This window comes from Pseudomonas sp. DW-iso17 (assembly GCF_058725345.1).
The window spans coordinates 66,090-290,289 of the sequence record NZ_JBZXEA010000044.1 but is presented as its reverse complement, the minus strand read 5'-3'; the positions used below and the strand labels follow the sequence as shown (position 1 = coordinate 290,289).

Annotated in this window: 206 protein-coding genes and 5 tRNA genes (2 of these 211 only partly in view); 105 read left to right on the top strand and 106 right to left on the bottom strand. The window is 61.1% G+C overall.

The window, feature by feature from the left end; genetic code table 11:
• From AC4PS6_RS23655 to copC, 6 genes are all read right to left on the bottom strand, one after another.
• A protein-coding gene (locus AC4PS6_RS23655) for a TRAP transporter substrate-binding protein (RefSeq protein WP_014719006.1) crosses the window boundary here: on the bottom strand, nt 1-85 show its beginning. 878 nt of this gene lie to the left of the window's left edge; only the first 85 of its 963 coding nucleotides appear in the window; it begins with the start codon at nt 83-85; its stop codon lies beyond the left edge, outside the window.
• Between the two features lie 45 nt (nt 86-130).
• Nucleotides 131-1,006: an SMP-30/gluconolactonase/LRE family protein gene (locus tag AC4PS6_RS23650; RefSeq protein ID WP_336826984.1), complete on the bottom strand. Its 876-nt coding sequence runs from the start codon at nt 1,004-1,006 to the stop codon at nt 131-133.
• 26 nt (nt 1,007-1,032) lie between these two features.
• Entirely contained in the window at nt 1,033-1,851 is an 819-nt protein-coding gene (locus tag AC4PS6_RS23645; RefSeq protein ID WP_336826983.1) for an NAD-dependent epimerase/dehydratase family protein, read from the bottom strand.
• A gap of 230 nt (nt 1,852-2,081) precedes the next feature.
• Nucleotides 2,082-3,344, bottom strand: coding sequence for an OprD family porin (locus AC4PS6_RS23640; protein ID WP_019818080.1), 1,263 nt, complete (start codon nt 3,342-3,344; stop codon nt 2,082-2,084).
• Nucleotides 3,345-3,605: 261 nt separating this feature from the next.
• Complete coding sequence (copD, locus tag AC4PS6_RS23635) at nt 3,606-4,466, bottom strand: copper homeostasis membrane protein CopD (RefSeq protein ID WP_336826982.1); 861 nt, start codon at nt 4,464-4,466, stop codon at nt 3,606-3,608.
• Nucleotides 4,467-4,469: 3 nt separating this feature from the next.
• Nucleotides 4,470-4,835, bottom strand: a complete 366-nt coding sequence (copC, locus tag AC4PS6_RS23630) for a copper homeostasis periplasmic binding protein CopC (RefSeq protein ID WP_014719001.1) — start codon at nt 4,833-4,835, stop codon at nt 4,470-4,472.
• Between the two features lie 116 nt (nt 4,836-4,951).
• On the opposite strand from copC, the gene AC4PS6_RS23625 reads away from it, so the two are divergent.
• Complete coding sequence (locus tag AC4PS6_RS23625) at nt 4,952-5,572, top strand: TetR/AcrR family transcriptional regulator (protein ID WP_014719000.1); 621 nt, start codon at nt 4,952-4,954, stop codon at nt 5,570-5,572.
• 104 nt (nt 5,573-5,676) lie between these two features.
• Here the strand turns inward: AC4PS6_RS23625 and preA are convergent, their stop codons facing one another.
• The 3 genes from preA to hydA all read right to left on the bottom strand — a co-directional run bounded on the left by preA (nt 5,677) and on the right by hydA (nt 9,863).
• Nucleotides 5,677-6,951, bottom strand: coding sequence for an NAD-dependent dihydropyrimidine dehydrogenase subunit PreA (gene preA, locus AC4PS6_RS23620; RefSeq protein ID WP_014718999.1), 1,275 nt, complete (start codon nt 6,949-6,951; stop codon nt 5,677-5,679).
• A complete protein-coding gene (locus AC4PS6_RS23615; RefSeq protein ID WP_166405436.1) occupies nt 6,951-8,318 on the bottom strand; it encodes an FAD-dependent oxidoreductase in 1,368 nt (455 codons plus the stop codon). Before AC4PS6_RS23615 ends, preA begins: the two co-directional genes overlap by 1 nt.
• A 105-nt stretch (nt 8,319-8,423) precedes the next feature.
• Nucleotides 8,424-9,863, bottom strand: a complete 1,440-nt coding sequence (gene hydA, locus AC4PS6_RS23610; RefSeq protein ID WP_336826981.1) for a dihydropyrimidinase — start codon at nt 9,861-9,863, stop codon at nt 8,424-8,426.
• Between the two features lie 593 nt (nt 9,864-10,456).
• Between hydA and AC4PS6_RS23605 the strand changes: the two genes are divergently transcribed.
• A complete protein-coding gene (locus AC4PS6_RS23605; RefSeq protein ID WP_019818076.1) occupies nt 10,457-11,944 on the top strand; it encodes an NCS1 family nucleobase:cation symporter-1 in 1,488 nt (495 codons plus the stop codon).
• 148 nt (nt 11,945-12,092) lie between these two features.
• Nucleotides 12,093-13,376, top strand: a complete 1,284-nt coding sequence (locus AC4PS6_RS23600) for a Zn-dependent hydrolase (protein WP_020301675.1) — start codon at nt 12,093-12,095, stop codon at nt 13,374-13,376.
• Nucleotides 13,377-13,495: 119 nt separating this feature from the next.
• Here AC4PS6_RS23600 and AC4PS6_RS23595 read toward each other — a convergent pair whose 3' ends face one another.
• From AC4PS6_RS23595 to AC4PS6_RS23585, 3 genes are read right to left on the bottom strand one after another with little or no spacing between them, the layout of a single operon-like run.
• Nucleotides 13,496-14,911, bottom strand: a complete 1,416-nt coding sequence (locus tag AC4PS6_RS23595; RefSeq protein ID WP_020301674.1) for an efflux transporter outer membrane subunit — start codon at nt 14,909-14,911, stop codon at nt 13,496-13,498.
• On the bottom strand, nt 14,895-16,064 hold the full coding sequence (locus tag AC4PS6_RS23590) for an efflux RND transporter periplasmic adaptor subunit (RefSeq protein WP_336826980.1): 1,170 nt from the start codon (nt 16,062-16,064) through the stop codon (nt 14,895-14,897). Before AC4PS6_RS23590 ends, AC4PS6_RS23595 begins: the two co-directional genes overlap by 17 nt.
• Nucleotides 16,054-19,275 (bottom strand): efflux RND transporter permease subunit, encoded by a 3,222-nt coding sequence (locus tag AC4PS6_RS23585; RefSeq protein WP_492181021.1) that lies wholly within the window; start codon nt 19,273-19,275, stop codon nt 16,054-16,056. The genes AC4PS6_RS23590 and AC4PS6_RS23585 overlap by 11 nt, the downstream gene beginning before the upstream one ends.
• A gap of 206 nt (nt 19,276-19,481) precedes the next feature.
• Between AC4PS6_RS23585 and AC4PS6_RS23580 the strand changes: the two genes are divergently transcribed.
• The gene (locus AC4PS6_RS23580; RefSeq protein ID WP_003192269.1) at nt 19,482-19,892 is read left to right on the top strand and encodes a PA0061/PA0062 family lipoprotein; all 411 of its coding nucleotides are present in this window, start codon (nt 19,482-19,484) and stop codon (nt 19,890-19,892) included.
• Here AC4PS6_RS23580 and AC4PS6_RS23575 read toward each other — a convergent pair.
• Nucleotides 19,889-20,050: a hypothetical protein gene (locus AC4PS6_RS23575; RefSeq protein WP_003192266.1), complete on the bottom strand. Its 162-nt coding sequence runs from the start codon at nt 20,048-20,050 to the stop codon at nt 19,889-19,891. The two genes, AC4PS6_RS23580 and AC4PS6_RS23575, sit on opposite strands and share 4 nt — an antisense overlap.
• A gap of 211 nt (nt 20,051-20,261) precedes the next feature.
• On the opposite strand from AC4PS6_RS23575, the gene AC4PS6_RS23570 reads away from it, so the two are divergent.
• Nucleotides 20,262-20,924: a cysteine peptidase family C39 domain-containing protein gene (locus AC4PS6_RS23570; protein WP_032903451.1), complete on the top strand. Its 663-nt coding sequence runs from the start codon at nt 20,262-20,264 to the stop codon at nt 20,922-20,924.
• A gap of 111 nt (nt 20,925-21,035) precedes the next feature.
• Here the strand turns inward: AC4PS6_RS23570 and pbpG are convergent, their stop codons facing one another.
• Together pbpG and folD are read right to left on the bottom strand one after the other, a co-directional pair.
• Nucleotides 21,036-21,959 (bottom strand): D-alanyl-D-alanine endopeptidase, encoded by a 924-nt coding sequence (gene pbpG / locus AC4PS6_RS23565; protein ID WP_014718990.1) that lies wholly within the window; start codon nt 21,957-21,959, stop codon nt 21,036-21,038.
• Between the two features lie 208 nt (nt 21,960-22,167).
• Complete coding sequence (folD, locus tag AC4PS6_RS23560; RefSeq protein WP_014718989.1) at nt 22,168-23,022, bottom strand: bifunctional methylenetetrahydrofolate dehydrogenase/methenyltetrahydrofolate cyclohydrolase FolD; 855 nt, start codon at nt 23,020-23,022, stop codon at nt 22,168-22,170.
• Nucleotides 23,023-23,297: 275 nt separating this feature from the next.
• On the opposite strand from folD, the gene AC4PS6_RS23555 reads away from it, so the two are divergent.
• The 10 genes from AC4PS6_RS23555 to AC4PS6_RS23510 all read left to right on the top strand — a co-directional run bounded on the left by AC4PS6_RS23555 (nt 23,298) and on the right by AC4PS6_RS23510 (nt 32,722).
• Nucleotides 23,298-23,374 (top strand) — tRNA-Arg (locus AC4PS6_RS23555).
• Between the two features lie 32 nt (nt 23,375-23,406).
• Nucleotides 23,407-23,482, top strand: a tRNA-His gene (locus tag AC4PS6_RS23550).
• A gap of 58 nt (nt 23,483-23,540) precedes the next feature.
• Nucleotides 23,541-23,625 (top strand) — tRNA-Leu (locus tag AC4PS6_RS23545).
• 77 nt (nt 23,626-23,702) lie between these two features.
• Nucleotides 23,703-23,778 (top strand) — tRNA-His (locus AC4PS6_RS23540).
• Nucleotides 23,779-24,179: 401 nt separating this feature from the next.
• Nucleotides 24,180-25,490, top strand: coding sequence for a trigger factor (gene tig / locus AC4PS6_RS23535; protein WP_014718988.1), 1,311 nt, complete (start codon nt 24,180-24,182; stop codon nt 25,488-25,490).
• Between the two features lie 91 nt (nt 25,491-25,581).
• On the top strand, nt 25,582-26,217 hold the full coding sequence (gene clpP, locus AC4PS6_RS23530; protein ID WP_003192255.1) for an ATP-dependent Clp endopeptidase proteolytic subunit ClpP: 636 nt from the start codon (nt 25,582-25,584) through the stop codon (nt 26,215-26,217).
• 112 nt (nt 26,218-26,329) lie between these two features.
• The gene (clpX, locus tag AC4PS6_RS23525) at nt 26,330-27,613 is read left to right on the top strand and encodes an ATP-dependent Clp protease ATP-binding subunit ClpX (RefSeq protein WP_003192254.1); all 1,284 of its coding nucleotides are present in this window, start codon (nt 26,330-26,332) and stop codon (nt 27,611-27,613) included.
• A gap of 187 nt (nt 27,614-27,800) precedes the next feature.
• Entirely contained in the window at nt 27,801-30,197 is a 2,397-nt protein-coding gene (gene lon, locus AC4PS6_RS23520) for an endopeptidase La (RefSeq protein WP_003192252.1), read from the top strand.
• A 149-nt stretch (nt 30,198-30,346) separates the two neighbouring features.
• Nucleotides 30,347-30,619, top strand: a complete 273-nt coding sequence (locus AC4PS6_RS23515; RefSeq protein ID WP_003174819.1) for an HU family DNA-binding protein — start codon at nt 30,347-30,349, stop codon at nt 30,617-30,619.
• 228 nt (nt 30,620-30,847) lie between these two features.
• Complete coding sequence (locus AC4PS6_RS23510; protein ID WP_137271508.1) at nt 30,848-32,722, top strand: SurA N-terminal domain-containing protein; 1,875 nt, start codon at nt 30,848-30,850, stop codon at nt 32,720-32,722.
• A gap of 200 nt (nt 32,723-32,922) precedes the next feature.
• Here the strand turns inward: AC4PS6_RS23510 and nhaA are convergent, their stop codons facing one another.
• A complete protein-coding gene (gene nhaA / locus AC4PS6_RS23505; RefSeq protein ID WP_336826978.1) occupies nt 32,923-34,266 on the bottom strand; it encodes a Na+/H+ antiporter NhaA in 1,344 nt (447 codons plus the stop codon).
• Between the two features lie 118 nt (nt 34,267-34,384).
• Nucleotides 34,385-35,566, bottom strand: a complete 1,182-nt coding sequence (locus AC4PS6_RS23500; RefSeq protein ID WP_103451652.1) for an MFS transporter — start codon at nt 35,564-35,566, stop codon at nt 34,385-34,387.
• Nucleotides 35,567-35,682: 116 nt separating this feature from the next.
• Here AC4PS6_RS23500 and AC4PS6_RS23495 point away from each other — a divergent pair, with 116 nt between their 5' ends.
• Nucleotides 35,683-36,582 (top strand): LysR family transcriptional regulator, encoded by a 900-nt coding sequence (locus tag AC4PS6_RS23495; protein ID WP_014718984.1) that lies wholly within the window; start codon nt 35,683-35,685, stop codon nt 36,580-36,582.
• Nucleotides 36,583-36,670: 88 nt separating this feature from the next.
• Nucleotides 36,671-37,462 (top strand): DUF2242 domain-containing protein, encoded by a 792-nt coding sequence (locus AC4PS6_RS23490; protein WP_014718983.1) that lies wholly within the window; start codon nt 36,671-36,673, stop codon nt 37,460-37,462.
• Between the two features lie 366 nt (nt 37,463-37,828).
• On the opposite strand, the gene AC4PS6_RS23485 is transcribed toward AC4PS6_RS23490, so the two are convergent.
• A complete protein-coding gene (locus tag AC4PS6_RS23485) occupies nt 37,829-38,863 on the bottom strand; it encodes an AraC family transcriptional regulator (RefSeq protein ID WP_019819480.1) in 1,035 nt (344 codons plus the stop codon).
• Between the two features lie 4 nt (nt 38,864-38,867).
• The gene (locus AC4PS6_RS23480; RefSeq protein WP_019819478.1) at nt 38,868-39,998 is read right to left on the bottom strand and encodes a carbon-nitrogen hydrolase family protein; all 1,131 of its coding nucleotides are present in this window, start codon (nt 39,996-39,998) and stop codon (nt 38,868-38,870) included.
• A 211-nt stretch (nt 39,999-40,209) separates the two neighbouring features.
• On the opposite strand from AC4PS6_RS23480, the gene AC4PS6_RS23475 reads away from it, so the two are divergent.
• Both AC4PS6_RS23475 and AC4PS6_RS23470 read left to right on the top strand, forming a co-directional pair.
• Nucleotides 40,210-42,249 (top strand): NADPH-dependent 2,4-dienoyl-CoA reductase, encoded by a 2,040-nt coding sequence (locus AC4PS6_RS23475; protein ID WP_019819476.1) that lies wholly within the window; start codon nt 40,210-40,212, stop codon nt 42,247-42,249.
• A gap of 57 nt (nt 42,250-42,306) precedes the next feature.
• Nucleotides 42,307-43,197, top strand: a complete 891-nt coding sequence (locus tag AC4PS6_RS23470) for a 1-aminocyclopropane-1-carboxylate deaminase/D-cysteine desulfhydrase (protein WP_032903444.1) — start codon at nt 42,307-42,309, stop codon at nt 43,195-43,197.
• Nucleotides 43,198-43,348: 151 nt separating this feature from the next.
• Here AC4PS6_RS23470 and AC4PS6_RS23465 read toward each other — a convergent pair whose 3' ends face one another.
• The 3 genes from AC4PS6_RS23465 to AC4PS6_RS23455 form a co-directional block, all read right to left on the bottom strand.
• A complete protein-coding gene (locus tag AC4PS6_RS23465; protein ID WP_014718978.1) occupies nt 43,349-43,903 on the bottom strand; it encodes a cytochrome b in 555 nt (184 codons plus the stop codon).
• A 114-nt stretch (nt 43,904-44,017) separates the two neighbouring features.
• Complete coding sequence (gene phnX, locus AC4PS6_RS23460; protein ID WP_014718977.1) at nt 44,018-44,845, bottom strand: phosphonoacetaldehyde hydrolase; 828 nt, start codon at nt 44,843-44,845, stop codon at nt 44,018-44,020.
• A gap of 27 nt (nt 44,846-44,872) precedes the next feature.
• The gene (locus AC4PS6_RS23455) at nt 44,873-45,982 is read right to left on the bottom strand and encodes a 2-aminoethylphosphonate--pyruvate transaminase (protein WP_236466156.1); all 1,110 of its coding nucleotides are present in this window, start codon (nt 45,980-45,982) and stop codon (nt 44,873-44,875) included.
• Between the two features lie 112 nt (nt 45,983-46,094).
• On the opposite strand from AC4PS6_RS23455, the gene AC4PS6_RS23450 reads away from it, so the two are divergent.
• On the top strand, nt 46,095-46,949 hold the full coding sequence (locus tag AC4PS6_RS23450; RefSeq protein ID WP_014718975.1) for a LysR substrate-binding domain-containing protein: 855 nt from the start codon (nt 46,095-46,097) through the stop codon (nt 46,947-46,949).
• Here the strand turns inward: AC4PS6_RS23450 and AC4PS6_RS23445 are convergent.
• Nucleotides 46,925-47,815, bottom strand: a complete 891-nt coding sequence (locus tag AC4PS6_RS23445; RefSeq protein ID WP_014718974.1) for a LysR substrate-binding domain-containing protein — start codon at nt 47,813-47,815, stop codon at nt 46,925-46,927. The genes AC4PS6_RS23450 and AC4PS6_RS23445 overlap by 25 nt on opposite strands.
• A 258-nt stretch (nt 47,816-48,073) precedes the next feature.
• Between AC4PS6_RS23445 and AC4PS6_RS23440 the strand changes: the two genes are divergently transcribed.
• Nucleotides 48,074-49,399: an MFS transporter gene (locus AC4PS6_RS23440; RefSeq protein ID WP_072433888.1), complete on the top strand. Its 1,326-nt coding sequence runs from the start codon at nt 48,074-48,076 to the stop codon at nt 49,397-49,399.
• A 109-nt stretch (nt 49,400-49,508) separates the two neighbouring features.
• The gene (locus tag AC4PS6_RS23435; protein ID WP_020302352.1) at nt 49,509-50,213 is read left to right on the top strand and encodes a YebC/PmpR family DNA-binding transcriptional regulator; all 705 of its coding nucleotides are present in this window, start codon (nt 49,509-49,511) and stop codon (nt 50,211-50,213) included.
• A gap of 122 nt (nt 50,214-50,335) precedes the next feature.
• Here AC4PS6_RS23435 and AC4PS6_RS23430 read toward each other — a convergent pair whose 3' ends face one another.
• Together AC4PS6_RS23430 and zapE are read right to left on the bottom strand one after the other, a co-directional pair.
• On the bottom strand, nt 50,336-51,634 hold the full coding sequence (locus AC4PS6_RS23430; RefSeq protein ID WP_020302351.1) for a protein kinase: 1,299 nt from the start codon (nt 51,632-51,634) through the stop codon (nt 50,336-50,338).
• A gap of 37 nt (nt 51,635-51,671) precedes the next feature.
• Nucleotides 51,672-52,766 (bottom strand): cell division protein ZapE, encoded by a 1,095-nt coding sequence (gene zapE, locus AC4PS6_RS23425; RefSeq protein ID WP_014718971.1) that lies wholly within the window; start codon nt 52,764-52,766, stop codon nt 51,672-51,674.
• 181 nt (nt 52,767-52,947) lie between these two features.
• Here zapE and AC4PS6_RS23420 point away from each other — a divergent pair, with 181 nt between their 5' ends.
• The 7 genes from AC4PS6_RS23420 to AC4PS6_RS23390 all read left to right on the top strand — a co-directional run bounded on the left by AC4PS6_RS23420 (nt 52,948) and on the right by AC4PS6_RS23390 (nt 59,273).
• Entirely contained in the window at nt 52,948-53,448 is a 501-nt protein-coding gene (locus AC4PS6_RS23420) for a Csu type fimbrial protein (protein WP_425608148.1), read from the top strand.
• Nucleotides 53,442-53,987, top strand: coding sequence for a spore coat protein U domain-containing protein (locus tag AC4PS6_RS23415; RefSeq protein ID WP_014718969.1), 546 nt, complete (start codon nt 53,442-53,444; stop codon nt 53,985-53,987). The genes AC4PS6_RS23420 and AC4PS6_RS23415 overlap by 7 nt, the downstream gene beginning before the upstream one ends.
• A gap of 18 nt (nt 53,988-54,005) precedes the next feature.
• Nucleotides 54,006-54,548, top strand: coding sequence for a Csu type fimbrial protein (locus AC4PS6_RS23410; RefSeq protein ID WP_003192220.1), 543 nt, complete (start codon nt 54,006-54,008; stop codon nt 54,546-54,548).
• 2 nt (nt 54,549-54,550) lie between these two features.
• The gene (locus AC4PS6_RS23405; RefSeq protein ID WP_014718968.1) at nt 54,551-55,039 is read left to right on the top strand and encodes a Csu type fimbrial protein; all 489 of its coding nucleotides are present in this window, start codon (nt 54,551-54,553) and stop codon (nt 55,037-55,039) included.
• A 26-nt stretch (nt 55,040-55,065) separates the two neighbouring features.
• Complete coding sequence (locus AC4PS6_RS23400) at nt 55,066-55,854, top strand: fimbrial biogenesis chaperone (protein WP_014718967.1); 789 nt, start codon at nt 55,066-55,068, stop codon at nt 55,852-55,854.
• Between the two features lie 72 nt (nt 55,855-55,926).
• Nucleotides 55,927-58,275 carry a fimbria/pilus outer membrane usher protein gene (locus AC4PS6_RS23395; protein WP_014718966.1) on the top strand — a complete coding sequence of 783 codons (2,349 nt, stop codon included), beginning with the start codon at nt 55,927-55,929 and terminating at the stop codon, nt 58,273-58,275.
• A gap of 77 nt (nt 58,276-58,352) precedes the next feature.
• Entirely contained in the window at nt 58,353-59,273 is a 921-nt protein-coding gene (locus AC4PS6_RS23390) for a Csu type fimbrial protein (protein WP_201915631.1), read from the top strand.
• Here AC4PS6_RS23390 and AC4PS6_RS23385 read toward each other — a convergent pair.
• Together AC4PS6_RS23385 and AC4PS6_RS23380 are read right to left on the bottom strand one after the other, a co-directional pair.
• A complete protein-coding gene (locus AC4PS6_RS23385) occupies nt 59,270-60,007 on the bottom strand; it encodes an anti-sigma factor family protein (protein ID WP_336826977.1) in 738 nt (245 codons plus the stop codon). The genes AC4PS6_RS23390 and AC4PS6_RS23385 overlap by 4 nt on opposite strands.
• Entirely contained in the window at nt 60,004-60,510 is a 507-nt protein-coding gene (locus tag AC4PS6_RS23380; RefSeq protein ID WP_014718963.1) for a sigma-70 family RNA polymerase sigma factor, read from the bottom strand. Before AC4PS6_RS23380 ends, AC4PS6_RS23385 begins: the two co-directional genes overlap by 4 nt.
• A 167-nt stretch (nt 60,511-60,677) precedes the next feature.
• Here AC4PS6_RS23380 and AC4PS6_RS23375 point away from each other — a divergent pair, with 167 nt between their 5' ends.
• Together AC4PS6_RS23375 and AC4PS6_RS23370 are read left to right on the top strand one after the other, a co-directional pair.
• A complete protein-coding gene (locus AC4PS6_RS23375; protein ID WP_014718962.1) occupies nt 60,678-61,760 on the top strand; it encodes a catalase family peroxidase in 1,083 nt (360 codons plus the stop codon).
• Nucleotides 61,757-62,296 carry a cytochrome b gene (locus AC4PS6_RS23370; RefSeq protein WP_003192209.1) on the top strand — a complete coding sequence of 180 codons (540 nt, stop codon included), beginning with the start codon at nt 61,757-61,759 and terminating at the stop codon, nt 62,294-62,296. Before AC4PS6_RS23375 ends, AC4PS6_RS23370 begins: the two co-directional genes overlap by 4 nt.
• Before the next feature lie 158 nt (nt 62,297-62,454).
• On the opposite strand, the gene AC4PS6_RS23365 is transcribed toward AC4PS6_RS23370, so the two are convergent.
• Entirely contained in the window at nt 62,455-63,606 is a 1,152-nt protein-coding gene (locus tag AC4PS6_RS23365) for a M14 family metallopeptidase (protein WP_014718961.1), read from the bottom strand.
• A 465-nt stretch (nt 63,607-64,071) separates the two neighbouring features.
• The gene (locus AC4PS6_RS23360; RefSeq protein ID WP_014718960.1) at nt 64,072-64,365 is read right to left on the bottom strand and encodes a DUF6124 family protein; all 294 of its coding nucleotides are present in this window, start codon (nt 64,363-64,365) and stop codon (nt 64,072-64,074) included.
• A 187-nt stretch (nt 64,366-64,552) separates the two neighbouring features.
• Between AC4PS6_RS23360 and AC4PS6_RS23355 the strand changes: the two genes are divergently transcribed.
• On the top strand, nt 64,553-65,188 hold the full coding sequence (locus AC4PS6_RS23355; RefSeq protein WP_014718959.1) for a LexA family protein: 636 nt from the start codon (nt 64,553-64,555) through the stop codon (nt 65,186-65,188).
• Here AC4PS6_RS23355 and AC4PS6_RS23350 read toward each other — a convergent pair.
• The 4 genes from AC4PS6_RS23350 to AC4PS6_RS23335 form a co-directional block, all read right to left on the bottom strand.
• Nucleotides 65,185-67,110 carry an acetyl/propionyl/methylcrotonyl-CoA carboxylase subunit alpha gene (locus AC4PS6_RS23350; protein ID WP_020302345.1) on the bottom strand — a complete coding sequence of 642 codons (1,926 nt, stop codon included), beginning with the start codon at nt 67,108-67,110 and terminating at the stop codon, nt 65,185-65,187. The two genes, AC4PS6_RS23355 and AC4PS6_RS23350, sit on opposite strands and share 4 nt — an antisense overlap.
• Entirely contained in the window at nt 67,107-67,913 is an 807-nt protein-coding gene (locus AC4PS6_RS23345) for a gamma-carboxygeranoyl-CoA hydratase (RefSeq protein ID WP_014718957.1), read from the bottom strand. The genes AC4PS6_RS23350 and AC4PS6_RS23345 overlap by 4 nt, the downstream gene beginning before the upstream one ends.
• 161 nt (nt 67,914-68,074) lie before the next feature.
• Nucleotides 68,075-69,682 carry a carboxyl transferase domain-containing protein gene (locus AC4PS6_RS23340; protein WP_336826976.1) on the bottom strand — a complete coding sequence of 536 codons (1,608 nt, stop codon included), beginning with the start codon at nt 69,680-69,682 and terminating at the stop codon, nt 68,075-68,077.
• A 12-nt stretch (nt 69,683-69,694) separates the two neighbouring features.
• A complete protein-coding gene (locus AC4PS6_RS23335; RefSeq protein ID WP_019819448.1) occupies nt 69,695-70,858 on the bottom strand; it encodes an isovaleryl-CoA dehydrogenase in 1,164 nt (387 codons plus the stop codon).
• A gap of 149 nt (nt 70,859-71,007) precedes the next feature.
• Between AC4PS6_RS23335 and AC4PS6_RS23330 the strand changes: the two genes are divergently transcribed.
• Nucleotides 71,008-72,639: an AMP-binding protein gene (locus AC4PS6_RS23330; protein WP_020302344.1), complete on the top strand. Its 1,632-nt coding sequence runs from the start codon at nt 71,008-71,010 to the stop codon at nt 72,637-72,639.
• A gap of 638 nt (nt 72,640-73,277) precedes the next feature.
• On the opposite strand, the gene AC4PS6_RS23325 is transcribed toward AC4PS6_RS23330, so the two are convergent.
• The 3 genes from AC4PS6_RS23325 to AC4PS6_RS23315 are packed head-to-tail and all read right to left on the bottom strand — an operon-like array spanning nt 73,278 to nt 75,572.
• Nucleotides 73,278-74,180, bottom strand: a complete 903-nt coding sequence (locus tag AC4PS6_RS23325; RefSeq protein WP_020302343.1) for a hydroxymethylglutaryl-CoA lyase — start codon at nt 74,178-74,180, stop codon at nt 73,278-73,280.
• A 16-nt stretch (nt 74,181-74,196) separates the two neighbouring features.
• The gene (locus tag AC4PS6_RS23320) at nt 74,197-74,589 is read right to left on the bottom strand and encodes a MerR family transcriptional regulator (protein ID WP_003192195.1); all 393 of its coding nucleotides are present in this window, start codon (nt 74,587-74,589) and stop codon (nt 74,197-74,199) included.
• 53 nt (nt 74,590-74,642) lie between these two features.
• Nucleotides 74,643-75,572, bottom strand: coding sequence for a LysR family transcriptional regulator (locus AC4PS6_RS23315; protein WP_014718952.1), 930 nt, complete (start codon nt 75,570-75,572; stop codon nt 74,643-74,645).
• 151 nt (nt 75,573-75,723) lie between these two features.
• On the opposite strand from AC4PS6_RS23315, the gene AC4PS6_RS23310 reads away from it, so the two are divergent.
• Complete coding sequence (locus tag AC4PS6_RS23310) at nt 75,724-76,953, top strand: acyl-CoA dehydrogenase (RefSeq protein WP_014718951.1); 1,230 nt, start codon at nt 75,724-75,726, stop codon at nt 76,951-76,953.
• A 121-nt stretch (nt 76,954-77,074) separates the two neighbouring features.
• Here AC4PS6_RS23310 and AC4PS6_RS23305 read toward each other — a convergent pair whose 3' ends face one another.
• Both AC4PS6_RS23305 and xthA read right to left on the bottom strand, forming a co-directional pair.
• Nucleotides 77,075-78,406 (bottom strand): substrate-binding domain-containing protein, encoded by a 1,332-nt coding sequence (locus AC4PS6_RS23305; protein ID WP_336826975.1) that lies wholly within the window; start codon nt 78,404-78,406, stop codon nt 77,075-77,077.
• Between the two features lie 197 nt (nt 78,407-78,603).
• Nucleotides 78,604-79,416, bottom strand: a complete 813-nt coding sequence (gene xthA, locus AC4PS6_RS23300; RefSeq protein WP_014718949.1) for an exodeoxyribonuclease III — start codon at nt 79,414-79,416, stop codon at nt 78,604-78,606.
• Between the two features lie 166 nt (nt 79,417-79,582).
• On the opposite strand from xthA, the gene AC4PS6_RS23295 reads away from it, so the two are divergent.
• The 7 genes from AC4PS6_RS23295 to AC4PS6_RS23265 all read left to right on the top strand — a co-directional run bounded on the left by AC4PS6_RS23295 (nt 79,583) and on the right by AC4PS6_RS23265 (nt 90,614).
• Nucleotides 79,583-80,233: a GNAT family N-acetyltransferase gene (locus AC4PS6_RS23295; RefSeq protein ID WP_014718948.1), complete on the top strand. Its 651-nt coding sequence runs from the start codon at nt 79,583-79,585 to the stop codon at nt 80,231-80,233.
• 64 nt (nt 80,234-80,297) lie between these two features.
• A complete protein-coding gene (locus AC4PS6_RS23290; RefSeq protein ID WP_014718947.1) occupies nt 80,298-82,025 on the top strand; it encodes an autotransporter assembly complex protein TamA in 1,728 nt (575 codons plus the stop codon).
• Nucleotides 82,025-85,711, top strand: a complete 3,687-nt coding sequence (locus AC4PS6_RS23285) for a translocation/assembly module TamB domain-containing protein (protein ID WP_336826974.1) — start codon at nt 82,025-82,027, stop codon at nt 85,709-85,711. Before AC4PS6_RS23290 ends, AC4PS6_RS23285 begins: the two co-directional genes overlap by 1 nt.
• Nucleotides 85,712-85,948: 237 nt before the next feature.
• Nucleotides 85,949-86,422 (top strand): MarR family winged helix-turn-helix transcriptional regulator, encoded by a 474-nt coding sequence (locus tag AC4PS6_RS23280; protein WP_014718945.1) that lies wholly within the window; start codon nt 85,949-85,951, stop codon nt 86,420-86,422.
• A complete protein-coding gene (locus tag AC4PS6_RS23275) occupies nt 86,419-87,870 on the top strand; it encodes an efflux transporter outer membrane subunit (protein ID WP_166406078.1) in 1,452 nt (483 codons plus the stop codon). Before AC4PS6_RS23280 ends, AC4PS6_RS23275 begins: the two co-directional genes overlap by 4 nt.
• 15 nt (nt 87,871-87,885) lie before the next feature.
• Nucleotides 87,886-89,085: an HlyD family secretion protein gene (locus AC4PS6_RS23270; protein ID WP_034127907.1), complete on the top strand. Its 1,200-nt coding sequence runs from the start codon at nt 87,886-87,888 to the stop codon at nt 89,083-89,085.
• Nucleotides 89,085-90,614 carry a DHA2 family efflux MFS transporter permease subunit gene (locus AC4PS6_RS23265; protein ID WP_020302329.1) on the top strand — a complete coding sequence of 510 codons (1,530 nt, stop codon included), beginning with the start codon at nt 89,085-89,087 and terminating at the stop codon, nt 90,612-90,614. Before AC4PS6_RS23270 ends, AC4PS6_RS23265 begins: the two co-directional genes overlap by 1 nt.
• Before the next feature lie 149 nt (nt 90,615-90,763).
• On the opposite strand, the gene lpxH is transcribed toward AC4PS6_RS23265, so the two are convergent.
• Nucleotides 90,764-91,513 carry a UDP-2,3-diacylglucosamine diphosphatase gene (gene lpxH / locus AC4PS6_RS23260; protein WP_003192177.1) on the bottom strand — a complete coding sequence of 250 codons (750 nt, stop codon included), beginning with the start codon at nt 91,511-91,513 and terminating at the stop codon, nt 90,764-90,766.
• Nucleotides 91,510-92,016 carry a peptidylprolyl isomerase gene (locus AC4PS6_RS23255; protein ID WP_014718940.1) on the bottom strand — a complete coding sequence of 169 codons (507 nt, stop codon included), beginning with the start codon at nt 92,014-92,016 and terminating at the stop codon, nt 91,510-91,512. Before AC4PS6_RS23255 ends, lpxH begins: the two co-directional genes overlap by 4 nt.
• Nucleotides 92,017-92,253: 237 nt before the next feature.
• On the opposite strand from AC4PS6_RS23255, the gene AC4PS6_RS23250 reads away from it, so the two are divergent.
• Together AC4PS6_RS23250 and cysS are read left to right on the top strand one after the other, a co-directional pair.
• Complete coding sequence (locus AC4PS6_RS23250) at nt 92,254-93,954, top strand: glutamine--tRNA ligase/YqeY domain fusion protein (RefSeq protein ID WP_014718939.1); 1,701 nt, start codon at nt 92,254-92,256, stop codon at nt 93,952-93,954.
• 15 nt (nt 93,955-93,969) lie between these two features.
• Entirely contained in the window at nt 93,970-95,352 is a 1,383-nt protein-coding gene (gene cysS / locus AC4PS6_RS23245; protein WP_032902823.1) for a cysteine--tRNA ligase, read from the top strand.
• 200 nt (nt 95,353-95,552) lie between these two features.
• Here the strand turns inward: cysS and AC4PS6_RS23240 are convergent, their stop codons facing one another.
• The 7 genes from AC4PS6_RS23240 to AC4PS6_RS23210 all read right to left on the bottom strand — a co-directional run bounded on the left by AC4PS6_RS23240 (nt 95,553) and on the right by AC4PS6_RS23210 (nt 102,727).
• A complete protein-coding gene (locus AC4PS6_RS23240; RefSeq protein ID WP_014718935.1) occupies nt 95,553-95,891 on the bottom strand; it encodes a Na+/H+ antiporter subunit G in 339 nt (112 codons plus the stop codon).
• Nucleotides 95,888-96,166 carry a K+/H+ antiporter subunit F gene (locus AC4PS6_RS23235; protein ID WP_003192168.1) on the bottom strand — a complete coding sequence of 93 codons (279 nt, stop codon included), beginning with the start codon at nt 96,164-96,166 and terminating at the stop codon, nt 95,888-95,890. The genes AC4PS6_RS23240 and AC4PS6_RS23235 overlap by 4 nt, the downstream gene beginning before the upstream one ends.
• Entirely contained in the window at nt 96,163-96,651 is a 489-nt protein-coding gene (locus AC4PS6_RS23230; RefSeq protein WP_014718934.1) for a Na+/H+ antiporter subunit E, read from the bottom strand. Before AC4PS6_RS23230 ends, AC4PS6_RS23235 begins: the two co-directional genes overlap by 4 nt.
• A complete protein-coding gene (locus AC4PS6_RS23225) occupies nt 96,648-98,330 on the bottom strand; it encodes a monovalent cation/H+ antiporter subunit D (protein ID WP_014718933.1) in 1,683 nt (560 codons plus the stop codon). Before AC4PS6_RS23225 ends, AC4PS6_RS23230 begins: the two co-directional genes overlap by 4 nt.
• The gene (locus AC4PS6_RS23220; RefSeq protein WP_003192163.1) at nt 98,327-98,671 is read right to left on the bottom strand and encodes a Na+/H+ antiporter subunit C; all 345 of its coding nucleotides are present in this window, start codon (nt 98,669-98,671) and stop codon (nt 98,327-98,329) included. Before AC4PS6_RS23220 ends, AC4PS6_RS23225 begins: the two co-directional genes overlap by 4 nt.
• Nucleotides 98,671-101,592: a monovalent cation/H+ antiporter subunit A gene (locus AC4PS6_RS23215; RefSeq protein ID WP_336826973.1), complete on the bottom strand. Its 2,922-nt coding sequence runs from the start codon at nt 101,590-101,592 to the stop codon at nt 98,671-98,673. The genes AC4PS6_RS23220 and AC4PS6_RS23215 overlap by 1 nt, the downstream gene beginning before the upstream one ends.
• A 205-nt stretch (nt 101,593-101,797) precedes the next feature.
• Nucleotides 101,798-102,727: a DMT family transporter gene (locus AC4PS6_RS23210; protein WP_019819413.1), complete on the bottom strand. Its 930-nt coding sequence runs from the start codon at nt 102,725-102,727 to the stop codon at nt 101,798-101,800.
• A 92-nt stretch (nt 102,728-102,819) separates the two neighbouring features.
• On the opposite strand from AC4PS6_RS23210, the gene AC4PS6_RS23205 reads away from it, so the two are divergent.
• Both AC4PS6_RS23205 and AC4PS6_RS23200 read left to right on the top strand, forming a co-directional pair.
• On the top strand, nt 102,820-103,383 hold the full coding sequence (locus tag AC4PS6_RS23205) for a helix-turn-helix domain-containing protein (protein WP_038450543.1): 564 nt from the start codon (nt 102,820-102,822) through the stop codon (nt 103,381-103,383).
• A 22-nt stretch (nt 103,384-103,405) separates the two neighbouring features.
• Nucleotides 103,406-104,800 (top strand): FAD/NAD(P)-binding protein, encoded by a 1,395-nt coding sequence (locus AC4PS6_RS23200; protein ID WP_336826972.1) that lies wholly within the window; start codon nt 103,406-103,408, stop codon nt 104,798-104,800.
• 102 nt (nt 104,801-104,902) lie between these two features.
• Here AC4PS6_RS23200 and AC4PS6_RS23195 read toward each other — a convergent pair whose 3' ends face one another.
• The 4 genes from AC4PS6_RS23195 to AC4PS6_RS23180 are packed head-to-tail and all read right to left on the bottom strand — an operon-like array spanning nt 104,903 to nt 109,520.
• A complete protein-coding gene (locus tag AC4PS6_RS23195; RefSeq protein WP_102666589.1) occupies nt 104,903-106,156 on the bottom strand; it encodes an efflux RND transporter periplasmic adaptor subunit in 1,254 nt (417 codons plus the stop codon).
• On the bottom strand, nt 106,146-107,624 hold the full coding sequence (locus AC4PS6_RS23190; RefSeq protein WP_492181016.1) for a TolC family protein: 1,479 nt from the start codon (nt 107,622-107,624) through the stop codon (nt 106,146-106,148). Before AC4PS6_RS23190 ends, AC4PS6_RS23195 begins: the two co-directional genes overlap by 11 nt.
• A complete protein-coding gene (locus AC4PS6_RS23185) occupies nt 107,617-108,816 on the bottom strand; it encodes an ABC transporter permease (protein ID WP_336826971.1) in 1,200 nt (399 codons plus the stop codon). Before AC4PS6_RS23185 ends, AC4PS6_RS23190 begins: the two co-directional genes overlap by 8 nt.
• Nucleotides 108,813-109,520, bottom strand: a complete 708-nt coding sequence (locus AC4PS6_RS23180; RefSeq protein WP_019819404.1) for an ABC transporter ATP-binding protein — start codon at nt 109,518-109,520, stop codon at nt 108,813-108,815. Before AC4PS6_RS23180 ends, AC4PS6_RS23185 begins: the two co-directional genes overlap by 4 nt.
• A gap of 355 nt (nt 109,521-109,875) precedes the next feature.
• Between AC4PS6_RS23180 and AC4PS6_RS23175 the strand changes: the two genes are divergently transcribed.
• The 3 genes from AC4PS6_RS23175 to AC4PS6_RS23165 all read left to right on the top strand — a co-directional run bounded on the left by AC4PS6_RS23175 (nt 109,876) and on the right by AC4PS6_RS23165 (nt 114,765).
• Nucleotides 109,876-110,607 carry a TetR/AcrR family transcriptional regulator gene (locus AC4PS6_RS23175; RefSeq protein ID WP_014718925.1) on the top strand — a complete coding sequence of 244 codons (732 nt, stop codon included), beginning with the start codon at nt 109,876-109,878 and terminating at the stop codon, nt 110,605-110,607.
• A gap of 31 nt (nt 110,608-110,638) precedes the next feature.
• Complete coding sequence (locus tag AC4PS6_RS23170; RefSeq protein ID WP_155717093.1) at nt 110,639-110,806, top strand: hypothetical protein; 168 nt, start codon at nt 110,639-110,641, stop codon at nt 110,804-110,806.
• Between the two features lie 215 nt (nt 110,807-111,021).
• The gene (locus tag AC4PS6_RS23165) at nt 111,022-114,765 is read left to right on the top strand and encodes a hypothetical protein (RefSeq protein WP_336826970.1); all 3,744 of its coding nucleotides are present in this window, start codon (nt 111,022-111,024) and stop codon (nt 114,763-114,765) included.
• Nucleotides 114,766-114,891: 126 nt separating this feature from the next.
• Here the strand turns inward: AC4PS6_RS23165 and AC4PS6_RS23160 are convergent, their stop codons facing one another.
• Together AC4PS6_RS23160 and AC4PS6_RS23155 are read right to left on the bottom strand one after the other, a co-directional pair.
• On the bottom strand, nt 114,892-115,953 hold the full coding sequence (locus AC4PS6_RS23160) for an FUSC family protein (protein ID WP_038450532.1): 1,062 nt from the start codon (nt 115,951-115,953) through the stop codon (nt 114,892-114,894).
• Nucleotides 115,954-116,116: 163 nt separating this feature from the next.
• Nucleotides 116,117-117,733 (bottom strand): NADP-dependent glyceraldehyde-3-phosphate dehydrogenase, encoded by a 1,617-nt coding sequence (locus AC4PS6_RS23155; RefSeq protein ID WP_020302317.1) that lies wholly within the window; start codon nt 117,731-117,733, stop codon nt 116,117-116,119.
• 138 nt (nt 117,734-117,871) lie between these two features.
• On the opposite strand from AC4PS6_RS23155, the gene AC4PS6_RS23150 reads away from it, so the two are divergent.
• A complete protein-coding gene (locus tag AC4PS6_RS23150; protein WP_289328990.1) occupies nt 117,872-118,732 on the top strand; it encodes a Dyp-type peroxidase in 861 nt (286 codons plus the stop codon).
• Nucleotides 118,733-118,762: 30 nt separating this feature from the next.
• On the opposite strand, the gene AC4PS6_RS23145 is transcribed toward AC4PS6_RS23150, so the two are convergent.
• On the bottom strand, nt 118,763-119,284 hold the full coding sequence (locus tag AC4PS6_RS23145; protein WP_014718920.1) for a DUF3087 family protein: 522 nt from the start codon (nt 119,282-119,284) through the stop codon (nt 118,763-118,765).
• A 114-nt stretch (nt 119,285-119,398) separates the two neighbouring features.
• Between AC4PS6_RS23145 and AC4PS6_RS23140 the strand changes: the two genes are divergently transcribed.
• A complete protein-coding gene (locus tag AC4PS6_RS23140; protein ID WP_014718919.1) occupies nt 119,399-119,578 on the top strand; it encodes a hypothetical protein in 180 nt (59 codons plus the stop codon).
• Between the two features lie 12 nt (nt 119,579-119,590).
• On the top strand, nt 119,591-119,785 hold the full coding sequence (locus tag AC4PS6_RS23135; RefSeq protein ID WP_005789138.1) for a DUF6021 family protein: 195 nt from the start codon (nt 119,591-119,593) through the stop codon (nt 119,783-119,785).
• 30 nt (nt 119,786-119,815) lie between these two features.
• Here the strand turns inward: AC4PS6_RS23135 and AC4PS6_RS23130 are convergent, their stop codons facing one another.
• Nucleotides 119,816-120,052 (bottom strand): DUF6555 family protein, encoded by a 237-nt coding sequence (locus tag AC4PS6_RS23130; RefSeq protein ID WP_014718918.1) that lies wholly within the window; start codon nt 120,050-120,052, stop codon nt 119,816-119,818.
• A 120-nt stretch (nt 120,053-120,172) separates the two neighbouring features.
• On the opposite strand from AC4PS6_RS23130, the gene AC4PS6_RS23125 reads away from it, so the two are divergent.
• Both AC4PS6_RS23125 and AC4PS6_RS23120 read left to right on the top strand, forming a co-directional pair.
• Nucleotides 120,173-121,006 (top strand): arylamine N-acetyltransferase family protein, encoded by an 834-nt coding sequence (locus AC4PS6_RS23125; RefSeq protein WP_020302315.1) that lies wholly within the window; start codon nt 120,173-120,175, stop codon nt 121,004-121,006.
• 125 nt (nt 121,007-121,131) lie between these two features.
• Entirely contained in the window at nt 121,132-121,884 is a 753-nt protein-coding gene (locus AC4PS6_RS23120; RefSeq protein ID WP_020302314.1) for an outer membrane beta-barrel protein, read from the top strand.
• 277 nt (nt 121,885-122,161) lie between these two features.
• Here AC4PS6_RS23120 and nuoN read toward each other — a convergent pair whose 3' ends face one another.
• The 22 genes from nuoN to AC4PS6_RS23010 all read right to left on the bottom strand — a co-directional run bounded on the left by nuoN (nt 122,162) and on the right by AC4PS6_RS23010 (nt 148,368).
• Nucleotides 122,162-123,625, bottom strand: a complete 1,464-nt coding sequence (nuoN, locus tag AC4PS6_RS23115) for an NADH-quinone oxidoreductase subunit NuoN (protein ID WP_003174731.1) — start codon at nt 123,623-123,625, stop codon at nt 122,162-122,164.
• A gap of 7 nt (nt 123,626-123,632) precedes the next feature.
• On the bottom strand, nt 123,633-125,165 hold the full coding sequence (gene nuoM, locus AC4PS6_RS23110) for an NADH-quinone oxidoreductase subunit M (RefSeq protein ID WP_014718913.1): 1,533 nt from the start codon (nt 125,163-125,165) through the stop codon (nt 123,633-123,635).
• 55 nt (nt 125,166-125,220) lie between these two features.
• A complete protein-coding gene (gene nuoL / locus AC4PS6_RS23105; RefSeq protein ID WP_014718912.1) occupies nt 125,221-127,074 on the bottom strand; it encodes an NADH-quinone oxidoreductase subunit L in 1,854 nt (617 codons plus the stop codon).
• A complete protein-coding gene (nuoK, locus tag AC4PS6_RS23100; RefSeq protein WP_003174727.1) occupies nt 127,071-127,379 on the bottom strand; it encodes an NADH-quinone oxidoreductase subunit NuoK in 309 nt (102 codons plus the stop codon). The genes nuoL and nuoK overlap by 4 nt, the downstream gene beginning before the upstream one ends.
• 2 nt (nt 127,380-127,381) lie before the next feature.
• Nucleotides 127,382-127,885 carry an NADH-quinone oxidoreductase subunit J gene (gene nuoJ, locus AC4PS6_RS23095; RefSeq protein WP_003174726.1) on the bottom strand — a complete coding sequence of 168 codons (504 nt, stop codon included), beginning with the start codon at nt 127,883-127,885 and terminating at the stop codon, nt 127,382-127,384.
• Between the two features lie 9 nt (nt 127,886-127,894).
• Entirely contained in the window at nt 127,895-128,443 is a 549-nt protein-coding gene (nuoI, locus tag AC4PS6_RS23090) for an NADH-quinone oxidoreductase subunit NuoI (RefSeq protein WP_492181013.1), read from the bottom strand.
• An 11-nt stretch (nt 128,444-128,454) separates the two neighbouring features.
• Nucleotides 128,455-129,462, bottom strand: a complete 1,008-nt coding sequence (gene nuoH / locus AC4PS6_RS23085) for an NADH-quinone oxidoreductase subunit NuoH (RefSeq protein ID WP_003174724.1) — start codon at nt 129,460-129,462, stop codon at nt 128,455-128,457.
• Nucleotides 129,459-132,173 (bottom strand): NADH-quinone oxidoreductase subunit NuoG, encoded by a 2,715-nt coding sequence (gene nuoG / locus AC4PS6_RS23080; protein WP_336826969.1) that lies wholly within the window; start codon nt 132,171-132,173, stop codon nt 129,459-129,461. Before nuoG ends, nuoH begins: the two co-directional genes overlap by 4 nt.
• 135 nt (nt 132,174-132,308) lie before the next feature.
• Nucleotides 132,309-133,664: an NADH-quinone oxidoreductase subunit NuoF gene (gene nuoF / locus AC4PS6_RS23075; protein WP_005789119.1), complete on the bottom strand. Its 1,356-nt coding sequence runs from the start codon at nt 133,662-133,664 to the stop codon at nt 132,309-132,311.
• Nucleotides 133,661-134,158, bottom strand: coding sequence for an NADH-quinone oxidoreductase subunit NuoE (gene nuoE, locus AC4PS6_RS23070; RefSeq protein WP_003232080.1), 498 nt, complete (start codon nt 134,156-134,158; stop codon nt 133,661-133,663). Before nuoE ends, nuoF begins: the two co-directional genes overlap by 4 nt.
• Before the next feature lie 2 nt (nt 134,159-134,160).
• Nucleotides 134,161-135,945, bottom strand: a complete 1,785-nt coding sequence (gene nuoC, locus AC4PS6_RS23065) for an NADH-quinone oxidoreductase subunit C/D (RefSeq protein WP_005789116.1) — start codon at nt 135,943-135,945, stop codon at nt 134,161-134,163.
• Nucleotides 135,946-136,016: 71 nt separating this feature from the next.
• Nucleotides 136,017-136,691: a NuoB/complex I 20 kDa subunit family protein gene (locus AC4PS6_RS23060; RefSeq protein WP_003174719.1), complete on the bottom strand. Its 675-nt coding sequence runs from the start codon at nt 136,689-136,691 to the stop codon at nt 136,017-136,019.
• Between the two features lie 10 nt (nt 136,692-136,701).
• Complete coding sequence (locus AC4PS6_RS23055; RefSeq protein ID WP_003192109.1) at nt 136,702-137,115, bottom strand: NADH-quinone oxidoreductase subunit A; 414 nt, start codon at nt 137,113-137,115, stop codon at nt 136,702-136,704.
• Nucleotides 137,116-137,758: 643 nt separating this feature from the next.
• Nucleotides 137,759-139,084 (bottom strand): isocitrate lyase, encoded by a 1,326-nt coding sequence (gene aceA / locus AC4PS6_RS23050; RefSeq protein ID WP_003174717.1) that lies wholly within the window; start codon nt 139,082-139,084, stop codon nt 137,759-137,761.
• Between the two features lie 493 nt (nt 139,085-139,577).
• Nucleotides 139,578-140,315 carry a secretin N-terminal domain-containing protein gene (locus AC4PS6_RS23045; protein WP_014718909.1) on the bottom strand — a complete coding sequence of 246 codons (738 nt, stop codon included), beginning with the start codon at nt 140,313-140,315 and terminating at the stop codon, nt 139,578-139,580.
• Nucleotides 140,316-140,525: 210 nt separating this feature from the next.
• On the bottom strand, nt 140,526-140,948 hold the full coding sequence (locus tag AC4PS6_RS23040) for a GNAT family N-acetyltransferase (protein WP_014718908.1): 423 nt from the start codon (nt 140,946-140,948) through the stop codon (nt 140,526-140,528).
• The gene (locus AC4PS6_RS23035) at nt 140,941-142,107 is read right to left on the bottom strand and encodes a ribosomal protein uL16 3-hydroxylase (protein WP_014718907.1); all 1,167 of its coding nucleotides are present in this window, start codon (nt 142,105-142,107) and stop codon (nt 140,941-140,943) included. The genes AC4PS6_RS23040 and AC4PS6_RS23035 overlap by 8 nt, the downstream gene beginning before the upstream one ends.
• A gap of 84 nt (nt 142,108-142,191) precedes the next feature.
• Nucleotides 142,192-143,562, bottom strand: coding sequence for an adenylosuccinate lyase (purB, locus tag AC4PS6_RS23030; RefSeq protein WP_014718906.1), 1,371 nt, complete (start codon nt 143,560-143,562; stop codon nt 142,192-142,194).
• A gap of 125 nt (nt 143,563-143,687) precedes the next feature.
• Entirely contained in the window at nt 143,688-144,311 is a 624-nt protein-coding gene (hflD, locus tag AC4PS6_RS23025) for a high frequency lysogenization protein HflD (protein WP_003192101.1), read from the bottom strand.
• Nucleotides 144,308-145,432, bottom strand: a complete 1,125-nt coding sequence (gene mnmA / locus AC4PS6_RS23020; RefSeq protein ID WP_014718905.1) for a tRNA 2-thiouridine(34) synthase MnmA — start codon at nt 145,430-145,432, stop codon at nt 144,308-144,310. Before mnmA ends, hflD begins: the two co-directional genes overlap by 4 nt.
• A gap of 59 nt (nt 145,433-145,491) precedes the next feature.
• Nucleotides 145,492-145,938, bottom strand: coding sequence for an NUDIX hydrolase (locus AC4PS6_RS23015; protein ID WP_032902845.1), 447 nt, complete (start codon nt 145,936-145,938; stop codon nt 145,492-145,494).
• 204 nt (nt 145,939-146,142) lie between these two features.
• Complete coding sequence (locus AC4PS6_RS23010; RefSeq protein WP_014718903.1) at nt 146,143-148,368, bottom strand: NADP-dependent isocitrate dehydrogenase; 2,226 nt, start codon at nt 148,366-148,368, stop codon at nt 146,143-146,145.
• Nucleotides 148,369-148,851: 483 nt separating this feature from the next.
• Here AC4PS6_RS23010 and icd point away from each other — a divergent pair, with 483 nt between their 5' ends.
• Nucleotides 148,852-150,108, top strand: a complete 1,257-nt coding sequence (gene icd / locus AC4PS6_RS23005; RefSeq protein ID WP_005789095.1) for an NADP-dependent isocitrate dehydrogenase — start codon at nt 148,852-148,854, stop codon at nt 150,106-150,108.
• A gap of 75 nt (nt 150,109-150,183) precedes the next feature.
• Here icd and cspD read toward each other — a convergent pair whose 3' ends face one another.
• Nucleotides 150,184-150,444, bottom strand: a complete 261-nt coding sequence (cspD, locus tag AC4PS6_RS23000) for a cold shock domain-containing protein CspD (RefSeq protein WP_032902846.1) — start codon at nt 150,442-150,444, stop codon at nt 150,184-150,186.
• Nucleotides 150,445-150,669: 225 nt separating this feature from the next.
• Between cspD and clpS the strand changes: the two genes are divergently transcribed.
• Both clpS and clpA read left to right on the top strand, forming a co-directional pair.
• The gene (clpS, locus tag AC4PS6_RS22995; RefSeq protein WP_005789091.1) at nt 150,670-151,038 is read left to right on the top strand and encodes an ATP-dependent Clp protease adapter ClpS; all 369 of its coding nucleotides are present in this window, start codon (nt 150,670-150,672) and stop codon (nt 151,036-151,038) included.
• A 29-nt stretch (nt 151,039-151,067) separates the two neighbouring features.
• Nucleotides 151,068-153,338, top strand: coding sequence for an ATP-dependent Clp protease ATP-binding subunit ClpA (clpA, locus tag AC4PS6_RS22990; protein ID WP_003192090.1), 2,271 nt, complete (start codon nt 151,068-151,070; stop codon nt 153,336-153,338).
• A gap of 245 nt (nt 153,339-153,583) precedes the next feature.
• Here clpA and infA read toward each other — a convergent pair whose 3' ends face one another.
• The 3 genes from infA to aat form a co-directional block, all read right to left on the bottom strand.
• A complete protein-coding gene (gene infA / locus AC4PS6_RS22985; protein ID WP_002553999.1) occupies nt 153,584-153,802 on the bottom strand; it encodes a translation initiation factor IF-1 in 219 nt (72 codons plus the stop codon).
• A gap of 100 nt (nt 153,803-153,902) precedes the next feature.
• A complete protein-coding gene (locus AC4PS6_RS22980; protein WP_014718901.1) occupies nt 153,903-154,610 on the bottom strand; it encodes an arginyltransferase in 708 nt (235 codons plus the stop codon).
• A gap of 56 nt (nt 154,611-154,666) precedes the next feature.
• Nucleotides 154,667-155,347 (bottom strand): leucyl/phenylalanyl-tRNA--protein transferase, encoded by a 681-nt coding sequence (gene aat, locus AC4PS6_RS22975; protein ID WP_014718900.1) that lies wholly within the window; start codon nt 155,345-155,347, stop codon nt 154,667-154,669.
• Between the two features lie 472 nt (nt 155,348-155,819).
• Between aat and ftsK the strand changes: the two genes are divergently transcribed.
• From ftsK to cysG, 6 genes are read left to right on the top strand one after another with little or no spacing between them, the layout of a single operon-like run.
• The gene (gene ftsK / locus AC4PS6_RS22970) at nt 155,820-158,228 is read left to right on the top strand and encodes a DNA translocase FtsK (RefSeq protein WP_336826968.1); all 2,409 of its coding nucleotides are present in this window, start codon (nt 155,820-155,822) and stop codon (nt 158,226-158,228) included.
• A gap of 54 nt (nt 158,229-158,282) precedes the next feature.
• Nucleotides 158,283-158,906 carry an outer membrane lipoprotein periplasmic chaperone LolA gene (lolA, locus tag AC4PS6_RS22965; RefSeq protein ID WP_032902848.1) on the top strand — a complete coding sequence of 208 codons (624 nt, stop codon included), beginning with the start codon at nt 158,283-158,285 and terminating at the stop codon, nt 158,904-158,906.
• Between the two features lie 23 nt (nt 158,907-158,929).
• Nucleotides 158,930-160,255, top strand: a complete 1,326-nt coding sequence (locus AC4PS6_RS22960; RefSeq protein ID WP_014718899.1) for a replication-associated recombination protein A — start codon at nt 158,930-158,932, stop codon at nt 160,253-160,255.
• Nucleotides 160,252-160,626: a fluoride efflux transporter CrcB gene (crcB, locus tag AC4PS6_RS22955; RefSeq protein WP_014718898.1), complete on the top strand. Its 375-nt coding sequence runs from the start codon at nt 160,252-160,254 to the stop codon at nt 160,624-160,626. Before AC4PS6_RS22960 ends, crcB begins: the two co-directional genes overlap by 4 nt.
• Nucleotides 160,627-160,641: 15 nt before the next feature.
• Nucleotides 160,642-161,922, top strand: coding sequence for a serine--tRNA ligase (gene serS, locus AC4PS6_RS22950; RefSeq protein WP_492181012.1), 1,281 nt, complete (start codon nt 160,642-160,644; stop codon nt 161,920-161,922).
• The gene (cysG, locus tag AC4PS6_RS22945) at nt 161,923-163,317 is read left to right on the top strand and encodes a siroheme synthase CysG (RefSeq protein WP_014718896.1); all 1,395 of its coding nucleotides are present in this window, start codon (nt 161,923-161,925) and stop codon (nt 163,315-163,317) included. It begins immediately after the preceding gene.
• 106 nt (nt 163,318-163,423) lie between these two features.
• On the opposite strand, the gene AC4PS6_RS22940 is transcribed toward cysG, so the two are convergent.
• From AC4PS6_RS22940 to tusD, 6 genes are all read right to left on the bottom strand, one after another.
• Nucleotides 163,424-164,419, bottom strand: coding sequence for a glutathione S-transferase family protein (locus tag AC4PS6_RS22940; RefSeq protein ID WP_336826966.1), 996 nt, complete (start codon nt 164,417-164,419; stop codon nt 163,424-163,426).
• A gap of 88 nt (nt 164,420-164,507) precedes the next feature.
• The gene (locus AC4PS6_RS22935) at nt 164,508-165,509 is read right to left on the bottom strand and encodes a glycosyl transferase family protein (RefSeq protein WP_336826965.1); all 1,002 of its coding nucleotides are present in this window, start codon (nt 165,507-165,509) and stop codon (nt 164,508-164,510) included.
• A complete protein-coding gene (locus AC4PS6_RS22930) occupies nt 165,506-165,841 on the bottom strand; it encodes a TusE/DsrC/DsvC family sulfur relay protein (RefSeq protein WP_191949341.1) in 336 nt (111 codons plus the stop codon). Before AC4PS6_RS22930 ends, AC4PS6_RS22935 begins: the two co-directional genes overlap by 4 nt.
• Nucleotides 165,838-166,116 carry a sulfurtransferase complex subunit TusB gene (gene tusB, locus AC4PS6_RS22925; protein WP_020302956.1) on the bottom strand — a complete coding sequence of 93 codons (279 nt, stop codon included), beginning with the start codon at nt 166,114-166,116 and terminating at the stop codon, nt 165,838-165,840. The genes AC4PS6_RS22930 and tusB overlap by 4 nt, the downstream gene beginning before the upstream one ends.
• Nucleotides 166,116-166,466: a sulfurtransferase complex subunit TusC gene (gene tusC / locus AC4PS6_RS22920; protein ID WP_336826964.1), complete on the bottom strand. Its 351-nt coding sequence runs from the start codon at nt 166,464-166,466 to the stop codon at nt 166,116-166,118. The genes tusB and tusC overlap by 1 nt, the downstream gene beginning before the upstream one ends.
• A gap of 1 nt (nt 166,467) precedes the next feature.
• Nucleotides 166,468-166,860, bottom strand: a complete 393-nt coding sequence (gene tusD / locus AC4PS6_RS22915) for a sulfurtransferase complex subunit TusD (RefSeq protein ID WP_003192069.1) — start codon at nt 166,858-166,860, stop codon at nt 166,468-166,470.
• A 157-nt stretch (nt 166,861-167,017) separates the two neighbouring features.
• On the opposite strand from tusD, the gene AC4PS6_RS22910 reads away from it, so the two are divergent.
• Nucleotides 167,018-168,193, top strand: a complete 1,176-nt coding sequence (locus tag AC4PS6_RS22910) for a CaiB/BaiF CoA transferase family protein (protein WP_032902852.1) — start codon at nt 167,018-167,020, stop codon at nt 168,191-168,193.
• A gap of 93 nt (nt 168,194-168,286) precedes the next feature.
• Here AC4PS6_RS22910 and AC4PS6_RS22905 read toward each other — a convergent pair whose 3' ends face one another.
• Together AC4PS6_RS22905 and AC4PS6_RS22900 are read right to left on the bottom strand one after the other, a co-directional pair.
• Nucleotides 168,287-168,781: a SprT family zinc-dependent metalloprotease gene (locus AC4PS6_RS22905; RefSeq protein ID WP_003192067.1), complete on the bottom strand. Its 495-nt coding sequence runs from the start codon at nt 168,779-168,781 to the stop codon at nt 168,287-168,289.
• Between the two features lie 128 nt (nt 168,782-168,909).
• On the bottom strand, nt 168,910-169,512 hold the full coding sequence (locus tag AC4PS6_RS22900; protein WP_014718889.1) for a Yip1 family protein: 603 nt from the start codon (nt 169,510-169,512) through the stop codon (nt 168,910-168,912).
• Between the two features lie 362 nt (nt 169,513-169,874).
• Between AC4PS6_RS22900 and ttcA the strand changes: the two genes are divergently transcribed.
• Nucleotides 169,875-170,699, top strand: a complete 825-nt coding sequence (gene ttcA / locus AC4PS6_RS22895; RefSeq protein ID WP_014718888.1) for a tRNA 2-thiocytidine(32) synthetase TtcA — start codon at nt 169,875-169,877, stop codon at nt 170,697-170,699.
• A gap of 67 nt (nt 170,700-170,766) precedes the next feature.
• The gene (locus AC4PS6_RS22890; RefSeq protein ID WP_014718887.1) at nt 170,767-171,438 is read left to right on the top strand and encodes a DNA-3-methyladenine glycosylase I; all 672 of its coding nucleotides are present in this window, start codon (nt 170,767-170,769) and stop codon (nt 171,436-171,438) included.
• 125 nt (nt 171,439-171,563) lie between these two features.
• Here AC4PS6_RS22890 and AC4PS6_RS22885 read toward each other — a convergent pair whose 3' ends face one another.
• The 3 genes from AC4PS6_RS22885 to arsC are packed head-to-tail and all read right to left on the bottom strand — an operon-like array spanning nt 171,564 to nt 172,916.
• Complete coding sequence (locus tag AC4PS6_RS22885) at nt 171,564-171,968, bottom strand: DUF2069 domain-containing protein (protein WP_032902853.1); 405 nt, start codon at nt 171,966-171,968, stop codon at nt 171,564-171,566.
• Nucleotides 171,952-172,566, bottom strand: coding sequence for an NAD(P)H:quinone oxidoreductase (gene wrbA, locus AC4PS6_RS22880; RefSeq protein WP_014718885.1), 615 nt, complete (start codon nt 172,564-172,566; stop codon nt 171,952-171,954). The genes AC4PS6_RS22885 and wrbA overlap by 17 nt, the downstream gene beginning before the upstream one ends.
• Nucleotides 172,563-172,916 (bottom strand): arsenate reductase (glutaredoxin), encoded by a 354-nt coding sequence (gene arsC / locus AC4PS6_RS22875; protein WP_014718884.1) that lies wholly within the window; start codon nt 172,914-172,916, stop codon nt 172,563-172,565. Before arsC ends, wrbA begins: the two co-directional genes overlap by 4 nt.
• Nucleotides 172,917-173,031: 115 nt before the next feature.
• Here arsC and AC4PS6_RS22870 point away from each other — a divergent pair, with 115 nt between their 5' ends.
• Nucleotides 173,032-173,493 (top strand): TlpA disulfide reductase family protein, encoded by a 462-nt coding sequence (locus AC4PS6_RS22870; RefSeq protein WP_003192057.1) that lies wholly within the window; start codon nt 173,032-173,034, stop codon nt 173,491-173,493.
• A 132-nt stretch (nt 173,494-173,625) separates the two neighbouring features.
• On the opposite strand, the gene AC4PS6_RS22865 is transcribed toward AC4PS6_RS22870, so the two are convergent.
• The 4 genes from AC4PS6_RS22865 to AC4PS6_RS22850 form a co-directional block, all read right to left on the bottom strand.
• Nucleotides 173,626-174,030, bottom strand: a complete 405-nt coding sequence (locus AC4PS6_RS22865; RefSeq protein ID WP_014718883.1) for an META domain-containing protein — start codon at nt 174,028-174,030, stop codon at nt 173,626-173,628.
• On the bottom strand, nt 174,027-174,467 hold the full coding sequence (locus AC4PS6_RS22860) for a hypothetical protein (RefSeq protein ID WP_003192054.1): 441 nt from the start codon (nt 174,465-174,467) through the stop codon (nt 174,027-174,029). Before AC4PS6_RS22860 ends, AC4PS6_RS22865 begins: the two co-directional genes overlap by 4 nt.
• Before the next feature lie 71 nt (nt 174,468-174,538).
• Nucleotides 174,539-175,528, bottom strand: coding sequence for a 2-hydroxyacid dehydrogenase (locus AC4PS6_RS22855; RefSeq protein WP_014718882.1), 990 nt, complete (start codon nt 175,526-175,528; stop codon nt 174,539-174,541).
• 55 nt (nt 175,529-175,583) lie between these two features.
• Complete coding sequence (locus AC4PS6_RS22850; protein WP_019816717.1) at nt 175,584-178,337, bottom strand: response regulator; 2,754 nt, start codon at nt 178,335-178,337, stop codon at nt 175,584-175,586.
• 205 nt (nt 178,338-178,542) lie between these two features.
• Here AC4PS6_RS22850 and AC4PS6_RS22845 point away from each other — a divergent pair, with 205 nt between their 5' ends.
• A complete protein-coding gene (locus tag AC4PS6_RS22845; RefSeq protein ID WP_014718880.1) occupies nt 178,543-179,271 on the top strand; it encodes a response regulator transcription factor in 729 nt (242 codons plus the stop codon).
• The gene (locus AC4PS6_RS22840) at nt 179,258-180,616 is read left to right on the top strand and encodes a histidine kinase sensor domain-containing protein (RefSeq protein ID WP_336826963.1); all 1,359 of its coding nucleotides are present in this window, start codon (nt 179,258-179,260) and stop codon (nt 180,614-180,616) included. Before AC4PS6_RS22845 ends, AC4PS6_RS22840 begins: the two co-directional genes overlap by 14 nt.
• A gap of 3 nt (nt 180,617-180,619) precedes the next feature.
• Here AC4PS6_RS22840 and AC4PS6_RS22835 read toward each other — a convergent pair whose 3' ends face one another.
• The gene (locus tag AC4PS6_RS22835) at nt 180,620-181,135 is read right to left on the bottom strand and encodes a DUF2062 domain-containing protein (RefSeq protein ID WP_003192045.1); all 516 of its coding nucleotides are present in this window, start codon (nt 181,133-181,135) and stop codon (nt 180,620-180,622) included.
• Between the two features lie 135 nt (nt 181,136-181,270).
• Here AC4PS6_RS22835 and AC4PS6_RS22830 point away from each other — a divergent pair, with 135 nt between their 5' ends.
• The 8 genes from AC4PS6_RS22830 to murB all read left to right on the top strand — a co-directional run bounded on the left by AC4PS6_RS22830 (nt 181,271) and on the right by murB (nt 188,126).
• Nucleotides 181,271-183,496 (top strand): DNA internalization-related competence protein ComEC/Rec2, encoded by a 2,226-nt coding sequence (locus tag AC4PS6_RS22830; protein WP_336826962.1) that lies wholly within the window; start codon nt 181,271-181,273, stop codon nt 183,494-183,496.
• A 108-nt stretch (nt 183,497-183,604) separates the two neighbouring features.
• On the top strand, nt 183,605-184,240 hold the full coding sequence (locus tag AC4PS6_RS22825) for a MotA/TolQ/ExbB proton channel family protein (RefSeq protein ID WP_003192043.1): 636 nt from the start codon (nt 183,605-183,607) through the stop codon (nt 184,238-184,240).
• Complete coding sequence (locus AC4PS6_RS22820) at nt 184,237-184,665, top strand: ExbD/TolR family protein (RefSeq protein ID WP_014718877.1); 429 nt, start codon at nt 184,237-184,239, stop codon at nt 184,663-184,665. Before AC4PS6_RS22825 ends, AC4PS6_RS22820 begins: the two co-directional genes overlap by 4 nt.
• Nucleotides 184,665-185,675 (top strand): tetraacyldisaccharide 4'-kinase, encoded by a 1,011-nt coding sequence (lpxK, locus tag AC4PS6_RS22815; protein ID WP_032902859.1) that lies wholly within the window; start codon nt 184,665-184,667, stop codon nt 185,673-185,675. Before AC4PS6_RS22820 ends, lpxK begins: the two co-directional genes overlap by 1 nt.
• Nucleotides 185,676-185,699: 24 nt before the next feature.
• Complete coding sequence (locus AC4PS6_RS22810; RefSeq protein ID WP_003174668.1) at nt 185,700-185,885, top strand: Trm112 family protein; 186 nt, start codon at nt 185,700-185,702, stop codon at nt 185,883-185,885.
• Nucleotides 185,882-186,646 carry a 3-deoxy-manno-octulosonate cytidylyltransferase gene (gene kdsB, locus AC4PS6_RS22805; RefSeq protein ID WP_103452076.1) on the top strand — a complete coding sequence of 255 codons (765 nt, stop codon included), beginning with the start codon at nt 185,882-185,884 and terminating at the stop codon, nt 186,644-186,646. The genes AC4PS6_RS22810 and kdsB overlap by 4 nt, the downstream gene beginning before the upstream one ends.
• A complete protein-coding gene (locus AC4PS6_RS22800; RefSeq protein ID WP_014718874.1) occupies nt 186,646-187,110 on the top strand; it encodes a low molecular weight protein-tyrosine-phosphatase in 465 nt (154 codons plus the stop codon). Before kdsB ends, AC4PS6_RS22800 begins: the two co-directional genes overlap by 1 nt.
• A complete protein-coding gene (murB, locus tag AC4PS6_RS22795; protein ID WP_020303087.1) occupies nt 187,107-188,126 on the top strand; it encodes a UDP-N-acetylmuramate dehydrogenase in 1,020 nt (339 codons plus the stop codon). Before AC4PS6_RS22800 ends, murB begins: the two co-directional genes overlap by 4 nt.
• A 69-nt stretch (nt 188,127-188,195) precedes the next feature.
• Here the strand turns inward: murB and AC4PS6_RS22790 are convergent, their stop codons facing one another.
• Entirely contained in the window at nt 188,196-188,867 is a 672-nt protein-coding gene (locus tag AC4PS6_RS22790) for a Bax inhibitor-1/YccA family protein (RefSeq protein ID WP_103452077.1), read from the bottom strand.
• Nucleotides 188,868-189,019: 152 nt separating this feature from the next.
• Between AC4PS6_RS22790 and AC4PS6_RS22785 the strand changes: the two genes are divergently transcribed.
• Nucleotides 189,020-189,110 (top strand) — tRNA-Ser (locus AC4PS6_RS22785).
• 67 nt (nt 189,111-189,177) lie between these two features.
• Here the strand turns inward: AC4PS6_RS22785 and AC4PS6_RS22780 are convergent.
• Complete coding sequence (locus AC4PS6_RS22780; RefSeq protein WP_103452078.1) at nt 189,178-189,954, bottom strand: hypothetical protein; 777 nt, start codon at nt 189,952-189,954, stop codon at nt 189,178-189,180.
• 346 nt (nt 189,955-190,300) lie between these two features.
• Between AC4PS6_RS22780 and AC4PS6_RS22775 the strand changes: the two genes are divergently transcribed.
• From AC4PS6_RS22775 to AC4PS6_RS22750, 6 genes are all read left to right on the top strand, one after another.
• Nucleotides 190,301-190,717: an Ivy family c-type lysozyme inhibitor gene (locus tag AC4PS6_RS22775; RefSeq protein ID WP_032902864.1), complete on the top strand. Its 417-nt coding sequence runs from the start codon at nt 190,301-190,303 to the stop codon at nt 190,715-190,717.
• Between the two features lie 129 nt (nt 190,718-190,846).
• Nucleotides 190,847-191,248 (top strand): hypothetical protein, encoded by a 402-nt coding sequence (locus tag AC4PS6_RS22770; RefSeq protein ID WP_103452079.1) that lies wholly within the window; start codon nt 190,847-190,849, stop codon nt 191,246-191,248.
• Nucleotides 191,249-191,340: 92 nt separating this feature from the next.
• Nucleotides 191,341-191,538: a hypothetical protein gene (locus AC4PS6_RS22765; protein WP_014718870.1), complete on the top strand. Its 198-nt coding sequence runs from the start codon at nt 191,341-191,343 to the stop codon at nt 191,536-191,538.
• A 194-nt stretch (nt 191,539-191,732) separates the two neighbouring features.
• A complete protein-coding gene (locus AC4PS6_RS22760) occupies nt 191,733-192,473 on the top strand; it encodes a hypothetical protein (RefSeq protein ID WP_032902865.1) in 741 nt (246 codons plus the stop codon).
• A gap of 133 nt (nt 192,474-192,606) precedes the next feature.
• Nucleotides 192,607-192,876, top strand: coding sequence for a hypothetical protein (locus tag AC4PS6_RS22755; RefSeq protein ID WP_019816804.1), 270 nt, complete (start codon nt 192,607-192,609; stop codon nt 192,874-192,876).
• A 135-nt stretch (nt 192,877-193,011) separates the two neighbouring features.
• Nucleotides 193,012-195,129: a TonB-dependent receptor family protein gene (locus AC4PS6_RS22750; protein ID WP_336826960.1), complete on the top strand. Its 2,118-nt coding sequence runs from the start codon at nt 193,012-193,014 to the stop codon at nt 195,127-195,129.
• A gap of 1 nt (nt 195,130) precedes the next feature.
• Here the strand turns inward: AC4PS6_RS22750 and AC4PS6_RS22745 are convergent, their stop codons facing one another.
• Nucleotides 195,131-196,948, bottom strand: a complete 1,818-nt coding sequence (locus tag AC4PS6_RS22745; protein ID WP_492181010.1) for a sigma-54-dependent Fis family transcriptional regulator — start codon at nt 196,946-196,948, stop codon at nt 195,131-195,133.
• A gap of 350 nt (nt 196,949-197,298) precedes the next feature.
• Here AC4PS6_RS22745 and AC4PS6_RS22740 point away from each other — a divergent pair, with 350 nt between their 5' ends.
• The 11 genes from AC4PS6_RS22740 (at nt 197,299) to AC4PS6_RS22690 (ending at nt 208,553) form a co-directional block, all read left to right on the top strand.
• Nucleotides 197,299-198,393, top strand: a complete 1,095-nt coding sequence (locus AC4PS6_RS22740) for an ABC transporter ATP-binding protein (protein ID WP_014718865.1) — start codon at nt 197,299-197,301, stop codon at nt 198,391-198,393.
• The gene (locus tag AC4PS6_RS22735; RefSeq protein WP_020303080.1) at nt 198,393-199,490 is read left to right on the top strand and encodes an ABC transporter ATP-binding protein; all 1,098 of its coding nucleotides are present in this window, start codon (nt 198,393-198,395) and stop codon (nt 199,488-199,490) included. Before AC4PS6_RS22740 ends, AC4PS6_RS22735 begins: the two co-directional genes overlap by 1 nt.
• Nucleotides 199,487-200,353, top strand: a complete 867-nt coding sequence (locus AC4PS6_RS22730; RefSeq protein ID WP_003192014.1) for a carbohydrate ABC transporter permease — start codon at nt 199,487-199,489, stop codon at nt 200,351-200,353. The genes AC4PS6_RS22735 and AC4PS6_RS22730 overlap by 4 nt, the downstream gene beginning before the upstream one ends.
• A gap of 10 nt (nt 200,354-200,363) precedes the next feature.
• Nucleotides 200,364-201,164: a carbohydrate ABC transporter permease gene (locus AC4PS6_RS22725; protein WP_003192012.1), complete on the top strand. Its 801-nt coding sequence runs from the start codon at nt 200,364-200,366 to the stop codon at nt 201,162-201,164.
• Nucleotides 201,165-201,175: 11 nt separating this feature from the next.
• Entirely contained in the window at nt 201,176-201,448 is a 273-nt protein-coding gene (locus AC4PS6_RS22720) for a DUF2160 domain-containing protein (RefSeq protein ID WP_014718862.1), read from the top strand.
• Nucleotides 201,449-201,495: 47 nt separating this feature from the next.
• Complete coding sequence (locus AC4PS6_RS22715) at nt 201,496-203,238, top strand: ABC transporter substrate-binding protein (RefSeq protein ID WP_003192009.1); 1,743 nt, start codon at nt 201,496-201,498, stop codon at nt 203,236-203,238.
• Between the two features lie 144 nt (nt 203,239-203,382).
• The gene (relB, locus tag AC4PS6_RS22710) at nt 203,383-203,577 is read left to right on the top strand and encodes a type II toxin-antitoxin system RelB family antitoxin (protein WP_020303079.1); all 195 of its coding nucleotides are present in this window, start codon (nt 203,383-203,385) and stop codon (nt 203,575-203,577) included.
• A 186-nt stretch (nt 203,578-203,763) separates the two neighbouring features.
• Nucleotides 203,764-205,143, top strand: a complete 1,380-nt coding sequence (locus AC4PS6_RS22705) for an iron-containing redox enzyme family protein (RefSeq protein WP_020303078.1) — start codon at nt 203,764-203,766, stop codon at nt 205,141-205,143.
• Nucleotides 205,144-205,154: 11 nt separating this feature from the next.
• On the top strand, nt 205,155-206,099 hold the full coding sequence (locus AC4PS6_RS22700) for a methyltransferase (protein ID WP_020303077.1): 945 nt from the start codon (nt 205,155-205,157) through the stop codon (nt 206,097-206,099).
• Nucleotides 206,100-206,106: 7 nt separating this feature from the next.
• Complete coding sequence (locus AC4PS6_RS22695) at nt 206,107-207,225, top strand: carboxylate-amine ligase (RefSeq protein WP_020303076.1); 1,119 nt, start codon at nt 206,107-206,109, stop codon at nt 207,223-207,225.
• An 83-nt stretch (nt 207,226-207,308) separates the two neighbouring features.
• Nucleotides 207,309-208,553, top strand: a complete 1,245-nt coding sequence (locus tag AC4PS6_RS22690; protein WP_020303075.1) for a zinc-dependent alcohol dehydrogenase — start codon at nt 207,309-207,311, stop codon at nt 208,551-208,553.
• Nucleotides 208,554-208,839: 286 nt separating this feature from the next.
• Here the strand turns inward: AC4PS6_RS22690 and AC4PS6_RS22685 are convergent, their stop codons facing one another.
• Together AC4PS6_RS22685 and AC4PS6_RS22680 are read right to left on the bottom strand one after the other, a co-directional pair.
• Entirely contained in the window at nt 208,840-209,271 is a 432-nt protein-coding gene (locus AC4PS6_RS22685; protein ID WP_020303074.1) for a hypothetical protein, read from the bottom strand.
• 94 nt (nt 209,272-209,365) lie between these two features.
• Nucleotides 209,366-210,154, bottom strand: coding sequence for an AraC family transcriptional regulator (locus AC4PS6_RS22680; RefSeq protein ID WP_014718855.1), 789 nt, complete (start codon nt 210,152-210,154; stop codon nt 209,366-209,368).
• 85 nt (nt 210,155-210,239) lie between these two features.
• Between AC4PS6_RS22680 and AC4PS6_RS22675 the strand changes: the two genes are divergently transcribed.
• The 3 genes from AC4PS6_RS22675 to AC4PS6_RS22665 all read left to right on the top strand — a co-directional run bounded on the left by AC4PS6_RS22675 (nt 210,240) and on the right by AC4PS6_RS22665 (nt 212,991).
• Nucleotides 210,240-211,238, top strand: coding sequence for a bile acid:sodium symporter family protein (locus AC4PS6_RS22675; protein ID WP_020303073.1), 999 nt, complete (start codon nt 210,240-210,242; stop codon nt 211,236-211,238).
• Between the two features lie 87 nt (nt 211,239-211,325).
• Nucleotides 211,326-211,688: a type 1 fimbrial protein gene (locus AC4PS6_RS22670; protein ID WP_014718853.1), complete on the top strand. Its 363-nt coding sequence runs from the start codon at nt 211,326-211,328 to the stop codon at nt 211,686-211,688.
• A gap of 112 nt (nt 211,689-211,800) precedes the next feature.
• On the top strand, nt 211,801-212,991 hold the full coding sequence (locus tag AC4PS6_RS22665) for a sugar transporter (RefSeq protein ID WP_020303072.1): 1,191 nt from the start codon (nt 211,801-211,803) through the stop codon (nt 212,989-212,991).
• Between the two features lie 164 nt (nt 212,992-213,155).
• On the opposite strand, the gene AC4PS6_RS22660 is transcribed toward AC4PS6_RS22665, so the two are convergent.
• Together AC4PS6_RS22660 and AC4PS6_RS22655 are read right to left on the bottom strand one after the other, a co-directional pair.
• Entirely contained in the window at nt 213,156-214,355 is a 1,200-nt protein-coding gene (locus AC4PS6_RS22660) for an NAD(P)/FAD-dependent oxidoreductase (RefSeq protein WP_020303071.1), read from the bottom strand.
• A 111-nt stretch (nt 214,356-214,466) separates the two neighbouring features.
• The gene (locus tag AC4PS6_RS22655) at nt 214,467-215,462 is read right to left on the bottom strand and encodes a GlxA family transcriptional regulator (protein WP_020303070.1); all 996 of its coding nucleotides are present in this window, start codon (nt 215,460-215,462) and stop codon (nt 214,467-214,469) included.
• Nucleotides 215,463-215,747: 285 nt separating this feature from the next.
• Here AC4PS6_RS22655 and AC4PS6_RS22650 point away from each other — a divergent pair, with 285 nt between their 5' ends.
• Nucleotides 215,748-217,301: a DUF726 domain-containing protein gene (locus AC4PS6_RS22650; protein WP_020303069.1), complete on the top strand. Its 1,554-nt coding sequence runs from the start codon at nt 215,748-215,750 to the stop codon at nt 217,299-217,301.
• A gap of 42 nt (nt 217,302-217,343) precedes the next feature.
• Entirely contained in the window at nt 217,344-218,663 is a 1,320-nt protein-coding gene (locus tag AC4PS6_RS22645) for an Nramp family divalent metal transporter (protein WP_020303068.1), read from the top strand.
• A gap of 76 nt (nt 218,664-218,739) precedes the next feature.
• Here the strand turns inward: AC4PS6_RS22645 and AC4PS6_RS22640 are convergent, their stop codons facing one another.
• Nucleotides 218,740-219,672: a LysR family transcriptional regulator gene (locus AC4PS6_RS22640; protein WP_020303067.1), complete on the bottom strand. Its 933-nt coding sequence runs from the start codon at nt 219,670-219,672 to the stop codon at nt 218,740-218,742.
• Nucleotides 219,673-219,791: 119 nt separating this feature from the next.
• On the opposite strand from AC4PS6_RS22640, the gene AC4PS6_RS22635 reads away from it, so the two are divergent.
• From AC4PS6_RS22635 to AC4PS6_RS22610, 6 genes are all read left to right on the top strand, one after another.
• Nucleotides 219,792-220,280: a DMT family transporter gene (locus AC4PS6_RS22635; protein ID WP_014718846.1), complete on the top strand. Its 489-nt coding sequence runs from the start codon at nt 219,792-219,794 to the stop codon at nt 220,278-220,280.
• Between the two features lie 4 nt (nt 220,281-220,284).
• Entirely contained in the window at nt 220,285-220,740 is a 456-nt protein-coding gene (locus AC4PS6_RS22630) for a DMT family transporter (protein WP_014718845.1), read from the top strand.
• Between the two features lie 88 nt (nt 220,741-220,828).
• A complete protein-coding gene (locus AC4PS6_RS22625) occupies nt 220,829-220,999 on the top strand; it encodes a putative metallothionein (protein WP_019816816.1) in 171 nt (56 codons plus the stop codon).
• Nucleotides 221,000-221,113: 114 nt separating this feature from the next.
• The gene (locus tag AC4PS6_RS22620) at nt 221,114-221,890 is read left to right on the top strand and encodes an AraC family transcriptional regulator (RefSeq protein WP_019816817.1); all 777 of its coding nucleotides are present in this window, start codon (nt 221,114-221,116) and stop codon (nt 221,888-221,890) included.
• Nucleotides 221,891-221,959: 69 nt separating this feature from the next.
• Entirely contained in the window at nt 221,960-222,133 is a 174-nt protein-coding gene (locus tag AC4PS6_RS22615; protein WP_014718843.1) for a DUF1427 family protein, read from the top strand.
• 28 nt (nt 222,134-222,161) lie between these two features.
• On the top strand, nt 222,162-223,121 hold the full coding sequence (locus AC4PS6_RS22610; RefSeq protein WP_020303066.1) for a quinone oxidoreductase family protein: 960 nt from the start codon (nt 222,162-222,164) through the stop codon (nt 223,119-223,121).
• Between the two features lie 150 nt (nt 223,122-223,271).
• Here AC4PS6_RS22610 and AC4PS6_RS22605 read toward each other — a convergent pair whose 3' ends face one another.
• A protein-coding gene (locus AC4PS6_RS22605) for a purine-nucleoside phosphorylase (RefSeq protein WP_014718841.1) crosses the window boundary here: on the bottom strand, nt 223,272-224,200 show its 3' portion. The gene runs 103 nt beyond the window's last position; the window shows 929 of its 1,032 coding nt (coding positions 104-1,032); its start codon lies beyond the right edge, outside the window; its stop codon occupies nt 223,272-223,274.

The window sequence follows — 224,200 nt, the reverse complement described above, 5'->3', positions numbered from 1 at the left end:
TATCGGCGAACTTGATTTCCAGCGCGTGGGCGGCGCTGCTGAGGGTGAAGATTGCAGCGGCGAGCAAGGTGCGTTTGAAGTCCATGGAAGTCACTCCTGTCTTGTTATTGTTGTATTCAAGGCACAGCGATTAAACGATGAAGCGGGGTTCGGGCAGCCCTTGGACGCCGGGGTTGAGGGCGAACACGCCACCAGACAGCGACTGCTCACTCGGGTCGTCACGGATGGAAGTGACGTACAAGGTGTCCAGGCGGCTGCCACCGAAGGCGCACATGGTGGGTTTTTTCACGGGCACGCTCAGGGAGCGGTCCAGGCGACCGTCCGGGGTGAAACGGTGAACCAACCCGGCGTCGTTGGCGCAGATCCAGTAGCCGCCCTCGGCGTCCACGGCTGCACCGTCGGGACGCCCGGGGAAGTCGTTCATATCAATGAACAGGCGGCGATTGGACGGCGTGCCGGTCTCGATGTCGTAGTCGAACGCCCAGACCTTTTGTACCTTCGGGTGCGAATCGGAAGCGTACATCGTGCGGCCATCGGGGCTGAAGGCCAGGCCGTTGAGGGTGATGAACCCGTCCAGTTGCGCGTGGGGCGCAGCCCCGGACCCATAGCGATAAAGGACACCATCGGCGGCGTTCAAGCCCATGTCCAGCACCATGCTGCCGGCCCAGAAACGGCCCTGGCGATCGCAGCGGCCATCGTTCAAACGCATGTCCTTGCGCGAATGCTCGATGCTGGCCAGCGGCACGGTGTCGAGGCTGCCGTCGTTGTGGGGTGTGAGTTGGAAGAAGCCGGTTTGCATGCCAGCGACCCAATTGCCTGCCTGGGTGCGCGCAATACAGGCGAGCATCTCTGGGGCTTTCCACGCTGCCAGATGGCCGGTGGCGGCGTTCCAGCGTTGCAAGCCACCGTTGGGGATATCCACCCAATACAGCGCGTTTTCTTCAGGCACCCACACCGGGCATTCGCCCACGGCATTGCGGGCATCGACAATCAATTCAGCAGTCATGGTCATTCCCTTGGGTTGCTGGGCACTCAGTCACCGAACGGCCCCGCCGCGCAGAACGCACCACCCTGATAGACCTTGGCCGGGTCATCGGCGGCCACGGGCGGCTGGGCTTCGACCTGGGCGCGGAACACCTCGGAGCTGTCCTTGGGGGCAAAGCCCAGGTGCGCGGCGTAGCGGTTGTCCCACCAGGTATCGAGGTTGGCCGACATGCCGTACACCACGGTATGGCCGACGTTGGGCGTGTACAGCGCGCGTTCGAGCAGTTGGGTCAGGTCGTCGAAACTCAGCCAGGTGTGCATCATCCGGCGGTTCTGCGGTTGCGGGAACGAGGAGCCGATACGGATGCTCACGGTCTCGATGCCGTAGCGGTCGAAGTAGAAACTGGCCATGTCTTCGCCGTAGGACTTGGACAGGCCGTAGTAACTGTCCGGGCGGCGCGGGGAGTGGGCGTCAAGTTGCTCGCCCTGTTTGTAGAAACCGATCACGTGATTGGAACTGGCGAAGATCACCCGCTTGACCCCGTGGCGGCGGGCGGCTTCGTAGATATGGAACACGCCACTGATATTCGCGCCCAGTACTTCTTCGAACGAGCGCTCCACTGACACGCCGCCAAAGTGCAGGATGGCGTCGACGCCCTCTACCAACCGATGCACGGCGTGTTTGTCGGCCAGGTCGCAGATGTGTACCTCTTCGCGAGCATCGGTGGCGGGGGCCATTTCAGCGATATCCGAAAGGCGCAGCACCTGGGCATAAGGACGCATGCGTTCACGCAGAACTTTGCCCAGGCCGCCGGCGGCACCAGTGAGCAACAGACGATTGAAGGGAGCGGGGGTGGTGGTGGTCATGGGCCTTCCAGATTTTTGTTGTAGGTTGTCGTATGACTATGGGGAAATAGTGTTAGGGATTCCTGGTGTTGTCAACGTCCTTCCAGGCACATGAGATCAAAGGTGGGAGCTGGCTTGCCTGCGATAGCGGTGAGTATGAAAAGGATGTGGTAACTGACCCACCGCTATCGCAGGCAAGCCAGCTCCCACATGGATATGTCGCACCTTAGAGATCGGATTTGCCTTTGGAGCTACAACAACGAAATCGGATAGCTGATAAAAATCCGGTTCTCGTCGAACTCGTTATTGCTGAAATCCCGGCGCATGGTCGAGTTGCGCCACTTCACATTGAGGTTCTTCAGCGCACCGCTCTGCACCGTGTAGGCCAACTCCGACTCACGTCCCCACTCCTTGCCGTCGGTGATCGCTCCGGTGTGTACATTGCTGCCGCTGATATAGCGGTTCATCAGGGTGAGCCCTGGAACGCCGAGCACCACAAAGTTGAAGTCGTGGCGCACCTGCCAGGACTTTTCCTTGGCGTTGTCGTAGCTGGCGTTGTAGCTGTCGTTGGCCAGGGTGCCGCCACTGGTGCCGTTGATGCGCATCCAGGCGCTGTCGCCGCTGAGTTTTTGCAGGCCAACGTAGAAGGTGTGGCCGTTGTATTTGGCCGAGAGCAGAGCGAACAGGGTCTTGTTATCGAGGTCGCCGGCCAGGGCGCTGCCGTCTTCCTTGCCGTTGAAGAACCCGAGGTTGGCGCCCAGAGTCCAGTCGCCCAGCGGCTGGCTGTGGGTGAGGTTGAGGTACTGCTGTTGGTAGATATCAGTCAGTTCGGCGTACCACAGGCCGACCTGGGTACGTTTGTCGTTGAAGGTGTATTCGCCGCCGCCGAAGTTGAAACGGTCCGAAGTGAACGCGGCTTTGCCGTTCATGAACATGTCTTCCATGCTCGCGTCGTTGCGCGGGCTGTTGCCGCGAAACTGGCCACCGTAGAGCGTCAGGCCGGCGATTTCATTGGAAGTGATTTGGCCGCCACGAAAGGTCTGGGGCAGGGAGCGGCCATCATCGGAACGCAGGATCGGCAGCACCGGCATCCATTCGCCAACCTTCAACTCGGTCTTCGACAGCCTGGTTTTCAGCGCGACACCCAGACGCCCGAAATTGTCGGCGGGGCGGCCATCGTCATGCACCGGCAGCAGTTGGGTGCCGGCGGTGCCTTTGCCGCCATCAAGCTTTTGCGAATACAGGCCCAGCACGTCAATCCCGAAACCGACCGTGCCCTGGGTAAAGCCGGACTTGGCATCAAGGATAAAATTCTGCGTCCACTCTTCGGCCTTGCCCTGGGGGTTGGTCGGGTTGGTGAAGTTGCGATTGAAGTAGGCATTACGCAGGTTGAGCGTGGCCTTGGCGTCGTCGATAAAACCTTCGGCGTTGACGCCCAGCGGCAGGGTGACGGCCAGGCTGCCGAGACCGAGAAGGCCCAGGCGCGTGCAAGAATGACGGGCGGATTGACTCACAGTGAGGCTCCCTTTGTTTTGTTGTTTTTATTATTTGTTATACGTTGTCGTACAACATTGAGCGTGATATTTGCGGGGTTTTGAGGGCGTGTCAAGCAGAAGTTATACGATGACTTGGGTGAAACGATTCAACTGATGGGGCACGGTCAGTGTGGGAGCTGGCTTGCCTGCGATGGCGGCGAATCAGACAGTATGCAGTCACTGATCCACCGCCATCGCAGGCAAGCCAGCTCCCACATTGATTGCATTGCACAAGACTTTTCAGCCAGCCATGACCATCGGCGGCAGGGTGCCAAGCAGGGAAACTGCCGCCACGGCTGCAAGGCCCAGCAGCCACTCCATCATCACACTGGCTCTCAAACTGCCCAGGCGCTGTTCGCAGCGCTTGATACGCAACCGGTTCAACAGCGCCAACCCGAGCATGCCCAGCACCAGCCCCACCTTGATCAGCAAAATCAAGGCAAACCCTTGGAACAGCGGCGTGGGCCACAGTTGCCCAGTGAGCACCCGCACATTGATCAAGCCAGTCACCAACAGGCCGGCGACCAGGCCATATCCCACACCACTGAAGCGGCGCAAAATCGGCTTTAGGCGATGGTCTTGCGCATGCCTGAGGATCAGCACTAACACCAGCAACCCCCCGAGCCAGGCCCCCACGCACAGCAGGTGCACCACCTGGTTAAGGATCAGCAACCGCCCACTCAGCCCGTCGAGCATGGCGCCGTGGCCTACGGGGGCCAGGGTCGCCAGCAGCAGGGCGAGCAGCGGCAAGCGCAAGGCCGGCCAGGGCTTGATCAGCACGATCACCAGCAGCAGGTTAAGCAGCAGATGCCAGGTCCATACCTGGCCAAAAAAGGTCTTGCCCAGCACCAACTGCACCGTGGCCGGTTGCAGCGCCGAGTCCCAACTGCCAGCCATGCTGGCGGTGATCAACAGCAGCCACGCAACCCCGGTGAGCAGCCCCAGGCTGGCCAGGCCACGGGTGATGCGCAGCAATTGCCGGTCCAGTGTCGGCTGCACGACGTGAGCGCCGAGCAGCCAGGGCCTGAACACCCAGGCCCCGAACATCAGCAACACGACGCAAAAGTGCAGGAAGCGGCACAGCACCAGCAGGGTCGCCATGGGTTATTGGCCGACCTTGAAGCTGTAAGTGCCTTCGCTTTTGTGAGTGTCGACGGACACCGCATGCCATTCGACCTTATACGTGCCGCTTGCCAGCGGAGCGGCAGGCGTGACCACCAGGGTTTTCTTGTCGGCGTCCGGGGTTTCCAGGCCCTTGATGGCAATTTCGGTGCCGTCCTTGCTCAGGGAGACCTTGGTAAAGGTGGCTTCGACGCCTTCGCTGAAGGTCAGGCGCAGGTCTGTGGGGGCGGCGACGCGGCTGTCAGCCGCAGGTTGCGCGCTCTTGAGGTGGGCGTGGGCAAACGCGGCAGAAGCGCCCAGCAGGGCAGTGAACAGGACAGCAGCGGTCAGGGACTTCTTGAGCAACATTGTTCAACACCGATCAGAGGATAGGAGCCGGCAGTGTACGAAGTTTCGGCTTGGCCTGTCGCCCCGATCTAGAGCCGGTGGTAGTCTTTAGGCCGTGTTGTTGTCAGGGAGCCCTTATGGGCAATCACAAGATCGGAATTCGTCGGGTCAACGTCGAGAAAATCCTGCTGGCGGCGGAGAAGGTCTTCGCCAACAAAGGCTATGGCAGCACCGCCATGGCCGACATCGCCGAAGAAGCGCAACTGCCGCGCTCCAACCTGCATTACTACTTCACCACCAAGAGCGAGCTGTACAGCGCGGTGCTGTTCGACCTGCTGGAATTGTGGAAGCAGGACGCCCTGAGCTTTGAAACCTTTGATGACCCCCGTGTGGTGCTCAGCAGCTACATCCGCGCCAAGATGCAGCGCTCGCGCACGCGTCCGTATGGCTCCAAGGTCTGGGCCAATGAAATCATCCACGGCGCGCCCACACTCGGCGAGGCCTTGGATGAAAGCCTGTACGACTGGGCCAAGATGAAGGAAGCGAAGATTCGCCAATGGGTGCAAGACAAACGCATCCTGCCGGTGGAGCCCTCGAGCCTGCTGTACATGATCTGGGCCTCGACCCAGCACTATGCCGACTTTGACCACCAAGTGAAGATTTTGAATGATCACCAGCCGTTGTCGGACAGGCAGTTCGAGAAGGCCATTCAGACAGTGACCGGTGTGATTTTGCGCGGGATTGGGTTGGAGCCTTGAGCCTTGTAGTGAGGCTCAAGGCCCTATCGCAGGCAAGCCAGCTCCCACTTTGGAACGCATTCCAACTGTGGGAGCTGGCTTGCCTGCGATAGCGAGCTAAAGACCTACACCGCTTCGCGGTAAGGATTGCGCGGGTCCTGCGTCCAGTTCAAAAACGGCTTGCCGTTATCGATCGGCACCATCTCGATGCAGCCGGCCACCGGGCAGGTGATCTGGCACAGGTTGCAGCCGACGCACTCATCGTCGATCACCTCATACAGATGCGTGCCATCAGCCTGCTTCAAGCTGGCAATGGCCTGGTGCGAGGTGTCCTCGCAGGCAATATGGCAACGCCCACAGCCAATGCACGCCGCTTGATCAATCTTGGCGATGACCTGGTAGTTGATGTCCAGGTACTTCCAGTCTGTGGTATTGCCCACCGCCCGCCCGGAAAACGCCTGCAGGTTGGCATGGCCCTGGCTGTCCATCCAGCGCGACAAGCCGTCCTTCATCTCTTCAACGATGCGAAACCCATGCAGCATCGCCGCCGTGCACACCTGCACCGCGCCGCAGCCCAGGGCGACGAATTCCGCGGCGTCGCGCCAGGTACCGATGCCGCCGATGCCGCAGATCGGCAGGCCGTTGGTCTGTGGGTCACGGGCGATTTCGGCGACCATGTTCAACGCAATCGGCTTGACCGCCGAGCCGCAGTAACCGCCATGGGTACTCTGGGTGCCGACCACCGGCAGCGCGACCATGCGTTCCAGGTCCACGCTGGTGATGGAGTTGATGGTGTTGATCAGCGACACCGCATCGGCGCCACCGCGATAGGCCGCTCGCGCCGCCACGCGGATGTCGGTGATGTTCGGCGTGAGTTTGACGATCACCGGCAGCGAGCAATAGGTCTTGCACCAGCGCGTCACTTGCTCCACGTACTCCGGCACCTGGCCGACGGCGGCGCCCATGCCCCGTTCGGGCATGCCGTGAGGGCAGCCGAAGTTCAGCTCGATGCCGTCGCAGCCGGTCGCCTCCACCAAGGGCAGGATGTTTTTCCAGGACGCTTCGACACAAGGCACCATCAGCGAGACGATCAGCGCGCGGTCCGGCCAGTCCTTTTTCACCTGGGTGATTTCCCGCAAGTTGATCTCCAGGGAGCGGTCGGTGATCAGTTCGATATTGTTGATGCCCAGCACTTCGCGGTTGGCGCCATAGTGCGCGGAGTAACGCGACGACACGTTCACCGCCGCCGGATCTTCCCCCAGGGTTTTCCACACGACGCCACCCCAGCCGGCCTCGAAGGCGCGCACTACGTTGTAGGCTTTGTCGGTGGGCGGCGCGGAAGCCAGCCAGAACGGATTGGGCGCTTTGATTCCGGCGAATACAATCGAGAGATCGGCCATTACGCAGCCTCCACAGTCAGCATGAGTTGGGCATGCATGGCTTCGGCGGCCCGCTTGCCATGTTGTACTGCCTGGACGGTGAGGTCCTGGCCGAGGCTGACGCAGTCGCCGCCGGCATACACCCCAGGGATGCTGGTGCGCAGTTGCTCATCGACGAAGATGCGCTCGCCGACGCGGTGCAGCTGCTGGGCCAGCGGGTCGTGCAGGGCGTCGTTGTCGAAGCCTTGCCCGATCGCCTTGAAGATCGCATCGGCGGCCAGTTCGAAGGTTTCCCCGGTAGGCAGCAGGCGACCGTTTTCCAGGCGGGTGCGGGCAAAGCGCATGCCGCGTACGCGGCCTTGGTCGTCGAGTAACACCTCGTCGGGTTGGGCCCAGGTCAACAGCCGGACTTGATTGGCCTTGGCGATGTCCTGTTCGTGGTGGGTTGCGCCCATGTCGGCCAGACCACGGCGGTACACCAGGTTGACATCGCGGGCACCGAGGCGGGCCATCTGCACGGCCATGTCGATGGCGGTGTTGCCGGCGCCGAGCACGATGCAGCGGTCGGCCAGGGGCAGTTGGGTGAGGTCGTCGGCCTGGCGCAGTTCGCGGATATAGTCGGTGGCGGCGAGCAGGCCGGGGGCGTCCTCAAAGGGCAGGCCCAGCTGTTTGCTGGCAGCGAGCCCCAGGCCGAGGAACACCGAATCGAACTGCTGGTGCAGTTCGCTCAAGGTCAGGTTGTCACCCAGGCGCTGGCCGTGGCGAACCTCGATGCCGCCAATCTGCAGGAGGAAATCCAGTTCCTTCTGGGCGAAGTCGTCCACCAGTTTGTATTTGGCGATTCCGTATTCATTCAGGCCGCCGGCTTTTTCCCGCGCCTCGAATATCACCACGTCATGACCGTGCAAGGCGGCGCGGTGAGCGCAGGCCAAACCGGCAGGCCCGGCGCCGACCACGGCGATACGCTTGCCGGTGGACGCGGCGCGTTGGAACGGGTGTTCGCTGAAGTGCGCGTTGTCGATGGCGTAGCGTTGCAGCAGGCCGATCAGCACGGGGGCGCATTCTTCGGCGTTATTGCGTACGCAGGCTTGCTGGCAAAGGATTTCCGTCGGGCACACCCGTGCGCAACTACCACCGAGGATGTTGGCCGAGAGGATTTTTTGCGCGGCCCCCTGCACGTTTTCGGTGTGGATATTGCGGATGAACGAGGGGATATCGATCTCGCTGGGGCACGCATTCACACAAGGCGCGTCGTAGCAGTACAGGCAGCGCGAGGCTTCCAGTTGGGCCTGGCGTGCGTTGAGGGGCGGTGCCAGGTCGGTGAACTGGCTGGCGAGGGTGGCCCCGTCTTCGCGGGGGTGGGGGAGGTGGGTCAGGGTCTGGATCACGGTGTTGGCCTCACGGTTATTGAGGTGCTGCCTCTGATGGGCGATCGTTCCCACGCTCTGCGTGGGAATGCCTCACTGGACGCTCCGCGTCCGCTTTTTTTGGACTCAGCGGTTCACGGCCACTGGCTTGCAAAGCGCTGCCCGCTTGCTCAACTGCTCGAACACCGACGGATACGCCGGCCGCTCCACATACCGTCCGGCCCCTCGCTCGGCTCGCAGGTCACCATCGGCCCACACCAGCTTGCCCTGGCTGATGGTATGGCTGGGCACGCCGCGCACGGTCTTGCCTTCGAAGATGTTGAAGTCCACCTGCTGATGGTGGGTCTTGGCGGAAATGGTCCGCGTGCCCTCGGGGTCCCATAGCACCAGGTCGGCATCGGCGCCCACGCGTATCGCGCCTTTACGGGGGTAGAGGTTGAAAATCTTCGCGGTGTTAGTGGAGGTCAGCGCGACAAATTCTTGCATCGATAGACGCCCGGTATTGACCCCTTCGTGCCACAGCAGCGCCATGCGGTCTTCAATGCCGGCGGTGCCGTTGGGGATCTTGCTGAAGTCGTCACGCCCGGCGGCTTTTTGCTCGGCGCAGAAACAGCAGTGGTCGGTGGCGGTGGTGTGCAGGTTGCCCGCTTGCAGGCCGTGCCACAGCGCCTCTTGATGCCCGCGTGGGCGGAATGGCGGGCTCATTACATAGCCGGCGGCGGTCTGCCAGTCGGGGTGCTGGTACACACTGTCATCGAGCAACAGGTGGCCGGCGAGCACTTCACCGTACACCGCCTGGCCTTTGCCTCGGGCATAGGTGATTTCATCCAGGGCTTCTTTCGTCGACACATGCACCAGGTACAGCGGCGTGCCGATGGTCTCGGCAATCCGGATGGCACGGCTGGCCGCTTCGCCTTCCACCTGGGACGGGCGCGACAGCGGATGGGCTTCCGGCCCGGTGATGTCCTGGGCCATCAGTTTGCGTTGCAGGTGATACACCAGCTCGCCATTTTCGGCATGCACGGTGGGCACGGCGCCGAGTTCCAGGCAGCGTTCGAAACTGGCGACCAAGGTGTCATCGGCCGCCATGATCGCGTTCTTGTAAGCCATGAAATGCTTGAAGCTGTTGATGCCGTGATGGCTGACCAACTCGGCCATTTCCTCACGTACCTGCTCACTCCACCAGGTGATCGCTACGTGAAACCCGTAGTCGGCGGCGGACTTTTCGGCCCAGCCGCGCCACTGGTGGAAAGCTTCCATCAGCGATTGCTGCGGGTTGGGAATCACGAAGTCGATGATCGACGTGGTACCACCGGCCAAGCCTGCCGCCGTACCACTGAAAAAGTCTTCACTGGCCACCGTGCCCATGAAGGGCAGTTGCATATGGGTATGGGGGTCGATGCCGCCCGGCATCAAGTATTGGCCGCTGCCATCGAGTATTTCAGTGCCTGCGGGAATATCCAGATTCGTGCCAATGGCGCGAATTAGACCCTCCGCACATAACACATCGGCGCGGTAACTTTCATCATGGGTAATAACGGTGGCGCCACGGATCAACAGCGACATGTCGAGTTCCTCACAGGCTTGACCGGCTTGTGCCAGTTCTAAGTGTTGTAATACTGCGCACCGAGGGTCGGTTAATTCCTGTCATCGGTGACAGGAATAGAAACTAGCCCGAGTTTTTCGAATGAGCAAGCAGATTTTTCGCAAACTTTTGTGTGTTTCATCTTGTTGATATTTATAAGAAAAATCCTATTTTCACCAAAATGAAGCATGCCCACCCTGTTTTGACGCACTTGACAGGTTCTTGATCTGATCAATATTTCTTATTGCAAATCAGGCGCTTGAGATATGCCGCTTGACGCCGTCGAGAAATAAAAATAATTGTGATGCGCCAGATTGAGACCTGAAGGTTCTGGCAACTTGCGTATTGTTTAGCCTGACGCATGCGGCAAGTACCGCAGGTTCAATTGGAAAGCTGATAAACATCAGCACGTTATATAAGCGGTGCGGGTTCAGAGGCGGTTGTCGGCACGGTTATTGAGTGCACGGGCAGTTGGCCGGAACCCTGGATGTCATGTTGTCGATGCGGTACTCCGGCCACCTGAACCTGGCGTGCAGGTGAGCAACAATAATTTAAAAAAAACCGTGGAGCGGCCATGCAACAGAACAGATCGCAAGTCATCGAGCGCAACGGCCTGTACGAACTCGACGCCGGCCCCGACGTCCTCGACAGCCCTCGCTACAACCACGACATGGCACCCACCAAAGTGCACGAGCGCACCTGGAACAAATGGCACATCACGGCGCTATGGGTCGGCATGTCGATCTGCGTGCCCACCTACACCCTGGGCGGGGTGCTCACGGCGTATTTCGGGCTGTCGGTGGGGGAGGCGCTGGTAGCGATCCTGCTGGCCAATATCGTGGTGTTGATCCCGCTGACCCTCAACGCGTTTCCCGGCACCAAGTACGGCATTCCGTTTCCGGTGCTGTTGCGTTCGTCCTTTGGCATCCTCGGCTCCAACGTACCGTGCCTGATCCGCGCGCTGGTGGCCTGCGGCTGGTTTGGTATCCAGACGATGTTCGGCGGGCTGGCGATCCACCTGTTCCTGGGCTCGATTTTCGACGGCTGGAAAGCCCTAGGCGGCACTGGCGAGGTGATCGGTTTCATGCTGTTCTGGTGCTTGAACCTGTGGGTGGTGCTGCGCGGCGCCGAGTCGATCAAGCGCCTGGAAACCTTGTCGGCGCCGTTGTTGGTCGCTGTGGGGGTTGGGTTGCTGGTATGGGCGATGCCCAACGTGTCCCTCAGCGAGTTGATGGCGATCCCACCCAAGCGCCCCGAAGGCGCCAGCCTCACCGGTTACTTCATGGCGGGGCTCACGGCGATGGTGGGTTTCTGGGCCACATTGTCATTGAACATTCCGGATTTCAGCCGCTACGCCAAGAGCCAGAAAGACCAGATTCTGGGGCAGATTTTCGGCTTGCCGCTGACCATGTTCCTGTTCGCCGCCCTCGGCGTGGTCATGACCGCCGCCTCGGTGAAACTGGTGGGGGTGAGCGTCTCCGACCCGGTGAGCCTGATCGGGCATATCCAGAGCCCGGTGTGGGTGGCCATCGCCATGGCGCTGATCATCGTCGCGACCTTGTCCACCAATACCGCGGCGAACATCGTCTCGCCCACCAACGACTTCCAGAACATTGCGCCCAAGCTGATCAACCGCACCACGGCGGTGATCCTCACCGGCCTGGTAGGGCTGGCGCTGATGGCCCATGAACTGCTGAAAAAACTCGGGCTGATCGTCTCGGACGTGAGTCTTGAAACCGTGTATTCCAATTGGCTGCTGGGCTATTCAAGCCTGCTGGGGCCGATTGCCGGGATCATGGTGGTGGACTATTTCATCACCCGCAGACAGCAGTTGGACCTGGCCGGCCTGTACCGCGACGACGTGTACCCGGCCTGGAACTGGAGCGGCTTTATCGCCTTTGGCGTACCGGTGGTGCTGACGCTGCTGTCGCTGGGCAGCGATGCGTTCAGCTGGTTCTACAGCTACGGCTGGTTCACCGGCTCGGCGTTGGGCGGGGTGTTGTATTACGGCTTGAACGCCAAGCGCGGGGCGAGCCCGATCACCGCCAAGGCGCCGTTGTAAACCACGGTCGAGGTGGGAGCTGGCTTGCCTGCGATAGCGGACTATCAGTTAAAGCCGTGTCGCCTGACACACCGCCATCGCAGGCAAGCCAGCTCCCACAGTTGACCGCGTCAATTCATAAGAACCTGTAGCCTGAGGAGACCCCCCCATGAACGCTGCCCTCGACGTTCTGCAATCGCCCCATCAGCACATCAACCGCGACCGTCTGTGGCAGTCGCTGATGGACCTGGCCGAACTCGGCGCCACGCCCAAGGGCGGTGTGTGTCGCCTGGCCCTCACCGACCTCGACCGCAAGGCTCGCGACCTCTTCGTGCAGTGGTGTGAAGCGGCGGGTTGCACCGTGACCATCGACGGCATCGGCAATATCTTTGCGCGCCGCCCCGGTCGCAATCCCGACCTGCCACCGGTGATGACCGGCAGCCATATCGACACCCAGCCCACCGGCGGCAAGTTCGACGGTTGCTTCGGCGTGCTGGCCGGTGTGGAAGTGCTGCGCACCCTCAACGACCTCCAGGTGGAAACCGAGGCACCGCTGGAAGTGGTGGTGTGGACCAACGAAGAAGGCTCGCGCTTCCCGCCGTGCATGATGGGCTCAGGGGTGTTTGCCGAGAAGTTCACCCTGGCCGATACCCTGGCCAAGGTCGATGCGGACGGCGTCAGCGTGGAGGAGGCGTTGAACGCGATTGGCTATGCGGGAACGCGGCCGGTCAGCGGGCATAAGGTCGGCGCGTATTTCGAGGCCCATATCGAACAAGGGCCGATTCTGGAGGATGAACACAAAACCATCGGCGTGGTGCTCGGCGCCCTCGGGCAAAAGTGGTTCGACCTGAAGCTGCGCGGTGTTGAGGCCCATGCCGGCCCTACACCCATGCACTTGCGCAAGGACGCCCTGGTCGGCGCGGCAGCGGTGGTGGCCGCCGTGAACGCGGCGGCGTTGGCGCACCAGCCCCATGCATGCGGCACGGTGGGGTGCCTGCAAGCGTATCCGGGATCGCGCAACGTGATTCCCGGTGAAGTGCGCATGACTCTGGATTTTCGTCATCTTGAACCGGCGCGGCTGGATTCGATGATTGCCCAGGTGCGTCAGGTGATCGAAGACACCTGCGCCAAACATGGCTTGAGTTTCGACATGCAGCCTACGGCGGACTTCCCGCCGCTGTACTTCGACAAAAGCTGCGTGGAGGCGGTGCGCAATGCCGCCAATGGCTTGGGCTTGTCGAACCTGGACATCGTCAGCGGGGCAGGGCACGACGCGATCTTCGTCGCTGAGCTGGGCCCGGCGGGGATGATCTTTGTGCCGTGTGAAGGCGGCATCAGCCATAACGAAATCGAAAATGCCGCGCCGGATGACCTGGCGGCGGGGTGTGCGGTGTTGTTGCGGGCGATGGTGGCCGCTTCAGCGGCCATCGCCAGCGGCCAGCTCGCGGCCTGATCGTTCCCACGCTCCGCGTGGGAATGCACCCTGTGTCGCTCCGCGTCACGATTTTAGAGGCAGACGCAGAGCGTCCTGAGCGGCGTTCCCACGCAGAGCGTGGGAACGATCAGTGGGTATTAACCCGGCTGCCAGCCGCCGCCCAGTGCGGTCAACAGCCCTACGCTCGCCTGCAACTGCCGGGTCTGCACCGCCTGCAACGCTCTCTGTGCCTGCAACGCGGCGGTTTGGGCGGTGACCACATCCAGATAGCTCACTGCCCCGGCCTGATAGCTGTTCATCGCCAAGGCCTGGGTATGTTGCGCCGCCTCTGCCGCCGCTTGCTCGTCCTCGGCTTGCTGCTGCAGATCCCGCAGTTGCGCGAGGTTATCTTCCACCTCGCGCACGGCTTTCAATACGTGGCTACGGTACTGTGCCGCGGCCTCCTCGAACTCGGCCTTGGCCTGGCGCTCGTTGGCGCTCAAGCGCCCGCCGTCGAAGATCGGCAGGTTCATCAGCGGCCCCAGTGCCCAATACCGGTTGCCGGCGGACAGCAGGTTGCCAACACCTTGGGTCTGCCCGCCCAGCACACCGGTCAAACTGAAATCCGGAAACCACGCTGCCTTGGCCACGCCGATCGTTGCGTTGGCCGCAAACACGCGACGTTCAGCTGCGGCAATGTCCGGACGACGCTGCAGCAGGTGGCTGGGCAACTGCGCCGGAATGCCTGGCAACGCCATTAACTGCGAGCTGGGCGGCAGTGAAAACTCACTGGCCGTCACGCCCACCAATTCGCCGATGGCATGTTCGGCGAGGTTGCGCTGGCCACGCACTTCGTCCAGCTGCGCCTTGGCTTCGGCCAGTTGGTTCTGCGCGCGGGTCAGGTCCAATTCCGAGGCAATCTGGCCTTCATAACGGCTGCGGGTCAGTTGCAGCGCCTGGCTGAAGTCTTGCAACGAAGTGCTCAGGATTCGGCGCTGCGCATCCAGCCCATTGAGCTGCACATACAGGCTCGCCAACTGCTGTTGAAGGCTCAAGCGCACCACCGCCAAATCATCAAAGGACGCTTGTGCCTGGGCATCGCCCGCGGCGACCTGGTTGCGGATTCTGCCCCACAGGTCGAGGTCGTATCCCAGGGAGAACCCAGCGGTATTGCTGTTGTACACCGACGGCTGTGTAGTACCGCGTAACGGTCGTGAATCCGATTGACGCTGGCGCAGCGGTTGCACGCTGGCGGTGATTTGCGGGAAAAGGCCCGCGTGCAGTTGACTGGCATAGGCCTGGGACGCATCGAAGTGCGCCAGCGCCGCGGCCAGGTCCGGGTTGGCCTTGAGCAGTTGCTGCTGCAGCGCGTTCAGGCGCGAATCGTTGTAGAGCTGCCACCACTGGGGCGCCAGTTGGTCTGACGGTTGCGCGCTGTGCCAGGGGCCATCGCTGGTTTGTTCGCGGTAGTGGGCGGGCAGGTCAATCGACGGCACCGTATAGGTGGGCGCCATCGAGCAACCCTGTAACGCCAGCACCATCAGTGCCGCCAGCGACTTAAGCCTTGGGCGCATGCGCACCTCCCGAGGCGGCGGCCAGTTGCACTGGGTCGCCTTCGCGCAGGGCGTCGGGCGGGTTGTCGATGATGTGGTCAGCAGGCTTCAGGCCTTGGTCGATCACCAGGCGCTCGCCGAGGTCCAGGCCAATATGAATGTCTTGCAGGTGCACATGATTGCGCCCGTCCAGCACCGCAACCTGGGTGCCCTGGGCGCGGAAGATCAAGGCGCTGGCGGGGATGCTTACGCCATGGGTGTCAGCCGGAATCGGTAGGGTGACTTCGGCGTAGTCGCCCGGCAGCAGTTCGCCGTTGGGGTTGTCGGCGACGAACTGGGCCAGCAGGGTGCCGGAGCGGCGGTCGATGGCGGTGGAGTCACCGATCAGGCTTGCCTTGAAATGCTCACCGGGGTGCTCGGGGACGGTCAGTTCGGCCTCAAGGCCCGCATGAATGACCGCTGCATAGTTCTGCGGCACCGGCACGTACAAGCGCAATTGGTGGGTGTCGGCAATGTTGAACAGTTCTGGATCGCTGGCGTTATCGGCTTTGATCAACTGGCCGATGTCCGTGTTGCGGGCGGTGATGGTGCCGGCGAACGGCGCGCGCAGGGTCTTGTAGCTTTCCAGGGCGCACAGTCGCGCATAGTCTGCTGCAGCGGCTTCGGTGTTGGCCTTGGCGGCTGCGGCGTTGGAGGTTTTCTCATCGGCGTCCTGGCGCGATACCGAATGGCTGGCCAGCAGGTTTTGCCAGCGGGTCGCCGTGGTGGCTGCCAGGCGTGCATTGGCTTGTTGCTGGATCAGGCGGGCATGGGCCTGGGCCAGTTGTTGGTCAAGGTCGGGGCTGTCGATTTCGGCGAGGATTTGCCCGGTCTTGACCTGGGTCCCGATGTCGACTTTCCAGTCCTTCAAGTAGCCGCTCACCCGCGCATGGATAGCCGCCTTGCTCCACGCCTCCAGGTGGGCGGGCAGGCGCAGGGTGTCACCGCCGGCGTTTGGCTTGGGTTGGAACACCATCACCTGGGGGACGGCGGCGGCTTCGGTCCAGGCAGTGACCGATTGCTCGTGCAGCGTACGCGCGTGCAGGCCGCTGGCGACCAGCAAGGCAGCCAACGTCAGGCCACCGACACCCAGGAGCATCAGGCGCTTGCGCGAGGGTTTTTGATCAGGCGACATGGGGCGTTTCTCCAGCAGTTGCGCGAGTAGGATGACGGCCGTGGACCAGGCTGAAGACCACGGGAACAAACAACAAAGTGGCGATGGTGGCGAAGACCAGGCCACCGATGACCGCCCGGCCGAGCGGGGCGTTCTGCTCCTCGGAAATCGCCAGGGGCAACATGCCAATGATCATTGCCAGGGCGGTCATGCACACCGGGCGAAAGCGTGTGTAGCCGGCTTCCAGCGCGGCTTTCAACGCATCGCCATGTTCGGCCAGGCGCTCACGGCAGAAGCTCACCACCAGGATCGAGTTGGCGGTCGCCACACCCATGCACAAGATGGCACCGGTGAGTGCTGGTACCGACAACGAGGTGCCACTGAGGAACAGCATCCACACGATGCCCGCCAATGCTGCCGGCAACGCCGTGATGATCACAAAAGGGTCGGCCCATGATTGGAAGTTGACCACGATCAGCAAGTAGATCAGCACCACCGCGCCGAGCAGTCCGAAGCTCAAACCACTGAACGCCTCATGCAGCGCATCGATCTGCCCGTGCAGGCTGATGGTCGCGCCTTTGGGGCGCATGGACGCCGTGTCATCCAGCACCTTTTGCACATCGCGGGCCACACCGCCGAGGTCGCGACCTTGCACGTTGGCGTACAGGTCCAGGGTCGGTTCGATGTTGTAGTGGGTCACCACGGCCGGGCTTTGTACCCGGGAAATAGTCGCCACGCCGCCGAGGATTTGCGCCTGGCCATTGGCACCGGTCACCGGCAGCGCTTCCAGGGACGGCAGGCTGTCGAGACGGTATTGCGGGGTAGCGGCGACGATGGAGTAAGACACGCCATTGGCCGGGTTGAGCCAGAAGGTCGGCGCGGTTTGCGAGCTGCCGGCGAGGGAGGCGACCATGCTGTTGGTGACGTCACGCTCGGTGATGCCCAGGCCATTGGCGCGCATACGGTCCACGTTTACTTGCAGCGAGGGGTAGCCGGTGGACTGCTGGATCCGCAGGTCGGCAATCCCCGGTACATGTTGCAAGCGCCGTTCAAGCTCGACGGCATAAGCGCGGTTTTCGGCGTCATTGCGCCCGGAGATTTTGACGTCCAGCGGGGCGGGGGCGCCGAAGTTGAGGATCTGGCTGCTGATGTCGGCGGGCAGGAACGCAAAGTGGCTGCCGGGGAAACTTTGCGGCAGGGCTTCGCGCAGTTTTTTCACATAGTCGGCGGTGGGCGCGTGGTGCGTTTTCAAGCTGACTTGAATATCGCCATCCTGCGGGCCGATGGTGCCGCTGCTGCTGTAGGCCATGTCGATGCCGCTGAGCGGAATGCCAATATTATCGACGATGGTGTCCAGCTCTTCGGCGGGGATGACCTCGCGGATCCGCGCTTCGATGCGGTCGAACGCCGCGGCGCTTTCCTCGATGCGCGTGCCCAGTGGCAAGCGCACATGCAGGGCCAAGGCACCCGCATCGGTGGCCGGGAAAAAGTCCTGGCCCAGGCTCGGCAACAACAGGAACGATGCGAGTACGCAGGCCAGGAACCCGACAACGAAGCGCTTGCGTGCGCCCAGTGCCAGCGTCAGCAGGCCATGGTAGGTGTCGCGGACATTGGAAAAGTGCCGCTCGAATCCCTGTTGAAAATTCAGCACCGATTGCAGCAACGCATTGCGTGGTTTCGGGTGTTGTTCACCCTCGTGGTGATTGATGAATGCATCTTCCGGATGATGCCCCGCGCCTGGCTCCGGCCTATGCGGTTTGAGCAAAAACATCGCCAGTGTCGGCACCAGGGTGCGCGAGAGAATGAACGAACTGGCCATGGCAAAGATCACCGCCAGCGCCATTGGCCGGAACAGGTAACCGGCGATGCCTTGCAGCAAAAACATCGGCACGAACACGATGCAGATGCACAACAGCGAGACGAACGCCGGGCCGACGATTTGCGCGGCGCCGTCGAGAATCGCGGCCTTCACCGCCTTGCCTTGCTCCAGGTGCCAGTTGATGTTTTCGATGGTCACCGTGGCGTCGTCCACCAGGATGCCCACCGCCAACGCCAGCCCGCCCAACGTCATGACGTTGAGGGTTTGCCCACTGACAGCCAATAGCCCGATGGCCGACAGTACTGCCAGGGGAATCGACGCGGCGATGATCAAGGTCGAGCGCCAACTGCCGAGAAACAGCAGGATCATCGCACTGGTGAGCAGTGCAGCAATGATGCCTTCCTGGGCCACGCTGCCCACCGACTGCTTGACGAACGCCGAGGCATCGCCCAGCAGCGAGGTTTTCAGCGACGGCGGCAGGGTTTCGTCGATGCGCGGCAGCATCTGCCGGATACCGTCGATGATCGACAGGGTGGAGATGCTGCCGTTTTTCAGCGCCGGCATCAGCACGGCGCGATGGCCGTCGACCCGCACGATATTGGTTTGCGGCGGTGAACCGTCGCGCACGTGGGCCACTTGGCCGATGGTGATCAGCGCCCCGTCAACCGTCTTGATCGGCAGGTCGTTGAGTTCATCGATGGCCTTGGGGCTGTTATTGAGCAGGATCGTGTATTCGTTGAGGCCCAGCTTGGCGGTGCCCACCGGGATGATCTGGTTCTGCAGCGCCAGGGCATTGCCCACATCCTGGGCCGACAAGCCTTTGGCGGCCAGCGCCTGAGGGTCGAGGTCGAGGGTGATCTGCCGTTGCTTGCCGCCCATCGGTGTAGGCATGGCCAGGCCAGGCAGGGCGCTCAAGGGCAGGCGGATATTGTTCTGCACCAGGTCGCGAATTTTGGCTTCCGACAGGCTGGGGCTGGAAAACGCCATTTGCAGGATCGGCACCGTGGAGGCGCTGTAGTTGAGGATCAGCGGCGGGGTGATGCCCGGTGGCATTTGCTTGAGCACAGTCTGTGACACCGCCGTGACCTGGGCGTTGGCGGTACGGATATCGACGCCAGGCTGGAAGAAGATCTTGACGATGCCCATGCCGGGCAGCGATTGCGACTCGATATGTTCGATGTCGTTGACGGTGGTGCTCAGGGAGCGTTCGTAGGTGTAGATCACCCGGCCGGCCATGGCGTCCGGGGACAGGCCGTTGTACTGCCAGACCACGGCGACCACGGGAATGCCGATATCGGGAAAAACATCCGTGGGCGTGCGCAGGGCCGCCATCGGCCCGATGATGCAGATGAATATAGCCAGCACGATGAAGGTGTACGGCTTGTGCAGTGCGGTCTTTACCAGCCCGAGCATGCGTGAGTCTCCGAGAAGAGCAGGATTGCAAACCCCGGCAGTCTTGACCGACCCACCTAACACGCACCTTTCAGCCAGGTGAAGGAAGTTTTAGTCAAGGGCTGAAGATACTTTCATAGGGATTCATTTGTTCCAGGAAGGGCGGCTGATCAAGCTTGTCAGCCATCGGATACGCCCTTTTTACATCTGCCCTTTGGAGCCCTGTCATGTCACTTAAACCACTGTTGTTAGTTCCCGTCCTTGGCTTTGTCTGTTTGTTGTCGGCGTGCGCCGGCCCGATCCCCAAGGCGGACCCCAGCCAAGCCTGGATCGGCTTGCAGGAAGAAGCGCCGAATGACCTGATGGCCGAGCGTGTCGATGGCAAGCGTGTGGACGATGGGCGCTATTTTGAAGTGACCCCGGGGGACCATCGCCTGGACGTGACTTTATTTGAAGACGAGCCGGGTGATGACAACCAGCAGGACTGCCAGGGCCGCATCGAGTACAAGCATTTCAAGGCAGGTGAGCACTACACCCTGGTGGAATCGAGCCTGGGCACCACGGTGCGTGCGTCCCTTGAGGACGGCCACGGCAAGGAAATTGCCGCGACCCAGGACTTCAATTGCATGCCTGGCTAGGCGTGATGCGCCGTCGTCTTGCGTGGCTCGGCGGGTTCAGCAGGTTTGACGTGGGGATGATGATGCCGGCGCGTCACGCGCATGACCCCCCACAGCATGGCGGCGGCGACGGCCAGCCAACCACAGATCAACAGGAAAATCGTTGTCGCAAGGCTCATTCGGGCCTCCTTTCGCCCACTTGGGGCACACACAGTCTTCTCAATGGACAGTCTAGCCAGCCGGCGGTTGCCTGCTATTGACCAATGGTCGAGTCTGTCCAACTTGTTTGCTCTATCAGCGCCGCTTTACTGGGCCAGTGGGCTATACCGGCGGGGCGGGGCGCCCTATGATCGGGGCCTTTACCGGCAGTTGATCAAGAGAGTGAAAAAATTGCGCTTACGGTCGAACCTTAAAACTTCCTTGCTGCTGGCCGTTGCCCTTGGGCTGGCGGCCTGTTCCAGTACCCCGTCGAAACTGCCAGGCTTGCCGGAGCGCGTTGAACTCAATGGCGTGCCAACCTTTCGCAGCGAGGCTTATCAGAGTGGTCCTGCGGCACTTGCCAGCATGCTGTCGCAACAAGGCATTGTCATGACACCGGGTTTGCTTGATAAACCACTGCGCCTGCCCGGCGCCGAGGCGGACCTTGAACGCAACATGCAGGTGCTGGCGCGTGAGTATGGGCTGATGGTGTACCCATTGGACGCCAAGCTGACCGCCGTGTTTGCCCAGGTAGCGGCGGGTTACCCGGTGATGGCGCGGATCAACGCCAGCTATTGGTCCGGGGAGCGTTATGTCGTGGTGGTGGGGTTCAACCAGCAGAAAAGTACCGTGCTGTTGCGCTCAGGCAAGGAGCGTCGATTGAGCATGAGCTTCAGCGACTTCGATTCGGCGTGGAAGGGCGCGGGCCATTGGGCCATCCTCACCCAGCGCCCGAGCCAGTTGCCGGCCAACGTGGATGCGCAGCGCTGGCGCGATGCGGCCAACGCCACGGCGCAGGCGGGGCAGGAGCAAGCGGCGGCCCAAGCGCTCAAGGTGTTGGCAGAGAAGAAGTGAAACTCAAATGTGGGAGCGGGCTTGCTCGCGAAGGCGCAGTGTCAGTCGCTGAATGCTTAGGCTGACCCACCGCATTCGCGAGCAAGCCCGCTCCCACACTAAAATCGCTGTTTATCGACGTACTTCCGTAGCAGTCGCTCGATTCTTGAGGTTCTTATCGGCCTTGTAACGCAGCGCCACATCCGGCACGGCGCCGCCTTTGCCGGTCTCGACCCAGCTACGAATACGGCTGGCATCGGCAAAGTGGGTGAACTTGCCAAAGGCATCCAGGATTACCAGCGACACCGGGCGATTGCCCATGCTCGTCACCAGCACCAGGCAATGGCCGGCCTGGTTGGTGAAGCCGGTCTTGGTCAGCTTGATATCCCAATTGGCGCGGTTGATCAGGTGGTCGGTGTTGGAGAAGCCCAAGGTGTAGTTGGGCTTGCGGAACGACACAGTCTTTTCCTTGGTGGTGCTCAACTGGCTGAGCATCGGAAACTTGCGCGCATAGGCCAGCAGCTTGCTCAGGTCGCGGGCGGTCGAGACGTTATGAATCGACAGACCGGTGGGCTCCACGTAGTGGGTGCTGGTCATGCCCAGGGATTTGGCCTTGGCGTTCATCGCCGCGATGAAGGCCGAATAACCGCCTGGATAGTGGTGGGCCAGGCTGGCGGCGGCGCGGTTTTCCGAAGACATCAGCGCGATCAGCAGCATTTCCTTGCGCGGCATCTGGCTACCGATCTTCACCCGGGAGAACACGCCTTTCATCTCGGGCGTGTCGGTGATGTTGATGTCGATGTACTCGTCCATATTCTGCTTGGCTTCGAGGACGATCAGGCCGGTCATCAGCTTGCTCACCGAGGCGATAGGTACCACCACGTCGGGGTTGCTGGAATAAATGACTTTATTGGTCTGCAAATCGACCAGCATGGCGCTGCCGGAGGCGATCTGCAGCTTGGAGGCGTCACGCGGGGCCAGGGTGGTTTCGGCGGCGTGGGCGAAGGTACCTGCCAAAGCAAAAAACAGGCTGACAATAGAAAGACGAATTTTCACGCGGATGAACTCGCTAAAAAAGTAAGGAAATGCCGTTGTAGAACGGATCTTGTGACAAATGGCGTTACATTTTAGGAGTATGGATGAAGAACTGTCGAATGTTCTTCTAGAACCAGACGAAAGTGCTTAAAAACTAAGAAAAAACGGTTTTTTTACGTGCAATAAAAAGCCCTGCGCTAAGGCAGGGCTTTTTCATTACGCCTGGTTATTAACCATGCAGGGTTTCCGCTGCGTACAAGGTATTTTCCAACAGGCAGGCCCGGGTCATGGGCCCGACGCCGCCTGGCACTGGTGTGATCCAGCCAGCGCGGGGCAGGGCGGTTTCATACACCACGTCGCCCACCAACTTGCCGTCTTCCTGGCGGTTGATGCCCACGTCGATGACGATGGCGCCTTCCTTGATCCACTCACCCTTGACCAGGCCTGGCTTGCCGGCGGCGACTACCACCAGGTCAGCGCGGCCGACGTGGCCGGCCAGGTCCTTGGTGAAGCGGTGGGTGACGGTCACGGTGCAGCCGGCCAGCAGCAGCTCCATGGCCATCGGGCGACCGACGATGTTCGATGCGCCCACCACCACAGCGTCAAGGCCGTACAGGTCGACACCGGTGCTTTCCAGCAGCGTCATGATGCCTTTGGGGGTGCATGGGCGCAGCAGGGGAATGCGTTGGGCCAGGCGGCCGACGTTATAAGGGTGGAAACCGTCGACGTCTTTGTCCGGGCGGATGCGCTCCAGCAGCTTGGAGGCGTCCAGGTGCTCTGGCAGTGGAAGTTGCAGCAGGATGCCGTCCATGTTCGGGTCATCGTTGAGGCTGTCAATCAGGTCGGTCAGGGCCTGTTGAGTGGTGTCCGAAGGCAAGTCATAGGCCTTGGAAATAAAGCCGACCTCTTCACAGTCTTTACGCTTGTGCGAGACATAAACCTGAGAGGCAGGATCGCTGCCGACCAGGATCACCGCGAGGCCAGGCGTGCGCAGGCCTTGCTGGCTGCGCTCGGTGACTCGTTTGGCGATCTGCTGGCGCAGGCTGGCGGCGATTGATTTGCCGTCGATAAGTTGTGCAGTCATTACGCGTGATTAACCATCGAGAGGGGGAAGAAAAGTGCGCGCATTCTCGCATGCCAAGGCGCGAGGGCAAAGGCGCTTGGTCTGCAAATTGCCCTAACCCCTTAAATAAAATCAGTTTTTTTCAAAAAAGATTTGACGGGTTTCCGGGGCATCTATACTATTCGTCGCACTTGTCGGGCACAGCCTAGCACTGGTTAAGAAGGTCGAGCAGAATAGTTGTACTGCAAGGCTGGAAGCACTTAGTTTGTAATCCTCCAAGAGTACAGATTAATAAGGCGCCCGTAGCTCAGCTGGATAGAGCATCCGCCTTCTAAGCGGATGGTCGCAGGTTCGAGTCCTGCCGGGTGCGCCATTAGGCAGCTTTGGCACAAGTAGCGCTATATGGTGGGCGTAGCTCAGTTGGTAGAGCACGGGATTGTGACTCCCGTTGTCGAGGGTTCGATCCCCTTCGTCCACCCCATATTCTGAAAAGGCGCCAGATTTAACAGTCTGGCGCCTTTGCTTTAAGAGCTTCAAGCGCGGATGTGGTGGAATTGGTAGACACACTGGATTTAGGTTCCAGCGCCGCGAGGCGTAAGAGTTCGAGTCTCTTCATCCGCACCAATTAAAGCTTTTCCCGGTCGTCAGGCGGGGCAGGGCTCAACAAAGAAGTGGTTTGGTTTCTTTGTTAACGCAATATGGTGGGCGTAGCTCAGTTGGTAGAGCACGGGATTGTGACTCCCGTTGTCGAGGGTTCGATCCCCTTCGTCCACCCCATATTCGAAAGGCGCCAGATTTAACAGTCTGGCGCCTTTTTTGGTTTTGGCGGTTTGAGATTGGGTGGTCGCAGGTGCTGGGCTGCCCCGGCAGGGCGTGTCGTCGTATTTGTGTATCTCGATGATGCCGCGTTGCTTGCTCGCTCTGTTCGCAGGGCGGGCCGTCAGGGAGATGGATGCGTGTTCCTTCTATATATAGAGAGGGGCGGCGCAGAGCCCTGGCGCAATTTGGCTGTATTTGTCACCGGGGCGAGGTACTTCAGTGCTTTCGTACCGATAAATTGCCGGCTGTTTTCCGCTGTGTTTTCAGTAGGGTGACTTCTTGAGTTTGACCCACTAGAATGCATGCCCTTGATTGGGGTCGGAAATGGCCGGCTAATGTCTGTGCAACGAGGAATATCCATGCAAGTTTCTGTTGAAAATACTACTGCTCTCGAGCGCCGCCTGAGCATCACCGTGCCGGCAGAGCGTATCGAGACTGCGGTCAACAAGCGTCTGCAGCAGACTGCCCAAAAGGCCAAGATCGCTGGTTTCCGTCCAGGCAAAGTGCCGATGAGCGAAATCAAGCGTCGTTTTGGTGCCGATGCGCGCCAGGAAGCTGTAGGTGACGTGATCCAGGCTTCTTTCTACGAAGCCGTTGTCGAGCAAAAGCTGAACCCGGCAGGCTCGCCTTCGATCGAGCCCAAGTCCCTGGAAGCGGGCAAGGACCTGGAATACGTTGCCGTATTCGAAGTGTTCCCGGAATTTGAAGTGGCCGGTTTCGACGGTATCGAAATCGAGCGTCTGAGCGCCGAAGTGGCCGATTCGGACCTGGACAACATGCTGGAAATCCTGCGCAAGCAAAACACTCGTTTTGAAGTGGCCGACCGTGCCGCCCAGAACGAAGACCAACTGAACATCGATTTCGTTGGCAAGGTTGACGGCGAAGTCTTCGCTGGCGGCTCCGCAAAGGGCACTCAACTGGTGCTGGGTTCCAACCGCATGATCCCTGGTTTCGAGGACGGCCTGGTTGGCGCCAAAGCCGGCGAAGAGCGCGTTCTGAACCTGACTTTCCCTGCTGACTACCAGAACCTGGACCTGGCTGGCAAAGCCGCCGAGTTCACCGTTACCGTCAACAGCGTTTCCGAGCCTAAGCTGCCAGAGCTGAACGAAGAGTTCTTCGCCCAGTTCGGCATCAAGGAAACCGGCATCGAAGGCTTCCGCACCGAAGTTCGCAAGAACATGGAGCGTGAGCTGCGCCAGGCTATCAAGTCCAAGGTCAAGAACCAGGTCATGGACGGTCTGCTGGCCGCCAACCCGATCGAAGTGCCTAAGGCCCTGCTGTCCAACGAAGTGGATCGTCTGCGCGTTCAAGCGGTTCAGCAGTTTGGTGGCAACATCAAGCCTGACCAACTGCCGGCCGAGCTGTTCGAAGAGCAAGCCAAGCGCCGCGTTGTGCTGGGCCTGATCGTGGCTGAAGTGGTCAAGCAGTTCGACCTCAAGCCAGACGAAGACCGCGTTCGTGAAATGATCCAGGAAATGGCTTCGGCCTACCAGGAGCCTGAGCAGGTCGTGGCTTGGTACTACAAGAATGAGCAGCAGATGAACGAAGTACGTTCGGTTGTGCTGGAAGAACAAGTTGTGGATACTGTTCTGCAGAAGGCTAAGGTGACCGATAAAGCGGTCTCTTACGAAGAAGCAGTCAAACCGGCGGAAGCAGCACAAGCCGACTGATTGTCCAACTCGTTGGAAATTCAACCATAAGCCAGCCTCGCGCTGGCTTATGCGTTTTCAAGACATGACTATTTGGGAGTAACTGCAGAGCATGTTCCGTAATTCCTATATTCAGCAGAACTCTGATATCCAGGCCGCAGGCGGCCTGGTCCCGATGGTTGTCGAGCAGTCCGCTCGTGGCGAACGCGCCTACGACATCTACTCGCGCCTGCTCAAGGAGCGAGTGATCTTTCTGGTTGGCCCGGTAGAGGACTACATGGCCAACCTGATCTGTGCGCAATTGCTGTTCCTTGAAGCGGAAAACCCGGACAAGGACATCCATCTCTACATCAACTCACCGGGCGGTTCGGTGACTGCGGGCATGTCGATCTACGACACCATGCAGTTCATCAAGCCAAACGTGTCGACCACCTGTATTGGCCAGGCGTGCAGCATGGGCGCCTTCCTGCTGACTGCGGGTGCCGAAGGCAAGCGTTTCTGCCTGCCGAACTCGCGCGTGATGATTCACCAGCCGCTGGGCGGTTTCCAGGGCCAGGCGTCGGACATCGAAATCCACGCCAAGGAAATCCTCTTCATTCGTGAGCGTCTCAACACGCTGATGGCCAAGCACAGCGGGCGCACCCTGGAAGAAATCGAGCGCGATACCAACCGTGACAATTTCATGAGCGCTGAAGCCGCCAAGGAATACGGGTTGATCGACGCAGTGATCGACAAGCGCCCCGCTTAATATAAGCCGCTCAAAATAGGGCTGGTCGGCATGTCTGACCACTGGCGGGCTTGAAAAAGCCCGCATAAGCCTTCATCTTGTGTTGCAAGCCTATCGGATTTGGATCGAACGAATGACTGACACCCGCAACGGCGAGGACAACGGCAAGCTGCTCTATTGCTCCTTCTGTGGCAAAAGCCAGCATGAAGTACGCAAATTGATTGCCGGCCCCTCGGTGTTTATCTGCGACGAATGCGTCGACCTGTGCAATGACATCATCCGTGAGGAGGTGCAGGAAGCCCAGGCCGAGAGCAGTGCGCATAAATTACCTTCGCCTAAAGAAATCAGCGGCATCCTTGACCAGTACGTCATTGGTCAAGAGCGTGCAAAGAAGGTTCTGGCCGTAGCGGTGTACAACCACTACAAGCGCTTGAACCAGCGTGACAAGAAAGGTGATGAGGTTGAACTCGGCAAGAGCAACATCTTGCTGATCGGTCCTACAGGCTCGGGTAAAACCCTGCTTGCAGAAACCCTCGCTCGCCTGCTGAACGTTCCGTTCACCATCGCCGACGCCACCACCCTCACCGAGGCTGGCTACGTGGGTGAAGATGTCGAGAACATCATTCAGAAACTGCTGCAGAAGTGCGACTACGACGTAGAGAAAGCCCAGATGGGTATTGTCTACATCGACGAGATCGACAAGATCTCGCGCAAGTCTGATAACCCGTCGATCACCCGGGACGTTTCCGGTGAAGGCGTGCAGCAGGCCCTGTTGAAACTGATCGAAGGCACGGTTGCGTCCGTACCGCCGCAAGGTGGTCGCAAGCATCCGCAGCAGGAATTCCTTCAGGTTGATACGCGTAACATCCTGTTCATTTGTGGCGGTGCGTTCTCCGGTCTGGAGAAGGTGATTCAGCAGCGTTCCACCCGTGGCGGCATTGGTTTCAGTGCGGAAGTGCGCAGCAAGGAAGAGGGCAAGAAGGTGGGCGAGTCCCTGCGTGAAGTCGAGCCTGACGATCTGGTCAAGTTCGGTCTGATCCCGGAATTCGTTGGCCGTCTGCCGGTCCTGGCCACGTTGGACGAGTTGGATGAGGCGGCTTTGATCCAGATCCTCACCGAGCCGAAAAACGCCCTGACCAAGCAATACGGCAAATTGTTCGAGATGGAAGGTGTAGACCTCGAGTTCCGGACCGACGCGCTGAAATCGGTGGCCAAGCGAGCACTGGAGCGTAAGACCGGTGCACGTGGCCTGCGTTCTATCCTCGAAGGCGTGTTGCTCGACACCATGTACGAAATCCCCTCGCAGTCTGAGGTGAGTAAAGTGGTGATCGATGAAAGCGTGATCGAAGGCAAGTCCAAGCCACTGTATATCTACGAAAACAGTGAGCCGGCTGCCAAGGCTGCACCCGACGCATAAGCGTTCAGCAGTTGCGGTACAAGCAAGGGGCCTCTAGGGGCCCCTTGTCTTTGGGGGCGTTTCTTAGGGCGGTGGTTAAATTCGCGTGTATTCATGCGTTTAACTACTGGCATTGAGCTTGTTTTTTTTGCATGTAACCCCCATCTTGGTTTCAAGCTTATTTTTGAACTGTCATAGAGGCGAAATCATGAAGACAACCATCGAATTGCCTCTCCTGCCGTTGCGCGATGTCGTCGTCTATCCGCACATGGTTATCCCGCTGTTCGTGGGGCGCGAGAAGTCTATCGAAGCCCTCGAGGCCGCGATGACGGGCGACAAGCAAATCCTGCTGTTGGCCCAGAAGAATCCTGCTGATGATGATCCGGGTGAAGATGCCCTGTATCGCGTCGGCACCATTGCCACTGTCCTGCAATTGCTCAAGCTGCCCGATGGCACCGTCAAGGTGTTGGTCGAAGGTGAGCAGCGCGGTGCCGTAGAGCGCTTTATGGAGGTGGACGGCCACCTGCGCGCGGAAGTGGCGCTGATCGAAGAAGTCGAAGCCCCGGAGCGTGAATCCGAGGTGTTCGTGCGCAGCCTGCTGTCGCAGTTCGAGCAATATGTGCAGTTGGGCAAGAAAGTCCCGGCTGAAGTCCTGTCTTCGCTCAACAGCATTGATGAACCGAGCCGCCTGGTCGACACCATGGCTGCACACATGGCGCTGAAGATCGAGCAGAAGCAAGACATCCTCGAAATCATCGACCTGTCGGCCCGTGTCGAACACGTATTGGCGATGCTGGATGGCGAAATCGACCTGTTGCAGGTTGAGAAGCGTATCCGTGGCCGCGTGAAGAAGCAGATGGAACGTAGCCAGCGCGAGTACTACCTGAATGAGCAGATGAAGGCCATTCAGAAGGAGCTCGGCGACGGCGAGGAAGGCCACAACGAAATCGAAGAGCTGAAAAAGCGTATCGATGCCGCTGGCCTGCCCAAAGACGCCCTGACCAAGGCCACCGCCGAGCTGAACAAGCTTAAGCAGATGTCGCCAATGTCGGCCGAAGCCACTGTGGTGCGCTCGTATATCGACTGGTTGGTGCAAGTGCCGTGGAAGGCCCAGACCAAGGTGCGCCTGGACCTGGCCCGTGCTGAAGAGATTCTCGACGCTGACCATTACGGTTTGGAAGAGGTCAAGGAGCGCATCCTTGAGTACCTCGCCGTGCAAAAACGTGTGAAAAAAATCCGCGGTCCGGTGCTGTGCCTGGTCGGGCCTCCAGGTGTGGGTAAAACTTCCCTGGCGGAATCGATTGCCAGCGCGACTAACCGCAAGTTCGTGCGCATGGCCTTGGGTGGCGTGCGTGACGAAGCTGAGATCCGTGGTCATCGCCGTACCTACATCGGTTCGATGCCAGGAAGATTGATTCAAAAGATGACAAAAGTGGGTGTACGCAACCCGCTGTTCCTGCTCGATGAAATCGACAAAATGGGCAGCGACATGCGTGGCGACCCGGCGTCGGCCTTGCTCGAAGTGCTTGATCCCGAGCAGAACCATAATTTCAACGACCATTACCTGGAAGTCGACTACGACTTGTCTGACGTAATGTTCTTGTGCACCTCCAACTCCATGAACATTCCGCCAGCCTTGCTGGATCGGATGGAGGTGATTCGTCTGCCGGGCTACACCGAAGACGAGAAGATCAACATCGCGGTCAAGTACCTGGCGCCCAAGCAGATTTCGGCCAACGGCCTGAAGAAGGGCGAGATCGAATTCGAGGTCGAGGCGATCCGTGACATCGTGCGCTACTACACCCGCGAGGCCGGTGTACGGGGCCTTGAGCGCCAGATCGCGAAGATCTGCCGCAAGGCGGTGAAGGAGCACGCGTTGGAAAAACGCTTCTCTGTGAAGGTGGTCGCCGATTCCCTGGAACACTTCCTGGGCGTGAAGAAATTCCGCTACGGCCTGGCCGAGCAGCAGGATCAGGTCGGCCAGGTGACTGGCTTGGCGTGGACCCAGGTGGGTGGCGAATTGCTCACCATCGAAGCGGCGGTGATTCCGGGCAAAGGCCAGTTGATCAAGACCGGCTCCCTGGGTGATGTGATGGTCGAATCCATTACGGCCGCGCAGACCGTGGTACGCAGCCGCGCCCGCAGCCTGGGCATCCCGCTGGACTTCCACGAGAAGCACGACACCCATATCCACATGCCGGAAGGGGCGACCCCCAAAGACGGCCCTAGCGCTGGCGTAGGCATGTGCACGGCGCTGGTATCAGCGTTGACCGGTATTCCTGTGCGCGCCGATGTGGCGATGACCGGAGAAATTACCCTGCGTGGCCAGGTATTGGCGATCGGTGGTCTGAAAGAGAAATTACTCGCTGCGCACCGAGGTGGAATCAAGACCGTGATCATTCCTGAAGAGAATGTTCGCGACTTGAAGGAAATTCCTGACAATATCAAGCAGGATCTTCAGATTAAACCGGTTAAATGGATTGACGAGGTCCTGCAAATTGCGCTGCAATACGCGCCGGAGCCCTTGCCGGATGTGGCCCCGGAGATCGTCGCGAAGGACGAAAAACGCGAGTCCGATTCCAAGGAAAGAATTAGCACGCATTAATGTGTTGGAGCCTGGGGGGCTTCCTTGACAGCTTTTTAGAGCCCTTGTTATAAAGCGGCTCTTAAGTGTCTGTAGGCCATTCAGCACTGGTTTTGCTTTTTACCAAAAAACTTAGAATCATACTCAATAGATATATAAGGGGACTTAGAGTGAACAAGTCGGAACTGATTGATGCTATCGCTGCATCCGCTGATATCCCGAAAGCTGCTGCTGGCCGTGCGCTGGACGCAGTAATCGAATCCGTCACTGGCGCTCTGAAGGCCGGCGACTCCGTGGTACTGGTAGGCTTCGGTACTTTCTCTGTGACTGACCGCCCAGCTCGCACTGGCCGTAACCCACAGACCGGCAAAGCACTGCAAATCGCTGCTGCCAAGAAACCAGGTTTCAAAGCCGGTAAAGCCCTGAAAGAAGCCGTTAACTAAGCTTCGTTCAAGCCTTTGCTTACCCGGGTCGGACGCAGGTCTGGCCTGGCAGCGGAGCGGTAGCTGACCCACGTATCGGGTCGCCACGCCGGGGGTGCAGATTCGAACCCCCGTCCGCTCCGCCAGTTACGAGAAGGCGCATCCTCGGATGCGCCTTTCTTCTATCCGGACTCTACCCACGCTCCACGGTTGCCTAATTTTTGAAGTTCAACCGTTTCTGGGGGACGCATGCTGCAAAATATCAGGGACAATTCACAAGGCTGGATTGCCAAGACCATTATCGGGATCATCGTCGCTTTGATGGCGTTCACCGGTATCGAAGCCATTTTCCAGGCTTCGGGTAATAACAAGCAGGACGTGGCCAAGGTCAACGGTGAAAAAATCACCCAGACCGAGCTGAGCCAGGCTGTCGATATGCAACGGCGCCAGCTGATGCAACAGTTGGGTAAGGATTTCGATGCTTCCCTGCTCGACGAAAAACTGCTGCGCGATGCTGCCCTCAAGGGCCTGATCGATCGCAAGCTGCTGCTGCAAGGCGCTGCCGATTCCAAGTTCGGCTTCTCGGAAGCTGCGCTGGATCAGGTGATCCTGCAGACGCCGGAATTCCAGGTGGACGGCAAGTTCAACGCCGAACGCTTTGACCAGGTGATCCGCCAGCTGGGCTATAGCCGCATGCAATTCCGTCAGATGCTGACCCAGGAAATGCTGATCGGCCAGGTTCGCGCAGGCATCGCCGGCAGCGGGTTTGTGACCGACGCCGAGGTGCTGGCATTTGCCCGTCTGGAAAAACAGACCCGCGATTTCGCCACCGTCAACATCAAGGCTGATCCCGCGGCGGTGAAACTCACCGACGATGAGGTCAAAGCCTACTACGACCAGCACGCCAAAGAGTTCATGACCCCGGACCAAGTGGTCATCGACTATCTGGAATTGAAGAAGTCTTCCTTCTTCGACCAGGTGACTGTCAAGGACGATGAGCTGCAGGCTGCCTACGAGAAGGAAACCGCCAACCTCGCTGAACAGCGTCGTGCCGCGCATATCCTGATTGAAGTCAACGACAAGGTCACCGAGGCGCAAGCCAAGGCCAAGATCGAAGACATCCAGGCGCGCCTGGCCAAGGGTGAGAAGTTCGAAGCTCTGGCCAAGGAGTTCTCCCAGGATCCAGGTTCGGCCAACAATGGCGGCGACCTCGGTTTTGCTGGCCCTGGTGTTTACGACCCGGACTTCGAAACCGCCTTGTACGGCTTGAAGCAAGACCAGGTGTCGGCGCCGGTGCGCACCACCTTCGGTTGGCACCTGATCAAGTTGCTGGGCGTTGAAGCGCCTGAAGTGCCATCGTTCGCCAGCCTGAAAGACAAGCTGACCCGCGAGCTCAAGGCACAGCAGGTTGAACAGCGTTTTGTCGAAGCGACCAAGCAATTGGAAGATGCGGCATTCGAAGCCTCTGACCTGGCTCAGCCGGCGTCTGACCTGAAGCTGACCGTCCATACCTCCGCGCCGTTTGGCCGCGAAGGTGGCGAAGGTGTAGCGGCCAACCGTGCCGTGGTCACTGCCGCATTCAGCCCGGAAGTGCTGGATGAAGGTGCCAACAGCAGCGCCATCGAACTGGACCCGGAAACCATCATCGTGCTGCGTGCCAAGGAGCATCTCAAGCCGGCCCAACTGCCGCTCGAGAAGGTCGAGGCGGCCATTCGCACCCAGATGACCAAGGAGCGCGCAAGCGCTGCTGCCAAAGCCCGTGCCGACGAGTTGATCGCCAGCCTGCGTGATGGCAAGACCGCGCTGGACCAGCCGGTTGACGGTCAGGCTTGGAAGGTGACTGAGGCGGCTACCCGTGGTCAGGAGTCTATCGACCCGGCCGTGCTGCAAGCCTTGTTCCGCATGCCCAAGCCGGCGGCCAAGGACAAGCCTACCTTTACCACCGTGACCCTGCGCGATGGCAGCCTGATGATCGTGCGCTTGAACGGCGTGAACGAAGCGGCGGCCCCTACGGACGAAGAAAAGGCGCAATACCGCCGCTTCCTCGCTTCCCGTATTGGCCAGCAGGACTTCGCGGCCTACCGCAAGCAGCTGGAAACCCAGGCAGACATCAAGAAGTACTGATGCCGGCCTGAATAAAAAGACCCCGACCTGAAAAGGCCGGGGTCTTTTTTTGCCCTTGATAAAGCGGCTACTCAGTTAAATGGGACTGTCACTGTGGCGAGGGAGCTTGCTCCCGTTGACTGCGCAGCAGTCCCAGCTTTTTAGGGCCGCTTCGCGACCCAGCGGGAGCAAGCTCCCTCGCCACAGGTTAGTGCTCTGCCTCAGATAGGCTTGGCAGCAAACTTGAGCTTGCCCCACGTCAACCCGATCACCGCCGCCAGGGTTGAAGCCGCCAATACGCTCAGCTTCGCAGCCGACAGCAGGGCCGGGTCGGAAAATGCCAGGGACGAGATAAAGATCGACATGGTGAAACCGATCCCCGCCAACAGCCCTACCAGGCCAACGCCCGTCCAGGTCACACCGTCAGGCAGTTTGCAGATGTTGAGCTTGACCAGCGCCAGGCTCGCCAGCATCACGCCCAGAGGCTTGCCGAGCACCAGGGCGAAGACGACACCCATAAATACGCCATGGGCCAGCGGGTCATCCAGATTGAAACCGTCCAGGCTCACACCGGCGTTGGCCAATGCAAACAGCGGCATTACGCCGAACGCGACCCAGGGGTGCAGCGCCGATTGAACACGCTGCACTGGCGGCAGTATTTCCCGTTGAGCTTCGCGCAATTGTTTGAGGGGCGTGGCGACTTGCTGGGCCCCTTCGGCTGGCTGCGAGAACCGGTCCATCAGCTCGTTGAAGGTGCGTTCGATGGTTTCCAGCGGGCGTTCCCGGGTGGGCTTGGAATTGACGGGGGTCATCAAGCCAAGGATCACCCCAGCGAGTGTTGGGTGCACGCCGGTCTTGAGCAGGCCAAACCACACGATAGCGCCTGGCAGCAGGTAGATCGCCGCCTTGCTGATGCCCATGCGTTGGAACACCAACACCAGGGCCAGCCCGCCGACAGCAATCACCAAGCCCATGTAGTCGAGGCTGGCGGTGAAAAAGATCGCGATGATCAGAATCGCCACGATGTCATCGATGATCGCCAAGGCCAGCAGCAGGATGCGCACGCCACTGGGAATCGATTTGCCCAGCAGCGCGAGCACGCCCACGGCAAAGGCGATGTCGGTCGCGGTGGGGACCGCCCAGCCACTCGCGGCGGCGGTGCCGTGGTTGAGCAGGGTGTAGATGAGGGCGGGCATGAGCACACCGCCCAACGCCGCGCCCAACGGCAGCGTGGCCAGCTTCAGGTTAGCGAGGGCGCCGTCTTTGATTTCCTGGCGGATCTCGGCACCGACTACCAGAAAGAAAATGGTCATCAGCCCGTCATTCACCAGAAAATGCAGGGAGCGCGACACGCTGTAATCGCCCAGCCCGAGGGTGATCGGCGTGTTCCAGAAATGCTCGTAGGTCGCGGCGGCGGGGCTGTTGGCCCACACCAGCGCGACGATGGCGGCGAGCAGCAGCACGATACCGCTGACGGCTTCGATGTGTGAAAAGCGCTCAAGGGCGGACAGCGCGCCCTCAGTCAAACGCTGGGGGCGGGGGATGGCAGGGTGTTTATCAGGCACGACAAATCTCCATTGGCGGCCCGACCAATGCTTGGCTTTTAACCTGCGCCGTGCTTTATGCAACAACGCACCCAGGGGCGATGATAGGAAGGTGAGGAATAAGTTGTAAACAAACTTGTCATCGCGCGGGCAGCGCTTTACCCCGGATTGCACCCAGCGCCAACACGATCAATCCTAGAACTGCCCATGGAAATGCCACGACGCCCCAACGTTCGAGCAAGAGCCCGCCCACTAATCCACCTCCGGCGATGCCCAGGTTCCATACCGTGACCAACATCGATTGGGCGGCATCGGCCGAGTTGCCAGCCGACTTGGCCAGCGCGGTTTGCAATAGCGCTGGGAGGCCACCGAAGGCGAGCCCCCACAACGCCACGCTGACGTAAATGGCGACTACGCAGTTGAACCATAATCCGAGCAGCAGGGCCGCAACGGCGAACATCGCGCAACTGATGAGGGTCAGCAGCCTCAGGTGTTGATCAATCCAGATGCCTACCAGCCAAATGCTCAGCAGGGCCATCAGGCCGAACACCAGCAGCACGCGATCAATCTCGCGGCCGATACCGGCGGGCACCAGCAGAGGGGCGATGTAGGTATAGAGAATGTTATGCGCGAGCACGTAGGTAAAGGTCACCCAGAGCACCGGCCGGATGCCTGGCAACGCCAGTACCTGACGTAAGCCGAGGCGTTTGCTTGGCGGTTCACCGGCAAAATCCGGCAGTTGCCAACGCGCCCATACCAGCAGTAACAGGGTCAGGCCAGTCATGATGGCAAAACTGGCGCGCCATCCGACAAGCGTGCCCAGCAGGGTGCCGGCGGGCACGCCGAGGGACAAGGCCAGCGGCGCACCCAGCATGGCCACGGCAATCGCCCGGCCCTGCAGATGAGGTGCGACCATACGACTGGCGTAACCCGCCAACAAGGCCCACAGCAAGCCAGCGAACACACCGGCGAAAAATCGTGCAGCCAAGGTCAAGCCATAGTGGCTGGAGAACGCGGTGACGCTGTTAACCAATGCAAAACCGCCGATGGCGATCAACAGTAGCGGCCGCCGGCGCCAACCCCGGGTCAGCAATGTCAGGGGGATAGCAGCAAGCAACGAGCCGAGCGCATAGAGGGTCACCAGTTGCCCGACCAGGGCCTGGGAGACCCCAAGCCCAGCACCGATTTGCGGTAATAAGCCGGCGGGCATCGCCTCGGTCAGGATGGTGATAAAGCCGGCGCAGGCCAACGCCAGCAGACCGGCCAGGGGCAGGCGTTCAGCGTGGGGCGCTGTATCGACCAATAGGGGACTGTCGTTCATGGGCGCTCTCCTTGAAAGGGCAAGGAGCCAGGGTAGGGGGCTGCGAGGCGCGGAAAAACAGGCTAAGGTTCCGAACTTATCGGACGTTGATGTCCGCAATCGGCAAAGGCATCACCATGGACAATCTGGGCAGCCTCTCGGTTTTTGTGCAGGTCGCGCAAACCCTCAGCTTTACCGCTGCGGGCCGCGTACTGGGCGTGTCATCGTCGGCGGTGGGTAAAAGCATTGCGCGGATGGAGGAGCGCCTGGGCGTCAGGTTGTTTCATCGCAGCACTCGCAGTATCACCCTGACCAGCGAGGGCGCGCTGTTCCTGGAGCGTTCGCGGCGCATCCTGGCGGAACTGGAGGCGGCCGAACAGGAGTTGACTGAGGTCACTGCCAGCCCTCGCGGCAAGCTGCGGATCAGTGTGCCCCAAGTGCGCGGCTTGTTGATGCCGGTGATCAGCGATTTTATGCGCGCCTACCCGGACATTGAGTTGGATGTGGATTTTTCCGACCGCATGGTGGACGTGATAGAGGAGGGCTTCGACGCGGTGATTCGCACCGGCAAGCCAGAAGATTCGCGCTTGATGGTGCGCCATCTAGGGCATTACCAGTTGGTTCTCGTCGGTACGCCCGGCTATTTCGACCAGCATGGTACGCCCCATCGGCCACAGGACCTGAATCATCACGCCTGCCTGCGGCACAAATTCTGCGCCACCGGCAAGCTGGAGCCCTGGCCACTGCGTCCTGTCCCGGGGGCTGCGGAACTGAACCTGCGCGCACCGCTGGTCAGCACCACCATCGAGTCCCTCAATCATGTGGTGCAAGAAGGACTGGGCATTGCGTGCCTGCCGGACTACATGGTCAACCAGGCCGTACAACATGGGCGTTTGCGACGGGTGCTGGATGAGCACCTCGAACATCGCGGCAGTTTCTGGTTGCTGTGGCCGGCCAGTCGCCATGCTTCGGCCAAGCTGCGGGCCTTTATCGATCATATGTGCGCCGGGCTTTTTCCTACTGACGCCGCTGTCTGAGCTTGAGATGTTTTACCGACAGGAATCGCGCTTCAATGTCGCGTTCTGTTGCACAATACCGTCCGGACCGTTTTCTTCAGGATTTTCAATGTCGACATCATTTCACTTGCGCAATCTCGGGTTGGCGCTGGTGCTGGCGGGCGCCGCGGGCTGCTCGTCACCCAAGACCGCTATCTATGAACATGAGAATTTCGACGATTCCGGTACGTTTTCCCGCGATTACCCGGTCAGCGATGTGGCGGCCTGTGAAGCTGCGCGCCGTGCCCTGCTGAGCCAGGGCTACATTATCACCAGCAGCGATCCGAAACTGGTGGCCGGCAACAAGAGTTTCCAGCAGACCGGCGAGACCCACCTGCAGATCAGTTTCAATGTGGTGTGCGCTGCTGATGGCAAGGGCAGCAATCACTCGACGATGTTTGCCAACGCCTTGCAGGACCGCTATGCGCTGAAGAAGGTCAACAACTCCGCGAGCCTCGGTGTGGGCGTGCTGGGCTCGGTGTCGATGCCGATTGGCTCCACCGACGACTCGATGGTGAAGGTGGCAAGCGAGACCGTCTCGGCACCGAAGTTCTACGAGCGTTACTTTGCGTTGGTGGACGTGTTCCTGCCGCAGGAAGTAAAGCAGGCCGAGCATATCCCCGAGCAGCCCAAGGCTGACCTGGGCGTGCCTGAACCCAAGGCCGCTCCGGCACCCGAGAAGGTCGAAGCGCCGAAGGAGGTGCCTGTAGCGCCTGCCGCTGCAGAGCCGCTTGCGCCGCCACCTGAGGCTGCACCGATTGCACCGGTGACAGAGCCCGCTCCGGTTGCGCCGGCGCCGACTGATCCTGCCTTGCCGGCCCCGACAGAAGCGATTCCACCGCTTCCGATGCCTGCGCAATAACGCAATGCTCTTCTACTGTTGGAGCGGGCTTGCTCGCGAATACGGCGTAACAGTCGCCAGGTGTGTTGAATGACACACCGCTTTCGCGAGCAAGCTCGCTCCCACATTTTGACCGAGGTTGCGGTTAAGTTAAATCCAGTGATCGCCGCTACGTTTAATCCTGAAGAGCAGGAATGTCACGACGTCGACATTTTTTCGTCATGACGGCACTTTAGGCTGGGTTCGCAGGTCATTAATCTGCAACCGCTTTCAACACGAAAAGGAGTCCACCATGGACGATTACCAGGAAGAGCTGCTGGAGTACCAGGCATTCGAATTGGACCCGCTGGATCCGGTCGACGATGCCACCGAGCTGTAACGCTGACTTCAGGCGGAATGCCGCTGACTGCGGCGAAATTCCCCTGGGGTCTGGTTGTTCCAGCGTCTGAAGGCCCTTTGGAAGGCTTGGGCCGAAGCAAAACCGAGCAAGTAGGCGATCTCGCCGAACGCCAGTTCCGTATCGCGAATGTAGGTCATGGCCAGGTCGCGACGGGTGTCATTGAGGATCGCGCGAAACTGCGTGCCTTCCTCGGCCAGTTTGCGCCGCAATGTCCAGGTTGGCAGCTTCAAGCGTGCCGCCACTTCCTCCAGGTCGGGTTCCCGGCCGCCATTGAGCATCGGCCCGAGCAAACGGGTAATGCGCTCGCGCAGGCTGCGGGTGCGGGTCAATTGCTCTAATTCCCTTTCACACAGCTGTAGCAACAGGTGCCAGGTGCTTGGGCAATGCTGCGGGTTGCGCAGCGCCAGGGTGGGTTGGCTGAGGCGCAGTTGATTGACCTCGGCGCCGAAGTGGACCACGCCCTCTCCCAACACCCTGTAGTGGTCGTGGTAGTCCGGCGCGTCGAATTCGATTTCAATCCGCTGGGCCTGCACCGGCTGTTGCGCCAGGCCAGACAATTGCTGCAGCCAGCCGGCGATGATCGAATCCACCACAAAGCGGTTGTAGGCGTTATAGGGGCTGATGGAATAAAACCGCAGCCACGCGCCTTCAGCGTCTTCATGAAAGCTTGATTGCCCGCGATAGTTGGAGCCGTACAGCGCTTCAAAGCGTGTGAGCGTGCGCGCCGCTTCGCGCACTGTAGGCGCTTGAGCGGCAGTGACGCCGGCAAGACCAGCCTGGCTCAAGCGGCTGAGCTGGCCCATACGCAGGCCCAGGCCGGGGTTGCCGGTCAGTTGGATGGCCGCGTGGCCCAGGCGCATGTAGCGCGGGATCGACAAGCGTGCGCCGGCCTCAGCCAGGCGAGCTGGATCAAGGCCGTATTGCAGCAGCAGGGGCTGTGGGTCCAGGCCGTGGCTGTGGATGGCGTCGGCCAGGGTGTGCACGAAGCCCACCGACAGATCCCCCAGGCGCACCGGCTTCAAGGCGCTACAGCCAGATATTCAGCAAGCGCGCACCACGGGCGTCGCCATCGGCGAAGACTTGCCCATTGCGGCTGAGAAAACTCTGGCCGGCGCTGCCCAGGTCCCAGAATTGCCCGCGCAGAAAGACGCTCATGCCCGCGGTGGCTTCGCTGACAGGTGGCTGGCTGATCAGGGTAAGACGACGCCAGGCCGCGCCCTCACTGGTTTCTTCGGGCTTGAGGCTCACTTCTGAGGGCGTAGATACGCTCTTGAAACCGCGCCACGGACGCTCCCAGGTATCGCGGCCGGTGACAAAAGCGGGTACCGCGATCAATTGCGCGCCTTGCTCGTTGAGCTTGCGGTAGTTGTCCGGGTACCAGCTGTCGCTGCCGACCAGGATGCCCAGGCGCCCGGCGGGGGTGTCGACAACGTTGACGACATGCTCATCGCCCGGCTCGATAAAGCCACGCTCATCGTAGATCGGGTAAAGCTGGCGCTGCGGCTGGCCCAGCGGCAAGCCGTCGGCGGCAAACACCACGCTGACGTTGTACAGCGCGCCGTGGCCGATCTCCAGTTGTCCCTGGATCACGCTTGGGTTGGGCAGGGCGATGGAGCCGGCCACCAGGGTCACGCCAAATTCTTTGGCGAGGCCGCCAAACAACACTTGATAGTCGCGGGCCATGGCCGGGGCTTTCATGCGCAGGTATGCATCGTCCATGCGGTTGTCGCCGGTGGCGCTGATCCAGGCTTTGGCAAATTGCAGCGGGTTGCTGATCGAAAGCCAATTCATGGCGTCCTTGAGGTGAGCGGCCTGGTACAGCTCATTCTTCTCTGCGCCGAGCATCAGCCAGGTGCCGATATGTTCCGGCAGCACCACCACGGTCTTGGCATTGATCAGCCCAAGGTCCCGGGCATTTTGCAGGTAGGCCGACAGCTTCAGGTGCAGGCGTTCCAGGCTTTGGTAATCGGCAGGGAACAGTTCCGGCTGGATGCCCAACAGGTTGCCCCGGTCGGCCGGTTCGCCCTCGTTGACGGCGAGGGTGATGCGCAGGTCGGACAGGTAATGCGCCACGGGGCGCTCCTGGGTCCAGACCAAGTACGCGGCGAGGGAGGCAACCAGGGCCATGATGACGGTGAACGCTAGAAGTTTACGCATGGGGCAACAGACAACAGACCAGGTGCAGGGTTCGCGACTAGGGTAGGGCCCATGGCGTGGCTTGCCAAGGGGCACTGTGCATTTGGATCAATAACTTGTCAGTTTCAGTCATTGAGCCGTGGTCCACCGCCTCTTAGTCTGTGGGACATAAACCGATGGCACGCCGTTCGAGTGCGCCACGTCCCGTGATGATCCGTTGTGGAGCTGTACCATGACCGCTGCTGCCTACCCGCACCTGCTGGCCCCGTTGGACCTGGGTTTTACCACCTTGCGCAACCGTACCCTGATGGGCTCGATGCACACTGGCCTGGAAGAAAAGCCCGGCGGTTTCGAGCGTATGGCCGCTTACTTTGCCGAGCGTGCCCGTGGCGGCGTGGGCCTGATGGTCACCGGCGGTATCGGCCCCAATGACGAGGGCGGCGTGTACGCCGGTGCAGCCAAGCTGACCACCGAAGAAGAGGCGCGCAAGCACAAGATCGTCACCCAGGCCGTGCACGACGCGGGTGGCAAGATCTGCATGCAGATCCTCCACGCCGGGCGTTACGCCTACAGCCCCAAGCAGGTGGCACCGAGCGCTATCCAGGCGCCCATCAACCCGTTCAAGCCCAAGGAATTGGATGAAGAGGGCATCGAAAAGCAGATCCAGGATTTTGTCACCTGCTCGCTGCTGGCCCAGGTCGCCGGGTATGACGGCGTCGAAATCATGGGTTCCGAAGGCTATTTCATTAACCAGTTCCTTGCCGCCCACACCAACCATCGCACCGACCGTTGGGGCGGCAGCTTTGAAAATCGCATGCGCCTGGCGGTGGAAATCGTGCGCCGGGTACGCGAAGCCGTAGGCCCGAACTTCATTATCATCTTCCGCCTGTCGATGCTCGACCTGGTGGAAGGCGGCAGCGTCTGGGAAGAAATCGTGCAGTTGGCCAAAGCCATCGAACAGGCCGGCGCGACGCTCATCAACACCGGTATCGGCTGGCACGAAGCCCGCATCCCGACCATCGCCACCAAGGTACCCCGTGGTGCGTTCAGTAAAGTCACGGCCAAATTGCGCGGTTCGGTACAGATCCCGCTGATCACCACCAACCGCATCAACACTCCGGAAATTGCTGAGCAGATCCTGGCCGAAGGCGACGCCGATATGGTCTCGATGGCGCGGCCGTTTCTCGCCGACCCCGAGTTCGTCAACAAGGCCGCTGCCGGGCGCGCTGATGAGATCAATACCTGCATCGGCTGCAACCAGGCCTGCCTGGACCACACCTTTGGCGGCAAGCTCACCACCTGCCTGGTCAACCCGCGGGCGTGCTACGAAACCGAACTCAATTACCTGCCGGTCAAGCAGATCAAAAAGGTCGCGGTCGTCGGCGCAGGCCCCGCGGGTCTGGCCGCTGCCACCGTGGCCGCCGAGCGCGGACATCAAGTGACCTTGTTCGACTCGGCCAGCGAGATCGGCGGCCAGTTCAATATCGCCAAGCGCGTGCCGGGCAAGGAAGAGTTCTTCGAGACCCTGCGTTATTTCAAGCGCAAATTGCAGACCACCCACGTCGAGCTGTGCCTCAACACCCGTGTGGACGTTGCGCAACTGGTAGCGGGTGGTTATGACGAGGTGATCCTGGCCACCGGCATCGCACCGCGTACCCCGGCGATTCCCGGTGTCGACAACGCCAAGGTCCTGAGTTACCTGGACGTGATCCTTGAGCGCAAGCCGGTGGGCAAGCGCGTGGCCGTGATCGGCGCCGGTGGCATCGGTTTTGACGTGTCTGAATTCCTCGTGCACCAAGGCGTCTCCACCAGCCTGGATCGCGAGGCGTTCTGGAAAGAATGGGGCATCGACACCCAACTGCAAGCCCGTGGCGGCGTGGCCGGGATCAAACCCGAGCGCCATGCACCGGCCCGTGAAGTGTTCCTGCTGCAACGCAAGGCTTCCAAGGTGGGCGACGGCCTGGGCAAGACCACGGGCTGGATCCACCGCACCGGCTTGAAGAACAAGCAGGTGCAGATGCTCAACAGCGTTGAGTACCTGAAGATCGACGATGAAGGCTTGCATATCCGCATCGGCGCTGAGGGCGAGCCGCAAGTCCTGGCGGTGGACAATATCGTCATCTGCGCCGGCCAGGACCCGCTGCGCGAATTGCACGACGGCCTGGTCGCAGCCAACCAGAACGTGCACCTGATCGGCGGCGCCGATGTGGCGGCCGAACTGGACGCCAAGCGCGCCATCAACCAGGGCTCGCGCCTGGCGGCCGAGTTGTAAGGCGACAATAGGGGCGGTGTTAGACTACCGCCCCTTTTTTCATGCAGATGCGCCCACATGGGTCCTTTCGACTGGCTGCCCCACGCGCCCCTTGAACCTTTGCAACTGGATTGGCTGAACGGCGTCGAGCTGGCCGTGCTGCGCCTGGACCGTATCGATCCGCTGATCAGCGGCAACAAGTGGTTCAAGCTCACCGAGCACTTGGCCCAGGCTCGCGATGCCGGAGCGTCAGGTATTATCAGCCTCGGCGGAGCCTACTCCAATCATCTGCACGCATTGGCGGCCGCGGGCAAGCGCTTTGATTTCCCCACCGTCGGCCTGTTGCGCGGCCATCCTCAAGACACACCCACGGTGCTCGACCTCAAGGCCTTCGGCATGCAACTGCATTGGCTCGGTTATGGCGGCTATCGCGCACGCCACGAGCCGGGCTTTTGGCTGCCTTGGCGCGAACAATATCCCCACCTCCATCCGATACCTGAAGGCGGCGGTGGGCTGGCCGGTGCGCAGGGCTGTGGCGTGTTGGTCGAGCAGGCGCGGGCGCAGTTGGGCAGCCTCGGTTGGACCGATTACGACGCCTGGTGGCTGGCGGCAGGTACCGGCACGACAGTGGCGGGGCTGGCACTGGCGGAGGCGGGTGCGCATCGGGTGTATGGTGCTCTGGCGGTGCCGGATGATCACGGTGTAGCGCAGAACGTGAGTGCCATCGTGCAGGACGGCTATACATTGCTGGACGCCAGTCGCGGTGGCTTTGCCAAGGTCGATCCGCTGTTGCTGGACTTCATCCAGTGCACCGAGCAAGCATGCGGTCTACCGTTGGAACCGGTCTACACCGGCAAGGCGCTGCTGGCATTGAAACAGCAGATCGAGGCCGGACGCTTTGCCCCCGGCACGCGCCTGATCTTCATCCACACCGGCGGCCTGCAAGGCCGCCGAGGCTTCAGCGACTGACGCAAACCCCTTGTGGGAGCGGGCTTGCCTGCGAAGGCGGTAGTGCAGTAGGAGATACTGTGGCTGACACACCGCCTTCGCGGGCAAGCCCGCTCCCACAGGGGAGTTGCGCTTAACTGATGGCCTGAGTTCAGTCGATGAATGGGTTGGCTTAAAGCCTCCTCCCACCCGGCATCATGCGCAGCGCCGTGTTATCGCGCACCACATAATGATGAAAGATCCCCGCCAGTGCATGCAGCCCGATCAACCAATAACCGACCTGGGCGAACAGCACATGCCAGCCTTCAATCTCCTCGGCCAGCGCCTTGTTTTCCGCGATCAGCGGCGGCAATTCCATTCCATAGAACATCACCGAATGCCCTTTGGCACTGACGATCAACCAACCGGCAATCGGCAACCCGATCATCAACGCATACAGCGCCCAGTGCATCAGCTTCGCCAGCAGATTCTGCCATTGCGGCGGTGCCGGCACGATCTTCGGCGCCACCCCCAGGCTGCGTGCGAACAGGCGCAGCCATACCAGCACAAACACGGTAAGGCCGAGCATAAAGTGCATTTCCACAATCAGCGTGCGTGCGCCGCTGCCTTTGGGGAATTGCCCGCGCAGTTCAATGCAGGCGTAGACCACCGCCAGCAGCACCACCATCAACCAGTGCAACGCAATGGACATAGTGCTGTAGCGCGTATCGGAATTTTTCCACGGCATCGCTGTGTTCCTCACTCATCAGGGCATACCTCCATTCTTTAGCGATGGAGTGCATTAACTGTATGCCTGTTTTGAGCGCTGCGCTTGTTGCCAATGCCCTTGTCTTGACTTCGGTCAGTAGGCCTGCGGCATTTCCCCGCGGGCCAGGCGCTGGTTGATGTCACTGATGACCCGTGGCAGATCGGTGATGGTGTCAATCAGGTAGTGTGGACGTGAAGCTTCGAACATCGCCTCGATGCGCTGGCGCTCGCTAGCCAGTGTGTCGCTGTCCAGAGCGCGGAATTGCTCGTAGGTGAGGCCCAGCGCGTTGCCCGAGCAGGTCAGGGCCACGGTCCACATGCCGGCACGTCGGCCTTCGAGAATGCCCGGCACGGTGTCGTCGACCTTCACGCAGGCGGCCACATCATCAATGCCCAGGGCGATCACGTTGGCCAGTGCCTGGGCCGGCCAAGGGCGACCGTTGGGGACTTCGTCGGTAGCCACGACGTGGTCGGCGACATAGCCGTTGGTGGCGGCCAGGGCCACGACCTTGTCCATCACTTGCTTGGGATAGCCGGAGCAGGAGCCGATCTTGATCCCTTGCGCCCGCAGCGCTGCAATGGTGTCGAGGGCGCCGGGGATCAGGGCCGAGTGTTCAGCGATCTTCTCGATCTGCAGCGGCATGAAGCGCTGGTAGATGGCGGTCACGTCGTCGTCGGTCGGGGTGCGGCCGAACGCCTTGCGGTAGCGTTCGGCAACCTGCGGCTGGTCGCAGAGGGTGCGGATATGGTCCCACTTGCCCATGCCCATCGGGCCACGGGCTTCCTCGATAGACACCTGCACGTCGAACTCGGCGAAGGCCTCGACAAAAATCTGCGTGGGGGCGAAGGAGCCGAAATCGACCACGGTGCCGGCCCAGTCGAGGATAACGGCCTGGAGGGTGTTGGGGTTTTGATAGTTCATGGTTCAGATCCTGTGGTAATGGGGGGGTCAAATGTCCAACACTTCCATTTCTTGCAGCACCTCGGCGATGGCCTCGACCGCCGCGCGCATGCCGGCCGCGTCGACATGGCCGATGCAACCCACGCGAAAGGTTTCCACCTGGGTCAATTTGCCGGGGTACAGGATGAAACCCTTGGCCTTGACCCGTTCGTAGAAGTCCTTGAACTGGTAGCGCGGGTCTTTCGGGGCGTGGAAGGTGACGATGATCGGCGCCTGGATTGCCGCTGGCAGAAAGCTGCGCAGGCCCAGCGCGGCCATGCCATCCAGCAGTGCCTGGCAGTTGTCCGCGTAGCGTTGATGGCGGGCGGGCAGGCCGCCTTCTTCTGCGTATTGCAGCAGCGCCTCATGCAGGGCGGCAACCACGTGGGTCGGCGGGGTGAAGCGCCATTGTCCGGTCTTGGCCATATAGGTGTGCTGGTCGAACAGGTCCATCGCCAGGGAATGGCAGTTGCCCTGGGACGCAGCCAGCGCCGCTTTTTCGGCAAAGACAAAGCCCATCCCCGGCACGCCTTCCAGGCATTTGCCCGAGGCGGCAATCAGCGCGTCGAAGGGGATTTCACGGGCATCAATCGGTAGCGCGCCGAAGGAACTCATGGCGTCGATGATCAGGCGCTTGCCGTGGCGTTTGACCACCTCGGCGATCTGCGGCAACGGGTTGAGAATGCCCGTGCTGGTTTCGCAATGGATCAGCGCAACGTGGGTGATGGCGCTGTCAGAGCTCAACAGGCGATCCACATCGGCGGCAGTGGTGGGCTCGTCCTCGGCGGTTTCAAAGGTGCTGAATTCGCGGCCAAGCACCTCGCAGATTTTCGCCAGGCGCTTGCCGTAGGCGCCGTTGATCAACACCAGCACCTTGCCATTGCGAGGAACCAAGGTGCCGATCGCCGCTTCGACGGCGAAGGTGCCGCTGCCTTGCAGCGGCACGCAGTGGTGGCTGTCCGCACCGTTGAGGATCGCCAGCAGCTGCGTGCACACACTGGCTGTGAGCTGGTTGAAGCGGTCGTCCCACGACCCCCAATCCACCATCATCGCCTGGCGGGTGCGGGCCGAGGTGGTCAGGGGGCCGGGGGTCAACAGGATCGGCGCGGCAGTGGGCATATCAAATCCTCGCAAGGTGTTGGGGTTCAAGCTACGGCGCCTAAATTGCAGTTTGGCTTGTCATCAATCAAATTGTTTGTTGTTATGCGAGCTATCAGTGAGGCCGATAACGATGAACCTGTTCCAACTGCGTGCATTCGATGCCGTGGCCCGTGAGGGCAGTTTTACCCGCGCGGCGGCTCGGCTGTTTATCAGCCAGCCGGCAGTGACCGGGCATATCAAGGCGCTTGAGGAGCACTACCAGATCCCGCTGTTGCGCCGCACCGCCCGCCGGGTGGAGTTGACCGAGGAGGGCGCACGCCTGGCGGCCATCACGCGGGCGATCTTCGGTTTGGTCGACGAGGCGCAAACCATGCTGGAGGCCAACCGCCAGTTGCTCACCGGGCGCCTGGAAGTGGCGGCGGACGGCCCTCACTTGGTCATGCCGATGATCGCCAGCCTGCGCGCGCGCTACCCTGGCATTACCGTGAACCTGCGTTTGGGCAATGCTCAGGAAACCCTGGCGGCGCTGCTGTCCGAACATGCCGATGTGGCGGTGCTCACCGAGGTGGAGCCGCGCAATGGCCTGCACTTGCAACCCCTGGACGAGTCACGGATTTGCGCCTTGGTGCCGGCTGCGCATCCGTGGGCCAGGCAGGCCAGCGGTATTGAACTGGCGCAGCTGCATGAGGTGATCATGGTGCTGCGCGAGCCGAGCTCCATCACCCGCCGCACTTTTGATGACGCGTGCCTGGCGGCGAATGTGCAACCCAAGGTGCTGCTGGAACTGGACAGTCGTGAAGCCGTGACCGAAGCGGTGGCGGCAGAGTTAGGGGTGGGCGTGGTGTCGTCGATGGAGGTCAGCCCGGACCCGCGTGTACAGGCGGTACCGATCCTGGGCGATGGCCTGCTGAACCGGCACATGCTCGGCTGCATGGAGCGGCGCCGCTCGCTGCGCTTGATTCAGGCGTTTTTCGAGTTGGCGTGAAGGCTCTCACGCACGATCTCCAGGAAGGTCGCGACCACGCGGCGTGAACTCTGCTCTTTCAGGCACACCAGGGTTTCTTTCATGCGCTGTGTGCAATCGCGGATCGGCATGGCGTATACCCGCGCGTCGGCGCCGAACTCTGCCGCCGACACCACGCCCACGCCAATTCCCACCACCACGGCTTCCCGGGCGGCTTCGCGGCCTTCCACCTGGATGGCCGGGCGAATGCGCAGGCCGGCCTGGCGCATTTCCTGCTCCAGGGTTTGACGGGTGACCGAGCCGGTTTCCCGCAGCACCAGCGGAGTGTTATCGAGGTCGGCCAGGCAGATCGATTCGCGCCCGGCCCAGGCATGGTCACGTGCGACAAAAGCCAGAAGTTGATCGTCGGGCAGCGGCAGTGACAACAGGCGCGGATCATCGACATCGCGCCCCAACAGCGCCAGGTCGGCCTGGTAGTTGTAAAGGCGCGACAGCGACTCATCGGTGTTGCCGGTTTCGATTTTCACGCTGATCCCAGGGTAGCGCTGGCAGAAGCGCGCAATCTGCGGCAGTACGTGCACGGGTGCATCCACCGCCAGGGTAAGGGTGCCGGTGAGCAGGGCGCGCGAATCCTGCAGCAATTCTTCGGCTTCGGCTTCGATCACAAACAGGCGCTGGGTGATGCCCAGCAGGCGCTCACCCAGATCGGTCAGGCGCACCGAGCGCTTGTTGCGGTGGAACAGCAACACGCCGAAGCGCTCTTCCAGTTTGCGCACCTGGTCGGAAATCGCAGGCTGGGTCAGGAACAGGCGTTCGGCCGCCCCGGTAAAACTGCCGTGAATGGCCACCGCATGGAAGGCTTTGAGCTGGGCATGGGAAACCGACATAGCGCGTCCTCTTACAAGCTGGGCTTATATTTGAAATACGATAAATCGATTTTACCTATGAGTCAGCCATTGCTTTCATGCGCCTCAGTCGCCGTAGGTTGAGTCCTACAACCACGGCTGCCATGGGGGCAGGCACACCGCACCCATCTGACCAATACCGCGCTCTCCAAGGCCCGGCATTGCAGTGCTCAACCATAAAAACAACAGGCGTTTTCTTTCGATTCTGCCGGCACACTCACACCTGAGGTCAGAACCACCATGAATATCCCTATGGGTAGCATCAAGCGTTGGCGCGTGCAGATTTTTGCCATCACCTGGCTGGCGTATGCCGCGCTCTATTTCACCCGCAAAGCGTTTTCAGTGGCGAAGCTGGGGATCGGCGACGACCCGAGTTTCCCCCTCGACAAAATGATGATGGCCAACCTGGATGGGCTCTACCTCGCCGCGTATGCCGTAGGCCAGTTCACTTGGGGCATGCTTGCCGACCGCTTTGGACCACGGGTGGTGGTGCTCGGTGGCTTGCTGATTTCCGCAGGCGCAGCGCTGGTGATGGGCACCTTTGCCACCTTGCCGATCTTTGTTACCTGCATGTTGGTACAGGGCTTGGCCCAGTCCACTGGCTGGTCGGGGCTGTGCAAGAACCTCGGCAGTTTCTTCCCGGCCCAGCAGCGTGGGCGGGTGCTGGGGTTATGGAGTTCGTGTTACGCGTTCGGCGGATTGGTCGCGTCACCGTTTGCCGGTTGGTGGGCCTATACGCTGATCGGTAGTTGGCATGCGGCGTTTATTTCCAGTGCCGCAGTGGTAGCGGTGGTGGCCGTGCTGTTCTTTATGTTCCAGCGCAATACCCCGCAGGATGTGGGCTTGCCGGCAGTCGAGCCTGAGCCGGTGCTGAGCGCCGAGCAGTTGGCCGCCCAGCAGCGCGTCAGCGTACTCGAACCCCTGCGCGCGATCCTGCGTAACCGCACAGTGTTGACCCTGGGGCTGGCGTACTTCCTGCTCAAGCCGGCGCGCTACGCGATTCTGTTGTGGGGGCCGGTGATCGTCTACGAGCAGATGCCGTCGGTGGGCAAGGTCGGCGCCGCCATCGTGCCCACCGCGTTTGAGTTGGCTGGTTTACTGGGGCCAGTGTTGATCGGCCTGGCCTCCGACAAACTGTTCGGCGCCCGGCGCATGCCCGCCTGTGTGCTGAGCCTGTTGGCGCTGACGGTTGCCCTGGCGCTTTTCATGGGCGCGCTGCACACCGGCAGTGTGGTGCTGGTGATGACGTTGCTGTTTGTCATGGGGCTGACGCTGTATGGGCCCGACTCAATGATCAGCAGCACGGCGGCCATCGACTTCGGCACCGCCAAGGCCGGCGCTACCGCCGCGGGTTTTGTGAACGGCTGCGGTTCGGTGGGGGCGATTCTGGGTGGTTTGCTGCCAGGCTATTTCGATACCGTGACGGTATTTATCGTGTTTGCCGGTGCGGCGCTGTTTTCTTCGTTGGTGCTGATGCCCTACTGGAATGCCAGGCCCGCCGTACTGGCCCAGGCGGGGGATTTTGTGCCGGACCGCAATGCGGTGATCAAACCCTTGCGCACCTGAGTACCCTGGCCGGTTTTTTGGTGGAACGAAGCGTTCTCGCGCTATAAACTCTGCCCCCAAAGCGCCGGCCAGTAGACGTTTCGGCGCGATGGAAATAAGAGAGTGAGTCATGGGCGCACAGTGGAAAGTCAAACATAAAGAAGCGGCAGCCAATGCCAAGGGCAAGATTTTCGGCAAGCTGGTGAAAGAAATCACCATCGCCGCCCGCAACGGCGCCGATACCGCGACCAACGCGCACCTGCGCCTGGTGGTGGAACAGGCCAAAAAAGCCTCGATGCCCAAGGAAACCCTGGACCGCGCAATCAAAAAGGGCGCCGGTCTGCTCGGTGAGACCGTGCAATACCACCGCGTGACCTACGAAGGTTTCGCGCCGCACCAGGTGCCTTTGATCGTCGAGTGCGTGACCGACAACATCAACCGCACCGTGGCGGAAATCCGCGTGGCCTTCCGCAAGGGCCAACTGGGCGCTTCCGGTTCGGTGGCCTGGGATTTCAACCATGTGGGCCTGATCGAAGCATCGCCGGACACGCCAGACGCCGATCCAGAAATGGCCGCCATCGAAGCCGGCGCCCAGGACTTTGAAGAGGGTGAAGAAGGCTCCACCTTGTTCATTACCGAAACCACCGACCTGGATGCCGTGCAGAAAGCCTTGCCGGAGCAGGGCTTTACCGTGCTGTCGGCCAAGCTGGGCTATATCTCCAAGAACCCGGTCAGCGGTTTGACCGATGAGCAGATGGCTGAAGTCGAGGCGTTCCTGGAAGGCCTGGACAACCATGATGATGTGCAGGATATGTTTGTCGGCCTGGCGGGCTGATGTTTATCTGAGTACACGCGGTCAACCTGTGGGAGCGGGCTTGCTCGCGAATGCGGTGTGACAGTCAACAGATGTATTGGCTGTTCCACCGCATTCGCGAGCAAGCCCGCTCCCACATTGGTTTAGTGGTGTTGCATAGATTCGAGCAAGACCTCAATTTCTTCAAAGCCCGGCCGCGCCAGCACATCCGGCTGGCAGCAGCGTTGTTGAAGTGCCTGCAAGCCTTCGTCACTGGCCTCAACCCGCTCCAACAATTCCCCCAGCAACACTCCGAACGCGCGCACTTCAATACGCTGCAGCGCGCGGGTTTCCAACGTGTCCGCCGTGGCATGGAAGGAGGCCGCGCCAAAGTCTCCCAGCAAGCAATCACCTTCTGCGTTCCACAAAATATTGTGACCATACAGGTCACCATGGGTAATGCCGTGCCGATGCAGGTGCGCCGCCACCGAAGCAATGCCCTGCGCCATGCGCAGTGCTACGTCCAGGCTGAAACGGGTGGTGGGTGCGTAGACATCCCGCGTGCACGACGCCAGGCTCGGCAGGGCTGCGAGGTTGCGGTAACTGGGGTCGATCAGCTCCATCACCAGGGCGGCCTGGTTATCGGGATGGCCGACGACGCGTCCTTCAACCTTGATCAGGCTGGGATGCAGGCCGGCAGCGATGCAGGCTTGCATTTCATGCAGCGGTGAACCGTCGCTGGTGATGGTGCCCTTGTACAGCTTGACCGCGACCGGCAACGCCCGGGGTTTCCACAGCGCCTTGCGAATAATCCCCGAAGCGCCTTCGCCAAGGACTTCGCCCATGTCCAGTTCCTGCCAGGCGATGTTCGGCGTCGCCTCATCACTGCTCACCTGCACGGCCATTTCCACCGGGTTGCCGGCGTAGGCCAGCCAGGTCAGGCTCGGCAGGGTCAGCAGCCACTGCGGTAGTTGGGTGAGGCGGTTGGAGGCGATGCGGATCAACTCCAGGTTTTGGCACTGGGCCAGGCTTGGCGGCAGGTCGGTCAACTGGTTACCGGCCAACATCAACTTTTGCAGTAACGGGCGCTGACCCAGTTCATCGGGCAATTGGCGGATGCAGTTGTCGGTGAGGATTAGCCAGCGCAATTGTGGCGGCAGGGCAGCGGCGGCTACCTGGCTGATCTGGTTGGCCTTGAAGCCGATCATGCTCAGCTTGGCGCACTGGCCCAGGCATTGCGGCAGTTCGGTAAAGGCGTTGTCCGAACAGAACAGCACGCGCAGGTTCGTCAGGCGGTGCAGGTCGTCGGGCAAGCTGCTCAGGGCGTTGCCGGTGAGGTTGAGGATTTCCAGCGAGTCGGCCAGTTCGAAGATTTCCCGGGGAAACTCGGTCAGCCCGCAGGCCAGGTCCAGGCGCGTAACGCCAGCCAATTGGCCAGCCTTGAGTTGGGCGAGGGTATTCATGCAGGGCGCGGTGCTCGGAAGAGGGCGTAAAAGGCGCTCATGATAGCGGCTCGGACGCGGTTTGCGGGCACAGCGTCTGCAATTGGCGCAGGCGACTGGCGGTGCGGGCGAGGTCGATGGCTTGGCCTTCCAGGCATTTATCCAAGGGCTGATGGCCGATCAGCGTCACTTGCTTGTCCTGGTCGTAGAGCACGTCTACCAGGTTGATAAAGCGCTGTTGCACGGCGATGGGGCATTCGGCCAACTGCGGCAGGCCGTCGATGATCCAGTGGTCGAAGTCCTGGCACAACAACAGGTAATCCATGACCGCCGTGAGTTGTTCGCACAGGTCATTGAAGGTGAACGCGATGGTGCGTGCCTGATGGCCTCGGCACGTTAACTGCCGAGTGCCGACCTTCAGGGTTTGCGCCGGGCAATCTGTGGCAGGCAGGCCCAGGCTTTCACGCTGGCCAGCGGTACCTGGCCAGACGTACTGGCCGCCCGTGAAGCGCTGTTGCGCGTGGGCCTGGGCCAGGCTGCGAAAGTCCTGAGGCGCACTGACTTCCAGCACCTCCATGCGCGCGGCGATCAGCTCGATCACCGGTTTGAAACGCTCGTGATACAGCGGATTGGGCAGCAAGCCTTCGGGTGGGTAGTTGGAGGTCACCAACACCAGCACACCGCGCTGGAACAGGGCCTTGAACAAACGGCTGATGAGCATCGCATCGCCGATATCGTGCACATGGAATTCGTCGAAACACAGCACTCGGCAGCCGGCCAGCAGCTCGTCCAGCGTGACGCCCAGAGCATCATCATGTCCGCGGTGCAGGAACATGCCTTGGTGCAGCCGGGCGAAGAAAGTGTGGAAATGCACACGTTGCTTCTCGGCGATGGGCAGTGCCTGGAAAAATCCATCCAGCAGCCAGCTTTTGCCACGCCCCACCGGGCCATGCAGGTACAGGCTGCGCGTGGCCTGGCCGTTGAGCAGGTGTTGAGCTTCGCGATTCAGGGCGGTAATCGCCCGGATTTGCCCATCACTGAGGGTATAGCCCTGTTGTTCGGCCTTTTTTTGAAAATACGCCGGGATAGGCGAGGCGTCCGAGGCGTCGGTTTTTTTACCCAGCAGGCGCTGGAGCAGGGCAAGCACGGCCAAGAATAAACACTCTGTATTACGGTGGTCGCTCACTGTAGGACGCCCGATGCCATTTGACCAATGGTGAAGGGCCCCAAGCCTTGCAAACTGGCACTTTCGCGTTAACTGGCTAACCTCATACACAGTTGTCACCCCTGTATAAGGAATTGGGGCTGTGAAGGGACCGTCGGTATTGGCTGTCATGGGCACGATGCTCTGCAACACGGTGTTTGCTGCGCAACTCCAGGTGCAGGTGCGCATCGACGTGCAGCGGGGTTGCCAGTTGGTGGGCACCACCCGCAATGCGGGCATCGAGCAACTTGGCGTATTGGATTTCGGCAGCGGCCCGCGTCTGGATGACCCGGCCGGCCCCCTGAGTGCGGCCCTGATCAGCCAGCGCCAGCCGCGCCTGGAATGTAACCCCGACACGCCTTACCAAATGCGCGTTGACGGCGGCCTGCATGGCGGCGCCGGCGAAGTGCGTTATCTCGCCAATCCGGCGCCCTCCAGCCGGCCCATTCCCTATCGAATCTATGCTGACGCCGCGCGGCTGATCCCCTTGCCGGTGGACGTGCCGATCAGTGGCCGCGTGCCGGACACTGGCTCTGTCGACCTGCCGCTGTATGGGCGCATCGAACCGCTCAAGGACATCCCCGCCGTCGGCCGTTATTCCGACCTGCTCAAGGTCACGGTCACATGGTAAGCCGCTACCTGGCCGTGACGGCCCTGGGTGGCCTGCTGTTGCTGGCGGATGACGCGCAGGCGGCGGTGGTCAACGGCCAGGTCCATGCGCGGTTGGTAATCACCGCCAGTTGCGAAGTGAGCAAGGGCGTGGAAACCGCGCCGGTCACACCCGAAGGCGGCACCGCGCTGTTGGACTTTGGCAGCCAGGGGCCGACGTGGAACGAGACCTTGGACGCGGCGATCTCCGATGGCGACAAGGCGCCGCTGTCGGTGTCCTGCAATCCTTCGGTGGTCAGCAGTTTCACGGTGACCATCGATGGGGGGGCTAACGGCGACGGGACCACGCGGCGCCTGAGCAATGGCCGCCAGACCATTCCCTATCGACTGTCGGCTGACCCCCAGGGGCGCAGTGCCTACAGGATCGGCCAGCAACGCAATTTCGTCGTGACCCAGGGCACCCAGGTACCGATCCCGGTATTCGGTTCCGTGGTGGCGAATACCAGGGCCCTACCGGCCGGCCTCTACACAGACACCCTGACGGTGACTCTGGATTGGTAAACCATGAGGATGGATATCATGCATGTACTTGTATCGCGAATCGGCCTCTGTGCCCTGGGCCTGGGGCTGGCGTCCAGCCTGAACGCGGCGACCACGGTGACCGGGCAGATCAGTTCCAGCCTGACCTTGATCGCCAGTTGCCAGGTCAACGGCTCTGGAGCGGCCACCGGGCTGAATTTCGGTAGCTTGAACTTCGGCACCACCAACAGCCTGTTTACCAATGCCGACGCCCAGCTGCTCGGCGGCACCGGTACCGGCGGGGCGTTGTCGATCCTGTGTTCGGCTGGCACCGCGCCAACGATCAAGGTGCGTGCCGGCGCCCACGACGGTGCTTCCCCCGGTGGCACCCGTGCGCTGGCCGATGGCGTGGGTAACTTCGTGCCCTACGATTTCTACACTGACAGCGGGCGTTCAGCGCTATTGGCGATTGACGGCGTGGTGACCCTCGCCACCAGTACCGGCGTGGCGCAGACCGTCAACCTTTACGGCCGGGCGGTGGGCAAGGCGGGACTGCCGGCGGGCACCTACACCGACACCGTGGCCGTGGAACTGACGTTCTAACGATGTGGCCCAGGGTGTTGCTCGCCATCGGCCTGGCGATACCGTTGCCGCTGTCGGCGGTGGTCAACCAGAGCTTCCAGGTGAGTGCGACCATCACGCCGGGCTGTCTGATTGTGGGCGGCGGCGCCAACTACGGCACCTTGGCCTACGGCAGCTATTCGGCCCTGGCCACCAGCACGGTCACAGCGGCTCTCACTGGCGGCGTAACCCTGCAATGCACGCCGGGCGTGGCCCTGAGCATGAGCGTGGATGGCGGCCTGTACAGCAGCACCGGACGCAATTTGCAGCTCAACAGTGGTAGCGCGCGGGTGGCTTACCAATTGTTTCGCGATGCGGCGTTCAGCCAGAGCCTGGGGATCAACCAGAGCGTCAGCGTGACCTACAGCGATGCGAGCAACATCAGCCTGCCGATTTACGGGCGGGTGGTTTTACCGGGCAATCAGCCTGGGGGGACGTACAGCGACACGCTGCAGGTGCAGCTGACGTGGTAGGGCTAACGGTTTTAAGGAGGGGTGTCATGGGTTGTGCTTTGCGACGGTTATGGACCGCGGGTTTCGCCTTGGGGGCGTTGTGCTCGGCAGGGTTTGTACAGGCGGCCAGTTCGGTGCTGATCTGGCCCATCGACCCGGTGCTGGAGGCTGACCAACAGGCCAGCGCGCTGTGGCTGGAGAACCGTGGCACCGAGACCGCCAACCTGCAGATCCGCGTGTTTGCCTGGAGCCAGAATGGCTTTGACGAGCAGTACCAGAACCAGCGCGATGTGATCGGCAGCCCGCCGGTGGCCAAGATCGAGCCGGGCCAGAAGCAACTGGTGCGCCTGACCCGCACCCGGGAAGTGCCGCCGGGGCAGGAGTTGGCCTATCGCATCATCATTGATGAAATCCCCTCGGCGTTGCAGGTGCCGGCGCCGCCGGAGGGCAAGAACACGGCGGCGGCGATTCGCTTTCAGATGCGTTATTCGGTGCCGCTGTTTGCCTACGGCGCCGGCTTGTGGAGCAAAGATGACGCTACCCGGCAGCGCGATCCCAAGGGCGCGGGCAAGCCGCAGTTAAGCTGGCAAAAGGTCAACGTGGCAGGGCGCAACTACATCGAGGTGCGCAACCAGGGCGCCGTGCATGCGCGGCTTACCGATGCGTCATTCAAACAGGGCGGGCAGACCCGGCCGTTGGTGGACGGTTTGCTCGGCTATGTGCTGCCGGGCGCGAGCATGCGCTGGCCGGTGCCGGATGCCGTATCGGCCGACCAGCCGTTGCAGGTCAGGGTCAACGGCGCGCCGCAACTGGAGAGCCTGGCGCCCAAGCGCTAACCGTTATGTAGCGCAACGGGCACACGCCCGGGTTTTCACAGGATGGAGATGTCCATTGAAGGACACAACGCCATGGTGAGTCGCGGTTGGGCTCGGGTTTTATGGCCGTCGGTGGCAGTGGCAAGCGGGCTGTGGGGCGCAGCGATGGCGGGCGACTTGCCGCCGCCGCCCGGCAGCATGGAGGCAGTTGCCGATGCACAGCTGTTTCTGGAACTGGTGGTCAACCAGATGGACACCGGCCGCGTTATCGCGGTCGAGCAGCGCGCCGGCCAGCTGTTTGTGCCGGCCAGCGCGTTGCAGGACGTGGGCATGAAACTGCCCGGTGAGCCCGTCGGCAGTGTGGCCCTGGACCAGGTGCCGGGCCTGCACAGCGACTACGACAGCAACGGCCAGCGCCTGCTGCTGGATGTGCCGCCTTCCTGGCTGCAGGAACAGTTCATCGGCAACCGCAATACCTATCCGCGTACCCAGGCCATGAGCAGCTTCGGCGCCTTGCTCAACTATGACGTGTATTTCAATGACACCGACGACGGCGGCAGTTACCTCGCGGCGTGGAACGAAGTGCGGCTGTTCGACACCTGGGGCACCTTGTCCAACACCGGGCAACTGCGCCAGACCCTGTCCGACGGAGTCAGCGGCGGTACCCTCAACAATGGTTACCGACGTTACGACACCACCTGGCGTTTCTCCGACGATGAGCGCCTGCTGACCTACGAGGCTGGCGACGTGATCAGCGGTGCGCTGCCCTGGAGCAGTTCGGTGCGCCTGGGCGGGGTGCAACTGTCGCGGGACTTTGCCGTGCGCCCCGACCTGGTCACGTACCCCTTGCCGCAGTTTGCCGGTGAGGCGGCGGTGCCGTCGTCGGTGGATCTGTTTATCAACGGCTATAAATCCGACAGCGCACAGTTGCAACCCGGCCCCTACACCCTGACCAACATCCCGTTTATCAACGGTGCCGGCGAGGCCGTGGTGGTCACTACCGACGCCCTGGGACGCCAAGTGTCGACCACGGTGCCGTTCTACGTCACCAGCACCTTGCTGCAACAAGGCTTGACGGATTTTTCGCTGGCCGCCGGTACCTTGCGCCGTGACTACACCCTGCGGGACTTCGGCTACGGGCCGGGCGTGGCCAGTGGCACGTTCCGCTACGGCTATTCCGATAACCTGACCCTGGAAAGCCACGCCGAAGCCTCCAGCGACCTGACCCTCGGCGGGCTCGGCGGCAACCTGCGCCTGGGCAACTTCGGCGTGCTCAATACCGCCCTCAGCCAGAGCCAGTTCGACAGCCGCACGGGCCAGCAACTGAGCCTCGGTTACCAGTACAACAGCACGCGCTACAGCTTTATGTACCAACGGGTGGAGCGCCGCGACGACTACGCCGACCTGACTCTGGTCGATACCCCTTACGCCAGCCTCAGCAAGCGCAGCGAGCAGGTGACCCTGAGTCTCAACCTCCAACGTTTCGGCAGCCTGGGCCTGGGTTATTTCGACGTGCAGGCGGCGGACGACTCGCGCACGCGCCTGCTCAACCTGAGCTGGAGCAAACCGTTGTGGCGCAACACCAGCTTTTATCTGTCAGCCAACCGCGAAATCGGTGACAGCAACTGGGCCATGCAGGCGCAACTGGTCATCCCGTTCGACCTCAACGGCAGCCTGGCCTTGAGTACCGAGCGCAGCAAGGACGGCGCCAGTCGCCAGCGCATCAACTACAGCCGCGCGGTGCCCAGCGAAGGCGGGGTGGGCTACAACCTCGGCTATGCCCAGGGCGATGCCCCCAGCTATCGACAGGCCGACCTGACCTGGCGCTTGCAGTCGGTGCAGTTGCAGGCCGGCGTGTACGGCAGCAGCGAGGCCATGACGCGCTGGGCCGATGCCAGCGGCTCACTGGTGTGGATGGGCGGCGAAACCTTTGCCGCCAACCGCATCAATGACGCCTTTGTGGTCGTGAGCACCCAGGGCTTTGCCGGGATTCCGGTGCGCTACGAAAACCAGCTGGTGGGCCAGACCGACCGCAACGGCCATTTGCTGGTGCCGTGGAGCAGTGCCTATTACCGCGGCAAATACGAGATCGACCCGTTGAACCTGCCGGCGAATGTGCAAAGCCCCAATGTGGAACAGCGCGTGTCGGTGCGCCGAGGCAGTGGCTACCTGCTGGAATTCCCCCTGCGCCGGGTGCTCGCCGCAAGCATCACCCTGGTGGACCGCCAGCATCAGGAGTTGCCGCTGGGCAGCCTGGTGGTGCACGAGCAAAGCAACACCCAGGCGGTGGTCGGCTGGGATGGCCTGGTGTACCTGGAAAACCTCAGCGCCCACAACACCTTGCAGGTCACTTTGGGACAGGGCCGCACCTGCCAGGCAACCTTCGATATGGACGAGCAGCAACAGGACGTGCCCTTGATCGGGCCATTAGTGTGCCAATGAGGGATTGAACAGGGAGTGTTCAGGTGAGGGGCAGCGTAGGGTTGTATGGCGTGGGTTTGTTGTTTTGCGGGCAGGCCATGGCGGCGTGTTCGGTGGTGTCCACCGTGCCGGCCAGTTTTGGTTCGATCAGTTCGATGACGGTGCGCACCGCCGCGCAAACCAGCTCTACGGCCAACTCAGGGTTGAGTTGCACCTCGGCGCTGATATCGCTGCTGGTGTCCACCGACCATTTTTACGCCACGATTACCTCGCCCCAGACCGGTTTGGTCGGGCCGACCGGTGATGTGATCAGCTACACGATTTATGGCAACAACAGCACCAGCTATCCCATCACCCGTGGCAGCCAATTCGATTTCGGCGGCGCTGGCGGCATCGCCCAGAGCATCGGCCTGATCGCCGGGCCCGGCGCGAAAACTGTGCCGTTGTACCTGAGCAGCATCACTGGCAGCAACGTCGCCGCCGGGGTGTACACCGAGACATTGAGCATCGCCTGGGTGTGGAATTATTGCTCGGGGATCGGCCTTGGCGGCATTTGCCTGGGACGTGACATTGGCAGCGGCACGGCGTCCCTGACCGTCAGCATGACCGTGACCAACGATTGCCAGATCACCGCCCCGAATATCAGCTTCGGCAGCGCGCCGGTGGTCAGTGGGTTTAGTGCGGTGAGCGGGCAGACCATCAACATCGCCTGCACCAAGGGCAGCGCCTATACCGTGGGCTTGAGCGATGGCCAGAACCCGGTGAGTGTCGGCGGCCGGCGGCGCATGGTTTCCGGCGGCAATTACCTGGCCTATGACATTTTCAAAAGTGCCGGCACCACGCGTTGGGGCAGTGTCGGCGCGGCGCGGCGGGCCAGCTCCACGGCCGAGGTCAATCCCGGCAACGGCTTGGGTAATGGCAGCCAGGTGTACAACTACAACGCCAAGGTCTACACCGACCAGCCCACGCCGCCGGCTGGCACCTATCTGGATAACGTGGTGCTGGACGTCGGTTTCTAGAATGGCGTCTGCAACGCGGCGGCCTGATCCACCGGGCTGACCATCGCGTAGTTGTAGCCGCCGCCCGACCAGTAGTCGGCCTGCAAGCCATCGGCACTGCGGCTGCCGCGAGGCAGGAAACCGTTGTTCGGGCCCGGCGGGCGGATATAGAAGCTGATGCGCCGGCCTTGCGCGTCCTGGTACAGCACCATGGCTGCCGCGCCTTGGTCGGTGGTGAGCAGACGCCCGCTGACCGGCTTGAAACCGGCTTGGCTCAGGTCGGGCAGGCGATGGGCCTGGTTGAAATAACGGTCGAGCCAGGCCTGCATGGTGCCAGGGTCCTGAGCGTTGTAGTCGGCAGGCATGATGCCGTCCTGGGCAAACAGGCGGTAGGCCTGCATGGCGTCGGTCATCGGCAACAGCGGCGGCTGGGTGGCTTCACGGGCGTGCCAACCGCCAACCCCGCCGAGGCTCACGGCGATCAGCAACAACGCCGCCGTGGCCAAGTGCCGACGGGACTGTTTCTTGATGCGCTGGCGAATCAGCGCCGGGTCCAATGCCGGGTTGTGCGGCTGTTGCAGGGCGCCGCTCAACGACGCGCGCAGCAACTGCGCATCTTGTTGCCAGGCCTGTACCCGGGCCGCCACTTCGGGGTGGCTGGCCAGCCAGGTTTCAAGCACACAGCGATCAGTGCCCGGCAATTGGTGATCGACGTAGGCATGTAAATCGCGTTCGCTGGGGGGCAGGCTGATCATTTGAGTCTCCGCAGGGCAGGGCCGGCCATTTCGCCATCGCTGAGCTGACGCAACGCTTGGCGTGCGCGGGACAGGCGTGACATTACGGTGCCGATGGGCACCTTGAGGATCTCGGCCACTTCCTTGTAGCTCAAGCCCTCGACGGACACCCACAGCAACAGGGCGCGCTGTTCGGTGTTCAGTTGGTCGAAGGCTTGCAGGGTGGATTGGGCCAGCACCGTGCGTTCTACCGAAGGTTGCACGTCATCGCGGCCGGTGAAGAATTCGAGCATGCGCGCATAGCGGCGGTTGCGGCGGTGGGCGTCGAGGAACTGCCGGTAGAGGATCGAAAACAGCCAGGCGCGCAGGTCGCCCTCGATACGTTTATCGGCCCAGGCGACGATCGCGCGCTCCAGGGTCGATTGCACCAGGTCATCGGCGCTGCTGCTGTTGCGCGTCAGGGACACGGCAAAACGCCGCAACCTGGGGATGAGTTCGCGTAACTGTTCGTCGAGTTCATGCATGGGTGTCTGGCTGATCACTACGCTGGGACTAGAGAGACGTCCGGCGTTGAAGGTTATTCCCCGTCCCGCAAAATAAATCCAGGGCCTGGGAATAGAGCCCATCGGCGTTCGTCTTAATGCTCCGACCTTATGTTTCAGCCTGAGGCCTCTGGCCCTGGAGTTCCTGCATGGTAGATCACTCATCACCACCCCGTCCTCCCTTGAGCACTGCGAGCCTGATCGCACGACTCGCCGGCATCGGTGCCGTGGTTGCGGTTGTTGCCGGCGCATTTGCCTACGTCAATGGCACGCTCGACCCACAACGCCTGCGGCCAAAAACCTTGGTCAATGCCCTGGAAACCAATAACGGCGTGCATCCGGGTTTTCGCCGTAACCATGCCAAGGGCGTATGCGTGGCGGGTTATTTCCAGAGCAGTACCGAGGCCCGTGCCTATTCCAGCGCCCAGGTGTTCAGCGAGGCCAAGACCCCGATCATCGGCCGGTTTGCCTTGCCCAGCGGCAACCCCTACGCGCCGGACAGCAGTGTGCCGATTCGCAGTTTCGCCGTGCAGTTCAGCCAGGCCAACGGCCAGCAATGGCGTACAGGGATGAACAGCATGCCGGTGTTCCCGGTGGGTACGCCCGAGGCGTTCTACCAGTTGCTCAAGGCCGGCGCGCCAGACCCGGCCACTGGCAAGCCGAACCCGTCGAGCATGCCGGCTTTTTTTGCCGCACACCCGGAGACAGCGCCATTCTTGGCCTGGGTCAAGACCGCCAGGCCATCGGCCAGTTATGCGACTGAAACCTATAACGGCATCAACGCGTTTTACCTGGTGGCTGCCGATGGTTCGCGCCAGGCCGTGCGTTGGGAGGTGGTGCCCCAGAGCCAGGATGCGGCGGGTGATACCGCACCTGCTGGCAGTGACTTCCTGGAGCAGGATTTGGTGCGACGCCTGGCTGCCGGGCCCTTGCGTTGGCAGTTGAACATGACCCTGGCCAACCCCGGCGACCCGCTGGACGACGCAAGCAAGACTTGGACCGGCGCGCACAAGGTACTCAACGCCGGCACGTTGGTGTTGCAAAGCAGCCAGCCCCAGGCAGACGGTGATTGCCGCGATATCAACTTTGACCCGTTGATTCTGCCCAGTGGTATCCAAGCCTCCAACGACCCCTTGCTGGCCGCACGTTCGGCCGCGTATGCCAGTTCGTACCTGCGCCGCGCCGGTGAAGTCAGCCCGTTGCACAGCGCCCCTCAGGAGTCGAAGCCATGAATGCTCAACCACGGTTCTTTGCGCCCTTGGCGCGCGTGTTGCACTGGCTGATGGCGTTGATGATCATCGCCATGCTGTTTATCGGCGCGGGTCTGGCGGCGTCGGTGTCGGAGCGCCATGAGTGGCTGATCCACCTGCACAAGCCGCTGGGCATTGCGATTCTGGCACTGGTGATCGTGCGCCTGGCGGTACGTTTTTCCACCCGTCAGCCGCCGTTACCAGCGGATTTGCCGGTGTGGCAGAGGCTGGCAGCCAAGGCCTCTCATGTGCTGTTGTACGCGTTGATGCTGGTGTTGCCGCTGCTGGGTTGGGCGATGATTTCAGCGGCCGGTGACCCGGTGATGCTCAGTAGTAACCTGCAACTGCCCGCGCTGCTGGGGGCGAATGCGCCGTTGTTTGCGTTGTTGCGCAAGGCTCACGGTTATTTGGCCTATCTGCTGTTTCTCACCGTGCTGGTGCATCTGGCAGCCGCGTTATTCCACGGTTTGATCCGCCGCGATGGTGTCTTGCAAAGCATGACCGGCAGCAAGGATTGACCGCTCTTGTGGCGAGCGAGCTTGCTCGCGCTGGGCTGCGAAGCAGCCCCAAAACAGCCTGCTCGGTGTGTCAGGTGATCCGGCAGTGATTTTCATGGGGCCGCTATGCGGCCCAGCGCGAGCAAGCTCGCTCGCCACAAAAAGCTTGTCACAGGGGGTTAGCGCAAACGCCCGACGATATCAGCGACGCTGCTCAAGACGTCCTTGCCCAACTGTTTCGAACGATCGCCTGACCAGCCAGTTCGCAGGTTGGGTGCGTCGTCGTTGTCCTTGAAAGGCATTTCCAGGGTCAGGGACAGGCAGTCGTACTTTTCCCCCACCGCGTTGCAGGCCAGGGTCATGTTGGCTTGGCCAGGCAGGTCGCGGGTGTAGCCGTGGGTGGTCTGGAAGTCTCGGGTCAGGTGGCTCAAATGGCTGCGGAAATGTTTTTCCAGGGCTTCGATGCGCGGCGTGTAGCCGGGGTTGCCTTCGCAGGCGGCGGTGAACACGTAGGGGATTTCTTCATCGCCGTGGATGTCGAGGAACATATCCACGCCGTATTTTTCCATCTGTTGCTGGACGAACAGGACTTCCGGGCTGAGTTCCTGGCTGGCGCTTTGCCATGCGCGGTTAAGGTCCTGGCCCATGGCGTTGGTGCGCAGGTGGCCATGGAAGGCGCCATCCGGGTTCATGTTCGGTACCAGGTACAGGTCTGCGACGGCCAGCAGTTTTTTCAGTTCGTCGTCGCCGTCCTTTTGCAGGCGCTCAATCACGCCCTCCATAAACCACTCGGCCATGTGCTCGCCGGGGTGCTGCTGGGCGATGATCCACACCTTGCGCCGGCCTTCGATCCCTTTGCCACGGCGCAGCAGTTGGATATCGCGGCCTTCAGCGCTCTTGCCGGTGGCTAGCAGGGTGACCCCGGCGTACTTCAGGGCTTGCTCGATCAACCAGTCATGACGTTCACGGCTGTAGGGCTCGAAGTAGGCAAACCAGGCGTACTTTTGCCGGGTCTGGAGGGTGATATGCAGGATCTCGCCATCAAAGCGCGTCGGTACCCGGAACCAGTTGATATGGTCATAGGACGCCACGGCGTTGTAACCGCTCCAGGCATGCTTGTAGGACGAGCGCCCTGCGTTGCTCAAGCGAAAGGTGTGGGTGTGCCCCACGTGCATGCCTTCGGCCTTGAAGTGGAACCATTGGTAGTGATCGCTGCGGGTGTCGGGATTGATTGCCAGCAACAACTGATAAGCGTCGCTGGCATCCAGGACCTGGATGTTGCCGCTGTCGAAGTCGGTGCTGATCTTGATGGAGGTCAAGGCCACGGTCATAGTCTGGTTGCCTGAATATGAGTGATGTGGCGGCTATCTTACACAGGCGTTCGGTAAAACCTGGATGCAAAAATTGTTGCAGGGGGAGGGGGCGTCATCCCTGACGCCGCCGCAGCTTAGAGTCTATGAGATTGATTCTCAAGCGCTAATTCGCAGAGATACGCGCTAGAGCACTCGGACGACTTTCGTTGGGCGATAGTCTTTTGCTACCATGCGCGGCATCAAGCAACACACAGTCTTCATTAGCCTGAAGCCACGCCAGGAAAACTGGCAAAAAAAAGACCCGGCCAAAGAGCCGGGTCAAAAACCGTGATTAGCCTGATGAGGAGATATTCCAAGAGTCCGACCTAAGGTCTCTTGGTCTATCGACTGATCTTGCGATCAGCTGAGCCCAATAATAATCATTATCATTTGCAAGTCAAATGTTTTTATCCGTGGGATAGAAATATTTTTCTTTCATGCCTGCTACGCGTTTGCCGCCGCTCTGGGCGCTTGCAACGACCGCTCCACCATCGCCTTCGCCATATCGATCAAATACACCACTGAAAACGCCAGGTCGCGTTGGTTGCCCTGATGGCTGCACGCCGACTCGTAGGCGGTTGCCGCTGCACTGCGCAACAGGTCCGAGGCGTGTATCAGGGCTTCCTCCTGGCTGACATCGGATTTGATCGCGAACATGGCCCCGTCCGAATCCGGCGTCGACCGATTTTCTTTCAAGTAGTAGTCCAGTGCGCGCTGGGCTGCGCCACTGTTGCACATGTCGTTTACTTCAGTCAGTTCGGATGTGTCGGGCGTTGGGTGTGTGCGGGTCGTCATAAGCGGCAGTACTCCGGTGGGTGTCGAAATCCTTGGGCTTGATGATAGTACGTATCGTATTCCTGTCGTTTTATGGATTACTACAAACTGTTTATTGCCCGCAAAAATGGGCGCCGTATTGTGATGCGCCATGGATAACTGGATAGCGTTGGTCAAAGCCAACATGAAAGACCGCAAGGTCACGCAGGATGAACTGGCGCAGCGCCTGGGGATGTCCCAGGGCGGCATCGGCCATTGGCTCAATAAACGCCGCGTGCCGAGCCTGGCGGACATGAACCGCGTGCTGGCCGAACTGGGGTTGGGGTATTTGGAGGTGGCGCTGGAGATTCGTGAACGGGCCGCGCAAGTGCCTGAACGGGAAGCGCACTACAACCCGTATTTCCGCTACCCGGTCAGCGACTGGAAGCAGGCCTGCGAGCTGCGTGAAGAGCGTGCGCCTTATAGCACCGAGCGCTACGAATTGACCGATTACCACGCCCGAGGCGAGGCATTCTGGCTGCCGGTGACGGGAGACGCCATGACCGCCCCCACGGGCATGAGCATTGCGGCTGGCATGATGATACTGGTTGACCCGGCCATCGCGCCCGAGCCCGGCAGGCTGGTGGTGGCCCAATGGGCTGGCACCCCCCAGGCCACCTTTCGCCGATTGCAGGAAGAAAGCGGCCAGCACTACCTGGTGCCGCTCAACCCCACTTACCCCAAGGTGCTGCTCACCGACGGCTGCCGCCTCCTGGGTGTGGTGGTGCAAGCCACGGCGAAGTTCTAGCCGGCCGTTTCAAGCTCCACCAGCGCGCTGCCTTCTGCCACCATTTCACCTTCCTGGCAGAACAGCGCCTTGACCACCCCGGCGTGGGGCGCCCGGATGCTGTGCTCCATCTTCATGGCTTCGAGCACCACCAGTTGAGCGCCGGCTTCAACAGTTTGGCCCACCTCCACAAGTACTCGCACGATGCTGCCGTTCATCGGTGCGGTGAGGCCGCCCTGATGAGATTGACTGGCCTCGACCGCCGCAATCGGATCGAACAGGCTGACGGCATGCATCTCGCCGTCCCAACGCAGGTACAGGCTGCCTTCACTGCGCACCGCCAGATGAGCACGGCGCACGCCCTGATGTTCAGTCAGCAACTGTTCGCCGCATAACTGAGACGGTTGCCCGGTCAGTGTCACCAACCGATCCTGCCCATTGCAGCTCAGGTGCAGCGACACCTCGGCAGGCAGGCCCGCACGAAAGCCCTGGCGATTGGCCCAAGGCCCGTCACCCGCCGGCAAGCTCTGCATAAACGCCGAGCCCGCCGCCTGCCAAAACTCATCGCTCAAGGCCCCTGGCGTCGGCAACAGCTCATCCTGATAGCGCGGGATAAACCCGGTGTCCAATTCGGCGGCGGCAAACGCAGGGTGCCCGATGATGCGCCGCAAAAAGCCCAGGTTGGTCTTGAGCCCGCCGACCGCAAACTCATCCAGCATGCTCAATAAGCGCAGGCGCGCCTGTTCGCGGTCTTCACCCCAGGCAATCAACTTGCCGAGCATCGGGTCGTAGAAGGGCGACACGCTGTCGCCTTGCTCGACGCCACTGTCCACGCGGCGTCCAGGGCCCTGGCTGGACTCGCGGTACAGCGCCAGGTGCCCGGTGGCGGGCAGAAAGTCATTGGCCGGGTCTTCGGCATACAACCGCACTTCAATTGCATGACCGTTCAACGCGACCTGTTCTTGCGTGATCGGTAGCGCCTCACCCTGGGCCACCCGGATCTGCCAGGCCACCAGGTCGAGGCCGGTAATCGCTTCGGTCACCGGATGCTCCACTTGCAACCGCGTGTTCATCTCCATAAAGAAAAACTCGCCACGGGCATCCAGCAAAAACTCCACCGTACCTGCGCCCACATACCCGATTGCCTGGGCAGCGCGCACAGCTGCTTCGCCCATGGCCCGGCGTTGCTCAACAGTCAGGCCCGGCGCCGGTGCTTCTTCCACGACCTTTTGATGGCGCCGCTGGATCGAGCAGTCGCGCTCATTGAGGTACAGGCAATGACCTTGCTGGTCGGCAAACACTTGGATCTCGACATGCCGCGGCTTGAGCAGGTATTTCTCCACCAGCATCTGCCCGTTGCCGAACGACGACAGCGCCTCACGCTGGGCGGAGGCCAGGGCTTCGGCCAGTTGGCTGACGTCCTCGACCACCTTCATACCCTTGCCACCGCCGCCCGCCGTGGCCTTGAGCAGCACCGGGTAGCCGATACGCTCACAGGCGGCGCGGAAGGTCTCCAGGTCCTGGGCCTCGCCGTGATAACCCGGCACAAGGGGTACGCCAGCCGTCTCCATCAGGGCCTTGGCCGCGGATTTGCTGCCCATGGCGTCGATGGCCGAGGCGGGCGGGCCGAGGAAGATCAAGCCTGCCGCCTCGATGGCTCGGGCGAAGCCGGCGTTTTCTGAAAGGAAGCCGTAGCCGGGGTGAATCGCCTGGGCGCCGCTGGCGTGGGCGGCGGCAATCAGCTTGTCGATTTGCAGGTAACTGTCGGTGGCTTTGCTGCCGCCCAGGTCGACGCGGATATCGGCTTCACGGCTATGGCGGGCATCGCGGTCGATGGCGCTGTGCACAGCCACGGTGGTCAACCCCATGGCCTTGGCGGTGCGCATGACCCGGCAGGCGATCTCGCCACGGTTGGCCACCAGAACGGTGGTGAGTGTGCTCATGAGCGTGGCTCCTGATTTTGCCAACTTGGCGCACGCTTTTGCAGAAACGCGCGCAAACCTTCCTGGCCCTCGGCGCTCACCCGAATACGCGCAATGGCATTTTCGCAATAGCGTCGCAATGCGGGGGTGAGGGCACCGTTGCCCACTTCGCGCAGCAAATCCTTACTGGCACGCATGGCCGCCGGGCTGTTTTGCAGCAGGTTGGTGACCCACAGGTCCACCTGTTGATCCAGGCTCTCGGCCGGATAACTGTCCGCCAGCAAGCCGATCTCCCGTGCGCGCTGGCCGCCGAACCGCTCGGCTGTCAGTGCATAACGACGGGCAGCGCGTTCGCCGATGGCCTGCACCACGAACGGGCTGATCACCGCCGGCGCCAGGCCGATACGCACTTCCGACAGGCAGAACTGGGCGTCGTCGGCACCGATGGCCATGTCACAGCAGCTGATCAGGCCCAGCGCGCCCCCGTAGGCCGCGCCTTGCACCACCGCCAACGTGGGGATTTTCAGCTTGGACAGGTTGTACATCAGCTCTGCCAGTTCCCGGGCGTCGTCCAGGTTGGTGTGGTAGTCCAACTCGGCCGATTGCTGCATCCAGGCCAGGTCGGCACCGGCGCTGAAGTGCTTGCCACGCCCGCGCAGTACCAGGAAGCGCAGGGACGGGTCGCCTTGTACGCGGTCAAGGGCCAGGATCAGCTCGCGGATCATCTGCGCGTTGAACGCGTTGTTCTTGGCTTCGCGGCTGAGCCACAGCGTGGCAAAGCCACGGCGGTCAGTGATCAGTTCGAGGGTGTTGAAGTCGCTCATGCAAGGAGCTCCGAAATAATGAGAGGCCTCCTGTAGGAGCGAGCTTGTTGTGGCGAGCAAGCTTGCTTGCGCTGGGGTGCACAGCGCCCCCAAAAAAGCCGGGACTGCTGCGCAGTCAGCGGGAGCAAGCTCCCTCGCCACAACAGGCGCGCTCCTACAGGCTACATGCGGAACACGCCGAAGCGGCTCGGCTCGATGGGGGCGTTCAGTGCGGCGGACAAGGCCAGGGCCAGCACGTCACGGGTCTGCAGCGGGTCGATCACGCCGTCATCCCACAAGCGCGCGCTGGAGTAGTAGGGGTGGCCCTGGGTTTCATACTGGTCGAGGATCGGCTGCTTGATCGCGTCTTCCTCCTCGGCACTGAAACCGTTGCCGGCGCGCTCAGCCTGTTCGCGCTTGACCTGCACCAACACCCCGGCGGCCTGTTCGGCCCCCATCACGCCAATGCGTGCGTTGGGCCACATCCACAAAAAGCGCGGGTCATAGGCGCGGCCACACATCCCATAGTTACCCGCACCAAAGCTGCCGCCGATGATCACGGTGAATTTCGGCACCTTGGCGCACGCCACGGCGGTGACCAGCTTGGCGCCGTGCTTGGCAATGCCGCCGGCTTCGTACTTCTGGCCGACCATAAAGCCGGTGATGTTTTGCAGGAACAGCAGCGGAATCCCGCGCTGGCAGGCCAGTTCGATAAAGTGCGCGCCTTTTTGCGCGGCTTCGGCGAAGAGGATGCCGTTGTTGGCCAGGATCGCTATCGGGTAGCCATGCACGTGCGCAAAGCCGCACACCAGGGTCGTGCCGAACAGGGCCTTGAACTCATCGAACACCGAGCCGTCCACCAGCCGTGCGATGACTTCGCGCACATCAAAGGGTTGCTTGGCATCCGCCGGGATCACGCCGTACAACTCTTCGCTGCTGTACAGCGGCGCCACCGGCGGGCGTTGCAGCAGCTCACCCTGCTTGCGCCAATTGAGGTTGGCCACGCTGCGCCGTGCCAGTGCCAGGGCGTGTTCATCGCTGTCGGCATAGTGGTCGGCTACGCCCGAGACCTTGCAGTGCACATCGGCACCGCCCAGGTCTTCGGCGCTCACCACTTCACCGGTGGCGGCCTTCACCAGCGGCGGGCCGGCGAGGAAGATGGTGGCTTGCTGGCGCACCATGATCGCTTCGTCGGCCATGGCCGGCACGTAGGCGCCGCCGGCGGTGCACGAGCCCATCACCACGGCAATCTGGGGAATGCCCTGGGCGCTCATATTGGCCTGGTTGAAGAAGATCCGCCCGAAGTGCTCGCGGTCGGGGAACACCTCGTCCTGGCGCGGCAGGTTCGCGCCGCCGGAGTCCACCAGGTAGATGCACGGCAGGCGGTTCTGCTCGGCGATGGTCTGGGCGCGCAGGTGCTTTTTGACGGTCAGCGGGTAATAGGAGCCGCCTTTGACCGTGGCATCGTTGGCCACGATCATGCATTCGACGCCTTCCACCCGGCCGATGCCGGCAATCACCCCGGCAGCCGGGACGTCTTCGCCATACACCTGGTGGGCGGCCAGTTGGCTCAGCTCGAGAAACGGTGAGCCCGGGTCGAGCAGACGGTTGATACGCTCGCGGGGTAACAGTTTGCCGCGTGAGGTGTGGCGTTCCTGGGCCTTGGCGCCGCCACCTTGATGGACATGGGCGAGCAGGCTGTGCAGGGCGTCGACCTGTTCAAGCATCGCCGCGCGGTTGGCGGAAAATTCCGCAGAACGCGGGTTGAGCTGGGTGTGCAGGGTGGCCATGGGCGTGCTCCTTCAGCGGGTTTCGTTGAACAGTTCGCGACCGATCAACATCCGCCGAATCTCACTGGTGCCCGCACCAATTTCGTAGAGCTTGGCGTCACGCAACAGGCGCCCGGCGGGGAATTCGTTGATATAGCCATTGCCGCCCAGAATCTGGATCGCATCCAGGGCCATTTGCGTGGCGCGCTCGGCGCTGTAGAGGATCACGCCCGCGGCGTCCTTGCGCGTGGTCTCGCCACGCTCGCACGCCTGGGCCACCGCGTAGAGGTAGGCGCGGCTGGCGTTGAGTTGGGTGTACATGTCGGCGACCTTGCCCTGGATCAACTGGAATTCGCCGATGCTCTGGCCGAACTGCTTGCGGTCGTGGATGTAGGGCACGATCAAGTCCATGCATGCCTGCATGATCCCGGTAGGCCCTCCGGAGAGCACCACGCGCTCGTAGTCCAGGCCGCTCATCAACACTTTCACGCCGCCATTGAGCACGCCGAGGATGTTTTCTTCGGGTACCTCGACGTCGTCGAAAAACAGCTCGCAGGTGTTGGAGCCGCGCATGCCCAGCTTGTCGAATTTATTGCTGCGGCTGAAGCCTTTCCAGTCGCGCTCGACGATGAAGGCGGTGATGCCGTGGGGGCCTTTTTCCAGGTCGGTCTTGGCGTAGATCACATAGGTATGGGCGTCCGGGCCGTTGGTGATCCAGGTCTTGCTGCCATTGAGTACGTAATGGTCGCCGCGCTTGTCGGCGCGCAGTTTCATCGACACCACGTCGGAACCGGCATTCGGCTCGCTCATGGCCAGGGCGCCGATGTGCTCGCCGCTGATCAGCTTGGGCAGGTACTTGAGTTTTTGTGCGTGGTTGCCGTTGCGGTTGATCTGGTTGACGCACAGGTTGGAGTGCGCCCCGTAGGACAACGCCACCGAGGCCGAGCCACGGCTGATTTCTTCCATGCTCACCACATGGGCCAGGTAACCCAGGCCGGCACCGCCGTATTCCTCGGGCACGGTGATGCCCAGCAGGCCCATGTCGCCGAACTTGCGCCACAGGTCGGCGGGGAACAGGTTGTCGATGTCGATCTGGGCCGCGCGCGGTGCGATCTCCTTGGCCACGAAGGACTGCACCTGGTCGCGCAGCATGTCGATGGTCTCGCCGAGGGCGAAGTTCAGGGACGGGTAACTCATGGACAGGCACCTTAATGTGAGCTTGTTGTTGTGTGGGCGGGGCGCGGGAGGAGGGCGCTCACCTTTACGTTAACGTAAGCTTGCGTTACGGCGCTGTCAATCGTAGTTTACGTATACGTCAACCTACAAAAAAGATAACAGGGGTCGTTATGGATCAACTGCACCCGAGCTACAGCCGTGGCTCCCAGGACAAGACCTTGCTGGCCATGACCATTGGCCAGGCATTCGATCACACCGTTGGGCAGTATCCAGATGGCGAAGCCTTGGTGGTGCGCCACCAGCAGCGGCGCTACACCTGGCGGCAGCTGGCCGAGACGGTTGAGCTGCACGCCCGCGCGTTCCTCGCCTTGGGTATGCAAACCGGTGACCGCCTGGGTATCTGGGCGCCTAACTGTGCCGAGTGGCTGATCTGCCAGGTGGCAAGCGCCAAGCTCGGGGTGATCCTGGTCAATATCAACCCGGCCTATCGCAGCAGCGAATTGGACTACGTGCTCAAACAATCCGGCTGCCAATGGCTGGTATGCGCCGGCTCGTTCAAAAGCTCCGATTACCACGCCATGCTCCAGGCGCTGAAGCCCGAGCTTCGCGGCCTTCTCAGCCTGGACCCCAGCCCGCCGCCTGAATTCATGCCCTGGTCGCAGTTGGCGGCCCTTGGCGCAGGCGTGCCGCCCGAGCACCTGCACAGCCGCCAGGCCAGCCTGCATTTCGATCAACCCGTGAATATCCAGTACACCTCCGGCACCACCGGCTTCCCCAAGGGCGCCACCCTCAGTCACCACAACATCCTCAATAACGGTTACATGGTCGGTGAAAGCCTGGGCCTGACGGCAGGGGACCGCCTGGTGATCCCAGTGCCGCTGTACCACTGCTTCGGCATGGTCATGGGCAACCTCGGTTGTATCACTCACGGCACCACCATGATCTACCCCAATGACGGCTTCGACCCGTTGCTGACGCTGAGCGCCGTCGCCGAAGAACAAGCCACCGGCTTATATGGCGTGCCGACCATGTTTATTGCGCTGCTCGATCACCCACGCCGGGCCGAGTTCGAGGTGTCCAGCCTGCGCACCGGGATCATGGCCGGGGCGACATGCCCGATCGAGGTGATGCGTCGGGTCATTCATGAGCTGCACATGGCAGAGGTGCAGATTGCCTATGGCATGACTGAAACCAGCCCGGTGTCGCTGCAGACCGGCGCAGATGACGATATCGAACGGCGTGTCACCACGGTGGGCCGCACCCAACCGCAACTGGAAACCAAGATTGTCGACGAGGCCGGTAACACCGTGGCCCGTGGCGTGATCGGTGAACTGTGCACCCGGGGCTACAGCGTGATGCTGGGTTACTGGAACAACCCTGAAGGCACCCGTGAGGCCATCGACGATGCCGGCTGGATGCATACCGGTGACCTGGCGACCATGGATGAGGAGGGTTACGTGTGCATTGCCGGGCGTAACAAGGACATGATCATTCGTGGGGGGGAGAACGTTTACCCGCGGGAGCTGGAAGAGTTTTTCTTTACTCACCCGGCGGTGGCGGACGTGCAGATCGTTGGCATCCCGGATGAGCGTTATGGCGAAGAGATTGTTGCCTGGATCAAGTTCCATCCCGGTCAGGTGGCCAATGAGTTGGAGTTGTTGAGCTGGTGCAAGGACCGCATCGCCCATTTCAAGACGCCCAGGTATTTCAAGATCGTGGATGAGTTTCCGATGACGGTGACGGGCAAGATTCAGAAATTTCGGATGCGCGAGATTTCCATCCAGGAGCTGCAAGCGCGCTGACAACGTCAAGCCCTGGGAGCTGGCTTGCCTGCGATGGCGGCCTGACTGCCGGCCCACATCTACCTGATACCCCGCGAACCTGCTGTGCCACCCAAATAGTGAAACCCAGAAAGCACAAAGGGGACCCGAAGGTCCCCTTTAATTTGTCGTTGCGTGCTCTTTTCTTATTATTGAGGGGCGGCCTGTTGTTGTTTTTGGTAGCCGTGGCCCGTACCGCTTTTTTTGGCGACCCCCATCCGGGGTCAAGAGCAAACGTATTTTTTTGAACGCTGACCTGCTTCTTCGTAAACGATCCAACCAGTGGGTAGCTACCTGAGGTAGTTTTATTTTTCTCTATCCGGTTGCGGGTTGCGGCATGCCGTACCCTGGGAAGCACATCTTCTCCAAAAAAATCTGTTAGCTGCGTCTCTGCCGTGTTGTTTTTGTTATGTCAGAGTCGTTTCGTCTTATTTTTATTAGGTTTGGCGCTTTTTATTCTTGTTATGACATAGAGATAGCAGAAGGCGTGCCAACTTTTTAAAAGCCTTTAAAATCAACGAGTTGGTTTTTTGTCAGTATTTTCTTTCAGTTTGCACGGCGGATTTTGTTCCCGCGTTACCCGTTATGCCGGGAAGCGGTAACACATTCTCACAGCTGTGCTACTCACCTGCGTTACGCACCTTCGCCACGCGGGAACCCGTAGGCCGTCCCAGCACCTGGCTGATCTGCTGGCCGGCGCCAATCAAGCGTTCCAGGTCGATGCCCGTGTCGATGCCCAGGCCGTTGAGCAGGTACAGCACGTCCTCGGTGGCGACGTTACCGCTGGCGCCTTTGGCGTAAGGGCAGCCGCCCAGGCCTGCGATTGAGCTGTCGAACACCGTGATGCCTTCCAGCAGGCTGGCGTAGATGTTAGCGATGGCCTGCCCGTAGGTGTCATGGAAATGCCCGGCCAGCTTGTCCCGTGGCACTTTGGCGCCGACCACTTCGAACAGGCGCCGGGTAGCGCCCGCCGTGCCGGTACCGATGGTGTCGCCCAGGGACACTTCATAGCAGCCCATGGCATACAGCTCGCGGGCGACGGCCGCCACTTGCTCCGGGGCGATCTCGCCTTCATAGGGGCAACCCAGCACACAGGACACATAACCGCGCACGCTGACGCCGTGCTGCTTGGCGGCGGCCATGATCGGTGCGAAGCGCTCCAGGCTTTCGCTGATGGAACAATTGATATTGCGCTGGGAGAACGCCTCGGACGCCGCCGCAAACACCGCGACTTCCTTGACCCCGGCCGCCAGCGCATCCTCGAACCCGCGCAGGTTCGGTGCCAGTGCGCCATAGGTCACGCCGGGCTTGCGCTGGATCTGCGCAAACACTTCGGCTGAACCTGCCATTTGCGGCACCCATTTGGGCGAGACAAAACTACCGACTTCGATATAGCTCAAGCCAGCGGCGCTCAACGCGTCTACCAATCTGACTTTATCCGCCACGCTGATGGGCTGGGCTTCGTTCTGCAAACCGTCGCGCGGGCCGACTTCAACCAGGCGTACGTGGGAGGGGAGGGACATGGCAGTTACCTTCTGGTCAATGGCCGGCTTGGCTGATGGTCTGCGCCAGGGCCTGGGTGCAACGCTCTTCAGCGGTGTCCAGTTCCAGCTTCATCTGTTCGATATCCAGCAGTTGTTGTTCCAGCTGTTCACGGCGTTCGGCGATCTTGGCCAGCATGCTGTTGAGTTGGATCTGGTTGCCGCCGGTGGGGTCGTAGAGTTCGATCAGTTCGCGGCATTCGGCCAAGGAGAAGCCGATGCGCTTGCCACGCAGGATCAGCTTGAGGCTGACCTTGTCCCGCGCCGAGTAAATGCGCTCCTGACCCCGACGTTCGGGGGCCAGCAGGCCTTGTTCTTCATAGAAACGAATGGCGCGGGTGGTGATGTCAAGCTCGCGGGCGAGGTCGGAGATGCTGTAGGTGGTGCTCATGGCGGTGCTCAAGGAAGTCTTGGCGCTAAGCTAATTGCAGGTTGACGTAAACGTCAAGGCTGCTGGGCTTTCTTTTCCTGGGCCGTCACCTGCTGGCACAACTCGATCATCTGTTCACGCATCCAGCGGTTCGCCGGGTCCTGGTCGGTGCTTTCGTGCCAGTACAAATGGGTTTCCACCGGCGGCACGTTGTTGACCGGCAAATGGAACCAGTGCAGTTCATGACGGCGAGCGAAACGCTCGGGCACGGTCATCACCATGTCGGTCTGTTGCAGCACCTGGGAGGCCATCAGGTAATGCTGGGAACGCAGGGCGATCTTGCGCTGAATGCCCATCTTGCCCAAGGCCAGGTCCACATAGCCCAAACCGTTGCGGCGGCTGGAAATATGGATATGGGTCAGCGACAGGTAATCATCCAGCGTGAATTTATCCTTGCCCGCCATCGGGTGGCCCTTGCGCATGGCACACACGTAGCGGTCTTCCATCAGCTTGACGTGACGCACCTGCGGGTCGGTATTGAGCGGCGCATCCACGGCAAAATCCAGGCGCCCGGCGGCCAGTTCCTTGGTGGTTTCGCGGCGTTTGGACAGGAAACTCTCGATCACCACGGTCGGCGCCAGGCGACGCAGGCGCTGGAACAGCAGCGGCAGGATCACGGCCTCGGTCAGGTCGGTCATGCTGATGCGGTAGGTCTTGGCCGCCTGCTGCGGGTTGAAGATGCGGCTTTCCTGCACCGACACGCGCAACAACGACAACGCATTGCGCACCGGGCCGATAATATTCTGCGCCATGGGCGTGGGCACCATGCCTTGGGCGGTGCGCACGAACAGCGGGTCGTTGAAGGTCTCGCGCAACCGTGCCAGGGCGTTGGACACCGCCGGCTGGGTGATACCGACGATCTGCCCGGCGCGGGTCAGGTTGGCTTCGGTGTAGATCGCATCAAAGACGATGAAGAGGTTGAGATCGACCTTGCTCAGATTCATTTCGTTGCGCTCTTATTGTGAGGTGCTCATACGCCGATCATATATCGGTGATGAATGTTAATACACGGCGAGAATAGGCTAGGTAAATTATGAGCGCTGTTCTAGCATCGAATGCATGACCTAAACAACCTCTCAGAGAAGGGAGCTGCTCATGGATTTCGCCTATTCGCCCAAGGTTCAGGAACTGCGTGAACGCGTCACTGCGTTCATGGACGCTTATGTCTACCCAGCCGAACCGGTGTTCGAACGCCAAGTCAGCGAAGGGGATCGCTGGCAGCCCACGGCAATCATGGAAGAGCTCAAGGCCAAGGCGAAGGCCGAGGGCTTGTGGAACCTGTTCCTGCCGGAATCCGAACTGGGCGCCGGCCTGAGCAACCTGGAATACGCACCCTTGGCGGAAATCATGGGCCGCTCGTTGCTGGGCCCGGAGCCATTCAACTGCTCCGCTCCCGACACCGGCAATATGGAAGTGCTGGTGCGCTACGCCAACGAAGAACAGAAGCAGCGTTGGCTCGAACCCTTGCTGCGCGGCGAGATTCGCTCGGCTTTTGCCATGACCGAACCGGACGTGGCGTCCTCGGACGCCACCAACATGGCCGCCCGCGCCGAACGCCAGGGCGACGAGTGGGTGATCAACGGCAAGAAGTGGTGGACCTCCGGCGCCTGCGACCCGCGCTGCAAGATCCTGATCTTCATGGGCCTGAGCAACCCCGATGCACCGCGTCACCAGCAGCACTCGATGATCCTGGTGCCGGTCGATACCCCAGGTGTGAAAATCCTGCGGCCGCTGCCGGTATTCGGTTACGACGATGCGCCCCACGGCCATGCCGAAGTGCTGTTCGACAATGTGCGCGTGCCTTATGAAAACGTGTTGCTGGGCGAAGGCCGTGGCTTCGAGATCGCCCAGGGCCGCCTTGGCCCAGGCCGCATTCACCACTGCATGCGTTCGGTCGGCATGGCCGAACGCGCATTGGAATTGATGTGCAAGCGCTCGGTCAGTCGCACTGCCTTCGGCAAGCCTTTGGCGCGATTGGGCGGCAATATCGACAAGATCGCCGACTCACGCATGGAAATTGACATGGCGCGCCTGTTGACCTTGAAAGCGGCGTACATGATGGACACCGTGGGTAACAAAGTGGCGAAAAGCGAAATCGCCCAGATCAAGGTGGTGGCGCCGAATGTGGCCTTGAAGGTCATCGACCGCGCGATCCAGATGCACGGCGGCGCCGGGGTGTCCAATGATTTTCCGCTGGCCTATATGTACGCCATGCAACGCACCCTGCGCCTGGCCGACGGCCCGGACGAAGTGCACCGTGCGGCGATTGGCAAGTTCGAGATTGGCAAATATGTGCCGCGGGAATTGATGCGCGGCGGGCAGTAACACCGATGATCGTTCCCACGCTCTGCGTGGGAACGCCTCCCGTGACGCTCTGCGTCACCCTTTCAAGAGCGGACGCGGAGCGTCCAGAGCGGCATTCCCACGCGGAGCGTGGGAACGATCCTCAGTACACCCAAACCTCCACCCGCCGATTTTTGATCCGCCCCTCATCCGCAGTATTGGCCGCCACCGGCATCTGTGCGCCAAACCCGCGAATATCCTTGAGCACCACGCCGCTCTTGACCAGCTCCCGGCGTACTGCCATCGCCCGCAACTTCGACAACAATGCCGCACGTTGCGGATCATTCTTGGTGTCGCCAAACCCCACCAGCGTCACCTGTTTATTCAGCTTGCCGTGGCTTCTGATATAGGCGACCACCCGCTGCACATCCTGGCGCGCCTTATTGTCGAGGCTGGCGCTGCCCTCGTCGAAGCGAAAATTCACCGTCAGGCGCTGAGCGTCTCGGGCGATGGCCTGGTAGTCGTCGGGCATCGACGGGCGCGGCGCGACACCGATCGCTTGCACCTGCTGGGCGATGAAGCCATTGGCAGCCACAATCGCCTGGCCCTTGCTGCCTTGGGAAAACTCCACCAACGCCTTGGCCCATGGGTTGCGGGAAGAGGGCGGCAAGTAGAAGAACAGCCGACGTGACAGCGGGTAATCCTCGGTGGCGATCAGGCTGGTCAGCGGCAACATCGGTTGCGAGTCGCCGTCGACAATCGCCACCGCCTTGGCCTGGCGCACAGAGGGCAGGCCGATAAAACCGATGCCCTGGGGGTCCTGGCTCACCGCATCGGACAGCTGTTCGCTGGATTCAAAGCGCTTGGCCGAGGGTGCAAGCGGTTGGCCGCGTCGGCTCAGCACCAGTTCGCGGAAGGTGTCGAAGGTGCCGGATTGATCATCCCGGGCATATAAATGAATGGGCCCGCCTGTACCTCCCAGCGCCTCCCAGGTGCTGACCTCGCCGTTGAAGATCTGCGCCAATTGTTCGGTGTTCAGGGTACTGAGCGGGTTGCGCGGGTTGACGATGATTGCCAGGCCATCAATGGCGATCACATGCTCGGCGCCTGGGCTTTTCAAGTCCCCCAGGGGATCGAGGTCCACCAGCTCGCTGTCTTTGATCGGGCGGGACGCTGCGGCGAGGTCGGCGCGGTTGTTTTTCAGCGCCGCAAAGCCGGTGCTGGAACCGTGGGCCGCCACCTCGATCGTGACCGTCTGGCCTTGGCGTGTCTTGCCGACCACGCGCTGCTCATTCACCCCGGCACCCGGTTCAGCACGCACATCCTGCAAGCCCTGATACTCCATCAAGCCTTTGACCAGCGCCGGGCCGAGTGCCGCGCCGATGGTGTTGGAGCCCTGGATGCGCAGGGCCGGGCCTTGGTCGGGAATGGACAGAGGGGCCGCCACGGCGGGGAGTGCGATTGCAAAACACAGGAACAGAACGCGCAGCATCATGCCGGCACCTTCTCAAACCGAGGGAGTGCCGGGAGATTAAGTCAGTTGGATTGCAGTCATATGACCGACACAACACAAATCAACTGTGGGAGCTGGCTTGCCTGCGAAAGCGTTAGTGCAGCAGCAGGTGCGGTGACTGACACACCGCCTTCGCGGGCAAGCCCGCTCCCACATTCAGATCTTCACCAAGCCAACTGTCAGCTCAGTTCCAACCAGATCGGCGCATGGTCCGACGGTTTCTCCAGCCCACGCAAATCATAATCCACCCCGGCGTCCTTGACCCGTGGCACCAACCCGGTGGACGCCAAGATCACGTCGATGCGCAGCCCGCGCTTGGGCTCGTCCTCAAAGCCACGGCTGCGGTAATCGAACCAACTGAAACGGTCGGTCACGTCCGGGTTGAGGTGGCGGAAGCTGTCGACCAGGCCCCAGTTCTTCAAGCGTGCCATCCACTCGCGTTCTTCCGGCAGGAAGCTGCACTTGCCGGTTTTCAGCCAGCGCTTGGCGTTGTCGGCGCCAATGCCGATGTCGCAGTCCTCTGGGGAAATGTTCACGTCGCCCATCACCACCAGTGCCTGGTCATTGCTGAACTGGGTTTCCAGCAAGTGCTGCAAGTCTGCATAGAAGCGCTGTTTGGCCGGGAACTTGGTTGGGTGGTCGCGGCTTTCGCCCTGGGGGAAGTAGCCGTTCATGATGGTCACTGGGTGGCCGTTTTCATCGGCGAAGGTGCCCCAGATAAACCGACGCTGGGCGTCTTCTTCATCGCTGGCAAAGCCTTTGTGCACGCTCAACGCTTCTTTGCGCGAGAGCAGGGCCACGCCGTAGTGGCCTTTCTGCCCGTGGTAGTACACGTGATAACCCAGGGCCTGCACTTCGGCCAACGGGAACTGATCATCGTGGACCTTGGTTTCCTGCAAACCGATCACGTCCGGTTGATGCTTTTCAATCAGCGCCGCCAACTGATGAGGGCGAGCACGCAGCCCGTTGATATTGAAGGAGACGATTTTCATGGTCGGCAGTCCAGTCTGGCAAAAGGGCGATGCTAGCCGACAAGTCGGACGGGGGCCAGCGTGGCGGTAGGGTGAATGCGCTGCTAAGGTGGGAACGACTGGAGCTGTGCAGGTTCGTACCCATAAGAACGCCATGTTTGAGTGGCGCCCAGGGAGATTGATTGTTATGCCAGACACTTCGACGGCCACTGCCGAAATCCGCCTGCTCAATAGCGGCTACTCCCGTGAAGCGCGATCCCTGCTGTACCAGGCGTATCGCCATGAGCCGACCTTCGCCTACATCTTCGAAGCCGAGCGGCCGGGCTATGAGCAGCGAGTACGTGCCACCGTGCGCGAACTGGTCAAGCAGCATTTCTTCCAGAAACTTCCGGCCATCGGCCTGTTCGTCAACGACCGGCTGATCGGCATCGCCCTGATTGCACCGCCGCAACGGCGCCTGGGCATCACCGAAAGCTGGGCCTGGCAGATCCGCATGTGGCTGAGCACAGGCGTGCGCGGTACGCGGCGTTACCTGGAATACCATCATGCCGTCATGGCGTGCCTGCCCAACGAGTCTGTGCATGTGCTGCCGCTGCTGGGCATTCACCCGCAGTTTCAGGGCAAGCACCATGGTGAGCAGTTGCTGGAAGCGGTACACAATTGGTGTGCCGACGACCCGCATTCATCCGGCGTGGTGCTCGACACCGGCAACTCCCGTTACCTGGATTTCTACAAGCGCCAGGGCTATGAGGAAATCGGCGAAGTCGCCGTAGGGCCGGTGCGCGAGCATGTGTTTTACCATCCCAATCCCCAGGCGTTACATCCTGCAACGGCTTAGAACAGAATTATTCAGACTAATCCTGGTTCAAAGTTCCTCCCTCGCTCGTGTAGCATCCGCGCCTATGAAGTTTCCAGGAAGATTTACCAGCGGCTTGATTCTGCTGTTCACAAGCTGCGGCGCATTGGCGCAAAGCGAACTGGACGTGCGGATCAAACCCTCAAACGACGCGCTGAAAGCCAACATCGAAGGCTATATCGGCGGTGTGGGCGATCGTGATGAAGAAGCCTTGCTGCGGTTCAGCCGTGGCGCCGAGGAGCAGGCGCGCAAAGCCGCGCAGGCCTTGGGCTACTATCAGCCACAGATTGCCAGCGAGGTGAAGGGCGGCAAGAACCCGCGCCTGACCCTCACCATCGACCCCGGCGAACCGGTGCATTTGCGCAACGTGACTCTGCGGGTCGATGGCCCGGCTGCGAGCCTCAAGGCCTTTCGCGTGCCCGCCAGCGACGACCTCAAATCCGGCGCCGTGCTCAACCACGGCCATTACGAAGACGCCAAGCGCCTGATCCAGAACCAGGCCTCGCGCTACGGTTTTTTCAGCGGGCGCTTCACCAGCCAGAAACTTGCCGTAGACCCTCAAGCGGGCGTGGCCGACATCGAACTCATTTACGACAGCGGCCCGCGCTACAGCATGGGCAAGGTCAGCTTTACGGGCGACACGCCCTTTGATGAAGAGCTGTTGCAGCGCATGGTGCCGTTCAAACCCGGCACGCCCTATGACTCCGAACTGGTCGCCGAACTCAATCAGAACCTGCAAGCCAGCGGCTTCTTTGAAGGCGTGCGCGTCGACGCCAGCCCCACCGCCGCCACCGATGACGTGATCCCGGTGGCGGTGCAACTGGACACCCGCAAGCCGCGCACCATGGGCCTGGGCCTGGGTTACTCCACCGACGTCGGCCCACGGGGCAAAGCCAACTGGACGCGCCATTGGGTCAACCCCCAGGGCCACAGTTATGGCTGGGAAGCCGAACTGTCGGCGCCGCGGCAGAACGTCGGGCTGTGGTACGACATCCCGCTCGACCCGCCGCTCACCGACAAACTGCGCTTTGCCGGCGGCTATCAGAACGAAGAGATCGCCAACACCGACACCTTGAGCAAGCTGCTCACCATCGGCCCCGAATGGCACAGCAAGTTGCCCAGTGGCTGGACGCGTGTGATCTCCCTCAAGTACCAACGCGAGGAATACCGCCTGGGCAATGACTCGGGCCTGAGTAACCTGCTGATGCCGGGCGTGAGTTATTCCTACCTGCGCAGTGACAACCGCATCGACCCGCACCATGGTTACCGCCTGATGTTCGACACCAAGGTCGCCAAAGAGGGGCTGGGGTCTGACACCAACCTGCTTTACGGCACGGCCACCGTCAAAGGCCTGACCACCTTGTGGGACAACCACCGCTTCCTGGGCCGTGCGCAATTTGGCGGCAGTGCCACCAACGGCTACAAATCCGTGCCGCCGTCGTTGCGCTTCTTTGCCGGTGGTGACCAGAGCGTGCGCGGTTACGAGTACCAGACCCTGTCGCCAGAGAACGATCGCGGCGATCGCATCGGTGGTCGCTACATGGTGGCCCTGAGTGCCGAGTATCAATACTCCATCACCGACAAATGGCGTATCGCGACTTTTATCGACCAAGGCAACTCGTTCAACAACCTCGACCTGCCGAGCCTGAAAACCGGCGTGGGCGTCGGCGTGCGCTGGGTCTCCCCGGTGGGGCCGATTCGCCTCGACCTGGCCCATGCCCTCGAAGATCCGGGCGGCGTTCGCTTGCACTTTTCCATGGGGCCTGAGCTGTGATGCGTGGTTTGAAAATAGCGGGGCTGGCGCTGGTCGCCATCCTCGTGCTGTTGCTGTTGACGCTATGGACGGTGCTCGGCACTCAGGCGGGCAGCCGCTGGGTGCTGGGCCAGGTGCCGGGCTTGAGCGTGGAGAATTTTCATGGCCGCCTGGGCGGGCAGTGGAGCGCCGACCATCTGCTGTGGCAGCAGGATGGCAGCCGCGTCGAGTTGAATGCGCCAAAGTTTGACTGGTCGCCCGGCTGCCTGCTTCGCATGACCCTTTGCATCGACCAATTGGATGTGGAGCAGGTCAGCCTGGAATTTGCGCCCAGTACCGACGAAAGCAGCAGCGGGCCGATCCAGTTGCCTGAGCTCAAGCTGCCGGTTGCAATCCAGTTGGGCGATGTGCGCATCGGTCGCCTGCTGTTCAACGGCAGCGAAGAACTCAAGGGCCTGCAACTGGCGGCGCATTGGACTGGCGCCGGTATGCAGATCGACTCGGTACATTTACAACGCGACGACCTGGTGCTGGACCTCGCCGGCCTGCTGCAACCCACCGGCGACTGGCCGCTGAACGCCACCGGCAACCTCAGCCTGCCCTACGCCCCAGGCGGTGTTCCCTGGAGCGTTGCGCTCAAGATCGATGGCGACCTGCTCAAGACCCTCAAGCTCGACGCCGACAGCAGCGGCTACCTGCCCGCCAAGCTCACTGGCGAGCTGCAACCCCTGGTGGAAAACCTGCCGGCGCAGGTGCACATCACCTCCGAATCGTTCAAACCCAGCGCAGACCTGCCCGATACCCTGCAACTCAACCAACTGGACCTGAGCGCCAAAGGTGACCTGAGCAATGGTTACCAATTGCTGGGTAAAGCCGTGCTACCGGCCGAAAAAGGCCCGGTGGATTTACTGCTCAAGGGCAAGGTTGACGCCAAGGGCGCGCAGGTCGCCGGTCTGGACCTGACGGCCGGCGACAAGCAAAGCCTCAAGCTCAGTGCCAACCTGGACTGGCAGCAAGGCTTCAGCGCGGACGCCAAGATCGACTGGCTGGATTTTCCCTGGCACCGCCTCTATCCGGTCATCGACGAACCGCAAGTGACCTTGCGCACCTTCAACGGTGAAATCTCCTATAAAGACGGCAACTACCTGGGCAATCTCAAGGCTGACCTCGACGGCCCGGCGGGCAAGTTCAATGTGGTCACCCCCTTCAGTGGCGACCTCAAGCAGGTCTTCCTGCCTGAGCTGAAACTGAGTGCCGGCCAAGGCAAGGCCGAAGGCCACCTGAACCTGCAATTTGCCGACGGCATTGCCTGGGACACCGCCCTGGATCTGTCGGCGCTGAACCCCGCCTACTGGGTCGCAGAGTTGCCCGGCACCCTGGCCGGGCCGCTGCGCAGCAAAGGCGAGTTCAAGAACGAACAGCTCAAGCTCAACGCAGACCTGGACCTCAAGGGCCGCCTGCGCGGGCAAACCGCCGTGCTCGCCGCCAAGGCCGAAGGCGCCGGCGAACAATGGACCCTCGCCAACCTGGACATCCGCCTGGGCGACAACCGCATCAACGGCAGCGGCAGCCTGCAACAACGCCTGGCCGGGCAGATCGACATCAAGCTGGCGCGCCTGGCCCAGCTGTGGCCGCAACTGCGCGGGCAAGTCAACGGGCGTGTCGAGGTGGCCGGCACCTTGAAAGCCCCTCAAGGCAAGCTCGACCTCAAGGGCCAGCAACTGGCCTTTGCCGACAACCGCCTGCAAAGCCTCAACCTGGACGCCAACCTCGATAGCGCCCAACGCGCCAAGCTCGATCTCAAGGCCAGCGGCATTCAAAGCGGCGAGACGCAAGTTGGCAACCTCACCGCCAGCGCCCAGGGCGATATCAAGAGCCAGAAGGTCCAACTGGCCCTGACTGGCCCGCTGGTCAAGCTGGCCCTGGCATTGGATGGCAACCTCGACAAAGACAACTGGCGCGGGCGCCTGGCCAGCGGCGACGTGCAAGCCGGTGGCCAGGACTGGCGGCTGCAAGCCCCGGCAAAAATCGAGCGGCTGGCCGATGGCAAGCTGACCTTTGGCGCGCACTGCTGGGTCTCCGGCGGCGCCAGCCTGTGTGGCGAAGACCAGCGCCTGATGCCCGAGCCGAAGTTGCGTTACCACCTCAAGCAATTCCCCCTCGACAGCCTCGCGGGGTTCTTGCCCAAAGACTTCGCCTGGCAGGGCAGGCTCAACGCCGATGTGCAACTGGACCTGCCCCAGAGCGGCCCAAAAGGTGTGGTCGCGGTGGACGCCAGTGGCGGCACCCTGCGCGTGCGCGACAAGGGCCAGTGGCTGGATTTCCCCTACGACACCCTGAAACTGGAAACCACTCTCAACCCCAAGCGCATCGACACCCAGCTGAATTTCCGTGGCGGCAAGCTCGGCGAGCTGTTGTTGCAGGCGCAGATCAACCCGTTGCCGAACAACAAGCCGATCACTGGCACGTTCAGCCTCACCGGCCTGGACCTCGCCGTCGCGCGGCCCTTTGTGCCGATGGTGGAAACGCTCAACGGCAAACTCAACGGCAATGGCCGTATCTCCGGCGGCTTGCTCGCGCCCCTGGTCAACGGCAACCTGAACCTTGTGGACGGCGAAGTCTCCGGGCCGGAACTGCCCATCAGCCTCGAGGGCCTGAACCTGCAGGCGCAAATCGCCGGCGAAAGCGTGCAGCTCAACGGCGGCTGGCACAGCGGCAAAGCCGGGCAGGGCAGCCTCAAGGGCCAGATCGACTGGGGCCGCGCCCTGGTGGTCGACCTTAGCCTCAAAGGCTCGCAACTGCCGGTCACCGTGGAACCCTACGCCAAGCTGGAGGTAGCACCCGACCTGAAGATCAGCCTAAAGAACGACAAACTGGCGATTGCCGGCAAAGTCCACATCCCCCGTGGCGATATCACCGTGCGCGAACTGCCGCCTTCGACGGTCAAGGTGTCCGACGACACCGTGATCATCGGCAGCCAGACCGAAGAGGGCAAAGCGCCGATGGCCATGGCCATGGATATCGACGTGGAGGTAGGCGAAGACCAGCTCAACTTCGCCGGCTTCGGCCTCACCGCCAAGGTCCAGGGCCATGTGCATATCGGCGACAACATGGACACCCGCGGCGAGCTGTGGCTCAACGACGGCCGCTACCGCGCCTACGGCCAACGCCTCAACGTGCGCCGTGCACGCCTGTTGTTTGCCGGGCCGCTGGACCAACCGTTCCTGGATATCGAAGCTGTGCGCGTGGTGGTCGAATCGTCGCGCACCGTGACCGCTGGGATTCGCCTGAGCGGCAGCGCCGAACAACCCACCACGCAGATCTTTTCCGAGCCGGCCATGGCCCAAGAAGATGCGTTGTCATACCTGGTGCTGGGCCGTTCGCGCACCAACACCGGCGAAGACAACAACATGCTCGCCGAAGCCGCCTTGGGCCTGGGCTTGATGGGCAGCGCGGGGGTGACCTCGGACATTGCCAACAAGCTGGGGATTCAGGACTTTGATCTGGACACCCAAGGCACTGGCAACAGTACGGCGGTGGTGGCCAGCGGCAAGATCAACGAGAAGCTCAGCCTGCGTTATGGGGTAGGGGTGTTCGAGCCGGCCAATACCATTGCCTTGCGCTATTTGCTGAGCAAGAAGGTGTACCTGGAAGTGGCGACGGGTGTCGCCAGCTCTCTGGATATCTTCTACAAGCGCGATTTCTGACCGGTATCCGGTAAAAATGTGGGCGGGGGCTTGCCCCCGATAGCGGTGGGTCAGCTACAAACAAGTTGACTGACATACTGTTATCGGGGGCAAGCACCCTCCCACATTTTGGTTTTCATTTCACTCCAGCCTTCGACCAACTACCAAGCAACCTAATTATTCCATTTGACATTCGCTGCCTAAGCAGTAACATCTCGTCACACATTCACTGCCTAGGCAGTAATAAGGTGACTTTCGATGCCTCACTTCACCCCTGACAACTTCCACAACTGCCACCTCGGCCTGTTGCTGGGCCGCGCCGCGATCCTCAAGGACCGCATCATCGACACCCATATGGAACCCCACGGCATTACCGCCGCGCAGTTCAAGGTGTTGATCATCATGGCCCAGTTCGGCGTCGATACCCCGGCCGAGCTGTGCCGCAACCTGTCCCTCGATAGCGGTTCGATGACGCGGATGCTCGACCGGCTGGAGCAAAAAGACCTGCTCAGCCGCAAGCGTTCCGAGCTGGACCGGCGCCAGGTGCAGTTGGTGCTGACCGCCGAGGGCCAGCGCCTGGCGGACATGCTGCCGCACATTGGCGCCAAGGCGCTCAACCAGTTGGCCGGCGTGCTTGAGCCGGGCGAGCTGGAAACCCTGGAGCGGATCCTGAAGAAAATGCTGATCGCTGCGGGTGACCCCATCACGATCCAGCGGGTAGGTAGATCATGAACACACGCGCATTCAGCCTGGTGCTGGCGGCGATGACGTTGGCCGGTTGCGCCAATTACAGCGGCCTCGACACCCAGGGCCAGCGCCTCGACGCCAACACCCTGCACACCGGCAAGTCCCTGAGCGGGGTGACGCTGTCGAGCGCCGCCTGGCCGGCCGCTGACTGGTGGAAAAGCCTGGGCGACCCTCAGCTTGACGGCCTGATCCAGGAAGCCCTGCAAAACAGCCCCGACATGCAAGTCGCCGACGCCCGTGCGCATCAGGCCGAAGCCGCCGCCTATGCCGCCAACGCCGCGCGTATGCCGACCGTGGATGCCAGCGCTGGCGTGAGCCGTTCGCGCCTGGCCAAGGACCAGGACCCACGCGGGCAGGGCGATGCCTATTCGACGGTGCGTAACATCGGCGCCAGCTTCAATTACAACTTCGACCTCTGGGGCGGCCAGCGCGCCGCCTGGGAAGCGGCGTTGGGCGAGGCCCGTGCTGCCGAAGTCGACCAGCAGGCCGCGCGCCTGACACTGGCCGCGAACGTGGCCAAGGCCTACAGCGACCTGGGCCAGGCGCATATCGTGCGTGACCTGGCCGTCGATGACCTCAAGCGTACCCGCCAGATGCTCGACCTGAGCAAGCGCCGCCTGAGTTCCGGTATCGACAGCGAGTACCAGTTCCAGCAGACCGAGAGCCTGGAAGCCAGTTCTCAGTCGCAACTGATTGATGCGGAAAAACAACTGCAAAGCGCCAAGATCGCGTTGGCTGTGTTGCTCGGCAAAGGCCCGGACCGCGGTGACGAGTTGGCGCGCCCAGCGGTGCTCAAACCCAGCGCCGTGGCCGTGCCGGCGGTGTTGCCTGCCGAGCTGCTCGGCCGTCGTCCGGACCTGGTCGCCGCACGCTGGCGCGTAGAGGCCGCGAGCAAGAACATCGATGCCAGCAAGACCCGCTTCTACCCCAACCTCAACCTGAGCGCGAGCGCCGGTGCCGAGTCGTTGCTGGGCGATGCGATGTTCGGTTCGGCCAGCCGCTTCTTCAATATCGCACCGACGATTTCGCTGCCGATTTTTGACGGCGGCCGCCTGCGCGCCGACCTCGATGCCCGCGACGCCGACTACGACCTGGCCGTGGCCCAGTACAACAAAACCCTGGTGCAAGCCTTGGGTGATATCGGCAGCAGCCTGTCCCAACTGCGCGACACCGGGCGGCAGATCCAGGCCCAGCAACATGCCGCTGACATCGCCCAGCAGTCCTACGACACCGGGGTGCAACGCTACAGCTCAGGCATCGGTAACTACCTGGATGTGCTCAGCATCGAACAGCAATTGCTACAGGCCCAGCGTCAGTTGGCCACCCTGAATGCGGCGCAGATCGACCTGTCGATTCAACTGATGCAGGCCCTGGGTGGCGGGTATCACGCCAACAGCGTGGCCGCGACCACCCCCGCAACACGCACGGAATAATTTGAGGTATTTGTCATGGCCACTGCCGACAGCAACAACGCAACCGAACAACCCAAAGACACCAACCCGCGCAAACGCAAAGTGATGCTCATTGGCCTGGCGCTGATCGTTATCCTCAGTGTGGTGGGCGTGTGGGCCTGGTATGAGTTCTACGGGCGCTTCAATGAAAGCACCGATGACGCCTATGTGAACGGCAACGTGGTGGAAATCACCCCGCTGGTCACCGGCACCGTGGTCAGCATCGGCGCCGACGATGGTGACCTGGTGCATGAAGGCCAGGTGCTGATCAACTTCGACCCCAACGACGCCGCCGTCGGCCTGCAGAGTGCCCAGGCCAATCTGGCCCGCACCGTACGCCAAGTGCGCGGTTTGTACAGCAACGTCGATGGCATGAAAGCCCAAGTCAATGCGCAGAAAGCCGATGTGCAAACCGCCCAGGACAACTACAACCGCCGTAAGACCCTGGCCCAGGGCGGCGCGATTTCCCAGGAAGAACTCTCCCACGCTCGCGACAGCCTGACCGCCGCCAAGAACGCCTTGACCAACCTTGAGCAACAACTCAAAACCACCAATGCCCTGGTGGATGACACGGTGATTTCGTCCCATCCCGATGTGCAAGCGGCCGCCGCGCAACTGCGCCAGGCGTACCTGACCAATGCCCGCAGCACCTTGATCGCGCCGGTCACCGGCTATGTGGCCAAGCGCACCGTGCAACTGGGCCAGCGCGTCCAGCCGGGCACGGCGCTGATGGCGGTGATCCCGCTGGACCAGCTGTGGATCGACGCCAACTTCAAGGAAACCCAACTGCGGGATATGCGCATCGGCCAGCCGGTGGATATCGAGTCGGACATCTACGGCAGCGACGTCAAGTACAGCGGCACCGTCGACAGCCTCGGCGCCGGCACCGGCAGCGCGTTCGCCTTGTTGCCTGCACAGAACGCCACCGGCAACTGGATCAAGATCGTGCAGCGGGTACCGGTGCGCATCCACATCAATGCTGAAGAGCTGGCCAAGCATCCGCTGCGCGTGGGCTTGAGCACCGTGGTGAATGTAGACCTGCACGACCAGAGCGGCCCGGTGCTGGCGCAACAGGCGCCGCAAAAAGCCTCGTTCACCACCAACGTGTATGACCGCCAATTGGCCGAAGCCGATGCCATGATCAACCAGTTGATCCATGACAACAGCGTCGCCGCTCCCAAGGCTGCGCAACGCTGATGAGCAATAACGCCTCGTTCACGCCACCCAGCCTGTTGATGGCCACTATTGGCCTGTCGCTGGCGACCTTTATGCAGGTGCTCGACACCACCATCGCCAACGTGGCGTTGCCGACCATCTCCGGCAACCTGGGGGTGAGTTCGGAGCAGGGCACCTGGGTGATCACCTCGTTTGCGGTGAGCAACGCCATCGCCTTGCCGCTCACCGGTTGGTTGAGCCGGCGCTTTGGCGAGGTGAAGCTGTTTTTGTGGGCGACCCTGCTGTTTGTGCTGGCGTCGTTCCTGTGCGGCATCTCCACCTCGATGCCCGAGCTGATCGGCTTTCGGGTGCTGCAAGGCTTGGTCGCCGGGCCGTTGTATCCGATGACCCAGACCTTGTTGATTGCGGTCTATCCACCGGCCAAGCGCGGCATGGCTCTGGCGTTATTGGCGATGGTCACGGTGGTCGCGCCGATTGCCGGGCCCATCCTCGGCGGCTGGATCACCGACAGCTACAGTTGGCCGTGGATCTTTTTCATCAACGTGCCCATCGGTATCTTCGCGGTGATGGTGGTGCGCTCGCAGTTGAAGAAACGCCCGGTGGTCACCAGCTATCAGCCGATGGATTACGTCGGGTTGTTGAGTCTGATTGTTGGGGTGGGGGCCTTGCAGATCATCCTCGACAAGGGCAATGACCTGGACTGGTTCGAGTCCAACTTCATCATCATCGGTGCGGCCATTTCGGTGATTGCCCTGGCGGTGTTCGTGATCTGGGAGATGACCGACAAGCACCCGGTGGTCAACCTGCGGCTGTTCGCACACCGTAACTTCCGGATCGGCACCATCGTGTTGATCCTCGGTTATGCGGGCTTTTTCGGCATCAACCTGATCCTGCCCCAGTGGCTGCAAACCCAGATGGGCTACACCGCCACCTGGGCCGGGCTGGCGGTGGCGCCGATCGGCATTTTGCCGGTGCTGATGTCGCCGTTCGTGGGCAAGTACGCGCACAAGTTCGACCTGCGCCTGCTGGCGGGCCTGGCGTTCCTGGCGATTGGCTTGAGTTGCTTCATGCGCGCCGGTTTCACCAACGAAGTGGACTTTACCCACATCGCCATGGTGCAGCTGTTCATGGGCATCGGCGTGGCGCTGTTCTTCATGCCGACCTTGAGCATCCTGATGTCCGACCTGCCGCCGCACCAGATTGCCGACGGCGCGGGGCTTGCGACCTTCCTGCGTACCTTGGGCGGCAGCTTTGCGGCATCGCTGACCACCTGGATCTGGATCCGCCGGGCCGACCAGCACCATGCCTACATGAGCGAGAACATGACCGTCTACGACTCGACCACCCGCGATGCGTTGCAGGCGCTGGGTGGGGCAGGGCAGAAGGCCTATACCCAACTGGACCAGATTCTCACCAGCCAGGCGTACATGATGTCCACCGTGGATTACTTCACGTTGCTAGGGTGGATGTTCATGGGCTTGATGTTGCTGGTGTGGCTGGCCAAGCCGCCGTTTACCGCAAAGGCCGGACCGGCGGCTTCGGGGCACTGATCATAAGGTCAGCGCGGTTCCTGTGGGAGCTGGCTTGTGTGGGAGCTGGCTTGCCTGCGATGCAGACACCTCGGTGTATCAGATGCACCGAGGTGATGCTATCGCAGGCAAGCCAGCTCCCACAGGTTGATCGGTGTTGTGGCAGAGATTCAGGCGCCAGGCAGCGCGAGCTGCGGGTTGACGAAATCAAACGCCGCCAGCTGAAAGCCTTGCTCATCCACCTGCAACGCCCAGCCTTGCTTGTCCCAGTCCCCCAGCACAATGCGCTTGGCCGCCTGGTCGCCGATCTGCAACTTATGGATGGCGGGGCGGTGGGTATGGCCGTGGACCAGGGTGCGCACGCCGAACTGCTGCATCACCCGTGGCACTTCTTCAGGGGTGACATCGACAATGTCGTTGGCCTTCATGCGCACCTGGGCGCTGCTCTCACTGCGCAATTTGCGCGCTAGCTTGTGGCGGGTGCCCAAGGGCAGGTGGCGCAGGATAAACAGCACAATCGGGTTACGCAGGATGCGCCGCAGCTTCATATAGCCGAGGTCGCGGGTGCAGAGGCTGTCGCCGTGCATCAACAGCACAGGCTCGCCATACAACTGCACGACCGTCGGGTCTTTGAGCAAGGTAGCGCCTGCCGCTTTGCAGAACGCCTTGCCGATCAGGAAATCGCGGTTGCCGTGCATGATGAAAATCGGGGTGCCGCTGTCGCTCAGCTCACGCAAAGCCTCGCAGATGGAGCGCTGGAAGGGGGTCATGCCATCGTCGCCAATCCAGGCTTCAAAGAAGTCCCCCAGAATGTACAACGCCTGGGCACCACGGGCGCGGCCGTGGAGCAGATCCAGAAACGCCCGGGTAATGTCCGGGCGTTCCTCTTCCAGATGCAAGTCTGAAATCAGCAATATCACGCTTCGATGATCTCGGCTTTCTCGACGATCACGTCTTCGGCTGGAACGTCCTGGTGACCGGCCTTGGAGGTGGTGGATACGCCTTTGATCTTGTCGACAACGTCAGTGCCTTGGGTGACTTTACCGAACACTGCGTAGCCCCAACCCTGCACGTTCTTGCCGCTGTGGTTCAGGAAGGCGTTGTCGGCGACGTTGATGAAGAACTGCGCGGAGGCCGAATGCGGCTCCATGGTACGGGCCATGGCGACGGTGTACTTGTCGTTGGAAAGGCCGTTGTCCGCTTCGTTCTGGATGCTTGGACGCTTGTCTTTCTTCTCTTTCATGCCAGGCTCGAAACCGCCGCCCTGGATCATGAAGTTGCCGATGACACGGTGGAAAACGGTGTTTTCGTAGTGGCCGGCTTTCACGTATTCAATGAAGTTGGCGACGGTGATCGGCGCTTTCTCGGCGTTCAGCTCGATGACGATGTCACCGTGGTTGGTGGTCAGTTTGACTTGAGTCATGTTCACTACTCTTTTCAGGGAATTCGTGGGTGTGGGCGCCTGGGCACCTTACCTGTCTGGCTAAACGACGGCCAAGGCGCGCAGTTTAGCGTGCCCTGCGGGAATTTCGAGGTGGTTTTTTACCGCCCGGGCAATTAATTGGCCGCGCTCTGTATGTGTCTTGACTGCTTCGGCTATTATGAGCCCTTTGTTTTATCTGGCCCCACCTGGCCATGCACCTGTCTGTTCAAGGATCCTATGAGCAAGCCCACTGTCGACCCTACCTCGAATACCAAGGCCGGACCTGCCGTCCCGGTCAATTTCCTGCGCCCGATCATCCAGGCGGACCTGGATTCGGGCAAGCACACGCAGATTGTCACCCGTTTCCCGCCAGAGCCCAACGGCTACCTGCACATCGGCCACGCCAAGTCGATCTGTGTGAACTTCGGCCTGGCCCAGGAGTTCGGTGGCGTCACGCACCTGCGTTTCGACGACACCAACCCGGCCAAGGAAGACCAGGAATACATCGACGCCATCGAAAGCGACATCAAGTGGCTGGGCTTCGAATGGTCCGGTGAAGTGCGCTATGCCTCCAAGTATTTCGACCAGTTGTTCGACTGGGCCGTCGAGCTGATCAAGGCCGGCAAGGCTTATGTGGACGACCTGACCCCGGAGCAGGCCAAGGAATACCGTGGCACGCTGACCGAGCCGGGTAAGAACAGCCCGTTCCGCGACCGTTCGGTAGAAGAGAACCTGGACTGGTTCAACCGTATGCGCGCCGGCGAATTCCCGGACGGCGCCCGCGTGCTGCGCGCCAAGATCGACATGGCCTCGCCGAACATGAACCTGCGTGACCCGATCATGTACCGCATCCGCCATGCCCATCACCACCAGACCGGTGACAAGTGGTGCATCTACCCGAACTACGACTTCACCCACGGTCAGTCGGACGCCATCGAAGGCATCACCCACTCCATCTGCACCCTGGAGTTCGAAAGCCATCGCCCGCTGTACGAATGGTTCCTGGACAGTCTGCCGGTTCCGGCGCACCCGCGTCAGTACGAGTTCAGCCGCCTGAACCTGAACTACACCATCACCAGCAAGCGCAAGCTCAAGCAACTGGTGGATGAAAAACACGTGCATGGCTGGGACGACCCGCGCATGTCCACCCTGTCGGGCTTCCGTCGCCGTGGCTACACCCCGGCGTCGATCCGCAACTTCTGCGACATGGTCGGCACCAACCGCTCCGACGGCGTGGTCGATTTCGGCATGCTCGAATTCAGCATCCGTCAGGACCTGGATGCCAATGCACCGCGCGCCATGTGCGTGCTGCGTCCGTTGAAAGTCGTGATCACCAACTACCCGGAAGGCCAGGTCGAGAACCTCGAACTGCCGCGCCACCCGCAGAAAGAAGAGCTGGGCGTGCGCAAATTGCCATTCGCCCGCGAAATCTACATCGACCGTGACGACTTCATGGAAGAGCCGCCCAAGGGCTACAAGCGCCTGGAGCCGAATGGCGAAGTGCGCCTGCGCGGCAGCTACGTGATCCGTGCGGACGAAGCGATCAAGGACGCCGATGGCAACATCGTTGAACTGCGTTGCTCGTACGATCCGGACACCCTGGGCAAGAACCCTGAAGGCCGCAAGGTCAAGGGTGTGGTCCACTGGGTACCGGCCGCTGCCAGCATCGAGTGCGAAGTGCGCCTGTACGATCGTCTGTTCCGCTCGCCGAACCCTGAGAAGGCGGAAGACAGCGCGAGTTTCCTCGACAACATCAACCCTGACTCCCTGCAAGTACTCACTGGTTGTCGTGCCGAGCCATCGCTTGGCGACGCACAGCCGGAAGACCGTTTCCAGTTCGAGCGCGAAGGCTACTTCTGCGCAGATATCAAGGACTCGAAACCAGGCACTCCGGTATTCAACCGTACCGTGACCTTGCGAGATTCGTGGGGCCAGTGATTTAAGGGAAACATCGTGCTAACGATCTACAACACGCTCAGCAAGACCAAAGAAGTCTTCAAGCCGCTGGATGGCAACAAGGTGCGCATGTACGTGTGCGGCATGACCGTGTACGACTACTGCCACATCGGCCACGGCCGCAGCATGGTTGCCTTCGACCTGGTGACCCGCTGGTTGCGTTTCAGTGGCTATGACTTGACGTACGTGCGCAACATCACCGACATCGACGACAAGATCATCAACCGTGCCAACGAAAACGGCGAGTCGTTCGATGCGCTGACCGAGCGCATGATCGCCGCCATGCACGAGGACGAGGCGCGCCTCAACATCCTCAAGCCGGACATGGAACCGCGTGCCACGGACCACATCCCTGGCATGCACGCGATGATCCAGACCTTGATCGACAAGGGCTACGCCTACGCCCCAGGCAACGGCGACGTGTACTACCGCGTCGCCAAGTTCATGGGCTACGGCAAGCTGTCGCGCAAGAAGATCGAAGACCTGCGCATCGGCGCGCGGATCGAAGTCGACGAAGCCAAGCAGGACCCGCTCGACTTCGTACTGTGGAAAGGTACCAAGCCGGGCGAGCCGAGCTGGGAGTCGCCGTGGGGCGCCGGGCGTCCGGGCTGGCACATCGAATGCTCGGTGATGTCCACCTGCTGCCTGGGCGAGACCTTCGACATTCATGGCGGCGGCAGCGACCTTGAGTTCCCGCACCACGAAAACGAAATCGCCCAGAGCGAAGCCGCCACCGGCAAGACCTACGCCAATGCCTGGATGCACTGCGGCATGATCCGCATCAATGGCGAGAAGATGTCCAAGTCCTTGAACAACTTCTTCACCATCCGCGACGTGCTGGAAAAGTACCACCCGGAAGTGGTGCGTTACCTGCTGGTGTCGAGCCACTACCGCAGCGCCATCAACTACTCCGAAGACAACCTCAAGGACGCCAAGGGCGCTTTGGAGCGTTTCTATCACGCGTTGAAAGGCCTGCCCGCGGTGGCACCTGCAGGCGGCGAAGCCTTCGTGGCACGTTTCACCGAAGTGATGAACGACGACTTCGGCACCCCGGAAGCCTGCGCCGTGCTGTTTGAGATGGTGCGCGAGATCAACCGCTTGCGCGAGACCGATATCGACGCAGCGGCGGGCCTGGCGGCGCGCCTGAAAGAACTGGCCAGCGTGCTGGGCGTGTTGCAGATGGAAGCCGATGACTTCCTGCAAGCGGGTGCCGAAGGGCGTGTGGATGCCGCTGAGGTAGATGCACTGATCCAGGCGCGTCTGGCGGCTCGCACCAATAAAGACTGGGCGGAATCCGACCGTATCCGCGACCAACTGACCGCGATGGGTGTGGTGTTGGAAGACGGCAAGGGTGGGACGACGTGGCGGTTGGCTGACTGATCGTTGAAAGCTGCACGCTGAATAAAAAAACGCCCCGACTGGTTCGGGGCGTTTTTTTGCACTCTCGTTCCCACGCTCTGCGTGGGAATGCATACCGAGACGCTCCGCGTCGCCCGCTCGCCCGAGTGGGGCGGACGCGGAGCGTCCTGGGCGGCGTTACCACGCAGAGCGTGGGAACGATCTGCGCTCCTACAAAAACATCAGCGGCGGCTGCTGACTTCGGCGGGGACGTCATCACCGGCCATGCGTTTGCGGAACAGCGCCGTTCGCGCCAGCAGCAGTGTGGTGACCGGCACGGTGATCGCGAGCAAAATCGGAATCAACCAGCCGTGCAACACCGGCCCGGATTTGAGCGTTGAAAAATAAATGATCGACGCCAACGCCACGCTCCACGCCCCCAGCGTCGAGGCCAGTGCCGGCGGGTGCATGCGTTGGAAAAATTCTTTCATCCGCAGCAAGCCAATCGCGCCAATCAAGGCAAACAGGCTGCTGAGCAACAGCAACGCCGCCACGATAATCTCAACCCATAACGGCATCATTCAATCACCTCCCCACGCAGCAGGAATTTGGCCAGGGCGAACGAGCCGACGAAGCCGAACAGCGCGATCAATAGCGCTGCTTCAAAGTAAGTGTCGCTGGCATAGCGAATACCCAGGGTCAGCATCATCAGCATCGCCAGGATGTACAGGTAGTCCAGCGCCAGTACCCGGTCCTGGGCCGAGGGGCCTTTGAACAGGCGCACCAGGGTCAGCACCATGGCCAGGGAGAACAGGAACAGGCTGAACAGGATCGCATTGGCGAGCAGGGCGCTCATTCGAAGATCTCCATCAGGGGCCGTTCGTAGGCGTGCTTGAATTGCTGGATAAACGAGGCTTCGTCATCCAGGTCGAAAACGTGCAGCAGCAGGATGCTGCGGTCCAGGGCCAGTTCCGACCAGACGGTGCCGGGGGTCACGCTGGTGATCATCGCCAGCACCGCCAGGCCGTTGGCGTCGCGCAGGTCCAGGGGGATCTTGATAAAGCGCGAGCGCGGTGGGCGTGAGCCGCAAGTGAGTACGCCCCAGGCGACGTGCAGGTTGGAGATGATTACGTCAAGGCCGACCCGGAAAAACAGGCGGATGATCACCCCAGGGCGACGGATGCGGATCGGCAGCGGGCGCAGCGGCGCCATCATCAGCGGCGCAAGAAAGCCCAACAGTGCGCCCAGCAGCAGGTTGCCGGGGCTGATCGACAAGTTCAGCACCAGCCACAATACCCACAACGCCAACGACAGCCAGGGAGCCGGGAACAGACGTTTCATGGCTGCACCTCCAGGGCGGCGGCCTTGGCTTCAGGGCTGGGCACTGGCCGGGTCGCGAGCACTGCCATCACGTAGTGTTCCGGGTTGTTCAGGCTTTGGGCGGTGGCCTGGGTGTAGCGCATCAGCGCCTCGGCCTTGAAGGTCAGCGCGATGCTCAACCCCAGCAGCAGGAAGATCGGCACACACTCGTAGCGGCGCAGCAGCGGTGATGGGCGTTCTTCCGGGGTCCAGAAGCGCTGGATGCCGAGGCGGGCGAAAGCGATGAGCGAGGCCAGGCCAGAGAGAATCAGCAGCGCCACCAGGCCCCAGGCCGCCGGGCGGATGGACTCGTCCACGGCGTTGCCCAGGCCCAGTGGGTTGATCAGCGCACTCAACAGGCTGAGCTTGCCGATAAACCCGGACAGCGGCGGCATGCCGATAATCAGCAGCGCGCACGCGATAAAGCTCAGGCCCAGGAAGGCCATGGTCCAAGGGATGACCTGGCCGATCACTGCTTTTTGCTCATCGTCCAGGTTCACGCCCGGGCGCGGATGCAGCGATTCCATGGCTTTGGGCAGCGCATCAATCTCCTCATCCAGCGGCAGGTCGTTGGCCGAACGCGAACGCTCGATCAACTCCGCCAGCAAAAACAATGCACTCAGTGCCAGGGTGGAACTGACCAGATAGAACAGCGCCCCCGCGGTCAGGCTCGGCTGGGCAAACCCTACCGCTGACAGCAGGATCCCGGCCGACACCAGGATACTCAGGCTGGCCATGCGCTCCAGGCGCTGCGCCGCCACCATCGCCAGTGCCGCGCAAATGATGGTCGCCATGCCGCCATACACCAGCCAATCCCCGCCAAACAGCGCCGAGGCGCCGGCCTGGCCGGAGAACAGCAGGGTCCACAGGCGCAGCACGGTGTACACGCCGACCTTGGTCATGATCGCGAACATTGCCGCCACCGGCGCGCTGGCCGAGGAATAGGCGGGCGCCAGCCAGAAGTTCAGCGGCCACATGCCGGCCTTGGCCAGGAACGCCGTAGCCAGGATCGCCGCACCGGCATGCAACAGGCCGCGATCCGCCTCCGGCACCAGCGGGATCTTCAACGCCAGGTCGGCAAAGTTCAGCGTGCCGGTGACGCCGTAGATCATCGCCGCGCCAATCAGGAACAGCGACGACGCCAGCAGGTTGATCGCAATGTAATGCAGCCCCGACGATACCCGCGCGCGGCCGGAACCGTGCAGCATCAGGCCGTATGAGGCGGCCAGCAGCACTTCGAAGAACACGAACAGGTTGAACAGGTCGGCGGTGAGGAAGGCGCCATACAGCCCCATCAGTTGGATCTGGAACAGGGCATGGAAGCTGGTGCCCGCACGGTCCCAGCGGGCCATGGCGAACAGCAGCGCGCTGACGCCGATAACTCCGGTCAGCACCAGCATCATCGCCGACAGTTGGTCCACCACCAACACGATGCCGAACGGCACCTGCCAGTTGCCCGGCAGGTACACGCCAATGGAGCCGGGGCCGCCTTGTTGCGTCCAGTACAAGAGCAGGATGGCCACGCCCAGGCCGACGATGCTGGAGCACAGATTGATCTGGGCTTTGAGCGGGCGGCGTTTCTCGCCCAGCATCAGCATCAGCCCGGCGGTGAGCAGCGGCAGCAGGATCGGCGCGACGATCAGTTGATTCATCCACGTCATTCCTTGGGCTCCCGGCCGTCTACATGGTCAGTGCCGGTGAGGCCCCGGGAGGCCAGCAGCACCACCAGGAACAACGCGGTCATGGCGAAGCTGATCACAATGGCCGTGAGCACCAGGGCCTGGGGCAGTGGGTCGGTGTAGTTGAGCAGGTCTTGGGGCACGCCGTCCTTGATGATCGGCTCCTTGCCGATAAACAGGCTGCCCATGCTGAAGATGAACAAGTTGACGCCGTAGGACAGCAGGCACAAACCCATGACCACCTGGAACGTCCGTGGCCGCAGGATCAACCAGACGCCGGAGGCCGCCAGGACCCCAATGGCTATTGCGATGACTTCTTCCATCAGGCGGCTCCTTCGGTTGCAGCAACCACTTTGGGCTGGTTGCTCGGTTTATGCGCGCGCACCGACTGGTGGCCGAGGGCGGTGAGCATCAACAGGGTCGAGCCCACGACCATGGCGTACACGCCGACGTCAAAGAACAGCGCACTGGCGATATGAATATCGCCCAGTAACGGCAGGCTGAAATGCCAGGTATGCGTAGTGAGGAACGGGTACCCGGCGAACAGCGCACCCAGCCCGGTCAAGGTGGCCGACAGCAGGCCGAAGCCCATCCAACGCATCGGCCGCAGGCTCATCTGCGCCTCGACCCACTGGGTGCCGGCAACCATGTATTGCAGGATAAACGCCACCGACATCACCAGCCCGGCGACGAAACCACCACCCGGTTGGTTGTGGCCACGCATGAACAGGTAGAACGACACCACCAGCGCAATCGGCAGCAGCAGGCGCACCAGCACCGCCGGCACCATCATAAAGCCCAGGGCGGTGTCGCTGGCCTGGCGCGGGTTGACCAGGTCGGTCGCCACGTCCGGCGCCAGTTGGCGCTGTTGGGGCGGCAACTCCATGCTTTCCTTGGATGGGCGGAAGCGGCGCAGCAAGGCGTACACGGTCAAGGCCACGGCGCCCAGTACGGTGATTTCGCCCAGGGTGTCGAAGCCACGGAAGTCCACCAGCATCACGTTCACCACATTGCTGCCGCCGCCTTCGGGCAGGGCACGGCTTAAGTAGAACGAGGAAATATCGTTGGGCGTCTGGCGGGTCAGCATCGCGTAGGACAACAGCGCCATGCCGCCGCCCACCGCGGTGGACAGCAACAAGTCGCGTACCCGGCGAATACGCGCCTTGCGCAGGGTATTGGGCAATGGCCAAACCTCCTCGATACGCCGTGGCAGCCAGCGCAGGCCAAGCAGGATCAACACGGTAGTGACTACTTCCACCACCAATTGGGTGAGGGCCAGGTCCGGCGCCGAGAACCACACGAAGGTGACGCAGGTCATCAGGCCGCACACGCTGACCATGGTCAGGGCCGCCAGCCGGTGGTACTTGGCTTGCCAGGCGGCGCCGAGGGCGCAGGCAATCGCCAGCAACCACAGGGTGACGAAGACGATGGACCCCGGGATTTTCGGGCGGTCGCCCCAGCTGAGGCCACTGTTGAACATCGGGATCATCGCGCCGATCACTGCCAGTAGCACCAACAGGAACAACTGGGTTTGCAGGCGCTTGGTGCTGATGCGTTTCTCGATCCGGCGCACACCGCGCATCATCACCACCAGGCAGCGCTCGAAACCGCGCTTGCCGTTGAAGTAGCCGATCAGCGGCGGGTATTCGAAGCGGCCACGCTTGAGTTGTTTGCGCAGCATCAGGTACAGCACCACGCCGCCGGTCATCGCCACCAGGCTCATGATCATCGGCGCGTTCCAGCCGTGCCAGATCGCCAGGCTATATTCCGGCAACGTACCGCCCACCACCGGCAGGGCGGCAGCGGCGAGGATCGAGCCGACCATCTGGGCCGGGAAAATCCCCACCAGCAGGCAGGTGAACACCAACAACTCGACCGGTGCACGCATCCAGCGCGGCGGCTCGTGGGGCGTGTGTGGCAAGTCGGTGGCGGGCGGGCCGAAGAACACATCCACGGTAAAACGCAGGGCATAGGCCACGCTGAATGTACCGGCAATGGTCGCGATCAGCGGCAGGGCGATTTCCACCCACTGAGTCGACGAGATAAACACGGTTTCGGCAAAGAACATCTCTTTGGACAGGAAGCCATTGAGCAACGGCACCCCGGCCATGGACGCGCTGGCGACCATCGCCAGGGTCGCGGTAAACGGGATCAGGCGCACCAGCCCGCTGAGCTTGCGGATATCCCGCGTGCCGCTTTCGTGGTCGATGATGCCCGCGGCCATGAACAGCGAAGCCTTGAAGGTGGCGTGGTTGAGAATATGGAATACCGCGGCAACAGCGGCCAGCGGGCTGTTAAGGCCCAGCAGCAGGGTGATCAGCCCGAGATGGCTGATGGTGGAATAGGCCAGCAGGCCCTTGAGATCGTTTTGAAACATGGCGCAGTAAGCGCCGAGGAGGAGCGTGAGGGCGCCGGCACCGCCGACGATCCAGAACCATTCTTCGCTGCCGGACAGCGATGGCCACAGGCGGGCCAGCAGGAACACGCCGGCCTTCACCATCGTCGCCGAGTGCAGGTAGGCCGAAACCGGCGTTGGCGCCGCCATGGCGTGGGGCAGCCAGAAATGGAAGGGGAACTGCGCGCTTTTGCTCAAGGCGCCGATCAGCACCAGGGCGAGCATGACCGGGTACAGCGAATGCGCGCGAATCTGATCGCCCGCCGCCAGCACCTGGTCCAGATCATAGCTGCCGACGATATGCCCCAGCAGCATGACCCCCGCCAACAGGCACAGCCCGCCGGCGCCGGTGACCATCAGCGCCATATACGCCCCGCGTCGCGCATCGGCACGGTGGTGCCAATAGCCGATCAGCAGGAACGAGAACAGGCTGGTCAGTTCCCAGAAGAATACGATCTGGATCAGGTTGCCGGAGATCACCAAACCCAGCATGGCGCCCATGAACGCCAGGAAAAACGCAAAGAAACGCGGCACTGGGTCGTCCGGCGACATGTAGTAGCGCGCATACAGCGACACCAGCGTGCCGATGCCCAGCACCAGCATCGAGAACAGCCAGGCAAACCCATCCATGCGCAACACGAAGTTCAGCCCCAGGCTGGGCAACCACATGAATTCTTCGCGGATCACGCCACCGTGGGCGATCTGGGGGTAGAGCAGGGCGACTTGAATAGTACCGACCAGCGCCACAAGGCCGGCCAACAGGGATTCGGTGTTACGTGCGTTATGCGGCAGCAAGGCCGCCAGACAGCTGCCGATAAAAGGCAGAAGCAGTAGAACTATCAGGGACATAGGCTTCTAATCTGCGGGAGTTTGGGATGCATCATACGTGCCGCTTTCATGATCACCAAACGGCAAGATGTGGCAGGATCCTACAAAGTAGGCTGAAACCTCCCATTTGGCACTGTTTCAACCTCCCTCTGAACTGAAATGCCGACCCTCTGGGAGCCGGGCTTGCCCGCGATGACCATAGACCTGGCACTCCAGCGTTCCCAGGTTAGCCCTGACGCTCCTGTTCCAAGGCATCTGCCAGCTCAACGGCCTTTTGCCCCTTAGTCTTCAACTCACTCACAATCACCGCCAGCACAATCAACACCGCACCCAGCATCGCGATTGGCGGGAACCGTTCCCCGGCGATCCGCCCCACAACGCCTGCCCACACCGGCTCACCGGCATAAATCAACGTCGCCCGCGTTGGCGAAACACTTTGCTGGGCCCAGTTCATTGCCACCTGGATCACCGCACTGGTCAAACCCAGGCCTACGGCGCTGAACAGCAGCAACCACGAAAAGCCGGGTAACGCCTCGCCCATCGGCACCACCATCATGAACGACAGCACTGAAGCCGTGGCCAATTGCACAACGGTCACCCGACGAATATCCACTTGGCCGGCAAATGCGCTGATCAAAATGATCTCGGCCGCTATGGCCACTGCACCGATCAAGGTGGCGATTTCACCCGCGCTGAAATTCAGCGAGGCCCCCGCCGGGCCGGTCAACAGCATCAACCCGGCAAACGCCAACATGATGCCGATGCTGGGCATCAAGCCGGGGCGACGGCCCAGCACCAGCCACTGCAACAGCGGTACGAACGGCACATACAAGGCGGTGATAAACGCCGATTGGCTGCTCAAGATGGTTTGCAGGCCAATGGTCTGCAAACCGTAGCCGAACATGATCGCCACCCCGATAAACACTCCGGCCTTCAATTCGAACAGGGTCAGGTCGCGCAGGGTGCGCAAGGAAAAGAACCCCACCACAATCGTCGCGGCTGCGAAGCGCAGGCCGACAAAGAACATCGGCCCGCTGACGGTCATGGCGTGCTGCACCAGTAAAAAGGTGCCGCCCCAGATCATGGTGATCACCACCAGGATGCATTCGGCTTTACTGAAACGGTTGAAACGCGAAGGGGAGTTCGGGGCGGTCATGGCGGCTCGGTCTTGCAAGGGGAAAGCACGGACCGCACAATGCGCCGCACGCTGGGCAGTATACTGCGCACACCCACCTATTGAGCAATATAGTGCACAAAGAAAATCCGCAACGGGCTTCGGTCCTGCAGCACGTCAGCCAGAACGTTCGTCGCCTGCGCCATGCCGCCGACTTGAGCCAGACCGCGCTCTCGGAAAAGTCCGGAGTCAGCCGGCGTATGCTGGTGGCGATTGAGGCGGGGGAGAAGAACGTCAGCCTGTCGACCCTGGACCGTGTCGCCGAAGCGTTGGACGTGGCGTTCAGTGACCTGATCCAGGCGCCGGATGTGCGGGACCACAGCCGTATCAACGAGCTGGCCTGGGCGGGCGAGATTGTCGGCAGTAAGGCAGTGTTGCTGGCCAAGGCCACGGCACGGCGTGAAGTCGAATTGTGGGAGTGGCGGCTTGAGCCTGGTGATCGTTATTGCCCGGACCCTGATTTGGAAGGGTGGAGCGAGCAACTGTTTGTGTTCGAGGGCAGCCTGACGCTGGTGATAGGTGATCAGGAAACTGTCATCGAGGCTGGAGAGTTCTTTATGTTCGCCAGCCACCAGCCCCATGCTTATCGCAATGATGGGAGCGCGGCGGTACGGTTTGTTCGAAATGTGGTGATTTGAGCAACAATAAGGGCGAACTGGCATGAGTGAATCCACCCGCGTTGCAGACGTACTGATCATCGGTGGTGGCCTGAGCGGCACGATGCTGGCCGTGCAACTGCTGCGCCTGCCGGGCACGCGGCGCATCCTGATAGTCGAACCCCGTGCGGAACTGGGGCGCGGCGAAGCCTACAGCGCGGTCGAATTGGGCCATACGCTAAACGGCAATGCGGCGCGCATGAGCGTTGACCCGGACAACGCCGACGACCTGACCCAATGGCTCACCGACTACATCAGCGCCGGCGGATGGCCCGAGTCGTACCAACAGCATGTGCCCATCAGCGAACTGTTCCCGCCGCGGGGGCTTTTCGGCCTGTACGCCCAGAAGCGTCTGGCGCAAGCCAAGGCAGTGTCCACCTCGATCGTCGAGCACATCCGCGCCGAAGGGGTAGACCTGCAAGTCGACCCCACCTCGGCGTTGTTGACCCTCGATACTGGCGAGCAACTGCGCGGCGCCTGTGCGGTATTGGCCACCGGCATGTTTGCGGCGGCGCGCACTCCGCAGACCGAGTCCACAGGATTGAATGCCGCCGCGTTGGACCCTTGGGATGTCCCCGCGATGACTCGTCTCGACCCACAATCGACCGTACTGATCATCGGCTCCGGCCTGACCATGGTCGATGCAGTAGTCTCCCTGGAACAAGCCGGGCATCGCGGACCTATCGAGGTTTTTTCGCGCCACGGCTTGTTGCCCCATGTACGCCGGCAACCGCCGAGCTGGGACGACTTCCTCGCCGCTGACCACAGCCTGAGCAGCCCCCGACAATTGCTGCGTGAGGTGCGACGCCAATGCCAGCTCGCGCTGAGGCAAGGCATTGACTGGCAGGCACCGCTGGACACGGTGCGCGCGCACATAGCACGCCTGTGGAGCCAGGCCAGTGAGGCTCACAAGCGCCAGTTCGTGCGGCATGTACGGCCTTGGTGGGAAAGCCATCACCACCGTTCGCCGCCCTTGAGCGCGCAGTTGGTGGCGCGGTTGCAGGAGCAAGGGCGATTGCGGATTCAGGCGGCGTCGTTCAAGGGCTTGGTGCCGTCGCAAGAGGGAGTTGCCATTGCGGTGCGCTACCGTGGCGAGGATGTGATCACCCAGGTGTTGGGCGCTGCGCTGATCAATTCCAGCGGCATCGAATACGACTGGCGCCGGGTGGCCCGGCCTTTACCGCAGCAACTGCTCAAGCGTGGGTTGGTCCAGCCTGGGCCGCTGGCGCTGGGGATTGCGGCGGATGCAACGGGGGCGGTGCTGGATGCTCGCGGCCAGGTCAGCCAGCGACTGTTCGCCATGGGGCCGCCGTTGCGGGGCATGTGGTGGGAGAGCACGGCGGTGACCGATGTGGCCCTGCAGGCCAAGGCGCTGGCCGCCAGGCTGGCACAGCGCTGAATGTGGGAGCTGGCTTGCCTGCAAAAGCGCTAGTGCAGAACAGATGCAGTGACTGACACACCGCTTTCGCGGGCAAGCCCGCTCCCACATTGTGTTCTCCTTTTATCTTGAGATTTTCACAAACCCGGATGTCAGCCCAAACACCTCAACCCCCTGGGGCGTCGATTGCCCAGGGGTCACTTTCACCCGCTGCACCGGTTTATCCATCGCCGCCCGATACTCCACCGTCATGTCCGCCTGGATCGCCTGGCTGGGAATCACGATCGCCTGGTCATTGTTATAAGTGACAATCGTCAACCGCGCACTCATGCCCAGACGCACCCGCTGCAACTGCTGGGGCGTCAGGGTGGGGATCGACAAGGTCACCGGAAACTGCGCGCTGCCCTGGCTGTCGCTGGCGATGGCCAGGCCGCTGACCACACTGACTGAACCCGACAGCCGCTCGCCATCAAAGCCATCGCCCATGACTTCAACGGCCTGACCCTGACGCAACTGGTTGATATCCAGCTCTGAGACTTTGGCGACGATTTTCAAGCGTTCGATATTGGCCAGGCCGAACAGCACCTGGCCCTGGCTGACCTTGCTGCCGGCCTGCACCGGCGCGTTGTTATTGCCGCCACCTTGAGCGGTATTGGTGTTGCCGGGCGCCGGTACTACGATGCCGGAGAAGGGCGCCTTGACCTCCTTGCCTTCGAGCAGTGTTTGCAAGGCTTGGTACTTCACCGTGGCATTGGTCAGCTCCATCTCGGCGATCTGCCGGTATTCGCCCTGGCCTTGGTCCAGGGCTTGTTGCAGCTCACTGCGCGCCGCCACCAAGTCCAATTGCTGTTGCTGGGTTTGCTGTTTGAGGTCATCCAGTTCGTTGCGCGGGATGATGCCGCGCTTGAACAGGTTTTCGCTCTCGGTGAGTTTGCGTTGGGTGTTGCCTGCGGTCATTTCAGCGGTGCGTAAACTGCGACGGGCGCGGCTGACGGTGGGGCTGCTGCCCCAGTCCTGCATTTCCTGCACGGTACGCCGGGCCTTGAGTTGCGCGGAGAGGGCGTCGCGCAGCTGTATTTCAAGCGTCGCCGGGTCCATGCGCAACAGGACCTGGCCGGCCTCGACGCGCTGGCCTTGTTCGACCAGGTTGGCCAGCACATTGCCGTCGAACGGTGCTGTCAGGACGACGGTGGTGTCAGGCTCGATCTTGCCCACCAGGCCGATCTGGTGCACCAATGGGTCGGGCTTTACGGCCAGCCACTGTTCGCCTGTAGCCGCTTGCTCAGCCCCGCTGCGTTGAATGAGCAGGCCGGCGGCCGCGCCGGCCAACAGCAGGATCAAGGCAACGGCCAGCAGGGATTTTCTGTTAGTAGTCATTGAGGGCAATTTCCCAACTTTCCAGCGTCATGCCCAGGGTCAGATCGAGCTGGGTCTGGGCGTTCAAATAAGCGATCAGCGCATTGAGCTGGGCATTTTCGGCGTTGCGCAGGTCGGTCTCGAAGCTCAGCACCTGAAAGTTGGTGGAGCGCCCGGCGCTGAGCTTTTCCCGCTCGATCTCGATCTTGCGTCTGGACAACTCCACGGCGCGCTTGGAGATTTCATATTGGCGCCAGCGGGTGCCGAGGTCACGCACCACATTGTTGACGTTACGCTCCAGTTCCTGACGAGCGTCGGTAATGCGGATTTCCTGATCCTCCACATTCACCCGCGCACGCACTTCGGCCTGGCGCGTGCTGATATCGCCGATGGGGATCTGCACCTGCACCCCGGCGTAGCTGTCCCAGGTGCGGTTATTGTCATGGCCGTTGTCGTTGTCGGTGGCGGCGTGCACCTGGTTGGCGCCGGCGACCAGGTCCACTTGCCAGCGCCCGGAGTCCTTGGCGATCACCAGGTTGAGGTCGGCCTGCTGGCTGCCGAGCAGGGCGGCGAGGTATTCCGGTTGCTGGTTTTGCGCGAGGTTGAAGGCCTGGCGTTTGTCGATCTCCAGGGGGGTGGCTTCCAGCGCCTCGGTGGCACGCACCGGTGTCGACAGGTCCAGGGCCAGCAGGCGCAGCAACGCCAGGCGGCTGGTGTCGAGTTGGTTGCGCGCTTCTTCCACGCCTAATTGCTGGGTGGCGATATCGGCTTCGGTCTGGACGATCTCGAACTCGGCCATGCGCCCGGCGCTGATCAGCGCTTTGTTCACCTCCAGTAAAGTAGTGGAGCGTTTGAGCGCTTCCTGGACGATCACCAACTGTTCCTGAGCGCGCAACAATTCGCGGTAGGTGGCGATGATCTGGCTGATGGTCTGCGCCACGGTGGCTTTGAGGTTCAGGCGGTTGGCCTGCTCGGCCAGGCGCGACAGGCGCAGCGGTGCGGTGGTGGCATCCCAACCGGCCCCGCGCATCAGCGGTTGGATGATCGCCAGGTCCAGGCCGTCGCTGCGGTAGCGGCCGGCGCGGTTGGCGTTGTTCAACTGCTGGGTCCAGGCCATGCTCAAGCGCGTGCCGTATTCGCCGAGCAGGCTGCTGGTGGGCGCGACGTTGGCGTTGCGCGCATTGTCTTGGGAGCCGCGGGTGCTGCGGTAATAGCTGTTGAGGGTGAGCTTGGGGTTGAACACGTCTTCGGCCACGCGCAGGTCGAACTTCTGCGCCACCCGTTGCAAGTAGGCGCTGCGGATCGCCGGGTTATTACGCAGGCCCAGGTACACCGCGTCCCCCAGGGTCATGGTAGTAGCTTGGGCGTTCAGCGAGACGCTACGCTCGTAGCCGCTGCGGGTAGTGCTGGGGGCCTGAGGGGTGATCACCACATCGGCGGCCATGCCCGGCAGGCTGATCAGCATGAGCAGTGCCAGGTACTTATTCATCGCGCAGGGCCTCAACCGGCTGCAAGCGTGAGGCCGACACCGCCGGATAAATGCCAAAGAACAACCCCACCAGCAACGTGCTGCCCACGCCCAGGGGCAGCGCGGCCACCGCCAGGGAAAACGCCCAGCCCGACAGCCACGCATACACCCAGGCGGCAGACATGCCCAGGACTGCGCCGCACAGGGCCCCCACGGCGGTGAGGGTGACCGCTTCGAGCAAAAACAGATTACGGATGTCCCGCTGGCGTGCGCCCAAGGCCATGCGGATGCCGATCTCACGGCGGCGTTCCGAGACGTTCATCAGCATCACGTTCATCACTCCGACACCGCCGCCCACCAGTGAGATTGCGCCGAGGGCCAGCAGCAGATAGGCGAAGGTGCGGCTTTGGCGGGTCATGCCATCGATCATTTGCTGGGGCACTGTGATGTCGACGCTATGGTCGGTGAGCTGGGGTTGCAGCGCGGCGGCGGCATCCTTGGCGATACGTTCCATGTCCTGTCCCGGCGCTGCGCGAATGATCAGGTTGTTGATCTGCGGGTTGGCGTAGATGCGGCGCATGCCCTCGGCGGGAATAAACAACGATTCGTTGGCTTGCACCGGCATCAGCATGGCCCTGGGCTGGTTGCGCAGGATGCCCACCACCAGAAACAGGTAATCGTTGATACGCACACGGTCGCCCAGTTGCAGCGGGTCACCTGGCGCGCCAAGGGCCTGGGCGAGTTGGTCGCCGATCACTCCGTAGGTTTCGTTGGCATCGAAGGGTGACAGGAAGCGCCCCTCACGCAGCGCCAGGCGCATGGCGCCCTGGATGCCCGCAGTACTGCCGACAAAGTTGGCATTGGCGGTCCGCCCATGAAACACAATGGGCCCGCTGAACAGGCTGAGCGCGCCGATATGGGCAATGCCCGGCACTGCCTGGCGCACCGCGTCGAGGTCGAGCTGGGTGCGCATCGGCACGTTGCTGCTGCCCTTGGGTGGGAACTGGGCGATGAGGGTGTCGGTACCCATGTCCTTGAAAATCATCGCCGCATCCACCGCCGCGTTGTGGCCGATATTGATCAGCGCCACCACCGAGGAACTGCCGATGACGATCCCCAGGAGCGCCAGGATCGAGCGCTTGCCCAAGGTACGCAGGCTGATAAACGCTTCATGCAGCAGGTGGCTGAGGCTCTGCTCGACCCGCAGGCTCATGGGCGCCCGGCCTCACGCACCACGCCATTGCGCACCAGGATCTTGCGCTCCAGGCGGTCGGCAATGTGGGGGTCGTGGGTGACGATGATCAGCGTCACCTGTTGTTCACGATTGAGGTTCAACAGCAGGTCCATGATCTCTTGGGCGGTGGTGCTGTCGAGGTTGCCGGTGGGTTCGTCGGCCAAAATCACCGAGGGGTTGCCTACCAGGGCGCGAGCAATGGCCACGCGCTGGCGCTGGCCGCCGGAGAGGTCGGCGGGGCGGTGGTGGGCGCGTTCGGCGAGGCCGACTTGTGCGAGCATGCGCTGGGCGTGTTCCACCGATTCATGCCGCGACACGCCGCGATAACTCAAGGGCAGTGCGACGTTGTCCAGGGCACTTAGGCGTGGCAGCAGGTTGAAGCTCTGGAACACGAAGCCGATCTGCTGGTTGCGAATCGCCGCCAGCTCATCGGGGGTGGCGTTGAAAATATCGTGGCCGGCAAAGTGGTATTGGCCGCAGTTGGGCAGGTCCAGCAGGCCGAGGATGTTGAGCAGGGTGCTTTTGCCGGAGCCGGAGGCACCGAGGATACCGCAGCTGTCACCGCTGGCGATGGACAGGCACACGTCATTGAGAATGTTCAACTCTTGCCCGGCGAGCTGATAGCGCTTGCCGATGCCTTGCAGGGAAATCAAGCCGGGTTGCGCGGGGGTCTGTGTCATCATGACTACGCCTGCAGTCTCGACGGTGCCGACTTGCTCCCCGAAAACCCTTGTAACAAGTTCGGAAGCTGCCTGTACGCGTCACGGACTGGTTTTATTTCTTGTTTTTAAAATATTGTTTGAATAGTAACTGCCTTCCTGACGCTTCGCCAGCCACGGAGGTAGAGCGGTTTTCTCTCTCGAAGCGATTTCGCCGTCACCTGTGTGTGGCTCACAAAAATCCCATACCTGGTCTCAAAAGCCCGGTTATACAGGCTTTGGAAGATATGGCGGAGTGTCACTACTTGCTTTCGACGGGCCGCCCCGGTATAAAAAATCAAATTATTTTTTAAAACAATATTTCCGCCGTGGAATCCATATGGTCGCGAAGAAACTCAGCGCTCCAAACGTTACCAAGACTCGACTGCTGGATGCGACAGAGGCTCTTTTTATCAAGTACGGCTATGACGCCGTGTTGCTACGGCAGATAACCGAACGCGCCCAGGTCAACCTGGCGGCGGTGAACTACCACTTCGGGGACAAGGACTCCCTGATGAAAACCCTGCTGATGCAGCGCCTGGAGCCGCTCAACGAGCAGCGCCTGGAATTGCTTGCGCGCTGTGAAGCCGAATCCGATGGCCCACTGGACTGCGACACGCTACTGGGCGTGCTGTTTGCCCCGGCCATGGGCCTGGAGCGCAGCGACCCAGCCAGCGGGGAAGGGCGTTCGTTCATCCGCTTCCTGGGCCGGGTCTACAGCGACACGTCGCCGTTCATTCAGGAATACCTCAAGGTCCATTACCAGCCGGTGTTCCAGCGGTTCTTCGAAGCCTTCGCCCTGGCCTTGCCGGATTTGCCACGTAATGAACTGGGGGTGCGCCTGCAATTTGCACTCAAGGCCATCTCCGGGGTCATGGCCGGCACCGAACTGCGCTTGCTGATGAACTCCATGAGCCTGGGCCGCCCCGCCACGGATGCCGAGGTGATGGCCAAGCTGATTACCTTGGTGTCGGCAGCGATCCGAGTGCCGCAGCAGAGTGCAGAGGCTGAAACGGCGTTGGCGAAGGTGCTGGATACCCAGCGCGCCATTCGCGAACAAGCCACACGCTGAAGCCAATCCTCAAACCCCTGTAGGAACGAGCTTGCTCGCGAATAACGTCAACGATAACGCGGGCATTCTGGTTAACCGCGCCGTCATTACGTTCTTCGCGAGCAAGCTCGCTCCTACAAAAGCGGGGCGTTTTCCAGCACCAAAAGGCAGGCAAAAAAAAGCCCGCTGGGGCGGCGGGCTTGATATGCAACGTTTGTAACGGATGAGGCTTCACACTACGTCTCGGCTTGTGAATAAAACGTGAAAAATATGTAAGAAGAAATGTGAATGTGCGGACATTGTATTAACGGCGCTTTTGCTCGCTGTATTACCTCTCGTCGCCACTGTCATCTTTGACAGCTAGACGCCTATCCCTTTCAAGCGTCTGATTTCCTTGTCCCATAGCCGTCAAGGCCCCAGCCAAGGAGTTCAGCCATGTCCAAATTACATGCCCCCGAAGAGCGCTTTCCGGTAGCGCGAAGCTCATCCACTCCCCGCAATGATCTCGACCCGCCGGCCTACTCGAACCCGGTGCTCAACGTGGTTGGGGCTGACAGGGGCCTAGGCGCGCGGCATCTCGATACTTACCTATATGTAACCATTTTGCGCTGGATTAATTTGCAAGCGGGTGATACCTGCGAGTACTTCCACGGCAGCCGTACGTTGCGCCTGGGCTTTCACACCGTCAAACCAGAGGAAACAGGCAAAAACTTTTTTCAACTGGCCATCAACGAGGAAAGTATACCGCGGGGGCTATCCTTTCCTGTGTTTGTACGCGTTGTCCGTAATGGCTCTGGCACGCCAAGTACCTCAGATGACCTGACTGTCTTCGTCAAGGACACGCGACCTGGCCTGGATGAACAGCCCGGGCTGGGGTACCACGACAAATTGCTGCTCAGCTTGCCGGACGACCTCGCAGCGCCCGGCGCAGTCTTGACTCCGGAGCGCGCCGCCCAAGGCGTAGTGTTCACGCTCGATTACCCCGGTAAACGTGTGCGAGACAAGATTCTTTTGTATTGGGACACGATCGCGCAGGTGGTGGTTTTCCAACTCGATGACGACCACGCCAGCGGGGCAAAGCCGATTGAAGTGGAAGTTCCGGCAAGCGTCATCGGCACCGGCAGCGGCCTCCTACCGATACGTTATCAGGTGCTCGATGAAGTGGAAAACCGCTCCGGGCATGTCGAGCACTTTTCTCAGGCCGTGCATGTACAGGCCGAGCTTGACCCCAGCCTGCTCAGGCGGGCGCGCTTCCTCGTCGGCTCCACCTCGGTCACCTCGGTCAATTATGATCAGGATGCAGGGAAATTCTTTGCTGTTCAGGTAGTCACGCCTTTTCAGCTTCCGGATGGCCGTTTTGTCCCGGCGAATACTCGCGTCATTGCAACCTTGAGTGGTACTCACGCCGATGAGTCAACGTTTGAACTCGATCTGCCCGATCAGGGCGCGGACCCGGGTTGGCCGACTTCGTTTCCTGTCGATGACGACATCATCAAACAATTGATCCAAGGCTCGATGAAGATCACCTGGCGGCTTGAGTTCCCGCTGGGCACCTTACTGGCCACGTCCCAATCCCTGACGATCCTGATCTCTGGCACGATTGCGGACATGCCGGCAGTCACGGTGGTGCAGGCCGATGCCGGCTTGATTGACCCCGAAGAGCCTTACATCACCATTAATTATCCGAACCCGGCCTATACGCCCTACGATCCGGATAATCTGGTCAGGCTGCGGCTGGAGGCTGTTCTACCGGGTGGCGGGCTCGTTGAATACGAACAACGCCATAACGCAGGCGCTCCACCACCGCCCACCCGTTTTCGTACCGTAACCCAAGCCAACTTCGCTCGATTTATCGGGCTGGGCGATGTGCGGGTTTTCTACACGGTAGACGACGGCCTCATGCGGGCATTGGGTACAGGGACGCAGGCCATCCGCGAGTCGGAGTCGACGTATGTGCGGTTCGGCGAGCGTATTGCCGAAATGCCAAGGCCGGAAATCGACCGGGTCGATGAGGACGACAACCTAGACCCAGATGACTTGTTTGGCCAGCTCGACATCACGCTGCCCTACGCTGAAACTTACGATGGCGATGTCTTTACATGGCGCCTGACAGGGACGGCTGTGGACGGCAGCACCCAGGGTGACATCCGCCTGAATCGCGCCACCGCGGGAGCCCCCGTCTCCTTTTCGCTGGACCGGCACTACGCCGACACCAACCTGGGCGGCGTGATTCGCTTGAGCTATTCAATGATCCCCGCGAATGGTGGGCGCACCCTGCGCTCTGAAATACTCGAAGTGACTGTCGGTAAGGCGCTGGGTGACCTGCCTTGCCCGGAAGTCCTCGAAGCATCCAAAGCCCCCGACCAATTGGCACCGGAAGCGGTTACCGCCGGTGCGACCATTCGGGTCACCTTCGCGCAGATGCTACCGACCGACCGTATCCGAGCGTGCTGGACCGGCATTCCCGACATCGGCAGCCACTGTGAAACCCAAGACGGCAACACCCGTAAAACCGTGGACTTCACCGTCCCGCCTGAAGTCGTGGGCGCCAATATTGCGCCATTTGGCCAACGGATCAACGTGCAATACTTCCTCATACGTAACGGACGAGAAACACCTTCTCCAATCCTCGACCTGCTGCTGCTCAACCTGACCACCTTGCCGATCCCGACCATCGAAGGGATTGGAGACGCCCCGGTGCTCGAGACCTCCAAGTTGAATGGAACCGAGCGCACGATGATCAATATCTGGCACTTCATTCATCGGGCTCAGCGCATCTGGATGGAGTACAGCGGCATCTATGACACCGTTCCAGAGACGCCGTACTTCGAGGCCACCTACACCAACAACCTCGTGACCGAAGAAGGCGAACGCACTGGAATCCTGCCACCGACCCCCGTGGACGAACTGCGCAAGCTCAAGGATGGAACGCTATTAACCATCCGTTTCTGGGTCTGCTTTGACCGCAGTTTCAACAAGGCCAATGCGGTGTTGTTCCGCGAGCGCCACTACACCATCCAGTCCCTGCCGGGCGTATTGCCCCACCCGTTTATCAATGGCACCACCGACACCGGGCCGAACGTGACGGTGGACCCGCTGCCGATTGAGCACAATACGACGGTCACTGTTCGCTACACCGGTATGAGCAATCGGGATCGCATAACGTTTGAATGGATTTTTGCCGATGGTACCCACCATACGGCGGTCGAGAATGGGTTGGATGGGGGCACGGTGGTGTTCAACCTGACCTCGGTCAAGGTCTTGCACCGCAGTGTGAACAGTACCGTGTGCTTGAAGTATTCGGTAGAACGGCCGGGTGTGACGGACCCGATTCCGTCACAGGTGCAGACGGTGATGGTCAATGCCATTCCTGCTGCCAGTTTGCCGCAGCCACGGATCAACAACATTGCTTCTGGCGGTACGCTGGATGTCAACAATTTCGCGGGTAGCGCCACGGCTGCAGTGCCCAAATGGTCGTTGAGTCACCCAGGGCAACGGGTCTGGTTGATTTGCAGCGCTGCAGGCGTAACCCCGCTAACTGTTCTCAATGGTGTGGCAATCACCGCAACAGAGGCTGTTAATGGACTTGCAAACAAGGCAGTACTGCGTAGTTGGTTGAAGCGCATAACTAATGGCACACAAATAACGATAACCTGTGAGGTAACGTTTGACGGCAGTAATGATAAGTCAAAAGCCGTTATTTTTAAAAGTGCTCAATATATCAAGGCAGACCCTTGGACAGATGTCGGCCATAACTTTAACACTGGAAATTTAGGCGGATGGACTTTAGGAAGAGGCGGTCTGGGCGCTACGTTTGGTAGACTTGGTTTGTTTGTGGATACGCCCAATCCCTCGAATGCTGGCGCAGTGATCTCAAGAACCTTTAACTTTAATAGAGTGCATCGCTATAGCATCAGTTATTCCATCGCGAACGTCAGTCCGCACGGTGGCGTCCCCCCCATCACGGCTGTTCTCGTGGGCTCGCAGGTTGCTATACCGAAATTTACAGTTCCAAATTCCGGCTCTCTTGAAGGCCAACAAAATTTGTCCTTCATACCGGCAGCTAACGGGCCAGCTTCGGTTGTGCTTCATAACTATCAAGATATAGGGGGCGGTTCAGGCTCTCAAGGGGGCAATGACTTTCACGTTTACTACATAGGCGTATATCGCCTCGATTAAATGAAAAATGAGAATAAGAGGTAACGCGCAATGAAAAGGGGTGGATCTATTTTATTTATGGGTCAGTCCTAATTAAAAGCGGAACAGATCTATTCAAGATGGATCTGTTCCGTTTTTGCTGTGATATCAGATCTTCCAGCGCGCCGAACTTTTGAAGAGCCGCTCACGCATCCTGTCGACATTCGCGGTCAGTTGCAGCGTCAACAGCCGGTAGGCGTCCAGCCCGTTGTGTACCGGGACCTCCAGCAGCGTGACGTTCGACGTGACACTGCCCGATTGCTCCAACCGCTCCGTCACCCCCGACTTCAATGCCCGCGCCATCCCCACCAACTGCACCCGAATCTGCCGATGCTCGGCCTTCAGCATCACCCGCATCCGAGCCGTGGCCTGCTCATCACGCGGGTCCGGCCGGGTATTGCCCAGAATCTCCAGGGTGCTGATGCACAGGCGCAGGTGCCGCTGGATCGCATCCAGTTCAGTCATGGAAATCCGCACTTCCTTGGACACCGACGGCATCAACGAGCGCAGTTGCACCATCGCCCCGTTCAAGCGGTTGAGCAGCTTGAGGTGTTCATCGTCAGTTACCGATTGGCCATTGATGATCCGGCTATAAATCTGCGCGCAGTCACGCAGGGCGCTGGCCAGGTTGTAGCGCCACGAATACACGGCGTACAACGGCAAGGCAAAGGAAAACGCCAGGGCCAGCACAATGCCGATCAGGATATCGACGGTGCGCCACAATCCATCGGAGATAGGGTTATCGCCGTGGCCGGCGACGATAAACACCGTGATCGCCGACAGCAGTGCGATATAGCCGCCTTTGCCGATGGCGTGATAGGAAAAGAACCCGCACACCACCGACATCAACAGGTAGGTGAGCAACGGCAGGCCGAAGTAAGCCTGCTGCACCACCAGCAGCAAGCCGACGCTGGCGCCGATCAAGGTGCCGTAGGCGCGCTCGACGGCTTTCTTGCCGATATTGCCGTGGTGCTGCAACCCGCCGATCACGATCAGCATGGTCACCGACGCCCATTCCCCGTGAGGCAGGTTGAGGCCGGTGGTCAGCAGGATGGTTGCCAGCAACCCCACCGACACGCGCGCGGCGTGGATCAGCTTGGCATGGCGAAAGCGGCGGTAGGGGTCGAGCAAGGGGCGCAGCAGGCGCCGGGCAAAGAAGGGCAGGTTCATCAGTCTTAAAGTGGCCTCAAATGTATGAATGTGCTCGATCAAATGTGGGAGCTGGCTTGCCTGCGATAGCATCACCGCGACCTGACTGAAAGACCGAGGAGCTGGCATCGCAGGCAAGCCAGCTCCCACACTGACCTGTCTGCACATTGGAACGGGGTTGGCTTCAGAAGATGTAGTCGGTGGTCAGGAAGCTCGAATCGCGGTTGCGCAAAATATCGCTGACCAACGCCTTGTTACTCTCCTGGAACTTGGTCGCCACCAAAGTTCGGATCGAGAACACGCGCAAGGCGTCATGCACCGACAACGTGCCCTCGGCCGAGTTCTTGCGCCCGTTGAAGGGGAATGTGTCCGGCCCGCGCTGGCATTGGGCGTTGATATTGATACGGCCCACCTGGTTGGCGAAGGTGTCCACCAGGCGTCCGACTGCCACGGGGTCGGTGCCGAAGAGGCTCAACTGCTGGCCGAAGTCCGAGTCCAGCACGTAGTCGATCACGGTCTCCAGGTCACGATAGGGCACGATCGGCACCACCGGGCCAAATTGCTCTTCGTGGTAGACGCGCATCTGCGGGTTTACCGGGTACAGCACCGCCGGGTAGAAGAACGAACCACGGCTGCTGCCGCCCTCGGGGTTCATGACCTTGGCGCCATGGCGCGCCGCATCGGCCACCAGTTCGCTGAGATAGTCGACCTTGCCCACTTCCGGCAGTGGCGTCAGCGCCACGCCATCCTCCCACGGCATGCCGGGCTTGAGCGTCGCCAGCTTGGCGTTGAATTTCTCGATAAAGCGCTCGACCACGTCTTCATGCACGAACAGGATCTTCAACGCGGTGCAACGCTGGCCGTTGAACGACAGCGAGCCGGTGACCGCTTCGTTCACCGCATTGTCCAGGTCCACTTCGGGCAGCACGATCCCTGGGTTTTTGGCATCCAGGCCCAGCGCAGCACGCAAACGGTGTGGCTTGGGGTGCAGTTTTTTCAAATCACTGGCGGCCTTGTTGGTGCCGATAAATGCAAAGATATCGATCTTGCCACTGGCCATCAGCGCGCTCACGGTCTCGCGGCCGCTGCCGTAGATCACGTTGATCACCCCGGCCGGGAAGCTGTCGCGGAACGCCTCCAGCAACGGGCGGATCAACAGCACACCGAGCTTGGCCGGCTTGAACACCACGGTATTGCCCATGATCAAGGCTGGGATCAGCGTGGTGAAGGTCTCGTTCAAGGGGTAGTTGTAAGGCCCCATGCACAGCGCCACGCCCAGGGGCACGCGGCGGATTTGTCCGAGGGTGTCCTGCTCCAGTTCGAAGCGGCTACTGCGGCGGTCAAGCTCCTTGAGGGCATTGATGGTGTCGGTGATGTAGTCGCAGGTGCGGTCGAATTCTTTCTGCGAGTCCTTAAGGTTCTTGCCGATTTCCCACATGAGCAGTTTCACCACCGCGTCGCGCTGTTCGCGCATACGCCGCAAAAACGCCTCGACGTGCTGGATGCGCTCAACAACGCGCATCGTCGGCCACTCACCCTGGCCACGGTCATAAGCACGCACCGCCGCATCCAGCGCGGTTAGGGCGGTCTCCGCGTCCAGCAGCGGCGTGCTGCCGATATGCACGCGTTCATCGCCCAACTGCACCGGGCTTTGCACGCGCGCGAGCGGGCCGTTCCACACCCGCAGCTGGCCATCGACCAGGTAGTCGCGCTGTTCAATGGGCGCCGCCAGGCGAAATTGCTCGGGAATCTGGGAGACGGAAGTGGGAAACAGCTGGGCGAGCAGGTTGCTGGTGGTCATGTCGCTACCCCTGGAATAGTTGCAAAACATGACTAGAGAGTCACCCAACTGACGGCTCTAAGGCAAGGCTTACGCGCATTGTTGTTCGCAGCGCGGTGCTCGCCGGGTAAACTGCGCGGCTTTTCAGAAGGAGTTCACATGAGTCAGTACCAGCCGGGCATTCTTGCCGCACCGGTGCCTTTGCAGGCCCGCCATCTGTTTTTCGCCCTCGATTCCCTGCAAGCCGTGCCCGCAGCATTGGACGCGCTGGTGCAACTGACGGATGCGCAGGCGGTGGTCGGTTTCGGTGAGCCGCTGGTAAAGGCACTGGGCGCCGAGATTGAAGGGCTGCGCGCATTTCCCTCAGTAAGCGCCCCTGGCGCGCACAACCCGTCCACCCAGCAGGCGTTGTGGGTATGGCTGCATGGGGTGGATCGCGGTGAGTTGCTGCTGCGCAGCCGGGCCGTCGAAAAAGCCCTGGCCCCGGCGTTTCGCCTGGTGCAATCGATTGAAGGCTTCCGCTACAAGACCGGTTTTGACCTGACCGACTACGAAGACGGCACAGAGAACCCTCACGACGATGCCGCCGTGGAAGCGGCGTTGACCGACAGCGGCGCCAGCTTTGCCGCGATCCAGCAATGGCAGCACGATCTAGACGGTTTCGCCGCATTGCCTGCCCAGGAGCGTGATCACATCATTGGCCGCCGTCATGGCGACAACGAAGAACTCGACGACGCCCCGGAATCGGCCCATACCAAACGCACGGCTCAGGAGAGCTTTACCCCGGAAGCCTTCGTGGTACGTCGTTCGATGCCCTGGGCCGAGAATGGCCAAGCGGGGTTGATGTTTCTCGCCTTCGGGCATTCCTTCGATGCGTTTGAGGCCCAGCTTCGGCGTATGAGCGGGTTGGAGGACGGGATCGTCGATGGCCTGTATCGCATCAGCAAGCCGCTGACCGGTGGCTATTACTGGTGCCCGCCGGTGAGGGAAGGGCGCCTGGACCTGAGTCTGGTTTTTTAACTGCTTTTTGCCTGCGTCCTGAGGTACGCCTCAAGCGCTTTTGAGCGTTTCCAGCCACGCGGGATCGAGCCGGGTTTGTTCGGTATCGATCCCCATCGCGTGCATCTTCGCCTTGTGTGCGTCAATCTCGCCGACCAGTTGCGCCTGGGCGCTGGAGTTGGCGTCCAGCTCATGCATCTGCGTCAGCCCCAAGTGATAGAAACGCAACAGCTTGATGGCGGTGGGGTCGTTAGCTTGTACCCGCTCGGTGACCTTGTGCATCACGTTGGTCACGCTCATCAGGCTGCGCTTGAGCTGCCAGCCATACACCGCTGGCGCCAACCAGGCCTGGCTCCAGAACGGACCACGCACCAGCGCCAAGACGATCAACACAGCGGCAAATACACCGCCGACATTGAAGCGAAAGTTGTCACCGCCAGGTTCGCCGAACAGCATCACCGCCAGGCTCGACAGCAGCATGGCCAGGGCCAGGAATAGCACGGCCACGATCAGCGTGCTGCGGCGGGTTTGTTGACGGTAGGTGACGGGGTCGCAGGGTTTGAGCTCGAACATCCGGTTCAGGTCTCCAGAAAGGGCGCTTATCTTCTCATGCTTGCAACAATGAAGTTGAACGATGGCTGCGCACGGTTTCTCTAAACCTGTGAAGCCCCCATGAGGTATGCCGTCATGTCTGAACACAAGCAGCCACCGCCGGGTACACCGGATCCTAACCGCACGCCGGGTGAAGAGGAGCGCGACAACGATGCACTGCGTCCCAACGATCCCAAAGAGCGTGGCCCCGACAACGATGTGGAGCGCGTCGAAGAAGACCTGGAAAACCTCCACGACAAAGCGCGCCCGCTTTAGCAGGAGCATGTGATGAACAAACGTACCGATGGTCCCCACTCCAACGAGCACGCCAGTGGTAAGGATGAGCTGGGTTTTGACCCGGACTCGCCCGATGTGGCCGACCCGCAGGTTGATCCGGTAGGCCCGGCTATTGCACCGCTGGATGAGAAAAAGTCATCTGAGAAAAAGCCGCCCTACGATCCGTTGGGCGACTTGAAGAAGTGAACCGAGCCCCGCCGTTGTGCGGGGCTTTGTTTATTTGGGCGGGTTCCAGCTGACGTCGCTGATACCGTATTTTTCCGCCCAGGGCCGGGTAGTTTTTTTCACTTGCTCGTGACCAACGCGACCGATGCGGCTGACATGCGCAATGTCGGCATCAACGGCCGCCCAGTGCCAAGCTTCAGCGTTGTTCATCACCTCGGCGCGCACCACGAAAGACTTGGGTTTACCGTGTAGCTGATAGTGGATGGTGTAGATTTTTGCGGTACTCATGTTGCCTCCCTGTCTTGTTATAGATGGATAGGCCGTCGTTCTAAAAGGTTCATTCAAAATGACAACGTACGCAGAGGCGCGGCATAGTGACGCTCTTGCCCTGCGCCCGAGGATCGCGCCATGCTCACACCCACGGATAGCCGCCTGTACCTGCAACGCCTGGGCTATGCCTCGCCACCGGCGCCGACCTTGCAGACCCTGCGGGACTTGCAACTGCGCCATGTGTGCACCTTCGCCTTTGAAAGCCTGTCGACCCTGATGCAGGTGCCGGTGCCGATTGACCTGCCAAGCGTCGCGCAGAAGGTGTTGCACCAGGGACGCGGCGGCTATTGCTATGAGTTGAACCAGCTGTTCCTGGCGCTGTTGCAGGCGCTCGGTTTTGACGCCCGTGGCATCACCGGTCGTGTGGTGATTGGCGGGCCACCGGACGCCCACACCGGGCGTACTCACCGTCTGAGCCTGGTGACCGTTGATGGCGTGCGCTATATCACCGATGTGGGCTTCGGTGGCATGGTCCCCAGCAGCCCGTTGCAACTGGACAACGAAGCGCCCCAGACCACGGCCCATGAGCCTTTTCGCCTGACACACCATCAGGGCAGCTACACGTTGTGGGCCCAGGTCGGTGAGGAGTGGCGTGGCTTGTATGTGTTCGACCTGCAAGTGCAGGCCGATATCGACTACGAAATCGGCAACTGGTATGTCTCAACGCACCCGGGGTCACCGTTCGTGGGGCAATTGAAAGCGGCGCTACTGGCTCCCGGCCAACGTCATACTTTGGCCAACGCCCGCTATGCGCTTCATTACCTGGATCGACCCAGCGAAAAGCGCACGCTTGAGAATGCCGATGAACTGCTCGGGCTCTTGCGCGACACCTTCGGCATTCGGCTGCCGGATCAGCCTCAACTGCGCGAAGCCGTCGAACGCCTTATTCGCATGAATCCTGAAGAATATTGAGATAGAGCCTTCGCTGAACCGTTTTTTCTCCATTTTGGTGCAAATCAGTTCGAACTTTTCGCAAACGCGAGGGTTCGAACCGATTCCTGAATACTTTGCCCACCTTAAAATGGAGATGTAAAACGATGTCCAAACTATTCGGAAAATTCATCAAGAGCACCTCGCTGCTGGCCCTGGTAGCTGCGCCAGGCGTGGTGTTTGCTGCACCCTCCACCGACCCGATTTCCACGTTCGGGATCATGGGCAGCTACAACGACTTCAAACTTGAAGGCGGCAGCGAAAGCGACAAGGACCACATGCCCGAAGCGGGCCTGTTCTACAACTTCGGCAACAAGCTCACCGCCGAGTCGGGCTTTATCTACCAGGCCGGTATCGAAGCCAAGTACGGCGAGAAGAGCGATAACAAGCTCAAGGAAGGCCAGGCTGACCTCGACCTCGGCTGGCGTGCCGCGCTGGATGCGCGCAACTTCGTCGATGTGATCGTGGGCGGTGGCTACACCTGGACTCGCTACGAGCCGGACACCAATGGCTACGACATGAAGCTCACCAATAAGTCGCCGTTTGCCAAGGCAGCCCTGGGCTACAACCACCAGTTCGATGACATGACCCTGCGCGTTGAAGCCGGCGCCCGTCGCACCATCGACGGTCGCGCCAAGCTCAAGGTGGACGGCGTTGGCAGCGACAGCGTGGACCTCAAGGACCGCACCAACCCTTATGCCGAAGTCAGCCTGCTGATGAACCAGAAGGGCGACCTGCCAGTGATGGCGGGCTTGTACTACACGCGTACCGAGTACAAGCTCGACGACGACTCCTATGTGGCCGATAACACCAAGCTCAAGCGTGATGAGTATGGTTTCAAGGTGGGTATTGCGTTCTAAGGTTGCGGCCTTGACCAATCCCAGGTTTGAATAAAAAACGCCCCGCTATAAGTCGGGGCGTTTTTTTGTCTACCCTGTATTGGGCCAGACAGTTCTGGGGTGTTTGGTCTGGCGCCTTCGCGGGCAAGCCCGCTCCCACAATGGGAACGTGTTCCCCTGTGGGAGCGGGCTTGCCCGCGAAGGCGACGGTGAATGCACCGCCTCTCTAATACCTCGCCCCTGAAACGCAAAACGGCGCCCAAAGGCGCCGTTCTGTTTACTGCATCAACCTAAGCGATCAAACGCCCAGCACCGCGTGCTGCACCAGGGTGAGCAACGGTTGTGGGTACACGCCCAGGAAGAACGCGAGCAGGGCGATAGCCAGCAGCATGACGCCGCCCGCCTTCTGTTCCCAATGCAGCTCGGCATCTACACGGCGCAGGTTTGGCTCGATCAGGTACAGGGTGACCATCACGCGCAGGTAGTAGAACACGCCGATGGCGCTGCCCAGTACCAACGAGGCAACCAGCCACCATTCGTGGGCTTCGACACCGGTCGCGACGATGTAGAACTTGCCGATAAAGCCCGCCGTCAGCGGAATACCGGCCAACGACAGCATCATCACGGTGAGCACGGCGGTCAGGTACGGACGGCGCCAGAACAGGCCGCGGTATTCGTACAGGGCGTCGGCGTCACGGCCTTTGTACGGCGACGACATCAAGGTGATGACGCCGAACGCACCCAGGCTGGTGATCACGTAGGTGACCAGGTACACGCCGATGGCTTCCACGGCCAGGCCTTTGCTCGCCACCAAGGCGATCAGCAGGTAGCCGAAGTGGGCGATGGACGAATAACCCAGCAGACGCTTGAGGTTGTTCTGGGTCAGCGCCAGCAGGTTACCGAACAGGATCGACGCGATGGCGATCACCGTCAGCACGTTGCTCAGCACGCCGGTGTTGGCGGCGGGGGAGATCTGGAACAGGCGCACCATTACCGCAAACACCGCCACTTTCGACGCAGTGGCCAGGAACGCGGCCACTGGCGCCGGGGCGCCTTCGTACACGTCCGGGGTCCACAGGTGGAACGGCACCAGCGACAGCTTGAACGCCAGGCCGATCAGCATCATCGCCAGGCCCAACTGGGCAATCGGCGCCGGGCTGTTGGTGGCGGCCAGCGCGTGGCCGATACCGGTGAAGCTCAGGCTGCCGGCTTCGGCGTAGAGCAGGGCCATACCGAACAACAGGAACGCGGAACCGGCTGCCGACAACACCATGTACTTGATGCCGGCTTCCAGGGAGCGCTTATTGAAGAAGGCATAGGCCACCAGGCCGTAGGTCGGGATCGACAGCAGTTCCAGGCCGATGAACAAGCCCGCCAGGTGCTGCGCGCTGACCAGCACGATACCGCCGGCCGCAGCCAGCAGGATCAGCAGGTACAGCTCTTCGCGGTTGCCCGGGTAGCCGGTGCCGCCTTCGCCGAGGTAGGCGTGGGCGAGGGTGACGCAGGCCAGGGTCGCCACCAGGATCAGGGCGATGTACAGCAGCGCGAAGTCATCGACCATCATCAATGGCGTGACTGCCAGTGGCGCGACCTTGAGGGCCGGGATGATCGACAGCAGGGCCAGGTTCAACCCGGCGCAGGACAGCAGGAACGTTTGCGAGTGATTGCGGCGCCAGGCGATTGCCAGCATCACCACCACGATGGTGAGGCTGGTAATCAGCAGCGGCGCAAGCGCGATAAAGTGTTGGATCGTGAATTCCATAGCGCTCTTACCGGGCCGAAGCGAGTTGGGAGAAGGCGGTGCCGAACCACTGCTGCACGCCATGCATCGTTGCGGCAGAAGTGTCCAGGAACGGTTGCGGGTACACGCCGATGAAGATCAGCAGTACCGCAAGGCCGAGCACCATGATCAGTTCGCGCGCGTCCATGCCTTGCAGGACGGTGTCGGACTTGGCCGGGCCGAAGTAGGCGCGGTGGATCATGATCAGCGAGTAGACCGAACCGAACACCAGGCCGGAGGTAGCAATGGCACTGATCCACGGCGTCTGCACAAAGGCACCCATCAGGATCAGGAACTCGCCGATGAAGTTACCGGTACCCGGCAAGCCCAGGGATGCGGCGGCGAAGAACAGGCTGATCGCCGGCAGGTATGCGATGCGCGACCACACGCCACCCATCTCACGCATGTCACGGGTGTGCAGGCGTTCGTACAGCTGGCCACTGAGGATAAAGAGGGCAGCGGCCGAAACACCGTGGGCCAACATCTGGATCACTGCGCCTTGCAACGCCAGCTGGCTGCCGGAGTAGATGCCGATCAGTACGAAACCCATGTGGGAAACGGACGAGAAGGCAATCAGACGCTTGATGTCGGTTTGGGCGAAGGCCAGGAACGCACCGTAGAAGATCCCGATCAGACCCAGGGTCATGGCAATCGGCGCGAACTCGGCCGAGGCATTCGGGAACAGCGGCAGGGCGAAACGCAGCAGGCCGTAGGCAGCGGTCTTCAACAGGATACCGGCCAGGTCCACAGAGCCGGCAGTCGGCGCCTGGGCGTGGGCGTCAGGCAACCAGGAGTGGAACGGCACCACCGGCAGCTTCACCGCGAAGGCGATGAAGAAGCCCAGCATCAGCACGTACTCGGTGGTCAGCGACATCTTGGTTTTCAACAGGTCGGCGTAGTTGAAGGTAATCACGCCGGTGTTGTTGAAGTTGACCAGGACCAGACCCAGGATCGCCACCAACATGATCAGGCCGGAAGCCTGGGTAAAGATGAAGAACTTGGTCGCTGCGTAGATCCGGGTTTTCTTGCCGTCCGAAGAACTGTGACCCCAGAGCGCGATGAGGAAGTACATCGGCACCAGCATCATTTCCCAGAAGAAGAAGAACATGAACAGGTCGAGGGCGAGGAACACGCCGACAACGCCGCCCAGGATCCACATCAGGTTCAGGTGGAAGAAGCCCACGTGACGCTGGATCTCTTTCCAGGAGCAGAGTACCGAGAGGATACCCAGCAGGCCGGTCAGCAGGATCATCAACAGCGACAGGCCGTCGAGGGCCAGGTGCACGTTGATGCCGAAGCGCTGGATCCACACGTGCTTGAATTCAAGCGCGAAGGTGGGATCGACACCCGGTGCCGGAGCGAATGAATAGTCACCGTGGGCCCACAGCCAGAGGCCGAGCGCGAGTTCCAGGGACATGGTCAGCAACGCAATCCAGCGGGGGAGGGTGGCGCCGAAGCGTTCACCCATCCAGCAGAGCAGGCCGCCGATAAAGGGGATCAGGATTAGCCAGGGCAGAATCATGACGGGCTCGTTTCCTTTCGCAAGTTTGCAAAGTACGCAGTGCACTTAAACATAGTCAGACCGCTACCACGACGATGGCGCCGATCACCAGCACGGCACCGGCCGCCATGGACGCTGCATACCAACGCAATTGGCCGGTCTCGCTGCGGCTCAGGGCGGTGTGACCGGCCTTAGCGGCACGCGGGATCAAACCGATGGTCTGGTCGAGCGGGTCTTTGCGCAGCACGTGGCTGATCGCAAGGTAAGGTTTGACGAACAGTTTGTCGTAGATCCAGTCGAAGCCCCAGGCGGCGAACCACCAGGCCGACAGGAAGCGACCAATGCCACTGTTGGCCACGGCAGTCACGAAGCGACGCTTGCCGAGGAACAGCAGGGCCGCCAGCAGGATACCGGCGATGGCGATGGCGCCCGAGGCGATTTCCAGGCTGTGCTGGGCTTCGCCGCCGGCATGGCCCACGCTTTGTGGCAATACACCGTGCAGTGGCGGGGTGATCATCGCACCGACGAAGGTCGACAGGATGATCAGCACCGACAGTGGCAACCAATGGGAGATGCCGTGGCCTGCGTGCGCTTCGGTCTTGGCTTCACCGTGGAAGGTGATGAAGATCAGGCGGAAGGTGTACAGCGAGGTCATGAACGCACCCACCAGGCCTGCGTACAGCAGGTTCTGGTTACCGCTGGCAAAGGCTTCCCAGAGGATCTCGTCCTTGGAGTAGAAACCGGCGGTCACCAACGGCAGGGCGGCCAGGGCGGCACCACCGACGATGAAGCTGGCGTACGCCAGTGGCAGTTTCTTCCACAGGCCGCCCATCTTGAAGATGTTCTGCTCGTGGTGGCAGGCGACGATCACCGCACCGGAGGCGAGGAACAGCAACGCCTTGAAGAACGCGTGGGTCATCAGGTGGAAGATCGCCGCGTCCCAGGCGCCAACGCCCAGGGCCAGGAACATGTAGCCGATCTGGCTCATGGTCGAGTAGGCGAGGATACGTTTGATGTCGGTCTGCACCAGCGCGGCGAAGCCGGCCAGTACCAGGGTCACGCCGCCCACGATGCCTACAAGGTGCAGGATGTCCGGCGCCAGGGTGAACAGGCCGTGGGTACGGGCGATCAGGTAGACACCGGCGGTCACCATGGTGGCGGCGTGGATCAGTGCCGACACCGGGGTAGGGCCGGCCATCGCATCCGCCAGCCAGGTTTGCAGTGGCAGTTGCGCAGATTTACCCACGGCGCCGCCCAGCAGCATCAGGGTGGCCAGGGTGATCCAGAAGTCGCCGACCTGGAATTTCTGCGGTGCCAGCACCAGCAGTTCCTGGATGTTCAGCGTGCCCACCTGTTGGAACAGGATGAACAGGCCGATGGCCATGAACACGTCGCCGATGCGGGTGACGATAAACGCCTTGAGTGCCGCGTTACCGTTGTTGCGGTTGCTGTAGTAGAAACCGATCAACAGGTACGAGCACAGGCCCACGCCTTCCCAGCCGAAGTACAGGAACAACAGGTTATCGCCCAGCACCAGGAACAGCATGCTGGCGATAAACAGGTTGGTGTACGAGAAGAAGCGCGAGTAACCCGCTTCACCGCGCATGTACCAGGATGCGAACAGGTGGATCAGGAAGCCCACACCCACCACCACGCCGAGCATGGTGATCGACAGGCCATCGATGTAGAGGGCGAAGTTGGGCTTGAAGCCCTCGACCGCCATCCACTGCCACAGCACCAGGGTGTAGTGACCGCCTTCAGGCGGTGCCACGTTGAATTGCCAGATGACGTAGGCGGCCACGATGGCCGACAGGCCGATGGAGCCCACGCCGATCAGGGCCGAGAGGTTTTCCGACCAGCGCCCGCGAGAGAACGACAGCAGCAGGAAACCGATCAGGGGGAATACGAAAGTCAGAAAGATCATGTTCATCCGCGCATCTCACTGGCAGCGTCGATATCAAGCGTGTGGAAGCGACGATACAGCTGCAGCAGGATCGCCAGGCCAATACTGGCTTCGGCGGCTGCCAGGCTGATCACCAGGATGAACATCACTTGCCCATCCGGCTGGCCCCAACGTGCGCCTGCCACAATGAACGCCAGTGCCGCGGCGTTCATCATGATTTCCAGGCTCATCAACACGAACAGAATGTTACGGCGAACCATCAGGCCGACCAGGCCAAGGCAGAACAGGATGCCGGCGACCGCCAGACCATGCTCCAAAGGGATAGCAGGCATCGTCATTGCTCCTTGGCTTCGTTGCGGCCCAAGTGGAAGGCAGTGATGGCTGCGGCGAGCAGCAGCATCGAAGCCAGTTCGACCACCAGCAGGTACGGGCCGAACAGGCTGATGCCCACGGCTTTCGCGTCTACGGTGGTGTGGCCGATGGCCTGGCCGCTCTGGTGAGCGAACAGCACATACAGCAGTTCACCCAGCAGCAAGGCGGCGAGGACAACCGGGCCGAGCCAGATGCCGGGCTTGAGCCAGACGCGCTCCTGGGCGACCGAAGCCGGCCCCAGGTTGAGCATCATCACCACAAACACGAACAGCACCATGATGGCGCCGGCGTAGGCGATCACTTCCAGCACACCGGCGAACGGTGCGCCGAGGCTGAAAAAGGTCATGGCCACGGCGATCAGTGAAATGATCAGGTAGAGCAGGGCGTGCACGGGGTTAGTGTTGGTGATCACGCGAAGCGTGGACACCACTGCAATACCCGATGCGAAATAGAAAGCGAATTCCATCTTTCTTCCTTAAGGCAGCAAGCTCTTCACGTTGATCGGCTCGGCTTCGTTTTGTGCGGCGCCTTTTGGCTTACCGGCAACGGCCATACCTGCAACACGATAGAAGTTGTAATCAGGGTATTTACCGGTACCTGCGATCAAAAGATCTTCTTTCTCGTACACCAGGTCCTGACGTTTGAACTCGGCCATCTCGAAATCCGGTGTGAGCTGGATCGCGGTGGTCGGGCAAGCTTCCTCGCAGAGGCCGCAGAAAATGCAGCGCGAGAAGTTGATGCGGAAGAAGTCCGGGTACCAGCGACCGTCTTCGGTTTCAGCTTTCTGCAGGGAGATGCAACCCACCGGGCACGCCACAGCGCACAGGTTGCAGGCTACGCAACGCTCTTCGCCGTCGGGGTCGCGGGTCAGTACGATGCGGCCGCGATAGCGCGGCGGCAGGTACACCGCTTCTTCGGGGTATTGCAGGGTGTCGCGTTTGCGAAAGCCGTGACCGAACACCATCACCAGGCTTCGCAACTGGGTACCGGTACCCTTAACGATGTCGCCAATATATTTGAACATGGGTCAAATCCTCACTGAACCGCGGCAGCGGGCGTGTTCAACAACACGACGGCAGCCGTCACCAGCAAATTGATCAGGGTCAGCGGCAGGCAGAATCTCCAGCTGAAATCCATCACCTGGTCATAACGCGGGCGCGGAATCGAGGCGCGCAGCAGGATGAACAGCATGATGAAGAACGCGGTCTTCAGGAAGAACCAGAAGAAGGCCAACTGCGGCAGGATGCCAAACGGACCGTGCCAGCCGCCGAAGAACAGCGTGACCAGCAGGGCCGAGATCAAGATGATGCCGATGTACTCACCGACGAAGAACATGCCCCACTTCATGCCGGCATATTCAATGTGGTAACCGTCGGCCAGTTCCTGTTCCGCTTCCGGCTGGTCGAACGGGTGACGGTGAGTCACGGCCACGCCAGCGATGAAGAAGGTGCAGAAGCCGAAGAACTGCGGAATGATGAACCACAGGTTCTGTGCCTGGTACTCGACGATGTCGCGCATGTTGAACGAGCCAACCTGCACCACGATGCCCATCAGTGCCAACCCCATGAACACTTCATAGGATACGGTTTGCGCCGAGGCACGCAAGCTGCCCAGCAGGGCGAACTTGTTGTTGCTCGACCAACCGGCGAACAGCACCGCGTATACCGACAAACCGGCCATGGCGAAGAAGAACAGCAAGCCGATGTTCAGGTCCGCCACGCCCCAGGTCGGGGTGATCGGGATGATCGCAAACGCAATCAGCAAGGCGCTCATGGCGACCACCGGTGCCAGGGTGAAGATCACCTTGTCGGCAAACGGCGGGGTCCAGTCTTCCTTGAAGAACATTTTCAGCATGTCGGCAGCGATCTGGAACATGCCGAACGGGCCAACGCGGTTCGGACCGTAACGGTCCTGCCACCAGCCCAGCAGGCGACGTTCGACGAAGCTGAGCAGGGCGCCCGCGACGACCACGGCCAACAGGATCACGATGGCCTTGACCACCGAGATGATCACGTCAATTACTTCCGGCGTGAACCAAGTCATTGCGCTGCCTCCTGCAGACCGTCAACGGTTTTGCCGAAAATGGCAGGCGGAATACCGGCGATGCCTTTAGGCAGTGCAACCAGGCCGGCACCCAGCTCGTCATTGATACGCAGCGGCAGACGCAAGGTCTGGCCGGCGACGTTGAGGCTGAGTAGCGCGCCGTCGTTGACACCCAGGCGGTCGGCTTCGGACTTGGCCACGGACACATAGGCGGCAGGAATGCGCTCTTGAACCGGCGCGGCCTTGGAAGAGGTCTCTTCGCTGCCGAACAGGTGGAAGAACGGCACGACCTGCCAGGTGCCCGGCGCCGGGTTGAACGGACGCGGTACCGCAGCGAACCAGTTCAGCGAGTCACCGCTGCTTTCGATCAGGCGAGTGCCTGGGTCGCCAGCGCGGATATGACCACCGACTTCGTCCTGGAACTTGTTCCAGGCCTGCGGCGAGTTCCAGCCCGGCGACCAGGCAAATGGCACCTGCTGACGCGGTTCGGCCGAACCCGAGTAACCTTCCATGGAGAAGGCAAACGCGGTGTCGTTGTCTTGCGGGGTACGCGGCTCGTGCACGCTGATGTCAGCACGCATGGCGGTGCGGCCGGAGTAGCGCAGCGGCTCACGTGCCAGTTTCAGGCCCTTGATGCGGAACGCGGCGGACGGCGCGGCATCGACGATACGAGCAAGCTGCGGCGCGCTGGCGGCGGTGGCAGCGGTCACGTGGTCGAGCTGAGTCCAGTCGATCGGCTGGTTCAGCAGGGTGGCGCGCAGGGCATGCAGCCAGCGCCAGCCTTCGTGCACCAGGATGCTGGCGTCCATGTACTTCGGATCGAACACCTGGAAGAAGCGCTGGGCGCGGCCTTCCTGGCTGACCAGGGTACCGTCGCCTTCGGCGAAGGTGGCGGCTGGCAGCACCAGATCGGCGCGGTCGCTGGTGGCGGTCTTCTGGTGGTCGGCGACGATCAGCACCTTGGCCGCATCCAGTGCCGCGTCAACCTTGGCCGCAGCGGTGCGGGTGTACAGGTCGTTTTCCAGCACCACGATGGCGTCGGCACGGCCGTCGGTCACGGCTTGCAGCGCTGCGTCCACGGACTCGCCACCGAGCATGGCCAGGCCCAGGCTGTTGGCTTCCGGCACCACCAGGCTGATGGAGCCATTTTTGTCGCGCAGCTTCAGGGCCTTGGCAATGTTGGCGGCGGCTTCGATCAGCGCCTTGGAACCCAACGAGGTACCGGCAATGATCAGCGGGCGCTTGGCCGCCAGCAGGGCGTCGGCAATGCGCTGAGCCAACTCGACAGCTTCAGCGTCCAGGCCTTCAACGGCGGGTGCGCTGGCGTCGAGGGCGTGGGCCACGGCGAAACCGAGGCGCGCCAGGTCGTCCGGCGCGGCGTGTACGCATTCTTCAGCGATGTCGTCGAGCTTGGTTTCAGCCAGGGAAGCGATAAACAGCGGGTTCAGCGCGTGCTGGCCGATGTTCTTCACAGCGGCGTCAAGCCACGGCTGTACGCGCATGGCGTCGGCCATTTCTTCGGCCTTGCCTTTGACCGACTGACGCAGCGACAGCGCGATGCGTGCAGCGGTCTGGGTCAGGTCTTCACCGAGTACGAAGATCGCATCGTGGTCTTCGATGTCGCGCATGTTCGGCACTGGCAGCGGGCTGTCGTTCAGCACTTGCAGGACCAGGCGGATGCGCTCCAGCTCGTCGGCTTCGATACCGCAGTAGAAGTGTTCGGCACCTACCAGCTCGCGCAACGCGAAGTTGCTTTCGAGGCTGGCGCGTGGCGAACCGATACCCACGATATTGCGCCCGCGCAACAGGTCGGCAGCCTTATCCAGCGCTGCGTCCAGGCTCAGCTTGGCGCCATCGGCCAGCTGGGGCTGGCGTGGGCGGTCTTCGCGGTTGACGTAGCCATAGCCGAAACGGCCACGGTCGCACAGAAAGTACTGGTTGACCGAACCGTTGAAGCGGTTTTCGATACGACGCAGCTCACCGTAGCGCTCGCCCGGGGAGATGTTGCAACCGCTGGAGCAGCCATGGCAGATGCTCGGCGCAAATTGCATGTCCCACTTACGGTTGTAGCGCTCGGAGTGGGTCTTGTCGGTGAACACACCGGTCGGGCAGACCTCGGTGAGGTTGCCGGAGAACTCGCTCTCCAGCACGCCGTCTTCAACGCGACCGAAGTACACGTTGTCGTGGGCGCCGAACACGCCGAGGTCGGTGCCGCCGGCGTAGTCTTTATAGAAGCGCACGCAGCGGTAGCAGGCGATGCAGCGGTTCATTTCGTGGGAAATGAACGGGCCGAGGTCCTGGTTCTGGTGGGTACGCTTGGTGAAGCGATAACGGCGCTCGTTGTGGCCGGTCATCACCGTCATGTCTTGCAGGTGGCAGTGACCGCCTTCCTCACAGACCGGGCAGTCGTGGGGGTGGTTGGTCATCAGCCATTCGACAACGCTGGCGCGGAACGCCTTGGATTCTTCATCGTCGATGGAGATCCAGGTGTTGTCGGTGGCTGGGGTCATGCAGGACATGACGATACGACCACGGGTGTCGTTCTCGTCGGTGTATTGCTTGACCGCACACTGGCGACAGGCACCGACGCTACCAAGCGCGGGGTGCCAGCAGAAATACGGGATGTCGAGGCCGAGTGACAGACACGCCTGTAACAGGTTGTCCGCCCCATCGACTTCGAGCGCTTTGCCGTCTACGTGGATAGTGGCCATGGTTCAAAGTTCTTCGTTGGCCCGTTGTCAGCGGGCGTGGCTAATGGAATCTTGTTATTCATGTGCATCTACACAGCCTTTACGGCGTCAGCACATGAGCAGGCGAAGGGCACGGACCCTTCGCCTGTTTAAGCGTTACGCGCCGACTACGATCGGCTTCGCCAGAGGCGGGACGGCGGCGCTGGTGGGCGCGATGCCGGCTTCGAACTCCGAGCGGAAGTATTTGATTGCGCTGCCCAATGGCTCCACGGCGCCTGGTGCGTGAGCACAGAAAGTCTTGCCTGGGCCGAGGAAACCGACCAGACCCAGCAGGGTTTCGATGTCGCCCTCGCGGCCTTCGCCATTTTCCAGGGCCATCAGCAGCTTGACGCTCCAAGGCAGGCCGTCGCGGCATGGGGTGCAGAAGCCGCAGGATTCGCGGGCAAAAAACTGCTCCATGTTGCGCAGCAACGAGACCATGTTCACGGTGTTGTCGACCGCCATCGCCAGGCCGGTACCCATCCGGGTGCCCACCTTGCCGATACCGCCGGCATACATTTGTGCATCGAGGTGCTCGGGCAGCAGGAAACCGGTGCCGGCGCCGCCTGGCTGCCAGGCTTTCAAGGTGTAGCCGTCGCGCATACCGCCGGCGTAGTCCTCGAACAGCTCGCGTGCGGTCACGCCGAATGGCAGTTCCCACAGGCCAGGGTTCTTGACCTTGCCGGAGAAGCCCATGAGCTTGGTGCCCATGTCTTCGCTGCCTTCGCGGGCCAGGGATTTGTACCAGTCCACGCCGTCGGCGATGATCGCCGGCACGTTGCACAGGGTCTCGACGTTGTTCACACACGTCGGCTTGCCCCACACGCCCACGGCGGCGGGGAAGGGCGGCTTGGAACGCGGGTTGGCGCGGCGGCCTTCGAGGGAGTTGATCAGTGCGGTCTCTTCACCGCAGATATAACGCCCGGCGCCGGTGTGCACGAACAGTTCGAAGTCAAAACCGGAACCGAGGATATTCTTGCCCAACAGGCCAGCGGCCTTGGCTTCTGCCACTGCACGGTTGAGGTGCTTGGCGGCGGTGGTGTACTCGCCACGCAGGAAGATATAGCCACGGTAGGTCTTGAGCGCACGGGCACTGATCAACATGCCTTCGATCAGCAGATGGGGCAGTTGCTCCATCAGCATGCGGTCTTTCCAGGTGTTGGGCTCCATTTCATCCGCGTTGCACAGCAGGTAGCGGATGTTGATGGATTCGTCCTTGGGCATCAGGCCCCACTTCACGCCAGTGGGGAAGCCTGCGCCGCCGCGGCCCTTGAGACCGGCGTCTTTCACGGTCTGGACGATATCGTCCTGGGCCATGTCGGCGAAAGCTTTGCGCGCAGCGGCGTAGCCGTTCTTGGCCTGGTATTCGTCGAGCCATACCGGCTCGCCGTCGTCACGCAAGCGCCAGGTCAGCGGGTGGGTCTCGGCCGAACGCTTGATCAGGTTGGCCGGGCCGAAAGAGGTCAGGGTCATGGGTAGCCCTCGAGCAATTGGGTCACGCCAGCAGGCTGTACGTCACCGAATGTGTCGTCGTCGATCATCAACGCCGGCGCCTTGTCGCAGTTGCCCAGGCAGCACACCGGCAGCAGCGTGAAGCGGCCGTCGGCGGTGGTCTGGCCGAGGCCGATGCCCAGCTTGGCCTGGATTTCGCTGACCACGGACTCATGGCCACCGATGTAGCAGACCATGCTGTCGCACACACGAATGATGTGGCGGCCCACCGGTTGGCGGAAGATCTGGCTGTAGAACGTCGCCACGCCTTCAACGTCGCTGGCGGGGATGCCGAGGATCTCGCCGATGGCGTAGAGGGCGCCGTCGGGCACCCAGCCACGTTCCTTCTGGACGATCTTCAGGGCTTCGATCGACGCCGCGCGCGGGTCTTCGTAGTGATGCAGCTCGTGCTCGATGGCCGAGCGCTCGGTTTCACTCAAGGTGAAACGGTCTGTCTGGATAAGCGTGCTGTTCATGCTTAGCGGTCCACGTCGGCCATAACGAAATCGATACTACCCAGGTACGCAATCAAGTCCGCGACCATCTCGCCTTTGATCACCGAAGGGATCTGCTGCAAGTGGGCAAAACTTGGGGTACGAATCCGGGTGCGGTAGCTCATGGTGCCGCCATCGCTCGTCAGGTAATAACTGTTGATACCCTTGGTCGCTTCGATCATCTGGAAGGATTCGTTGGCCGGCATCACCGGGCCCCACGAAACCTGCAGGAAGTGCGTGATCAGGGTTTCGATGTGCTGCAGCGTGCGCTCTTTGGGCGGCGGCGTGGTCAGCGGGTGATCCGCCTTGTACGGGCCGGCCGGCATGTTGCGCATGCACTGCTCGATGATCTTCAGGCTCTGGCGCATTTCTTCGACGCGCACGATGCAACGGTCGTAGGCATCGCCATTGGCCGCCAGCGGTACTTCGAACTCGAAGTTCTCGTAGCCGGAGTACGGGCGTGCTTTACGCAGGTCGAAGTCGCAACCGGTGGAACGCAGGCCGGCACCGGTGACGCCCCATTCCAGGGCCTCTTTGGTGTTGTACTGCGCGACGCCGATGGTGCGGCCCTTGAGGATGCTGTTGTCCAGCGCGGCTTTCTGGTACTCGTCCAGGCGCTTGGGCATCCAGTCGATGAATTCCTTGACCAGGCGTTCCCAGCCGTTCGGCAGGTCGTGGGCCACTCCGCCGATGCGGTACCAGGCCGGGTGCAGACGGAAACCGGTGATGGCTTCGATGACCTTGTAGGCACGCTGACGGTCGGTGAAGGTGAAGAACACCGGCGTCATGGCGCCGACGTCCTGGATATAGGTACCCAGGAACAGCAGGTGGCTGGTGATGCGGAAGAACTCGGCCATCATGATGCGGATGGTGTCGACGCGGTCCGGTACCTTGATACCGGCCAGCTTCTCGACCGAGAGCACGTACGGCAGGTTGTTCATCACGCCGCCGAGGTAGTCGATACGGTCGGTGTACGGGATGAAGCTGTGCCAGGACTGACGCTCGGCCATCTTCTCGGCGCCACGGTGGTGGTAGCCGATGTCCGGGACGCAGTCGACGATTTCTTCGCCGTCCAGTTGCAGGATGATACGGAAGGCACCGTGGGCCGAAGGGTGGTTCGGGCCCAGGTTGAGGAACATGTAGTCCTCGTTGGTGCCGGAGCGCTTCATGCCCCAGTCTTCGGGGCGGAAGCGCGCCGCCTCTTCTTCAAGCTGTTGCTTGGCGAGGTTGAGGCTGTACGGGTCGAATTCGGTGGCGCGGGCAGGGAAGTCCTTGCGCAGCGGGTGACCTTCCCAGGTCGGCGGCATCATGATGCGCGTCAGGTGCGGGTGGCCAGGGAAGTCGATGCCGAACATGTCCCAGACTTCACGCTCGTACCAGCTGGCGTTCGGCCAGATACCGGTCACGGTCGGGATGCTCAGGTCGCTCTCGCTCAGGGCGACCTTGATCATCACGTCGCTGTTACGTTCCAGCGACATCAGGTGGTAGAACACGGTGAAATCGGCACCGCTCGGCAGGCCCTGGCGCTTGGTGCGCAGACGCTCGTCCACGCCATGCAGGTCATAGAGCATGACGTACGGCTTGGGCAGGTTGCGCAGGAAGGTCAGGACTTCGACGAGCCTGGCACGCGCCACCCACAGCACCGGCATACCGGTGCGTGTGGCCTGGGCGGTGAAGGCGTCAGGGCCGAAACGGTTATTGAGTTCGACAACCACATCCTGGTCGTCTGCCTTATAAGGCGGGATGTACAGAGCACTGCCTGTAGTCATGGTTTTTTATCGCTTTCGGTCAACGTAAAGAATGAAGCCAGGTTTTCGTTCTATAAAAGAAGCGGGCTGGATCAGACTTCGTCGGGGCTGCGCAGGTTGGTGACTGCGATTCGCTGTTCGCGGCGCTGTTCCTTTTGAGACGGCATCTCGGCGCGATAAACGCCTTGATCACCGACCACCCAGGACAGTGGGCGACGCTCCTTGCCAATCGATTCCTGCAACAGCATCAAGCCTTGCAGGAACGCTTCGGGACGGGGCGGGCAGCCAGGCACGTAGACGTCCACGGGCAGGAACTTGTCCACCCCTTGAACGACCGAGTAGATGTCGTACATGCCACCGGAGTTGGCGCACGAACCCATGGAGATAACCCACTTTGGTTCGAGCATTTGCTCATAGAGGCGCTGGATGATCGGCGCCATCTTGATGAAGCAGGTACCGGCGATAACCATGAAATCCGCCTGGCGCGGCGAGGCCCGGATCACTTCGGCGCCAAAGCGCGCGATGTCGTGGGGCGCCGTGAAGGCGGTGGTCATTTCCACGTAGCAGCACGAAAGACCGAAGTTGTACGGCCACAGGGAGTTTTTACGCCCCCAGTTGACCGCGCCACTCAGCACGTCTTCCAGCTTGCCCATGTAGATGTTTTTGTGGACTTGGTCTTCTAACGGGTCGGAGACGGTTTCCCGTTCGCCGATGGGGTACTGCTCGTTAGGAGCATCCGGGTCGATCCTGGTGAGATTGTATTGCATTGCCAAAGCCTCATTGTTTCAGCTTCGCTTGCCGCTTGCGACGAGCTTCCGGAGCCCAGTCAAGGGCGCCCACTCGGAACAGGTAGACAAGACCTGCCAACAGAATTGCTATGAAAACGAGAGCTTCGACGAATCCGGTCCAGCCGCTTTCGCGGACGGACACAGACCATGCAAAGAGAAAGAGGGCTTCGATATCGAAGATCACGAAGAGCATCGCGACCAGATAGAATTTGGCTGAGAGCCGCAAGCGGGCGCCACCTGTAGGTAGCATGCCGGATTCGAACGGTTCGTTTTTGCTGCGGCCCCAGGCTTTTGACCCGAGGAGGCTGGAGACGCCAAGCATGAAGGCGCAGAGGCCTACAACACCGAGAAGGAAAATGGCAAAGCCCCAGTTGTGGGCCATGAGTCCTGTCGCGTCGGTCATGCTGGAAATCCTTAACAGAGAGCAAAGGTCTCTGAGCTCGAAAAAGTAACGATGCAGTGACGATATGTCGCACTGCAATCAATCGCGGTGATTTTATGGCTAAACACCGGGCAAGTAAAATTCCCAGGGCGAAATTATTCGGTGGAATAAGCACATAGTGCACCTTCTTGGGGCTGTAGCCCTTGTGGCGTGGGCATTAGCGGGCTTTTCATCAATTATGTTTTGTTTAAGCGGTAACGAAGTTTTCAGGCGCTAAATGATAATGAATATTGTTTGCGTGGGGTGTAAGCGAGTGTTTCTCATGTGGCGCGGGAAGTTACCGTTACTTGCTTGAGTGTCGCTTAGTTGTCGCAACGGTTCTTTTAACCGATCGGATGTGCGCGGATACCGCTCTGGATCAATGTTTTTAGCAAAAAACTATGGATAGGGGGCGGTCAATGTAGGAGCTGGCTTGCCTGCGATGGCGGCGGATCAGCTGAAACACCTGCCTCTGACCCACCGCCATCGCAGGCAAGCCAGCTCCCACCCTTGATTTTCGGTGATTCCTAGGCAAAAAAAACGCCCCGAACCAGTCGGGGCGTGATTGTTGCGCGGCACTGCGGTTAGGTCTTCCGTGGGGCCGCAGTGGCCGTGTACGCGGTACTTAGTGGAACTGCTCTTCTTCGGTCGAACCGGTCAGCGCGGTCACGGACGAGGTGCCGCCCTGGATCACGGTGGTCATGTCGTCGAAGTAGCCGGTGCCCACTTCCTGCTGGTGCGCCACGAAGGTGTAGCCTTTGGCGGCGTCTGCGAATTCCTGCTCCTGCAGCTTCACGTAGGCGGTCATGTCGTTGCGGGCGTAGTCGTGCGCCAGGTTGAACATGCTGTGCCACATGTTGTGGATACCGGCCAGGGTGATGAACTGGTGCTTGTAGCCCATGGCCGACAGCTCACGCTGGAACTTGGCGATGGTCGCGTCGTCCAGGTTCTTCTTCCAGTTGAAGGAAGGCGAGCAGTTGTAGGACAGCAGTTGGTCCGGGTACTCCTTCTTGATCGCTTCGGCAAAGCGGCGTGCTTCGTCCAGGTCTGGCTTGGCGGTTTCGCACCAGATCAGATCGGCGTACGGCGCGTAGGCCAGGCCACGGGCGATTGCCTGGTCGAGGCCGGCGCGCACTTTATAGAAGCCTTCCTGGGTGCGCTCGCCGGTAACGAATGGTTGGTCGTACGGGTCGCAGTCCGAGGTCAGCAAGTCTGCCGCGTTGGCGTCGGTACGGGCCAGGATGATGGTCGGTGTACCGGCAACGTCAGCGGCCAGGCGAGCGGCGGTCAGCTTCTGTACAGCTTCCTGGGTCGGTACCAGTACCTTGCCACCCATGTGGCCGCATTTTTTCACCGAAGCCAGCTGGTCTTCGAAGTGCACGCCGGCAGCGCCTGCCTCGATCATGCTCTTCATCAGCTCGTAGGCGTTGAGTACGCCACCGAAACCGGCTTCGGCGTCTGCCACGATTGGCGCGAAGTAGTCGATGTAGCCTTCATCGCCTGGGTTCTTGCCGGCTTTCCACTGGATCTGGTCGGCACGACGGAACGAGTTGTTGATGCGCTTGACCACGGTTGGTACCGAGTCCACCGGGTACAGCGATTGGTCGGGGTACATGGATTCAGCGGAGTTGTTGTCCGCCGCCACTTGCCAACCGGACAGGTAGATCGCCTGGATACCGGCTTTTACCTGCTGGACTGCCTGGCCGCCAGTGAGGGCGCCCATGCAGTTGACGAAATCTTTGTCGGGACGGAAAGAAGGCTTGGCACCCTGAGTGACCAGGTTCCACAGCTTCTCGGCGCCGAGTTTTGCGAAGGTGTGCTCAGGTTGGACCGAGCCACGCAGGCGGACGACGTCAGCAGCGGAATAAGCGCGGGTCACGCCTTTCCAGCGTGGGTTTTCAGCCCAGTCTTTTTCAAGGGCTGCAATTTGCTGTTCGCGTGTCAGTGCCATGGGGAAAAACCTCGTCGCGTCTTGTTTGAAGTATCCGTTTGCCAGCCCGGCATTCGTTGCCTGGGTAGGATTGCTCGCTGACCAGAAGCTTTGGGGTTCAAGTCAAATCTGACGGAGGTAGGCGACGGGATGAACGATGGGGCTCAAGGGGGAGTTGAGCAGGTAAGGGCAAACTGCGAACGGTCTTCGGGCGTCGTGGGCCTTTGTACGATCCATCAGTGTGTAGCCGGGTTACCTGGTTAGCTTCCGTCCCTCGGGACAACTTCGTTCCAGTCGCAACCAACGTCAAACACACCTTGTGGGCGGTACAGACACGAATCGGCTCAGGTGGGTAGCTTAGAGCGGCGATCCGAAGGCCCTTGCCAGGGCCCCTGATTAGCGGGAGCGAGGCCATCATGCCCATGCTTTTTTGGCTCGTCAAATGTTTTGTAGTGCTTTTTTTCTGGCACTACATCTTTAGTCTAATGCGACTTGCCAGTCAGTTTTCGGTGCTTCAGTTCAGGGTGTCGACCTTGACCCGTAAAGTCAGGTCATCGCGGCCCTGAGTAGAGTAGCTGCGGGTTGTAGAGGACTTGTCCGCCTGGGTTTCACGATTGATGCCGGCCAGGGGAATCCATTCGCCCAGGCGGCCGCTGACAGTTGTGTCGGTGCTTTGCACGTTCACTACATCGGGACGTTCCTGGCTCATGCGGTCACGGTTGGTACTGATGGCCAGGTGTACGGTCTCGCCGGTGACGCTGGCGGTCACGTAAAAGCCCTGGGTGACGTTGCGATACTGGGTCTGGTTTTGCAGACGGCCGTAGCTGTCCTGTTGCGTGGTGGTCAGCGGTACGCTCTGGCCGACCTGGATCAGCGCAGGCACGCCTTCGCTGGCCTGGATCTGCTGCACGCCACCGTCGCGGCTGGCAGTGCCGTAGCTGATGATGCGGGTCTGGCTGTCACCACTGTTCTGTTGGTTGTTCTCGTTGGTATCGACGGTGATCAGCAGGCGTTTGGCCGGTGTATCCAATTGGCCGAGCAGTGCGCGCAAGCCCTCGATCCTGGCGGGCTCAGCGTTAACGATAAGCTGGTTGCCGTAGGCGCTGACGGTGCCGTCCTTGCCAATGAAGTTCTGCGCCACGGGCAGCAGGTCGGCGCTGGTGCGGTTGTTCAGGTTGACGACTTCAGTGGCGGCCATGGCGCAAGCGCTGACGGTCATCACGAGGGCGGTGAGCAGGGTGCGTAGGGACATGTCCGTTATCTCTGCGAGTCATTTGCTTGATAGTGCCAGTTTGTCGGCCTGGCAGGGCGCAAGTTGAATCGTAGACGGCAAAATGCCCTGGCAGGCAGGGCATTCAGGATGTTGCTGAAATAGCTATCGCAGGCAAGCCAGCTCCCACACTTGGAATGCAGTCAAATGTGGGAGCTGGCTTGCCTGCGATGCAGGCGACGCGGACTCGGGTCAGTCCCCGCGCACCATATCCACATGCGGAATCCCGACCTCAAGAAACTCATCGCTGACGATCTTGAAACCCAGCCGCTCATAAAACGGCGCCGCATACACCTGCGCACTCAGGAATTGCCGGGTCTGGCCGCGTTTCACCGCCTCGCCGATCACCGCTTCCATCAGCTTGTCGCCGACTTTCAGCCCACGCCAGTCCTTGAGCACTGATACCCGACCGATCTCGCCGCTGGGCAGCAATCGAGCGGTGCCAATCGGGAAATCACCTTCGTATGCAAGAAAATGCATGGCGCCGGCATCGTCCGCGTCCCACTCCAGTTCAGGCGGGACCGATTGTTCGGCGATGAATACCGCTTCACGAATGCGCCGAATCTCGTCGATATCCTTTCGCCAGTCCGCGACACTTACGTGAATTCTATTCATCCGCGAACCCCAGGCTGCCTTGCTTGACCAGTTCGCACAGCAGGTCGCGACCGTCTTCGTCGGCCAGCCACTCGCCCAGGTTTTCGCTGTGCAGTGCATCGGCCGAGCACACCAGCTTCAACAGTTCACGCAGTTTGCCCGGCAGGTAACGGCTCTGGCCACTGGCAAACAACAGTACATCGTCGTCGACTTCGGACCAGGCCAGGCGTGCGCTCGGGTTGCGTACCAGGATCGCGCCGTCTTGCAGGCTGTTGATGAAGTCTTCTTCGCCCAACTCTTCGCCGGCCACCAGTTCCGGGTAGCGTGGCTCGGTCATGAACTGGCCGAACCAGGTCAGCAGCATGCGCTCATCGCTCATGTGCTCGGCGAGCAAGCCCTTGAGGCGGTCCAGTGCGTCGCCCTGGATCTGGTGCGGGTCGCTGACCGGCTGGGCGTCTGCGTCGGTGTAGCGCTCTTCGTCGGTCAGGTACTGGCTGAGGAAGTCGGTGAAGTGGGTCAGCACTTCAGCGGCGCTCGGTGCACGGAAACCCACGGAATAGGTCATGCAGTCGTCTTCAGCAATGCCGAAATGGGCCAGGCGCGGCGGCAGGTAGAGCATGTCGCCCGGTTCCAGCACCCATTCGGCGCTTTCTTCGAATTCGGCGAGGATGCGCAGGTCGGCGTGTTGCAGCAACGGGCTTTCGGAATTGCACATCTGGCCGATCTTCCAGTTGCGCTTGCCCTGGGCTTGCAGCAGGAACACATCGTAGTTATCGAAATGCGGACCGACGCTGCCACCCGGCGCGGCGAAGCTGATCATCACATCATCGATACGCCAGCTCGGCAGGAAGCGGAAGTGCTCCAGCAGCTCAGCCACCTCCGGCACGAACTGGTCGACTGCCTGCACCAGCAGGGTCCACTCGCGCTCGGGCAGGGTGCTGAAAGCGTCTTCGGCGAACGGGCCGCGACGCAGTTCCCACGGGCGCTCGCCGTGTTCGATCACCAGGCGCGACTCGACTTCTTCTTCCAGGGCCAGGCCTGCCAGTTCGTCGGCGTCGATCGGGCTTTCGAAGTCAGGGATGGCCTGGCGGATCAGCAGCGGTTTTTTCTGCCAGTAGTCGCGCAGGAATTCCCGTGCCGTGATGCCGCCCAGAAGTTGAAGAGGGATATCAGGATTCATGTGTAACCTATTGAAAAAAAGCACTTTTAAGACAGGAATAAAAACGCCCGGCGCGGCCGGGCGTCTCAAAGGAGCTTGCTTGGATCAGATGCGCTTGGCTTGCTCTACAGCGTTGCCGATGTAGTTGGCCGGGGTGAGCAGCTTCAGCTCGGCCTTGGCCGCGGCTGGCATGTCCAGGCCGTCGATGAAAGTTTGCAGTGCTTCGGGGCTGATGCCCTTGCCGCGCGTCAATTCTTTCAGCTTCTCGTAGGGGTTTTCGATGTTGTAGCGGCGCATCACAGTCTGGATCGGCTCGGCCAGTACTTCCCAGCACGCGTCCAGGTCAGCGGCAATCTTCTGCTCGTTGAGCTCCAGCTTGCTGATGCCTTTGAGGCTGGCTTCGTACGCGATCACGCTGTGGGCAAAGCCCACGCCGAGGTTGCGCAGTACGGTGGAGTCGGTCAGGTCGCGCTGCCAGCGGGAGATCGGCAACTTGCTGGCCAGGTGCTGGAACAGGGCGTTGGCGATACCCAGGTTGCCTTCGGAGTTTTCGAAGTCGATCGGGTTGACCTTGTGCGGCATGGTCGAAGAACCGATTTCGCCGGCAATGGTGCGCTGCTTGAAGTAGCCCAGGGAGATGTAGCCCCAGATATCGCGATCAAAATCGATCAGGATGGTGTTGAAGCGTGCAATCGCGTCGAACAGTTCGGCGATGTAGTCGTGCGGTTCGATCTGCGTGGTGTAGGGGTTGAAGCCCAGGCCCAGCTCGTCTTCGATGAAGGCGCGGGCGTTGGCTTCCCAGTCGATCTCAGGGTAGGCCGACAGGTGGGCGTTGTAGTTGCCTACGGCGCCGTTGATCTTGCCCAGCAATGGCACGGCGGCGACTTGGGCGATCTGGCGCTCCAGGCGGTACACCACGTTGGCCAGTTCTTTGCCCAGGGTGGTTGGCGAGGCCGGCTGGCCGTGGGTGCGCGACAGCATCGGCACGGCAGCGAAACGGATCGCCAGCTCGCGGATGGCTTCGGCGGTCTGGCGCATCAGCGGCAGCATCACGTCATCACGGCCTTCGCGCAGCATCAGGGCGTGGGACAGGTTGTTGATGTCCTCGCTGGTGCAGGCAAAGTGGATGAACTCGCTGACCTGGGCCAGTTCCGGCAGTTGGGCCGCTTGCTCTTTGAGCAGGTATTCGATGGCTTTGACGTCGTGGTTGGTGGTGCGCTCGATCTCTTTGACACGCTCGGCGTGCTCCAGGGAGAAGTTTTCCGCCAGGGTGTTCAATACAGCGTTGGCTTCGGCGGAAAACGCCGGCACTTCGCTGATGGCGGGGTGAGCGGCCAGGCGCTGGAGCCAGCGCACTTCAACCAGGACACGGGCACGGATCAGGCCGTACTCGCTGAAAATAGGGCGCAGGGCCTGGGTTTTGCCGGCGTAGCGGCCGTCAACAGGGGAAACCGCAGTGAGCGAAGAGAGCTGCATGGGGTGTTCTCGGACAGTCGGGCAACGAAATGGGGCGCGTATCATACATGAAAAAATCCGCCGGTCCGTCGCCAACTGACCGGCGTATTACGCGTAATGGCTTGAAAACAGCCTGCTGGTGCGACTTATTCGTTGCGCATCAACGGGTAAAGCTCTTTGAGCAATTTGCGTCGGCTGATCACCAACTGCCAGCGATGACCGCCCAGTTGGCGCCACAAGCGTGCCGAACGAATACCGGCCAGGAGCAGGGCGCGGATTTTCGACGCGTTGTTGGGTTGCTGCAGGTTGCGCATGTCGCCGTGCACCTGGATGCGCTGGCGCAGGGTGCTCAAGGTGTCCTGGTACAGCGCACCACAGGCTGCGATCACGTTTTCGTGGGCCGGGCCGAAGTGTTCTACCTGGGACTGGATCTGCGGCAGGCGCTTGCCGATGGTGTCCAGCAGGTCGTCACGCTTGGCTAGTTGGCGCTCAAGGCCGAGCATCGACAGGGCATAGCGCAACGGTTCGCGCTGCAGAGTGCTGGGGTCGCGCTCCAGGGCGCCGATCAGGGCGCGATAGCCTTCACGCAGGGCCAGGTCGTCACCGCCATAAACCTCAAGGGTGTCCTTGGGATCGCGGATCAGCAGGCTGCCGAGCATGCAGGTCAGGCCGGCTTCAGTGACCTGGCCGGTCTTGGCGATCTTGTCCACCAGTACCGCAGCGAGAAAGACACCGCCAAGGGCCGTCAATTGCTCCTGGGTCGGGCTCATGCCGGGTTGCTCCAGGCTTGCGCGACTTCAATCACGCCGCCGCCCAGGCAGATTTCGCCGTCATAGAACACCACGGACTGGCCAGGGGTGACCGCGCGCTGCGGGTCATCGAAGGTGGCACGGTAGCCGGTGGCGGTCTTTTCCAGGGTGCAGGGCTGGTCGCTCTGGCGATAACGCACTTTGGCGGTCAGGCGGCGCGGGGTGCTCAAGTCGATAGGGTTGACCCAATAGATCTCGGAAGCGAGCAGGGCGCCGGAGAACAGCAGCGGGTGCTCGTTGCCTTGGCCGACCACCAGCACGTTGTTTTCCAGGTCTTTGACCAGCACGTACCACGGCTCTTCACCGGCGTCCTTCAAACCGCCAATACCCAGGCCCTGGCGCTGGCCGATGGTGTGGTACATCAGGCCGTGGTGGCGGCCGATCACTTCACCCTCGGTGGTCTTGATCTCGCCCGGTTGCGCCGGCAGGTATTGCTTGAGGAAATCACTGAAGCGCCGCTCGCCGATAAAGCAGATACCGGTGGAATCTTTCTTCTTGGCGGTGGCCAGGCCGTGTTTCTCCGCAATTTTGCGCACTTCGGGCTTTTCCAGCTCGCCGACCGGAAACAGGGTCTTGGCGATCTGCTCACCACCGACGGCGTGCAGGAAGTAGCTCTGGTCCTTGTTCGGGTCCAGGCCCTTGAGCAATTCGGTGCGGCCATCGATATCGCGACGGCGCACGTAGTGGCCGGTAGCTATCAGGTCGGCGCCGAGCATCATGGCGTAGTCGAGGAAGGCCTTGAACTTGATTTCGCGGTTACACAGGATGTCCGGGTTCGGCGTGCGGCCGGCCTTGTATTCGGCCAGGAAGTGCTCGAACACGTTGTCCCAGTACTCGGCGGCGAAGTTGGCGGTGTGCAGCTTGATGCCGATCTTGTCGCATACGGCCTGGGCGTCGGCGAGGTCGTCCATGGCGGTGCAGTATTCGGTTCCATCGTCTTCTTCCCAGTTCTTCATGAACAGGCCTTCCACCTCATAACCCTGCTCCATGAGCAGAACGGCGGAAACGGAAGAGTCCACGCCGCCGGACATGCCGACGATGACGCGCTTCTTTTGTGTGTCAGAAGGGGCTGAATCACGCATAGGGTTTCAACGGGTGTCTTGAAAAAGGACGCGATTCTAGCAGGCCTGGGCCCGCAAGGCTAAAGAGAAGGGCGGATCAATTCGAGACTGTGGCATTGGCCGGCCAGATAATCATCGATGCAGCGGATAATCAGCTCGCTGCGCCAGTCGTCGCGCACGGCCATCAGCTCGTCACGGGTCAGCCAGCGGGCGCGCAGGATGCCTTCGTCGAGTTGATGGTCCGGGTGGTGTCTCAGGGCCTTGGCGATAAAGCAGACCCGTTGATAGGTGACGCCATTGCTGGGTGCGGTGTACAGGTAGATGCCGACGATGCCGGTAGCTTCCACGTCCCAGCCGGTTTCTTCCAGCGTTTCGCGCACGGCAGCTTCGGTCAGGGTTTCGTTCGGGTCCAGATGGCCGGCGGGCTGGTTGAGCACGGCGCGGCCGCCCTTGAGTTCTTCGACCATCAGGAAGCGGCCGTTGTCTTCGACGATGGTGGCGACGGTGATGTGGGGGAGCCAGGTCATTGCGAACCTCGGTATCTGGAAGGTGGCATGCTCAATGTGGGAGCTGGCTTGCCTGCGATGGCGGTGGGTCAGCTACGCCTGTATGAACTGACAGACTGCAATCGCAGGCAAGCCAGCTCCCACATTGGATTGGGTTTCTTCAATGAAGTCCCTACAAGCAGAAACCCCGGCACTGGGCCGGGGCTTCTTTGCATCCTTACAACCTTACTTCAACTTGGCAATCGCCGCATTGAGGGTGTTGCTCGGGCGCATGGCCTTGCTGGTCAGCTCTGGGTTCGGCGCGTAGTAGCCGCCGATGTCCACTGGCTTGCCCTGTACGGCGTTGAGTTCGGCAACGATGGTTGCTTCGTTCTCGGCCAGGGTTTTGGCCAATTCGCCAAACTGCGCTTGCAGTGCAGTGTCTTCGGTCTGGGCCGCCAGGGCTTGTGCCCAGTACAGCGCCAGGTAGAAGTGGCTGCCGCGGTTGTCGATGTTGCCGACCTTGCGCGATGGCGACTTGTTGTTGTCCAGGAACTGGCCGGTGGCCTGGTCCAGGGTCTTGGACAGTACCAGGGCTTTGGGGTTGTTGTACGTCACACCCAAATGCTCGAGGGACGCGGCCAGGGCCAGGAACTCGCCCAGGGAATCCCAGCGCAGGAAGTTTTCTTCCAGCAGTTGCTGCACGTGCTTTGGAGCCGAACCGCCAGCACCGGTTTCGAACAGGCCACCGCCATTCATCAGCGGCACGATCGACAGCATCTTGGCGCTGGTGCCCAGTTCCATGATCGGGAACAGGTCGGTCAGGTAGTCGCGCAGTACGTTGCCGGTCACCGAGATGGTGTCCAGGCCCTTGCGGGTGCGCTCCAGGGTGAACTTCATCGCATCGACCGGGGCCATGATGCGGATGTCCAGGCCTTCGGTGTTGTGATCTTTCAGGTAGGTCTGAACTTTCTCGACCACCACGCCATCGTGCGCGCGCTTAGGGTCCAGCCAGAAAATGGCCGGGGTGTTGCTGGCGCGGGCACGGTTGACGGCGAGCTTGACCCAGTCCTGGATCGGCGCGTCTTTGGTCTGGCACATGCGGAAGATGTCGCCAGCTTCGACGTTCTGTTCCATCAGCAGGTTGCCCTGGCTGTCGGTGACGCGGACAACGCCGTCAGCCTTGATCTGGAAGGTCTTGTCGTGGGAGCCGTACTCTTCGGCTTTCTTCGCCATCAGGCCAACGTTTGGCACGCTGCCCATGGTGGTGGGGTCGAAGGCGCCATTGGCCTTGCAGTCTTCGATGACCGCCTGGTAGATGGTGGCGTAGCAGCGATCCGGGATCACAGCCTTGGTGTCGTGCAGTTGGCCGTCGGTGCCCCACATCTTGCCGGAGTCACGGATCATCGCTGGCATCGAGGCGTCGACGATGACGTCGCTCGGCACGTGCAGGTTGGTGATGCCTTTGTCGGAGTTGACCATCGCCAGGGCAGGGCGAACGGCGTAGACCGCCTGGATATCGGCTTCGATCTGCGCCTGCTGGTCGGCCGGCAGGGCTTTGATGCGGGCGTACAGGTCGCCGATGCCGTTGTTCAGGTTGAAGCCGATCTGTTCCAGCACGGTCGCGTGCTTGGCCAGGGCGTCTTTATAGAACTCGGCAACGATCTGGCCGAACATGATCGGGTCGGAGACCTTCATCATGGTGGCTTTCAAGTGAACCGACAGCAGCACGCCTTGCTTCTTGGCGTCTTCGATTTCAGCGGCGATGAAGCTGCGCAGGGCTTTCTTGCTCAGCACGGCGGTGTCGATGATTTCGCCGGCCTGAACGCTGGTCTTTTCCTTCAGGACGGTGGTGGTGCCGTCCTTCGCAACCAGCGCAATTTTGACCGCGTCAGCGGTTTCGATCTGCACGGCTTTTTCGCTGCCGTAGAAGTCGCCGTTGTTCATGTGGGCAATGTGCGACTTGGAGTCGGCAGCCCAGGCGCCCATCTTGTGCGGGTGCTTGCGTGCGTAGTTCTTGACCGACAGCGGTGCGCGACGGTCGGAGTTGCCTTCGCGCAGTACCGGGTTCACGGCGCTGCCCTTGACCTTGTCGTAACGTGCACGGGTTTCTTTTTCCGCGTCGGTGGTTACGGTTTCAGGGTAGTCCGGCAGGGCGTAGCCCTGGGCCTGCAGTTCCTTGATCGCGGCTTGCAGCTGCGGGGTCGAGGCGCTGATGTTGGGAAGCTTGATGATGTTGGCTTCAGGCGTAACGGCCAGGTCGCCCAGTTCGGCGAGGTGGTCCGGGATGGCCTTGGTGCCCAGTTGCTCGGGGAAGCTTGCGAGGATGCGCCCGGCGAGGGAAATGTCGCGGGTTTCCACGGCAATATCAGCGGAAGCGGTGAAGGCCTCTACGATAGGCAGCAGTGAATAGGTGGCGAGGGCTGGGGCTTCGTCGGTGAAGGTGTAGATGATCTTCGAGCGGGTGGGCATATTCGGATTAACTCTCTTCTTTGCTGAAAGCGTGCGCAGAAACTCGAGATGCGCCGGGTAGAGCGCGTTCGTTCAAAGTCATCCATGAGCGAAATGTCGAGGTTTCTTCGCGGTGATGTTGGTTTGCATCAGTCGAGCGTCAAGCGGGTGGGCTATGGTAATAGTCCGGCTTTCTGGCGAAAGGCTACGTTCTAGAGCGGTCCGCCGTCGTGACTCTTTGGTCAGCGGCGGCATTATACATAGGTCGCTATGCTTACGCTGAGCCTTCATACAAAAGGAGGCTCGTCCATTGGTCTAAAGGTCGCAGGTGCGTGAGGTGGTGAGATGTGCTCAAGATTGGCGCTTTTCCCTTTGCTTTCAGGCTTGTAGGCCACCAAATGTGCTGTTTTCGATGCAAATGAGCATGGCGTGAGGTTTCAGTCGCCATTTATCTGGAGTAGGCTCGAACGCAGCCAGATGTTCAATCCATAGATGGAGTTCAGCATGGGATACAAGAAGATTCAGGTTCCGGCAGTCGGCGACAAAATCACCGTCAATGCAGACCATTCTCTCAATGTTCCTGACCAACCGATCATCCCCTACATCGAAGGAGACGGTATTGGCGTCGACATCAGCCCGGTGATGATCAAGGTGGTCGATGCCGCTGTTGAAAAGGCTTACGGCGGCAAGCGCAAAATCTCCTGGATGGAGGTGTACGCTGGTGAAAAGGCCACTCAAGTCTACGACCAGGACACCTGGCTGCCCCAGGAAACCCTGGATGCGGTCAAGGATTACGTGGTGTCCATCAAGGGCCCGCTGACAACGCCAGTCGGTGGCGGTATCCGTTCGCTGAACGTGGCCCTGCGCCAGCAGCTCGACCTGTACGTGTGCCTGCGCCCGGTGCGCTGGTTCGAAGGCGTGCCCAGTCCGGTGAAAAAGCCTGGCGACGTGGACATGACTATTTTTCGTGAGAACTCCGAGGATATTTACGCGGGCATCGAGTGGAAGGCCGGTTCGCCGGAAGCGATCAAAGTGATCAAGTTCCTCAAGGAAGAAATGGGTGTTACCAAGATCCGTTTCGACCAGGATTGCGGGATTGGCGTCAAGCCGGTCTCCAAAGAGGGTACCAAGCGCCTGGCGCGCAAGGCCTTGCAGTATGTGGTGGATAACGACCGCGACTCGCTGACCATCGTGCACAAAGGCAACATCATGAAGTTCACCGAAGGGGCCTTCAAGGAGTGGGCCTACGAGGTGGCGGCTGAAGAGTTCGGCGCGACTCTGCTCGACGGCGGGCCGTGGATGCAGTTCAAGAACCCCAAGACCGGCAAGAATGTAGTGGTCAAGGATGCCATTGCCGACGCCATGCTCCAGCAGATCCTGCTGCGTCCGGCTGAATATGACGTGATCGCGACCCTCAACCTCAATGGTGATTACCTGTCCGACGCCCTGGCGGCGGAAGTGGGCGGCATTGGTATTGCGCCGGGGGCCAACCTGTCGGACACCGTGGCAATGTTTGAAGCCACCCACGGTACTGCGCCTAAATATGCGGGCAAGGATCAGGTCAACCCTGGTTCATTGATCCTGTCGGCGGAAATGATGCTGCGGCATATGGGCTGGGTCGAGGCGGCGGATCTGATCATCAAGGGCACCAACGGCGCGATTTCGGCCAAGACCGTGACTTATGACTTCGAGCGTCTGATGGATGGCGCTACGTTGGTGTCGTCGTCGGGGTTTGGTGATGCGTTGATCAAGCATATGTAAACAGGCAGAGAAAACCGGCCGCCCTGATGAGTCGGGGCGGCCGGTTTGCTTTGAGTGCTTGATTTCAGTGGCTGGTCAGGCCCGTTGCTTCTCTGATTTTTCTACCTTTGTTTCTTTCACGCCTGCAGTGGCAGGCGCATCAACAATATTTACGGCATGCATGCCTTTTGGCCCTTGAATGATTTCAAAGTTGACACGCTGACCCGCTTTCAGCGTTTTGTAACCTTCCATCTGGATCGCTGAGAAATGCGCAAAAAGGTCCTCGGTCTTGCCGTCTTCAATGACGAAGCCGTAACCCTTGACATTGTTGAACCACTTGACCTCACCACTAGCCATTCCCTTATCCCTCTGCACCAGACTCCATCACTGGAGTATCATCCTGTCTATCCGTCCTAACCCGAATAAATAAGGTTGACTGCGCGGACCTTTTTTACCCACTGTGGGCTCTATTCGTTGTAACACCGTTTCGCCGATAGTCAAGGTGACCAAAGGGTCAGAGTTGAAATTCTGACAGGCCGCCCCCACCACTGTAATTGAACCACTGACGAACCTTTCTTTCCCATGCATGCAAACAGCCAGATTCGACTAACATTCAATCAGGATCGCCCGGATCAGGAACATGACGACGACGGTTCTGCAGGCATTGCTGTTCAGGAGGCCAAGCCTGCTTTACAGGCGCCGCCGATGTACAAGGTGGTTTTGTTTAATGATGACTACACACCGATGGATTTCGTCGTCGAAGTGCTCGAGGTGTTTTTCAACCTGAACCGCGAGTTGGCGACCAAGGTAATGCTGGCCGTTCACACAGAAGGACGGGCAGTATGTGGAGTGTTTACCCGCGACATCGCCGAGACAAAGGCCATGCAGGTCAACCAGTACGCCAGGGAAAGCCAGCATCCGCTACTCTGTGAAATCGAGAAGGACGGTTAACGCCGACCACTTGGGTATGAGGTGAAGCTATGTTAAACCGCGAGCTCGAAGTCACCCTCAATCTTGCCTTCAAAGAGGCTCGTTCGAAGCGTCATGAATTCATGACCGTCGAACACCTTTTGCTGGCACTTTTGGATAACGAAGCTGCCGCCACCGTTCTACGTGCGTGCGGCGCCAACCTCGACAAGCTCAAGCATGACCTGCAGGAGTTTATCGACTCCACCACGCCACTGATCCCCGTGCATGACGAGGACCGCGAAACCCAGCCAACCCTGGGGTTCCAGCGGGTATTGCAGCGTGCTGTGTTCCACGTACAGAGCTCCGGTAAGCGTGAAGTCACGGGCGCGAATGTGCTGGTGGCAATTTTCAGCGAACAGGAAAGCCAGGCCGTGTTCCTGCTCAAGCAGCAGAGCGTTGCCCGTATTGATGTAGTCAATTACATCGCCCACGGTATCTCCAAGGTGCCTGGGCACGGCGATCATTCCGAGGGCGAGCAGGATATGCAGGACGAGGAGGGCGGTGAGTCTTCTTCTTCCAGCAACCCGCTGGATGCCTATGCCAGCAACCTCAATGAAATGGCGCGCCAGGGGCGGATCGATCCGCTGGTGGGGCGTGAGCACGAGGTAGAGCGTGTAGCGCAGATACTTGCGCGTCGTCGCAAGAACAACCCGTTGCTGGTGGGCGAGGCGGGCGTGGGTAAAACCGCGATTGCCGAAGGCCTGGCCAAGCGCATTGTCGATAACCAGGTGCCAGACCTGCTGGCCAGCAGTGTCGTCTATTCCCTTGACCTGGGCGCGTTGCTCGCCGGGACCAAGTACCGTGGCGATTTCGAGAAACGCTTCAAGGCGTTGCTCGGCGAGCTGAAAAAACGCCCGCAGGCCATCCTGTTCATCGACGAGATCCATACCATCATTGGCGCCGGTGCGGCTTCCGGTGGGGTGATGGACGCTTCCAACCTGCTCAAGCCGCTGCTGTCCTCCGGTGATATCCGCTGCATTGGTTCGACCACGTTCCAGGAATTTCGCGGCATCTTCGAAAAAGACCGTGCCCTGGCGCGTCGCTTCCAGAAAGTCGACGTGTCCGAGCCGTCGGTTGAAGATACCATCGGCATCCTGCGTGGGCTCAAGGGGCGTTTTGAAGCGCACCATGGCATCGAGTACACCGATGAGGCCTTGCGTGCGGCGGCTGAGCTGGCGTCGCGCTACATCAATGACCGGCATATGCCTGACAAGGCCATCGATGTGATCGACGAAGCGGGTGCCTACCAGCGCCTGCAGCCGGTCGAGAAGCGCGTGAAGCGCATCGACGTGCCTCAGGTCGAGGACATCGTGGCCAAGATCGCGCGGATTCCGCCAAAACACGTCACCAGTTCCGACAAGGAGCTGCTGCGTAACCTGGAGCGCGACCTCAAGCTCACTGTGTTTGGCCAGGATGCGGCCATCGACTCGCTGTCCACGGCGATCAAGTTGTCCCGTGCGGGCCTCAAGTCGCCGGACAAGCCAGTCGGTTCGTTCCTGTTCGCAGGCCCGACCGGTGTCGGCAAGACCGAGGCGGCTCGCCAGTTGGCCAAGGCCATGGGCATCGAGCTGGTCCGTTTCGACATGTCCGAGTACATGGAGCGCCACACTGTGTCGCGCTTGATCGGTGCGCCTCCGGGCTATGTCGGCTTCGACCAGGGCGGCCTGTTGACCGAGGCGATCACCAAGCAGCCACATTGCGTATTGCTGCTCGATGAAATCGAAAAGGCTCACCCGGAAGTCTTCAACCTGTTGTTGCAGGTCATGGACCACGGGACCCTGACCGATAACAACGGGCGCAAGGCGGACTTCCGCAATGTGATCGTGATCATGACCACCAACGCCGGTGCCGAAACCGCGGCGCGGGCTTCGATCGGCTTTACGCATCAGGATCACTCCTCCGATGCCATGGAAGTGATCAAGAAGAGCTTCACGCCGGAGTTCCGCAACCGCCTGGACACCATTATCCAGTTTGGTCGCCTCAGCCATGAGGTCATCAAAAGCGTGGTGGACAAGTTCCTCACCGAGCTTCAAGCGCAGTTGGAAGACAAGCGCGTGCAGCTGGATGTGACGGAAGCGGCCCGCAGTTGGATCGCAGAGGGCGGCTACGATGCGGCAATGGGCGCACGCCCGATGGCGCGTCTGATCCAGGACAAGATCAAGCGGCCACTGGCCGAAGAGATCCTGTTCGGCGAACTCTCCGACCATGGTGGCGTGGTGCACATCGACCTGAAGGACGGCGAGCTGACCTTCGAGTTCGAGACCACGGCGGAAATGGCCTGATCGTTAGCTGCAACATTGCAAAAGGCGCCGAAAGGCGCCTTTTTGCTGCCTGAAATACGATTTACGAGGCTGTGACCATCAACTGTGGGAGCTGGGTTGCCTGCGATGGCGGTCCTTCAGCCGCACATCGTTAACTGGCCCACCGCTATCGCAGGCAAGCCAGCTCCCACAGGGTCAAGTGGCGACTGTTAAATCCTGCGCACACAAAAACGCCCGGCATAACCGGGCGTTTTGTATTGACTTGCTTAGCGAGCGCGGTAAGTGATGCGCCCTTTGCTCAAGTCATAGGGCGTCAGCTCGACGCGCACTTTGTCACCGGTAAGAATACGAATGTAGTTCTTGCGCATCTTGCCGGAGATATGCGCGGTTACGACGTGCCCATTTTCCAACTCCACACGAAACATGGTGTTGGGCAGGGTGTCGACGACAGTGCCTTCCATTTCGAAGCTGTCTTCTTTCGACATGCAGTAAAGCCCTCGGTATCCAGTGAATGGCCCGGTGCAACTGCGCCAGGCAAAAGCGGCGTGCATTGTGCCCGAAAAAGGGTGTTCAAGCCAAGGGGTTCTAGTTAAGCGTGACCCATCTTTGATTAATCAGCAGCTCAATGGGCCGATATTGGGTCTTGTAGTTCATCTTTTTGCAGTTCTTGATCCAGTATCCGAGGTACACCGCTTCCAGTTCCAGGCGCAGCGCTTCGCCTATCTGCCACAGGATGGCGAAGCGCCCGAGGCTGCGCCGTTCTTCGGTCGGTTCATAGAAGGTGTACACCGCCGAGAGGCCGTTGGGCAGTAGGTCGGTGACCGCCACGGCCAACAGGCGGCCGTCGAGGCGGAATTCGTAGAACCGCGAAAAGGGCAGGTCACGCACCAGGAATGTAGAAAACTGGTCGCGGCTGGGCGGATACATATCGCCGTCGGCATGACGCTGCTCGATATAGCGTTGGTAGAGATCGAAATATTCTTCGCTGTATTGGGGTTTGGTGGCGCGTACGGTCAGGTCGGCGTTGCGCTTGAGAATGCGTTTCTGGTTACGGTCGGGCGAAAACTGCGCAACCGGGATGCGTGCGGGCACGCAGGCATTACAGTTCTGGCAATGGGGGCGATACAGGTGATCGCCGCTGCGCCGGAAGCCCATCTCGGACAGGTCGGCATACACATGCACGTCCATGGGCTGGCTGGGATCGAGGAACAGCGTGGTGGCCTGCTCGTCGGGCAGATAGCTGCATGAGTGGGCTTGAGTGGCATAGAACTTCAAGCGCGCCAGCTCGGTCATGATCAACCCTCGGGATAAGCTTTGAAATAAGTGTAAGCCACGTGCGCGAAAGTCGCCTAGGAAACCCACGGCCCGGCGTTGGGTTGGTCCAGATGTTTGTCCAGGAAGTCAGCGAAGACGCTGCGCGGTATGCCGCGGGCACCCAGGCTGTGCAGGTGATCATTGGGCATCTGGCAATCGATCAGTACAAATCCCCAGGCTTGCAGTTGCCGGGTCAATGTGGCGAAGCCGAATTTGGAGGCGTTGTCGGCGCGGCTGAACATGGACTCGCCAAAAAACAACTGGCCCATCGCCAGACCGTACAGGCCGCCCACCAGTTCGCCCTGGTCCCAGACCTCGACGGAATGCGCGTAGCCACGCTGGTGCAGCTCCAGATAGGCCTGCTGGATGCTTTCGGTGATCCAAGTGCCATCGGCATAGGCACGGGGCGCGGCGCAGGCGTGTATGACGGCGGCGAAATCCTGGTCGAAGGTCACGGTATAGCGCTGCTGGCGCAATAATTTGCCCAGGCTGCGGGAAACATGCAGCTCGTCGGGGAATATCACTGTGCGAGGGTCGGGTGACCACCAGAGGATAGGCTGGCCTTCGGAGAACCAGGGAAAACAGCCATGACGGTAGGCCTGGATCAGTCGTTCGGCCGACAGGTCGCCACCGGCGGCGAGCAGGCCGTTGGGTTCGCGCATGGCCTTGGCCAAAGGTGGGAACGTCAGGGTGTCGCGTTGTAACCAGGTCAGCATGGCATCCAGGCTTACGGAAGGGGAGGGGAGTGGCAGGTCATGCACCTGCACCGCAAGTGTTGATTATTGACGACCCGGCGCCACGGGGCCAGCCCGAATAGGCTATTAACGAGGATTAGCATGAGCGGGTTTCTGCAACTCTGCACACAGGGTGTGGTCGTAATCGGGTCTGGCGCATGCCGGCCATTTGCCAAGCTTGCCTGGATTGCTAAATACAGCTCATAAGCCTTTGTCAGCAAAGGCAATGCATGCTCAAATTGTCCGTGCAGTCAGGTGAAGGGCAAGTGCGTGGCATCGCGCACGCAAACCCGTACAATGCGGCCATTGTGGCGTTATCGCCATTTCACCTATCCGTCACCGGATGTTAAAAGTAGATTCAGCAACATTCGTTCATTTTTCAGCTGCTCCGGATAGAGCAGTCGTGTAGTCATTTAACAGATGGACGCGCTAAAGGCGCAGGAATAGACCCGTTTTGAAGAAATCCGCCGCAGCACCTAAAGCAGCAGTCGTACCGGCCTGGCGCCAGCACCTGCATTACCGACTCAAGGAAGGCGCACTGATTGCCATCGGTGCGCTGTGTCTGTTCCTGATGATGGCCTTGCTCACCTATGGCAAGGACGATCCGGGCTGGAGTCATAACAGCAAGATCGATGACGTGCAGAATTTCGGCGGCCCTGTAGGTTCTTACAGCGCCGATATCCTCTTCATGATCCTGGGTTACTTCGCCTACATTTTCCCGCTGTTGCTGGCGATCAAGACCTGGCAGATCTTCCGCCAGCGTCACGAACCGTGGCAGTGGAGCGGCTGGCTGTTCTCCTGGCGCCTGATCGGCCTGGTGTTCCTGGTGCTGTCGGGCGCTGCGCTGGCGCATATCCACTTCCATGTACCGACCGGCTTGCCGGCGGGCGCGGGCGGGGCTCTGGGCGAAAGCCTCGGCGACCTGGCACGCCGTACCCTGAATATCCAGGGCAGCACCCTGATGTTCATCGCGCTGTTCCTGTTCGGCCTCACGGTATTCACCGACCTGTCATGGTTCAAGGTGATGGACGTGACCGGCAAAATCACCCTCGACCTGTTCGAATTGTTCCAGGGCGCCGCCAACCGCTGGTGGGCCGCCCGTGTCGAGCGCAAGCAAATGGTGGCGCAGTTGCGTGAGGTTGACACCCGTGTCAACGAGGTGGTGGCTCCAAGCACGCCGGATCGACGCGAGCAAGCCAAGGTCAAGGAGCGCTTGATCGAGCGCGAGCAGGCCCTGAGCAAGCACATGTCGGACCGTGAAAAGCAGGTGCCGCCCGTGATCGCCCCGGCACCGCCCAAGGCGCCGGAGCCCAGCCATCGCGTGCAAAAAGAGAAGCAGGCACCGTTGTTTATCGACAGCGCTGTCGAAGGCACCTTGCCGCCGATCTCGATTCTGGACCCGGCCGAAAAGAAACAACTCAACTATTCCCCCGAATCCCTGGCGGCTGTCGGTCACCTGCTGGAAATCAAGCTCAAGGAGTTCGGCGTCGAAGTGTCGGTGGACTCGATCCATCCGGGCCCGGTGATTACCCGTTACGAAATCCAACCGGCCGCCGGGGTAAAAGTCAGCCGTATTTCCAACCTGGCCAAAGATTTGGCACGTTCCCTGGCCGTCACCAGCGTGCGCGTGGTGGAAGTGATCCCGGGCAAGACCACCGTGGGTATCGAGATCCCCAACGAAGACCGGCAGATCGTGCGCTTCTCCGAAGTGCTGTCGACCCCGGAATACGACAACTTCAAATCGCCGGTCACCCTGGCGCTCGGCCATGACATCGGCGGCAAGCCGGTGATTACCGACCTGGCGAAAATGCCGCACCTGCTGGTAGCCGGTACCACCGGTTCCGGTAAGTCGGTAGGTGTGAACGCCATGATCCTGTCGATCCTGTTCAAGTCCGGGCCGGATGACGCCAAGCTCATCATGATCGACCCGAAGATGCTGGAACTGTCGATCTACGAAGGCATCCCGCACCTGCTGTGCCCGGTGGTTACCGACATGAAGGACGCCGCCAATGCCCTGCGTTGGAGCGTTGCCGAGATGGAGCGCCGCTACAAGCTGATGGCGAAGATGGGCGTGCGTAACCTGTCGGGCTTCAATGCCAAGGTCAAGGAAGCCCAGGACGCCGGCACACCGCTGACCGACCCGCTGTACAAGCGCGAAAGCATTCACGATGAAGCACCACTGCTGACCAAGCTGCCGACCATCGTGGTGGTGGTCGATGAATTTGCCGACATGATGATGATCGTCGGCAAGAAGGTTGAAGAGCTGATCGCCCGTATCGCCCAGAAGGCGCGGGCGGCGGGCATCCACTTGATTCTCGCGACCCAGCGGCCGTCGGTGGACGTGATCACCGGCCTGATCAAGGCCAACATTCCGACGCGCATGGCGTTCCAGGTCTCCAGCAAGATCGACTCGCGTACCATCATCGACCAGGGTGGCGCCGAGCAACTGCTGGGCCACGGTGACATGCTGTACATGCCGCCCGGGACCAGCCTGCCGATTCGCGTTCACGGCGCCTTTGTTTCCGATGACGAAGTCCACCGTGTGGTCGAAGCCTGGAAACTGCGCGGCGCGCCGGAATATAACGACGACATTCTCGCTGGCGTGGAAGAGGCCGGCAGCGGCTTCGACGGTGGCAGCAGCGGTGGCGACGATGATGCTGAAACCGACGCGCTCTACGACGAGGCCGTGGCCTTCGTACTGGAAAGCCGCCGTGCCTCGATTTCGGCGGTGCAGCGCAAGCTTAAAATCGGCTACAACCGCGCCGCCCGCATGATCGAAGCCATGGAAATGGCCGGCGTCGTGACCGCAATGAACACCAATGGCTCGCGTGAAGTCATCGCCCCTGGGCAGATGCGCGACTGATTCCGCGCCGCGTGGCAACACGCGGCGTGCCCTGACTACTCAATGAGGACTCCCATGCGCTTTATCCGCATGCTGTTGTTGCCGGCCCTGGCCTTGACCGCTGTTTCGGCTCACGCTGACCCGGCTTCCGTCGCCAGCCTGAAGAACCTGTTGGACAAATCCCAGACCCTCACCGCGCGCTTCTCCCAGCTCACCCTGGATGCCGGCGGCACCCAGTTGCAGGAAACAGCCGGTGAAATGGCCGTGCAGCGCCCAGGGCTGTTCTACTGGCATACCGAAGGCAAGGCGGAGCAGACCATCGTTTCCGACGGCCAGAAAGTCACGCTGTGGGACCCGGACCTGGAACAAGCCACCATCAAGAAGCTCGATCCACGCCTGAACCAGACCCCGGCACTGCTGCTGTCGGGTGATGTGTCGAAAATCAGCGACAGCTTCGACATCACCTCCAAGCAGACCAGCAACGTCATCGAATTCACGCTCAAGCCAAAATCCAAGGACACGCTGTTTGACACGCTGTCCTTGTCGTTCGGCAACGGCGTGATCAACAACATGCGCCTGGTCGACAGCGTCGGCCAGCGCACCGATATCCTGTTCTCCGGAGTCAAGGCCAACCAGCCGGTGCCCGCGTCCAAGTTCAAGTTCGACATCCCCAAGGGTGCCGACGTGATCCAGGAATAATCTAGAGGTTTCAAACGCTGCCCATGGATCTGTTTCGAAGTGACCCGATTGCCCAGCCACTGGCCGCGCGCTTGCGTTCGACCAACCTGGATGAGTACGTCGGTCAGGAACACCTGCTCGCTCGCGGCAAACCCTTGCGCGAAGCCTTGGAGCAGGGTGCGCTGCATTCGATGATTTTCTGGGGGCCGCCGGGCGTGGGCAAGACCACCCTGGCGCGGCTGCTGGCGAAAGTCTCGGACGCGCACTTTGAAACGGTCTCGGCGGTGCTCGCCGGGGTGAAGGAGATCCGCCAGGCGGTGGAAGTGGCCAAGCAGCAGGCCGGGCAATACGGCAAGCGCACTATCCTGTTCGTCGACGAAGTGCATCGCTTCAACAAGTCGCAGCAGGATGCGTTCCTGCCTTATGTCGAGGACGGTACGCTGATCTTTATCGGCGCCACCACCGAAAACCCTTCCTTTGAATTGAACAACGCCTTGTTGTCACGGGCGCGGGTCTATGTGCTCAAGAGCCTGGATGAAGCGGCGATGCAAAAGCTGCTGCACCGTGCCTTGAGCGAAGACAAGGGCCTGGGCAAGCGTCAGCTGAGCCTCAGCGATGAAGGCTTCAAGATTTTGCTGACCGCCGCCGATGGTGACGGGCGTCGCTTTCTCAACCTGCTGGAGAATGCTTCCGACCTGGCCGAAGACGGCGGCGAGATTGGCGTTGATCTGTTGCAAAGCCTGCTGGGTGACACGCGCCGACGTTTCGACAAGGGCGGCGAAGCCTTCTACGACCAGATTTCCGCGCTGCACAAATCCGTACGCGGCTCCAACCCTGATGGCGCGCTGTATTGGTTTGCGCGCATGATCGATGGCGGTTGCGACCCGCTGTACCTGGCGCGCCGCGTAGTGCGCATGGCCAGCGAAGACATCGGCAACGCCGACCCGCGGGCCCTGAGCCTGTGCCTGGCCGCCTGGGAGGTGCAGGAGCGCCTCGGCAGCCCGGAAGGCGAGCTGGCGGTGGCCCAGGCCATCACCTACCTGGCCTGCGCGCCGAAAAGCAACGCGGTGTATATGGGCTTCAAGTCGGCCCTGCGTGCGGCCGCCGAGCACGGCTCCCTCGAAGTGCCGCTGCACCTGCGCAACGCACCGACCAAGCTGATGAAGCAACTGGGGTATGGCGACGAATACCGTTATGCCCACGATGAGCCGGACGCCTATGCGGCCGGCGAAGACTACTTCCCCGATGAGCTGGAGCCGCAGCCGTTCTACCAGCCCGTGCCCCGTGGCCTGGAGCTGAAGATCGGTGAGAAGCTCAATCACCTGGCCACCCTCGACCGTCTGAGCCCCCGGCAGCGGAGAAAATCATGATTCCTTTGGTGGTCGCCGTCTCGGTGGGGGGGATTGCCGGGACGCTGTTGCGCTTCGCCACCGGCAATTGGATCAACGCCAATTGGCCGAAACACTTCTATACGGCGACGCTCGCCGTTAATATCGTGGGCTGCCTGTTGATCGGCGTGTTATACGGCCTGTTTTTGTTACGCCCGGAAGTGCCTGTCGAGGTACGTGCCGGCCTGATGGTTGGCTTTCTTGGCGGCCTGACGACTTTTTCATCCTTTTCACTGGATACCGTGCGCCTGCTGGAAAGCGGGCAAGTGCCGCTGGCGATTGGCTATGCGGCCATCAGCGTATTCGGCGGGCTGCTCGCCACCTGGGCTGGCCTGTCCTTGACCAAACTTTGATAACGAGAGACCGACATGCTCGATTCCAAACTGTTACGTAGCAACCTTCAGGACGTAGCGGACCGCCTGGCATCCCGTGGCTTTGCCTTGGATGTTGCGCGCATCGAAGCGCTGGAAGAACAGCGCAAGACCGTCCAGACCCGCACCGAAGCACTGCAGGCTGAACGTAATGCGCGCTCCAAGTCCATCGGCCAGGCCAAGCAGCGCGGCGAAGATATCGCGCCGTTGATGGCGGATGTCGAGCGCATGGGCACTGAGCTGTCCGACGGCAAAATCGAGCTGGAAGGCATTCAGTCCCAGTTGGATTCGATCCTGCTGGGCATTCCGAACCTGCCCCACGAATCCGTACCGGTCGGCGAAGATGAAGACGGCAACGTCGAAGTGCGCCGCTGGGGCACGCCGAAAGCCTTCGATTTCGAGATCAAGGACCACGTCGCCCTGGGCGAATTGACCGGTGGCCTGGATTTTGAAACCGCGGCAAAAATGTCCGGCGCACGCTTTGCCTTGCTGCGCGGCCCGATTGCGCGCATGCACCGTGCACTGGCGCAGTTCATGATCAACCTGCACACCGGCGAACACGGTTACGAAGAGGCCTACACCCCGTACCTGGTTCAGGCGCCGGCGTTGATGGGCACCAGCCAACTGCCGAAATTCGAAGAAGACCTGTTCAAGATCAGCCGCGACGGCGAAGCCGACCTGTACCTGATCCCGACGGCCGAAGTGTCGCTGACCAATATCGTCGCCGGCGAAATCCTCGACGCCAAGCAACTGCCGTTGAAGCTGGTTGCCCACAGCCCGTGCTTCCGTAGCGAAGCCGGCGCATCGGGTCGCGATACCCGCGGCATGATCCGCCAGCATCAGTTCGACAAGGTTGAAATGGTCCAGGTAGTAGAACCGTCGACCTCCATGCAAGCCCTGGAAGGCCTGACTGCCAACGCCGAGCGCGTGTTGCAGCTGCTGGAGCTGCCGTACCGCGTACTGGCCCTGTGCACGGGCGACATGGGCTTCAGCGCCGTGAAAACCTACGACCTGGAAGTGTGGGTGCCGAGCCAGGACAAATACCGCGAGATTTCGTCGTGCTCCAACTGCGGTGACTTCCAGGCCCGTCGCATGCAGGCGCGTTTCCGCAACCCGGAAACCGGCAAGCCGGAACTGGTGCATACCCTCAACGGTTCGGGCCTGGCCGTAGGCCGTACCCTGGTGGCCGTGCTGGAAAACTACCAGCAGGCGGACGGTTCGATCCGTGTACCTGAGGTGCTCAAGCCTTACATGGCGGGCGTTGAGGTCATCCGCTAAATGGAATTTCTGCCGCTGTTTCATAACCTGCGCGGCAGTCGTGTGTTGGTCGTCGGTGGTGGGGAGATTGCCTTGCGCAAATCCCGGCTGCTGGCCGATGCCGGCGCGGTGTTGCGGGTGGTTGCTCCCCAGATCGAAAGCCAGCTGCGTGAGCTGGTGCTGGGCAGTGGCGGGGAACTGATGTTGCGCGGTTATCAGGAGGCCGACCTGGACGGTTGCACCCTGATTATCGCGGCTACCGACGATGAGCCACTGAATGCGCAAGTGTCCAGTGATGCCAAGCGTCGCTGCGTGCCGGTCAATGTGGTGGACGCGCCAGCGTTGTGCAGTGTGATATTCCCGGCGATTGTCGACCGTTCACCCTTGGTGATTGCCGTCTCCAGCGGCGGTGACGCGCCGGTATTGGCACGGCTGATCCGCGCCAAGCTGGAAACCTGGATTCCCTCCACCTACGGGCAATTGGCTGGGCTGGCCGCGCGTTTTCGGGCTCAGGTCAAAGGTTTGTACCCGGATGTGCAGCAACGCCGGGCGTTCTGGGAAGAAGTGTTCCAGGGCCCGATTGCCGACCGCCAGTTGGCCGGGCAGGGCGAGGAGGCCGAGCGCCTGTTGATCGAAAAGGTCAATGGCGCGCCGCCTTACGCGCCCGGTGAGGTGTACCTGGTGGGTGCGGGCCCAGGTGACCCGGATTTGCTGACCTTCCGCGCATTGCGCCTGATGCAGCAAGCCGACGTGGTGCTGTACGACCGTTTGGTTGCGCCGGCGATTTTGGAACTGTGCCGTCGTGATGCCGAGCGCGTGTACGTCGGCAAGCGTCGTGCCGATCACGCGGTGCCTCAGGACCAGATCAACCAGCAACTGGTCGACCTGGCCAAGCAAGGCAAGCGCGTGCTGCGCCTTAAAGGGGGTGACCCGTTCATCTTTGGTCGTGGTGGCGAAGAGATCGAGGAATTGGCGGCCCATGGCATCCCCTTCCAGGTGGTGCCGGGTATCACGGCAGCCAGTGGTTGTGCGGCTTATGCCGGGATTCCGCTGACTCACCGCGATTATGCCCAGTCGGTACGGTTTATTACCGGGCACTTGAAGAACGGTACCTCGGACTTGCCTTGGCAAGACCTGGTCGGCCCCTCACAGACCCTGGTGTTCTACATGGGCTTGATTGGCTTGCCGATCATTTGCGAGCAGTTGATCAAGCACGGGCGCTCCGCAGATACCCCAGCGGCGCTGATCCAGCAGGGCACTACGTCCAACCAGCGCGTGTTCACCGGCACCCTGGCCGACCTGCCGCGCATGGTGGCGGAGCATGAAGTGCATGCGCCGACACTGGTGATCGTGGGTGAGGTGGTGGTACTGCGTGAAAAGCTCAAGTGGTTCGAGGGCGCCCAGTCCCAAGTCTGACCTCAAAAGCATCGGGGGCAAGCCCCCTCCCACATTGGAATGCATTCCAAGTGTGGGAGGGGGCTTGCCCCCGATGAGGCCATCTCATTACAACCGATGATCCGGATCAGCCAAAGACACCTTTACCCGGCAGCCGCACCCGATCATGCTCCGTATCAAACCTCTGCAACGGCCCCTTCGGCACAATCCCCGTCGGGTTGATCGTGCGATGGCTGGCATAGTAATGCCCCTTGATATGCTCGAAATCCACCGTCTCGGCCACCCCCGGCCACTGATACATCTCCCGCAGCCAGTTCGACAAATTCCCATAGTCGGCAATTCGCCGCAGGTTGCATTTGAAGTGGCTGTAGTACACCGCATCAAAACGAATCAGCGTAGTGAACAGCCGTACATCGGCTTCGGTCAGGTACTCGCCGGCCAGATAACGATGGCTGCCCAGGTGCTGTTCCAAATGATCCAGCTCGGCAAACACATCATCAAACGCACTTTCATACGCCTGTTGTGAGGTGGCGAAACCTGCGCGGTACACGCCGTTGTTCACGGCGGGGTAGATGCGTTCGTTGAGGCTGTCGATGGTCGAATGCAGGGCTTGGGGGTAGAAATCCCGGGTATTGCCGGTCAGCGCATTGAACGCACTGTTGAACATGCGGATGATCTCCGCCGATTCATTGCTGACGATGCGCTTGAGCTTTTTGTCCCACAGCACCGGCACGGTCACGCGCCCGGTATAGTCGGCGGTATCGGCGGTGTAGCGTTGGTGCATGAAGTTGAAACCGTCGAGGTTGTCGCCGCTGGAGCCGTGGGCCTTGTCGAAGGTCCAGCCGTTTTCCAGCATCAGCCAACTGACCACCGAGACGTCGATCAGGCTTTCCAGGCCCTTGAACTTGCGCAGAATCAAGGTGCGGTGCGCCCATGGGCAGGCGAGGGATACATAGAGGTGATAGCGACCGGCCTCGGCCTTGAAGCCGCCTTCACCACTCGGGCCTGGCGCGCCATCGGCGGTCACCCAGTTGCGGCGTTGTGCCTGCTCCCGTTGGAAAGCGCCATCGGCGCTACTTTCGTACCACTGGTCTTTCCACTGTCCTTCGATCAATAAACCCATGACTGGCTCCTTGGCTGATAAGCGTTGGAGCCCAGTCTAAAGAGATGAGTTCGAACTAAAAGCGCAAAGAACCGGCGTGAATGATCGATTAAATCGATTTATCCCGTGCGTCCCAGTACTGCTGGGCCAACTCGAACGCCTGTTGCCGCGGGTGACCAAGGCCGCGCAGGGCCAACGCCATGGTGGCGATCAACGCCAGCTGCGGGTAGCTGTCCTCGACGTCGCCGCGCCACAGTGCTTTTAGGTGCTCGGGCTCAAGCGTTGCCGGTTTGACGTGGCGCTGGACGGAAAGGGCGGGCCACTCTTCGTCCCAGCTCTGGCCGCCGGTGGTGCCGTAAAGGTGACTGAGGGTGTCGGGGTTGATCTCGATCTCGCCGCCGTCGCCCTTGACCACAATCACGTTGTCACCCAGCAAGCCACTGGCATCGCGATGCACGCCCTGGTAACCGGGGTGGAAAATGCTTTGCAGGCCACAACGCGCATTCAGCGGGTTGAGCAGGCGCGCCAGAGAGTGGATAGGCGAGCGCAGGCCCAGGGTGTTGCGCAGGTCGATCATGCGTTGCAGCTGTGGGGCCCAATCACCCAGCGGGATAAATGCCAGGTTGCCGTGGGCGAAGGTGCTCTGGACCTGTTGCCAGTCGCGGCACAGCGGGATCTGCAAGCCGTCCAGCAATTGCTCGGTGTACAAGCGCCCCGCAGTGTGGGCGCCGCCGCCGTGCATCAGGATGCGCACGCCGTTCTGCGCCAGGCATTTGGCTGCCAGCAGGAACCACGGCAGGTGGCGCTTTTTACCGGCGTAGGTCGGCCAGTCGATATCGACGTTCAGCGCTGGCGCGTGCAGGCGCTCACGTACGGCTTCGGTGAAACCGGCGAGTTCTTCCGGGCTTTCTTCCTTGTGGCGCAGCAGCATCAGGAAGGCGCCGAGCTGGGTGTCCTCGACCTTTTCGTCGAGCAGCATGCCCATGGCTTCCCGCGCTTCCTCGCGGGTGAGGTTGCGCGCGCCACGCTTGCCTTTGCCGAGGATGCGCACGAACTGCGCAAAGGGATGCTCTTGGGGCGTTACGAGAGTCAGGGGGGCAAAGTCGGTCATAAGCAATTCGTCGGCCTGGGCAGGCCCGCCAGCTTGGCGGCGAGTTTGGCGGGAGTGCCGTTGAACAGTTTGTTGAGGTGCAGGCTGTTGCCCTTTTCCGGGCCCAGCTTCAAGGCGGTGTACTTGATCAGCGGGCGCGTGGCGGGGGATAGCTGGAATTCGGTGTAGAACTGGCGCAGCAGGGTGAGGATTTCCCAGTGTGCCGGCGTCAGCTCCAAGGCTTCGGCAGCGGCCAGGGCATTCGCCACTTCATCGGACCAGTCGTTGAGGTCGAGGAGGTAGCCGTCCTTATCCAGTTCCAGGGTGCGTGCGCCGACGGTCAGGGTGTTCATAGCCAGGTGTTGACCTTGTCGTAGTCGATCGACAGTTGCACGAAGCCTGGGTAATCGACGCTGTCAGCCCAGTCGGGCAGCGGCAGGTTGCGCGCCTGCATGTCTTCGGCCAGCACAAACACCTTTACGCCTTTGGTATGCAGGGCGGGCGTGTGCAGGCCGTAGGCTCCGTCACCACATAGGAGGATAGCGTCCTCGGTGCCACAGATGCGCAGGCAGCTGTCGAGGCGGCTGTCGGTAAACGGGGAATGAGACACCACATGTAGAGTCGACATCAGAGGGTAATCACCTGGTCGTAACGGTCAATCAGCTGGAAAATGGCTTGGCTGTCGAGCGCCTGCGCGTGGGCAGGCGGCGGCAACCCGCGTGCGGTCAGGCTATGGCTGCACGCGAACACGTCATCAATGCCGAACAGGCCCAGGGCCTGCAGGTTGGCACTCAGGTCTTTCTGTTGCACGGCCTTGGCCGCTTGGTTCGGCGCCATTTGGAACACACCGTCATCCAGGAACAGCAGGCCAATGGGCAGATCGAACGCGCCGCCGGCCAGCACGATATCCAGTGCTTCCCGCGCACTCGGCCCGGACCATGGGGCCTGGCGGCTGATCACCAATAAGGATCTGGACATGTCACGGCCCTCCAAAACAGATCAGGCGGTCGGCGTCCTGGATCGCGTCATGCAATTGTCCCAGGCCCGACAACGCCCAGGGTGCTTCCAGGTTGACCGCGCTGCGTTGGTAACGCGCAGCTTCCTCGGCATTAAGCACACCCCGGCGCAGGGCTGCGGCGATGCACACCACGCCGTCGAGTTGGTGCTGGCTGACAAACTCGCGCCATTGGCGCGCAATGTCTTGCTCATCCTGGGGCGCGACGATGTTATTGGACGCGCTGTACACGCCGTCCTGGTAGAAAAACAGCCGCACGATCTCATGCCCGCCGGCCAGCGCCGCCTGGGCGAACAACAGGGCGCGGCGCGAGGAGGGCGCGTGGGCGGCGCTATACAGTGCAATCGCGAACTTCATGGAAGACTCTGCCAACAAACGTCGGCCAATGATAAAGCCGCCGCCGCGAAAAAGCCCGCCGTGATCAAAACGGTCACTGTGGTTGATCGTTCTGACGATTGCCGGCAGCTGCCCGGCTGCCTAGTCTGTGAGTATTCGCAACCCAACTGGAGTCCCCATGTCAGGTCCCTTGGCGTCCCTTAAAGTGTTGGATTTTTCCACCTTGCTGCCCGGCCCGTTTGCCTCCCTGATGCTGGCGGACATGGGCGCCGAGGTGCTGCGTATCGAATCGCCCACACGGATGGACCTGTTGCGGGTATTGCCGCCCCATGATCGTGGTACCTCGGCCAGCCACGCCTACCTCAATCGCAACAAGCGCAGCCTGGCCCTGGACCTCAAGCAGGCCGAGGCGCTGGAGATTGTGCGTGAGTTGGTCAAGGGCCATGACATCCTGCTCGAGCAGTTCCGCCCCGGTGTCATGGAGCGCCTGGGCCTGGGATATGAGGCGCTGAAGGCGATCAACCCGCGGCTGATCTATGTGTCGATCACCGGTTACGGCCAGACCGGCCCCTATAAGGACCGCGCCGGGCACGATATCAACTACCTGGCGTTGGCCGGCGTGGCCAGCCATACCGGGCGCCAGGACACCGGCCCGTTGCCCCTGGGCGTACAGCTGGCGGATGTGGCGGGCGGTTCACTGCATGCCGTGGTGGGCTTGCTGGCGGCGGTGATTGCCAGGCAGCAAAGCGGGGTGGGGCAATACCTGGATGTGAGCATGACCGACTGCTCGTTCAGCCTTAACGCCATGGCGGGGGCCGGTTACCTGGCTTGCGGGGTCGAGCCTGGGTGGGAGAACCATGTGCTCAATGGCGGGAGTTTCTATGACTACTACCGCACACGCGATGGGCGCTGGATGTCGGTGGGCAGTTTGGAACCGGGGTTTATGCAGCAGCTGTGCGCGGCCTTGGGGCGCCCGGAACTGGCGGCACACAGCGTGACGCCCGAACGCCAGGCCGTGCTCAAACAGGCGTTGCAGGTGGAGTTCGAGAAGCGCAGTTTTGACCAGTTGTGTGAGTTGTTTGCTGGGGTGGATGCCTGTGTTGAGCCAGTGTTGAGTTTGAGCGAAGCGGCGGAGCATCCCCAGTTGAAGGCGCGGGAGCTAGTCAGCCAGGTGCCCCGGGGTGACGGCTCGACACAAGCGCAATTGGCCTGCCCGCTGAAATTCTCCGAGGGGTTGCCGGCGCCTAGGCATATTGGGGTGGCGGTGGGGGCGCACAGTGATGAGGTGCTGGCGGAGTTGGGGTTCGGTATTGAGCGGATAGAGCAATTGCGGCAGGCCAAGGTTGTAGGTTGACTGAGCGGGCGCTTTCGCAGGCAAGCCAGCTCCCACATCTGGATCTGTGAACGCAATCAAAATGTGGGAGCTGGCTTGCCTGCGAATAGGCCCTCATTCCACCCGAGTTTCTCCAGTGAACACCAGAGTCTGCCGACACCGCCGACACAAATACCGCCGCCCCTGGTTCACCAGCCCATGGCGCTGCGGTGAAAACGGAAAATCACTGTCCGCACACGGGCAGCGGTAAATATAGCGAGTCACTTGCCGACGCTTGACCTCGTAGGTGTGGCAACGGTCGGGCGGCAGCTCGTAAACCCCGCGCATGATCAACTGCCATTCCTCGCCATGGGGCTGGATACGCTCGCCAAACAATTGGTGGGCAATCAGGTGCGCCACTTCATGGGCCACGGTTTGCTTGAGAAAGTGTTGGCTGTTTTCACGGTACAACTGAGGGTTGAAGCGCAGCAGGTTCTCGTGCAAATGCGCGACACCGGCCTTCTGGCCCCGCAGCTTGAGGCTGACCTGGGGGCGTTTGAAGCTTCGTTTGAAAAAGGATTCGGCTTGCAGGAAACAATCTTCGACGCGGGTATTGAGTTGCTCGGGCATGCTGTACATATCTCCAGAGACGCCCAGTATGCCGCAAAGCTGGGTGTTTCCGAATCTGTCAGGCGCCGAATGGTCATGCATAACGCACAAAGCCACCTTGCGGTGGCCGTGCCTGCGGGGTTTTTCGTTCAACTGGTGTAGATCGGCCCGACGCCCAGGCCCCAGACGATCACGGTAAAGGCCATGATCGCCACCAGCACCACCAGGCCGACGGCCAATACCGAGCTGGAAAACAGGAAGCCTTCATCCGGGTCGATACTCATGAAGGTCGGCAGCCCCACATACAGCAGGTACACCGTGTAGCAGATCGCCGCAGTGCCCACGACCATGCCCAGCCACATATGCGGGTAGAGCGCCGCCAGCCCGCCGATAAACAAGGGTGTGGCGGTATAAGTGGCAAACGCCACGCAGCGGGCCATGCTTGGGCTGGCGTCGTAGGTGCGGGCCATCCAGTGAATGAATGCACCCATCACCGCCACGCCGCACAGCATGGCCGCGTAGGACATGAGGGTCATCCACAGCGCGCTTTCCTGGGTCAGCATCACCGGGGCGCGGTTGCCGATGACCCAGCCGACCTGAGTGGTGCCAATAAAGGCGGAAATGGCGGGGATCGCCGCGAGAATCAGGGTATGAGTGAGGTACATGTGGCTGATGCTTTCTTCTTTATCGCCACGGATTTCCCGCCATTCCTGGTCGGGATGGGTAAACAGCCCCACGACGTGATGGATCATGCCAGTCACTCCTGTCGTTATTACCATCGCCCCCCATCGGAGCGCCCACGGGCCAAATGGCCTGAAAGGTCTGGATAGATGTGCGACCTCAAGTCGCAGTATAGAAAGGGATGACCGGAATAACTGTAGGGCCTTTAGAGCAAATTGCGCTGTAAAAACTCACGCTAATCGCGGTGCGGTCTGTCAGGATTCATGGGATCCAGTGTGGGAGCTGGCTTGCCTGCGATGGCGGCCTGTCCGGACCAGAGATGTTGACTGGCACACCGCTATCGCAGGCAAGCCAGCTCCCACATTGGAACTCGGCGAGTCTTACCGGTAAAATGCCGCGCTTTTCGTCACACACCTTTGCGGATCCAAGCGCCATGGGCACTCTTACAGTCAACCAGAACAAACTGCAAAAACGCCTGCGTCGCCTGGCCGGTGAAGCGGTCGCCGATTTCAATATGATCGAGGACGGCGACAAGGTCATGGTCTGCCTCTCCGGCGGCAAAGACAGCTACACCATGCTCGACGTGTTGCTGCACCTGCAAAAGGTCGCGCCGATCAAGTTCGAGATCGTGGCGGTCAACATGGACCAGAAACAACCCGGTTTCCCTGAGCATGTGCTGCCGGCCTATTTGAAAGAACTGGGCGTGGAGTACCACATTGTCGAGAAAGACACCTACTCGGTGGTCAAGGAATTGATCCCGGAAGGCAAGACCACCTGCTCGCTGTGCTCGCGCCTGCGCCGTGGCACGCTCTATACCTTTGCCGATGAGATCGGCGCGACCAAGATGGCCTTGGGTCATCACCGCGATGACATCGTCGAAACCTTCTTCCTCAATATGTTCTTCAACGGCTCGCTCAAGGCCATGCCGCCCAAGCTGCGTGCCGATGATGGGCGCAACGTGGTGATCCGCCCGCTGGCGTATTGCAACGAGAAGGACATCCAGGCTTATTCCGACTTCAAGCAATTCCCGATCATCCCGTGCAACCTGTGCGGCTCCCAGGAAAACCTGCAGCGCCAGGTGGTCAAGGAGATGCTGGTGGACTGGGAGCGCAAGACCCCGGGGCGTACCGAAAGTATCTTCCGCAGCCTGCAAAACGTGATCCCGTCGCAATTGGCCGACCGCAACCTGTTTGACTTCACCAGCTTGAAAATCGATGAGACCGCCGCATCGCGTTTCGTCAATGTAGTGAACCTCTGAGTCTTCCCGAGGCTCTAGTACACGGCGCTTGCGGGCGCCGTTTTCAATTCGACTGACAGGAGAGGGCATGCGCGATTACAAGTGGCTGCACGAATATTGTCTGAACCGCTTCGGTTCGGCGGCCAAGTTGGAAGCCCATCTGCCGGTGCCCAAGACCCCGGCGCAATTGCGCAAGATCACCGATGACCGTTACCTGTCGACCTTGGCGCTGCGGGTGTTCCGCGCCGGTTTGAAGCACAGCGTGGTTGATGCCAAATGGCCGGCGTTCGAGCAGGTGTTCTTCGGTTTCGACCCGGAAAAAGTCGTGCTGATGGGCGCCGAGCACCTGGAACGGTTGATGCAGGACGCCCGCATCATCCGCCACCTGGGCAAGCTCAAGAGTGTGCCGCGCAATGCGCAGATGATCCTGGATATCGAGCAGGAAAAAGGCAGCTTCGGTGCGTTTATCGCCGATTGGCCGGTGACTGACATCGTTGGGCTCTGGAAGTACCTGAGCAAGCATGGCCATCAACTGGGCGGGCTGTCGGCGCCGCGCTTTCTGCGCATGGTCGGCAAGGACACCTTTGTGCCAAGCGATGACGTGGTGGCGGCGCTGAATGCGCAGAAGATTGTCGACAAGGCCCCGACCAGCCTGCGCGACCTGGCGACGGTGCAGGGCGCCTTCAACCAGTGGCATGCCGAGAGTGGGCGGCCGATGTGTCAGTTGTCGATGATGTTGGCTTACACGGTGAATCATTGATCACCTGATCGTTCCCACGCTCCGCGTGGGAATGCATCCTGTGACGCTCCGCGTCACCCTTGCACTAGGCCCGGGACGCAGAGCGTCCTGGGCAGCATTCCCACGCGGAGCGTGGGAACGATCAGTCAATCGGCCAGTCGACGGTTCAGCTGATGCCGCCAACGCACATACAGCAACGCCGTGCAAAACACCGCCAGGCTCGCCAGCATTTCCAGCACACCGAACCACTGGCGGTTCGGGTCATACGCCGCCAGCGCGCCCTTGATGAAATACAGGTTCACCACAAAGCACATCCACGAATGCCCGCGTGCGCTGCCCATCAGCATGCCTGGCGCAAGTATCAGCAGCGGCACCAACTCGATCAGCAGGATGACCCACGGGCGCGCCCCATGCAGGTCGGCGACCAACAGGTAGTACGCGCACAACAAGCCCACCAGGCCTAAAAACGCCAGCAGGCTCAGCGCGCGTGCCACCTTGACCCGCGGCGCCAGCCATTCCCGCGTTGGCAGGACCTTAGGCTTCCTGGCCACGGCCGTTCTCCAACAGCGTGGCGGTCTTGGCCAGGCGCAGGCCCAAGGCCCGGCACAGGGTGATTTCATGTTGATCGAGCATGCGCTTACCGTCTGGCCCGGAATGGTGGCTGGCGCCATACGGCGTGCCGCCGCCCTGGGTGTCGAGCAGTGCCTGCTCGCTGTAGGGCAGGCCGGTGATCAACATGCCATGGTGCAGCAGCGGTAGCAGCATCGACATCAGCGTGGTCTCCTGGCCGCCATGCAGGCTGGCGGTGGAGGTGAACACGCCGGCCGGCTTGCCGACCAAAGCGCCGGTAAGCCACAGGTTGCTGGTGCCATCGAGGAAGTACTTGAGCGGCGCGGCCATGTTGCCGAACCGGGTCGGGCTGCCCAGGGCCAGGCCCGAGCAGTGCTTCAGGTCGTCCAGGCTGGCATACAGCGCGCCTTCGTCGGGAATGCTCGGCGCCACCGCTTCGCACTCGGTGGAAATCGCCGGCACGGTGCGCAACCGCGCTTCCATGCCGCCTTGCTCGATACCGCGGGCAATCTGCCGGGCCATCTCGCTCACCGAGCCGTTACGGCTGTAATACAACACCAGCACATAGGGCGTAGTCACGGCAGGATCTCCAGCACGTTCTCGGGTGGGCGGCCAATGATGGCTTTGTCGGCGGTTGCCAGGATCGGGCGTTCCATCAGCTTGGGATGGGCTGCGATGGCGGCGATCAGTTGGGTGTCGCTGAGGCTGGCGTCTGCCAGGTTCAGGGTTTTGTATTCGTCTTCGCCGGTGCGCAGCAGTTGGCGTGCGCTGATCCCCAGTTTTTTCAGCAGGGCCTCGATTTGCGCGGCATCCAGCGGGGTGTCCAGGTAGCGCACGACGGTCGGGGTGAGGCCGCGGGCTTCCAGCAGTTCCAGCGCACCGCGGGATTTCGAGCAGCGCGGGTTGTGATAAAGCGTCAGATCGGTCATGTGCGGGTCGCATCTTGCGTAAGGTGGCGGGTATTCTACCTGCGCTGGCGCCTGTCCTTAAACCGTAAGAGGCGATAGGCCGCAGCCAACGTTCATTTTTGCGAAGGAATACCCCATGACAAGGCGACTGATCGGTGCATTGGCGATCATCACAACCCTGCTGCTCAGCGGCTGCGGTAACGATTACGGCGTTGACCAATATGGCCAGAAAGTGGCGGCCGAACGCCTGGACAAACAGTGGCTGGTGGTCAACTACTGGGCCGAATGGTGTGGGCCGTGCCGCACGGAAATCCCCGAGCTCAATGCCCTGGCAGAGCAGTTGAAAGGCCAGAATGTCGGGGTGTTCGGCGTCAACTTCGACAATGTGCAGGGTGAAGAACTGAAGGCCGCCAGCGACAAGCTGGGGATCAAGTTCACGGTACTGGCCCAGAACCCGGACGGGATCTTCGAGATTCCGCGCAGCGAGGCATTGCCGGTGACCTACATCATCGACGACAAGGGCAAGGTGCGTGAGCAGTTGATGGGTGAGCAGACAGCGGAAGGGGTGTTGGCCAAGCTCAAGGCCCTGAAGGGTTAAAGCTGTGGGGGCTGGCTTGCCTGCGATGGCATCGCTGCGGTGTACCTGATACACCGCGTCGTCCGCATCGCAGGCAAGCCAGCTCCCACAGAACCAGAGGACACCGCGTTAATACAGGAGAGTGCGCCTAGATCAGCCTTCTTCGAGCCACAAGCGGATCGGCTTGCCTTCGGCCGGCCAGAACCGCGTCTGCTCTATAGGCGAGATGTCCCAACGCTGCACGCCTTGCAGGGCCTGGAAGAAGCGATGTTCTTGCTCCATCAGGGCCTCGGCGCACATTTTTCGGGTGCTGCCGACTGGGCCGAAGCTGAGCTTGTCGCCTTCGACCGTGTACGGCGCAAACCAGTGGTTACAGCCGCCATTGCCATAGGCGCGGCCATCGGCGCCCAGGGTGACGGTGAGGTGCGCGTAGTCCATCAACGGCCGCTCACCGATCCATTCCACTACGTAGCTGTGGTCGCGCTCGAGCTTGGCGCCATCGGCAGCGCAGCCTGCCAGGCCCATGCCGATGGCGGCGAGCAGCAGCGGGCCTTTCATTGCGCGGCCTGCTGGCATTTCGGGCAGCGGTGCTTATCGCCTTCGCTGGCCCAGCCCAGTTCTTTGATACGCGCGTTGGCGGCCGGTTGCAGCGGTGCCTTGGTCAGCTTGGTTTCTACCGCGAATTCAAACTCCAGCACGGCGTCGCAGCTGTCGCAATTGACCTTCCAGGTGTGAATCTCCAGTTCGCCGAACTTCGGCCCTTGGGCCATGGCGACCCACTGGCCCGCTGGGCGGATGGAGTAGCGTGCGTCACCTTCGACGGTCAGTCGCATCGACAGGGTTTTACTGCCGCGCAGGCTGACGATCAGGACGTCGCCATGTTTGATCGAACCACCGTTGCCGGTGACCTGGTAACGGCCCGGCACCAGGGCACGGCATTCGATCAGGGTATGTTGCGGGCTCAGCAAGCTGAAGCGGAAATCGTGTTCGGCCATGTATCCTCCAAATAGGCGCGGCATCCTATCACGGGTGCCGGCCTATCATGAGCCTGGTATGTGACCGCTGATCATCCCTTGACCAGGTTCTGCGCCCGGCCATCGGCCCACGCGGCAATGTTGGCCAATGTGGTACCGGCAATCGCCGCCAGGGCCTCACGGGTGAGGAAGGCCTGGTGCGCGGTGATGATGACGTTGGGGAAGGTCAGCAGGCGGGCAAGCACGTCATCCTGCAGGGGCAGGTCCGAGCGGTCCTCGAAAAACAATTGGGCTTCTTCTTCGTAGACGTCCAGCCCCAGATAGCCCAACCGGCCAAGCTTGAGCGCTTCGATCAGTGCTGGCGTGTCGACCAGGCCACCGCGCCCGGTGTTGATCAGCATCGCACCGGTTTGCATCTGCGCGAGTGAGCGGGCATTGATCAGGTGTTTGCTGTCGGCGGTCAGCGGGCAGTGCAGGCTGATGATTTGCGCCTCGGCCAACAGTTCAGGCAGGCTCACGTAGCGGGCCCCGAGGTCCTGTACCTGTGGGTTGGGGAAGGGATCGTAGGCCAGCAACTGGCAGCCGAAGCCGGCCATGATCTTGGCGAAGGTCGCGCCGATCTGACCGGTGCCGACCACGCCGACCGTTTTGCCGACCAGATCAAAACCGGTCAGCCCGTGCAGGCTGAAATCACCGTCGCGGGTACGGTTGTAGGCACGGTGCAGGCGACGGTTGAGGGCCAGGATCAGGGCGACGGCATGCTCGGCCACTGCGTGGGGCGAATAGGCGGGCACGCGCACGATGGTCAAGCCCAGGCGCTGGGCGGCGGGTAGGTCGACGTGGTTGTAGCCCGCCGAGCGCAGGGCAATCAGGCGTGTGCCGCCCTTGGCCAAGTGCTCCAGCACCGGGGCGCTGAGGTCGTCGTTGATAAAGGCACAGACCACCTCGTGGTGTTCGGCCAGGGCCACGGTATCGAGGTTGAGCCGGGCGGGTTGGAATTGCAGTTCCAGGCCAGCCGGCAGCGGTTCGCCGAGGAAACTCTCGCGGTCGTAGGTTTGGCTGCTGAAGAGAATGACGCGCATTGAGAAGGCTCCCTGCAATTTACACATTGTTGATTCGTTGCCCATGAAAACAGGGTCAGGCGCTGACTCTGGCTTCACTGGCCAGCCGCGCAATCGCCATGTCCAGTTCGTCCAGCGCGGCCATGGCCTTGGCGTCATCCTGCTTGAGCAGGGTTTCGGCGCGTTGGCAGGCTGCTCGTAATTGCGGCACGCCACAGTAGCGGGTGGCGCCGTGCAAACGGTGCACGCGCTCGATCAAGGCATGGTTGTCATTGGCTTCGCGGGCGTGGGTAATTGCCAGGCGATCAGCCTCCAGGGAGGCCAGCAGCATGGCGAGCATATCGGCGGCCAGGTCGGCCTTGTTGGCGGCCAGGCGCAGGCCTTCTTCGTGGTCGAGTACCAATAGCTGCACGCCCTGGGCCGCACCTTCATGGGTGCGCTCCGGGCCTTGGTTACGCAGCGCAAGGCCGGTCCATTTCAATACCACCTGGGCCAATTGCCGCTCGCTGATGGGTTTGGTCAGGTAGTCGTCCATACCGCTTTGCAGCAGGGCGCGTTTTTCGTTGGCCATGGCGTGAGCCGTGAGGGCCACCACCGGCAGCGGCGTGCCGTGGCGTTCGCTTTCCCACTGGCGGATCGCCTCGGTGCTCTGGCGGCCATCCATGCCGGGCATTTGCACGTCCATCAGCACCAAATCGAACGTTTCCTGCTTCACGGCGTCGACCGCCGCGTAACCGCTTTCCACCGCCTGCACCTTGGCGCCCATGTCTTCCAACAGGGTTTGCACCAGCAACAGGTTGGCCGGGTTGTCGTCCACGCACAGCACCCGTGGCGCACGGCTGGACAACGGCTCACCGGGTTCGCTGCGCGAAGGGCGCGGGCTGATCAGGTCGGCCAGGGATCGGCGCAACTTGCGCGTACAGGCGGGCTTGGCCTGCAATTGGCTGTTGGGGTTGGGCACCGATTGGTTGAACAGCATCTGCTCGGTGGTCGGGCACAGCACCAGCACCTTGCAGCCCAGGTGTTCAAGGTCCCACAGGTGTTGGTTGAGGCGCTCGGGCGGAATGTCGTTGGCCGTGACGCCGAGCACCGCCAGGCTGATGGCCTGTTCGGTCTGGTGCGCACTGGTGATGCCGTTGGTCAGGCTTTCCAGGGTATTGAACGGCGTGACTTCCAGGCCGCAGTCTTCCAACTGATGTTGCAGGGCCTGGCGCGCCAGTTCGTGGTTTTCCAGCACGGCCACACGACGCCCCAATAGCGGCGCGGCGGGCAGGTCTTCGACGTCGTCACGGGTCTTGGGCAGGTTCAGGCTGATCCAGAATTCCGAACCTTCACCCGGCGTGCTGTCGACGCCGATTTCGCCGCCCATCTGCTCGATCAACCGCTTGGAAATCACCAGGCCCAAACCGGTGCCGCCGGGCTGGCGCGACAGCGAGTTGTCGGCCTGGCTGAATGCCTGGAACAGGGCGCGCACATCCTGGTTCGACAGGCCAATGCCGGTGTCTTGCACACTGATGCGCAATTGCACGCTGTCTTCCTGCTCGTCCTCGATCATGGCCCGGGCCACAATGGTGCCTTCGCGGGTGAACTTGATCGCATTACTGATCAGGTTGGTCAGGATCTGCTTGAGCCGCAGCGGGTCGCCCACCAACGCCAGGGGCGTGTCGCGGTACACCAGGCTCACCAGTTCGAGCTGCTTGGCATGGGCGGCGGGAGCGAGGATGGTCAAGGTGTCTTGCAGCAAGTCGCGCAGGTTGAAAGGCACGCTGTCGAGCACCAGCTTGCCGGCTTCAATCTTCGAGAAATCGAGGATCTCGTTAATGATGCCCAGCAAGTTATCCGCAGACTTTTCGATAGTGCCCAGGTAGTCCAACTGGCGCGGCGACAGCTCGCTTTTTTGCAACAGGTGAGTAAAGCCGAGGATGCCGTTGAGCGGCGTGCGGATTTCATGGCTCATGTTGGCCAGGAACTCCGACTTGATACGGCTGGCCTCCAGGGCTTCCTTGCGCGCCAGGTCCAGCTCGATGTTCTGGATCTCGATGGTTTCCAGGTTCTGGCGCACGTCTTCGGTGGCCTGGTCGATGCTGTGTTGCAGCTCTTCCTGGGCATTTTGCAGGGTTTCGGCCATGCGGTTGATGCCCGACGCGAGTTGGTCCAGTTCCTGGCTGCCCAAGGGTGGCAGGCGTGTCTCCAGGTTGCCGTCCTTGAGCTGGGTCACGGCTTGCTTGATCTGGCCAATCGGCGAATTGATGGTGCGGCTGATACGCAGGGCGAGGGCGGCGGTGCACATCAGGCCGATGGCGATCAGCAGCAGGCTGGCGAACAGGCTGCGATAGCCGCGCAGCAACATGCCATTGTGGGACAGCTCCACTTCGACCCAACCCAGTAGACGGTCGGCCTCATCGGGAATCAACTCGCCCGCCAGGTTGCGATGGCGGCCAAACACCGGCAGTAGATAGCGAGTGGCGTCATTGCCGGTGCGCTGCAACAGGTGCGAACTGTTGCCGGTGGGCGGCTGGTTAAGCATGGTCGGACCGGCATGGGCCAGGGACGAACGGTCGGGCGCCAGGAACGACACGGCGCGAACATCCGGCTGCTCCAGGGACTGGGTCGCGATGCGCTCCAGCAGGTCGGTGTTCTTATGGCCCAGCGCGGGTGCCACCAAGGGTGCCAATTGCTCGGCGATCATTTCGCCGCGTTGCAGCAGTTGGGTCTGCAACTCCGAGAGTTGCATCCAGGTGAAATAGCCGCCCAACAACAGCGCCATCAGGCTGGTCGGTAATAAGGTCAGCAACAGTACGCGGCCTTTTATCCCCATTCTTCTAAGCACGCCACTCTCCTGCTACCACGTTGTTATCAATGATCCACGCCGGCATCCGGCCCGCGCCACCTGCGCAGTGTAGCCATTTGCACGGTCTGGAATCTTGCAAATTAATGACATGCGGCAATCTTCGGGCCATTCGGCGCCGGGTGGCGATTGCCTGTGAACGTTTAATCTTGAATAATCAGTGATTGAGAATGACTTGCAGACGCTAATGACTCCCGCAGCAGTTGGCCTACCCAGTATCCTGACCATCGAAGACGACCCGGTGTTGGGCGCCTACGTGCACGAGCAGCTTGGCCGCAGCGGCTTCCAGGTGACCTGGTGCCAGAACGGCCAGCAGGGCCTGCAACTGGCCCGCGCCCAGGCCTTCGACCTGGTGCTGATGGACATTCTGCTGCCGGGGCTGGACGGTTTGTCGATCCTCACCCATTTGCGCCAGAGCCACGCCATGCCCGTGATCCTGATGTCGGCGCTGGGCGCTGAAGCCGACCGTATCAGCGGTTTTCGCCTGGGCGCGGACGACTATTTGCCCAAGCCGTTCAGCATGGTTGAACTGTGCGTGCGAATTGAAGCGATCCTGCGCCGCGTTGCCCTGGATCGCCGGCCCGAGCCGCCGCGCGCCTCGGTACCTGAACATGCCCGGGTGCTGCACTTTGATGATGAACGCTGCGATGTGTCCTGCCAGGACCAGTGGGCCGGGCTCACGCGCAGCGAATACCGCCTGCTGGAAACCCTGCACCGCAATGCCGAAGAAGTCCTCAGCAAAGCCTTCCTGTATCAGCAGGTGTTGCAGCGCGGGTATGCGCCCCATGACCGCAGCCTCGACATGCATGTCAGCCAGATCCGCCGCAAGCTCAAGGCCATCGGTTACATCGAGCGTGAAGTACGCACCGTATGGGGCAAGGGCTACGTGCTGAGCGGTCACGATGAAGGGCTTTGAGCGATTGCCCGGCAGGCACTCGTTGTTCTGGAAGCTGGCCTGTCTGTTGATCGCCTTCTGTTTGCTGATGATCTGGCTCAGTTGGTCCTGGGGCCGCTACATGGAGCAGCAAAGCGCGTACCTGTCGGACAAGTCGCGGGAGATTCTCACTGGCTATGCCGCGGGTGCCGAGCTGGCGTGGAGCACTCAAGGCAGCGCCGGCGTGGACGCCTGGCTGCGGCGGATGGCCGAGCGCGAAAGCACTTGGGTGGGGGTGATCGGTAACGACCTACAGTCCCTGGGCAGCACGCCCTTGAGTGACAAGGAAAGCCAGCGCCTGACGTTTTTGCGCGGATTGGATTGGCCGGTCAGCCGGCATGTCATTGGCCTGCCCTGGATGAAGGTGCCGTTTCCGGTCGACCCTGGCGCGGGGTCGCTGGTGATCGAGCTGCCGCAGCGCTTTATGCCAGGGCGCTATCAACTGTTCTGGCGGGTGGTCACCAATGGTGTGATTCCCGGCCTGTTTACCCTGTTGCTGTGCATCGGCCTCTACCGGCTGTTGATCATGCCCCTCAATCAATTGCGCGAGCAGGCCAATGCCTGGCGTGCGGACCAACTCAATACGCGGATGTCTCGCGATGCCACCAGCCGCCAGGATGAACTGGGCGAGTTGGGCCGCGCCTTTGACCATATGTCCGAACGCTTGCAGGGCACCGTGCGTTTGCAGCAGCAGTTGCTGCGCGATATGTCCCATGAATTGCGTACCCCCTTGAGCCGCCTGCGGGTGGCCTGCGACAGCGAGCAAGACCGGGCCAAGCTGCGCGAGCGCCTGGGCCGGGAAATCGACGCCATGCAGCGCCTGGTGGAAGACAGCCTGCAACTGGCGTGGCTCGACAGCGAAACAACGCCGCTGCCCCAGGAAGACATTCAGCTCCAGGCGTTATGGGACATCTTGCGCGAGAACGCGTGTTTTGAAAGCGGTTGGCCCGCATCGCGCTTGCCGTGCCTGTTACCCGCGGACAGTTGGGTGCGTGGCAACCTCAATGCACTGGCCCAGGCCTTGGAAAATATCCTGCGCAACGCCGTACGCCACTCGCCCCAGGGCGGCTGGGTGCAACTCGACGGCTGTCGGGAGGGGGACTATTGGCATATCTGGCTGCAGGATCAGGGCGCTGGGATTGCTGAGGATGATCTGGAGCGCATCTTCGCGCCCTTTACCCGCCTGGACGGCTCGCGGCCCGGCGATGGTGGTTTCGGCCTGGGCCTGAGCATTGCCCGCAACGCCGTGCAGCGCCAGGGCGGTCGCTTATGGGCGGAAAATACCGGGCAGGGCCTGCGTGTGCATTTGCACTTGCTGGCCCGTTAGCGCTCAGCGCCTACGCAGTTTGCGTTTTTTCCACTGGTGCGCCACCCACCAGCGCCAGTACGCCATGGTCAGGCAATAGGCCAGGGCGCCCAATACTACCCCCAATACCACCGAACCCAGCAGGAACGGCTGCCAGAGTGTGCTCAACTGGCCGCTGATCCATTCCCACGTCAGGTTGTCGGGCAAGCTGCGTGGCGGCACATTCATCAGCCAGGCGCCGGTCATATAGGTGCAGATGAACACCACCGGCATGGTGATGGGGTTGGTCAACCACACCAGGCTGATGGCGATGGGCATATTGCCGCGCACCGAGATCGCGAGCACTGCGGCGAGCAACATCTGCAACGGAATCGGGATAAACGCCGCAAATAAACCCACCGCCATGGCGCGCGCCACGGAGTGCCGGTTCAGGTGCCAGAGGTTGGGGTCATGCAGCAGCGTGCCAAGAAACTGTAATGACTTGTGTTCCCTGATACTGCTGGGGTCTGGCATGTACCGTTTGAATAAGCGCCGGGGCATATGGGGTCCAGGTCAATTCGAGGGGCAAGTATGCCCGGATTCTATAAACAGAAAATTCAGACTTTGTGACAAAACATCATAGGCGCTGTCGTTCAGCCGACTAAGACTGAGTGGATCACGGGAAAAGGATGATCCATGAAGACAGGGATGTTGGCGTTGGCGCTGGGGTTGCTGATGTTGCGTTGGTTGCCGGCCCTGCCGCCCGGCGCCGCGTTATTGGGCATGCTGGTGTTGGCCTTGATGCTGTTGCCTTTTCGGTCCTATCCCTTGGCCTTTTTTCTGGTGGGCTTGAGCTGGGCTTGCTTCAGCGCGCAGCGGGCGTTGGATGATCGACTGCAGCCGGCCCTGGATGGGCAGACTCGTTGGGTGGAGGGGCGCGTGGTCGGCTTGCCCCAGCAGACGGTTACGGGCGTGCGCTTTGAACTGGCCGACGGCCGGTTGCGCAAGGGGCGGCTGCCCAAACGTATCCGCGTGTCCTGGCACGGCGGGCCAGTGGTGAACAGCGGCGAACGCTGGCGCCTGGCGCTGACACTCAAGCGGCCTGCGGGCCTGCTCAATTTTCATGGAGTTGACCACGAAGCCTGGCTGCTGGCCCAGCGTATCGGTGCCACTGCAACGGTAAAAGATGGTGAACGCCTCGCACCGGCGCGCAATGCCTGGCGCGATGCTGTTCGCCAGCGCGTGATGGCGGTGGATGCCCAAGGCCGCGAGGCGGGCTTGGCGGCGTTGGTATTGGGCGACGGTTCCGGCTTGGCGCCTGAGGATTGGCAGGTGTTGCAGGACACGGGCACGGTGCATCTGCTGGTGATTTCCGGGCAGCATATCGGCTTGTTGGCGGGCTTGATCTACGGCTTTGTCGCGGTATTGGCGCGCTATGGTTGCTGGCCACGAACCTGGCCGTGGCTGCCGTGGGCGTGCGGCCTGGCTTTTGGCGCAGCGTTGGGTTATGGCCTGCTGGCGGGGTTTGGCGTGCCGGTGCAGCGGGCTTGTATGATGGTCGGCCTGGTGTTGCTGTGGCGTCTGCGTTTCCGCCATTTGGGGCTGTGGTGGCCGTTGCTGCTGGCGCTGAACGGCGTGCTGGTGCTGGAGCCCTTGGCCAGCCTGCAGGTAGGGTTCTGGTTATCGTTTGCGGCGGTCGCGGTATTGTTGCTGGCGTTCGGCGGGCGCTTGGGGCCGTGGAGCGTCTGGCAGGCGTGGACCCGGCCTCAGTGGTTGATTGCCATTGGCTTGTTTCCGGTGTTGCTGGTGTTGGGTTTGCCCATCAGCCTCAGCGCACCGGTGGCCAATCTGTTTGCCGTGCCGTGGATCAGCCTGGTGGTGCTGCCCCTGGCGCTGCTGGGCACGGCGTTGTTGTGGGTGCCGCTGGCGGGGGAAGCTGTGCTGTGGCTGGCCGGCGGCGCGCTGGACGGATTGTTCAAGGGCCTGGCGCTGCTTGCCGGGCAATTGCCGGCCTGGGTGCCGCCCGAGGTGCCGCTGGCGTATTGGCTGGTCAGCCTGATGGGCGCAGTGGTGTTACTGCTGCCCAAAGGGGTGCCGTTCCGGGTGTTGGGCTGGCCCATGTTGTTGATGGCCGTTTTCCCGCCCCGGCAGTGGGTGCCCCACGGACAGGTCGATGTGTTGCAACTGGATGTCGGCCAGGGGCAGGCACTGATCCTGCGCACCCGCCATCACACCTTGCTCTACGATGCCGGGCCGCGCTCGGGGCCTGTCGACCTCGGCGCGCGCGTCGTGTTGCCGTCGTTGAAAAAACTCGGGGTAGGGCAGTTGGACATGATGCTGCTCAGCCATGCCGACGCCGATCACGCCGGTGGTGCGGCAGCAGTGGCTCGGGGGCTGCCCGTCAAACGCGTGGTGGGCGGCGAAATCGAGGGCTTGTCAGCCTTTCTCGCCACCCAGCCCTGTACCAGCGGCGAACGATGGGAATGGGATGGTGTGTCGTTTGAACTGTGGCAGTGGGCGGGTGGGCTTGAGGGCAATCCGAGGTCGTGCGTGCTGCACGTCCAGGCCAATGGCGAACGCCTGCTGCTCACCGGCGACATTGATCGCGCTGCCGAACAGGCGTTTCTGGCATCCCCGCTGGCGGTTCCGACCGACTGGCTGCAGGCCCCGCACCATGGCAGCCGAAGTTCTTCGTCCTGGCCTTTCGTACAACGGTTGGCGCCCACCTCTGTGCTGATTTCCCGCGGTCGCAGCAATACGTTTGGCCATCCTCATCCGCAGGTCCTCGAACGCTACCAAGCACTGGGCAGCCGGGTGTATGACAGCGCCGAACAGGGCGCTGTGCGCCTGCGCCTGGGGGCGTTTGTGCCTGCGACGGTTGCGCGCAGCGAACGTCGTTTCTGGCGCGAACCGTTACCGTAATCAGGCGTTGCCAAGGTCTCGAACCGCGACAGACGGACCTGTAGCCGGTGAACCCTTCTGTTGACCCTATATGGTAAAGTGGCGCACTTTTTCGAGGGGACATTCACTGTGTGGGAATTGGTCAAATCCGGCGGCTGGATGATGTTGCCGATCATTCTGAGCTCCATCGTCGCACTCGGCATCGTCGCCGAACGCCTGTGGACCCTGCGCGCCAGTCGCGTCACCCCCGAGCACTTGCTGGGGCAGGTCTGGGGCTGGATCAAGAACAAGCAGCTCGACAAGCAAAAGCTCAAAGAGCTGCGTGCCAATTCGCCACTGGGTGAAATCCTCGCCGCCGGCCTGGCCAATTCCAAGCATGGTCGCGAGATCATGAAGGAGTGCATCGAAGAGGCGGCCGCCCGGGTTATTCATGAACTGGAGCGCTACATCAACGCCCTCGGCACTATCGCCGCCATGGCGCCGTTGCTCGGTTTGCTCGGCACGGTCCTGGGCATGATCGATATCTTCAGCGCGTTCACGGGCTCGGGCATGACCACCAACGCGTCGGTATTGGCCGGGGGCATTTCCAAGGCCCTGATCACCACTGCTGCGGGCTTGATGGTGGGTATCCCTTCGGTGTTTTTCCACCGTTTCCTGCAGCGGCGCATTGATGAGCTGGTGGTCGGTATGGAACAGGAAGCCATCAAGCTGGTAGAAGTGGTGCAGGGCGACCGTGATGTAGACCTGGTCGAGGGCAAAGCGTGAAATTTCGCCGTAAGCAACGGGAAAATGTTGATATCAATCTCGCGTCGTTGATCGACGTGGTGTTTATCCTGCTGCTGTTCTTTGTCGTGACCACCACCTTCACCCGGGAAACCCAGTTGCGTGTCGACCTGCCTGAAGCGGTGAGTGGCTCGCCTGCCGAAGACCAGCAAGTCAAGCAGCTGGACATCGCTATCAGCGCCGAAGGGGTGTTTTCGGTGAATAACCAGTTGCTGGAGAAAAATGACCTTGCCAGCCTGATGGAGGCGTTGCAGAAGGAGTCTGGTGGCGACACCCAGTTGCCGCTGTCCATCAGCGCCGATGGCAAAACCCCACACCAGGCCGTGATCACCGCCATGGACGCTGCCGGCAAGCTCGGTTTCAGCCATTTGCGCATGACCACTGTCGAGGCGGCGAGCCCGCCCTGATGGCCATCTCCGACCGTTTACTCAAGGCATGGTACGAAGGTCATCCAGCACTAATGTTGCTGCGACCGCTGGAATCGTTGTATCGCCGTGTGGTTCAACGTAAGCGTGCGCGCTTCGTGGCGGGCGAGGGCGAGATTTATCAGTCGTCTGTGCCAGTGATCGTGGTGGGCAATATTACGGTGGGGGGCACCGGCAAGACGCCGTTGATCTTGTGGTTGATCGAGCACTGCCGCCGCAGCGGTTTGCGCGTAGGAGTGGTCAGTCGAGGCTACGGTGCCAAGCCGCCGCAGCTGCCGTGGCGTGTGGAGGCCGGCCACAGTGCCGAGGTGGCCGGTGATGAACCCTTGCTGATCGTGCAGCGCAGCGGTGTACCGCTGATGATCGATCCTGATCGCAGTCGTGCGGTAAAGGCACTGCTGGCCAGTGAGCCCCTGGACCTGATTCTCTCCGATGACGGCCTGCAGCATTACCGCCTGGCTCGCGATCTTGAACTGGTGCTGATCGATGCCGCTCGCGGCCTCGGCAACCGCCGGTGCCTACCAGCCGGGCCGTTGCGTGAACCGGTGGATCGCCTGAAGAGTGTGGACGGGGTACTTTATAACGGTGCCGTTTCGGACCGTGAAGATGGCTTTGCCTTTCGCCTGCTGCCCACAGCGCTGGTCAACCTGCACAGCGGCGAGCGCCAGCCGGTCACCTACTTTGCGCAGGGCCAGCAGGTGCATGCGGTGGCCGGCATAGGTAACCCGCAACGTTTCTTCAATACCCTTGAAACGCTACACTGGCAGCCGCTACCCCATGCTTTTGCCGACCACGCGCCCTACAGCGCCGAGGTCTTGAATTTTACCCCGTCATTGCCGCTGGTCATGACCGAAAAGGACGCGGTGAAGTGCCGCGCCTTTGCCCAGCCCGACTGGTGGTACCTTGCGGTGGATGCGGTACCGTCGCCGGCGTTCGTCGCCTGGTTCGACATGCAGCTGATGCGTCTGCTGCCCAACCGTCTCTTGCCTTAAAACGCTTCTTTCCAGGAAACACTCATGGACACCAAACTGCTCGATATCCTCGCTTGCCCGATCTGCAAAGGCCCGCTCAAGCTCAGCGCCGACAAAACCGAGCTGATCAGCAAAGGTGCCGGCCTGGCTTACCCTATCCGTGACGGCATCCCGGTCATGCTCGAAAGCGAAGCCCGTACTCTGACTACCGATGAGCGCCTGGATAAATGACCACCGCCTTTACCGTTGTCATTCCCTCGCGCTATGCCTCGACGCGCCTGCCGGGCAAGCCGCTGCAAATGATCGGCACCAAGCCGATGATCCAGCTGGTGTGGGAACAAGCGTGCAAGAGCAGCGCCGAACGGGTGGTGGTGGCCACCGACGACCCGCGCATCATCGAGGCGTGCAAAGGTTTTGGTGCCGAAGCGGTCCTGACCCGCGAAGACCATAACTCCGGTACTGATCGCCTGGCCGAAGTCGCCACTCAGCTGGGTCTGGCACCCGACGCGATCGTAGTGAATGTGCAGGGTGACGAGCCATTGATACCGCCGAGTGTCATCGATCAGGTCGCTGCCAACCTCGCGGCCCATGGCGAGGCGCGTATGGCGACCCTGGCCGAACCGATCGAAGACATCGAGACGCTGTTCAACCCGAATGTGGTGAAAGTGGTCAGCGACATCAACGGCCTGGCACTGACGTTCAGTCGCGCCACCTTGCCGTGGGCGCGGGATGCCTTTGCCAAGAATCGCGACGTGTTGCCGGAGGGCGTGCCATATCGCCGCCATATCGGCATCTATGCCTACCGCGCCGGTTTCCTGCACGACTTCGTCAGCTGGGGCCCGTGCTGGCTGGAAAACACCGAGTCCCTGGAGCAACTGCGTGCCCTCTGGCACGGCGTGCGTATCCACGTGGGCGATGCCTTGGAAGCACCGCCAGCCGGTGTCGACACCCAGGAAGACCTCGAACGCGTCCGTCGCCTGCTGGGCGCCTGATGGAAGTTCTGTTTGTATGCCTGGGCAATATCTGCCGCTCGCCAACCGCTGAGGGCATCTTGCGCCATAAGTTGCGTGAAGCAGGCTTGGCTGGCCAGATTGAGGTGGCGTCTGCTGGCACCGGGGAATGGCATGTCGGCAACCCGCCGGACCAGCGCAGCCAACGGGCGGCGCTGGCGCGCGGCTATGACCTGTCGAGCCAGCGTGCCCAGCAGGTTTCCCGCGCTGACTTTGCCCGCTATGACCTGATCCTGGCCATGGACAGCAGCAACCTGCGCAACCTCAAGGCCATGCAGCCGGGGCAGGGCAAGGCGGAGCTGGATTTATTCCTGCGTCGCTTTGATGGCGAAGTGGACGAGGTGCCAGACCCTTACTATGAAGGTGAGCAAGGTTTCGAACGGGTCCTGGACCTGATCGAGCGCGCCTGTGACTTATTGGTGATCGAATTGAAGGGGCGGTTATGACCTTGCAAGTGCGTGCGCAGGTATCGCTCAAGCCATTCAACAGCTTTGGCATCGATGTGAGCGCGCAATTATTTGCCGAGGCCCACAGTGATGCTGACGTGCGCGCGGCCATCGCCTATGCCGCCGCACAGGCGGTGCCGTTGCTGGTGATTGGAGGCGGCAGCAATTTGCTGTTGACCCAGGATGTTCCGGCGCTGGTGTTGCGTATGGCGACACAAGGCATTCGCGTGCTGAGCGACGATGGCACGCGCGTGGTGGTCGAAGCCGAAGCGGGCGAAGCCTGGCATCCGTTTGTGCTGTGGACGCTTGAGCACGGCTTCTGCGGCCTGGAAAACCTCAGCCTGATCCCGGGCACTGTCGGCGCCGCGCCGATGCAGAACATCGGTGCCTATGGCGTAGAGATCAAGGATGTGTTTGCCGGCCTCACCGCCCTGGATCGCCAGACGGGCGAACTGCGGGACTTCAGCCTGGACGAATGCAACTTTGCCTACCGTGACAGCCTGTTCAAGCACGAAGTCGGGCGCTGGCTGATCCTGCGGGTACGCTTTGCCCTTAGCCGCGCCAGTCACCTGACACTCGACTACGGCCCGGTGCAACAGCGCCTGACCGCGCAGGGCATCATCCACGCCACGCCAAGCGATGTGAGCCGCGCGATCTGCAGCATTCGCCGCGAGAAACTGCCAGACCCGGCAGAGCTGGGCAATGCGGGCAGCTTCTTCAAGAATCCGCTGGTACCCCAAGCCTTGGCTGTTGAGCTGCAACGCCAGTATCCGGACCTGGTGGCCTACCCTCAGGCCGACGGCCAAATGAAACTCGCCGCCGGCTGGCTGATCGACAAGGCCGGTTGGAAGGGCTTCCGGGAGGGCGATGCGGGCGTGCACAAGCTGCAAGCGCTGGTGCTGGTCAACTACGGCACCGCCACCGGGCAGGAGATTGCCCAGCTGGCGCTACGCATCCAGCAAGATATCTTCAAGCGCTTCAAGGTCGAGCTGGAAATGGAACCCAATCAGTACTGAGCTATCGGGCCTGAAAATGAAAATGCCCCGTATCTCGCGATACGGGGCATTTTTTATTGCGTTGGCTGATCAGTCGTCGCGGCTCATGATGCCGAAGATCTGCAACAGGCTGATGAACAGGTTGTAGATCGACACATACAGGCTAATGGTCGCCATGATGTAGTTACGCTCACCGCCGTGGATGATGGCGCTGGTCTGGAACAGGATGCACACCGAGGAAAACAGCACAAAACCCGCGCTGATCGCCAGTTGCAGGCCGCTGATCTGGAAGAACATGCTGGCCACCACGGCCGCCAGCAGCACGAAGAAACCTGCGGTGATGAAACCACCCAGGAAGCTCATGTCCTTACGGCTGATCAGCACGTAGGCCGACAGACCACCAAACACCAGGGCCGTCATGGCAAATGCCGAACTGACCACTTCCGCACCGCCGGCCATGCCCAGGTAGCGGTTGAGGATTGGGCCGAGGATAAAGCCCATGAAACCGGTCAAGGCAAACGCCGACACCAGGCCCCAGGCCGAGTCACGCAGCTTGTTGGTCAGGAAGAACAGACCATAGAAGCCGATCAACACGACAAAGATATTCGGGTAGCCGACGCGCATCTGCTGGGCCACGTAAGCCATCACGCCGCTGAATGCGAGGGTAAGGGCGAGCAAGCCGTAGGTGTTGCGCAACACGCGGCTGACTTCAAGCTGCTCAGCCTGCGTGTTGCCATTCACTGCGTAATTCTGTTCGCGCATGGCGACACTCCTTCAGTTTTGAAACGTTCAGTCGCAAAGATCATAACAGACGCCCTGTAACAAGCGATGCAGAGAGTTTGACAGTGTGTTTCATTCGGGTATTATGGCGCCCGCTGACACGGGATGGGCTACTATAATCCTGTGATGCACAAGGGAAATTGGCAGAGTGGTTGAATGCACCGGTCTTGAAAACCGGCGGACGTTAATAGCGTCTCCAGGGTTCGAATCCCTGGTTTCCCGCCAAGATTTACACGAAAGCCCCGCGAAAGCGGGGCTTTTGCGTTTCTGGGGTTTGGTTATACCGGGCTATTTAGGCAGTTGGTCTAACTCGAAAGGCCAGGAACACCGGCCCGAATGGGAAGGTACTGACTTCCAGCTCATCCAGTGGATTGAGCGTGTGCGTGCGGCTTCCAGCGTTGCTGTAGATCACGTGGCTGCTGGATACGGCAATGTTGATCTTGCCGGCGGCCGCCTGGATTAGATTCACCTTGAACCCTTCAATCACATCATCACCGATTGTCAGCGTGACATCTGTATCGCTGATGACCAGTATCGACTTGCCTGAATCCGACATGGTCAAGGGCCTGCTGCCGGTGATAGAAACATTGGTGTGCACATGTCCGCCAGCGTGGTAACTGACCATTCTCGGATCCGCGAAGACCCGGGCGAAGGAGCCGACATAATTCACACTGGCGCGCATGTCGTCGAATTGCTCAACCACGTATGTACCAATGCTGCCGGAAACTTCCCCATTGGGGTCCAGAACCCATTTGCGTCCTACCATCAACCCGATCTGGGTATTGGCACGTACACCGGCACGCATTTCTTCCAGAAAGAGCTGGCTGATCTGGCCACCGCCTTTGCCCTGGACATAGGTAAATCGTGCAATGGAATGGCTGTCGCCAGTGGGGCTGCCCTGGGCAGTATCGACCTTGTAGTCGACAAAGTCTGCCGAGACGATGGTGGTCGTGGTGTTGGCGTTTGGCGCCCAGGTAAAATCCAGGACCCTGCCGGTTTTGACCTGCTCTAGAGAGGTGGTGGCTTGTGATGTAGTCGTAGAGCCTGACTGCTTCAAATCGTCATTCATGATACTCATCCGTAAGTGAAGTCGAGGGTCGAAAGTACACGAAGCAAATGACCGCCGTCATCACAGCACGTTTTCTACAAGACTATGCTGTCTTACTGGATCCGTATGGAGCTGTCATCGTGCACGTGCCCTCGCACTGCGTATTCATTACTAAGCACAGTACGGAGCTTTTAGCTTGACTGATTTACTTCTCTCCACGGCAGCCATGGCCTGCCTCATGATTTCAAGCTTGTTTGTTAGGTGAACGTCGAAACTTCTAAAACAGTGCCCTGTCCCAGCTTTCATACCGATGTTTAAGTGCAACCTGCGAAAGCGGCTGAAAAGTCAGCGAGATGGAGTCATTCGAATGAAAATACTGAGCCTTTCGATGCTGGCGGGTGCCTCCATGATGCTAGTCTCTGAAGGCGTTTGGGCTGAGCAATATCTGCCCGAGATTGCCAGCAAAGCGCCTTACAAAAAAGCCTACGCAGAGATGCTCAGTTATCCGGACTGGGTCAGTAAAGCTCAGGGCACAGCGTCGCCAGTCGAGACGGTTTCGGCGGATGGTAAGCGCTTTACGGTAGGCCACATGTGCAAGCCACATGATTGTGCAGACAATCAGCTAATCGTGGTCTTTAACGCAGATGGAACAAAGTCCTGGGGGCTACTCGCGACGCGTCCAGCCGAGGGAGAGGCATTCAGTAAGCAATTGCTGGGTGATCCCGACAGTGTCGTTCAGGGCCTACTGAATAAGTCGTTTGCTGACAACAATCCCGAAGATTGATGACCGGTGTCGCTCTGCTGCGGCAAACGGTGGGTGGGGAGAACGACCATCAGATAAGACATAGCGAACAGACCGCTTGTTATGGTTATCGTGGATGTTAAAGTCGCACAAATTTTTTGAGGGAACGATATGCGAGGCTTAATCGGAGCATTACTGCTTGCTGCTCTTGGTGGGTGCTCCACATCGCCTATATCTGCCGACATCGCAGACCCTGTGCCATCCACAAGAATGTATGCCTTTACGGAAAAGAACGCGGCTCAGTTGGTGGTGACTAGAGACTCGGGCATCTACGGAGCTGAAGTCCGTTTTATTTTGCATATTGATGGAAAACCGGCTGCCGAGTTTCACCCTGGGGAGGTTGCCAGGTTTGGGCTGGCCTCTGGCAAGCATATTCTTGGTGTCTCGAAATACATGCTTTTCGGCACCTCAAGAATCATCGAATCAGAAATTGATATGAAGCCGGGAGACCTTGTTCGCCGCAGAATTTCTCAGCACGGCAGCAGTTTTTCTTTCACCCCGACTGCCTACTAAACGCCATTCGTCTAACGCCCGGCACTCTCAATCCCGATGCAGCCTCTCAATCCTAAGCGCGGATATCCCGAGCCTATAAACGGAGTGCCAGCATGGAAATCAACGAGAAAGCCCCAGGCAACATTTCCCAGCAAGCGGTTACCCGGGGCACCGATAACGAGACCGGCCATGACCCGCGGCGTGACGAGGACAATATCCCGCTGCCGCCGGATGACGAGGCGCCTCTTGAAGAAGATATGTCGGATGTAGATGCGGCCGATTCAGTAGCTACTGAGCATCCCAAGACCTGAAGGCGTTCAGGCCAAAGAGCCCGGCCCTGTGCCGGGCATTGTCTGCTGGCCCCCTTGGTCTCGTTCACCTCCTTGTGGCTGTAAGCCGATGCTGATCCGACCCGCACCGCTGCACTTTTTTCCATTTTGCTGATCTACCTCTGTCCCGGCCACCCGACTCCCGCGTGCGGCCCACAGAATCAGACCCGGTGCCGATGGATCGAACGTTTACGATTTTTACCACCCGATGGCCGCTGTTGCTGGCTGCGATGTTCGCGCTGTGTGCAGTGGGTTGCAGCCAACAACAGGGCCGCGATATCGCCAGGCAGTTCAGCGACGGCAAGCCCGATGAGTTCTTCCAGACCAGCGTCGACCGCATGGCCACCCTGGGCATGCGTGACAACCTGCAAAGCCTCTACCTGCTGATGAGCAAGCTCTACCTGCGCAACCCCAACCAGTGGCGTCAATCGGGGTATCCGGATGCGGTGACCGCCGCCCGGAAAATCCGCCAGGCCATCGAAAATCGCCAACCCTTGCCCGCACTGGGTGACCGGCGTGACCTGGCTGCCCTGAGCTATTCCTTGAGCCCCGACTTTCGCGGCGACCGCGTCGGCGCGTTCATCTATGCGATTGGCAGCATGCTCGTGACCGCTCACGGTGGGCGCACGCAGTTTTATGTGACCGACTCGATCAACCCGCAGTTTGTCAGCAATGCCGCGCGCAATATCGAAAAGGCCACCTGGCTGCTCAGCCAGCGTCAGGATGCCAATGGCGTGTTGCTGTTGTTTTCCAATGAAATATCGGAGGAGGGCAGTAACCTCAGTTTTGCCGTTGAGTTCGGCAAGATCGTCGCGCGTTTGGACCTGCTTACCCAAATCCTCGATGAGCGTTACCGACGCATTGGCCTCAATTACGCACAAAGCTTGTTGCTGATGAATTTCCTGCCGGTGCAGTGAGGCCCGTCGCATCGACCAATCGGTGCGGTGTTTCCCTTTCCGCTGTAGGAAGCGGCCTATCTTGCCTCCCGCGGGTTGAAACGCTTGTCTGCGGGCAATAGCCTCGGATTTTTCTTAAACACGAGGCCCTCCCTTGGGTAAACGAAAAACGGTTTGGCCCACGGATCGCGAAATACGCTTGCGGTTTATCCTCTATGCGGTAATTGACGCCGCGACTGCCCAGGGCGTGTCTGCCGAGTTATTGCTGCCGGCGCATAAGTTATTGCGTGACTCGCCCACGGAAGACCAGTTGCGCGACACCTTGGGGGCGATTCTCGCCACTGACGAAATGTATGGCTTTCGCTTTCCGCCGGGGTCGGATGCAGATGATCTGATGCGGACATTGGCAACTGCCGATGGTTAAACTGATTCACCCCTGTTTTTGATACGCCCCTGTCCGTCATTAAGGAGTGACTCGAGGGGCGTACCTGCCTTCCCATCACTGTTCGCGTGGTGGGCTCGGCCCGGCACGTTCCCGGATTCCAAGGACCTGCTCCCAATGCTGCTGCGCCACCCCCCGTTTATTTTTGCCGCCTTGACCCTCAGTTCGCTGGTACAGGCCGAAGGCCTGCAATTGGAGCCGGTTGAAGTCACCACGGCTGAGGCCAGCGCCGCAGAAATCGCTCAGGCACAACTCAAAAGCGTACCCGGCGGCACCAATTACATCGATATGGACAGCGTGCAACAGGGACGGGTCAGCACCAACGAGGATGTCTTCAAGTACCAGGCTGGTGTTTACGCCAAGGCGGCCAATAACGAAGGGGTGAAGGTGTCCATTCGTGGCTCGGGCCTGAACCGCGCCCCCGGTGCCCATGCCTCCGGCCTGTATGAAATGTTCGACGGCCTGCCGCTTACCGGCCCAGGCGGCACGCCCTATGAGCTCAAGGACCCGCTGTGGCAAAGCCGGGTAGAGGTGCTGCGTGGCGCCAACGGGTTCGATCAGGGTGCATTGGCCTTGGGCGGTGCGGTCAACTACGTTACCCGCACCGGCTTGGACGCGCCCAAGCTGCAAGTGCGCTATGAGGTCGGCAGTCGCGGCTATGCCCAACGCGAAGTCAGTTCCGGGCAGGTGCTGGGGGACGCCGACTATTACATCAGCCTCACCGATTCGGAGTCCGACGGTTATCAGCACCAGAGCGCTGGTACCGGCAAGGGCATCGCCGCCAACTTTGGCTATCGCTTTAACCCGGACCTGGAAACGCGCTTCTACTTGCGTTATCGCGAAACCACCAACGATTCCCCTGGCAGACTCACGCGTGACCAGATCAGCCATGATCCGCGTGCCGCCAACAGCCTCAATGCCGCCCGCGATTCGAAGCGCTTGCAACCGGGCTCCACCTGGATCGCCAACAAGACCACCTTGCGGTTGGACGATAACGCGCGGGTCGAGGTCGGGCTGGCCTATCACGATTACCCCATGGACCTGCGCGAAGGCACTAACCGCCTCAAAGTTGCCTACACCGATATCAGCGGCACCCTGAATTACATCCGCCAGGACAGCCTGTTCGGCCACGCCAGCACTACCACTCTCGGCCTGCGTACCACCCAGGCGATGCCGAACAATGGCGCGTCGGAATACGTCCGCATCCCTACGGGCAATACCGCCATTTATGCCCCCGGCACCAAGACCCGCGACTACAGCTACCTGGGCTCCGACACCGTGCTGCATGTCGGCAACGAGCTGGAACTGGTGGAGGATCTGTGGCTGACCACCGGCCTTGCCGCGATCTACACGCGCCGTGAAACCCAGGTGACTTACCCCGACGGCCAGGCGCCGATCAGTCAGCATGATTGGGATTACGCGCCGCGCATTGGCCTGCGTTACGACTTCACCCCGCAGTTGCAGGTCTACGGCAACCTGAGCCGCTCGGTAGAGCCACCGCACGCGTGGTCGATGATCTGGGGTTCGAACAAATACTTTGGCCCGGGCAGTGGGGCAGCCACGGGGTTGCAGCGCGAAGGCGTGAAACTGCGCAATCAGACCGCCACCACCCTGGAAGTCGGCGGGCGCGGTGAAGCCTGGCTCGGCCAATGGGACTTGGCGCTCTATCGTTCTGAGGTTCGCCACGAGCTGCTTTCCGTGGAAACCCAGGCCCAAACCGCCAACAGTAGCGCGATCATCGCCGAATCCAACGCCAGCCCCACCGTGCACCAGGGCGTGGAGCTGAGCCTGCTCAGCCCGCTGTGGGACGGCGGTGGCAGCGGTAAGCTCGACCTACGCCAGGCCTACACCTTCAGCGACTTCCACTACCGCGACGACGAGCGTTTCGGCGACAACACCTTGCCCGGCATTCCCAAGCACTATTACCAGGCGCAACTGCGCTACAGCCACCCGACGGGTTTCTACACCAGCCTCAACACCGAGCATGCATCACGGGTAGCGGTGGACTACGCCAATTCCTACTATGCGGCGGCCTACACCACCCTCGGCGCCACGTTCGGCTATGACGCGCCCAAACACGACTGGCAAGCCTGGGTCGACCTGCGCAACCTGACCAACCGCCGTTATGCCAACACCGTCACGCCGGGTTATGACGACAAAGGGATGGACGCGGCGCGCTCCACCCCGGCGGATGGGCGGGGTATTTACACCGGCGTTTCCTGGAGTTGGCGTTAAATCAGCCTTCGTGCTGGCGCAGTCGCTTGTACAGGGTGTTGCGACTCACCCCCAGCTCTCGCGCCAGGTGGGAGATATTCCCGCCCACGGCTTCCAGGCGTTGGCTCAGGTCGAGGCGTTCATCCAGGTGCTCAGGTTTGGACTGCGGCACCGTCGCCTGCAAATCCACAAAAAAATCATCGGGCAGGTGTTCCGCGCGAATCGGCTGCTCCTCGGCCATCGCCAGCGCCACCTGCAACACGCTGCTCACCTGACGCAAATTGCCCGGCCACGGATGTTGCTCAAATAACCTCAGCACCTCGGCACTCAGCCCGGCCCACTGGTTCGGCTCGCGGTGTTGCTGCCACAGTTGCTGGAACAGCGCCTGCTTGTCGGTACGCTCGCGCAACGGCGGCAATTCCAGGGTCAGGCCGCCGATGCGGTAGTACAAGTCCTCGCGAAAGCGCCCGGCCTGCACCAGCTCGCGCAATGCACGGTTGGTCGCCGAGATGATGCGCAAATCCACCGGGAACACCTCGCTGCTGCCCACCGGTTGCACACAGCGCTCCTGCAACACCCGCAACAGGCGGGCCTGGGTCGGCAACGGCATATCGCCGATCTCGTCGAGAAACAGCGTGCCCTTGTCCGCCTTGCGAATCAGGCCAATGCTGCCTTTCTGGTTGGCGCCGGTGAAGGCGCCTTTTTCGTAGCCGAACAGTTCCGATTCCACCAGCTCTGCGGGAATCGCCGCACAGTTCACTGCGATCAACGCCTGTCGGCTGCGGGAACTGGCCTGGTGCAGGGCTTTGACGAATACTTCTTTGCCCACGCCGGTCTCACCGTGAATCAACAATGGAATGTCCTTTTCCAGCAGGCGCTCGGCCTGGCGCACGGCTTTCTCCACGCGCACATCGCCAAAATGCAGGGTCTGGAGGTTGATCGCGGTCGGCGCTGGCGGCGGCGGTTGGTTGAACACCCGCGCCTGCACCGGCATCTGCTTGGGCCGCTTCAACAGGCACTGGAACCGATTGCGTCCCGCCGCCTGCAACGCAAACGGCAACCCTTCGGGCTGGTTGAGCAACTCCAGCAGCGACACCTTGAACAGGCTGTCGATCATCACCCGCGACAGGCTGATGCCCAGCAGATTATCTGCGCGCCGATTGGCCGACAGCACCTGGCCGCTTTCATCAAAGATCAGCAGGCCGGCCCATTGGCTGTCTAGGTTGCTCAAGCCGGTGTTGAAGGTCAGTTGGAAGTGTTCGCCGCGAAACAGGTTGAGGATCAGCCGATTCTCCACGGTCTGGCTCATCATCTTGACCATGCCCAGGGTGTGGGAGGGCGGCAGGTAACTGTCGCTGGACACATCCAGCACGGCGATGATTTCGCGCTGGGCATCGAAAATCGGCGCCGCGGAGCCGGTCATGAAGCGGTTGGCCTTCAGGAAGTGTTCATCGTGTTCAATATGCACGGCCTGGGCGCAGGCCAGTGCGGTGCCGATGGCATTGGTGCCACTGGCGCGTTCCATCCAACTGGCGCCGGGGCTGAAGCCACGGGCCAGCGTGGGTTTGATAAACCGCTGGGTACCCCACGACGTCAGGACCTGGCCCTGATTGTCGGCCAGCATGATCAGGCAATTGGAATTGCTGAGGATGTTCTCGTAGTAGGGCAACACTTCCTGGTGGGTGGTCTGCACCAGGGAATGCTGGCTTTCCAGGAGTTGGCGTATGCCTTCGGCGGGCAGTTGGTCAAAGCTGGGGGCGCTCTGGTGGTCCAGGCCGTAGGCGCGGCAACGGCGCCAGGATTCCTGGATAAGGGTGTCGTGGGTCAAGGGTTCGGCCATCGTGCGACCTTCTTTATTATTGTTGTCGGGTCTTGCGCCATCTAACGTCAGACATCGAACAATGTGGGAGCGGGCTTGCCCGCGATGGCAATGGGTCAGGCACAGCATCTACAAACTGATGCACCGCCATCGCGGGCAAGCCCGCTCCCACATTTGATCTTCGTCGCGCATAAAGTGTTGTTCACAACTGTTCATTGTCAACCCCGGCAGTGTTCAATTGTTCAGCCGGATTGTTCACTCCCGAACATCACCATTCGACCATCTCCTTACACATCAAGCGCTTGCGGTTTTGGCACGAAACTCGCTCTGACAACGGACCAGATTCATTCCAATAATAAAAAGGTCGTGTCATGTCATTGACCCTGGAACATGTCTCCCGCGTTGTCGACGGCCAAACCTGGATCGACGACGCCAACCTGCGGTTCGAAGCCGGTTCTTTCAACGTCCTGCTCGGTCGCACCCTATCCGGCAAGACCAGCCTGATGCGCCTGATGGCCGGCCTGGACAAGCCCGACAGCGGCCGCATCCTGATGAACGGCGTGGATGTCACGCAAAAGCCGGTGCGCCTGCGCAATGTGTCGATGGTCTACCAGCAGTTCATCAACTACCCGACCATGACCGTGTTCGAGAACATCGCCTCGCCGTTGCGCCAGGCCGGTGTGTCCCAGGAGGTGATCCAGAGCAAGGTGCTGGAAACCGCCAAGATGCTGCGCATCGAGAAATTCCTGCAGCGCCACCCCCTGGAATTGTCCGGTGGCCAGCAGCAACGCACCGCCATGGCCCGCGCCCTGGTGAAAGACGCTGAACTGATTCTGTTCGATGAGCCGCTGGTCAACCTGGACTACAAACTGCGCGAAGAGCTGCGTCAGGAAATGCGCGAACTGTTCAAGGCGCGCCACACCATCGCGATATATGCCACCACCGAGCCCAACGAGGCCCTGGCCTTGGGTGGCACCACCACCATTCTTCATGAGGGGCGGGTGATCCAAAGCGGCAAGGCCGCCGAGGTCTACCACCAGCCGCAAACTGTCCTCGCCGCTGAGCTGTTCTCCGAGCCGCCGATCAACCTGATGCCAGGGCGCATCAGCGGCAACGAAGTGAGTTTCGCCAACTTCGTGCATTTCCCACTCAATGTTGACCTGCGTCCTATCGGCGAAGGCGAATTCCGCTTTGGCGTGCGCCCCAGCCATATCAGCCTGGTACCCAGTAATGATGATGACCTGGAGCTGGCGGTGACCGTGGAAGTCGCCGAAATCAGCGGCTCGGAAACCTTCCTGCATGTGCGCAGTGAGCATTTCCTGCTGGTGCTGCACCTGCCGGGGGTGCATGAATACGATGTCGACGCGCCGATCCGCGTGTATATCCCCACCCATAAACTGTTTGTGTTCGATGGTCAGGGCCGCTTGGTCCAGGCCCCCGGGCGCCGTGTCGCGAGGGTTGCCTGATGGCCGAGATCCATTTGCGCAACCTGGCCCATAGCTATAGTCCTACACCCACAGGGCCAGAAGACTACGCCATTCGTGAAATGAATCATGTGTGGGAGCAGGGCGGTGCCTACGCCTTGCTCGGGCCGTCGGGCTGCGGCAAGTCCACGCTGCTCAATATCATTTCCGGCCTGCTCAGCCCGTCCGAAGGCCAGGTGCTGTTCGATACCCAAGTGGTCAACGATCTCACCCCAGAGAAACGCAATATCGCCCAGGTGTTCCAGTTCCCGGTGGTGTACGACACCATGACGGTGTTCGACAACCTGGCGTTCCCGCTGCGCAACCAGGGCATGGCCGAAGCGAAAATTCACAGCAAGGTGCAGGAAATCGCCGAAGTCCTCGACCTGCAAAACCTGCTGAGCAAAAAAGCCCGCAACCTCACCGCCGACGAAAAACAGAAAGTCTCCATGGGCCGTGGTCTGGTGCGCGATGACGTGTCGGCGATTCTGTTCGATGAGCCGCTGACGGTGATCGACCCGCACCTGAAGTGGAAACTGCGGCGCAAGCTCAAGCAGATTCACGAGCAGTTCAATATCACCATGGTCTACGTTACCCACGATCAACTGGAAGCCTCCACGTTCGCCGACAAGATCGCGGTGATGTACGGCGGGCAGATCGTGCAGTTCGGTACGCCGCGTGAATTGTTCGAGCGGCCCAGCCACACCTTTGTCGGTTACTTCATCGGTAGCCCTGGGATGAATCTGATCGAGGTGCAGGCCAAGGCTGGCGGTGTAGGGTTCGCCACTACCCTGTTGCCACTGTCCGAAGCGTTGCAGCAACGTCTCAACGCCACCGACTACAAAAAGCTCCAGGTTGGTATCCGCCCGGAATTTATCCACGTGTGGGACGAGTACAACCCTGACGCCCTGCAAGCCGACGTCGTCCATGTGGAAGACCTGGGCACCTACAAGATCATGACCCTCAACCTCGACGGCGCCACCCTCAAGGTGCGGCTGGCCGAGGACAAGCCGGTGCCGGAAGGCAAGGCTTCCATCAGCTTCCCGACGCAATGGCTGATGCTCTACGCCGACGATTACCTGCTGGAGGTGGCGCCATGAACAAAGTGCAGAACAACAAGGCCTGGTGGCTGGTGTTGCCGGTGTTCCTGCTGGTGGCGTTCAGTGCGGTGATCCCGATGATGACCGTGGTCAACTATTCGGTGCAGGACATTTTCGACCAATCCAGCCGCTATTTCGTCGGAGCCGACTGGTACAAGCAGGTGCTACTCGACCCGCGCCTGCACGACTCGCTGCTGCGCCAGTTCATCTACTCGGCCTGCGTGCTGTTGATCGAGATCCCACTGGGCATCGCCATCGCCCTGACCATGCCCACCAAGGGCCGCTGGTCCTCGCTGGTGCTGATCATCCTCGCCATTCCCTTGCTGATTCCGTGGAACGTGGTCGGCACTATCTGGCAGATTTTTGGCCGTGCCGACATCGGCCTGCTGGGCTCGACCCTCAACGCCCTGGGCATCAGCTACAACTACGCTGCCAACACCATGGACGCCTGGGTCACCGTACTGGTGATGGATGTGTGGCATTGGACCTCGCTGGTAGCACTGCTGTGCTACTCAGGTTTAAGGGCCATTCCGGACGTGTACTACCAGGCTGCGCGGATTGATCGTGCATCGGCCTGGGCGGTGTTCCGACATATCCAGTTGCCGAAGATGAAAAGCGTGCTGCTGATCGCGGTGATGCTGCGCTTCATGGACAGCTTCATGATCTACACCGAACCCTTCGTGCTCACCGGCGGCGGGCCGGGTAATGCCACCACTTTCCTGAGCCAGACGCTTACCCAGATGGCCGTCGGCCAATTCGACCTGGGCCCGGCGGCGGCGTTTTCCCTGGTGTACTTCCTGATCATCCTGTTGGTGTCCTGGCTGTTCTACACCGCCATGACCCATTCCGACGCCAACCGCTGAGGCCGCCAACATGAGCAAGCGCAAGCTGATTCCACTACTCGTTTACATCCTGTTCCTGCTGGTGCCGATCTACTGGCTGCTGAACATGTCCTTCAAGAGCAACACCGAAATCCTCGGCGGCCTGACCCTGTTTCCGCAGGATTTCACCCTGGCCAACTACAAGGTGATCTTCACCGACCCGAGCTGGTACACCGGCTACCTCAACTCGCTGTACTACGTGAGCCTGAACACCGTGATCTCCCTGAGCGTGGCGTTACCAGCGGCGTATGCGTTCTCGCGCTATCGCTTCCTGGGTGACAAGCACCTGTTCTTCTGGCTGCTGACCAACCGCATGGCGCCGCCGGCAGTGTTCCTGCTGCCGTTCTTCCAGCTGTATTCATCCATTGGCCTGTTCGACACGCACATCGCCGTGGCCCTGGCCCATTGCCTGTTCAACGTGCCGTTGGCGGTATGGATCCTGGAAGGCTTCATGTCCGGTGTACCCAAGGAAATTGACGAAACCGCCTACATCGATGGCTATAGTTTTCCCAAGTTCTTCGTGAAGATTTTTATCCCGCTGATTGGCTCCGGTATCGGCGTCACGGCGTTTTTCTGTTTCATGTTTTCCTGGGTCGAACTGCTGCTGGCGCGCACGCTCACCTCGGTCAACGCCAAGCCCATCGCAGCGGTGATGACCCGCACGGTGTCGGCGTCCGGCATTGATTGGGGCGTGCTGGCAGCGGCGGGGGTGTTGACCATCCTGCCGGGCATGCTGGTGATCTGGTTTGTACGCAACCACGTGGCCAAGGGCTTTGCCCTGGGCCGGGTCTAGAGGAGTCGATGATGGAATGGATGGCCTGGACCACCCCCACAGCGCTGTTCTTTGGCGGTATTGCCCTGATTCTGGCGGGCATGACCACCTGGGAATTGCGTTCGCCGAGCATCCCACGGCGCGGGTTGCTGCCGATCAGCACCACCCGTGGCGATCGCCTGTTTATCGGTCTGCTCGGCAGCGCCTACCTGCATTTGCTGGTCATTGGCGTTACCGACTGGAGTATCTGGGTGGCGTCCGCGCTCTCCCTTGTTTGGCTGTTGAGTGTGATGCGTTGGGGCTAGCAAGCTCGCTCCTGCAAGCCCCGTTTGAAACTAACCTGGAGGTCTCTATGTTGAATAAAAACAATAAGCTGCGACATAGCATTTCATTGGCCGCCGTACTGGCCCTCAGTGGTTTGAGCGCTTCGGCCTGGGCCGATGCGTATGAAGATGCCGCTAAAAAATGGATCGGCAGCGAGTTCAAACCCTCGACCCTTACCGAAGCCCAACAGTTGGAGGAGTTGAAGTGGTTTATCAAGGCGTCGGAGCCGTTCCGTGGGATGAAGATCAACGTGGTGTCGGAAACCCTCACCACCCACGAGTACGAATCCAAGGTGCTGGCCAAGGCCTTCAGTGAAATCACCGGCATCAAGCTGACCCACGACCTGCTGCAGGAAGGCGACGTGGTGGAGAAGCTGCAAACTCAGATGCAATCCGACAAGAACATCTATGACGGCTGGGTCAACGATTCCGACTTGATCGGTACGCACTTTCGCTATGGCAAGACCGAATCCATCACCGACCTGATGGCCAACGAAGGCAAGGACTTCACCTCGCCCACTCTGGACCTCAAGGACTTTATCGGCCTGTCGTTCACCACCGCGCCGGACGGCAAGATCTACCAGTTGCCCGACCAGCAGTTCGCCAACCTCTACTGGTTCCGCGCCGACTGGTTCGAGCGGCCGGAGCTGAAGGCCAAGTTCAAGGAGAAATACGGCTACGACCTGGGCGTGCCGGTGAACTGGTCGGCGTATGAAGACATCGCCAAGTTCTTCAGCGAAGACGTCAAGGAAATCGACGGCAAGCGCATTTATGGGCACATGGACTACGGCAAGAAAGACCCGTCCCTGGGATGGCGTTTCACCGATGCCTGGTTCTCCATGGCCGGCGGCGGCGACAAAGGCTTGCCCAACGGCTTGCCGGTGGACGAGTGGGGCATCCGTGTAGAGGATTGCCACCCGGTGGGCTCCAGCGTCACCCGCGGCGGCGACACCAACGGCCCGGCGGCGGTATTCGCCACGCAGAAATACGTGGACTGGATGAAAGCCTACGCGCCACCGGAAGCGGCGGGCATGACCTTCTCCGAATCCGGCCCGGTGCCGTCCCAGGGCAACATCGCCCAGCAGATCTTCTGGTACACCGCGTTTACCGCCGACATGGTCAAGCCGGGCCTGCCGGTGGTGAATGCCGATGGTACGCCGAAATGGCGCATGGCACCGTCCCCAGTCGGGCCGTATTGGGAAAAGGGCATGAAGAAGGGCTATCAGGACGTAGGTTCCTGGACCTTCCTCAAGTCCACGCCCGAAAAGCAGAAACTCGCGGCCTGGCTCTACGCGCAATTCGTGACCTCAAAAACCGTGTCGCTGAAGAAAACCATCGTTGGCCTGACGCCGATTCGTGAGTCCGATATCAACTCCCAGGCCATGACCGACATGGCGCCCAAACTCGGTGGCCTGGTGGAGTTCTACCGCAGCCCGGCCCGCACCGAGTGGTCCCCGACGGGCACCAACGTGCCGGACTACCCGCGCCTGGCGCAACTGTGGTGGAGCAACATCGCCGCAGCGGCCAGCGGCGAGAAAACCCCGCAACAGGCGCTGGACAACCTGGCCAAGGAGCAGGATGCGATCATGACGCGCCTGGAACGCTCCAAGGTGCAACCGGTGTGCGGCCCGAAAATGAACCCCGAGCGTGACGCGCAATACTGGTTTGACCAGCCGGGCGCGCCGAAGCCGAAACTGGCCAACGAGAAGCCCAAGGGCGAAACCGTGAACTACAACGACCTGCTCAAGCAGTGGGAGGCGGCACGTAAGTAATTTCGCTGAATGAGCTGAACACAACGGCACGCTTGCGTGCCGTTGTTTTTTTTGTGGGTGAGCCACCTGCATTTCATCTGGTGCTCCGAGACAGCTTGCTAGCTTGGGACTAAACTGCTGAGCATTCATACAGGAGGTCATCTTATGGGTGTTCCACTTTCCCCAATTGTTTCCGAATTTGAAACCGAGGAGCAGGCGAATAGTCATGATCTTTGGTTTCGCGCCAAAGTCGAAAAAAGCTTGGCCAACCCCGGACCTGGTGTACCCCATGACGAAGTCATGGCGAGGGTTGAGGCGATTATCCTTGAAGCAGAACGCAAGCAGAGGGTCAAAGCCTGATGTTAAGTGTTGTTTGGCTTGATGAGGCTATCAGCGACCGCGACCGCTTGTCCCCACGTTAACAATCCAATCTGAATTTTCCGCACATCTCAAGGTTCTGCATCTTAGAAGCGCATGTTTTCAAGCGCTATTGCAGGGCCACCTTGTGGGAGGCCCGTTGTAACGGACTTTGCGGAAACTGCCATCATGACACTCCTCACAGCGCTGTCAGGCCAGCCGGCCTCTCTCACCGACTCGGCCCAGGGCCGCCATCAACGGGTCTACCAACAGCTGCATGGCGAAACCCAAGACGCCACCGAACTGGCGCGTGAATACCTGCACGATCAATTGGCCCTGGTAGAGGCCACCGACTGCGACTTGCCAGAGGCGCCCGAACAGCTGATGGCCTGGGTCGAGCAACGCTGCGCCGAGGTGGCCCAGGCCTATGCCGACTATCTGGAACAGCGTCGAAACGGTGGGCCACGGCGGTATTTCCAAAACAAGGCCCATGCTTTGTACTTTCTTCAGTGCGTGGCGCCGACCAAACAGGTCGACGGCGCCTGGCTCTATGGCTTGCTGCGCTATTGGCAAGACCAGCGCTTCGACGGCCTGCTCACCACTTACCTGGAAGAATTGGGCGACGGTGAAGGTGCGCAGAACCATGTGGTGATCTACCGCAAGTTGCTCAGCGAGCACGATGCCGACAGCGACGCCGGCCTTGAGGATGACCATTACCTGCAAGGCGCGCTGCAACTGGCGCTTGGCGTGTGCGCCGACGAGTTCCTGCCGGAGGTCATTGGCTTCAACCTGGGTTACGAGCAACTGCCGCTGCACCTGTTGATCACCGCCTATGAACTCAGTGAGCTGGGCATCGACCCTTATTACTTCACGCTGCATGTCACCATCGACAACGCCAGCAGTGGCCACGCGTGCAAAGCTGCACAATCGGTGCTGAACCTGTTGCCGCTGGGCGAGGGCAGGGCAGACTTCTATCGCCGTGTGGCGGCAGGCTACCGTCTGAATGATTTGGGCCTGGGAACCACGTCTATCATCAAACACTTCAACTTGCAGGACGAGGTGGTGGCGATGCTTGAGCGCAAGCGCGCCTTCGGCCAGCACATGCATTCGGACTATTGCCGCTTTGAAGGGCAGACCGTCAACCAATGGCTGGCCCGGCCTGGGCAGATCGGCGCTTTCCTCAAGGCCCTCGAAGACAAAGGCTGGATCAAGCACAACCAGGACCCCACCAACAGTCGCTTCTGGCAATTGATCGAGGGCGCTGGCGCCGCGATGTTCGGAGTGTTCAGCGGTTTTGAAAAACAACTGATCCATGACTGGATTGCGGGTGAATGGGTTGCCAGCGAACGCGTGCCGCCCGTGCGGCCGGGACGCGGCAGCCGGTTTTCCCGCGAGCAGCATCGTCCAGCGGACCCGGATACCCAGGCTTTGGCGGAGTCATTGTGCAACTTGCCCGATGAGCAACAGCTCAATGCACTGATCCCGTGGCTGTCGGCACGCCGTCATTGCACGCCTGCCGGGCTGTATGCCACTCGCCGCTTTATCCAACTGCGTGCGCGCCTGCGCTAAGGAATGTGCCTATGTCTGCGCAACAGCTGGCTGATCGTGCCTTGTTGAATTTGGGCCGCGGGTTGAAGGAGGGTGGTTATCGCTTTATCACGCCAACGCCCTTGACCCATGAGCGTGTCTATCGGCGGCTGGCGACGCCCCTGGCAATGACGCTGCGCGATGTGTTCGGTTGGTCGATGCCGTTCGATCAAGGCCTGCTGCCCGAGGCCCTGCGTGGAGAATTGCAGCAAGCGGATGTGATCCAAAAGCACGGCGCGCTATGGCGCAGCGCAGTGCGATGGTCGAGCCTCGACGAGCTGCTGTTCGCCCATTCGCCTTATCCCACCGACCAGGCGGACGCGGTGTTTTTCGGCCCCGATAGCTATCGCTTTGCCCAGGTAATCGAAGCTTACCTGCAACAACGTTTCGAGCCGCTCAAGCGCGCCGTGGACATCGGCTGTGGCGCCGGTGTCGGCGCGCTGGTGATTGCCCAAGCCCGGCATGACGCCCAGGTGCTGGCGGTGGATATCAACCCCCGTGCCCTGCGCATGACCGCGGTGAATGCCGAGCTGGCCGCGCTGAATAACGTCAGCGTGTACCACAGTGATGTGCTGGCCAGTGTGGAAGGCGAATTCGACCTGATCGTCGCCAACCCGCCGTACATGAAAGATGACCGCCAGCGCGCCTATCGCCATGGCGGCGGCGCCTTGGGGGAGCAGTTGTCGCTGCGCATCGTCAGTGAGTCCATCGGGCGCCTGGCCCTGGGCGGTAGCCTGCTGCTGTATACTGGGGTGGCGATGGTGGCCGGCAGCGACCCTTTCCTGGAGGCGGTCAAGCCACTGCTAGGCAGCGACGCCTACGGCTGGACCTACCGCGAACTGGACCCGGACGTTTTCGGTGAAGAACTGGAAAAGCCCGGCTATGAGCAGGTGGAGCGCATCGCCGTGGTCGCACTGACTGTCACCCGATTGCGCTGAATACCCGATGCTCACCTTTGGCATTGAAGAGGAATACTTCATCACCGACCTGCACAGCCGCCAGATGGTCGGCGAGCCCTCGGCGGCGGTGCTGGCAGCCTGCCGCGAAGCGATTGGCGCAGGCTTCTCGTTTGAGATGTTCCAGGGCCAGATCGAGGCGGCCTCTCCGGTGTTCACCTCCAGCGCCGAAGCGGCGGACTACTTCCGAGCAGTACGCCGCAACCTGGCGCAATCCCTGGCTGAGTTCGGCCTCGGTGTGGTGTGCGCCGGCAGCCACCCCCTGGCCGATTGGCGTGGGCAACAGCCGACCGATCAGGCGCATTTCCGGCAACTGTTCGACGATATTCAATATGTAGCGCGGCGCAGTGTGTTGTGCGGGCTGCATGTGCATGTGCAGGTGCCTCAAACGCTGGACCGTATCGCGGTGATGAACCAGGTGTCGCCGTGGCTGCCGTTGTTGTTGCTGCTCAGTTGCTCATCGCCTTTCTGGGACGGCGCGCCCAGCGGCTTTATGAGCTACCGCCAGGCCGCGTGCGACGAGTGGCCCCGCATGGGCGTGCCGGAGCACTTTAGCGACTGGGCCGAGTACCTGCGCTACCTGGCCCTTTTGCAGCGCCTCGGCGCGATCAAGGCCGATGGCAATGGCTGGTGGGGCATTCGCCCGGCGGCGCGTTACCCCACCCTGGAACTGCGCATGACCGACGCGTGCCCACGGCTGGCGGACGCCTTGGCCCTCGCCACGCTGTTTCGGGTGATGGTCACCCACGCCTGCGCGATGCAGCATCCTGGCGCTGGTTTCAGTGCCGAGGCGCGCTGGCTGCTCAAGGAGAATCGCTGGCAGGCCAAGCGTTATGGGGCCGCTGGTACCTTTGCGTTGGACGACACCGGCACCCTGGGCAGCGCTGAGCAATGGCTGCAATACGCCCGACAGACCTTTGCCGCCACCGCAGAGGCCATGGGCGAGCCGCTGTTGTTCAATACCTTGGATGCCTTGCTGCAACGCGGCAACAGCGCGACTGAGCAGTTGCGCTGGCACGCCCAGGCCCAGGCCAGCGGCGCCGATGCAATTGCCAGCGTGCGCCAGGTAGTCGACCTGCTGTTGGCCCAGACGCGCGGCGACCATTGATCGGGTGTCGCTCTACGTCGAAGGAACACTGAGGGGCTGCTCTGTCCTTAATTAGTAACCCCTCAACGGCAGGAGCGCAGAGCATGCGAGCGATGACTTACCAGGGCGCACACAAGGTGCAGGTGGATACCGTGCCCGATCCGATCATTGAACAACCCGACGACATTATTTTGCGGGTCACCGCCACCGCGATCTGTGGCTCGGACCTGCACCTGTACCGGGGCAAGATCCCGACCGTGGAGCACGGCGATATCTTCGGCCATGAGTTCATGGGCATCGTCGAAGAAACCGGCCCGGCCGTTACTGCCGTGCAACCCGGCGACCGTGTGGTGATTCCGTTTGTGATTGCCTGTGGCGATTGTTTCTTCTGCCAGCTCCAGCAATTCGCCGCTTGCGAAACCACCAACGATGGGCGCGGTGCGATCCTGAATAAAAAAGCCATCCCGCCGGGTGCCGCGCTGTTCGGCTACAGCCGTTTGTATGGCGGCATTCCCGGCGGCCAGGCGGAGTGGGTGCGGGTGCCCAAGGCCAACACCGGGCCGTTCAAGGTGCCCGGCACCCTGGCGGATGAGAAGGTGCTGTTCCTCTCCGATATCCTGCCCACCGCCTGGCAGGCAGTGACCAATGCCGGCATTGGCAAAGGCTCTAGTGTGGCGATTTATGGCGCCGGGCCGGTGGGCCTGCTCAGTGCGGCTTGCGCACAAATGTTGGGCGCCGAGCAGATCTTCATGGTCGACGACCATCCGTATCGTTTGGCCTATGCGCAGAAAATGTACGGTGTGATCCCGATCAACTTCGAAGAAGACGATGACCCGGCTGACACCATCATCCGCCAGACCGCCGGCATGCGCGGCGTCGATGGCGTGGTGGACGCGGTGGGGTTCGAGGCCAAGGGCAGCACCACGGAAACCCTGCTCACTGCCCTCAAGGTCGAAGGCAGCAGCGGCAAGGCTCTGCGCCAGTGCATCGCCGCCGTACGCCGTGGCGGCGTGGTCAGTGTCGCCGGGGTGTATGCCGGGTTTATCCATGGCTTCATGTTCGGCGATGCCTTCGACAAGGGGCTGACCTTCAAGATGGGCCAGACCCATGTGCAGCGGTTCTTACCGGAGTTGTTGGAGCACATCGAGCTGGGGCATCTGCACCCGGAGGCGATCATCACTCACCGGCTGCCCCTGGAGCAGGCGGCGCGGGGGTATGAGCTGTTTGATAAAGCCGAAGAGGAATGCCGCAAGGTGATCCTGCTGCCGGGAGGGAGCGACCGGCCGCTGACCGAGCCGGTGGACGAACTGACCCCTGAGTTGCGCGTACAAAGCGTTCCCGGTTTCTAGGCCAATAACCGGAAAAATGTGGGAGCTGGTTTGCCTGCTATAGCGGTGGTTCAGTTGAATATTCAGTGACTGACGCGCCGCCTTCGCGGGCAAGCCCGCTCCCACAGGGGATCTGTGCCGGACGCTGATTTTGTGGGCGATGCATGACCAATGTGGGAGCTGGCTTGCCTGCGAAGGCGGTGTGACAGTCACTGCATCTGTGACTGCACTACCGCTTTCGCAGGCAAGCCAGCTCTCACATGGATTTTCTTTGCTTTGACAGTGGTGTTTCCCACATTAACCGGTGTCAGGCTGCGGCTTGCGGCTGGATGCGCAATTGGCCTTCGACATCCTTGACCAACCCACTGGCGACAAACAGCGGCGCCAGGCGTTTGTGCAACTGTGGCTCGACAAACTCCTTGACCGTATCCAGCGCCAACGTACCACTGAGCGGCAGCTCGGCCTTGGTGTACGACAACCATGCCTTCTTCAACGCCATCAACACATCACTGCCCGCCGTCGAAGCGAAGCGACGGTGCAGGGGCTTGGTGTCGAAGGTGAAGGTGTGTTGGAACTCATAACCGCTTTCATCGCCGCCGTTGGCCGTGCAGCGCACGCAGGTGCAAGGGCCGTCGCCGAAGGCGCTGCGCAGGTAGGCGTTGAAGTCCACCACGGGCTTGAGTGACAGGCGCTTATCAACCTCGAACAGGTCCCCGGTCATTTTTTCGTCAGTGTTCAACGTCCATTTCCTCGCAGTCGGTTGCTGTGTTTCAAAGCGCGGCACAATACCAGCCGAGCGTCGGTTTGGGGATTATTTGCGTCGTGAGGGAGGGTCAGCGGAAGAATTCACCGGGGGTGGAATCGAACTGCTGACGAAATGCATTGATAAAGGCTGAGGTCGATTCATAGCCACACCCCAATGCCACATCCGTCACCCGCTCGCCTTGTTCCAGGGCGGGCAGAGCGCTCAACAGGCGCAGGCGCTGGCGCCATGCGCGAAACGTCAGCCCGGTGTCACTCAGGAACACCCGACTCAGGGTCTTTTCACTCACCTCCAGCTTTCGGCTCCACTCGCCCAACGTCGTCTGCTGCTCGGGATGCAGGTTGAGGCTGCGGTAGATCTGTCGCAGCCGTGGGTCGTGAGGCAGTGGCAACATCAAATCCACCTGGGGTGCGGCGGCGAGTTGATCGAGCAGTACCTGAGCCAGGCGCCCGTCCGGCCCGTCCTCGGTATATTCCACCGGCAATTGGCTGAAGTTGCGGATCAGCTCGCGTAGCAAACTGCTCACCTCCAGCACCTGGCAACGCTCGGCGGCCCAGGCGGTGACGCTGCAATCGAGGTATAAGCTGCGCATTTCCGTATGGGGTGAACTGAACACCCGATGGGGCATGCCGGCCGGAATCCACACCGCGCGCTGCGGTGGTGCGACGAAACGGCCAACGCTGGTCTGGATCTCCAGCACTCCGGAAATCGCGTAGGACAGCTGCACCCACGGGTGGCTGTGGCGTCGCGTCAGCGCACGGTTGGGCAAGGATTCAGTACGCCCGTACACCGGCCTCGGCAGGCTGGAAAGCCCTGGGACACTGCGGCGAACGGCTTTTTCATGTCCTTTAGGCGGCATTTACTGGCTCATTGGCGTTAGTCGGTAACAGGTGGTTACGTTAGAGTCGTCGCGACGCTCTTGGCAACCCCTGGAAGAATTGCTTATGACCCGGCCCCGGTTTCTCCCCGACAACTTCACCCTCACTCTGATCGCCACCGTGATCCTCGCCTCACTGCTGCCCGCCAGCGGCCAGACCGCCGTGGCGTTCGGCTGGGTCACCAACCTGGCCATCGCGCTGCTGTTTTTCCTGCACGGCGCCAAGCTGTCGCGCAAGGCTATCGTCGCCGGTGCCGGCCACTGGCGTTTGCATTTGCTGGTGTTCAGCCTGACCTTCGTACTATTTCCTTTGTTGGGCCTGGCGCTCAAGCCAGTGCTGTCGCCGTTGATCGGCAACGAGCTGTACATGGGCATGCTCTACCTCTGCGCCTTGCCGGCCACTGTGCAATCGGCGATTGCCTTTACCTCCCTGGCCCGCGGCAACATCCCGGCGGCCATCTGCAGCGCGGCGGCGTCCAGCCTGTTCGGCATCTTCCTGACGCCGCTGCTGGTAGCGCTGCTGCTCAACGTGCATGGGGATGGCGGCTCCACAGTCGATGCGATTGTCAAAATCAGCGTGCAGTTGTTGCTGCCGTTCATTGCCGGGCAAGTCGCCAGCCGCTGGATTGGGGGCTGGGTCGGGCGTAACAAAGCCTGGCTGAAATTCGTCGACCAGGGCTCGATTCTGTTGGTGGTCTACGGGGCTTTCAGCGAGGCGGTCAACGAAGGCATCTGGCACCAGATCCCGCTGTGGGAATTGGGCGGGTTAGTGGTGGCCTGCTGCGTGTTGCTGGCCCTGGTGTTGGCGGCGTCTACGCTGCTGGGCAAGGCGTTTGGTTTTAACCAGGAAGACCGCATCACCATCCTGTTCTGCGGCTCGAAGAAAAGCCTGGCGACCGGCGTGCCGATGGCGCAGGTGCTGTTTGCCGGGGCGAGCATGGGCGTGTTGATTTTGCCGTTGATGCTGTTTCACCAGATCCAGTTGATGGTCTGCGCGGCGTTGGCCCAACGCTATGCCCAGCGGCCGGAGAGCATCCCCGAGTTAATGGGGCAGGTGGATCCGTGATGCACCTCTCATTCGCGGGTAAATAAGCTCAAGTTAACCGGCGTGACGACGACTTACTTCTTAACTAACCCAAGAAGGAGTGTCGGTATGAACGTTCGTCGTGTAGCGGTAATGACTGGCCTTCTGGGGCTGTGGGCAAGTACCTGCGGCGCCGCACAAACCGTGGGGCAGGGCACCATCAGGTTCAGCGGCGCCATTGTCGAGTCAGGGTGTGCGACAAATGCGCGCAGCGGTTCGGTGATGGAACTGCGCGGCTGTGCCCAATCCAGTCGTGGCAGCCGAATCGAGGTGCGCAGTGTGGCGCCGGTTGTCAGTGTCGATGCACCCCATGTGCGGCTGGTGGCGGACAGCGGCAAGGGGCGCTATTACGATCAGCGTTATGTGTTGGTAGACAGCGCCGGCAAGCTCATCCAGTCAGGCAACTACATCATTACCATGACTTCGCCGTAGGCCGCCGGGCGACGATCCGCAGCAACAGCGGTGCGAGAAACCTATAGAATGCTCGGCGGCGGCGCTTGTCCTGGGTGGCCGCTTGATCACCGTCAGAGTACCGCGCCCGTCAATGAGCCTTTCAGCCGCAACCCCACAAGCCAATTGGCAACCGGTCATCGCCCTTGCGCTGGCCGCGTTTGTGTTCAATACCACCGAATTCGTCCCCGTCGGGCTGCTCAGCGCCATCGGCGCCAGCTTTGACATGCCCGTGGCCAGCGTCGGCCTGATGCTCACCATTTATGCGTGGATCGTGTCGCTGACCTCGCTGCCGGTGATGCTGCTGACCCGCAACGTCGAACGGCGCAAATTGTTGATTGTGCTGTTCGGTCTGTTTATCGCCAGCCATATCCTCTCCAGCGTCGCCACCAGCTTCGGCTTGCTGATGGTCAGTCGGGTCGGCATCGCCCTGGCCCATGCGTTGTTCTGGTCGATCACGGCTTCGCTGGCTGTACGCCTGGCGCCAGAGGGCAAGCAGGTGCAGGCCCTTGGCTTGCTGGCCACCGGCACATCCCTGGCGATGGTGTTGGGCATTCCCTTGGGCCGCCTGTTGGGCGAGGCCATGGGCTGGCGCACTACCTTCCTGGTGATCGCCGCGTTCGCCGCCGCCCTGGTGTTCTGGCTGGGGCGCACCTTGCCGCTGCTGCCCAGCCAGAACTCCGGCTCCCTGCGCAGTCTGCCGCTGCTGTTCAAGCGTCCTGCGCTGGTGGCGCTCTATGTGCTGACCGCAATGACCGTTACCGCGCAATTCACCGCCTACAGCTACATCGAACCCTTCGTCGAAGGCGTCGCCGGCCTGGGCGGCAGTGCCGTGACCCTGATCCTGCTGGTGTTCGGTGGTGCTGGCATCATCGGCTCGTTGTTGTTCAGCCTGGTGCATCGCTTCAACCCCCACCTGTTCGTGATCGGCGCAGTGTCTATCCTCGCCGCGTGCCTGGCGCTGATGCTGCCGTTGAGCGGCGCCGAGTCTTACCTGGTGGGGCTGAGCATTTTCTGGGGCATGGCGATCATGGGGTTTGGCCTGGCCATGCAGTCCAAGGTGCTGGTGCTGGCACCGGACGCCACCGATGTGGCCATGGCGATGTTTTCCGGGATCTACAACATCGGCATCGGCGGTGGTGCGTTGATGGGCAGCTGGGTAGGCAGCCACTTCGGCTTCGCCTGGATCGGCGCGGCGGGCGGTTTGCTGGCGGGGTTGGCGTTGGTGGGGTATTGCCTGGCGATTCGGCGGTTTGGGCAGGGTGGTGCCCCGATGCCAAGCTGATCGCCCCGTATCCACCGGATAACTGCAGACTTAATGTGGGAGCTGGCTTGCCTGCGATGGCGGTGTGTCAGCCACTGCATCTGTTGCTGCGCGACCGCTTTCGCAGGCAAGCCAGCTCCCACATTTGATCTTCACTGCCTTGAGCAATGCGTTCGCTGACTTTCCTACGCCACCGGAATCAACGGATCCGCCGCCGCCAGTGCCACTGCTCTATCCGCCGCCGGTGGGTAGATCCACACGCTATTGATCTGCTGTTTGAGTTCCTTGGCTTCCTGGCCCACCAGCTTGAGCTGACGGTCCCAGCCTTCGGTGTACACCGCGCCCCAAGCGCCGAGGTCGAGGCAGGTCACGTATTTGGGTTGGCTGTAGGCCATGGGCGCCACGCCGATCAGATCGGCGGCGACGTTGTTGCCGGCGTAGCGGCCCAGGGCGATGGCGTGCTGGCAGGACATGGCAGCGAAGTTGCCCAGCGCGTCTGTGGCGGCGTAGGCCACGTCGCCAGCGGCGAAGATGGCAGCCTGGCCCTTGACCTTGAGGTGGGCGTCCACGTGCAGGCGGCCCTGTGGATCGCGGGTGCCCTCAACCTGTTCGGTCAGCGGGTTGGCGCGAAAGCCGATGGTCCAGATCACGGTGCTTGATTCAATCCGCTGCCCATCCGCCAGGGTCACGCCACCGGCATCCACCAAGGCGACCGAGGTGTTCAGTACCCATTCAATCCCCAGCTCGCGGCTGGCTTCGATGATAGAGGGGCGTATGCCGTCGCCCATCGACGCGGCAATCTGCGGCCCGCGGTCGACCACGATCACACGGATGTTGGCCGTCTCACCCAGTGCCGCACGCAGGCGCGCCGGCATTTCGGTGGCGGTCTCGATACCGGTAAAGCCGCCGCCGGCCACCACCACGGTATTGCGGGCCGGGCTGTCGGGCAGGTTTTTCAGGGCGTTGATATGGGCTTCAAGGTGCGCGGCGTCTTCGATCTGATCCACATCGAACACTTGCTCGATGCCGTCCATGCCGGGGCGGTTCAAGCGGCTGCCGGCGGCCACTACCAGGCGATCGTAGGCGAGGGTGGACGGGATGCCGGCCGCGTTGCGGTAGGTCACTTGCTTATTAGTGGCGTCGATGCTGTCGGCAGCGCCTTGCACAAAGGTCACGCCCACAGCGTCGAACAGCGCATCAAGCGGGGCCAGCATGGTATGTACATCGGGCTCGTAGAACCGCGGGCGGATACGCAGCTCCGCTTGGGGGGCGAGCAGGCTGATGCGCACATCGTTGCGGTCGTGTTTATCCAGTAGCCGAGCCGCGCTCAAGGCGCTCCACACGCCACCGAACCCGGCGCCAATGATCAGAATGTGTTGTTTCATGGGGTTGCTCCAGAGACCAGATAAGCCGCAAGGCATTGCCGGATCACTGTAAAAGCAGCAGGGTCTGTCCGAAAGGACAGATAACCCTGGATGACTGCCAGGTCAGTCGGCCTAGCGGGAAAAACGCTCGCGGTAGTCGCGCGGTGAGATGGCCAGGTGGCGGTGGAAGGTGCAGCGCATGCGTTCTTCGTCGCCAAACCCGCACAGCCCGGCGATCTGCTCGATGCTGCGCTGGGAGTCTTCAAGCATGCGGCGCGCCGCTTCCATGCGAAACAGCTCAATGGCCTTGGCCGGGGTGCGACCGGTTTTTTGCTTATACACCCGGGCAAAATTGCGTGGGCTCATATGGCTCTGCGCGGCCAAGCGTTCGACGCTGAGGTCACTGTCGCGCAGGTTGTCGCTGATCCAGGCATGCAGCGCATCAAAGCCGGCGCTGTCGGCGGTTTGCGCTTGCAGCACCTGGCTGAACTGCGCCTGGCCACCGGGGCGCTTGAGGAACACCACCAGTTCGCGTGCCACTTGCAGCGCCACTTCGCGCCCGCAGTCGGCCTCCACCAACGCGAGCGCCAGGTCGATCCCGGCACTGACGCCCGCCGAGGTCCACACCTGGCCCTGCTGCACGAAGATCGCGTCCACGTCCACCTCGATGCTCGGGAAGCGTTGCTTGAGCAGCTCGCACATGGCCCAATGCGTCGCCGCGCGGCGACCCTCCAGCAAGCCCGCCAACGCCAGCAAAAACGTGCCGCTGCACACCGACGCGGTACGTCGCGCCTGACCGGAGGCGTTGCGCAGCCAGTCCACCAGCGCAGTATTGTCCAGCATGGCTTGCTCAATGGCGGGCGCGCCGGGTACCACAAGAGTGTCGATGGCGGCTGGGTCCAACTGCGCCAAAGCCACAGTGTCGACGCTCAAGCCTTCGGCGGTTGACATCAGCCCGCCCGCCAGGCTGGCATTGTGCAGCACATAACCTTGCAAACCGCGTTCGGCCATGGCCTTGGTGGCGGCCCAGAACACCGTTTGCGCGCCGGTCAGGTCGAGCAAACCCATCTGCGGATACGTCAGGAACACCAAGGTGCGCGGTTGGGCCAATGGGGAGAGTAGGGTCATACGCTGGCCAGTTGCTCGATCTGGCTCAAGGTGCGCAAGTGTGCACCCATGCCCCTGGTAAATGGCTTGAGTTGTTCAACTTTGGACGTCATGACAGTGGTCTCCGGTAAAGGGGCAGGGCGCTGTTTTACCATGCCCCCCAGACAGTTTAAGCAGTCGCGCAGCGTTTGGTCTTGGTTGAATACTGTTTTGGCCAGGCCCTTCTGCAAACGTCGGTCAGGATTCACCGTTCTGATCGCCTCTGTTTGTTACTATCGCCATCCCGTCAACCGGAGTCGCCGCCCTATGCAACACCAGTGGGATGAAATGCACCGCACCCGCAAGCCCACGTTCGTCCTGTGTGGCGAGCCCCAGGGGGATGTGCTCAATCTCTATGTTCACGGTTACTCGGCGTTCTTCAACCGCCAGCAACTGGGCAACTTCAAGCAGCAGTTGGCGGGTATCGAAGGTTCGACCAACTTGATGCTGTTCTGGCCGGCGGGGCATTTTCTGGAAAACCTGTTTGCACCGTTCAAGGACGTGCTCGCCTCGCTGCTCGGCGGTGGCGGCCTGGGCGCGGCGACGGTGGGCGTGGGCAAGGCTATTGCCTATTTTCTCGACCATTACAAAAGTGTCGAGGCACGGGTGGATGAAGTGGCCAAGACCTTGTTGCCCGAACTGGCCGGCTACCTGCACAACCAGGCGCTGCCGGTGCGGCGCATCAACCTGATCGGCCATTCCCTGGGCGCACGCATTCTGGTCAAGAGCCTGCTGGCCAGCCCCGGGATCGCTCGCGAATTGCCGTTGAATAACCTGTTGTTGATGGGCGGCGCGATCTGTACTTCGAGCCCGTGGGACGAAGTGTCGGCGCCGCTCAAGGGGCGGCTCATCAACTGCCATTCTAGCAAGGACTGGGCGCTGGCCATGAAGCCCGATACCGAGCGTTGCATCGGTCGCTATGCGATTGACGTGACGCCCGCGCTCAAGGCCAAGGTCACCAATGTGCACCTGGCCAGCTTCGATCATGCCGCCTATTGGCCGCAGTTGAAGACGGTGGTGCAGTACACCGATTTGCTGCAGGAGCGACGCGGCATGATCCGTGTGGACTCGCGCAGCAGTGAAGTGCGTTTTGCCGAAGCGGACGTGGACCTGTACCCGGCGTTGGTGCAAGCGCGGCCGGAGGAGCTGAAGTTTCTTGCCGAACTGATGGCGCAAAAGCGCAGTGCCGCGATTGATGCCAGTGTGCGTGAGCCGTTGAAACTGGCCATTGAATTGCAGCGCATGGGCGGTGATAGCTTTATGAACCTGGCCCGTGGCCATGGCGTGGGCTATCGCCAGATTGCCGAAGATGTGGCGCAACGCCTGGGCATCAAGTTCGACCAACCACTTGAGCATGTGGCGCTTGCCGAGATCGAAGGGCAGGTCGCAGAAACACTGATCGAGCAGTACAAGGACAAACTCAGCCGCGCTGATCGTCAGGCGTTCGAGGCCGAGCTCAAGGCGGCGGCACAAAAAGAGCAGGGGTTGTTCAACCGCTTGGATGTGGGCCGTTCGGCTACCGCAGCCTTGAGCGGCACGGCGTTGGCCGGGCTGACCGGGTTTATCCTGCGGCGCGGTGCGGCGACGGCGATTCCGGTAGTGGGCCAGGCGCTGGCTGCGGCGATGTTGCTGGTCAGCGGGGTGCGGGCGTTTTCCGGCCCGGCGTATTCGATCACCACCTTGGCGGTACTGGTGGTCGGCGTGATCCGCCAACGCATGGAGCGCGAGGCGCTCAACCAGGAACTGGAGCTGGTGGTGCAAGTGGTGGAAGCGTTTGACCTGCCACGGGATACGGTGATGCGCACGGTCGCCACCGACTGATAAGCTGCTGCCCAAGTCTTGTGTATTTGCCTGGAATACCGCGTGAAATTCAGCCTGCCAAAAATCGCTACCGCCCCGTTCTGCCCGCCGGAAGTGGCCGGTTCTGTCGCTGTTGATCCCAAGGCCTCGTTTTTTAAACGGGTGTTGATGTTCGCTGGCCCAGGCCTGTTGATCTCCATCGGCTACATGGACCCCGGCAACTGGGCAACGGCCATTGAAGCCGGTTCACGCTACGGCTACAGCCTGTTGTTTGTGGTGCTGCTGGCCAGCCTGGCGGGGATGGCGGTGCAATGCCTGTGTTCGCGGCTGGGCATCGCCACTGGCAAGGACCTGGCGCAACTGTGCCGTGAGCGCTACAGCAAGCGCTCTGCTCGTACCCAGTGGGTGTTGGCGGAAATCTCCATCATCGCCACAGACCTTGCCGAAGTGCTCGGCTGCGCCCTGGCGTTTCACCTGTTGCTGGGGGTGTCGCTGACCACCGGCATTGTCATCACTGCATTCGACACGCTGTTGATCCTGGCCCTGCAAAATCGCGGTTTTCGGCGCCTGGAAGCGATCATGCTAGCGCTGGTCGCCACCATCGGCGTGTGCTTTTTCATCGAACTGGTGCTGATCAAACCCTACTGGCCCGACGTGCTCAGCGGGTTCACTCCGTCACTGTCGGCCATCAGCGATGCGGCGCCGTTGTACCTGGCCATCGGCATCCTCGGTGCCACGGTCATGCCCCATAACCTCTACCTGCACACCTCTATCGTGCAGACCCGCCTGATCGGCAAGGACCTGGCGAGCAAGCAGGATGCAGTCAAGCTGGCGCGTATCGATACCATCGGCTCCCTGGCCTTGGCGCTGTTGGTCAACGCCGCGATCCTGGTGCTAGCCGCAGCGGCCTTCTACAAGACCGGCCATACCGATGTGGTGGAAATCCAGGACGCCTATCACCTGCTCGACCCTTTGGTCGGCGGTGCTTTCGCCAGCATCCTGTTCGGTATCGCCTTGCTGGCTTCGGGCCAGAGTTCGACCTTTACCGGCACCATCGCCGGGCAAGTGATTATGGAGGGTTACCTCAACCTGCGCATACCCTGCTGGCAGCGCCGCCTGATTACCCGTGGGCTGGCGCTGATCCCGGCGTTTCTCGGGGTATGGCTGATGGGTGACGATGCTATCGGCAAGCTGTTGATTCTCAGCCAGGTGGTACTGAGCCTGCAATTGCCCTTTGCGTTGTACCCGTTGATCCGCATGACCGGCGACAAGCAATTGATGGGGCCGTTCGTCAACCGGTTGCCCACGCGGCTGCTGGCGTGGTTTCTGTTCGCGGTGATCAGTGGGGCGAATGCGTGGTTGATCGGGCAGTGGTTGTTCTGAGCCAGGGTTGAGTCATGTGCTCTTTTTCTCAACCCGGCCTTCGAACAGTTTGCGCTCCGTCAGGGGGCGGTCACACTCACCGATCCCAATACGGCACCGTCCCAAAACACTCCACGAAATAGTCGATCACCGTGCGCACCTTCAGCGACAGCCTGCGGCTGCCCGGCCACAACGCAGCGATCTGTTGGGGCTCCAGGGTTGTCGCGACCTCGTACTCACTCAGCACCGCCTGCAAGGTACCGGCGCGCAGGCTTTCGCCAATCAGCCAGGACGGAAACACCACCAGGCCCAGGCCTTGTTCGGCGGCGTGGGTGAGGGTGTCGGCGTGGTTGCCGGTGATGGGGCCGCTGACGCTGTAGGCAGTCCAGTCGCCTTGGCCGCGGCGGAAGAACCAGCGCTGCTGACCGGTGATGCCTTTGTAGGCCAGGCAATGGTGGTGGGCCAGTTCGTCAGGGTGGCGCGGCGTGCCATGTTGGGCCAGGTAAGCAGGGCTGGCCGCGATGCGAAAGCGTTGCGGCGCGAAGATGCGCGCCTGCATGCCCGAGTCATTGAGCACGCCGATACGAAACAGCAGGTCGGTGCCATCTTGCAGCGGGTCGACGAAGGTGTCGGTTTGCTGGATATCCAGCTGCAACTTCGGGTAGCGCCGGCACAGCGCTCCCAGCCAGGGTGAAAGGTGGCGCTGGCCGAACACCATGGGCGCGTTGATGCGCACCAGGCCGCTGGGCTCGCTGTCTTGCTCCTGCAGGGCCTGGTTCGCCGTCTCCAACTGCTCCAGTAGCAAGCGTGCGTGGCGGCCCAGCAGGCGGCCGGCTTCGGTGGGGCTGACGGCACGCGTATGGCGGTAGAGCAATTGCTGGCCGACGGCCTGTTCCATCAGTTGAATCTGCCGCGAAATGGAGGAGGGCGCCAGGCTTTCGCGGCGCGCCACTTCGGAAAAGCTGCCCTGGTCCAGCACGGCCACAAACAGGCGTAGCGCCTTGAAACTCAGTTCATTCAAGCCCTGCATCATCTCTCCAGGCTGTGCGTTTTACGCAAAGGTGTTGTCCGCATACTCCCATTTATCGCACAGCACGGCCACCGGATAATGCGCGCCATGTTTTTCCATTCTTGATACACAGGTGATGTATGCAGGCACGTTCCACCGAAGGCTTGGCGCAGGCCAGGCCGAGCAATAACCTTCTACGGCTGCTGCTGTTGCCGTTGGTAATTCTGGCGGGCATGGGCCTGTCGGTGGAGGCCGGATTGCTCGGGCCATTGGGCGCGCAGGTCGGGCATTTGTGGGCGACGTTGAGCATCTTTGGCGTTGGCACGGCGATTCTGTTTTTACTGCTGCTGTTCAGCGGCCCGCAAAAGGGCCCGGCATTCACGCAGCTGCCGCGCTGGCAGTTGATCGGCGGGTTTCTGGGGCCGATGTATGTAGTGGTGTTGACCCTGGCTACACCGCACATCGGCATCGCGATGACCATGATCGCGATTCTCTCGGGCCAGGTGGGCAAGAGTGTGTTGATCGACCACTTCGGCTGGTTCGGCACCGCGCGCAAACGGGTCAATGGCGAGCGCTGGATCGCGTTGGCGTTGATTGTGGCGGCACTGGTTCTGATTGCACGAGGCTAAGGCGATGAATCTGTTTATGTTGTTGGTGATGGTGATTGCGGCGGGGGCGGTGCTGAGTGTGCAGGCCGCTATCAATGGGCGTCTGGGCCAGACTGTGGGAGTGTTGCGCAGCAGTCTGTTGACTTTCGCGGTGGGCGCGCTGACCACGGCGTTGTTGATATTTTTCTTCGAGCCGGCCCAGGCCGTCAGCCTGCTGGAGGTGCCAAAGTGGCAATTGACCGGTGCCCTGTTTGGCGTGGTGTACATGATGGTGATGGTCGGCGCGGTGCCGGTGGTCGGTACGGCCGTCGCCACGGTGGCCGTGATTGTCGGGCAACTGGGCATGGGCATGTTGATCGACAACTTTGGCTGGCTGGGCAACCCGGCGATCGAGCTGTCGGGCAGTCGTATCCTCGCGATGCTGTTGCTCGCCCTGGCGTTGGTGTTCATGTACCGCAGTAATAGCCGCCGGGCCGACTGACGGCGCTGAACCATGCTTGCTTGCCCAGGGTCACTGCTTAAGGTGCGGCGCTCGCCGCATCGGACGACCATGAACAAGGAGTCTGACCATGCCAGATCAAACCTGTGCTTGCCCTCACTGCAAATGTGTACTGGGCGCTGACGCAATAATGAAAGACGGCAAGGGCTATTGCTGCCAGGGCTGTGCCGAGCACCATGCTCACGGTGAACCCTGCGCGGCGGCGACGGGATGCGAATGCGCCAAGTCGGCCCACGGTTGACAGGATTGACCTGCAGGCCCGGGCACCCGGTGCCTGCAGGATGAGTAAAAACAGTTCGCTTGCCGGCGACCAGTCTTTACCATGGTCGCCCGTCCTTGTTTGATGTGTACCGCCATGGCCCTGGCCGCGCCCCCCGACCTTAGTGATCACGCCGTTCCCGTGCAGCCGTTGGCGCGTACCTACCCGCGTGGGTTGTACGTAGAACCGCACAGCCACGATTGGGGCCAGTTGCTCTACGCCATGAGCGGTGTGATGTGGGTCGAGACGCCCCGCGAAGCCCTGGTAGTGCCGCCCCAGCGTGCAGTGTGGTTGCCGCCGGGGGTGGAGCACGGGATCCGTGTGGTCTCCGATTTGCAGATGCGCAATATCTACCTGCGCCCGGCGTTGGCGGCGACGCTGGACAGCCAGGTGCAGGTCATCGAAGTGGGCCGCTTGTTGCGGGAGTTGATCGTGACCTTGGTCGAGCAGGGTGATCACGGTGATGCGGTTTACTATGACGCTGTGGTGGGCCTGGCTCTGTTGGAGTTGCAACGCGCACGGCGCTCGCCTATTCGCATCGCCATGCCGGTGGCGGCGGATCGTCGGCTGATCAATGCGTGCCAGGCGGTCATGGCTGCGCCTTCCCTGGACATCCCGTTCGAACAGCACGCCGAGGCAGCGGGCGCCAGCGTGCGCACCCTGGCGCGGCTGTTCCAGCAGCACCTGGGCATGGGGTTTGCCCAGTGGCGCCGTCAGGTGCAGTTGGCCACGGCGGCTGCGGAGTTGATCCAAGGCCAGTCGGTGAGCGGCATAGCGCGCACCCTGGGTTACTCGCCCAGCAGCTTCAGCGACATGTTCCGACGCGAATTGGGCGTGTCGCCGTCGCAGTACCGGAGTTGGCCGAAATCCTGAAGCACTTGGCCGATACCCACGGTAGGTGCGCCCTAGACTGAGCCCATCAATCCACCGGGCGCAGCCTTCATGAGCTATTTGATTTCCTTGGCCATCGGCCTGTTTGTCGGCGTGATCTACGGCGCGCTGGACTTCCGCTCGCCTGCACCGCCCGCTATCGCACTGGTCGGCCTGATGGGCATGCTGCTCGGCGAAAAGCTCTGGCCCATGGCGCGGCAGTTGGTCAGTGGTTGGTTGTCCTGATCCCTTTTCCCTTCCACGGATGCCCTCTATGAACGCACTGCAATTTACCGCCACCGGCGACCTCGCCCACCTGCGCCTGGTGGAGGTGCCCATGCCGGTACCGTCTGCCGACGAAGTGTTGGTCAAGGTCAACGCGGCGGGCCTGAACCCCAGCGACGTCAAAAACGTGCTTGGCCGTTTCCCCTACACCACGCTGCCACGCATCCCTGGGCGTGACTTCGCAGGCGTGGTGGTGGAAGGCCCGCAGGCATTGCTCGGCCAGGAGGTTTGGGGCACCGGTCGTGACCTGGGGTTTTTCGCTGACGGTTCCCATGCCCAATACCTGCGCGTGTCAGCCAAGGGCGTAGCGCACAAACCCACGCACTTGAGCTTTGCCCAGGCGGCCAGCCTCGGTGTGCCGTTTACCACCGCCTGGGATGCCCTGGAGCGCAGCGGCGTTGGCAAGGGCACGCGCTTGCTGGTGATCGGCGCCAACGGCGCGGTCGGCAGTGCGGCGTTGGCGCTGGCGAAGATACGCGGTGCGCAGGTATTGGCGGCCGTGCGCAAGGCCGATCAGCTCGAGTTGTTGCAGGCCCAAGGGCTGGAGGCGATTGCCTTGGGCAAGCCGGAGGAACTGGGCGCGCAAGTGCAGGCCGTGTTCAATGGCGGCGCCGACGTGATCTTTGACACTACCGGTTTCTGGCTGCCTGCCGCGGTGGCGGGGCTGGCACCGTTCGGCCGCATCGCCATCATCGCCGCCCCGGTTGACGGCCACGTGCAGTTACCGGCCCTGGCGCTGTACCGTAAGGGCGGGTCGGTGGTGGGGATCAACTCTTTGCTCTATAGCTGCGAACAATGCGCGGTGATGCTGGAGGCGTTTGGGCGCTTCTTTGATGAAGGCCTGTTGCCGCTGCCTACGGGGTTGCGTGAAGTGGCGTTGGTGGAGGGTGTTCAGTGCTATGCAGAAGTGAACAACGGCAGCCCAGACAAAATCATTTTCCTGCCGTGATGGATAGAAATGTGGGAGCGGGCTTGCTGTGGCGAGGGAGCTTGCTCCCGCTCGACAGCGCAGCTGGAGCCGGCTTTTTTGGGGGCGCTACGCACCCCAGCGCAAGCAAGCTTGCTCGCCACAGCAAGCCCGCTCCCACAATGTTGATCTTTATTCGGTTTCGGGAACGCCTTTTTCCCACGCCGACCAGTTCTTCACAATCGCTTGGACCAACGGGTTGCCCGTGCGGTACAGGTTTTCCAGCGCCGGTACAAACCCACCCTGATCGGCATACTTGAGCAGGTTGTCCACTTCGCTGTAGCCAGGGTAAGGCCGGTCAAAGTCAGAGCCTGCGCGCACCACGGCCAGACGCTGGATATCCACCAAGCCTTCGCGGCTGGCGCGCAGCAGCGCTTCGTAGGTGGAGTTGTCCTCCTGTTGGGTGGTGCAGTATTCGCCTTTGTTGTCGGTGAGCAACTGGGTCCAGACTTCGGCACGTTCGCTCAACCGCGTGCCGGAAAACCAAGTGTTGCCCGCCAGGGTGTCGCAGCGGGTGACTTGCGGCGGCTGGTTGGCCGGGGCGGCGGGGTAGTGTTTGCGCCAGGCGGCGGACTCTGTGCTTTCTGTCAGCTCCACCTTGTGCGACAAGGCAAACGCCTTGGCTTGCAGCTTTTGGTTGAGCTCAAACACTTCGGTCTTGTAGTCCAGCGGAGGTTTTTCGTTGGGCCCCTTGGTGTTGATCCCTATATAGCCCGTCGGCCAGTCCTTGGGCGCATCCCGTGAATCCAGCTCCCACTGCGTGCCGAACTCCACCAGGTAATGGGCCCAGGCGGCGGTGCCGATGGTGCCGTGCTTGGGGTTGATGCCGGCGATCCCGGCGATCAGGAAGTAGCTCTGGCGCAGGTCGAACTTGGGCGACAAGGCCAGGGCCAGGGTAGATGCGGCAGCGTTGGTCTGGCCCATGCCGGTCACCAGCAGGCACACGTCCTGGTTGTTGCAGCGAATCACTGGATATTCGGCGGACAAGCCTGGAACGCGTACTTCTTGTTTAAGTTCGAGGCGGTCGATCCAGGTTTGCGCCTCGGGGGCAAACATGGTGA

What these genes read in the sequence shown, in the direction of transcription:
- AC4PS6_RS23650 (WP_336826984.1), bottom strand. Translation starts at nt 1,006, where the DNA reads ATGACTGCTGAATTGATTGTCGATGCCCGCAATGCCGTGGGCGAATGC.
- AC4PS6_RS23645 (WP_336826983.1), bottom strand. Translation starts at nt 1,851, where the DNA reads ATGACCACCACCACCCCCGCTCCCTTCAATCGTCTGTTGCTCACTGGT.
- copD (WP_336826982.1), bottom strand. Translation starts at nt 4,466, where the DNA reads ATGGCGACCCTGCTGGTGCTGTGCCGCTTCCTGCACTTTTGCGTCGTG.
- copC (WP_014719001.1), bottom strand. Translation starts at nt 4,835, where the DNA reads ATGTTGCTCAAGAAGTCCCTGACCGCTGCTGTCCTGTTCACTGCCCTG.
- AC4PS6_RS23625 (WP_014719000.1), top strand. Translation starts at nt 4,952, where the DNA reads ATGGGCAATCACAAGATCGGAATTCGTCGGGTCAACGTCGAGAAAATC.
- preA (WP_014718999.1), bottom strand. Translation starts at nt 6,951, where the DNA reads ATGGCCGATCTCTCGATTGTATTCGCCGGAATCAAAGCGCCCAATCCG.
- hydA (WP_336826981.1), bottom strand. Translation starts at nt 9,863, where the DNA reads ATGTCGCTGTTGATCCGTGGCGCCACCGTTATTACCCATGATGAAAGT.
- AC4PS6_RS23605 (WP_019818076.1), top strand. Translation starts at nt 10,457, where the DNA reads ATGCAACAGAACAGATCGCAAGTCATCGAGCGCAACGGCCTGTACGAA.
- AC4PS6_RS23600 (WP_020301675.1), top strand. Translation starts at nt 12,093, where the DNA reads ATGAACGCTGCCCTCGACGTTCTGCAATCGCCCCATCAGCACATCAAC.
- AC4PS6_RS23595 (WP_020301674.1), bottom strand. Translation starts at nt 14,911, where the DNA reads ATGCGCCCAAGGCTTAAGTCGCTGGCGGCACTGATGGTGCTGGCGTTA.
- AC4PS6_RS23590 (WP_336826980.1), bottom strand. Translation starts at nt 16,064, where the DNA reads ATGTCGCCTGATCAAAAACCCTCGCGCAAGCGCCTGATGCTCCTGGGT.
- AC4PS6_RS23585 (WP_492181021.1), bottom strand. Translation starts at nt 19,275, where the DNA reads ATGCTCGGGCTGGTAAAGACCGCACTGCACAAGCCGTACACCTTCATC.
- AC4PS6_RS23580 (WP_003192269.1), top strand. Translation starts at nt 19,482, where the DNA reads ATGTCACTTAAACCACTGTTGTTAGTTCCCGTCCTTGGCTTTGTCTGT.
- AC4PS6_RS23575 (WP_003192266.1), bottom strand. Translation starts at nt 20,050, where the DNA reads ATGAGCCTTGCGACAACGATTTTCCTGTTGATCTGTGGTTGGCTGGCC.
- folD (WP_014718989.1), bottom strand. Translation starts at nt 23,022, where the DNA reads ATGACTGCACAACTTATCGACGGCAAATCAATCGCCGCCAGCCTGCGC.
- tig (WP_014718988.1), top strand. Translation starts at nt 24,180, where the DNA reads ATGCAAGTTTCTGTTGAAAATACTACTGCTCTCGAGCGCCGCCTGAGC.
- clpP (WP_003192255.1), top strand. Translation starts at nt 25,582, where the DNA reads ATGTTCCGTAATTCCTATATTCAGCAGAACTCTGATATCCAGGCCGCA.
- clpX (WP_003192254.1), top strand. Translation starts at nt 26,330, where the DNA reads ATGACTGACACCCGCAACGGCGAGGACAACGGCAAGCTGCTCTATTGC.
- lon (WP_003192252.1), top strand. Translation starts at nt 27,801, where the DNA reads ATGAAGACAACCATCGAATTGCCTCTCCTGCCGTTGCGCGATGTCGTC.
- AC4PS6_RS23510 (WP_137271508.1), top strand. Translation starts at nt 30,848, where the DNA reads ATGCTGCAAAATATCAGGGACAATTCACAAGGCTGGATTGCCAAGACC.
- AC4PS6_RS23500 (WP_103451652.1), bottom strand. Translation starts at nt 35,566, where the DNA reads ATGAACGACAGTCCCCTATTGGTCGATACAGCGCCCCACGCTGAACGC.
- AC4PS6_RS23495 (WP_014718984.1), top strand. Translation starts at nt 35,683, where the DNA reads ATGGACAATCTGGGCAGCCTCTCGGTTTTTGTGCAGGTCGCGCAAACC.
- AC4PS6_RS23490 (WP_014718983.1), top strand. Translation starts at nt 36,671, where the DNA reads ATGTCGACATCATTTCACTTGCGCAATCTCGGGTTGGCGCTGGTGCTG.
- AC4PS6_RS23480 (WP_019819478.1), bottom strand. Translation starts at nt 39,998, where the DNA reads ATGCGTAAACTTCTAGCGTTCACCGTCATCATGGCCCTGGTTGCCTCC.
- AC4PS6_RS23475 (WP_019819476.1), top strand. Translation starts at nt 40,210, where the DNA reads ATGACCGCTGCTGCCTACCCGCACCTGCTGGCCCCGTTGGACCTGGGT.
- AC4PS6_RS23470 (WP_032903444.1), top strand. Translation starts at nt 42,307, where the DNA reads ATGGGTCCTTTCGACTGGCTGCCCCACGCGCCCCTTGAACCTTTGCAA.
- AC4PS6_RS23465 (WP_014718978.1), bottom strand. Translation starts at nt 43,903, where the DNA reads ATGCCGTGGAAAAATTCCGATACGCGCTACAGCACTATGTCCATTGCG.
- phnX (WP_014718977.1), bottom strand. Translation starts at nt 44,845, where the DNA reads ATGAACTATCAAAACCCCAACACCCTCCAGGCCGTTATCCTCGACTGG.
- AC4PS6_RS23455 (WP_236466156.1), bottom strand. Translation starts at nt 45,982, where the DNA reads ATGCCCACTGCCGCGCCGATCCTGTTGACCCCCGGCCCCCTGACCACC.
- AC4PS6_RS23450 (WP_014718975.1), top strand. Translation starts at nt 46,095, where the DNA reads ATGAACCTGTTCCAACTGCGTGCATTCGATGCCGTGGCCCGTGAGGGC.
- AC4PS6_RS23445 (WP_014718974.1), bottom strand. Translation starts at nt 47,815, where the DNA reads ATGTCGGTTTCCCATGCCCAGCTCAAAGCCTTCCATGCGGTGGCCATT.
- AC4PS6_RS23440 (WP_072433888.1), top strand. Translation starts at nt 48,074, where the DNA reads ATGAATATCCCTATGGGTAGCATCAAGCGTTGGCGCGTGCAGATTTTT.
- AC4PS6_RS23435 (WP_020302352.1), top strand. Translation starts at nt 49,509, where the DNA reads ATGGGCGCACAGTGGAAAGTCAAACATAAAGAAGCGGCAGCCAATGCC.
- AC4PS6_RS23430 (WP_020302351.1), bottom strand. Translation starts at nt 51,634, where the DNA reads ATGAATACCCTCGCCCAACTCAAGGCTGGCCAATTGGCTGGCGTTACG.
- AC4PS6_RS23420 (WP_425608148.1), top strand. Translation starts at nt 52,948, where the DNA reads ATGGGCACGATGCTCTGCAACACGGTGTTTGCTGCGCAACTCCAGGTG.
- AC4PS6_RS23415 (WP_014718969.1), top strand. Translation starts at nt 53,442, where the DNA reads ATGGTAAGCCGCTACCTGGCCGTGACGGCCCTGGGTGGCCTGCTGTTG.
- AC4PS6_RS23410 (WP_003192220.1), top strand. Translation starts at nt 54,006, where the DNA reads ATGCATGTACTTGTATCGCGAATCGGCCTCTGTGCCCTGGGCCTGGGG.
- AC4PS6_RS23405 (WP_014718968.1), top strand. Translation starts at nt 54,551, where the DNA reads ATGTGGCCCAGGGTGTTGCTCGCCATCGGCCTGGCGATACCGTTGCCG.
- AC4PS6_RS23400 (WP_014718967.1), top strand. Translation starts at nt 55,066, where the DNA reads ATGGGTTGTGCTTTGCGACGGTTATGGACCGCGGGTTTCGCCTTGGGG.
- AC4PS6_RS23395 (WP_014718966.1), top strand. Translation starts at nt 55,927, where the DNA reads ATGGTGAGTCGCGGTTGGGCTCGGGTTTTATGGCCGTCGGTGGCAGTG.
- AC4PS6_RS23390 (WP_201915631.1), top strand. Translation starts at nt 58,353, where the DNA reads ATGGCGGCGTGTTCGGTGGTGTCCACCGTGCCGGCCAGTTTTGGTTCG.
- AC4PS6_RS23385 (WP_336826977.1), bottom strand. Translation starts at nt 60,007, where the DNA reads ATGATCAGCCTGCCCCCCAGCGAACGCGATTTACATGCCTACGTCGAT.
- AC4PS6_RS23380 (WP_014718963.1), bottom strand. Translation starts at nt 60,510, where the DNA reads ATGCATGAACTCGACGAACAGTTACGCGAACTCATCCCCAGGTTGCGG.
- AC4PS6_RS23375 (WP_014718962.1), top strand. Translation starts at nt 60,678, where the DNA reads ATGGTAGATCACTCATCACCACCCCGTCCTCCCTTGAGCACTGCGAGC.
- AC4PS6_RS23370 (WP_003192209.1), top strand. Translation starts at nt 61,757, where the DNA reads ATGAATGCTCAACCACGGTTCTTTGCGCCCTTGGCGCGCGTGTTGCAC.
- AC4PS6_RS23365 (WP_014718961.1), bottom strand. Translation starts at nt 63,606, where the DNA reads ATGACCGTGGCCTTGACCTCCATCAAGATCAGCACCGACTTCGACAGC.
- AC4PS6_RS23360 (WP_014718960.1), bottom strand. Translation starts at nt 64,365, where the DNA reads ATGTGCAACAGTGGCGCAGCCCAGCGCGCACTGGACTACTACTTGAAA.
- AC4PS6_RS23355 (WP_014718959.1), top strand. Translation starts at nt 64,553, where the DNA reads ATGGATAACTGGATAGCGTTGGTCAAAGCCAACATGAAAGACCGCAAG.
- AC4PS6_RS23350 (WP_020302345.1), bottom strand. Translation starts at nt 67,110, where the DNA reads ATGAGCACACTCACCACCGTTCTGGTGGCCAACCGTGGCGAGATCGCC.
- AC4PS6_RS23345 (WP_014718957.1), bottom strand. Translation starts at nt 67,913, where the DNA reads ATGAGCGACTTCAACACCCTCGAACTGATCACTGACCGCCGTGGCTTT.
- AC4PS6_RS23340 (WP_336826976.1), bottom strand. Translation starts at nt 69,682, where the DNA reads ATGGCCACCCTGCACACCCAGCTCAACCCGCGTTCTGCGGAATTTTCC.
- AC4PS6_RS23335 (WP_019819448.1), bottom strand. Translation starts at nt 70,858, where the DNA reads ATGAGTTACCCGTCCCTGAACTTCGCCCTCGGCGAGACCATCGACATG.
- AC4PS6_RS23330 (WP_020302344.1), top strand. Translation starts at nt 71,008, where the DNA reads ATGGATCAACTGCACCCGAGCTACAGCCGTGGCTCCCAGGACAAGACC.
- AC4PS6_RS23325 (WP_020302343.1), bottom strand. Translation starts at nt 74,180, where the DNA reads ATGTCCCTCCCCTCCCACGTACGCCTGGTTGAAGTCGGCCCGCGCGAC.
- AC4PS6_RS23320 (WP_003192195.1), bottom strand. Translation starts at nt 74,589, where the DNA reads ATGAGCACCACCTACAGCATCTCCGACCTCGCCCGCGAGCTTGACATC.
- AC4PS6_RS23315 (WP_014718952.1), bottom strand. Translation starts at nt 75,572, where the DNA reads ATGAATCTGAGCAAGGTCGATCTCAACCTCTTCATCGTCTTTGATGCG.
- AC4PS6_RS23310 (WP_014718951.1), top strand. Translation starts at nt 75,724, where the DNA reads ATGGATTTCGCCTATTCGCCCAAGGTTCAGGAACTGCGTGAACGCGTC.
- AC4PS6_RS23305 (WP_336826975.1), bottom strand. Translation starts at nt 78,406, where the DNA reads ATGATGCTGCGCGTTCTGTTCCTGTGTTTTGCAATCGCACTCCCCGCC.
- xthA (WP_014718949.1), bottom strand. Translation starts at nt 79,416, where the DNA reads ATGAAAATCGTCTCCTTCAATATCAACGGGCTGCGTGCTCGCCCTCAT.
- AC4PS6_RS23295 (WP_014718948.1), top strand. Translation starts at nt 79,583, where the DNA reads ATGCCAGACACTTCGACGGCCACTGCCGAAATCCGCCTGCTCAATAGC.
- AC4PS6_RS23290 (WP_014718947.1), top strand. Translation starts at nt 80,298, where the DNA reads ATGAAGTTTCCAGGAAGATTTACCAGCGGCTTGATTCTGCTGTTCACA.
- AC4PS6_RS23285 (WP_336826974.1), top strand. Translation starts at nt 82,025, where the DNA reads ATGCGTGGTTTGAAAATAGCGGGGCTGGCGCTGGTCGCCATCCTCGTG.
- AC4PS6_RS23280 (WP_014718945.1), top strand. Translation starts at nt 85,949, where the DNA reads ATGCCTCACTTCACCCCTGACAACTTCCACAACTGCCACCTCGGCCTG.
- AC4PS6_RS23275 (WP_166406078.1), top strand. Translation starts at nt 86,419, where the DNA reads ATGAACACACGCGCATTCAGCCTGGTGCTGGCGGCGATGACGTTGGCC.
- AC4PS6_RS23270 (WP_034127907.1), top strand. Translation starts at nt 87,886, where the DNA reads ATGGCCACTGCCGACAGCAACAACGCAACCGAACAACCCAAAGACACC.
- AC4PS6_RS23265 (WP_020302329.1), top strand. Translation starts at nt 89,085, where the DNA reads ATGAGCAATAACGCCTCGTTCACGCCACCCAGCCTGTTGATGGCCACT.
- AC4PS6_RS23255 (WP_014718940.1), bottom strand. Translation starts at nt 92,016, where the DNA reads ATGACTCAAGTCAAACTGACCACCAACCACGGTGACATCGTCATCGAG.
- AC4PS6_RS23250 (WP_014718939.1), top strand. Translation starts at nt 92,254, where the DNA reads ATGAGCAAGCCCACTGTCGACCCTACCTCGAATACCAAGGCCGGACCT.
- AC4PS6_RS23240 (WP_014718935.1), bottom strand. Translation starts at nt 95,891, where the DNA reads ATGATGCCGTTATGGGTTGAGATTATCGTGGCGGCGTTGCTGTTGCTC.
- AC4PS6_RS23235 (WP_003192168.1), bottom strand. Translation starts at nt 96,166, where the DNA reads ATGAGCGCCCTGCTCGCCAATGCGATCCTGTTCAGCCTGTTCCTGTTC.
- AC4PS6_RS23230 (WP_014718934.1), bottom strand. Translation starts at nt 96,651, where the DNA reads ATGAAACGTCTGTTCCCGGCTCCCTGGCTGTCGTTGGCGTTGTGGGTA.
- AC4PS6_RS23225 (WP_014718933.1), bottom strand. Translation starts at nt 98,330, where the DNA reads ATGACGTGGATGAATCAACTGATCGTCGCGCCGATCCTGCTGCCGCTG.
- AC4PS6_RS23220 (WP_003192163.1), bottom strand. Translation starts at nt 98,671, where the DNA reads ATGGAAGAAGTCATCGCAATAGCCATTGGGGTCCTGGCGGCCTCCGGC.
- AC4PS6_RS23215 (WP_336826973.1), bottom strand. Translation starts at nt 101,592, where the DNA reads ATGTCCCTGATAGTTCTACTGCTTCTGCCTTTTATCGGCAGCTGTCTG.
- AC4PS6_RS23210 (WP_019819413.1), bottom strand. Translation starts at nt 102,727, where the DNA reads ATGACCGCCCCGAACTCCCCTTCGCGTTTCAACCGTTTCAGTAAAGCC.
- AC4PS6_RS23200 (WP_336826972.1), top strand. Translation starts at nt 103,406, where the DNA reads ATGAGTGAATCCACCCGCGTTGCAGACGTACTGATCATCGGTGGTGGC.
- AC4PS6_RS23195 (WP_102666589.1), bottom strand. Translation starts at nt 106,156, where the DNA reads ATGACTACTAACAGAAAATCCCTGCTGGCCGTTGCCTTGATCCTGCTG.
- AC4PS6_RS23190 (WP_492181016.1), bottom strand. Translation starts at nt 107,624, where the DNA reads ATGAATAAGTACCTGGCACTGCTCATGCTGATCAGCCTGCCGGGCATG.
- AC4PS6_RS23185 (WP_336826971.1), bottom strand. Translation starts at nt 108,816, where the DNA reads ATGAGCCTGCGGGTCGAGCAGAGCCTCAGCCACCTGCTGCATGAAGCG.
- AC4PS6_RS23180 (WP_019819404.1), bottom strand. Translation starts at nt 109,520, where the DNA reads ATGATGACACAGACCCCCGCGCAACCCGGCTTGATTTCCCTGCAAGGC.
- AC4PS6_RS23175 (WP_014718925.1), top strand. Translation starts at nt 109,876, where the DNA reads ATGGTCGCGAAGAAACTCAGCGCTCCAAACGTTACCAAGACTCGACTG.
- AC4PS6_RS23165 (WP_336826970.1), top strand. Translation starts at nt 111,022, where the DNA reads ATGTCCAAATTACATGCCCCCGAAGAGCGCTTTCCGGTAGCGCGAAGC.
- AC4PS6_RS23160 (WP_038450532.1), bottom strand. Translation starts at nt 115,953, where the DNA reads ATGAACCTGCCCTTCTTTGCCCGGCGCCTGCTGCGCCCCTTGCTCGAC.
- AC4PS6_RS23155 (WP_020302317.1), bottom strand. Translation starts at nt 117,733, where the DNA reads ATGACCACCAGCAACCTGCTCGCCCAGCTGTTTCCCACTTCCGTCTCC.
- AC4PS6_RS23150 (WP_289328990.1), top strand. Translation starts at nt 117,872, where the DNA reads ATGAGTCAGTACCAGCCGGGCATTCTTGCCGCACCGGTGCCTTTGCAG.
- AC4PS6_RS23145 (WP_014718920.1), bottom strand. Translation starts at nt 119,284, where the DNA reads ATGTTCGAGCTCAAACCCTGCGACCCCGTCACCTACCGTCAACAAACC.
- AC4PS6_RS23140 (WP_014718919.1), top strand. Translation starts at nt 119,399, where the DNA reads ATGTCTGAACACAAGCAGCCACCGCCGGGTACACCGGATCCTAACCGC.
- AC4PS6_RS23135 (WP_005789138.1), top strand. Translation starts at nt 119,591, where the DNA reads ATGAACAAACGTACCGATGGTCCCCACTCCAACGAGCACGCCAGTGGT.
- AC4PS6_RS23130 (WP_014718918.1), bottom strand. Translation starts at nt 120,052, where the DNA reads ATGAGTACCGCAAAAATCTACACCATCCACTATCAGCTACACGGTAAA.
- AC4PS6_RS23125 (WP_020302315.1), top strand. Translation starts at nt 120,173, where the DNA reads ATGCTCACACCCACGGATAGCCGCCTGTACCTGCAACGCCTGGGCTAT.
- AC4PS6_RS23120 (WP_020302314.1), top strand. Translation starts at nt 121,132, where the DNA reads ATGTCCAAACTATTCGGAAAATTCATCAAGAGCACCTCGCTGCTGGCC.
- nuoN (WP_003174731.1), bottom strand. Translation starts at nt 123,625, where the DNA reads ATGGAATTCACGATCCAACACTTTATCGCGCTTGCGCCGCTGCTGATT.
- nuoM (WP_014718913.1), bottom strand. Translation starts at nt 125,165, where the DNA reads ATGATTCTGCCCTGGCTAATCCTGATCCCCTTTATCGGCGGCCTGCTC.
- nuoL (WP_014718912.1), bottom strand. Translation starts at nt 127,074, where the DNA reads ATGAACATGATCTTTCTGACTTTCGTATTCCCCCTGATCGGTTTCCTG.
- nuoK (WP_003174727.1), bottom strand. Translation starts at nt 127,379, where the DNA reads ATGCCTGCTATCCCTTTGGAGCATGGTCTGGCGGTCGCCGGCATCCTG.
- nuoJ (WP_003174726.1), bottom strand. Translation starts at nt 127,885, where the DNA reads ATGGAATTCGCTTTCTATTTCGCATCGGGTATTGCAGTGGTGTCCACG.
- nuoI (WP_492181013.1), bottom strand. Translation starts at nt 128,443, where the DNA reads ATGTTCAAATATATTGGCGACATCGTTAAGGGTACCGGTACCCAGTTG.
- nuoH (WP_003174724.1), bottom strand. Translation starts at nt 129,462, where the DNA reads ATGACTTGGTTCACGCCGGAAGTAATTGACGTGATCATCTCGGTGGTC.
- nuoG (WP_336826969.1), bottom strand. Translation starts at nt 132,173, where the DNA reads ATGGCCACTATCCACGTAGACGGCAAAGCGCTCGAAGTCGATGGGGCG.
- nuoF (WP_005789119.1), bottom strand. Translation starts at nt 133,664, where the DNA reads ATGACCCTGACCTCTTTCGGCCCGGCCAACCTGATCAAGCGTTCGGCC.
- nuoE (WP_003232080.1), bottom strand. Translation starts at nt 134,158, where the DNA reads ATGAACAGCACGCTTATCCAGACAGACCGTTTCACCTTGAGTGAAACC.
- nuoC (WP_005789116.1), bottom strand. Translation starts at nt 135,945, where the DNA reads ATGACTACAGGCAGTGCTCTGTACATCCCGCCTTATAAGGCAGACGAC.
- AC4PS6_RS23060 (WP_003174719.1), bottom strand. Translation starts at nt 136,691, where the DNA reads ATGCAATACAATCTCACCAGGATCGACCCGGATGCTCCTAACGAGCAG.
- AC4PS6_RS23055 (WP_003192109.1), bottom strand. Translation starts at nt 137,115, where the DNA reads ATGACCGACGCGACAGGACTCATGGCCCACAACTGGGGCTTTGCCATT.
- aceA (WP_003174717.1), bottom strand. Translation starts at nt 139,084, where the DNA reads ATGGCACTGACACGCGAACAGCAAATTGCAGCCCTTGAAAAAGACTGG.
- AC4PS6_RS23045 (WP_014718909.1), bottom strand. Translation starts at nt 140,315, where the DNA reads ATGTCCCTACGCACCCTGCTCACCGCCCTCGTGATGACCGTCAGCGCT.
- AC4PS6_RS23040 (WP_014718908.1), bottom strand. Translation starts at nt 140,948, where the DNA reads ATGAATAGAATTCACGTAAGTGTCGCGGACTGGCGAAAGGATATCGAC.
- AC4PS6_RS23035 (WP_014718907.1), bottom strand. Translation starts at nt 142,107, where the DNA reads ATGAATCCTGATATCCCTCTTCAACTTCTGGGCGGCATCACGGCACGG.
- purB (WP_014718906.1), bottom strand. Translation starts at nt 143,562, where the DNA reads ATGCAGCTCTCTTCGCTCACTGCGGTTTCCCCTGTTGACGGCCGCTAC.
- hflD (WP_003192101.1), bottom strand. Translation starts at nt 144,311, where the DNA reads ATGAGCCCGACCCAGGAGCAATTGACGGCCCTTGGCGGTGTCTTTCTC.
- mnmA (WP_014718905.1), bottom strand. Translation starts at nt 145,432, where the DNA reads ATGCGTGATTCAGCCCCTTCTGACACACAAAAGAAGCGCGTCATCGTC.
- AC4PS6_RS23015 (WP_032902845.1), bottom strand. Translation starts at nt 145,938, where the DNA reads ATGACCTGGCTCCCCCACATCACCGTCGCCACCATCGTCGAAGACAAC.
- AC4PS6_RS23010 (WP_014718903.1), bottom strand. Translation starts at nt 148,368, where the DNA reads ATGCCCACCCGCTCGAAGATCATCTACACCTTCACCGACGAAGCCCCA.
- icd (WP_005789095.1), top strand. Translation starts at nt 148,852, where the DNA reads ATGGGATACAAGAAGATTCAGGTTCCGGCAGTCGGCGACAAAATCACC.
- cspD (WP_032902846.1), bottom strand. Translation starts at nt 150,444, where the DNA reads ATGGCTAGTGGTGAGGTCAAGTGGTTCAACAATGTCAAGGGTTACGGC.
- clpS (WP_005789091.1), top strand. Translation starts at nt 150,670, where the DNA reads ATGCATGCAAACAGCCAGATTCGACTAACATTCAATCAGGATCGCCCG.
- clpA (WP_003192090.1), top strand. Translation starts at nt 151,068, where the DNA reads ATGTTAAACCGCGAGCTCGAAGTCACCCTCAATCTTGCCTTCAAAGAG.
- infA (WP_002553999.1), bottom strand. Translation starts at nt 153,802, where the DNA reads ATGTCGAAAGAAGACAGCTTCGAAATGGAAGGCACTGTCGTCGACACC.
- AC4PS6_RS22980 (WP_014718901.1), bottom strand. Translation starts at nt 154,610, where the DNA reads ATGACCGAGCTGGCGCGCTTGAAGTTCTATGCCACTCAAGCCCACTCA.
- aat (WP_014718900.1), bottom strand. Translation starts at nt 155,347, where the DNA reads ATGCTGACCTGGTTACAACGCGACACCCTGACGTTCCCACCTTTGGCC.
- lolA (WP_032902848.1), top strand. Translation starts at nt 158,283, where the DNA reads ATGCGCTTTATCCGCATGCTGTTGTTGCCGGCCCTGGCCTTGACCGCT.
- AC4PS6_RS22960 (WP_014718899.1), top strand. Translation starts at nt 158,930, where the DNA reads ATGGATCTGTTTCGAAGTGACCCGATTGCCCAGCCACTGGCCGCGCGC.
- crcB (WP_014718898.1), top strand. Translation starts at nt 160,252, where the DNA reads ATGATTCCTTTGGTGGTCGCCGTCTCGGTGGGGGGGATTGCCGGGACG.
- serS (WP_492181012.1), top strand. Translation starts at nt 160,642, where the DNA reads ATGCTCGATTCCAAACTGTTACGTAGCAACCTTCAGGACGTAGCGGAC.
- cysG (WP_014718896.1), top strand. Translation starts at nt 161,923, where the DNA reads ATGGAATTTCTGCCGCTGTTTCATAACCTGCGCGGCAGTCGTGTGTTG.
- AC4PS6_RS22940 (WP_336826966.1), bottom strand. Translation starts at nt 164,419, where the DNA reads ATGGGTTTATTGATCGAAGGACAGTGGAAAGACCAGTGGTACGAAAGT.
- AC4PS6_RS22935 (WP_336826965.1), bottom strand. Translation starts at nt 165,509, where the DNA reads ATGACCGACTTTGCCCCCCTGACTCTCGTAACGCCCCAAGAGCATCCC.
- AC4PS6_RS22930 (WP_191949341.1), bottom strand. Translation starts at nt 165,841, where the DNA reads ATGAACACCCTGACCGTCGGCGCACGCACCCTGGAACTGGATAAGGAC.
- tusB (WP_020302956.1), bottom strand. Translation starts at nt 166,116, where the DNA reads ATGTCGACTCTACATGTGGTGTCTCATTCCCCGTTTACCGACAGCCGC.
- tusC (WP_336826964.1), bottom strand. Translation starts at nt 166,466, where the DNA reads ATGTCCAGATCCTTATTGGTGATCAGCCGCCAGGCCCCATGGTCCGGG.
- tusD (WP_003192069.1), bottom strand. Translation starts at nt 166,860, where the DNA reads ATGAAGTTCGCGATTGCACTGTATAGCGCCGCCCACGCGCCCTCCTCG.
- AC4PS6_RS22910 (WP_032902852.1), top strand. Translation starts at nt 167,018, where the DNA reads ATGTCAGGTCCCTTGGCGTCCCTTAAAGTGTTGGATTTTTCCACCTTG.
- AC4PS6_RS22905 (WP_003192067.1), bottom strand. Translation starts at nt 168,781, where the DNA reads ATGCCCGAGCAACTCAATACCCGCGTCGAAGATTGTTTCCTGCAAGCC.
- AC4PS6_RS22900 (WP_014718889.1), bottom strand. Translation starts at nt 169,512, where the DNA reads ATGATCCATCACGTCGTGGGGCTGTTTACCCATCCCGACCAGGAATGG.
- ttcA (WP_014718888.1), top strand. Translation starts at nt 169,875, where the DNA reads ATGGGCACTCTTACAGTCAACCAGAACAAACTGCAAAAACGCCTGCGT.
- AC4PS6_RS22890 (WP_014718887.1), top strand. Translation starts at nt 170,767, where the DNA reads ATGCGCGATTACAAGTGGCTGCACGAATATTGTCTGAACCGCTTCGGT.
- arsC (WP_014718884.1), bottom strand. Translation starts at nt 172,916, where the DNA reads ATGACCGATCTGACGCTTTATCACAACCCGCGCTGCTCGAAATCCCGC.
- AC4PS6_RS22870 (WP_003192057.1), top strand. Translation starts at nt 173,032, where the DNA reads ATGACAAGGCGACTGATCGGTGCATTGGCGATCATCACAACCCTGCTG.
- AC4PS6_RS22865 (WP_014718883.1), bottom strand. Translation starts at nt 174,030, where the DNA reads ATGAAAGGCCCGCTGCTGCTCGCCGCCATCGGCATGGGCCTGGCAGGC.
- AC4PS6_RS22860 (WP_003192054.1), bottom strand. Translation starts at nt 174,467, where the DNA reads ATGGCCGAACACGATTTCCGCTTCAGCTTGCTGAGCCCGCAACATACC.
- AC4PS6_RS22855 (WP_014718882.1), bottom strand. Translation starts at nt 175,528, where the DNA reads ATGCGCGTCATTCTCTTCAGCAGCCAAACCTACGACCGCGAGAGTTTC.
- AC4PS6_RS22845 (WP_014718880.1), top strand. Translation starts at nt 178,543, where the DNA reads ATGACTCCCGCAGCAGTTGGCCTACCCAGTATCCTGACCATCGAAGAC.
- AC4PS6_RS22840 (WP_336826963.1), top strand. Translation starts at nt 179,258, where the DNA reads ATGAAGGGCTTTGAGCGATTGCCCGGCAGGCACTCGTTGTTCTGGAAG.
- AC4PS6_RS22835 (WP_003192045.1), bottom strand. Translation starts at nt 181,135, where the DNA reads ATGCCCCGGCGCTTATTCAAACGGTACATGCCAGACCCCAGCAGTATC.
- AC4PS6_RS22830 (WP_336826962.1), top strand. Translation starts at nt 181,271, where the DNA reads ATGAAGACAGGGATGTTGGCGTTGGCGCTGGGGTTGCTGATGTTGCGT.
- lpxK (WP_032902859.1), top strand. Translation starts at nt 184,665, where the DNA reads ATGGCCATCTCCGACCGTTTACTCAAGGCATGGTACGAAGGTCATCCA.
- AC4PS6_RS22810 (WP_003174668.1), top strand. Translation starts at nt 185,700, where the DNA reads ATGGACACCAAACTGCTCGATATCCTCGCTTGCCCGATCTGCAAAGGC.
- kdsB (WP_103452076.1), top strand. Translation starts at nt 185,882, where the DNA reads ATGACCACCGCCTTTACCGTTGTCATTCCCTCGCGCTATGCCTCGACG.
- AC4PS6_RS22800 (WP_014718874.1), top strand. Translation starts at nt 186,646, where the DNA reads ATGGAAGTTCTGTTTGTATGCCTGGGCAATATCTGCCGCTCGCCAACC.
- murB (WP_020303087.1), top strand. Translation starts at nt 187,107, where the DNA reads ATGACCTTGCAAGTGCGTGCGCAGGTATCGCTCAAGCCATTCAACAGC.
- AC4PS6_RS22790 (WP_103452077.1), bottom strand. Translation starts at nt 188,867, where the DNA reads ATGCGCGAACAGAATTACGCAGTGAATGGCAACACGCAGGCTGAGCAG.
- AC4PS6_RS22780 (WP_103452078.1), bottom strand. Translation starts at nt 189,954, where the DNA reads ATGAATGACGATTTGAAGCAGTCAGGCTCTACGACTACATCACAAGCC.
- AC4PS6_RS22775 (WP_032902864.1), top strand. Translation starts at nt 190,301, where the DNA reads ATGAAAATACTGAGCCTTTCGATGCTGGCGGGTGCCTCCATGATGCTA.
- AC4PS6_RS22770 (WP_103452079.1), top strand. Translation starts at nt 190,847, where the DNA reads ATGCGAGGCTTAATCGGAGCATTACTGCTTGCTGCTCTTGGTGGGTGC.
- AC4PS6_RS22765 (WP_014718870.1), top strand. Translation starts at nt 191,341, where the DNA reads ATGGAAATCAACGAGAAAGCCCCAGGCAACATTTCCCAGCAAGCGGTT.
- AC4PS6_RS22760 (WP_032902865.1), top strand. Translation starts at nt 191,733, where the DNA reads ATGGATCGAACGTTTACGATTTTTACCACCCGATGGCCGCTGTTGCTG.
- AC4PS6_RS22750 (WP_336826960.1), top strand. Translation starts at nt 193,012, where the DNA reads ATGCTGCTGCGCCACCCCCCGTTTATTTTTGCCGCCTTGACCCTCAGT.
- AC4PS6_RS22745 (WP_492181010.1), bottom strand. Translation starts at nt 196,948, where the DNA reads ATGGCCGAACCCTTGACCCACGACACCCTTATCCAGGAATCCTGGCGC.
- AC4PS6_RS22740 (WP_014718865.1), top strand. Translation starts at nt 197,299, where the DNA reads ATGTCATTGACCCTGGAACATGTCTCCCGCGTTGTCGACGGCCAAACC.
- AC4PS6_RS22735 (WP_020303080.1), top strand. Translation starts at nt 198,393, where the DNA reads ATGGCCGAGATCCATTTGCGCAACCTGGCCCATAGCTATAGTCCTACA.
- AC4PS6_RS22730 (WP_003192014.1), top strand. Translation starts at nt 199,487, where the DNA reads ATGAACAAAGTGCAGAACAACAAGGCCTGGTGGCTGGTGTTGCCGGTG.
- AC4PS6_RS22725 (WP_003192012.1), top strand. Translation starts at nt 200,364, where the DNA reads ATGAGCAAGCGCAAGCTGATTCCACTACTCGTTTACATCCTGTTCCTG.
- AC4PS6_RS22720 (WP_014718862.1), top strand. Translation starts at nt 201,176, where the DNA reads ATGGAATGGATGGCCTGGACCACCCCCACAGCGCTGTTCTTTGGCGGT.
- AC4PS6_RS22715 (WP_003192009.1), top strand. Translation starts at nt 201,496, where the DNA reads ATGTTGAATAAAAACAATAAGCTGCGACATAGCATTTCATTGGCCGCC.
- relB (WP_020303079.1), top strand. Translation starts at nt 203,383, where the DNA reads ATGGGTGTTCCACTTTCCCCAATTGTTTCCGAATTTGAAACCGAGGAG.
- AC4PS6_RS22705 (WP_020303078.1), top strand. Translation starts at nt 203,764, where the DNA reads ATGACACTCCTCACAGCGCTGTCAGGCCAGCCGGCCTCTCTCACCGAC.
- AC4PS6_RS22700 (WP_020303077.1), top strand. Translation starts at nt 205,155, where the DNA reads ATGTCTGCGCAACAGCTGGCTGATCGTGCCTTGTTGAATTTGGGCCGC.
- AC4PS6_RS22695 (WP_020303076.1), top strand. Translation starts at nt 206,107, where the DNA reads ATGCTCACCTTTGGCATTGAAGAGGAATACTTCATCACCGACCTGCAC.
- AC4PS6_RS22690 (WP_020303075.1), top strand. Translation starts at nt 207,309, where the DNA reads ATGCGAGCGATGACTTACCAGGGCGCACACAAGGTGCAGGTGGATACC.
- AC4PS6_RS22680 (WP_014718855.1), bottom strand. Translation starts at nt 210,154, where the DNA reads ATGCCGCCTAAAGGACATGAAAAAGCCGTTCGCCGCAGTGTCCCAGGG.
- AC4PS6_RS22675 (WP_020303073.1), top strand. Translation starts at nt 210,240, where the DNA reads ATGACCCGGCCCCGGTTTCTCCCCGACAACTTCACCCTCACTCTGATC.
- AC4PS6_RS22670 (WP_014718853.1), top strand. Translation starts at nt 211,326, where the DNA reads ATGAACGTTCGTCGTGTAGCGGTAATGACTGGCCTTCTGGGGCTGTGG.
- AC4PS6_RS22665 (WP_020303072.1), top strand. Translation starts at nt 211,801, where the DNA reads ATGAGCCTTTCAGCCGCAACCCCACAAGCCAATTGGCAACCGGTCATC.
- AC4PS6_RS22660 (WP_020303071.1), bottom strand. Translation starts at nt 214,355, where the DNA reads ATGAAACAACACATTCTGATCATTGGCGCCGGGTTCGGTGGCGTGTGG.
- AC4PS6_RS22655 (WP_020303070.1), bottom strand. Translation starts at nt 215,462, where the DNA reads ATGACCCTACTCTCCCCATTGGCCCAACCGCGCACCTTGGTGTTCCTG.
- AC4PS6_RS22650 (WP_020303069.1), top strand. Translation starts at nt 215,748, where the DNA reads ATGCAACACCAGTGGGATGAAATGCACCGCACCCGCAAGCCCACGTTC.
- AC4PS6_RS22640 (WP_020303067.1), bottom strand. Translation starts at nt 219,672, where the DNA reads ATGCAGGGCTTGAATGAACTGAGTTTCAAGGCGCTACGCCTGTTTGTG.
- AC4PS6_RS22635 (WP_014718846.1), top strand. Translation starts at nt 219,792, where the DNA reads ATGCAGGCACGTTCCACCGAAGGCTTGGCGCAGGCCAGGCCGAGCAAT.
- AC4PS6_RS22630 (WP_014718845.1), top strand. Translation starts at nt 220,285, where the DNA reads ATGAATCTGTTTATGTTGTTGGTGATGGTGATTGCGGCGGGGGCGGTG.
- AC4PS6_RS22625 (WP_019816816.1), top strand. Translation starts at nt 220,829, where the DNA reads ATGCCAGATCAAACCTGTGCTTGCCCTCACTGCAAATGTGTACTGGGC.
- AC4PS6_RS22620 (WP_019816817.1), top strand. Translation starts at nt 221,114, where the DNA reads ATGGCCCTGGCCGCGCCCCCCGACCTTAGTGATCACGCCGTTCCCGTG.
- AC4PS6_RS22615 (WP_014718843.1), top strand. Translation starts at nt 221,960, where the DNA reads ATGAGCTATTTGATTTCCTTGGCCATCGGCCTGTTTGTCGGCGTGATC.
- AC4PS6_RS22610 (WP_020303066.1), top strand. Translation starts at nt 222,162, where the DNA reads ATGAACGCACTGCAATTTACCGCCACCGGCGACCTCGCCCACCTGCGC.